Source organism: Flectobacillus roseus (assembly GCF_030056595.1).
Lineage (GTDB): Bacteria > Bacteroidota > Bacteroidia > Cytophagales > Spirosomataceae > Flectobacillus > Flectobacillus roseus.
The window spans coordinates 1-197590 of the sequence record NZ_JASHIF010000019.1 but is presented as its reverse complement, the minus strand read 5'-3'; the positions used below and the strand labels follow the sequence as shown (position 1 = coordinate 197590).

Sequence of the window (197590 nt, the reverse complement as noted above, 5' to 3'; positions counted from 1 at the left end):
GCCGATAGGACTGGTGTTCACCTCTTCCCATCTCGAACAGAGCAGTTAAGCCCAGTACCGTTGATGATACTGCAATCAAATGCGGGAAAGTAAAAAAGCTCCAAAATATTACAAAGACATAAGCCACTCCGAAAGAGTGGCTTTTTTGTTTTTCAAGGCTCAGGCCCGTTGAGGATACTGCAGGCTACGCGCCCCGATCAAATGCGGGAAAGTAAAAAGCTCCAAAATATTACAAAGACATAAGCCACTCCGAAAGAGTGGCTTTTTTGTTTTTAGCTAACCCTGGAATAAGATTGGACCGTACGTTTTAAAGATAATCTATCTGTTATTCAATAATTTTAGGTAACTTTTATGTTTAAATGCTTAAGTCATTATGAATAAATTGTTGATTATATGTGCTGCTTCAAATACCTCTGATGGTGAGTTATCTCATATCGCTTTGGATAGACTATTAACAGCACTTCAATTTTTGAAAAATAATCCCTCTTTTCACATTTTATGTACTGGTGGATTTGGGGAGGCTTTTAATACAAGTGACTATGCTCATGCACAACTTATGCAAAATTTTCTTTTAGAGCATGGAATAGCTCATGAGAGCTTTGTAGAGTTTGTGTTAGGAGAAAATCTTTTGGAAGACATTCAATTAACAAGAAGAGTACTTTCTAGATATTCACCTGAAGTTGTGGTTGTGATTACTTCAGACTATCAAATGGAAAGAGTGCGTTTGTCTTTTGAATTGTACTGCTCGTATCCGAATATGATTTTTATTGAAGCAAAATCTAGTATTTTCGAGGACGAATTAGAACGATTAAAGCGACAAGAATCTCAAGGTGTTAATCGACTTAGAATGATGCTGAGAGCATCTCAGTAAACAAAAAGCCGATAGTTTTACTTCAAAAACTATCGGCTTTTTGTATTTTATATGACTATTGTATTCCTAACTGATGAAGTGTTGTCTCAGCCATTTGCTCGATGGCTTCTTCAAGATCATATTCTGGACCGTTTTGCTCAAAATAGTAATTGTCAATATTTTCTTGAAAGAGAGGTACAGACCAAGAATTTTGGATGATTGTTATTTCGTAAAAAGCTTTTTTAATGGAGGAACGCATTTTACTTAAAATAAAAAAATGCCCAACTTCAAGTCGATTAAAAAGAAGTTCAATTTGTAAACCAAGTCTTTCTAGTGTATTTACTTTTTGAGTAATATCAACACTAGCTGGTACAAAGTGGTATAACTCAAGATACTTTGTGTAAAGGGTTTTATATTGGCTTAATACCTCAACAGAGATGCTACTCATACCTTCCGAAACAAGCTGTGTGGTGATTTGAAGATTTTTACGGTCAAATGGTAAAGCATTTTTTGATAAATACTTTTCGTAATCATTGATGAAAAATCCAACTAACCAAGCATGAAGTATCTCAATTTGGGTGTTCGAATAAGGCGTTTTTGCTAAAACTCCATCAATCCCCAAAATAGAATTAATGGTTTGGTGGAGTTTTTGTTCATATAGTGCAATAGGATCCATTATTAAATCTAAAAAAATATTTGCTTGTAGCTTATGGGCTCACGTATCACAATGATACGGCATGAAACTCTATCCTCCAAATACCCTACCAAAACAAAGCGATAATGAAGAAATTAGTTATTAACATTGATAAGAAAAGAGTCTATCCTAGCTTTTTGGAGTAAGTGATGTCTAAAATGCTGTTCGTTGAGCCAAAACCATTCATGTGCATTTAACCAACCAAAAGCAGGTTGAATACATTTATATTCTCCTCTATCAGCAGGGATTCGCTCCGCTAATATCTTTCCCTGTATCATAATTTGATCTAACAAAACAAGATAGTCTTCTTGAGCTTTTGCAACAGGTTCAGGGCCTTTGAGAGCCTCAGGTATCTTAAGCTGTGTGGGTGGAAAGCTATTGTATTTGAATTGCTTTTCGCCATAAATATTTTTATCGCCACCTATTTGACCATTTCGTTGCTCTAAACAGTAATTGGCTCTTTTGAAAAAGAAATATAGTGCTGACATACAGATATGTTCATACATCTGCCCTATTGACCATTCTTGTGCATTAGGTTTAGTTACAAATTGCTCGGGAGAATATTCGAAAAGCGATTTTTTATAATATTCGATACTTTTTTCGAGTGCGGTCTGAATTTCATGAGTATCCATATCTATAGTTAAATAAAGGTTTTATTTTTGTTAGCAAGAATAATATTTAGATCAAATTTAAGAATAAAAATAAGAAATTAGCAAAGCTTCTACCTGTAGAGCATACTAGAGTTGTAATCAAAAATAGGAAGATAAATATGGGGAAACTTATTATGATAATAGGAGGTATGTTAGTGTTGGGAGGGGCAGTAATTTATCTTCTGGAAGATAAAATTAGGTGGGATTGGTTAGGAAATTTACCCGGAGATATTAGAATCGAAAAAGGAAATTTTAAATTATATTTTCCTTTGATGACTTCAATTTTACTAACCTTTGTTGTGAATGTATTAATATGGATTTTTAAGAAGCTAAGCTGATAAAACACTAGCATAATAAATATCAAAAAAGCGGTCGAAAAATATTTTTCGACCGCTTTTTGATATTCAGTTGAAGCATCAGGAGATACCTCAAGTTTATATGTATAGCTTATTTCTTGTTAAACTTTGCTTTGCCATCTTCTAAGAACTTGATAAACTCTTCAATATTCTCATTATAGGCTCTTGGTTTTACCAGTGTTTTTGAGTCATTATTAGGGTCGACTAAACAATAATATGGTTGAGCATTTCCGTTGAATCGAGTGATTTCAAAATCAAGGTTTTGATCGCCAATTGTTGTTTTTTCTAAACCATCATCTTTTGACTTATACCATTCTGATTTTGGAAGTTCTGTTTTGTCATCTACGTACAAAGCAACTAAAACATAGTCGTTTTCAATACGTTTTTTTACTTCTGGATTAGACCATACTGCTGCTTCCATTTTACGACAGTTAACACAACCATGACCTGTAAAATCAATAAATAACGGCTTATTAACTTGTTTGGCATAAGCTGCTGCTTCTTTATAATCAAAGAAACCGTGAAGCCCTAAAGGTAATTTTAGGAATTCATCATATTTTACTTTCTTCGGAAAATTCGGATCAGCGTTAGAAGATGTCTCTACTGAACTACTTTCTCCACCAATCACAAAATCCTGCGTTTCCATTGGAGGCAACCATCCTGAAAGTGCTTTGAGCGGCGCTCCGAACATACCAGGAATCATATATACTACAAATGTCAATACCGCAATAGCTAATAAGGTACGAGGTACAGATACTTTGTCTAGATTACTATCGTGTGGCATTTGGATTTTACCCAATAAATAAAGTCCTATTAATGAGAAAATAACAATCCATGCAGCAAGATATACCTCACGGTCGAGGATATGCCAGTGATAAGTTTGGTCAGCAGTACTTAAAAATTTCAATGCCAAGGCTAATTCAAGGAAACCTAAAATTACCTTTACTGAGTTCATCCAACCACCCGATTTAGGAAGGTTTTGTAACCAGTTTGGAAAAATGGCAAATAAGGTAAATGGTATAGCAAAAGCTAATCCGAAACCAAACATACCAATAATAGGGCGAAGAATTTGTCCTTGTGAACCGAGACTCAAAATCGTACCAGCAACAGGACCTGTACAAGAAAAAGATACTAATACCAAAGTGAAAGCCATGAAGAAGATTCCTCCAATACCGCCACGGTCTGATTGTGCATCGATTTTATTGACAAATGACGATGGAAGAACGATTTCGAACCAACCTAAGAACGATACCCCGAAAACCACAAATACGATGAAAAATAACATATTTGGAATCCAGTGGGTACTAATGAAGTTAGGTGCTGCCTGTCCAAAAGCATAAGCGATGATTGTTCCGAATAGCACATAAATGGCAATGATAAAAAAGCCATATAAAAGCGCTTTCTGAAGTCCACCTTTTTGCTTAGTAAAGTAGGAAACAGTCATTGGAATTAAAGGATACACGCAAGGTGTCAAAAGAGCTACAAAGCCACCACCTAATGCCAATAAGAAAAAGCCCCAAAGTGATGTTTCTTCTGGTTTTTCTTCGTCACTTGCCGTAAGGGCATCGCCAGAAACAGCGCTAGAATCTGAGGATACAGAATCTGTAGGCACAATAGTGGCTGAATCAGCCTTTAACTTGGCTGCTTCTTCTACTGCCTTCAGCGAGTCAAGATTAGGTTTTTTATCATCAGTTTTTTTAGCTGTTGCGCTTTGTGCTTCAATCAAAAATGCTCCTTTGATAGGTACACACATACCTGTTACATCTGAACATGATTGACTATCATAAGCACCATCGATATTGATTTTATCTTTTAAAATTTTTACCGTTTGGCGAAACTCGGCTTTACCTTTAAAATAACTATATTCACCATTCCAGATTTCCTTATCAAACTTTCTGGAAGGGTTAATTGCTTTTAAGCTACCTACTGTTTCATAAGAATCATTTGGCGTAAACTTGATAGTGGTTACGGTAGGTCCTAAATCTGGATCAAAGTCGGAAGAATAAAGATACCAGTCTTTTTGAATAGAAACTGTGAAAATGACGTCAACGGTTTCGCCTACTTCTGGGTTGGGCTTTGACAAAGACCAAGTCCATTTGGCAGGGTTAACTTTCTGAGCGAAGCTGATTGTTGAAAGTGTTAATAACAACAAAATACTTGATAGTAACTTCTTCATGATTGGGGTTTAAGATATTCTTAGTTTGTAAAGCATTAACGAAAGTATTCCCATGTTAGTTTCTTTCCCTGATAAACATTGTTGGTAGAAGAAATTAAAATCTGGAGCGATGTTAGTGGCTTTAGGTAAAAGTAAACGACTAATTCTTAGGACAGACTGTAAGGCGGTACCGTTGCTTTAGGGGAAATTTATTACTGAACTCTGATTGGTACTACCACTTCGACTTTGTCCCAGCGAAGCAACATATCGGCACCATTACCTTGTTCGTTAAAATCGATATAGAATTTTTCGACAGTATCTGATTTATTAATGACCGCAGCAGGAGCGTGGAGAATGTCTCTTGTAGGATCATAAGATAAGCCCCATTGACCTACTTCTTCATTAACAATAATTGTCCAAACGTCTTTTTCTGGAATCGTAAACAAGGTATAGCTTCCAGCTTTGAGGGGTTTGCCTGAAATAAGTACATCTTTGTTAAAAGTGATGACAGTGGCCTCATTGGCACCAGTACGCCACCATTTACCATAAGGAACGAGTGCTTTGGAGTTTTGAGGACCAAAAATAAGGCGACCTTTTTTGGCAGGTTGACAGTATTCGACGTTGATTTCTAAACCATTATGCGAAAAGTCAGCAGTATCGGAAGGACTGAAAGATTTGGTATAGAAACGCATTCCGACGAAACCGATAGCGAGTAACGCAAGAAGTACTAAGACTATGCGAAGTAGTTTAATCATTGAGAAAGATTGTGCCATTATTAAAGAATGATAGTCTATTGAATAAGGTATTAAGCAGGGCAAATACGGTTCGCAATATAGCATATTTTACGGCACATCACAAAAGAATAGCTTTCCACCGTAGTGAAAAGCTATACAAGTTTTTACCAAAGACTTTCCATATCGCGGTCTCTTTTTACAATACACCTTTCGTTTTGTAAAAGGTATAAATTTTGGTCAATATCAATACTTGTTTTAGCATCATCTAATAGGCCTTTATAGGCATTTTTAATTTCCTTTCTTCTGATGGCTTCCAAAAACCGTCGGATATCATCATCAGATTCAAGAATCAAGCCTGGAACTTCTGTAGGTTTGCCATCTTCGTCCTTGGCTACCATCGTAAAGTAGGACGTGTTTGTATGTTTTACTTCTTGTGATTTAATATTTTCGGCAATGACTCTAATACCAATGATTAATGACGAGCGCCCCACATAGTTGACGGAGGCATGTAGCGAAACCAATTCGCCTACTTCGACAGGTTTTTTAAATTCTACGTTGTCGACCGAAACCGTTACGACATAGGTACCAGCGTGCTTGGCTGCACAGGCATAAGCCACTTTGTCCATCAATGACAATAGAATTCCTCCGTGGATTTTCCCCCCAAAGTTCGCGTACGAAGGAATCATTAATTCGGTAATTGTTGTTCTTGAAGAGTTAACAGATTTTGCGTTTTCCATGAATTTCGTGGTTGAGCTTGAGTGATGAACAACCTCTTTGACAGTTTTGTTTGAACCACCTTATATTGTAAAAGGTTGTATAATCAAATACCTCCCTTAGAATCGTTGCTCAGGGACTACAAGCTGAAAGCTAAGTACATAATTTTTTTAAGTCCACAAACTTAGTAGATTTTATGTCAAAACAATTAGGCTTAATTGAAAATAGACACGTATATTTGCGTAAAAATAGAAATTTTCCAAGAAAATGAGTATAAAACCTTGAATATCTTGGTTTTGAACAGCTTATGATAGAAATTATTACAGAATGACTCCTGCAACTCTCTTCTGGTTTATACTACTGACTCCACTAGCAGGATTTGCTATCGCGTTGGGACTTGGTAAGAGTCGCAAAGATATTGTTGGATGGATTACCTCAGGGCTGTCAGTATTAAACCTTTTGCTTACTATAAGGCTCAATAGGAGTGTGGCTTTGCCAACCAACCTACATGTCGAATGGTTTAAGATAGGACAAATAGATTTTACATTTGGATTCCTATTTGACTCAAAAGCATTGATGATGCTTTTGCTGGTCAATTTTATTGCCTTCTTAGTGCAAATTTTCTCTATGGAATACATGGAGAATGACCCTGCCAAACATCGTTATTTTGCTTTTCTTCAATTATTTGTTTTCTCAATGCTAGGCATTATCATGACCGACAATTTGTTGGGGATATATGCTTTTTGGGAATTGGTTGGATTGAGCTCATATCTTTTGATTGGGTTTTGGTATCAAAAAACATCTGCAACTCAAGCTGCCAAAAAGGCCTTTTTAGTGAATCGTGTGGGAGATTTGGGCTTTTTGCTGGGTATTTTTATGGTATATCATTATTGGGGAAGTTTGAGTTTTGCCGTGTTAGGACAAACTCCTGCTAACTTAACTCCTGAGGTGGCTACGATAACAGGCTTACTATTGTTTTGTGGTTGTGTGGGCAAATCGGCGCAGTTTCCGTTGCATACTTGGCTTCCTGATGCGATGGAAGGTCCTACGCCAGTATCAGCATTGATTCACGCAGCAACGATGGTGGCTGCTGGGATTTTCTTATTGGCACGTGTACAACCTGTTTTTACTGATGTAGCGTTTATGGTGATTGCTGGAGTTGGCTGTACGACTATGTTACTCGGTTCGATATATGCGATTTTTCAAACTGATATAAAAAAGACCTTGGCGTATTCGACTATCTCTCAGTTGGGATTGATGTTGATTGGTTTGGGTACTGCTACTTCTTTATTTCATTTATTAACCCATGCGTTTTTCAAAGCTGGTTTGTTCTTAGCTGCTGGGTCGGTAATTCACGCTCTTCATCATGCTTCGCACCATCATGATTTTGATGCTCAGGATATGCGATTAATGGGAGGTTTGAGAAAAAAACTTCCTGTAACGTTTATCACTTTTATCATCTTTGCCGCTTCGTTGGCTGGTTTGCCATTGTTTTCAGGTTTTTTGTCTAAAGATGCTATTCTCGCCAATTTATTTCATTTGGCAGAAATGAATAGTTACTTCAAAATCATTGGTATTTTTACTTTTGTAGGAATCGTGATGACAGCCTTTTATATGTTCAGACAAGTATGGCAGGTATTTATGGGCGAATTTCGTGCAGAAAATGTGACTTTCGAGCATATTCATGAAGGTTCTTTCAAAATAACTTGGCCTTTAGTTTTACTAGCTATATTATCATTGGGGTTTGTATTTGCGATAAATCCTTTTCATGCCGATCATGCTTGGTTTTGGCATTTTATAGATAAAGACTTTCATTTACCAACATCTTCATGGATTGGCTATGCTTCTGTAGCAAGTGCAGGTTTGGGAATTGCTTTTGGATACTTGACTCGAAATAGGGCTTTCACCTTTCAGCTACCAACATTCGATGGTTTGTATCATTTACTTTTTGTAAAAACAACGATGTTGCTGGCAAGGTTTTTTCAATATGCCGATACCAATTGGGTAGACGGATTAGTAAACCAGATAGCTTTCATACAAAAGACAATCGCTCGCGCTGTGGCTTGGGTCGATGCCAAAATTGTTGATGGCGGTGTTGGATTTGTGGTTCGTTGGATTGGAATCATTGGTAAAATGACACGAGCAGTACAAAATGGTAAAGTGCAACTCTATGTATTTGCCGCATTAATGGGATTATTAGGCTTAATATTTTTCTTTATATATTAATTCAATTCGTCGATAGCAACGAATCGTTGAGGCGAGGAAAAAACAGTTACGATGTCAGTACTTTCATTACTTATATTTTTACCCATTGCTTTTTCAGTAGTAATCCTGTTATTACCTGAAAATCTCAAAGGATATTTCAAATGGATTACCGTAGGGGTAACTGCCGTGGAATTTCTTTTGACTATATGGGTTTATCTACAATTTGACCAACATACAGAAGGGTTTCAATTTTTAGTACAAAAAGACTGGATTACCCTGCCGCTAGGAAGTTTGGGTGTAGCCTCTATCGATTACTTGATTGGAGTTGATGGTATTAGTATGCCCATGATTTTGCTGACGGGATTAGTAATGTTTATCGGCTCAATTTCGTCTTTTGAGATTGGACAAAAAGAAAAAGCTTATTATGCCCTCTATTTGCTTCTGACAGGCTCGGTAATAGGCTGTTTTGTAGCCTTGGATATGTTCTTGTTTTACCTGTTTTTTGAATTTATGTTGTTGCCAATGTATTTCTTGATAGGTATTTGGGGAGGACCACGCAAAGAGTATGCTTCTATCAAATTCTTTATTTATACATTGGTAGGCTCATTATTTATCTTGGTAGTCATGATTGGCTTGTATTTGTCAGCAATCGACCCTGTTGAGACGGCCTTACAAACGGGTTTGATTAGTGAATTGGAACAAGTGACACCAAATTTGATTTCTGAGATTCAACGTTTGTTAGCAGAGGGACGTCTTCCATCCGAACAATTGGTACATACTTTTGACTTAAGATTTCTTCCTGATCCTAATAATTTCTTACCAGAATCATGGTTGCACATTTTCTCAAATATTAGTATTGGTGGAATGGGCTTGCGTAGCTGGGCTTTTATATTTCTTTTAATTGGTTTTGGGATAAAACTACCCGCTGTACCCGTACACACATGGTTGCCTGATGCACACGTGGAAGCGCCAACGCCTGTGTCGGTGGTGCTTGCAGGTATTTTGTTGAAAATAGGTGGATATGGGCTTTTACGAATTGCCTATCCTATTTTTCCAGAAGCAGCAAGTGAGCTAGCTTTTGTGATAGCGCTTGTGGGAGTTGTCTCTATTTTGTACGGAGCATATAATGCTTTGGCGATGAATGACCTCAAAAAGCTTATTGCATACTCGTCGGTTTCGCACATGGGTTTTGTTTTGCTGGGAATTGCCTCACTGACAAGCGAAGGGATTAACGGTGCTGTATTCCAAATGTTTTCACACGGAATACTTTCGGCTATGTTGTTTGTGCTAGTAGGAGTTTTATACAGTCGTACACACGACCGTCGTATCAATAGCTATCAAGGACTAGCGTCCAAAATGCCAGTGTACACAGCACTTACGGCAGTAGCGTTTTTTGCTTCATTGGGTTTACCTGCATTTTCTGGTTTTATTGGTGAGTTTTTCACCTTGATAGGAGGTTTTAACAGTTTATATTTCCCAAAATGGGTAACAGGGCTAGGGGTGTTAGGGTTAGTTTTGGGAGCAGGATATTTCCTTTGGACATTACAAAGAATGTTTTTTGGAAAATTTTGGTCAAGATATGAAGAGTCTGTTTTGTCAGATTTGAATACAAGAGAAAAGCTTATGCTTTTCCCTTTAGCAATTTTAGCGCTAGTTTTTGGAATATTTCCTCATCTAGTTTTCGATGTTTCAAATCAGGCTGTGAACGAGTTGATAAAGCTTTTTGCATAGGTACAAAAAGTCTAGAATGGCATTACTATCGTGGCTAGAACTGTATCCTCTTCGTTAGTGATTGAAAAAGAAGCTTTACTTCCATAATGCAATTCAAGACGTTTTCGAAGGTTATCCAAACCAATACCATTAGCGCTTGTTTTGGGTTGTGGATTATATTGCCCAGTATTACGAACTTTGATGATTACATCTTGACCAAGGGTAGTAATTTCTATTTGGATAAGGCCTCCGTTTTTAGTTTTGGCAATACCATGCTTCACCGCATTTTCGATAAGCGTATTCAAGGACATAGATATGATTAGGATGTTATCAATGTTTTCTTGAACATGAAATTCATACCGAAGGCGGTTATCAAAACGAACCTTTTCGAGTGCTAAATAATCTTGGGCTAATTTAATCTCTTCACTAAGCATCGCTTTTTGTTGATCTCCAAGATTGAGCGACAGACGAAGTAAATCGGAAAGTTGCATAATAGCATCACGAGCCTGACGGCTATCGCTGATAGTAAGCGCTTTAATGCTATTGAGTGCGTTGAACAAAAAATGAGGATTAAGTTGTTTTTTGAGGTTTTCGAGCTCTACTACTTTGAGCATTTTTTCGGCAGCCAATATTCTTTGTCTACGACTTTCGTGAACTTGCACAAATCGATAGAGATGATAAAATAGAAACCACGGAATAACAAGCCAGATATTGTCAAAAATAAAGAAGATACAATCCATAGCATCGATTTCTCCGTGCAAGTATCTACTTCGATTAAAAAAGATGAAATCGGTTAGGGCAAAACAAGTTCCAATCGTCAAACTTCCTAAAAGTGGAAAAACGATAAATTGACGTGAGGTGAAATTTTCGGGGTCATAACTTTCATGAATATAGTTGTAAAGATGACTAATCCCCATTCCTAATATCATATAGGTACAAACATAGATTAGTCTATACATGGGAGTTTCGTCGGCTAGTCCACTATACTTCAGCGAGGTAAGTGTGATAAAAGACCAACTCATAATCTGTATTATCCAATAAAATGCGTTTCTCTTCATGGTTATCAATTAGCTCTGATGAGTAAATATAAACAAAAACAAACAAAGGCGGAAATTTGATTTTCTGTGTAGAATTAAGATGACAAATATTTTGGACTTAAAACAGCAGCTTTTGCAAATCCTGGACAGCTTTGGTGTTATTACACCAGAAGCATTTTTGGCAGGTGTTTTTGTTGTATTTATTATTGCTGATTTAGTTGTAACCAAACAGTGCTCAAAACTTGTTGCTTCTACAGTCTCAACTTCAAATTTTACCGTAGCAGGAATAATCGTTTTATTAATTAATTTGTATCAAGTAATAGACCAATTTGCGAGTATTAATGATACTTTTTTATTTGATAAAATGCTTTTTATTGATGCAAAAGCTATTTTCTTTAAAGCATTGATAAGTATTTCAGGAATCTTGATGCTTTTGCACATACATATCAATAAGTATCAATTTCCCAACGAGTTTTATGCTATTGCTATAGCTATGATTATCGCATTACAATTGATGACCATGTCTGTCAATTTGCTGATGATTTATCTAGCGATAGAAATGGTATCCTTGCTTTCTTATATCTTGACTACCATCAATAAAGATAAAGTTGGCGCAGAAGGCGGTATCAAATATCTTATTTTTGGTGCTACCTCTTCAGCGATTATGTTGTACGGAATGTCATTACTTTATGGCATTACGGGCACGTTGTCTATTACTTCGCCTGATTTTAGCAGAGGACTTACACAGGTTGACGAATTGGCTACCACTGTGGCAGTTGTCATGACTATTGCTGGTTTTTTGTTTAAGCTTTCCGCTACTCCTTTTCATATTTGGACACCTGATACCTATCAGGCTGCGCCAATGCCGATTGTTGCCTTTTTTTCGGTTGCGCCAAAGTTGGCTACCATGTTGGTAGCATTACGCTTCTATATGGCAGTTCCCAACGACTTAAGGCTCGTTACTGGCGTGATAGCTTTGGCGACGATTACGTTTGGTAATTTTTCGGCATTATGGCAAAATAAAGCCAAGCGATTATTGGCCTATTCTACCATTGCCCATTCGGGATTTTTGTTGATAGGGTTGGTGGCGTTATCTGAGCTAAGTGTTAAAAGTTTAGTGTTTTATTTGGTAACATATCTCTTTGCCAACTTCGCAGCATTTTATTTGGTTGATTTATTAGCGATTTATCTAGGAACAAAGAACGATTTTGAGATAGTGCAAATTAAGGGTTTAGGTCGAAAAAATCCTGCACTTGGCATATTATTATTGATAACGTTAGTATCTCTTGCGGGACTTCCTCCAACGGCAGGTTTCTTCGCCAAATTTAATATCTTTTCAGCACTTTGGGAAGCTTATCAAACAGCAGATACGCAAAAACATATCCTATTGCTTTTATTTATTTTTGGATTATTCAATACTGCAATTTCTTTGTTTTTTTATCTTAAAATACCTTTTTATTTATTTTTCAAAAACGCTGAAACCGAGTTTGATACATCTCTTTCTACGACTCAGTATTTACTGGCAGGGGCTCTATGTCTTCCTTTGTTAGGATTCTTCTTTAAGGCAGATTGGTTAATGAACCTGATTGCTTTGTTGTAGAAAGTTTATTAGTTTAGAGGATAGCACTACTGTAGGTAACCCCAATAATGGTACATTAGGTGTTGAAATTGCCTACCATTAAACGCTAACTTAGCATAACAATCTTAATCTATTATTATGACTGCGACGATATCGACTACTCCTCCTGCTCGTACTTTTCTTGGAGATAATTTTGTACTAACAAATGTAGAAAGCGTAAAGCCATTTTATGAAAATTTGGTAGAACGTTCTATTGATACACTTGAAGAATTTAGAAAATTCTTGAAAGATCGCTCTGAGCTTGAAAGTTATCTTTCAGAGAACTTTGCTTGGCGTTATATCAAAATGACTTGCGATACTACCGACAAAGAAGTAAAAGCACATTTTGACCAGTTTGTGACAGAAATCCAACCAGAGCTGGCAAATTATGATGATACCCTCAATAAAAAGACTTTAGAAAGTCCTTTCTTAGAAACATTGACTTCTGAAGGAGAAGATGCTGAAGCATTTAATATTACGTTTAGAGGTATTAAAAAAGCTACTGAAATATTCAGAACAGAAAATATTAGCCTTTTTACGGAAGTCCAAAATCTCTCAAGCGAGTACCAAGGTACAGTGGGTGTAATGACCGTTGAGATAGATGGTCAGACTAAAACTTTGCAACAAGCGGGTGTATATTTGGAAAATGCAGATAGAGCTATTCGTGAAATGGCTTATCGCAAAATTCAAGAACGTCGTATTCAGGATCGTGACAAATTGGATGAAGTTTTCAATAAACTCAAAACGGTTCGTCATCAGATTGCCTTGAATGCGGGATTCGAAAACTTCCGTGATTATTCGTTTGCTTCATTAAAGCGTTTTGACTACACTCCAAAGGAATGTTTTGATTTTCATGAAGCTGTAGCTGAAACTGTTGTACCAATCTTGAATCAATTGGCTGAGGAACGTAAAGCAACGTTAGCCTTGGATTCATTACGTCCTTGGGACAAAGGTGTAGATGTAAAAGGACGCCCTGCTTTGCATCCGTTCAATGGAGGCGAAGATTTACTCAATAAAACGATTGATTGTTTTAATCTTCTTGATCCATTCTTAGGGGAATGCTTGACCTTGATGAAACAAATGGGACGCCTAGATTTAGAATCAAGAATTGGTAAAGCGCCAGGAGGATATAATTATCCTTTAGAAGAAACAGGTTTTCCGTTTATTTTCATGAATGCTTCATCCTTGATGCGCGACGTAATTACCTTGTTGCATGAGGGAGGACATGCTGTGCATTCGATTGTAACGAAAGATTTAGCCTTGAATACGTTCCGTAATTTTCCATCGGAAGTTGCAGAGTTAGCTTCAATGTCGATGGAGTTGATTACGATGGATTACTGGCATGTGTATTTCGATAATGAAGAAGAATTGCGTCGTGCAAAGATTCAACATTTGGAGGATATATTGAGTACTTTGCCTTGGGTAGCTACTGTAGATAAATTCCAGCATTGGATTTACGAAAACCCAACCCATTCTACCGAAGAACGCACACAAGCTTGGCTTCGAATCTATGAACAATTTACAGATTCGATTACGGATTGGTCTGGTTTGGAGACCTTCAAATCGAGTATGTGGCATCGTCAATTACATATATTCGAATTACCTTTCTATTATATCGAATATGGTATTGCACAGTTGGGAGCTATCGGTATATGGAAAAACTATAAAGAGAATCCACAGAAAGGCTTGGAAGGCTATTTGAATGCGTTGAAATTGGGATATACCAAACCAATGGCTTCGGTTTATAATGCGGCAAATATTCCATTTGATTTTTCAAAAGAACATATAGCTTCATTGATGACATTTTTGCAAGGGGAACTAAACACCCTCAAAAGCTAAGAAATATCGAATACGCTAAAAACAAAAATCCCATCGAGACTTGGTCTGGATGGGATTTTTTATGATTTGGAATCAAGGCAAACTACACTTTGATTTCAACGTCAACACCTGAAGGCAATTCTAATTTCATCAAAGCATCAACTGTTTTTGGAGATGATGAATAGATGTCAATTAGACGCTTGTAAGTACACAATTGGAATTGCTCACGAGCTTTTTTGTTAACGTGTGGTGAACGCAAAACTGTGAATTTTTCCACTTTTGTAGGCAAAGGAATAGGACCTGAAACAACAGCACCTGTAGCCTTAACAGCCTTCACGATTTTCTCAGCCGATTTGTCCACTAAAGTGTGGTCAAAAGACTTCAATTTGATTCTGATTTTTTGATTCATCTGAATTGGTACGTTTGGTAAAACCAAAGCCGAAAGTACCATTTGCTTCGGATTTGGGACTGCAAAATTACTGATTTACAAGTTATTGAGCAAATGCTATTCTAGATATTTTTATAAAAACAAAATGGGGTATCGCTTAATGAGGTATCTATTGCTGTTCGATAAGCAAACCATCAGTTGAAATTCCAATCTTTTGTAGAATTTCCAAGAACTCATTTTGCAAGGGTGCCTCAATCAATAAGGGTTTATGCGTAATAGGATGGACAATCTCCAACGATGCCGCATGAAGGAGCATGGTATTCAGTCCAAAATGCTGCTCAAACATCTTATTATGTTTGCATTCTCCATGAGTTTTGTCACCAATAAGATAATGGCGTAGTTGTGCAAAATGCCTACGTATTTGGTGCATACGACCTGTTTCAGGATATATTTCTGCCAGCGAATACCGAGAGGTGGGATAACGACTCACTTCTATTGGGAGTTCAATTTGGTGTAAGCACTTAAATCGAGTCAGTGCATCTTGCATATCTCCATTGTCTTTAGCCAAGGGTCTATCAGTAAAGCCTTCATCGGGTAAATATCCTCTTACAAGCGCCCAATATTTTTTGTGCGTTGTATGCTGTTCAAACTGCTGTTTTACCAGTTTATCAACCTCTTTATTCAAGGCAAATAATAGTACACCACCCGTTTTACGGTCAATTCGGTGACATGGACTTACCCATACACCCAGTTGGTCTCGAAGTAGCTGTAAAGCAAATACAGTTTCTTCGGCCGCAATAGGCGAGCGATGAACCAGCAAATTATGAGGTTTGTTGATAGCTACAAGATATTCGTCTTGATAAAGAATGGGGAGTGTCATTGGCATAGGGGATAAATAAAACCGCCCCCACGACAAGTCGAGGAGGCGGTAGCTTATATACAACTAGCAAGCTAGCGTGTTATTACAAACCTTTAGCTTTTTTCACTACTTCGTCAGCAATGTTTTGCGGAACGAATTCATAGTGAGAGAAAGTCAAGTTAGCTGTAGCACGACCAGAAGACATTGTACGAAGGTCAGTTACATAACCGAACAATTCAGACAATGGAATATCTGCTTTCAAGATTACAGCACCTTGTTTTGAGTCCATACCTTTCATCATACCACGACGACGGTTCATGTCACCTGTGATAGGACCAGTGTATTCGTCTGGAGTAACAACTTCAACAGCCATGATAGGTTCCATCAATTTAGCACCTGCTGCTTTTGCTGCTTCTTTGTAACCCATACGAGCAGCCAATTCGAATGACAATGCATCTGAATCGACATCGTGGAATGAACCATGGAACAAACGAACACGCATTGAATCCATTGGGTAACCAGCTAAAGCACCATTTTTCATAGCACCTTCGAAACCTTTTTGGATAGCAGGGATAAATTCTTTTGGAATTACACCACCAACGATACCGTTAATGAATTCCAAACCTTCTTTACCATCTTCTCTTGGTCCCATTTCGAATACGATATCGGCAAACTTACCTTTACCACCTGATTGTTTTTTGTAAACCTCACGGTGTTCAGTAGTTTTAGTTAACGATTCTTTGTAAGCTACCTGAGGAGCACCTTGGTTTACTTCCACTTTGAATTCACGACGCATACGGTCGATGATGATTTCAAGGTGAAGTTCACCCATACCTTTGATGATAGTCTGACCTGTTTCTTCGTTAGATTCAACTTGCAAAGTAGGATCTTCTTCGATCAATTTACCAATAGCTTTCGAGAAGTTGTCTTGGTCAGCTGATTTCTTAGGCTCGATAGCATAACCGATAACTGGATCAGGGAATACCATTGATTCAAGAACGATAGGGTTTTTCTCATCAGAAAGGGTATCACCAGTTTTGATGTCTTTGAAACCTACTACCGCAGCAATATCACCAGCTTCTAAGCGCTCGATTGAGTTTTGCTTGTTAGCGTGCATTTGGAAGATACGAGAGATACGCTCTTTGTTTCCAGAACGGTTGTTCAAGATATAAGAACCAGCCTCTAATACACCAGAGTAAGCACGAACAAAACACAAACGACCAACGTAAGGGTCAGTTGCAATTTTAAATGCTAATGCTGAGAAAGGCTCATTTGTAGATGGTTTACGAGTGATTTCAGCATCAGTACGAGGGTCAGTACCTTTGATGGATTCTTTATCTAATGGAGAAGGAAGGATCGCCATTACATAATCCAACATTGTTTGAACACCTTTGTTTTTGAAAGATGAACCACACAACATAGGAACAATTTTCATTGAGATAGTAGCTTCACGAAGAGCAGCCAAAATTTCATCTTCAGAGATAGATTCTGGATCTTCGAAATATTTCTCCATCAATGACTCGTCAAATTCAGCTACAGCTTCCAATAATTTCTCACGGTATTCAGTAGCTTCGTCCAACATATCTTCAGGAATAGGTACTACTTCGAAAGTCATACCTTTATCATGCTCATTCCATTTGATACCACGGAAGTTTACCAAGTCAACTACACCTTCAAATTTATCTTCAGCACCGATTGGCAATTGAAGAGGTACAGCGTAGCTACCTAACATTTCTTTTACTTGACGACATACGTTCAAGAAGTCAGCACCTGAACGGTCCATTTTGTTAACAAAACCTAAACGAGGTACGTTGTAGTTGTTAGCCAAACGCCAGTTAGTTTCAGATTGAGGCTCAACACCATCAACAGCACTGAACAAGAATACAAGACCATCCAATACACGCAAAGAACGGTTTACCTCTACTGTAAAGTCAACGTGACCTGGAGTATCGATAATGTTGATATGGTATTTCTCATCTCTATAGTTCCAGTTTACAGTAGTAGCTGCTGAAGTAATGGTAATACCACGCTCTTGCTCTTGCTCCATCCAGTCCATAGTCGCAGCACCGTCGTGTACCTCACCGATTTTGTGGCTTACACCAGCATAATACAAGATACGCTCAGTAGTAGTAGTCTTACCAGCGTCAATGTGGGCCGCGATACCAATGTTTCTTGTGTATTTTAAATCCCTTGCCATTTTAAATGTTGATTATTTAGTTTTTTTTAGTTCTTCATTAGTTGGTTAGTTCTTAGCGCAAATTTCTAATTATCAATTATTAATGAATTTGACATGACTAACCATCTTAAAATCAGGGTGCAAAATTACTGAATCTTAGCGAAATACAAAAATTATCACGATAAGTTTTCATTAATAAAGTCAACAAAAGTGTTTTTGGATTAAACCAAGAATATTTCCAACAACAAAAAACGCTTGTCGCAATTGCAACAAGCGTTTTTGTATCACCTAACCACTAAATATATTTTTACATAAAAAATAGTATTTTTTATGTTTACTGAATATTCGCTTTGAATTTTGACCACGACAATTGAGCTTGTTCTCCTTCGGCATTGTTGGCCATAATGATGATTTCTCCCTCAATTTCATCATCTGTCAATTTGATGATGTTTACACGACCTACTCCATTCAATAATCCTTCCGCATTAGGAAGAGACGCTTGATAAAAATTGTTGATGTCGCGGTACTGACTAAAATCTTTTACAATGTTTCCTACATTTTTCTGTGTACCATTTCCTGGAATAAAAAAAGTAGAAGGTTTGTCAACATTGTAAAGCCTCACATAAACAGATTCAGAAGTACTGTCGTCGGTGGCCATAATAGTAATGCTGTTTCCACCTCTTTCTATTAATTTTTTGACAACTACTTTGGATGTTTTGAAAGAATGCTCTCGATTCTCTTCAAAACTGATATTTCCTTTGAAAAACCCTTGTCTGTTCTGATTAAAATCTGCAACCCCGTGACTGAATGATATTAAACTAGCAACGAAGCAAAGCAGGAATCCTAATAACACCATCGGGTTTCGGAAGAAACGCCTTGTTCTAATTTTCATGAACTTGTATCGTTAAGTGTACTTGCGAAAGTACTTTAACTGTTAGAAATAACTTAAAACACTAATTGAGCAAAAATTTTGCCAATAGCATTGTTGTATTTTTTTTATCTAAGCAACAACAAAAATAGAATACTCCATTTACTTTATCAATAGCATATCCAATACTTTATTGTTAAAGTTATTAAACGGTTGTTTGTATAGCTTTACCAAACAACCGTTTAATAACTGACTTATCTATCTTATTGACGCTCGAATAGGTCTGAAAGTTACAGATAAGAATAAAAAAACTTTAAAAATATACTTAAGAGCTTGTTTTAGAGGTTTTTGAAAGAAGGTGTTTTATTAACTAATAGGTGTACTTCAGTTAAATGAATCAATACTAATAAGATAATATTACTGACAAAAGTCATTTTTTTGAAAGATTGTGTCGAATACCTAATACAAAATTATTAGGTGTGAAGCTCTGAGCTTAGTGATAATTTAGGAATGCTGGTTTTGAGTTAATGATACCTTGTTATTTAGTTGTAAGAGTTGGATTTTTCGAACTAATCACAACAATAAAAGTGTTTTAATCATAAGTAACTTGTTTGCCAATAAGGCAATAGCAAATCGAAAATCTTACAGTAATCCACATAGCTGAAAATGACTTTGTGCGTTTTGAAAAAACAAGAAATTAGCCTTTGTGAAAATATCCGTGAGACAACTATTATCTTTGGCGTACTTTTCCTGAAAATCTCATTAAGATTGACAGGTCGATGAATTATAGCAATAACGTCTAACAGTGCCAACGACAACCATCTGGTACAGGTGTTTGAAAGATTTTACAAGTTTTTTGTGATTATACGACGATTTTCAAAACTGTTAGGTCAAAAACTAGTTTAATAAAATGGAGTTATTTACTAAATCTCCCGTTAAGGAAGCACAACGTGCGTCAGGTTCAGAGGCTGAGTCTATTGGGCTAGAAGCACGCAAAAAAATGAAGAAAATGAAGTCTTTTCAAATACCAGAACTCTATAAGAGTAGTATCATTGGAGGAATCAAGGAAAAACGTCGCCAAAAGGACAAGCTAAAGAAGGACTTTACGCCAACATTGCTTGATTTTGGTACTGTACGTTTCTTGATTTCAAGACATTTTGGATTTTGCTATGGTGTTGAAAATGCGGTAGAGATAGCGTATAAAACCATCGATGAGAATCCCAACAAACGAATTTTCTTGCTTTCTGAGATGATTCATAATCCCGACGTAAATGCAGATTTGCTGAGTCGTGGAGTACAGTTTATCATGAATACTTCGGGTGATCAACTGATAGAATGGGAATCTCTAACCAGCGATGACGTTGTCATTGTACCTGCTTTTGGGACAACCTTGGAGATACAACAAAAACTCTCAGATATCGGTATCAATGCCTATCAGTATGATACAACTTGCCCGTTTGTTGAAAAGGTATGGAACCGTGCATCTGCTATTGGACAAAAGGATTATACCATTGTCGTACATGGCAAACCTTCGCATGAAGAAACTCGTGCGACTTTTTCGCATGCCAAACAAAACGCTCCAACAATCGTGGTGAAGGACATGAAGCAAACGGTTGAGCTGGCAAAATATATCACAGGAGAAAAACCTCAAGCAGATTTTTATACAGAATTTAAGGGGCAATACTCTGAAAATTTTGATATTGAAAAAGATTTGCGCCGTATTGGTGTAGTCAATCAAACAACAATGTTGGCATCTGATACACAGGCTATCGCTGATTATCTCAAAAATGTTATGCGTGAGAAATATCACGTGGAAGGACTTGATATTACTTCTTATTTTGCTGACACTCGTGATACTCTTTGTTATGCTACCAATGATAACCAAAGTGCCACGTATGGTTTGTTAGAGAAAGATGCCGATTTAGTGATTGTAGCTGGAGGATATAATTCTTCAAATACCTCGCATTTGGTAGAACTGTGTGAGCAAAAACTTCCTACTTATTTTATTTCTTCGGCGGATAAGATTCTATCTGAAAATCTAATTAGCCATTTTGACTTACATTCAAAAAGTGAAAAGGTGACAGAAAACTTTCTTCCAAATAAAAATACAACTACTATAATGTTGACTTGCGGTGCATCATGTCCTGATGCAGTCGTCGAGGCAATTCTTCTTCGATTATTATCTTTTTTCCCTGATACTAAAAATGTGGACGAAGTCGTAACCCAACTTTAGTGTTACCATTGGTTTATTATCCATGCTTTAGGGAAAATTGTCCTTTGATACCCCAACAGATTACCTTAGTTTTGTGGTCGAAATATCCTGAAAGTCTTATATACAAAAATAGGACTTTTAGGATATTCTTTCCTTGAATTGATTTGAAAACTGGGCTACAATTTGACTTTTATCGGGTTTGTAAAAATATTGGTCCTGTAAACTATTATATCATTAGATGAGTGCAAAATATTTCCATTTGACTGTAAAGGAGGTTATTGAAGAAACTCCAGATACAAAGACTTTTTCTTTTTGGCATCCTATCCATCAAGCTGTCAGCTATAAGGCTGGACAGTTTTTGACTTTAATTCCAGAAATTGATGGTAAAAAAGTACGTCGTAGCTACTCTATGTCTAGCTCACCTAACAAGGATGCTTCTATTGCTGTAACCATCAAGCGTGTGCCTGGGGGATTAGTTTCCAATTACCTCTGCGACAATCTTAAGGTTGGTGATGCCCTAGAAATGATGGAACCAATGGGCCATTTTGTAATCGAACCAAATCCAACTAAGTCACGAGTAATCGTTTTATTTGGTGGTGGTTCTGGTATTACACCATTGATGTCTATCGCCAAATCTGTTTTGCCAGTAGAAACCGATACCAAAGTGTATTTAGTCTATGGTTCGCGAAATGAAGAAAATATCATTTTCAAAAAACAATTAGAAGAATTAGAAAAAACTTATCAGGGACGTTTTAGAGTATTACATGTACTAAGTCAACCTTCTTATACTTGGACAGGCTACAAAACTCGTATCAATCAAGCGTCGGCAGTAACTTTCTTGAAACAAGACTTTGGTTTGGATATCGGTAAAGCTGAATATTATTTGTGTGGTCCAGAAGGTATGATGGAGCAAGTAGAAAATGCTATCAGAATATTTGGTGTAACCGATGCACAAATTCACAAAGAACATTTCTTTAGTGCGCATGATACCGCTGCCAATGAAGCAGATGAAGAGGAGGGTGGTAGCTTAAAAGAGCAGATGGTTACTATTCAATACGAAGGAGAAGATTATCAAGTATTGGTAAAACCACACGAAACGATCCTTGAAGCGGCGCTTCGCGAAGATATAGATTTGCCGTATTCGTGTCAGGCAGGTATGTGTACTGCATGTATGGGCAAATGTTTGAGCGGAAAAGTTCAAATGGACGAAGAAGACGGTTTGACAGACAATGAAATCAAGCAAGGCTATATTTTGACCTGTGTAGCGCACCCAGCTACATCAGGAGTAGTTATTGAGATAGAATAAATTCTCCACAATAGTTATCCACAAGTTTTTGAAAATGTGGATAACTATTGTTAATAAGTAACAAAACACATCAAAGTATCTGATATTTCAGTATTTATACTTACCAAGGAACTATTTTTGGTAGGGCATTGTAAGGCAATTATAACTAAAGTTATTCGCTTACCGAAAAGCATTAGTAGTTTTCCAAAATAGCTTGTAGCTTTGGTCTGTAATATCAAAAACGAGAGTCTTTTTAGTAATTCATAAAATATTTTGGATGAAATTATAAGTAAATAAAGATTTAGTTTTCAATAACCATTAAGTATCAAATTCTTACTTTATCATTCTAAAATATGGCACAAAAATTCTTGGTAATCTCAAGATTTTCTACCTAATTTTGTTTACTGAAAGATAACCCATCGTTAACCCTCTATTAATCTGAATTTTATTGCGAAAAATTACCGAACCACTTTAATCTGTATAAATGGTTTCAGGAGTACTATTTTTAAATAATACTCAACAAACGCAAAATAACTACCAAGTAAAGTCATGTCTGACGCAATCAAACACGAGTGTGGTATCGCACTCATCCGTCTCCGAAAAGACTATCAGTACTATATCAATAAGTACGGAACCCCGCTGTATGGTATCAACAAGCTTTACCTAATGATGGAAAAGCAAGTGAACCGAGGACAAGACGGTGCAGGTGTAGCCAACATCAAAATTGATGTGCCTGCTGGTCACAGATATATCAGTAGATACCGTTCTGTAGAACAAAATGCTGTAGCTGATATTTTCGGAAAAATTTACAAGAAGTTTCGTAAAGGCTTGAAAGACCACAAAGACAAAGCTAAAGATGCCAAGTGGATTCAAGAAAATGTAGCATTCTCTGGTGAAGTATTTTTGGGTCACCTGCGCTATGGTACACACGGTCAAAACGAAATTGAAAACTGCCACCCAATGTTGCGCCAAAGCAACTGGAGAAGTAGAAACTTGGTAGTTGCTGGTAACTTTAACATGACTAATGTAGAAGAACTTTTTACGAAGTTGATCTCATTAGGACAGCATCCGAAGGAAAAAGTGGATACTGTGACAGTAATGGAAAAAATTGGTCATTTCCTCGATGAAGAAAACCAACGTCAATTTGACTTCCACAAACATAGTTACGAAAATCCAGAGTTGTCAGATGTGATTGAAGACAACATTGATTTGCAAAGAGTATTACAGCGTTCATGCCGTGATTTTGATGGTGGATATGCGATGTGTGGAGTAACTGGGCATGGATCTGCTTTTGTAGCACGTGACCCAGCGGGTATTCGCCCAGCATTTTGGTATGCCGATGATGAAGTAGTAGTTGTTGCCTCAGAAAAACAAGCTATCAAAACGTCGTTTAACTGTAATTACGAAGATATTCAGGAAGTACAGCCAGGTCATGCTTTAATTATTGACAAACGTGGTAACTATTCTGAAAAGAAATTTATTGAACCACTCGAAAAGAAATCGTGTAGCTTCGAAAGAATCTATTTCTCACGCGCTTCAGATCCAGATATTTATGCCGAACGTAAAGAATTAGGACGTTTGGTAATCCCGCAAGTACTTCAAGAAGTAAATTACGACCTCAAAAATACCGTATTCTCGTATATTCCTAACACTGCCGAAACTGCCTTTTTGGGTATGATTGAAGGTTTGGAGGATTATCTTGCCAAAGAACGTAAGAAAGCCATTATGGGTGGAGGTTTGGCAGAGGAGACTTTGGAGGAGTTATTAACTTTCCGTCCTCGTGTTGAAAAGTTGATTTCTAAAGATGTGAAACTTCGTACTTTCATCACCAATGATGCCGACCGTAATGATATGGTGTCACATGTGTATGATACAACTTATGAAGTAATCAAAAAAGGCGTTGATAATGTTGTGTTGATTGATGACTCTATTGTAAGAGGTACAACACTCGAACGCTCTATTTTGAAGTTGCTGGATAAATTAGGACCTAAGAAAATCGTAATTGTTTCATCAGCACCACAAATTCGCTATCCAGATTGCTATGGTATCGATATGTCAAGAATGAAAGATTTTGTGGCATTCCGTGCAACTTATGAATTGTTACAAGAGCGTCACATGGAAGATATTCTTGAAGATACTTTGGGTCGTTGTATAAGTGCTTTTGAATTAGGAACAGCTCATACGCAAAACTTTGTGAAGGCGATTTACGAACCATTTACAAACGAGGAGATTTCAGCTAAAATCGCAGATATCGTAAAACCAGCAGACTTAAAAGCTGATTTGGCAATTGTTTATCAAACAGTAGACAGTCTGAACAAAGCTTGTCCATATAATCTTGGTGACTGGTATTTTACGGGTAACTTCCCAACACCAGGTGGTAATAAGGTTGTAAACAAAGCTTTTGTAAACTTTATGAAAGGGGTAGAAATTAGAGCTTACTAGTTTCTAAAACGATTTTTCTCAAAAGCGGGTAAATGCTGTACAGTATTTACCCGCTTTTATTTTGTACAAGCAACAGCTTAGCTTTATCCTAAACCCAAACATTTGCTAACTTTGTGTTGAAGATGCAACATTCTACACGCTATGTTTTACAGACATCTTCATCATCATTCACTATTTATATTTTGCTAAAATGGCATTGACAAAAGAACAAGTACTCAAGCAATATTTTGGGTATGATAAATTTAGACCTCTTCAGGCTGACATTATTGATTGGGTATTGTATGGACAAGATTGTATGGTATTGATGCCAACAGGGGGAGGGAAATCTCTTTGTTTTCAGGTACCAGCATTGATGATGCAAGGAATTACAATTGTGATTTCACCTCTCATCGCCCTAATGCATGACCAAGTACAAGCATTACAAGCCAATGGTATTCCTTCTGCTTATATCAACTCTTCGCTTTCTGGTGCCGAACGATTTGCCATAGAACGACAATGTAAAGCTGGTGAAATAAAGCTACTATATATTTCTCCTGAAAAACTCTTTTCGAATGGATACCTCGATTGGATAAAGTCTTTGCAAGTAAGTATGGTGGCCGTGGATGAATCTCACTGTGTATCTGTTTGGGGACATGATTTCAGACCTGAATATACCCAATTACACGTACTGAAGTCTGCCTTGCCCAATGTACCTTTTATGGCATTGACCGCTACAGCAGATAGAGTTACTAGAAAAGATGTAATGACCCAGCTGGGAATTCCTGATGCTCGTGTTTTTATTAGTTCTTTCGACAGACCGAACTTATCTTTATCAGTACAGCCAGGACGAAATCGCTTGAAAACGATTCAAAAGTTTATTCAAGAGCGCCCTCGAAAAGCAGGTATTATATATTGTTTAAGTAGAAAAAATACAGAACAATTAGCCGACTCTCTTTTAAAGGTTGGTATATCTGCTCGATGCTATCACGCAGGAATGAGTACTGACGAACGTGCAAAAGTACAGGACCAATTTTTACGAGATGATATTCAGGTGATCTGTGCTACTATTGCTTTTGGTATGGGTATCGACAAGTCAAATGTTCGTTGGGTTATGCACTATTCATTGCCCGCCAATATCGAAAGTTTTTACCAAGAAATAGGTCGCGCTGGTCGTGATGGCGTAAAAGCGGATACGCTTTTGTTTTATTCCTACAATGACCTAATTGTTCGAAAGGATATGCTGGCGCAATCTGAATTGCCAGCGGAGATGAAAGAGGTTCAATTAGCTAAACTAGATAGATTAAAGCAATATGCAGAAGCCGAAATTTGTCGTAGACGAATTCTATTGAGCTATTTCAACGAGGAGGTCGACCATGATTGTGGTAATTGCGATGTTTGTAAAAATCCCCCTATTAGGTTTGATGCCAGTGTACTAGCTCAGAAAGCTCTTTCCGCAATCGCACGTACAAACGAAAAAATTGCGATGGGCATGCTGATTGATATACTTCGTGGTTCTAACAATCGAAGAATCATTGAACATCGTTATCATGAAATCAAAACCTTTGGTGCTGGTCGTGATTTGAAATATGAAGAATGGGCAGACTATATTCAACAAATGCTTAATTCGGGTATTATGGATATTGCCTATGACGAGCAACATGCCTTCAAACTAAACAACGCTTCTTGGTCTGTATTGAAGGATGGAAAAAAAGTACAACTTGTACGGTTTAGACCATTTGAAGAAAAGCAAGCCGAACGTGAAGCCAATGCAGTGCCTAAGGAAAAAACTAAGCGTGAGGTGGTTCGTGATGAATTGTTTGAGCGTTTGCGATTGTTGCGTAAGCAAATTGCTGATAACTTGGATATCCCTCCGTTTGTGGTCTTTTCAGATGCAACACTTTCGGATATGGCGCAGAAAAAACCTATTTCTCCAGCCGAAATGCTCAATGTGTCAGGGGTAGGAGAGCAGAAGTTCAGACAGTATGGTGATGCTTTCCTCAAAGAAATTCGAGATTTTATCAAAACTTTAGGTAAATCAGGAGGCGAAAAAGGAGATACAGCTAAAATAAGCTTTTCACTTTATGAAGAAGGGTTATCCTTAGATGAAATAGCAGAAAGAAGAGGATTAAGTCCTGTTACGATCGTATCTCATTTGGTGAAATTCTTTGAAGAGGGTCACCCAGTAAATTTACGCAAATTTGTCACTACAGTAGAGTTTAATGCTATTGCTCAAGCTATGAAAACGCTTGGTACCAAAAAAGGCGAACCTGTAAAACCTGTGTTTGATTTGTTGCAAGGCAAATACGATTACCACAAAATCAAAGTTGTGATGGCTTTGTTAGACAAATAGATTCATGAAACAAGACGTTATAGACTATATTAAAAATCAGCTTGAAGAACGAATGCAAGCTGCTTGGGGCGCTATGCAAGCGGCTCAAGCCTCTGCCAATGAGGAAAGTAAAAGTTCTGCTGGTGACAAATACGAAACGGCACGAGCTATGGGGCAGTTAGATAGAGATATGTATGCCCGTCAATATGAACAAGCTCGTCAAGAAAGGGGTTTAATTGAAAGAATAGACCCATTGCATACTCCACAGCATGTGTCCTTGGGCGCACTTGTACATACGAGTATGGGGATATTTTTGATAGCTGTTAGCTTGGGTTCAATCAAAGTTGCAGGAGAAGCCGTGATGGTAGTGTCAGCTCAATCGCCTATTGGTGCATTGTTGATGGGGAAAGTTGTAGGCGATTCATTTGATTTTAGAGGAAAAAAACACCAAATTCAACAAATAGCTTAAGTAAAATCATCTTACCCTTCATACTGAATCTTACTATGATACAACAAACAAGAAGAGATTTTCTCAAAAAATCCTCATTAGGATTAGCAGGACTAGCATTGTCATCAAACGACTGGTTAACTAGTGCTTCTAAACCTTTTTACGAAATATCACTAGCCGAATGGTCTTTGCACAAAACTATCTTTAGTGGTAAGTTGAGTAATTTAGATTTTCCACAATTTGCCAAAAAAGAGTTTGGTTTAGAGATTGTTGAATATGTAAATCAATTTTTCCCTGATAAAGCAAAAGATAAAACCTATCTCAAAGAGTTACGCACAAGATCTGTGGATGAAGGAATCCGTAACCACTTGATTATGATTGATGCTGAAGGCGAGCTAGGAGAAGCTGATACTCAAAAACGTAAGCAAGCTGTCGAAAACCATTATAAATGGGTGGAGGCTGCACAGTTTTTGGGTTGCCAAACTATTCGAGTAAATTCAAGAGGTGAGGGTGACCCTAAAGAAGTGGCTAAGCGATGTGTAGAAAGTTTGAGAACATTGAGTGAGTTTGGAAAAGCTCATAACATTAATATCATTGTAGAAAACCACGGAGGCTATTCTGCCAATGGTGCATGGTTGGCGGGTATTATGAAGGAAGTTGGAATGAAAAACTGCGGAACATTGCCAGACTTTGGTAACTTCTGTTTGGAATGGAGTGGTGCCGAGTGGCATAGCCAGTGCAAAACTCAATATGACCCATACAAAGGTACCGCCGAAATGATGCCTTATGCTAAGGGCGTCAGTGCCAAAACCTTTAACTTTGATGCTAAGGGCAACGAACCAACAATTGATTACATAAAAATGATGAAAGTCATTAAGAAATCAGGTTTTAGAGGAATCGTAGGAATTGAGTATGAAGGAGAAACGCTAAGCGAAATTGAAGGAATCAAAAAGACTATAGCATTGTTGAAAAAATCAACAGCTGCCATATAGCGAAAGCCCTTGTGTAATTGATCTTACACAAGGGCTTTTTTATTAAAGAAAAATAACTTCGTTGACCAATTCAGCACCAATTGCTTGATTGATTAATTGAAGAATTTTGTTTTTGGCCATTAACAACTCATTTCGTAAAGCAGCTGAATCCAGTTGAATATATAGTTTTGCCTCAGTAATATATACCTTAGTGGTTCTAGCAGCAATGGGTGCGCCCATAATCTGCTCCCAATGAGCAGCTACATAGGTTTCATCAAACTTTGTACGAAGTTTGTAAAACTCAAGCATATCTTCGATTGCTTCTTTGAGAGAGGAGGCGCTTGTTTTGCGCTTCGCATTTTCTCGATTATATGAATAATATTGCGCCATATCTGTAAGGAATAAACACCCAAAGGTACAGCTAATAGCTGAAAAAAATACAATTCTTATGCACACATTATTGCTATATATCCAAGTACGAAAGAGTCCAATGGAGGTGCGCTACCAAAATCCATTGCATCAAATTATTCATCAAGAAGGCTGGTCGGCCAACTTTGTAACTTATGACATTGATAATTATTCAGAGAGTCTTATTTTGAATCAGTTAAAAGTGGCAATCAGTAATGCAACAGAAATATTTGTATTAATCGATGCAGAGCCAGCGCCTAACTTAGGGGGAGTCGGCAATATAGTATCGATTCTTGCGGATAAATCATCTAGGGTGCGGATCCGCCTAGAAGGAGGGCATACAATTCTAGAAAAATATCTGAGTGTTTTTTCTCATCAAAAGTCAGTAGTAAATACTCATGAAATGCAGAAAATTGAAACAATCCTTGATAAGATTTACCCGAAATAAGATATTGTTTAAAAGTTTATATATTTTCTTGTAAAAATCAAATTCTTCAAAAAGTACATCAAAAGTATCGAATAGAGCTTTAAAATATTACTATAATACAATGTTTGTTGAATACGGACTAATTTCTTAAAAAAAACTTGACAATAGAGATATGAGAATTAAAAGAAATTTATGTTAGTTTTGTCATTACTAGAAAACATAAAACAATCGAAATAATCTTTTGTCTTGAAACAGTTTTCTGTAGATTTATTTTAAAAAATCACCTAAAAATTGTTTTTTAACTTAAACCCAAATTACCAAACTAATGAGTACACAACAAGCAAAACCAGCTGCTCCAAAGCCAGCAGCACCAGCAAACAAAAAGTCAGGCGGTATCCCTGCGGGCGTAATCATTTTGATTCTATTTGCTGTAGCACTTTCTCTTTACAAATTCGTAATGGGAGATCCTTCTCACTTTGAGAACAACAACCCAGACGGACACCCAATTCCAGGTGACTACTTTGGTATCGTTTACAAAGGTGGTATCATCGTACCAGTTTTGATGACATGTTTCTTGATTTCATTGACTTTCTCTATTGAGCGTATCCTTACAATCGGTAAAGCAAAAGGTACAGGTGACATCAACGCTTTCGTTCGTAAAATCCAAGCTTCTTTGGACAAAGACGATGTTGAAGGTGCATTGAAAGAGTGTGACAAACAAAAAGGTTCAGTAGGTAACGTTACTTTAGCTGCTGTTAAAAAGTACAAGCAATTGGCTACAGACGGTTCTTTGGACAAAGAACAAAAATTGGCTGCATTGAGCAAAGAAGTTGAAGAAGCTACTTCATTGGAATTGCCAATTTTGGAGAAAAACCTTACTATCATCGCTACATTGGCGTCGGTATCTACCCTTATCGGTCTATTAGGTACTGTAATCGGTATGATCAAAGCGTTCTCGGCTTTGGGTAACTCAGGAGGTTCAACTGACTCTTCAGCTCTTGCAAACGGTATCTCAGAAGCCCTTGTAAACACTGCATTGGGTATCGGTACTTCAGCTGTATGTATCATCGGTTATAACTTCTTTACGTCTAAAATTGACGAATTGACATATAGCATTGACGAAATCGGTTTGAGCGTTAACCAAAACTTCGCTTCTCACCACAGTTAATAGTTTGAAAATTGGGCAATTTGAAAATCTGAAGAGTTCGCTCTTCTGAATCCCAAGATTGTTTTCAAATATAAGTTTTCTCAAATTTTCAAATTAATAACATTATGCCAAAGGTAAAAGCAAAAAGACAGAGTGTGTCTTTGGACATGACAGCGATGTGTGACGTGGCATTCTTGTTGCTCACATTCTTCATGTTGACGGCGAAGTTCCGTCCTGAAGAAGCTGTTACCATTACGCCTCCTACGTCTATCTCTGAAAAGCCGCTTCCTTCTGAAAAAGGTGTTATTACCATTTCGGTTGCGCCAGATGGCAAGATTTTCATGGGTGTTGACGATAAGGAAGCACAACAGATGATGTTGGAAAGAATGGCTAACCGTGTTGGTGTTCCTATCTCGGCTACAATGCAGAAAAACTTCATGGCTTCTGAAATTGTAGGTTATCCAGCTGGAGCACTAAAACAAGTATTGGAGGAAAAACCATCGGCATGGAAAGCAAAAGGATACTATCAAGGTATTCCTTGCGATTCTGCAAACAATGAGCTTTTCTTGTGGGTAACGTATGCTAAATTAGCAAACCCTGCTCTACAAGTAGCTATCAAAGGTGATGGTAACTCAAATTACAAAGTTTTCAACCAGGTTGTAGGTACATTACAAGAACAAAACATCAACGTTTTCCAGTTGATCACAGGTCCTGAAAACAAACCAAGAAATTAATTAAGTTGTACTCAGTAGTTTATTAACCCTGCCCTGCATTGTGGGGTAGGGTACTCATAACCTTCGAAGCAACTAGATTGATATCCTATTAACAACATTAAAACTACTCAACGACTATGGCAGAAATAGACCAGTCCGGTGGGGGTAAGAAAGGTGGTAAAAAGCGTAGTAAGAAAGCGTCTACCAAGATTGACATGACGCCAATGGTAGACTTAGGTTTCTTGCTGATCACATTCTTCATGCTAACAACTACGTTGGCTAAGCCCGTGACAATGCAGCTTAGTATGCCTGATAAAACTGAGACAAAGGAAACATCTCCTGTAAAAGCATCGGAAACACTTACTGTGTTGCCAGATGAAAATAAAGTTTACTACTATCAAGGTAAACCAGGTGATGCTACAACAGTCGTTCAAGTAACTGACTACTCAGATCAAGGTATCAGACAAGTATTATTTAGATTGAAAAAGCAAGTCGGACAAAACTTCACCATCGTTATCAAAGCTACTAAAGGTGCTAAGTATAAAAACATGGTGGATATGCTCGATGAGTGTGCAATTACTGATAACAAGCGTTATGCTCTTCTTGAAATCACTCCTATTGATGAGGAAATGATTAAGAAATCAGGAAAATAATTAAGCACACCAATGAAATTAAAATAAAACTAATTAAATAGTTGTAAAACTAAACAAATAGTTTTATCTTAGTTCTGTGGTTCTGAAAACAAAAAAAGAATTTCAACAGAGTTAACAAAACGAGAAAATATGTCAAACGTAATTAGCCCTAACGCAACGCTTGACGACATAATTTTTAAGGATAAGAATAAGGAATACGGTGCTTATTTTTTGAGAAAGAATTATCAAGCTGTCGTCAAGAGGTCAGTAATGATAGGTTCTGCTCTTTTCGCTGGTGCGCTTGCTCTACCGTTTATTATTAGCAGCTTGACTCCAAAAGATGATGAAAAGACAGAGGTGATTGCAGAGGTGATGAAAGTGGCCGAACCTCCGAAGAAATCGGATACGCCACCACCACCACCACCGCCACCACCGCCACCACCAAAAGATATTCCGAAAGTAACAACTACTAAGTTTTTACCTCCGGAAATCAAGCGTGATGAAGAGGTACAAAAACCTGAACCTCCACCAGAGGTAGATAACATCAAAGGTAATACTGCAACAGAAAGCGTTAAAGGTAATACTGATGATATCGCTCCTCCAGTGGATCCAGATGCAAGACCTGCTAAAGAAGAAGCTCCAGTTGAACCACCGAAACCAGTTGAAGAAGAAATCTTTACTGCGGTAGAACAACAAGCAGAATTCCCAGGTGGTATTCCTGCTTTTGCAAAATTCTTGCAGAAAAACCTTAAATACCCTGCTGCTGCACAACGTGCTAACGTTCAAGGTAAAGTTTACGTTCAGTTCGTTGTAAACACTGACGGATCTATCCAAGGCGTTGAAGTATTGAAGTCAGTAGGTTTTGGTTGCGATGAAGAAGCTGTTCGCGTAATCAAAATGGTTCCAAAATGGAACCCTGGTAAACAGTCTGGACGTCCAGTTCGTTCAAGATTTACAGTGCCTATCAACTTCGTATTGTCGGAGTAGTATGCATTACTATAGTCTTTATTAGTATGAAACCTGTCAGGAAACTGGCAGGTTTCATTTTTAGAGGGACTTAAATTTTTGAAAGATGCCAAAAAGAGATTCACAAAAGTATTATTCCATATCAGTAATTATTATTGCTGGACTGATGTCTGTAGCCTACATAGGCATTGGAATTTTCTTAATCATTGTGCCAGATTCAGCATTTGCACAGGTGTTTTTTCCTAGTATAAAATGGTCTTATGCTTGGGGAGCAATTCTTATCATCTATGGTTTGTATAGAGGATATAGAGCGATTGAAAAATATAAAGAAGATACAGAGGAAGAGAAGGAAGAGGCCGAGTATCGTTATTACGACAACAAGAAGTGATAGGGCTTATTGCAGTTGCAGATAAGCAATACTAATGACAGAGTAAGACTTTGTTAATGATAGTTAATGGAATTGGATTATTCAAAGAAAATATATAGATGCATCTAGGTGCTTCGTTAATATTATAAATCTCAAAAAGCGATGAAAAAGTATATTAAGTTTGTTTCAGCTCTTGGTGTACTCGGTGCCTTAGTTTCTTCTTGTGGATACGTAGGCAACCACCCAAATGAGAATGCACCTACTGATACCCCTGCCAAAGGGGAAATAACAGTGGCAGTAGATGAGTCTTTTCAGAATATTTTAGATGCCGAAAAGTATGCTTTTGAGCAGGGATACAAATACACCAAAATTAATGTAGTGTACAAGCCCGAAACTGAAGCTATCAATATGATGCTAAATGACAAGGCTCGACTTGTAGTAGTAGCTAGAGAGTTGACGGAGAAAGAAAAGAAGGTTTTTGAAGATGACCGTACTGTGTATCGTAGCTACAAATTTGCAGGAGATGCTTTGGCTTTGATTACCAATAAAACAAATAAGGATACCTTGATTACCGTCAAAGATGTTGAGGGGTTAATGAAAGGGAAGATAAAAAAATGGTCTGAATTTGGAAAAGGAGGGGCAAATCAAGAGGTAGTTCTTGTATTTGATAATTCTAATTCAAGTAATTTGACTTTCTTGATGGATAAATTTGGTATTAATAAGAAAGATAAAGTGCCATTTTTTGCAATGAAGTCGAACAAAGAAGTAATTGAATACGTGAAGTCACATAAAAATGCCATTGGTGTCATTGGAACCAACTGGATTAGTGATGGCGACGATCCTGCTTCATTAGGTTTTATCAAGGATATCAATGTAATGTCGGTTACCGATAAACCAAATCCTACGAAGGAAGATTATTATCAGCCATTTGGCTATAATCTTGCGCTTAAAAAATACCCTTTAACACGTGTTATTAAGTGTATTTTGAAGGAGTCACACATGGGACTAGGAACAGGTTTTATAAACTACATGTGTATGGATCAAGGCCAATTGATTGTTTTGAAGGGAGGCTTACTACCATTAACAAGACCGATTCAAATTCGTACAGTAAAAATTGGAGAATAATGTCTTTGTGTCAAAATGAACTATTATTCATTTGATTGACAATGAATTACTAATGATTTTTTAAGACGTTTTTAATAAATCTTATATTCTAGTTATAAAGAATAAAATTTTGCCTTTTTATTGGAAATTTTAATTTAATTTTGTCTTAGAAGTTCAAAAAGAAACAATATAAAAATTGCTAAGTTATTCACTTGACTTTAGATCTTTTCATAAATACTAAATCAAATAAAATTATTTATTCATTAATCTTAATCCCAACTAACTAATTACACAAATGAAAGTAAAGATGAAATCTCTGTTGGTGGCTGTTAGTTTACTGTTTGCAGGTGCTGCAAATGCGCAAACAGTACAGCAAGGTTTGTCGCAGTTGGATGGAGACCAGCCAAGTAAAGCGAAGGCGACTTTTGAGAGCTTGGTAGCGGCTGCTCCGACGGCAGAGAACCAATTCTATTTAGGTTATTATAATTTGCGTGTAGGTCATCTTGATGCTGCGAAAGCTGCTTTCGAAAAAGGTTTGACTATTGATGCTAAAAACCCGCTAAATGCAGTTGGTTTGGCCGCTATCAAAGTTGCGAATCATAAAGTAGCTGATGCTAAAGTTGATTTTGATAAAATCATTGCTGATACAAAATCAAAAAATGCTGATGTATTGTTCCGTATTGCTGAAGCTTATGTAATGTTCTATGACGTAAACAATGGCGAAGAAGCAAACAAAGGAAACAATGATCCAGCTGAAGCTATTCGTTTGATTGACATGATTCCTGAAAAAACTAAAGTGAAGGAATTGACAGTTGATATGAATACTGTAAAAGGAGATGCATACCTTATCAAAAATGATGGTGGTCCTGCAGTTTCTGCTTACGAACAAGCTAACTTCAAAGAGAAAAGTGCTAAGTTATACACAAAAATTGGTATCGTTTATTTGCGTGGTAAAAACTACCAGTATACAGTAAATGCTTACCAAAGTGCTGTTGAAACTGACTCTAACTATGCTCCAATTTACAAGCGTTTTGGTGAATACTATAATATCTTTAACCGTTACAAAGACGCTTCTAAATATTATAGAAAGTACGTAAGCAAAGCTGAAGCTAGCCCAACGATTTTGTTGAGTACTGCCAAATTGTTATTCTTGGCTAAAGACTATACTGGTTCAATGGAATTCACTAGTCAAGCTGAAGCAGGTGGTGCAAAAGACAATGATATCTACCGTATGAAAGGTTATTCTTTCATCGAATTGAACAAATGCCAAGAGGGTATCAACAACCTTGAGCAAATGGTAAAAGCTGGTGTAAAACCTTACTACTTGGATAACGTATATTTTGCAAAAGGTTATCAGTGTTTGAACAACGACTCTTTAGCGGTTCACTATTTTGAACAAGCGGCTCCGTTAGATACTAACAACAACCACCACTTGTCAATCTACTCAATTCGTTATAAGCAAAAGAGATATGCTCATGCTGCTGACGCTGCCTTCAAATCAATTGAATGGAAAGCAAAGAAGAAATTGCAAGCTACTTCTGGGGACTGGTATAACGCTGCTTTAGCATACTATTTTGCTGCTGCCTATACACCAAAAACAGACTCAGTAAACCGTGTTTCTTTGGCGATGAAAGGTGATACTTCTTTTGCTAAAGCTATCGGTATCAACGCTAAATGGCCTCCATTCTTCTTGTTCCGTGCACGTACAAACAACTTGATCGACTATAGCGGAGACAAGTGGTTGGCTGCACCATACTATGAGCAATATTTGACAGTAATTGGTGCGCTTAAAGCGGAAAATTCAACTACTTACAAAGAGAAGAAAGACGATACTTACGAGGCGCTTCGTTACTTGTCAGGTTACTACTTGACTGTATCGAAAGACACCGTAAAAGCTGAAGACGCTATTAAGAAAGCGCTCGAAATCAAACCTGAAGATCCAGATGGTTTGAAATCAATGTTGCCAGGTGCAACTCCTGCAACTCCAGCTCCTAAAAAATAATTTTAGGTAAATTATTTAAAACGAAGCCCTGCCATTTGGTAGGGCTTTGTTAATTTTGAGGGATTGCATTTTGTAAATCATTAGATTCAACCGACTATTCTCATTATTATGTCATACGCATTGGTTACAGGTGCCAGTAAAGGTATCGGAAAAGAAATAGCAGCAGAACTTGCTAGTAGAAAATACAATCTCTTATTAGTAGCACGCTCTGAAGAGCTACTTCAAAAAGTGGCTTCTGAACTAAAATCTCGTTATAAAGTAGAAGTTGACTATTTAGCGATTGATTTAGCTCAAATTGGCGTGGCTCAACAAGTATACGATTGGGTAAATACCAAAAAATATGAGGTGTCTATTTTGGTCAATAATGCAGGATACGGACTTGTTGGGCCACTTGGACATTATTCTATCGAAAAAAATCGTGATATGATGACTTTGAATATGCTCACGCTGACAGAAATGTGCCAAACATTTTTGCCTATGTTGAAGCGCCAATCTAAGTCATATATCATGAATATTGCGAGTTCAACTGCCTATCAGGCATTGCCTCACATGGCGATTTATGCAGCCACTAAGGTATTTGTTCTCAACTTTACTAGAGCGCTTAAACATGAATTAGATGGTACTTCGGTTTCGGTAACGGCTATTAGTCCAGGCTCAACAGCCACAGACTTTAACGATAGGGCAGAAGTAGGCGAAAAAGCAATGAAAGCAGCTGAGAAAGTAATGATGACGCCAACTGAAGTAGCCCAAATCGCAGTGAAATCCATGTTTGGAGGCTCTACCGAAGTAGTAACTGGATTCATCAATAAATTAGGTGCTTTTATGGCTTGGTTAGCGCCTAAATCAATTACCGAAAAAGTAGCAAAAGGTATTTACGAAAAATAAAAACACTATGGCAAAGCCTGAAATGAAAGATTTTAGCTTTGATGGAAACGGTAACTTTTCCATTAAAAAACTTCCCACCAAAATCGAAGATTTATATGTCGATGAGGCTGACTACTTAGCACAGTTGTCTGAATTACATAAAAAAATCGATAAGCTTCAATCGCGTATGTATGCGCATGGAAGGTATGGAATGGTAATTATATTTCAGGCTTTGGATGCCGCTGGTAAGGATGGTACGATTAAGGCTGTCTTTTCAGGAATCAACCCTGCAGGTATCGTAGTGCATAGTTTTAAGCGCCCTTCGGCCGAAGAACTCGACCATGATTTTATGTGGAGAAGTATGCTCAAAATGCCTCAAAGAGGACAATTGGCTATCCATAATCGTTCTTATTATGAAGAGGTATTAGTGGTAAAAGTTCATCCGTCTATTTTGTTAGAAGGACAACGTTTGCCTGAAGACCAAACCAAAAATTTAGAGAAAGTATGGGAAGAGCGTTATGATTCTATTAAACATTACGAAAAACATTTGCACCAAAATGGATTTGAGGTTGTAAAGTTTTTTCTAAATGTTTCCAAAAAAGAACAAAGCAAACGCTTAATCGAACGTATCGAAGATCCTGATAAAAATTGGAAGTTTGAGGAGCAGGACGTAAAAGAAAGAGCGTTTTGGAAAGAGTATCATGAAGCGTATCAAGAGTTAGTAGACCAAACCGCTACCGAGCATTCGCCGTGGTATGTAATTCCTGCTGATGATAAAAAGAATATGCGCTTGATGGTAGCGCAAGTCATTCATGACAGATTAAGCAAGCTAAAAATGGAATATCCTGCCAGTTCGCCAGAACGTCATGAGTTTTTACAAAGCTTGATAGCCACGATAAAAAAACAAGAAGCAGAAGATTAAAAAACATAATACTGAAGGTGCGGGATATTTCTTGCACCTTTTTTGGCTTTAGAAGAAGGCATTTCAAAAGAAAATACAAACTGTTTCAGGAAGATACCGAGAGTTTGCAAAAAAAGTAGGAACTTTGCAGTATTGTCTAATCGTTTGATTATCGGCTCATATTGAGTCTACTAATATTTATTTTTTTTATGCGCATTAATTTCAAAGATATAATTCTTTTCGAAAACGACGACTTCATAGTTATAAATAAACCACCTTATATTTCATCCTTAGATGAGCGTCAGGCTGATAACTCACAGAGTATTTTGCGATTAGCAAAGGAGTATTCTGATGATGCACAGTTGGCTCACCGACTTGATAAAGAAACATCTGGTATTTTGGCTATTGCTAAAAATCCTGCGGCTTATCGTCATTTGTCAATGCAGTTTGAGCATCGTCAGGTTGCTAAGCGTTACCATGCAGTTGCGAATGGTATCCATGATTTGGATATGATTTCGGTATATTTGCCCATCGCACAAAAGCGTGATGGCACACAAGTGGTGATTGATCGTCAGAAAGGTAAAGAAGCCGAGACTATTTTCAATACAATCAAGGTATATCGTAAGCATACTCTTATCGAGTGTATGCCTATTACAGGTCGTATGCACCAAATTAGGATTCACTTAGCTTGTTTGAAAGCTCCGATTGTAAGTGATCCAACGTACGGAGGCGATACGCTATATCTCTCAGATTTGAAAAGAGGTTTTAACCTTAAGAAAAATACTGACGAACTCCCTTTGATGAAACGAGTGGCATTACATGCCCATTCCTTGACTTTTAATCTCATGGATGGTGAGCGTATTACCGTTGAGGCACCGTATCCTAAAGATTTCGAGGTTTTGGTGAAACAGTTAGAGAAGTTTTCTTAATTTTGCGACGCTAAAATTTTGGCGAGGCTCCGTAGTTCAATGGATAGAATGTGGGTTTCCGGTACCTAAGATGCAGGTTCGATTCCTGCCGGGGCTACAAATAAAAACGTAATCATTTGATATCAAAAATATTGAGTGGTTACGTTTTTTTATGAGTGAAGTCTGAAAAAGTTGATCTATCTTGAGTTTAGAGATCAAGTATAATCAATGTACCACTACAAAAGACGCAATCATTGCGTCTCTACAGCTAGAATAAATTTTAAAGGTCAAATTTGATAATTAAATGTTTATACTCACAATTCACAATTGGGATTGTACGAAGGATTTTATCTTGTTCAAAAGAATTCTTATCATTAGTGTTTTTTATGTAGTGGCAACTCTTGCAGTTGCCACTACATCAGTTTTTTAAAAAAAGACAAAGCGCTAGTTCTCAGTTTATTATTCAGCACTGATACTTATTTCCACTCTAAAATTACTTTTTCAATAATTGAGCAAGCATCGTCCATTTGAGTTTCAGTGATGACCAATGGTGGGGCAAAACGTATTTTATTACCATGTGTTGGTTTGGCTAATAATCCTTTTTCTTTAAAAGCCATACACAAGTTCCAAGCCGTTTCGCTTTCTTCTGTATCGTTAATTTCAATGGCATTTAACAAGCCTTTCCCTCTTACTTCGGTAATTAAGTCTGGGCGTTGATTTTTGAGTTGAGTCATTCTTTCTCTGAAAAGCTGTCCCATCGCCTCAGCATTTTCGGCAAGTTTTTCATCTTTTACTACTTGTAAAGCTGCCATTGTTACGGCACATGCCAATGGATTACCACCATAAGTAGAGCCATGCTCGCCTGGCTTAATAGTCAACATGATTTCGTCACGACACAAAACCGCAGATACAGGATAGGTACCTCCCGATAGCGCTTTTCCTAATATCAAAATATCTGGTTGGAAGCCTTCATGATCACAAGCAAGACGCTTGCCTGTACGGGCAATTCCAGTTTGAACTTCATCAGCAATGAACAGTACATTATGTTCACGACATAATTCAAAGGCTTTTTTGAGGTATCCTTCTTCTGGAACAACAACACCTGCTTCGCCTTGAATAGGCTCTACCATAAAGCTAGCTACATTTGGGTCTTTGAGGGCCTCAGCCAGTGCCTCTAAATCGTTGTAAGGAATGATTTCATAACCTGGCAATAAAGGACCGTAATCGTTATAACTCGAAGGATCAGTAGAGGCCGAGATAGCCGCAATTGTACGTCCCCAGAAATTACCTGATGCGTAAAGCGTTTTAGCCTGATTTTGAGGAATACCTTTTACTTTGTATGCCCATTTACGAGTCAACTTCAAAGCTGTTTCACCACCTTCTGCACCTGAGTTCATCATCAATACTTTGTCGTAACCGAAGTATTCACATAGATATTTTTCACAAAGTCCTAATTGGTTATTGTAAAAGGCACGAGAGGTAAGGGTTAATTTCTGTGCCTGCTCTATCATTGCCTGCACAATTTTTGGATGACAGTGCCCTTGGTTTACAGCACTATAAGCCGAGAGAAAATCAAAATATGGGCGATTTTCTACATCCCAAACAAAAACACCTTGACCACGCTCCAATACTACTGGCATCGGGTGATAGTTATGTGCACCATAATGGTCTTCAAGCGTAATGGCAAATTCGGTGGCAGTTAGTTCTTCTGAATATTTTTCTGAAATGTTCATTGTCGTAATTCTTTAAGGTAAAAAGGTGATTTGATAACAGTGTATCTGTTACCATTGCTTTAGTCTTTTTACAAATGATATTAAAATAAAGAAATGACAAAATCAGCTACCGTAAAATCACAGCATAGCCTTTTGTCTAAAGTATTAAAACTTTAGAAGGGTATTACACAGCAGAAAAAAGCCAGATAACGTAGATGAGTAGCGTAGAAGACTCAAGGATTCGGTGAATTTTACAGAAATGCCCATAAAGTGCACTCGTCGTGAGAGGAGGACACATTGTTTTGTAATTGGTTCGATATGTAAAATTGCTTGGCATGACTTTTACAAAAATACAATATTTTGAACATTTTGCTTAAACTACAGGTTGGAAAGTTGAAAGTAAAACCGAGCTATTGACGGAAAAAACTATAAAAAGAGCCACGACAAAAACATCATATTGTCTTGGCCACTGTTAACTTTGACGCTTGAATATGAAAAATGAAGAAAAGATAAAGGCCAATCGAGGACTGGAGCCAGAGGATTATTACTTAAATGAACAGGGATTTATGGTATTTACGAAAGAATACCACCTGAAGCGGGGATATTGTTGTAAAAACGGTTGCAAACACTGCCCTTATGGTTTTAAGAGAAAGCCAATGTAAACGGAAACGATATATTCCTATTCAAAAAGAGTCACACTTACATTTTGCAATTTAGCGCATGAGTGATCATTTCAAAAAAGTCGGTTGAAAAACTCATTTCGACCGCAGTTACTAGTTCAAGACTAAGTCTTGAACTTATTTGTTTAAACAGTTTAAATCTGTGTTAACAAAGTTGAGTGACGAAGTCTAAATACCTGCATGCCCCTTACTTGTTGTGTCCAGTCATAAGGTTTACGGAGTATGCTAGAAAACTGAATGTATTTTCTAACGTACTCCGTAAAAATAGAGCCTATGAGAGTCAAGTTAATTTGATATTGATCACTCACTAGTCAAATTAAGTAATCGTGCAAAATAAGATTTAAAATGCCTAGGCAACAGGCACGAAGCAAAGAGTTTTAACATGTTTTTAATAACCAAAGACATGCTTTTTTCCAAAGCCCACCGCCGAAAGCCGATACCTGTTTACAAAAGCTCATAAATACCTGCCACTCCTTGTCCACCACCAACACAAGCTGTCACCATACCATATTTTTGATTACGACGACGCATTTCATTGAATAGTTGTACCGACAAGCGAGCACCTGTAGAACCTAATGCGTGTCCTAATGCAATGGCACCACCGTTTGGATTGAGTTTAGTTGGATCGATGTCTAAGGTACGAACTACAGCCAGCGCTTGAGCGGCAAAGGCTTCATTTAATTCAATTTGGTCGATGTCATTTAAAGATAACCCAGCTTGCTTAAGGGCTTTTGGTACAGCAAATACAGGACCGATACCCATAATGCGTGGTTCGCAACCCGCAGTGGCATACGACAGCATACGAGCAATAGGCTTCAGATTTAACTCATTCACCATTTTTTCTGACATGACCATTACAAAAGCAGCGCCATCTGAAGTCTGAGAGGAGTTGCCTGCCGTAACCGAACCACCTGCGGCAAAAACAGGTTTGAGTTTGCCAAGGGCTTCTACACTGGTATCTGCACGAGGACCTTCGTCTTTATTAAAGACAGATTCTTTTGTTTTCTTTTTGCCTGAATTCGCATCAAAATAAGTTTCTTTGATGGTAATAGGGACAATTTCAGGGTCAAATAAACCAGCCTGCTGAGCAGCAATGGCTTTTTGATGCGAAGCATAAGCAAAAGCATCTTGGTCTTCACGACTGATATTATATTGATTGGCTACTTGCTCGGCTGTAAGTCCCATGCCAATGTAATAATCAGGTGTTTTTTGAGCAATATCAAAGTTGAGAGCTGTTTTATAGCCCATTACTGGTACCAATGACATAGACTCTACACCACCTGCAATAATACAATCGGCCATACCTGCTGAAATTTTAGCAGCAGCAATAGCGATAGCTTCAACACCTGAGCCACAGTAGCGGTTGATTGTAAACCCTGAAACTTCTTTAGGCAATGACAATAGCGCTACATAACGCCCAATTTGCATCCCTTGTTCGGCCTCTGGTACGGCATTACCTACAATTACGTCATCTACACGGACTGGGTCCAATTGTGGAAGGGTTGATAAAAGATGTTTGATTACTTCTGCTCCTAGTTCGTCAGGACGAGTGAATCTAAGTGTACCTTTTGGGGCTTTTCCCACTGCTGTACGATAGCCCGCAACGATATATGCATTCATGGTTTGATTCTGGATTTTGAATAAGAAAAATAAAAGCGAATAAGGACATGTTTAAATTTTAGAGGCTGTTAAAAATGATAAAGTTTGTATTTGCTTTTACGAAATCCTGTTGTTTGAGCCGTAGGCGAGTTTAGGATTTCTTGACTTTCTTTTGTTACTTTTCTTGTGTCAAGACAAGAAAAGTAAGGAGTGTCGATAGGAAATTTTGTTTTTTCGGCAATTACAAAATAAAAATTTAAAACATACTCTAAGATGAACTAAGTATTAGTGCTGAATTATAAATGTAATTTTTTAATTATCAAGAATTCACCACTCGCAATCCTACATTCATACTCCCTCTTAGTTTCTAAGCGGTTTTCCTCCATTAAGAAGGCTTTGGATACGCTCCAAAGTCTTGCGCTCACCCGATAGTGATAGGAATGCTTCACGCTCTAGGTCAAGGAGGTATTGTTCCGTAACATTTTGTGGATAACTCAAGTCTCCTCCGCAAATAGCATAGGCCAATTTGTTGGCAATCTTGGCATCGTGCTCAGAGATATACTTACCCATCAACATTGACGTAATACCTGCTTTGAATAAGGCGATACCTGCTTTTCCTTGAACCCTGATGTCGTTACGTTGCTTCGGTTGGGTATAACCAGCTTCTGCTAACTCGATAGCTGCTTGCTTGGCATCAGCTATCAAACGACTGCGATTGAGTACAACCTCGTCGCCACGACGGAAATAGTTCATATCAAATGCTTCATAACCCGAAGTACTTACTTTGGCTGTTGCAATGTTCATGAAGGCTGATTGCAAAATGTTGAGCTCTGGATCGCCTGCTTTGTAGAGGTCCGAACAGCGTAAGGCCATTTCTTTAGTACCACCACCCGCAGGAATCAAACCTACACCCACTTCCACAAGACCAATATAGGTTTCGGCAGCTGCTACCACACGGTCAGCGTGTAAAGTAATTTCACAACCACCACCAAGTGCAAGCGTATGAGGTGCGACTACAACAGGAATCGACGAATAACGAACACGCATCATGGTCTGCTGGAATTGCGCAATCATGAGGTTTACTTCGTCAAATTCTTGTTCTACAGCATACATGAATAGCATTGCCAAATTGGCTCCTGCTGAGAATGCTTCAGTGCTATCGTTGCCAATTACCAAACCACGGAAATCTTTTTCTGCTAGATTGATTGCTTTGTGAACGCCTTCGATAACTCCTGCGCCAAACGTATTCATTTTTGAACGGAACTCTAAACCAAGGATTCCATCGCCTAAATCATAGATATGACTTTCGCCGTTTTTCCAAACGATACCATCTGAGAGGTTTTCAAGAATGATAAACGATTCTGTTCCTGGAATGAGTTTGTAGCTTTTGCTAGGAATGTCGTAATAAAGGCGTTTTCCACCCTCTTTTTTATAGAATGAGCTTGCGCCACTTTCAATCATTTCATGAACCCATGAGGCAGGTTTCATACCTTCGGCTTTCATGAGTTCTAAGCCTTTTTGTAGACCTAAAGCGTCCCACGTTTCGAAAATGCCCATTTCCCAACCAAAACCTGCGCAAATAGCAGCATCGATACGATATAGCTCGTCAGCAATTTCTGGAATACGATAAGTAACATATCTAAAACCATCCAAAATGGTTTTGCGATAAAACTCTCCAGCTTTGCCTTTGTCTGCCAACAATACAGCAAAACGGTCTTTTAAGGCTAGAGATTTTGTTTTTTCGAAAACATCAAATTTTACCTTCTGAGAAGGTTCGTATTCAAAAGTTTGAAGGTTTAAAGCCAAAATTTCTGACTTACCACCAGCACCTTTAATTTTCTTATAAAAACCTTGACCCGTTTTGTCACCCAACCATTTGTTTTCTTGAAGCTTTTTAATCATTTCTGGTAAAACAAAAGCATCTCTTGACTCATCATGCGTGAGTGCCGCATATAGGTTGTTTGAAACGTTAATCGTAGTATCCAAACCGACCAAGTCAGACAAACGGAAAGTTCCTGATTTTGGGCGACCTACGACTACCGAAGTTAGTTTGTCCACTTCCTCAACTGTCAATCCCATTTCAGCTACTACCTGCATAGTTTTCATCATGCTGTAAACACCTACACGGTTGGCGATGAAAGCAGGAGTATCTTTACATAATACGGTAGTTTTTCCTAAAAATCTATCACCATAATGCATCAAGAAATCCACAACGCTACTATCAGTCTGCGGTGTAGGGATTACTTCCAATAGTTTCAAATAGCGCGGAGGATTAAAGAAATGTGTTCCGCAAAAATGTTTTTGGAAATCATCAGAGCGACCTTCTGCCATCAAATGAATCGGAATACCCGATGTATTTGAAGTAATCAAAGTGCCTGGCTTACGAAGAGCATCTACCTTTTCGAATAGACTCTTTTTAATGGCTAAGTTTTCTACAATGACCTCAATCACCCAATCATAATTCTTGATTTCGGAGAGATTATCATCGAAGTTGCCAAGTTTGACACGGTTAGCAAATGCCGTAGAATAGAGTGCGGCAGGATTAGCTTTGAGCGTATTCTGAAATGCCTCGTTGACAATACGATTACGTACCGCAGGCGATTCTAAAGTAAGACCTTTAGCTTTTTCAGCATCGTTGGGTTCACGAGGAACGATGTCTAACAAGAGCACCTCGCATCCAATATTGGCAAAGTGGCAGGCAATACGGCTTCCCATGATGCCTGACCCTAACACAGCTACTTTCTTGATTGAACGGTTCATTGTAATATGTTTATGAGATTTTGATTCGATAGGTAAAGTTAAAGAAAAATAAAATTGTTATGCAAGCATACTATTTTATTTTTTTCTTTGAATTGTTATATTTTTATAAAAAAGGCTTTGAATGACTCAGAAAGCTTCAGGAATTCACTGTAAAAAAAGAATACAGAAGAGCAGAATAGGATATCATCTTACAGTAGCCAGAGAACTTTGTCCCTATTCTATTTGACTTTATGGATAATTTATAGCGATGATGTAAAAATATTGTAGAGAATCAAGCATTTGGGCATAGGTTTTGCGACATATTTTGCGGTTGTTATTTTTTGATAGGCCATTCAGAATAAAGCTTCAAAATACCAGAGCTAACAGTTATCATTCATCTTTCCCACTTAACCCAAGACTATTGTATATGAAGTTGAACCTTTTTAGTCGTTTGCTCAATACGCCCAAATTGCCCATGATTTTATTTGTGGTTTACTTCATTAGCGGGCTTTTAATTTACAAAGATTATGGCGTTTCCTATGATGAAGGAACAGAGCGTCATATTGGGATTATGAATATTATTCATGTAGCTCGGCAATTGGCACCGGGTATGGCATCGAAGGTAATTCCACCTGATTTGAAAAATGCCCCTGACATGGAGCATTATCGAGATAGAGATCATGGAGCGCTATTTGCCTTGCCAATGGTGGTGTTGGAAAAAGGATTGGGTATCGATGACGAATTGGGAGTATATCGACTTTGGCATTTATCGACTTTTTTGATTTTTGCACTATCTATTATTTTCTTGTACAAACTTCTTTCTGAAAGATTCCAAAAGCAATATATCAGTCTGTTGGGGTGCTTTATTTATATATTTTCGCCCCGTTTTTTCGCAGAGTCATTTTATAACCCTAAAGATTTACCTTTGTTATCACTCTTTGTAATAGCAGGTTATTTAGGTTTCAAGATTTTAAAAGGTGCTAATTACAAGTATGCCATTGGTCTAGGGTTGGTTATGGGATTGGCTACGGCATTGCGCATTGTAGGAATTTTTCTTCCATTGATTTTTGGAGGAGCGTTGGTCTTAAAATATTTCTTTACGCAAGAAAAAGACTTAATCCAGAAGCTCAAAATGTTGGCAATCATGATTGTCGTGTATTTGCTGACATTTTACATTGCGTTCCCATATTTGTGGACAGATCCTATTGGGCACTTTATTGAGGTATTCGAAAACTTGAGTAAGTATCCTTTGAATGCGCCAGTGTTGTTTGAAGGACAATATTACATAGCTCCTGATTTACCTCGTTATTATGCCTTGATATGGATTTTGATTACCACACCTATCCCTTTTCTTTTGTTGGCCTTGGTGGGTGTGATTGCGACCCTGAAGCAATGGATAACAGAATATAATAAGCCGATTACGTATATCAATTTGTTTTTTCTAGGGCTTTTTGTTGGACCTATTTTAAGTGTTGTCGTATTAGATTCGACCTTGTATGATGGTTGGCGCCACTTGTATTTTACTTATGCAGGGTTTGTGTATCTTGCCACATTGGGAATTGTTAAGATTGAAGACTTTTTGAAGGGATGGAAGCCTGCCGTAGCAGGAGGCTTTATCGGTTTGAATGTATTGGTAGTGGTATATCTACTTGCTTGGATTGTGAAAAATCACCCCTATCAAAATGTTTATTTTAATGTATTGGCAGGAAATCATGTCGACAAAAAATTTGAGATGGATTATTGGGGAACTTCCTACAAACAAGCATTGGACTATTTGAAAGCGCACAGTCAGAAAGGAGCAAAAGTCAAAATAAATGGAAATATTTGCGCTTCTTATAATCTAGGAAAAAATGAAAAAGAGGTGCTAAAATTTGTGAGTGACATCAATCAGGCAGACTATTTTATCACAGAATATCGTCATTTTAATTTCAATCCTGATTTTTCTGCTTATTTAGTTCCTTCAAAAGAAGTATTCAACGTAGAAGTAGATGGAAATAAAGTGATTAGCATCTATCGTTTGAAATAAGTTATCATAAGTATTTCACAAAAAAGGCTGATGAATTTGTTCATCAGCCTTTTTTGTGAAATACTCACCTTTGCTTTTTATTAAAAATTTACTTTTTCGTAAATAATATATTCTGGTCTGTTTTTGATTTCCTCAAACATATTACCCAAATATTCACCTAAAACACCTATCGTAAGCAACTGAACACCTCCAAAGAAAATAACGGCAATCACCGTTGATGCCCAACCTGGCACTAAGGTCTCTGGTCTGAAAATAAGTCCTGTGAGTACCCAAACTCCCAATGCCAACCCAACAATCAAGCTAAGACTTCCTAAGCCCAGAGCAAGTTTGAGAGGTTTTTTACTAAAGTACAACAAGCTCGTAGAGGCAAACTTGAGCATTTTAGAAAGAGGGTATTTCGTTTCTCCAGCAAATCTTTCTTCACGCACGTACATGATAGGTACTTGCTTGAAACCAATCCATGAAATTAGCCCTCGAATATATTTGTTCTTTTCTGGAAAAGCTTTGAATGCTTCGATAACATGCTTATCGATTAATCTAAAATCTCCAGTATCTACAGGTAAAGGTGTGTCTGATAGAAAATTGATGGTACGGTAGAACATACGTGCCGTAATTTTTTTGAAGAATGTTTCTCCTTTACGTTTTTCACGCATTCCATACACTACGTTTGCATTTTGTTCAAGATGCATTTTTATCATATCTGGAAACAACTCTGGTGGGTCTTGCAAATCGGCATCAATAATAATAGCTACGTCACCATTGCAAGCTTGGATACCTGCGGTTACAGCAGGCTGGTGCCCAAAGTTTCGAGAAAAACCAATGATTTTGACATTAGCGTCTTTTTGAGCAATTTCTTTCAGAATAGATAACGTGCGGTCACGACTGCCATCGTTGATAAAAATGATTTCATAACCCTTAGTCCCAAAAGATTGCATGGTTTTAGACACTCTTTCGTAAGTGTACATAATTACCTGCTCCTCATTGAAACAAGGAATGATAATCGAAACAGTAAGGTCGTAATGTTCAGACATAAATCTTTAAAGTTCAAGTTGTGTGATAGGTAAAATACAGGGTAATGCTTTTGTTTTGCATAGTTACGCTTTTGAGTTGTGACGAAGAGTCTAAAGCATAAAGCAGGTAAAATTCGCTTTGTCCGCTTACTGAAGTTTTCAATAAATGTACAAGAAAGAGGAGAATTAACCCATGCAAATAATGTGAAAATGGATAAAATTAAACGTTATTTTTTCTTCCTTTTATAAACCGTTCTCTCCCAAACATATCCTTGATGATTTCTATCTCAGTGAACCCTTTTTCTTCAAAAACCTGTGCTGTTTCCTTTCCTAGGTATTGGTTGATTTCTACCATAAAAAAACCATTGTTTACCAAATTCAAAAAAGCATAATTGGCAATGGCTTTGTAAAAAATCAAAGGATTGTCATTTTCTACAAAAAGAGCCAAATGTGGCTCGTAATCAAGTACATTAGCTTCCATCTCATCTTTTTCTCGATGCGTTACATACGGAGGGTTGCTAACAATTATGTCAAAAAGCTTATCTGATTGCTCATATTGATATGCCAAAATATCCTTTTGAATAAATTGAACACCTGCTTGGTGGCGCTCATTATTTTGCTTGGCAATACTCAATGCTTCTTCCGAAATATCATAAGCAATAACAGCGCCATTTTGTATTTCGCAAGCAATAGTAATAGCAATACATCCTGTACCAGTACCAATATCCAACACAGATGTGGTATGTCCTAAACTTTTGGCAAAAGAAACAATAGGTTCGATTAGCTCCTCGGTCTCGGGACGAGGAATAAGTGTGGATGGACTAACATGAAAAAGTCTTCCGTAAAAATCTCCTACGCCTAATACATACTGTATGGGCTCGAAGGATTTGATACGTGCCACAAGCGGTGCAAAATCTATATTAACTTCTATAGGTTTGTCAATCAGAATGTCTGTTTTTGAAAGACCCACAAGCGTATCAAGCAAAAGATAGACCATGCTTTTTGCTTCGTTTTCTGAGTAAACTGCCGTAATTTCGGCTACCAAATCCGCAAATAGTTGCTTGGAGGATTGAATCATGGAAAATAGTATGTTTTGAGCTATGAGGTACTCGTTTTAGCTTTGTGTAAAGGTGTTTTGTTGTAAGCATATGCTAAAAAACAAGAGCTATTGAGAAAAATAAAGTGGCTCAGCCTTTGTACCTATGTTTAAATGCGTTTCATTTTTATTGATGAATATACAAAATTACAGAAATGTCGAAGAATAATCATGTTTTGAACGACGCTCAAATAAAAGCCTTTATGCAACGAGCGCTCGATCTAGCCCAATTGGGAGCAGGAAATGTATCTCCGAACCCCATGGTAGGATGCGTAATTGTACATCAAGGAAAAATAATAGGGGAAGGTTGGCATCAACGTTATGGGCATTGGCATGCCGAGGTGAATGCGGTAGCAGACGTAAAAGATCAAAGCCTTTTGCCCGAATCAGAGGTTTTTGTGACGCTCGAACCTTGTTCGCATTTTGGCAAAACACCTCCTTGCGCTGATTTATTGGTCAAACATCAAGTACGTCGAGTGTATATCTGTAACGATGACCCCAACCCATTAGTAGCAGGAAAAGGTATTCAAAAATTAAGAGACGCAGGAATAGAAGTCATATCGGGTGTTTTAGAAAAAAAAGGACGAGTATTGAATCGACGTTTTTTTACCTTTTTCGAAAAAAAACGACCTTATATTATCCTTAAATGGGCGGAGTCGACTAATGGTAAAATAGCCTTACCCAATTTCCAAGCGGTTCAAATTTCTAATGCATTATCCAGACGTTGGACACACCGATTGCGCTCGGAGGAGGATGCCATTATGGTGGGCACACGAACGGCACAATACGATAACCCTTCGCTCAATACACGTTTTTGGACTGGTAAAAATCCGATAAGAGTGTTGATTGATAAACATTTACAAGTGGCGGAGGATTCGGCTATTTATGTAGGAACAACGCCTACAATTTGCTATAATTCCATCAAGTCCGAACAGAAAGGGCATATTTCCTATGTCCAAATGAATTCTGAAAACTCTTGGCTTCCGATGATTTTAGATGATTTGTACCAACGAAAAATCCAGTCGGTCATCGTTGAAGGTGGGACAGCCTTGTTACAGTCTTGTATTGATTCTCATTTGTGGGACGAAGCGTATCGATGGATAAGTCCGCAAGCGATAGGAGAGGGCATCGCAGCACCAATACTAACAGAAGGCTTGGTTGATAGAAAAGAAATAGGTGATAATAGTTTGTGGAGATATTCGATTGAACAATAAAATTGATTTTGGATATGGGATTTTTGATTTCGGATTGAATAAATGCTTAAATCCAAAATCAAAAATCCCCAATCCAAAATCGTATCTAGCTATTCCAGATTTCCCATGCTTTCTCGGCTTGTCCGTGTAACATTTCTAGTCCGAAATGAACACCACGCACGCCAGCCTCAGTACCCTTTTTCAAAAATAATGTTTCGAGTGGATTGTACACAATGTCATATAGTAAATGCTTTTCACTTAATAATTCGTAAGGAATAGCGGGACAATTCTCTACTTTCGGATACATTCCTAGTGGAGTAGTATTCACAATGAACAAGTGCTCAGACATTACTTCTGGCGTTACTTCTTCGTAGGTAATAGTATCACTTTCTTTGGTACGAGAAACCAATTGCACTTCCAAACCCAAATCTTCTAAGGCTACGATAATGGCTTTAGCTGCGCCACCTTTACCAAGTACTAATGCTTTTTTAGGAGCAATTTCATTGAAAGCATCCCATTTTTCAAGCGTCCATCTAAAGCCCCAGTAATCGGTATTAAAGCCCTTGATTTTTCCATTCTCCAAAAACTTTATGGTATTCACAGCACCAATTTTGCTTGCGGCTGGGTCGATTTCGTCGAGATATGCCATCACATTTTGTTTATGAGGAATTGTCACATTCAAGCCTTTTAGCTCACCTGCATGTGATTGAAGCAAAGCAGGGAAGTCTTCAATATTTTCGAGCTCAAATTTCTCATACGTATGTGTCTGAGAGAGACCAATTTTTTCGAATTTCTCTGTAAAATATCCTTTCGAGAACGAATGCCCCAAAGGAAAACCAATAAGACCAAATAAATTTTTCATAGCGTAAAAATAAACAAAGAGGCAATAGTACGAAAACTTTTGCCTCTTTGATGAAATAATGCTTTATATGATAGGAGTAAAAAGCGTGTATTGACACGTCTTACTTAAGAAGTTACTTTTGACTAAATTGACTTTTTACAAAACCAATCACCATTGGTAATACCGAAATAGCCACGATACCAAGTACTACTTTTTCGAAGTTGTGTTTTACCCACTCGTTATTACCCAAGAAGTATCCCAACAAAGTAATTGAAGTAACCCATACAATAGCACCAACTACACAGAATGTAATGTATTTGCCATATTTCATACTACCTGCTCCCGCAACAAATGGCGCTACAGTACGTACGATAGGTACAAAACGAGCCATAATAACGGTTTGACCGCCATTTTTTTCGTAAAACTCTTCTGTTTTAATAATGTGCTCGCGTTTTAAGAAGAGAATTTTATCTTTTGATTTAACGAAGTCACTCAAATATTTTCCTACAAAATAATTCACATTATCGCCCAAAAGCGCTGCACCAATCAATAATGGAATGACGAAAGTAATATCAATTTTGCCACCTGTTGCAGGAGCTGCCAATACACCAATCGCAAATAAAAGCGAATCGCCTGGTAACAAAGGCATAACTACCAAACCAGTTTCGGCAAATACGATTAAGAACAGCAAACCATAAGTAAGTGTACCGTTGTCGGTGATAAACTGCGTAAGGGCAGTTAAAGGATCTTTGAGAAGTTGTAATACAAATTGAATAATTTCCATTGTTTGGGAAGATTTACAATGTCCAAATGAGGCTTGGAGTAAATAGTGAAAGTAAATTACAAAAGTAAAGAAGAGTAACCTTTGTATGGTATGATAGTGAGAATCTTAATCAAAAAATAAAAAAGAATGATTGAGCAAATGTTGCTTTTGCCCAATCATTCTTTGAAGGACAATAATTATTTTTTATCCAAGAAATGAGAGAAAGTATCGCCTCTCAAGCCCAAACGGATTGTTTCTAATGAAATAACTTCATGCGGAGCAATATTCCCAACGTTTACGTTAGCGCCAACCAACTTCACAAACCAAACTTGTTGAGATTTTTGAGGAGCTTCCCAAATGATTTTTTCTTCTGGAATTTCTGTCAAAATTTCTTCTACCAAACCTTGACGCACTTCACCCGATGCACGGAACAACCCTACGTTTCCACCTTCACGAGCTTCACCGATTACTTTCCAAGCACCTGCTTCCAATTCTGCTTTCATCAATTTAATCCATTTGTATGGAGGAATGATTTTTGCTTCATCTTTTGAGCCTACTTCCGAAAGTACTGTTACTTGTTTCGCTAAAGTTTGGATATATCCACATTTGTCATCTTGTTCCATGTCCAAAGAACCGTCCGAAACCTCTGCGTATTCCATCCCATATTGGTCTAAAACACGACGGTATTCGTCAAATTGACCTCTTACCACAAATGCCTCAAACAAAGTACCCCCAAAATAAACAGGGATGCCCGCTGATTTATACAAAGCCAATTTATCTTTTAGGTTTGGAGTCACAAAAGAGGTTGCCCAACCCAACTTCACTATATCGGTATATCCAGAGCCAAGCTCCAAGAAATCTTCAACTTGTCTGAGACTAAGCCCTTTGTCCATTACCATTGTCAAACCTTTTTGACGTGGCTTTTCAGTTCTCTCGGGAATCTGGTTAAGTGGGTAATTCATATTTTTTGAAATTTCTGGGATTAAATATTTGGTTTTCAGAACAACAATGTTGTGCTTGTTGCACTTATTCAGAATAATTAATTCGTTTGATTGAATAATGAGGTAATTCGAACGTGCAATTTTGCAAAATTAGAAATATCTTCCAAATGGCACAAACTACTATTTTACTAGATTGTCTTTAAATAATAATTGCTTTTAGTTAAATCTTTGTAAATCAGAGATTTAATTTTTTTGAAAAAATAATTTTTCATAGATTTTTCAAAAAATATTGTCAAAAATTTGTTTGCTAAACAGTGTTTAGTAATTTTACATTGTTATAAAAATGAAAGACGATAAAATATTAATCTTCAAAGCATATTTATAACTCTGAGAATAACTAGAACCACCTTACCCTAAATCGTTTAGGAAATAATAATATTCACATTATCCTAAACTTAGTATCTTGATGACCCAAATCTCATTCCTGTTTTGATTAAATATATTATAAGTATTTTTATCCTATAGTTTTAGTAGAATTTAATACAAAGATTACAAAATCTTCCGAATCTCAAGCCTTGAAAACAAAACCTTTTAATAATAATCATACAAACTCATGAAAAAGCTATTATTTATTCTTGCTACCTTGTTATTTACTATACAAATCGTACAGGCTCAAAACCCTACCAAGGACGCCGTGTTGGGTGAATGGCTATCTGAAAGTAAAGACGGTAAGGTGTTGATATTTAAACAAGGAGAAAAGTATTTTGGTAAACTTTCTTGGATAAAGGACGCAAACAAAAAAGATGTAAATAATCCTGATGCATCGTTGCGTAGTCAACCTTTATTAGGATTGGTGATTCTGAAAAATTTTGAATTTACAGGAAAAGCATGGGAAGAAGGGAGTATTTATGACCCTAAAAATGGCAAAAGCTATTCATGCAATATGAAACTTAAAAAAGCGGATGAATTAGAAATCAGAGGCTTTGTGGGCGTTTCGTTACTGGGACGTACTACTGTGTGGACAAAAGTGAAATAAGCCTGCTACCTGTTGGGAATGCCTATACACTTTGCGTAAATTTGCCTGCATACTAAGATTGGTTTATTAAGAAATGGGTATTTTAGAAAGAAAAGAACGCGAAAAACTTGAATTGAAGCAGCGAATTTTGGAAGCTGCTAAAGAAATCTTTATCAAAGAAGGCTTTGATAAGGCTTCTATTCGAGCTATTGCTGATAAAATAGAATATAGTCCAGCTACGATTTATCTGCATTACAAGGATAAAGACGAGTTGTTTTATGCGGTACACGAGCTAGGTTTTGATAAATTGTCCGAAATGACTCGTCCCGTTGAAAGTATCGAAGATGGTTTTCAACAACTGCGTATGAGAGGACTGATTTACTTAAAATTCGCTTTCGAAAACCCTGAGCTATACGACTTGATGTTTATAAAAGACGCGCCTATGCACGCTCTCAAAAAACAAGAAGCTGGCTGGGATTGTGGCATGCACAATTTTGTGGCACTACAAAAAAACTTGGCGCTCTGTATCGAACAAGGCTCTGTTTTGCCAGCCGACATTGATGTATTGTCTATGTCAATCTGGTCTTATGTTCATGGTCTGGTATCATTAAATATCAGAGGGCGATTTGAACCATTTTGTGAACTAAATCCAGAAATACAGCTTGAAAAGCTCATTGGGGAGTCGCTAGATTTTATGTTGAATCTTATAAAAAAGAGAAATGAGTAATAAACACGCATTAGAGGTTTTTAAAGAATATATTGGTACTCGTGTAGCCGAAAAAAGTATTTCGCCAGTAGCCAAATTTCTGGACGGCATTTTAGTAGGAGTTCATGACCATGGTATCGAAATAGAATACCAAGTCAAAGAAGAAATGGTAAATCCTGCTCGTATCCTACATGGCGGTATTGCTGCTACGATGTTGGACGATATTATTGGGATGACTGTTTTTATGATGGGCAATGGTGTTTTTTACAGTACTGTCAATCTTTCGGTAGATTACCTTTTTAGCGCACGACTAGGCGAGACCGTTCGCGTAAAATCTAAGATTGTAAGAATGGGAAAGAAAATCGCTCATGCAGAAGGCGAAATTCGTAACCAAAATGATATTTTAATTGCAAAATGTACAACCAATTTGGTGGCAACAAGCAATACTATTAAATAGTTTTAGTTACTTTGTCTTTGAATCTTTGAAAGACCAGTAACTAACTGATTTTAAGGATTTACAAAGTGAATTAAGCAGTAAAGATTTAACAGCTTACTTAAGCTGAAAAAATCTAAAAATCCCCTAGAAAGACCTGTGGGCAGCAAAATCTCCCACAGGTCTGACTTATGACAGCTTTTGGCATTCAGCTTGAGCAGTCGGCCTGCATTGGTATACTTTATAACTAGTGCTGAAAGCTAAAACCCGATAGCTCAAAGCCCATTCGGCATTGATTCCCCATGAATTGATGCTTTTTATTTACTCTTTTACTGAACAGTGTTTATAAAATTATAAATGTTTAATACATGAAACCTATGAAGTATTATTTATCCTTGGTGTGCTGTTGGCTCGCTTATGGAACTATGGCTCAATCAGAAGTACTCAATCAGTATGTACAAGAAGGGTTACAAAATAGTCAGACGCTCAAGCAGCAACGTTTTCAGCTACAAAAAGCTATTTGGGCTTTAGATGAGGCCAAAAGTTTGTTCAAACCTGCCGTGAATTTCAATACGACTGTCTCTTCTGCATTGGGTGGCCGTACGATTGATATTCCTGTGGGAGATTTAGTAAATCCTGTATATGCGACGCTCAATCGCTTGACTAACTCAAACGCTTTTCCACAAATCTCAAATGTGAGTGAGCAATTGATTCCAAAGGACTTTTATGACATGCGATTCAAGACCTCAATGCCTTTGATCAATGCCGAACTGAAGTATAATCAAAGCATCAAAAAGGAACTGATTGGTTTACAGCAATCCGAAACCAATGTCTATAAACGTGAATTGGTCAAAGATATAAAAATGGCCTATTTCAATTATTTGAAAGCTACGGAAGCATTGAGTATTTATGAAAATGCTTTACGTCTACTTCGTGAAAGTGAGCGTGTCAACCAAGCGTTGATTCAAAATGGTATGGCTAACCCGACGGTTTCTATTCGTACCAAAAACGAAATTGCCAGTATCGAATCAGAAGTAGAAGCTGCCAAAGGAACAAAGAAAAATGCAGCAGCGTATTTCAATTTCTTATTAAACCGTGAGTTTACACAGGAAATCAAAGTTGACTCCAGTTTTAAAAATGTTGTGATTCCTGCTAAAATAGACTTAGCCCACCGTGAAGAAATTGACAAGCTTGAAACCAATTTGAATATCAATAAGCAAATCTTAAAATTGAGCCAGTCCTACAACCAACCCAAAATAGGAGCATCATTGGATTTAGGTTCTCAAGGTCGTTTTGCTCAAATCGCCGCGGCTGACAAGAATTTTATTTCTCCCAATGCCTTTTTCTTGGTCGGAGTATCAATTGACTTACCTGTATATTCCTCAGGACGAAATCAGTTGAAAGTAAAACAAGCCGAAATGGATGTTGCTACCGCAGATACGCAACTACAGCAAGTCAAAAATCAACTTGATTTACAAAATACTTTAGCGCAAAACGCTTTAACTGCCGCTAAAGAAATTCATCAATCTAAAGCCAATCAGATAAGTTCGGCACAGCGCTATTATCGCGATATGATGCGCCGTTACAAAGAAGGCAATCTTAGTTTTATAGAACTACTAGATGCCCAGACCCAACTGACTCGCACTCAATTACAGCAAGTGATAGCTCAATATGATGTTTGGCTCAAATGGGTAGAACTCGAACGCAGTGCTGCCGCTTTTGACTTGAAATAAAATTTAAAAATCTCTTTAGCCTTGTGCTAAGTAAAATCCTCTTGAAAATGTTGACTTCCTTAAAAAATAGCCTCATTCTAGGTCTAATCATAGCAACGGTATTTGCCTGTGGCAAAAAGAAAACCGACAAAAAAACAATTGCGGATAACGAAACCGTAGCCGTAAAATTAGTGGATGTTTCAAATGCTAATTCTACCGAACCCATCAAAGCTTCGGGCTTGATTAGCTCCTTACATGAAGCTCGACTATCTTTTAAAACGGGCGGAATTATCGAAAAGATCTTTGTAAAAGAAGGGCAAAATATTGCTAAAGGTCAATTATTGGCAACACTCAATTTGACCGAAATTAATGCACAAGTTTCACAAGCACAAGAAAATGTGAGCAAAATCGAAAGAGATTTAAAGCGTGTCAATGCGCTTTACCGTGATTCGGTTGCTACTCTTGAGCAAGTCCAAAATCTTACAACAGCCTTGAGCGTAGCAAAACAAAGTTTGCAAATAGCCCAATACAACCAAGGGTATTCCAAAATTTATGCACCAACCAATGGTGTTGTTGTCAAAAAAATGATGAATGAAGGAGAACTAGCCTCGTCTGGCAGTCCTGTGTTTTTTGTAAACGCCGCAGGTGCTAATGATTGGGTAGTAAAAGTAGGTATTGCAGATAAAGATTGGACTCGTCTCAAATTAGGCGATAAAGCCGACATCACTCTCGACGCATTTCCAGATACTAAGTTTTTGGCAAATGTGACAACCCTCTCTCAAGGTGCCGACCAAGCTTCAGGTCTCTATCAAGCAGAATTAAAAATTAGTACTCAAGGTAAAAAAATGGCGACTGGCTTATTTGCCAAAGCATTGATTTATCCTTCTATCAAATATCAATATGCGTCTGTTCCTGTGGATGCTATTATTGAAGGCAACGGCGACCAAGCTTTTGTATATGTTGTAGAAAACGGAAAAGCAAAGAGAGTTTCTCTGTTGATTGCCTATGTTAACAACCAACAGGCATTTGTTCGTGAGGGATTGGCGGGAGTTAGTCAAGTGGTAACAGATGGTTCGGCTTATCTGGTAGAGGGCACAAAAGTAAAAGTAATGAAATAAGCTTTTACAACTAATCAATTTTATATAGACCTAAACGTGCATAATGTCATTGTAAGACAGCTCATGCCGACAACTCATCATATATGAAAATCGCAGAATTTTCCGTAAAAAATTACCAGTTTACCTTAGTGGTATTTCTGGCGGTATTATCAATCGGGCTATATTCCTTGTTGAACATGCCTCGTGGCGAAGACCCAGAGTTTGAATCTCCACAGTTTGGCGTCACCATTATCTATCCTGGAGCTACTCCCAACGACATGGAAGAGCTGGTAGTTGACCCTTTTGAAAAAAGAATTAACGAGCTAGACAACATTCAGCGCATAAGTACAGTCATACTAGATGGAGCGGCAGTATTTCAAATAGAATATGATTTTGAACAAGACCCAGAAGAAAAATATCAGGAGGTTGTACGTGAAGTAAATGCTATCAGAAAAGACCTTCCTGCCGAAATTCTGGATATTCGAGTACAAAAGTTTAGACCAACCGATGTAAATATTTATCAGTTTGCGCTAGTCAGTGAAAATTTGCCCTATTCCAAATTAAAGGAATATGCAGATGACTTGGAAAAACAACTCGAAAAGGTAAAGCCTTTAACTAATATCAAATCATGGGGTTTTCCTGCTCGCAAAGTAGCCGTTGAATTGAATTTGGAAAAAATGGCACATGACCGTATTCCAGTCAATCAGGTATTAGGAGCAATCCAGTCCGAAAATGTCAATATACCCGGGGGTAGTATCAATGTTTCGAGTAAAAAACTAAATGTAAAAACCTCAGGAGCATACAACGATCTCGACGAAATTCAGAATACGATTGTGTATACCAACGGTACCAAAATCGTATATCTCAAGGATATCGCTCAGGTAAAATTTGCTTACGAGGACGAAACACATATTACTAGTCTCAACGGTCATCGTTGTGTTTTTGTAACAGCATGCCAAAAGCAAGGACAGAATATTATCGCGATTCGTAAGATAGTTGAGCCAATTGTTGAAAAATACAAAGCACAACTACCTCCAAGTGTCGATGTCGTAAAAGTATTTGACCAAGCCGAATCTGTGGATAATCGTCTTACACGTTTTGCTAAAGATTTCGGAATAGCGATTTTATTAGTATTGATTACGCTATTGCCTTTGGGTACACGTGCGAGTATTGTCGTAATGATCTCGATTCCACTTTCGTTAGCGATTGGTTTAACATTACTCAACGTATTCGGTTATACTATTAACCAGCTGTCTATCGTAGGGATGATTGTTGCCCTAGGAATTTTGGTAGATGACTCTATCGTAGTTGTTGAAAACATCGAACGCTTTATGCGTATGGGCATCAAACGCAAGCAAGCAGCTATTGATGCGACAAAGCAAATAGGTTTGGCGGTAGTAGGGTGTACAGTATTGTTATGCTTTGCGTTTTTACCAATTGCCAACTTGCCAGAAGCAGCGGGTGAATTTATTCGTAGTTTACCAATGGCTGTAATGTTTACGGTATTGGCTTCGATGATTGTGTCTATGACGATTGTTCCGTTTTTGTCATCTGTTTTATTGACAGAAAATCATAATCCAGAAGGGAATGTGATTTTGAGAGGAATGAAAAAAATCATTTCTGCCACTTATGGTCGCTTAATGGATTGGTGTTTAAAGCATCCGAAAACTACCTTGGCAGGCGCATTAGGGGTATTTGTAGGTGTGATGATGATGGCTAAATTATTCTTAGGCTTTTCACTTTTTCCTACTTCCGAAAAACCGATGTTTTTAGTAAATATCGAAACTCCAGTCGGAACAAATATGGCTGCTACGACTAAAGTAGTGAAGTATGTAGAAGAAAAATTAAAGAAAGTACCTGAGATTAGAAACTTTGCCTCAAACGTAGGTCGTGTCAATCCTCGTATTTATTACAATACCGTAGAAAGAGGTCAGTCCGAAAACCGAGCACAAATTTTTGTCCTGCTCGAAGACATGGAAACTTCTGAGAAAAAAGCTTTAATCGATGATTTGCGTGGTAATATGGGAGCGTATCCTAATGCCAAAATTGAGGTAAAAGATTTTGAACAAGGACCACCATTAGAAGCACCAATTGCTTATCGAATCTTTGGAGAAAATTTGGATACTCTGAGAAATGTAGCTTTCAAAATAGAGAAAATATTAGCCAATCACCCAGGCGCTATTTATGTAAACAACCCTTTGAAAGTCCAACCGACGGATATTCGTGTGGTGGTTAATAAAGAAAAGGCTGGATTGATGGGTGTCAGCTCTGCCGAAATCGACCGAGTGGTACGTTTAGGAATAGCAGGATTAAATGTGGGTACTTACAGAGAAGATGGCCAAAAGGACGGCTATAATATCAATATCTCGATTCCAAGAACAGGTGTTCAACAAGATTTGGATGTATTTAATCGTTTGTATGTCAACAATGCTTTAGGGACGGCAATTCCACTTAAACAATTGGTAGATATTAAGTTAGAGACATCTCAAAATCAAATTTTGCACTTCGACAAAGAACGATATGTGACGGTTTCGACCTTTTTGAAGTCTGGTTATAATACGGCACAAGTAAACCAAGAATTAATAAAGCAATTAAATGCTTTTAAGTTTCCAAAAGGATTTTCGTACAGAGTAGCAGGAGAGGCCGAAAATGCAGAAAAATCTTTCGGAGGCATAGGGGTGATAGTTTTGATAACTGTCTTCGGAATGATAGCCATTCTAATTTTGGAATTCCGAAACTTCAAATCAACCTTGATTGTATTGTCAGTAATTCCATTGGGTATAGTTGGAGCTATCTTGATGCTATTACTTTGGGGCGAAACCTTATCATTTACGGCTGTTATTGGTTTTATCGCACTGGTAGGAATCGAGGTCAAAAACTCCTTATTGTTGGTAGATTTTACCAATCAACTTCGAGAAGAAGGTTTTGGACTTGAGGAGGCGATTCGAGAAGCAGGCGAAGTGAGGTTTGTCCCTATCGTGTTAACATCACTTACGGCCATAGGAGGCTTAGTGCCATTGGTTGTCGAATATTCAGAATTGTATTCTCCCTTAGCTTTAGTGCTTATAGGTGGAATTATTAGTTCGACATTACTTGCTCGTTTGGTTACACCAGTTATGTATAAGTTGCTTCCACCAACCATTATTCCGGTCAAAGAAACGATACAAAACTAGGTTTCAAAAGGAGCAAATTTCCCGAAAATAGTTTTTAATATTTTTTAATAAATCTTGAGAGGAATCTTTAAATAATTCAAGAATGCTCTGTAAGCATAATATTTAAGAGTTTTTATTGATTTTTCTCATTTTTTCTAAAAAAAACTTAAAATTCGGGCACTATTATTCAAAAAAGCTCGTTAATCAAGCATAACAATCGTCAAAATATATATAAATCAAGAAACCGATGAGATTCAGCACAGAAACATTGACAAAGTTCTTATCTCGGAATTTTTATATTAGTCCGAGGTTGATAGCTCCTCAAAAACGCTTTTATGCCGATTTGGGAATGAACTCATTAGAGTTCCTAGAAGTAGTAGCTTATTTGGAAAATACGTATGGTATTACATTACCAGATCAGGAGATAGATAGAGTACAGACTGTGGAAGAATTGGCTTCTTTGATGGAAGCTAATTTAGTAGCTGTACGTGCGTAAAGGCAACGATTTTTGGTATGTTAAAGGTTCAAACGCATTAGTTTGAGCCTTTTTTTATGCCTTTTTGAGTAAATATCCCTCTGCTTTTAGCTTATCTTTGTATCGTAACCAAAAAACAATTATTAAGTATGTCTAGACAAAATATCTTAACGGGCTCACCGTGGGAAGACAAAATGGGCTATTGCCGTGCCGTAAGAATCGGAAACATCGTAGAAGTATCAGGAACTGTAGCAATCGTTGATGGTGAAAAAGTAAAGGCTGACGATGCTTATGCACAAACGTTGAATATCTTAGAACGTATCGCAAAAGTGTTAGAAGAGGCTGGTGTTTCAACAAAAGATGTAGTGAGAACTCGTATTTTCACAACAGATATTACCAAGTTTGATGATATTGCTCGTGCTCACGGTGCTTATTTCGGCGAAATCAAACCAACAACAGGTATCTATGAGATTTCTAAATTAGTATCTCCAGATTATTTGGTTGAAATTGAATTTACAGCAATCGCTCAATAAAAATATTAGCGTAAGACGAAGGAACAATAAAGTGTCCAATATACGCTTAGAAGAGAAAGTCAGTGGATTTGTTCACTGGCTTTTTTTGTTGGAATAGCTCCATGATAAAGGTTAAAACCTTAAAAATTAAAAAGCCTTGCTAGGAATACTAACAAGACTTTTTGTGATTGATATTATTAAAACGCCAGAAGAACCTAAATAGTTTAGGTGTTGAAAAATAGTTAAATTATTTTTCATATTTATTTTATTTTTTTCAAATTGCTGAAAATTATATCAAAATAGACTCTCTAACGACTTGTGATGTGGATAGCAAATACGAGAAAACGGGGATAAAGATTCCAAGTTTATCTCAAATATCAGATTAACAAGTAACCCATAAGGTTTCAATATGAAACAACAAACCATCTACGAAGTAGCCGTCATCTCGATTGGTTCGCTCAATGCTGTTCGAACTAAAGAACCTGTGCTAAATTATTTTTCGAATCTTCAAAAATGCCTTGACCATTTGTTGGGTGCTTTGGCTGTGCATGGTTGGGAAAGTAAAATGAATTATACAGCTGTGTATCGTAACCTAAAAGCAAAGGGGAAATATGTGGCAGAATTTAGTTTTGCAGGAAATAAAATTTTCAAAATTGTAATTACCGCACGAACAATCAATCCTTCGATAAGCACTTTGGGAATAGAGGATAAGCCTGACAGTAAGAAGTAAAAAACGGTGCGAAAACACTCAAATTAGCCTAAAATAAAAAAGCCTTGCTAAGTTGGTAGCAAGACTTTTTTGTAGTTGATAATAGATAAACGTCTATTGAGGTAAAATAGTTTACGCGCTGAAAAATAGTTAAATTATTTTTCAAAAAATGTAGAATTTATTTTTGAAGCGGAATTTTCTTAAAATTTAGCTAAAAAAAATGCCCCTCTTAACAATTTAAGAGAGGCATTTTTACCTACTGCTTAGAGCTTACAGCCTAAAGCCTATCGATACTTAATTATAGTTTTGTTGGGCTTCCGCCAACAGTCTTTCTTTATTGATTGGAACAACTCCTACCGATTCACATACGAGTCCACCACCTAAATTGGAGAGTCCTGCTACTAATTCTGGAGATAAATTGAGTGCTACACAGCAAGCTGCAATTGAAATTACGGTATCGCCAGCTCCTGAAACATCTGCAATTTGTCGAATATGGGCAGGAATATGTTTTTCTTCGTCTTTGAAATTGATAAACACACCTTGTTCCGAAAGAGTAACAAAAGCACCTTTCACCTCAAGGGTTTCTATGAGCATATTAACCGCCATCGCTAACTCCGCTGGATCCTTTGAATCAAACTGAATGTTGAGACCCTCTTTGAGTTCTTTCAAATTTGGTTTGAATAAGGTAGCATTTTGATAATTCAAAAAGTTACGCTTTTTCGGATCTACGACTGTAGGAATGTGGTGTTCTTGTGCGAAGTCAATTACCTCAGCGATAAGTTCTTTTGACAAAACACCTTTATCATAATCTTCAAAGATAATTACCTGAGCGTCGAGTGCTAATACCTTGATTTTGTCTAAAAGCAAATTGCGCTCATTCTCAGAAATCAATTTGTCGGTTTCGGTGTCTACGCGTACAATTTGCTGTGTACCTGCGATAATACGTTCTTTTACGGTAGTAATGCGTTCATCAGATTGAAGAATACCTTCTGTAGATAACTCCTTTTCTTCCAATAAATCTAATAGTGCATTACCATAAGAATCTTTTCCGATTACCGAACAAATAATAGCTTTTGCGCCAAGTGCCTGAACGTTCATCACCACATTGCCAGCACCACCCAAACGCATTTCTCTTTGTTTTACATTTACTACTGGTACTGGAGCTTCAGGAGAGATACGTTCTACTTTACCCCAGGTATAAGCATCAATCATCAAATCGCCTATGATGAGGACTTTTAGTTGATTGAAACCTTCAAAAATTTGCTCGATTGTCATTGTCTATATAAAATATGTCCCCTGTCAGCCCAGTCCAAAATACTATTGGGTTGACAGGGGATTAAATGAGTTGCAAAATTAAGATTTTTATGGATTATCCTCCAATGGTTGTCATGGATTCAGTAACAAGCTTGGTTCTACGTTTCTCAGCTTCGAAGCCATCTTTAGCTCTTTGTTGAAAAGTATTGATAAAAACTCCTTTCAATTCTTCGTTGCTAATGCCCGAACGAATCAAATCTCGGATGCTTAATACACCTTCGTCGTACAAACAGGTTTTTAATTCGCCTTGTGCAGTCATTCTGATACGATTGCAAGTGCCACAGAAGGTTCTTGAAAACGCTGCAATCACGCCAATATTGCCTTTGAAGCCTGGGACGTGGTAGTTATACGAAGTAGAATGTGGAGCATCTTCAATTTTGCTTAGGCTCGGATATGTACCTCGGATTGTTTCTAAAATACGATGGATATTCCAATGAAGTACAGGATAATGTGAACCTTCGCCATTGAAAGGCATTTCTTCGATAAAGCGAACTGCTACAGGATAATGCTCGGTAAGAGCTACCAAGGGTAAAATATCATCTGTATTTTTCCCATCCATTACTACAGCATTGATTTTTACTTCAAAACCTGCATCGAGTAAATCAAAAAGCGTTTGATAGACTTTTGAGAATTCATCACGACGGGTAATTTCGAAAAAGCGTTGCGCATCCAAAGTATCCAAACTCAAATTGACAGAACGAATCCCGATTTCTTTCATTTGTTTGAGATACTGTCCCGTCAAAACGCCGTTGGTGGTAATATTCAGCTCATCGATTCCTTGAATGTCAGCAAGGCGATACAAAAAATCTACGAGGTTGTTACGCACAAAAGGTTCTCCACCTGTAATACGCACTTTGTGCACCCCTAATTCGGCCAGTACGCCAACGATACGAAGCATTTCTTCGTAGCTAAGCAGTTTGGATTTGTGGAGGTATTTGATGCCTTCTTCAGGCATGCAATAAAAGCAACGCAAATTGCATCGGTCGGTGACAGCCAGCCTCAAATAAGTAATCGGTCGACCGTGATTGTCATAAATCACTGGACGATTATCGGGAGTTGTTATGGATGGATTAGTTGTCACAGATACGAATGATATAGTAGTATTTTGGGTAAATCTCCATTTGAAGTCCTCAAATTATAGATTTACTTCGTTATATTAGCAATCAAAATATAGGAAAATTTGTTCAAAAAGAAACGTCTATATTTATCGCTGATAGTATTTCTGTAATCAATAAAAACAAATATACTATTGAATCCTAGAATCAAAAATTTAACCTAATGAAATATACAATTGCTTTGTTTGGAATCACCAAAGAAATTGTTGGCAATAGCTCGACAACTCTGGAGGTATCAGATACTCTCACAACCGATGGTTTGTTGACCTTGCTCAGAGCAGAATATCCTCAGTTTGCTGCCATTCGCTCGTTATTGTTGGCTGTAAATAACGAATATGCCGAGCAGGATTTAGTATTATCAGAAAGAGACGAAATTGCGTTAATTCCACCAGTGAGTGGGGGGTAGTTTGAGTCAGTCTCTCGACGATAGATTTTTGATTTCGGAGATATCAGAAATGTTCAGCATTATGTTCCGAAATCAAAATTCTAATTTTATATAGGGTTATGTAATAGTCTATTCTTTACTCCTCAAACTGATTAGCAAATTTACTAGCTTCAGCCTTTTGCGAATCAAATCGATACAAATATGGAGCCTTGTGGGCACCACCTCCCCATTTTTTATCTAGTCTTTCGAGTATCCCCAAACTGAGCATTTTGCGTTGGAAATTAGCTCTCAAGAGTTTTTTGTTCAAAATAGTCTCATAAAGACTTTGTAATTCGCCCATGGTAAAGGTTTCGGGCATGAGGTTAAAGACTGATAGTTTATGATCTAAAAACAAACGAAGCGAGTCGAGTGCCTTGAGTAAAATTTCACGGTGGTCAAAAGCAATTGTTTCAGGCAAGTCATAAATATCAAACCAGCCACCTTCTTCAAGATTGAGATGGGAGTGTGGTTGTATTTTTGTAAAGTCTACCAAAGCGTAATACCCTACTGTAATATGTCGATTAAGCAAAAAGTGGCCATTAGGAAGATCTAACCCATTTTTTTGCATGATAAGTCGATGTTCCTCAGGGTTCACTCTATTGGGGTTACCAAATACATAAAATTGCTCCAGATAAGTATCCTCAATTCCTGTACGATGGTCAAGAATTCTACTTGCGGCTTCATCCAAACTTTCTTCTTTATAGATAAATCCTCCTGGGAGGGAATATATTTCGGTATTGGCAAATTTGATCAATAACACCTTCAATTGATTCTCATGAAAACCAAAAATTACGCAATCAATCGATATGCCCGGTAAAAAGTCTTGTTCAGGGTTAACTAGGTCTTTATATTCTGTTGTATGCTCCATAAAATAAATTTTGTTCAAATTTAAAAAAGAATTGTAATATTAGAATAAAACAATTAATATTGTATCTGCTTGATACAATAGTTTTTGCAATTTTTTACCTAACCACAAAGAAATATAAATAAAGAGAGCTTTGGTTTTTCTTTTCAAGAAAGAGTCTCTCTAAAAGCTAATTTAATTTTGAGTAAGTAATCCTGCAGATTTAGATTTAAGTTATGTGTTTTAGGGACAAGGCAACAGGCACAAGGCAAAGAGTGTTAAAATGTTTTAACGACCACGGACATGCATTTTTCTCATAGTCCACCGCCGAAAGCCGATACCTGAAAGCTCAAAGCACAATCTTAAACTTTATTTTGCGTACTAACTTAAGTAATAGTGCAGAATAAGATTCAATTTTGTTTAGGCAACAGGCACAAGGCAAAGAGTGTTAAAATATTTTTAATAACTACAGACATGCTTTTTCCAAAGCCCCCGCCGAAAGCCGTTACCTGAAAGCCCAAAGCACAATCTTAAATTTTATTTTGCGCACTAACCTATCAATTGTAATAGGATGAAGGCTAGACAAATTGAGGTTGGGTAAATTCAAATTCACATGATTGAAAATATGGAGATTTGAATAAAAAGATGATTTTTTGGCATATAATCGGGTAAAAAATTACTGAAAAAAGCCAAGTTTGCCAAAATCTTTCATAAAAAGCTTGTCACATTATCTATCTATCCAATTCATATAATACATACCCCACTGTTGCTGTTAAGACAAAGTGGGGTTTTTTCCGAAAACAAACTCAGTACAACTTAAAATGATACATAGGTCTTTAAGGCTCCAAAACAAAACGGCTCGTTGCAATCTTGCAACGAGCCGTTTTGTTTTGATTATTTTTAAGAAATTCTAAAAATCTTCATCTAAAGAGAAAGACATCGTTTCTTTTTCTGACATGACACCTGCTTTTTGATACTCAGCAACACGTTTTTCGAAGAAATTAGTTTTGCCTTGTAACGAAATCATTTCCATGAAATCAAATGGATTGGTTGCGTTATATACTTTTGGACAGCCCAAAGCTACCAACAAGCGGTCAGCTACAAACTCAATGTATTGACACATCAAGTTAGCGTTCATACCGATTAATGAAACAGGAAGAGAATCTGTTACAAATTCTTTTTCGATTGTTACTGCATCTGTAATAATTTCGGTTACTCTTGATTGTGGCAATTGATTCTTGATATGGTCTGTATAAAGCAAACACGCAAAATCACAGTGTAAACCTTCGTCGCGAGAGATAAGCTCGTTTGAGAACGAAAGACCTGGCATCAAACCACGTTTTTTCAACCAGAAAATAGAACAGAAACTACCTGAGAAGAAAATACCTTCTACAGCTGCAAATGCAATCAGACGTTCTACAAAGTTTTCACTGCCAATCCAACGCAAAGCCCATTCTGCTTTTTTCTGAACACAATCGATGGTTTCGATGGCGCGAAGCATACGGTCTTTTTCGATTGGGTTTTTGATATAAGTATCAATCAACAAAGAGTATGTTTCAGAGTGAATGTTTTCCATCATTACTTGGAAGCCATAGAAACATTTAGCTTCTGCATACTGAACCTCCGAAAGGAAGTTAACAGCAAGGTTTTCGTTTACGATACCATCCGATGCCGCAAAGAAGGCCAATACATGCGAAATAAAGTGCTTTTCATCAGCTGTAAGCTTATTTTCCCAGTCATTTAAGTCTTGAGAAAGGTCAATTTCTTCAGCTGTCCAGAAAGAAGCTTCCGCTTTTTTATAAAATTGCCAAATGTCATTGTGTTTGATTGGAAATAACACAAAACGATTTGGGTCTTCTTGAAGTAAGGGTTCAATAATTGCTGCCTGTGACATGGTCGTATGGTATAAGTTACTAGTTATCTAAAAATAAAAAGGATTGTTTAAATGATAGCTTTCGGCTCATGTTGAAGCGCGCTTACCTTGGCTAAATTTAAACTATTTTGTCTTAGAAATCATCAAAGTTGACAAAAATTAACTTCGCTATTTTTCTGTCTATCTTTTTAGTCTCGATTACGAAAATATAATCTTCAGTGACTACAAATTGTTAGCTAAAATTGTTTCTTGTTCTTCAAAAAATCTTCTCAAAGATAGGGATACTTTGTCAAAAAATAGAGTTGTTTTTTATCATGTTCTGATAATAAAAAACGTTCGTTTGGTTGTAAGTTGTTGTTTTTCAATATTTTATTGTCTTTGTTGAGCCTCTATTTTTTTCGTTATTCTGATTGAATGGCTACTTGGTGAGTCGCATCAATTTTTAGCCATAGCAGCGATCCTAGTATCAATAATCCGCCTATCATGAGTACAGGAAAGTAGTACCCGAAAGTCGTTGCCAGATACCCAAAAGATACAGTATTGATATAGGCTCCGATCAAGCCCGCCGAGTTCATCGCTCCCGATACAGTCCCACTTTGTTTGCCTCCAATATCCATGGCTACAGCCCATGCCACTGGTGCGGTGACATCCATAGTGGCAAGCCCCAAAGACAAAAGTACAACGGCCAAAGTATCGTTTTGACTAAGAGACGCCGTAATGAGACAGATACCCGAAAGACTAAGCCCAATCATTGGGACAATACGACGACCCCATTTTTTACCATATTTCTTGACCGTATAATCACTCAAAATCCCTCCCAGAAAACATCCTACAGCGCCCAAAATAAATGGAGCTGAAGCTATAAATTTCATATTTTCTTCCGAAATACCACGTCCCTGCTGTAGATATTTAGGCATCCAGCTTTGGAAAAAATAAGCCCCCGCAGCATAACAGTAATACATCAAGAATAGAATCCAAAGGTTAGGATGGTTAAGTATTTTCCAGACTGATTGTTTGGGAGAGTGGTCGCTTAGTTGTCTATTTTCTAAGATAAAATTCAATTCTTCCTTCGAAATATCCTTAGCTTCAGAAGGCTCTTCTTTGTACCAGAAAATCCAAAAAATCACCCAAAGTAAACCAACTCCCCCGAGGATATAGAAGGACATCTGCCAGCCATATTTTTGTTGAATAGGAATGACTAAAATAGGGGTCAGACCTGCACCAATTCTTGACGCTGCCCAAATAAGTGCTTGCCCTTTTCCTCTTTCGAAGGCTGGTAACCACTTGCTCAAGGCGATAGAAATATTGGGATATGCTCCAGCTTCGCCAATACCAAATAAGAATCGTACTGCAAGAAGCATTACAAAACCCGTAGAAAAGCCTGTGAGTACCGTAAAAAATGACCACCACAATACCACTCGAATCAGAAGGCGTTTGGCACCGAGTCGGTCGCCCAATAATCCTGTGGGAATTTCAAAAAGTCCATAGGCAAGGGTAAACATCCCCAATACCCAGCCCCATTGGACAGGACTTAGCCCCAAATCTTTTGAAATTCGTTCGCCTGCTGTAGAGATGGCAATGCGGTCGAGAAAGGTAACAGTGGAAAGAATCGATAGTACGAGTAATACTTGATAACGTTTTTTCATCTATATGTTTGAAGTTTATTCCATAATTAATAGTAATGCAATTTACCGAAATCTCACCCAAATGAGAACCGAAAAACCAGATAAGTAAATGAATATGTATACAATGAGATAGCGTAATAAAAAAGAATATCGTTATTCTCAATGAACTATTCTCGATGCTAAGATGTAAAAGGTAAGGTATAAAAGAGGAGAAATCTACCCTAATAAACTGATTTTTTGTAGTTTGTTGAAAAAGTCAAGAGCCTAATAAGCCACTTGCTAGATTTAGCGCTGGTCTATAGGCGAATTCAGTTGGTTTTTCTTCTATTTGGTAATATTATGAGTAATTTTGCCTTTTGTATTGCTGAGTATATAATTTTCTGTTTTTTTCTTAATTTTTTGTCCACGTCAGAGCATGAGGTTGTTATGTGTTGTTATACTGTCTGTTACGTTATTCTGTTGGTCACAGGATGTAAAAGGACAAGGGGCTGCTTCGCCTATCAACTATGAGCGAAAGTTCTCGAAGGTAGAGTTGAGAGCAGATTTTAGATATTTGAGAAGTATTTTAGAACAAGAGCATCCAGGGGTGAATTGGTACACTTCAAAAGAATCTATGAACATAGCTTTTGAAGATGCCTATAAAAAGATAGCTGATGAAATGACCGAGAAAGACTTTGGGCTATTGCTTAAGCCCTTGGTCGCTAAAATTCGTTGTGGACATACTGACTTGCGTTTTTCGCCCGAAACTCGCAAATGGGAACGTGCTAAAAACCGTAGTTTCGTACTTCCGCTTGGCTTTTTTATCCAAGGCGACCGCCTGTTTATTGCTCGCAATGAAAGCAATGATCCTTCACTAGTGCTTGGCTCAGAGGTGTTGGAAATAGAAGGAAATACCGCTGGGAAAATTCTTCGTACCTTAAGAAAATACTTGCCTGCCGATGGCTATGGCGAAGCTTTTAAGGATGCTACACTCGAATCGGGTTTTTTTGACGAATATTATTTGAGTGTTTTTGGAGGAAAAGAAAAATATCAATTTTCTATCAAAAATGCACAAGGAGAAGTAAAGCCACAAATACTGGAGTTTAAGCCAAGGGTTCCTACTGGTAATAGACCTCCTCGGTTATCTAAGGAGGACGAAACACAACGTCGTTTGACTCGCTTGCGTGGTTTGAGTTTTCCCAAAGAAGTTGCCTCAACGGCTTTGTTGCGTATTTCTAGTTTTTCGTATGATGACTACGAGTCGTTTTTGATGACACATGAAAGATTTTTTCAAGAAATAGAACAAAACCACGCCGCAAACCTTATTATTGATTTACGCCAAAATTCAGGAGGAAATCATGAAATTGCCCTAGACCTGATGAAGTATTTGATGGATAGCACTTTTGTGCTAACATCACATGCGGAGGCTCCTGTGATGATTCCGTCTTTTATTCTCAATAATGATGTAGAAGAACAAGATGCTAGTCGTGCTTTTTCAGAAAGAATCGTTAAAAAGTGTGGCGAAGGCACTTACTGCTTGAATGTCCCGTCGGTTGGAAAACATAAGCCTTACGAACAATATCGTTTTAAAGGCAACTTATACATTTTGATTGGTGAACAAACTTTTTCGGCAGCATCGAGCTTTGTGGCAAGTTTGAAAGAACAACGTAAAGCAACATTAGTCGGTCGTGAGACAGGTGGGGGCGAAGCTGGCTGTAATGGTGGTATCATTTCTACGGTGGTTTTGCCTGCAACCAAATTACGTTTACAGTTTCCACATTTTAGAATTACAACAGCGGTCAAAGCTCCTAATATTGGTCGTGGAGTAATACCCAATGTCAATGTTGAATATACTATCCAAGAAAGACTCAATAAGGCTGATTTGGAATTAGAAAAAACCTACGAGCTCATCCGACGTGCCGAGATCAGCAAATTGGGGCATTAAGTTTTTGATTTGAAAATGAGAGAATGAGTGATTATGTTAAAATTTGTATTCTATCAGTAGAGAGAAAATACCTTGCCTCTCAAGCCGAGCCAGATGTAGCATAGGAATATTAAAAAAGGCGTTCGAAAAACTAATTTCGAACGCCTTTTTTGATACTAAATTTCAGAATGACACTTTTTTAGACGCAAAGCATTGCGTCTCTACGAGTAAAATTCAATTACCTCATTACATCTCTTTTTATTTTTTTTGAAAAAAAGAGTAAATTCCTGTAACCTTTCTAAACCAACTTGCATCCTATTGTCGTGAAAACGTTGGAATCAGACATATCTATTATTGAAAGAATCTTGGCAGGCGATAAAGCTGGGTATCGGGATTTGGCAAATCGTCATAAGGATTATGCCTTTACGGTAGCCTACAAAATCGTGGGTACTCGCGAAGATGCTGAAGAGGTGGCTCAGGATGCCTTTATTCAGGCATTTCAGGCTTTGCCACAATTCAATAAAGAGTCTAAATTTACGACATGGTTTTACAGAATTGTGTTTAATACAGCTTTGATGTTTAAACGCAAAAATCGCATACAAACCGACGATATTGAGGCTTCTCAATCGGCACAAGCAGCCTCGGCAGATACTTCAGATGAAATAAAAAATGCTGAACAGAAGAGATATATCCAAATGGCTCTCAATCATCTTTCGCCCGACGATGTAACTATGATTACCTTGTTTTATCTCAAAGAACAAAGTTTAGAGGAAATCGCCCAAATTGTTGGTATTAGTGCAGATACGGCAAAAGTTAAACTTTGTCGTGCCCGAAAGCGTTTGGCTGAAGAGATGAAACGACTATTGGGCAATGAGTTACATAGTTTGGTATATTAACTGGGCTTTGAGCAGTCGGCTAGGAGATTAATGAGAAAATAGCTAGAAAATACTTTGTTGAGACCGAAGCTAAAGTTAATAATATGACTAGGTCTTGACCAACAATTCCACTTAGTGGGTGAATTTATTCACCTGAGACTAAAAAGTTTAAACAGCTTCAATTTTAATACAATGAATATCACAGACGAAGAAATATTTGACATCCTCGATGGTATCGCCTCTGAGGAGCTTTTGCAAAGGCATGAGCGTCTGTTGCAGGAGGACGAAGAATATCAATTGCTATTTAAAGAATATGCTGCTACGCATGTCCTGTTGGAAGATTTGCCGATGGAGAAAACTGCAGTAAATTTTACGGATAAACTAATAGATCAATGGGAGCTTGCCCAAGAGCCTGAAGTAGTACTAAAACCTAAAAGCCATTTGCATCTATACTTCTTGGCAGTGATGTGTACTTTGATTGTATTGGTGGTTGCTCTTAGTTCGGGAATGCCTTCGGTGCAGTCGGTAAAAGTACCTTTAGATTTTAGTGTACTTACTAATATGATACATCAAAAAGAGCTTATCAACTTTTTATTAATGGCTAATGCTTTGCTTGCGGTATTTATTCTCGACAAAAAAGTATTTAAGCCTTATTTTAGAATGTAAGGAACGTTGTAGTACTGTACGAAGGATTTTAAACAATTTCAGATTTGGGATTTCTGATTTCGGAAATAAGGTAAAATACCTTTGTTTTCTGCAAAATATAGAAGATTACACTTCCAACATCCGATACCCGAAATAAATAGTTTTCTAATCCTTCGTACACCACTAACTCACAACTGAAAAGTTGTTTCTACTGTTTTTACCTCAAAATTTTCCTTTTCCGAATCACAAACAGGACAGCAATAATTGTCTGGCAATGCATCAAACTTCGTTCCTGCCTTAATTTCTTGCTGTGAATCGCCCAATTTTTCGTCATAAATGGTCATACATACTTTGCATTGATGCACTTGATGCGTACTTGTAGGATTCGTTTGAGGTGGTGAGGGTTTTTCTATGACCGAAGCGGTACTTCTATGATAGTATCGTTTGGTGAGTCGTTGGAGGATTTCGGCAATATGTGCTTTATGAAGTCCTTTTTCAAATAAAACCAATTGACGAGTATTTGGATTAAAATCTACCGTGTGATACACATCATATACCTGCGTTAATCCTGCGAGTATTTTTCGCTTTTTGATTACAACCGAACCAAATACCTCTGACTTTGAACGAGTCTGAATGGCAAAACACAAACCAAATGTACGAATATCCTCTTGGTCGAATTCACGGATAATGGTGTTTTTGAGTGCTAATCCTCCTTGACAGTGATCTTCTACTTGCCAATTGAGCTCATTAGCCGCATGACGCACGTTGATACCATATTTTCCTAAGAGTTTGTCCCACAATACCCTATCTTGGTTTTCGATACCTTTAATAATGAGCGATTTCCAAGGGGTTGTACAAATCTGTCCGACTTTGGTATCTAAACAAATTTTACAAACATCTAATAAAAAAGCTACCTCAAAAGTCTCGTGACGACGGTAGATTCCCAACCAAGTTTTGTTGCCATAACGATTGAAACCTTCGTAATAAGGCAGCATAAATTGCGGTAGCACTAAATCTTCTTGTACTAGCTGTGAAATGATTTCGCCTTGGGCAATCATTTTTTCATAAACATCCTCTTCCGATAAATCAACCCCTGATAGAAGAATACCCTCTAACCGTTTTGAAACTTTGGAGATTTCAAGTGTATAAATCAACAAGGGAAATCTAAAAATGGTATTGGATTGCTTTTGACGAATATATAAATACCAGAAATTGGGAATCGAAGACGCAATAAAGTTTAAGTTGCCCGTAAAAAAGGGCGTGAATGACTGTTGATAGTCTGATATATTGATTTTGAGTTGAGGTTGAAAATCAAAACCATCTAGTAAGTCACGATAAATGCCTTCCGATAGCCATTGTCCCGTTTGGAATACCTCTTGGGCACAATAAGACGAAATAATATTAGGATATTGGTGGGTATCAATTTCAAAATCAATGTGCATTGCTTCAAGGCTTTCGCGTAGGCTAGGTAAGCCCGAACCACGCTGAGTATCAGCCTTTACCCACATCAATAATTGCTGACGAGCACCGATACTTACTTCTTTAACACCTGCTTTTTGTGCCATCAAAAGAATTCCTTCGAGCATCCCTGGCGAAGCAATGCCACCAGTCAGATTTATTTTAACTAAAGAGTAGTCTCGCATGATTTTAGTAATTTATACTTAACAATTTGATAATCAACTCCATATCACTTTTCCAATATAAAGTATAATTGCAATTCTGAAAATGTAACTTTTTTAAGAAATATAATTTTATTTAGAAGAACTTTCTTGATTTTGTTCAAATTTTTTACCCTAATCCATTGCTATTCAAAAATAAGATTATAACTTTAAATCGTCAAACAAACGACACAAGTACAGTTTCTTAGTTTTAGACAGTCCAAAACAGGATAGCATTTAAGAAATTTTCTCAAAAATGAACCTTTTTTAGTAGATATGACTTTTCTAAGAAATTTGATGTTTCACTCTCATAAATAATGAATACCATGAAAAACAACAATGTAATCAAAGCTATGTTCGTAGCAGCTGCTATGACTTGTTTGTCAAACGTAAGTGCAATCGCTAACTCAAATGATGAAGAAGCATTTGTAAAGTCTAAAATCGCTCCAGTTACTAACAGCCTTAGCTTCAACGTTTGGGTAGAAAAACCAAACAACAAAAAAGTTACTGTAGTAGTAGTTGACAAAGACAACAACGAAGTACACCGTGAGTACGTTGACGCTAAATCAGGTAAATTTGCAAAAACTTTTGATTTCTCTAACTTGAGCGATGGTAAATATACTATCCAAGTTCTTAGCTCAAACATCGACGTTATCGACGCTAAAACTTTCGAAATCAAAACTAACTTTGTTACTACTCGTGATTTAGTAGTGGCTCGTCAGAAATAATTAATGACGACCTATGACGATGACATGTTTTAACCTCAGAAATATAGGTTCTTTGGAATTGAATTACTGGAATTTAGAAGCTCGTTTCTAATTCCAGTAATTCAATTCCGGAGCCTAAAAGGTTAAAAATCATCTTTTCCAGTACCCTTCAGAAAAACCTTCCTTTCTCGTTTTTCCTTTTCTATTCCAACCTTCTTTCTGGTAACTATTTCTCCGCTAAAGCATCTTCTTTTTTGCTTAGCGATTCTAATATTGCTTTTACTTCTGGTCTACAACTTCCACAGCCTGTTCCAGCGCCTGTTTGCGAACACAATTGTGTAAAATCTGTACAACCTCCAGCAATCGCATTTTTGAGGTTGCCTTCTCCCACATTGTTACACGAGCATACCAATTTACCCATCACAGGATCAGCCTTTTTACCCGAACGCAACAATTCCATTCGTTTGTCGGAAAGCTCAATTTTATTCCCAATCAAATCTTTGAATTCTAAAAATTCAGATTTATCGCCAATCAAAATAGCGCCTACCAATTTGTCACGGTGAACAATACATTTTTTATAATAGCGTTTGGCTTTATCGATAAAGATAATCTCCTCATAATCAGGATTATTCGAAGGAGCGTCAATCATTCCTAATGAACATAATTGAACTCCTTGGATTTTCATGATATTCATCGAAAGCGAACCTTGGTAATAACTTGCCCAGTCGCCAGCAATATATTTGGCAATAATTTCGGCTTGATGCTCGGCCGCAGCCGTGATACCCCACATTTCGCCACGCCATTGTGCCATTTCGCCCGCAGCAAAAATAGAAGGATCAGACGTTTGTAAATAATCATTGACCACCACTCCACGTTTTACTTCCAAGCCTGCTGCTTTGGCAATTTCGGTATTGGGCGTAGTCCCAATGGCAAATACAGCAACTTGTGCATCGATTCGTCGTCCCGATTTAAGACGAACGCCTTCCAATTGGTCGGTTCCATAAATAGACGAAACCTCATCATTATAAAATACTTCAATGCCCAAATCTACGATTTCGTGATGGAGCATTTCTGAGCCAAGCTTATCGAGCTGGCGGTCCATAAAACGACCACTTCGCTGAATTACAGTAACTTCGATATTCATTTCTCGAAGAGATGCTGCTAATTCTAAGCCCAACAAACCGCCCCCTACAATCACTGCATGAGGATTAGGTTGTTGTAAAAAAGGCATGAGACTATCGGCATCGATACGAGAACGCATATTGAAAATACCAGGAATCTTAGGAACACTCGGAGGCATAAAGGCTCGTGAACCCATCCCCAGCATTAATCGGTCGTAGGTATGTTCTTGACCCAAAGAATCAGTTAAAACTTTGTTGGCACGGTCAATATGCACAATTTCTACGCCTTTATGGACGTGGATATTTGCCTCCGCAAATTGGTCTTCACGAAGCTTGACCAACTGTTCCCAATTTTGTGCTCCTGAGATATAATCAGGAAGCATGACTCTATTATAAAAAGGATAGATTTCTTTTGAAAAAACATGAATCTCATCTTGTTGATTGAGTTCACGATAGGCTTTGATAAAGCCTAAGCCAGCAGAGCCAGCTCCAATAATCACAATTTTTTCGACAGATTTTTGATAAGGTAAAACCTGTACCGCCGAATACTTAAAATCAGGCTCTTTTGAACGCGGGTCAACTAAGGTATTGGTCAGGTTGTTGGTACGACCAAAAGTTTTTTCTTGAATTTTACCAAAGTGCATCGGCATAAAACATACGCCCTGTTTGATGTCGGTCGTAATTTTTGCTTTAATGCGAGCCTCTCCACGAATGGTTTTTACCTCTACAATTTGATTTTCGGTGATACCTCTTTCGGCAGCATCCTTGGGATGTATTTCGATAAAAGGCTGAGAAATATGTTGATTGAGTTTATTCACCTTACCCGTTTTGGTCATGGTATGCCATTGGTCACGAATACGACCTGTGGTAAGGATTAGGGGAAATTCTTTACTCAAAGCCTCAGACTGATTTTGGTCTGGGACAGCATGAATTTTGGCACGGCGATTAGCGGTATAAAATTGCTTATCCGTAAAAAGTCGTTTAGTGCCCACATAATCAGGGTCTTGAATAGCCTTTTCTTGTGGAAAAGGCCACTGAACAGAGCGTTTTTGTTGTAAAACTTCATAGCTCAAACCCGAAATGTCAATGTTGGTTCCGATAGTTGAGCGACAATGTTCGGCATAAACTTCGGCTGTATTTTGGTAATCAAAAGCCTTTTCGAAACCCATTTTTTGCGCAAACTCAACAATGATTTGAGTATCGTCTTTGGCTTCACCAGGAGCGTTAATTAATTTGGGTAAAAAGGTAATACGACGTTCGGAGTTAGTAAAAACGGAGTTTTTTTCAGCCCAAGATGCCGAAGGCAATACGACATCGGCATATTTTACGGTATCCGAACGGTTCGAGATATCTTGTACTACGACATATTTAGCGTTTTGTAAACCTTTTTCAACAGCGTTGATATTGGGCAAGCTTACCATCGGGTTGGTACATACAATCCAGATAGCTTTCATGCGACCATCCGCCAAGGCCTCAAACATTTCGGTAGCGGTAAAACCTGGCTTATCAGAGATTTTGGTCCCACCCCAAAAAGCTTGAACTTCTTCTCTATGGGCTGGATTGAGCAAATCTCTATGAGCAGGTAACATATTTGCCAAACCACCGACTTCGCGTCCGCCCATGGCATTGGGCTGTCCTGTAAGCGAAAATGGACCATTTCCTTCTTTTCCGATTTTACCCGTAATCAAATGCAAATCAATGAGAGATAGGTTTTTGTTTACGCCAATAACCGACTGATTGAGTCCCATTGTCCACATCGACATAAAGCCTTTGGCTTCATGAATATAGCGAGCGGTTAAATAAATATCTTCGGCAGAAATACCACATATATTAGCAGCTTCAGCTATACTTCTCTGCATAACTTGGTCTTTGTACGCTTCAAAGCCATCTGCATGAGATAGAATAAAATCGGTATCAATCCAGTCGTTTTCAATCAAAGTCCTTCCGATGGCATTGGTAAGAGTCACATCGGAGCCTGGGGTAATTTGTAAATGTAAATCAGCTTGTGAGGCTGTTTGAGTACGACGTGGATCTACTACAATAATTTTGACATCAGGATTGGCTTGCTTGTGTGCTTCGACTCTTCGCCAGATAATAGGGTGCGCCCAAGCTGGGTTGGCGCCTGTTACTAAAAAAGTGTCAGCTAATTCTATATCATCATAACAAACAGGTACAGAGTCTTCGCCGAGGGTAAGTTTGTAACCTACTACAGCCGACGACATACACAAGCGGGAGTTGGTATCGATATTATTAGAACCAATAAAACCTTTGATGAGCTTATTGATTACATAGTATTCTTCAGTAGAGCATTGTCCTGAAACGTAGAATCCGACTCCATCTGGGCCATATTTTTTGATAATAGCTTTAAAAACAGCCGCTGTACGGTCTAGTGCTTGGTCCCACGATACACGTTGTAGCGGCATATCACGGTTGTAGCGCATGGTCGGGTACAGCAAACGGTCGGAAGTATCCATTACTGTATAATGAAGATTCATCCCTTTTGAACAAAGCATACTTTTACTTGAAGGATGTGACTTATCGCCTTCAAGGGTCAGCTTTCCTTTTCCGTGGTCGGTCAGTACTACACCGCATCCCACACCGCAGTAAGAGCAGGTAGATTTTATTTGTTTCTTATTGGACGGAATACTCATATACAAAGTGTTTTATTTTGTTTCAAAAGTGTTTCATCATGAATTTTCCGCAAAGATGGCATGGTTTATGTTTAAGGTTTTGATGATTATTCCTTCAATAATCACCCTACTTTTGCATACATTGATATGAGGATTGCGGAATTCATAAATTCTTGAAACCCTAATTCGGTATGAACATCGGCCGCTACTGATGTCATTGGTTTTTGACACCGCTATGTTGGAAACTATCAGCTCGATTAGACCAGTTTGAGACTTTTCATATCAATGAAAAGTAAGAGTCTTGCCCGAAATCATTTATTTCGGGCTTTTTTATACCTATTAGTCTTCAATAGAAAACTTGTCAAACAACAATCCTAATAGCTCATCATGAATTCGGATGTATTCAGGGTCGTGAGCAATTGCTTTTTTATTACGAGGTCTTTCTAGATTTACCTCTACAATCTTTTTGATAGTAGCCGCTGGCCCGTTATTCATTACCACTACTTTATCAGATAAGAAAATCGCTTCTTCTATGTCATGAGTTACCATCACAATAGTTTTGTTACGATTATCTAGGTTCCATAATTTCAATAACTCGATGTGCATCGAACCTTTGGTGAGTGCATCTAAGGCGCCGAATGGTTCGTCCAATAACAAAATGCTTGGATTGATGGCAAATGCACGTGCAATAGCTACTCGTTGTTTCATCCCACCCGACAACTGACTTGGCAATTTGTCTTTGTGTGAGGTAAGATTTACCATTTCGATGTAATGGTTGACAATGGCGTGTTTTTCGTCGGTAGATTTATCCTTAAAAACTGAATCAACCGCGACAAAGATGTTTTTGTACACCGACATCCAAGGTAACAATGAATAATTTTGGAATACGATACCACGATCGGGGCCTGGTCCTTTTACTACTTTATCGTTGGCGATTACCTCTCCTGATGTAGGCAATACCATTCCCGAAATAGTATTCATCAAGGTAGATTTTCCACAACCAGAGTGACCGATTAGGGAAATAATTTCGCCTCTTTTGATGTCGAGAGAGATATCTTTTACAGCCGTAAACTTTCCTTTGGGTGTTGAGAATGATACCTCAACATTATTGATACTGATAGCCGTTTCACGACTATTAATTTTATGGAAATCATTGGCCGAATCGACCAAATTGAGTGATTTATCGCTAGTATTCATTTGTGGCAAAGGTTTTAGATAAGTAGTAGGAAAGATTAAATTAATAGTACATCTGAGGTGAAATTTGACCATAATGTTTTGATTATGAATACCTTCAAATAACCAATATACTTTTAACTAATAACGTTTTCCTACTTATTACTTTTGGTTGTAAGAAAAAGCATTTTGTAAGGCATTGAAGCCTTTATCCAACAAAAGCCCTACGGTACCGATAATCAAAATCGCTACGAGGATACGCTCTAATGAAAGGGCATTCCAACTATCCCAAACAAAGAACCCAATACCAACACCACCCGAAAGCATTTCGCCGGCTACGATTACCATCCACGCTACGCCAATCGAAAGACGCAAACCTGTAATAATATGTGGAATAGAATAAGGTAACATAATTTTGGTAATGTATTTCCAAGTAGAAAAACCAAACGCTTTGCCTACATTCTTATGGTCATCAGGAATACTCGCTACGCCAAAAGCTGTGTTGATAAGTGTTGGCCACAATGAAGTAATCATGATGATAAAAATAGTAGCTCCTTCTGCGGCTTTGAAAGCCAATAAGCCCAATGGAAACCAAGCCAAAGGCGATACTGGGCGCAAAATCTGCACAATAGGGTTGAGGAGTTTCATCCCAGTTTTAGAAGAACCCATCAACAAACCAAGGGGAATAGCTACGATACTTCCAGCTCCAAAACCACTGAAAACGCGAATTAATGAACTAACCAACTGGTTGCCGATACCCTTATCGTTAGGACCGCGGTCGTAAAATGGTTCACTCATAAGTTCCATAAATACCTGCCATGTGGCTACAGGTCCAGGGATTTCGTTTTTAGTTAAAATTGTTACCAACTGCCACAAGCCTATCAGCACCAACATACTTCCGATAAAGTAAAGCGCATTACTAATCGAATTTTTGAGAGAAAATGAATTCATGATATGGTATGGTTGGGTACTTCCTTGCTTGTCACAAGGAAGTACTGTGGAAATCTTATTTACGAGTTGCTTTGAGATAATCGTCGATATTGGCTGGATCGAAGTTTACGTCATACGTAGTTTTGAAAGGCTTCATGTCTGGTTGCATAGGCACCGCCATTTCTTTGGCTACTTCTTGATACAAATCATCCAAAATCAATTTTTCGACAATCGCTTTATAATTTGGCTCAGCTTTTAGATAACCAAAACGAACATACTGTGCCAAAAACCACATTGCATGAGATTTGCGAGGCATATTCACGACACCATTGTTATAAAAAGTCATATAGTCGTCTTTGTACTTTTGAACACCCAAGTCGCAACCCAAATCGTTTGAGCCTAAAAGACGAGCTTCAATTACTGGCAATGCTGCATTTACGTAATATGGTTTAGTCAACCATGAAGCTGCTTTTTTACGATTGCTCATATTGTCTAACCAGCGACAAGCTTCGATAATAGCTTTCATCACTTTTTTCAAATCTTCCTTATCCTCTGCGGCAAATTTGCTGTTGACAACCAAAGCTTTTTCTGGGTGATGTTTCCAAATATCCTGTGAAGCAATATGTGTAAAACCTACGTTTTGAGTAGCGGCTACGCCATTCCAAGGTTCGCCTACGCAATAGCCTTCCATGTTGTCTACACGCATATTTGCCACCATTTGTGGAGGAGGAATTGTGATAATACCCACCGATTTTTGATTGACACCTGCTGCTGCTAACCAGTTGCGTAACCAGATATCATGGGTTCCGCCAGGGAAAGTCATAGCGAAGGTAACTTCTTTGCGAGTTTGTACGGCTTTTACGGTAGCTGCTACTTTGTTTACTTCTTTGAAGCCAACCATGCCACAGAAGTCTTTCGAAAGTGTGATACCTTGTCCATTGTTGTTGATTACCATCGCAATCTTCATTTCCGAGCCAGCTTTACCACCAATTCCTGTATATACTGACAAAGGCATTGAGAAAAGACAGTGTGCTCCATCCAATTCACCATTCAAGATTTTATCACGAACATTGGCCCAAGAGGCTTCTTTCGAAAGCTCTACATCGACCCCATATTTTGCGAATAATCCCAACTCTTTAGCGGCTACTAGCGGAGCACAGTCTGTCAGTGGAATAAACCCTAATCTTATTTTCTTTCCTGAAGGCGTCGGATTTGCCGACAATTGTAGTGTTGTAGCTACTAAACCTACCAACACTAATACTTGCTTTAACAGAGTTTTTGCGTTCATAACGATTATGAAATGGTTTAAAACAATCCTTAGACCGACCCCCATCGGTCTAAGGAAGTTGTATATTGAAAAATGAGTAATTCAGTAAAAAGGCACAAAGTGTACGGGCACAAAGGCACAAAGTGTACAGGCACAGAGGCACAAAGTGGTTTTGTATTATGAGTGAAAATATAGAATTGATATTGAGTTTAGGGTGTTGATAGCTAGATGTTTACAATCATCATTCACAACTCGCCACTCAAAATTCACAATTCAAAATTCACCACTCACAATTACCTTAACGCTACTGGTTTTGAGTAAAAGAAATCTGGACGAATGTTAATCATCGCATAAAACCATGTACCTGTTTTGTCATAAGTTGCTGTTGCGTTTTGTGCTTTGGCAATTGGCATACTGTCCGTCGCATTCATGATTGAATAGCCTAGTTCGATATTGGTAAACTTATTCATGTTGTAGTTCAACGTAAAGTCTAACTCAGTACCCAATTGGTTATTAATCGTGCTTTTGATACCATCAGAGCCTGTTTTTACCATAGCTTTGTTTAAGGCAAATGAGTGATAATCCAAGCCAACTGTCAATACATTGGTGGTATATTTTACTTTGAAATAAGCATTGTTCAAGCCTCCTGCTGGTGCGCCTGTACCCACATAAAAGTAATCCATATAGCCCCAGTGGCGGTGTGGTGTTCCATAAAGTGGGTCGAAGCGATTGTTTTTGCCACTAGGATTTACAGCATCATTTCCTGAAAGAACATCATAGCCTGGCGTAAAAGCCCATTTGCCTTTTTGATAAGTTGCCGAAAGTGTGTAGTGATAAGCATCCATTGCTACACCATCACGGTCTTTGCCTGTTTGCGCATAATACGCACCTTGGAGAGCAATTTTACCAAATCCTGAAGCATTGCCTAAAGTATGATTAATCATCAAACCGTAAGTTACTCGACTGTTTACCCCTTTTTGTCCTCTAAAATCTTTGCCATATAAATATCCTGTCGAACTGTTTCCAACCAAGGTATCCATCTTATATTTTCCAAAATCATCATTGAAAAACAAGCCTGAAAACTTGGTCTGATTAAACTTACGGGAGATATATACGCTCTTGAATGATTTATAATCTTGCGTAGCACCGTTGGTACTCGGATTACTCGTAAATACCGCTCCGTTCGGAATCGTTCCTGCGGGTACTGCCACCAAGGCGCCTTTCGAATTTGGCATATACTGTGGTGTGTTGGCAGGTGTATAAATAGTCCCCGTTGTATTAAATGCATCAGTATTTTGGTTAAAAGCATAACCTACATCAAACTGCCAACCTGAGTGCATTCCTTTGAGTAATACCATGTCGTGACGACGACCTTGTTGCAACCAATCCAAGTTACCAATCAATCTTACATCATCATAATTCAATTCTTGACGACCAATTTTGATTGAAAGTTGATCAACTGCCTTGAATTTAATCGTAGTATCGGCCTTGTTGGCTAAGGTTACTTCAGCCCAGCCTTCATGTAGCATCAAGCGATTACCATCATTATTAGAGATAGTTGAGGCATCTTGTCCCCATACACGAATGTCCTGAACGGTAGCTCCAAATGTTACACGGTCCCACTTGTAACCAAAAATCAAACGAGTACGTTGAGAGGTAAATGCCGCAGCATCTGAACCTGTCGGAACTAGGTTACCTAGTCCATTGCGAACCTCAGTACGAGTTCTAACTTGACCTTGCAAAGAGAATTGTGCCTTCGACACAAAGTGAGTAGAAACCCCCACCAATAAGGCTAATGCAGCCTTGATTTTGTAAGTTTTTTTCATACTTTTGTAGCTGATTGTAAAATTTTAACAGAGTTTTGCGATTTTCGCCCGAATCGAGACCCCCATCTCATTCGGGTTTTTTTGTTTGTTTTAAAAGAAAAATAGATGTGAAGTACTAGTGCTGAATTATGAGTTGTGAATTATGAATGTGAAATTTTAATTAAATCTAAACATTAAGCTTTTGGTTTGCAGCAATGAGCATTGAGCAAAATGTATCAGTTTTTAAAACTATTTGCCTATCGCCTCACAACTTAAATTTTATTAGGCCATTTCTGGTTCTAACTGTAATTTTTCTGAAGTTTGAGATTGTTTTTCGAAACGACTTATGGCTACCACTAAGCCAATAGCGCCTACCACTAAACCAATATAGAAGAAAGCTTGGTTATAAGTAATGTTTTCAGATTTGAATAAGAAGCCTGCTAGCACACCACCAAGGTTGCCTCCAGCACCTACGATTCCTGAAACAGAACCTACATTTTTGGAATCAATAAAAGGTACGATAGCATACGTAGCGCCATTGGCCATTTTCAAGAAAAATGCAAAGCCTAACATTGCTACGATAGCCATTGCCAAGGAGTTAGTTTGAGCAAAGAGAATAATACCTATACCTTCCATACTTAGCAATCCTGCTAATAACCAGCCTTTGCCACGCATTCCCATTTTTGCTCCTACCTTGTCGGCTACGATTCCACCGATGGCTCTTGCAAACAAGTTCATGAACCCGAAGATACCCGCTAATAAGCCTGCTGTTGCTAAATCACATTTGAAGTATTCTGAAAAGTATAAAGCAGCCACATTGTCAAAGGTAATTTCGATACCAAAACAAGCTCCATACGCCAAAAACAAAATCCAAGTACGAAAATCAGAGGCTGCGGCCCAGAATGAACCTTTGGTCTGTTGTTGGCGAGTAATTTCTGAGAAGTTACCAGCAGGCGTGTCTTTCGTAAAGCGGAAATATACGAATGCCATGACCAATAAAATCACTCCCGGAATCGTCATGGCTAATCTCCATGCTTCTGGTTTTGTATACCCAGCACCAACAAAAGCGGCAAATACCAAGGGCATAACCATGTTGGTGATACCGCCTCCTAAATTGCCCCAGCCTCCAGCTACAGCGTTTGCAGTTCCTTTAATTTTGGGCGCAAACATCATAGAAGTATGGTATTGAGTAATCACAAAAGAAGCGCCAATCACGCCAATGGCCAAGCGAAATAATAAGAAACTTTCGTAGCTATTGGATAATCCGATACCAATAACAGGAATTGAGCCTAGGATAAGTAACCCCGTGTAGGTCAAGCGTGGGCCTAACGTGTCACATAAACGTCCGATAATTAAGCGAGCAAAAATTGTTGCCGAAACCGAAGCAATCATTACATTTCCGATTTGAGCTTTTGTAAGTCCCAAATCATCTTTGACGATTTTCATCAATGGCGCAATGCCAAACCAACCAAAGAAGCAAAAGAAAAAAGTGATCCATGTAATATGAAAAGTCTTCATTTGAATTCCTTTCCACGACAATACATTCAAAGACTCCAACGGAGCCCTGTTTGATACAGAGTTTTGCGATAACATAATTTATTCCTGTTTTCAGTAACATGACTGCCCCCACAATCATAATACAGATGGTTTTACATTCGCCCCCACGAATGACCATTTTCAACAAACCGTTGAAGGGAAATAAAGAACTAAAGTGCCCAGAAAGCGGGCAGGATATAAGATTATCTAATTTTGAGAGTGTTGATGAAAAATGAAGTAGTCTAATTTATCAAGGTAATTAGTGGAACGGTTTCGCTGAAATATCGTTGAAACCTCTTTTTGTTTTATATAGTGTTTGATTACGTTCTAATAAAATGACCTCAACCACGCATCGTTCTAATTTCTTCTTTTAGGTAAGTTTCTATATATTCTGGATGAAGACTTACCACTTCTCCAATAACAATCACCGCTGGATTGCTCAGTTTTTGTGTTTTTACTTTTGCTCCAATATCTTCAATTGTTCCGACTAGGTGCTTGGCGTTGTCACGGGTGCCGTTTTGAACAATTGCTACTGGTGTTTCTTGTTTTTGATATTCTGTAAAAATCTCACAAATCTGATCTAGTTTACTCATCCCCATCAAAACAACTACAGTTGCTGTTGATTGAGCGGCTAGCCTTAGGTCATTTGAAAGCTCACCTGTTTTGGTAGTACCCGTAATTACCCAAAAGCTTTCAGCATATCCTCTCGTTGTAACTGGAATCCCTACCGAAGCTGGCGCCGCAATGGCAGAAGTAACACCCGAAATAACTTCACAAGGAATATTAAATGAACGAACATATTCTATTTCTTCAAAGCCTCTTCCAAATACAAAAGGATCACCACCTTTGAGCCTTACTACATGCCCATAATCAAGAGCCAATTGTACTAACTGATAATTGATTTGCTCTTGCGTATAAACATATTTACCTAAGCGTTTTCCCACATATACTTTTATCGCTTCGGGCTTGGCATACGCCAAAAGTTCTTCATTTGCTAAGGCATCATATAGAATAACGTCTGCTGACTCTATTGCTTTGATACCTTTTAGAGTAATTAACTCTATATCACCTGGGCCAGCTCCAATCAAACTTATTCTTGGAATATTCATATTCTATTCTTTTTTGATATTTTTGCTTATGATTGAAACTACTCAGTTATGATTTCGATACAAAAATGCTATAAAAATGTTTAAATCCAAAATTTAAGTTGAAATTTTAGGTATTTTTTTGAAAAAATTTGCAAAATCAATAAAAATAGGTTTAAATTTGATACACAAACAAAGGAGATGTGGGAAAAATTGAATAAATTTGTTATAGAATTAATACAATTGATAGCAATTTTTCATTTAGTATTTATAGTGATAAATAACTAATTACACATTCTCTGTTCGCCATACTTAAATTGAGTATTTCTTACTAGTTAAGCAAAAGTACTTAACTTTTTTTTATACAAACTTCACAACGGCTTAAATAGAGTAAAGATACTTAATACAAAAAAGGGTATCTGTACAAATCAGTAATCAAGCATTTATCATCCTATAAATAACCATCAAATGAAAAAGAAAATTGTCGTAGTGGGGAACGGCATGGTGGGGTATAAGTTTTGTGAAAAGCTTATTGCAAAAGACACCGCTCAGGAGTTTGATTTGGTTGTATTTGGCGAAGAAATTCGTCCAGCTTACGACCGCGTTCACTTGTCTGCATACTTTGCTGGTAAAACAGTAGAAGACCTGACAATGGCTCCTGCAAGTTGGTATGCCGAAAATGGCATTACCCTTCACCTTTCTGACCCAATCGTGGACATCGATAGAGATGCCAAGACGGTTCGCTCGCACCATGGTTTGGTCGAGTCGTATGATTATTTAGTGTTAGCTACGGGTTCGGCTGCCTTTGTGCCTCCGATTCCTGGCGTTGAAAAAGACGGCGTGTTTGTTTATCGCACTATCGAAGATTTGGACATGATGCAGCATCATGCTAAAAAAGCGAAAAAAGGTGCAGTGATCGGTGGAGGTTTGTTAGGGCTTGAAGCAGCAAAGGCATTGCTCGACCTAGGATTAGAAGAAACGCATGTAATCGAATTTGCGCCAAGGCTTATGCCTCGCCAAGTAGATGATGCAGGCTCAAAAATGCTTCAGACTAAGTTGGAGGAATTGGGCTTGAAGATTCATTTGAATAAGAATACCCAAGAAATTCGTGGCAATGGGGCTATCTCTTCGATGCTTTTTGCCGATGGAGTAGAGTTGGAAGTAGATATGTTAGTGATTTCGGCAGGTATCAAACCTCGTGACGAAGTGGCGCGTATCGCAGGATTAGAAGTAGGTGTACGCGGAGGTGTGATTGTAAATGATTATTTGCAAACCTCCGACTCGAATATATATGCTATTGGCGAATGTGCTTTGGCACACCACATGATATATGGCTTGGTAGCACCAGGCTATGAAATGGCAGATGTAGTCGTAAATCAATTGGTAAAGGATAAGGACAAGTCATTCAAACCATTTGATATGTCTACCAAACTCAAGTTGATTGGGGTAGATGTGGCAAGTTTTGGGGATGCTTTTATTCAAGAACCTAATTGCCAGACTATCGTTTACGAAAACTCTGCCAAAGGAGTTTATAAAAGAATCAATATTTCCAACGATGGCAAATACTTGCTCGGAGGGATTTTGATTGGCGATGCAGAGCAATACAATATGCTTTTGCAAAATGTCAAAAATCAAACGATTCTTCCTCCCGACCCAGAAGATTTGATGCTCGGTGCTCGTGGAGGTAAGGAAGAATCAGGTGCTGGCGTAATGGCTTTGCCAGATGATGCTTCAATTTGTTCATGTGAAGCTATCTCGAAAGGACAAATTTGTGGGGAAGTTTTGGCAGGAAATAATACACTTGATGCTATTAAAAAATGCACCAAAGCTGGTACTGGTTGTGGAGGTTGTGTTCCGATGATCAAAGACCTCATCAACGAAACCATGAAAAGCCAAGGGGTGTATATCCGCAATATCATTTGCGAACACTTTGATTACACACGCCAAGAGCTTTTTGATCTTGTCAAAATCAAAGGATATAAGACTTACGAGGAGGCTTTGGACGGTTTGGGTCATGGCGATGGTTGCGAAACTTGTAAGCCTGCCGTAGCTTCTATCTTGGCAAGTTTATGGAACGAAATGATTTTGGTAAAAGGCAATGACACTGTTCAAGACTCTAACGACCGTTATTTGGCGAATATCCAGAAAAATGGTACTTATTCGGTTGTGCCTCGTATCCCAGGTGGAGAAATTACACCCGAGAAATTGATTGTAATTGGACAAGTTGCTCAGAAATATGGATTATACACCAAAATCACAGGGGGGCAGCGTATCGACCTTTTTGGTGCACACGTATCAGACTTACCTGCTATTTGGGAAGAGCTAGTCAATGCAGGATTTGAATCAGGACACGCTTATGGCAAGGCATTACGTACCGTAAAATCTTGTGTGGGTTCTACTTGGTGTCGATTTGGTTTGCATGATTCTGTATCCTTTGCCATCGAAATCGAAGAGCGATACCGTGGACTGAGAGCACCTCATAAGTTCAAATCGGCCGTTTCGGGTTGTACACGTGAGTGTGCCGAAGCGCAATCGAAAGACTTTGGGATTATCGCCACCGAAAAAGGATGGAACTTATATGTATGTGGCAATGGCGGCGTAAAGCCTCAACACGCTTTATTATTGGCCAGCGACATCGACTCCGAAACTTGTATCAAGTACATCGACCGTTTCTTGATGTTTTATATCAAAACGGCAGAACCTTTGACTCGTACTGCCACATGGCTCAATAAACTCGATGGTGGAATAGACTACCTCAAAGCAGTAGTAATCGATGATGTATTAGGCTTAAATAAGCAGTTTGAAGATGAAATGAATATGCTCGTGGAGGCATATCGTTGTGAATGGAAAGAGGTAGTAACAAACCCTGAACTTCGCAAACGCTTTACACACTTTGTCAATGCGCCACACGTAAAAGACCCGAATGTTAAATTCGAGCCAATGCGTGATCAAATAAAGGCAGCAGAGTGGGTAAAGTAATAATTCAACTGATTGAAGGCAATCAATTTTTGTTGTCCCAAGTCCTTAAAAAGCAAATACAATGAGCAACATATTAGCAGAAGATACCCTTGTTTGGCATTTGGCATGTTCAGAAGCCGACATACCCGAAAATGGCGGAGCTTGCGCTCTAATCGAAGGAGAACAAATCGCTATTTATAATTTCAAAAGAAGAGGGGAGTGGTTTGCCACTCAAAATCTTTGTCCACACCGCCAACAAATGGCTCTTTCGAGAGGTATGATTGGCTCAACGGGCGAGGAACAGGAACCTAAAGTGGCTTGTCCTTTTCATAAAAAGACTTTTTCCTTAAAAACAGGAGCTTGTCTTTCGGGCGATGATTACCAGATTCAAACCTATCCTGTTAAAGTAGAAAACGGAATGGTTTACGTGGGATTATAACGAGCCAATACCGCTTTGGACTTGTTTTTACCTCCTTGTTTTAGGGCAAGTCCAAAGTAAAATATTATACTTTTAAGATTTTTTTGAAACAATTTGATAACCAATAAATTACTTGAAACGACTTAGCGATTTATTTCGAAAAATTGGTATATTTCAGGTTATGAGGCCTTTAGATACCCAAGTTTTTCAACGATTGACCCGCTTGTATGTGATTGCACTTACAACGGTTGCCGCTTTGTCTATGTCAGGACAATTGGTTATTCAATTGTTTCTACACCAATTACTAGACGATTCTCATGTAATTAACATTGCAGGGAGACAAAGAATGCTCAGTCAGCGATTATGTAAAACTTCGGTTTTGCTTTGTCGCCCTGATATTTTTCCTGCTGATGCTGAACATTACAGCCAAGATATCAAGGATATCATACGGTTATGGGAGGGGTGTCACAAAGGTTTGAAAGGTGGGGAGTTAGATACCCCCGAACAAACCTACACTGTTCGTAATAGTGCAAAGATTGATAGTTTGTTTGAAGAGATTAATCCCGTTTTTACGATTATGCTCTCCAATGCCAAGACTATCAGTCAGGTAATCGAGAACCCTGTAAAGAATCAGGCAGATACGCTTCAGGCTTCACTCAAGCAGATTTTGAGTAATGAGCGTAATTTCTTGAAAATGATGGATAAAATCGTTTTCCAATACGATAAAGAAGCCAGCCAGCGAGTAGACACTATTAAGCGTATTGAGTTGATCCTGTTTGTGTTATTATTTGTAGTATTGGTACTTGAAGGACTCTTAATATTCAGACCGATAGCCAATTATATCAGAGTGGTTATCAAAAAACTGACTGACTCAGAAACAGAATTGCGAGACTCCAATGATATGCTTGTAACAACCCAAGCGGCGCTTGTTCAGGCTACAGAGGAGAAATATAAATTACAATTAGCAGAAGAAAAAGTACGTTCGGCCTCCTTAATGGAAGGACAGGAGCTAGAGCGAAAGCGTCTTGCTCGTGAACTACACGATGGGATTGGACAGATGCTAACTGGCTTACGACTGCTTGGAGAAAGAGTACGTAGTACGCCATTTACCAATGACAAGCAAGAAAAGTCTTTTGAGGAGTTACAAAAATTGATTCAAGAAACAATTGAAGCTACTCGTACTGTTTCATTCAATTTGGCGCCTTCTGTGCTGAGTGACTATGGACTCGGACCTGCGGTAAGGATTTTGACCGAGCAAACATCCAAAATGTCGGGGGTGGCTATTGATTTTCATGATAATATTCAAAAACGTTTACCTGAAAATATAGAAACTACCCTTTACCGTGTTGCTCAAGAAGCCCTACATAATGCCATAAAATACGCTGAAGCGAGTTTGATCAGTGTTCATCTTGAAGAAACTAATCAAAAAATCCTTATGCATATTATTGATAATGGCAAAGGTTTCGAGCTGGGATTAAGCAAGAAAGGACTCGGCGGAAACGGGCTGAAAAACATGCAAACTCGAAGTAATTTATTGAACGGACAATTCAAAATACAGTCAGGAATTGGAAAAGGTACTGCCATTCAGGTGGTCATTCCTTTATCGAATAAAAAGAAGTCATCCACTATTTCAAAGAAAAAAACATTAACTCAACAGACAACGACGATATGAATCCTATAAAAGTATTATTGGCCGACGATCACGATGTGGTACGTAAAGGCATGAAAATGCTCCTTGAGGACGAAGAGGGTATACTCGTAATTGGCGAAGCTGCCGATGGCGCTGAAGCAATCGATAAAGTAAAAATCTTGATGCCCGACGTGGTCATTCTTGATCTTACTATGCCTAAAATGACAGGTATCGAAGCTGCTGCAGTTATTTCTCAGGAATATCCATCGGTAAAGATTTTAATCTTTTCGATGCATAATAATCGTGAGTATATTATCAATTCTGTCGAGAATGGCGCAAGTGGATATTTGCTAAAAGATACAGGCAAAGACGAATTACTACGTGCTTTGACCGTTGTCTCAGAAGGACGTAAGTATTTCCCACCCGAAATATCAGAAGTCATTATTGATGAATTATTGGCAAAAAATCTCTCAGGGGGTGCACCTACTGAAAGCAAGCCTATTTTTCAGAAAATTACGCCTAAAGAGCGTCAAATTCTTGACCTTATCGTACAAGGATATAATAGCCGTGAAATTGCAGATAAGCTGTTTTTGAGTATTCGTACAGTCGACAATCACCGTGCGAATATGATGAAGAAAACTAAAGCAAAAAATACTGCTGATTTAGTGAAAATGGCAATACAATAACTGTTGAGTGAATTGAGATTGAGTGAATGAGTGATTTTTATCCATCTCATTCACTCAAATAGGTATGAATACTGAATTACGAATTGTTAATGTAAGGTTTTAAATATCAATATTTTATCATTAAAATTCCTTTGGTTTTATTTTGTACTATTACGCTATAGGTAACAAGCCGTAGGCATTAAAATGTACTAATAATTCCGTTACACTATCAAGCCGAGTGCCCATAGCTGATATCCGAAAGCTCAATAAAACAATTTTATTTTGCATTGTTACTTCAGTAATCGTGCAGCATTAAGTTGAACGAACTAATGAGATAAAACATTAATAATCAAGAAATTACACTCATAACTCATCATTCACAATTCATCACTCATTTATATTGCCCGTTTTAACGTTAAAGTAGTTACAAACAAGCCATTACCTCTTTTGACCACAAAATTGAGAGGTTTTCCTTCGCCTTTTTGGAATAACTTGTACAGCTCACTTATGGATATATCGCGCGAAGACTTGTCATTCACAAACAATAATTTGTCCCCTTCTTGCAAACCTGCACTTTCAGCAGGAGAATTAGCCTCAATTCTTTCGATAAGATATTCATTGTAATTTTGCCCTTTTGCCGCTAACTCCATACCTGTCATATTATGTTCAAAAGGCTCTTTTAGAAACTTATTAGAAGCCTTCAACACAATGTACTGGTCACGATAGTTGAAGGTTACTTTGAATCTTCTCAAAAACTCACAACCAATATTTCCTTGACGAGGATTTACCATGACATTAGGAATTACTTTGTAGGAGTTACTATCAGGAAAGGAAGCAACTAAGTTTTGTAATGTATATTTTCCGATTTTCAACTTTTGGATACGACCTAATTTCCCGTTGATGATACCACTCAAACCTCTTCCCAACTGAGCGCTAATAAGTTTGTGAGGAAGTTTAATTTTAGAGTTAGCCGTGGCATCCAGCGAAAGGGCATGTCCTGCTCCTGTATCCAATACTACCTTTATTGGAACAGAGGTGGTACTATCGATTAGTTCGAGTGTGTTGAGATAAGGTTTTTTATCCTCTATAGAGATAGCAATTTTTTCGCCTTTAGAAGGCTTGTACTTATAGTTGTCTGGATTTTGTAAAGTGATTTCCCGAAGGTTGAAATCAATAGTTACAGCAAATCGATCAAATAACTCATAGCCAATAATACCATGAATAGGACGACCTACAAACTCACTTAGTTTGAGGATATCTTCTTGAAGAATGACCAAATTTTGGTGATAGCCTGTCACTTCACCAAGCTGAATCGTATTATTAAGAACAATACTGGCTTCCAGTTTTTCGCCTGCACCCGCCCCCGCAATTTTTACTTGTCGAATCGGCTTTAACTGCTGTTTTTGTAAACAGAGCGGATCAGTGATAAGAATAGTACTTACACCAGTGTCGAGAATGAAGTGTAAGGTATCTGAATTATTGATTTTTAATGGGATGATGATTAAATTTGCCTGTAGCTCGAAAGGAATTTTAGTAATTTTCCTATTTTTAATAAATTGAAATCCAAATTTTTCTTCCACAACCTTTTCCTTTGTTCGAGTGGGAGAAAGTGACTTAGGAAAGCCAAGCGACGTCACGAAAGAATGATGAATGGATGCGAATTGCTGCTCATAAGAAAAAAAAACAATGAACAGCGCAAGAACAATTTTTAGTAAAGTAGTTCTCATATTCTTGTCTGTTTAGTATCTATCTAATTTATAGTATTTTAGGATACAAAACAAATGTTTTTCTTAGATTGTTTAAATTTATCATAGGAAAGATACAAAAGTTGAAATAAGCTTTTAGAATTACTTATATTTAAGAAAACTAGCATAGAAAAAATAGTTAAAACGCTAGATTTCTGCAAGAGTTTTATTGATGATTACAAGAAACCGATTATCGAGTATTCATCAATGCCCACATTCCCATAAAAACCAACGCCCATATGTCCAAAGTAGTTATTAAACCAATACTCTATGCTGCATTAGCAGGGGGACTTTTGTCTTCTTGTGTTAGCCAGCAAAAATACCAAGCGCTCATACAAGACAAAGATCGTCTTGATGTAAGTGTTGAACGAGCACACAAAGAAATTAAAGAACTGAAGGAAACCAAGCTCAACTTAGAAGATCAAATCAAATACAAAAATGTGGAGATTGCTAAGTTGGAAAATCAAGTGAGCACCATCAAAAAGCAAGCAGATGCTATGGGGCAAAAATTTGATGAGCTGGAAGACCAGATGAAAAAAATGAGTGCTGATTTAGAAAACAAAAAATATGAAAGCGCATTACTGGTAGCAAGTTATGAGCGTAAGATTGCAGAATTGCAATTGTTAGGTTCGAAACTAAAAGCCAAAAAGAAAGCTAAAGTCACCAAAAAGACAGATAAGATACTAGCCGTAAAAAACTAGGTTATATAAAGTCAACATTAGCCTCGCAATATTTGTGAGGCTTTTTTTATAAGTGCTAAAAGGTTGATTTTTAGGAAAAGAGTCAACATATTAAAGAAGATGCCTAAGTGATGCTTCACCGAAACAAATCCCTAAATTTTTAGTGCAAAGCATATTTTATCCATAAATTTGTAGGGTAATTAAGTTTCAACCAAAAAACAGTGGTTCAATAGATTCAGCGCAAGCTGTTTCTCTCCCCGACTTTACTTAAAAAAATGAGAAAGAAAATCGTTGCTGGTAACTGGAAAATGAACAAAACAGCTGAAGAAGCATTAATCTTGGCTTCTGAAGTGGCAAACATGGTGAAAGATGAGGTATCTACAGATGTTACTGTAGTGATTGCTTCTCCGTCTTTGTACTTGAGTACTTTGACAAAATATGCTGAACCAGTAGTAAATTTGGGTATTTCGGCTCAAAACTGCCACCAAAAAGCTTCTGGTGCTTACACAGGTGAAATCTCAGCGCCAATGTTGAAATCAATCGGTGTAGAATATGTAATCTTAGGTCACTCAGAGCGTCGTCAGTACTTTGGCGAAACAAATGAGCAATTGGCTGAAAAAGTAAATATCTCTCTTGAAAATGGTTTGACACCAATCTTCTGTTGTGGAGAATCTCTAGAGCAACGCAATGCTCCAGGATACTTGGAGTTTGTGGCTTCACAATTGACTGATAGCCTTTTCCACTTGTCAGTAGAAGATTTCGGTAAAGTAGTAATTGCTTACGAACCAATCTGGGCAATCGGTACAGGTGTAACGGCATCTTCTGAGCAAGCACAAGAAATGCACGCATTCTTGCGCGCTCATATTGCTACAAAATACGGACAAGAAGTAGCTGATAATACTTCTATCCTATACGGTGGTAGCTGTAACGAGAAAAACGCTCCTGAGTTGTTCGCTCGTGAGGACATCGACGGTGGTCTAATCGGTGGTGCATCATTGAAATCTCGTGAATTTGTGAATATCGCAAAATCATTCTAGTTGATAGAGGTTATTCGTTATTTGTTAGTCGTTATTAGAGATGATACCCAAGTATGAGTGATGAATTCGTACTTTACGAAGGATTTCTAAGTATTTCAGATTTGGGATTTCTGATTTCGGAAATCTAATATCCGAAATAAAAAGAATCGACAGTTTGGTAGCAACGACAAACGAAACGAAATATATAAAAAGCGCCGTAGGTGCGACAGAAGCTTGTTTTCTGTCACATCTACGGCGCTTTTGGTTTTTATAAGCTTGTTTTAAATGGTCGCTTTTTGAGCATTTTACCGATGATTTTCTAATAGTTTTAATCCAGAAAAATAACAAGCTAAAAAATTTCATACTCTTTAAGAACTTTTCTGAAAAACAGCACGTTATAACTTTCCCTATTTCTAAAATCATCATAAACTATGCAGAAATTAAATGTAACCATTTCGTTAGAATCTTATGACTCAGAAACTGAATTGAGTGCAAAAGAACAGTTGTTATTGATGGAGGCTCGTAAAGCTACTTATAAGTCTTATGCGCCTTATTCACAGTTTCATGTGGGTGCTGCTATATTACTAGAAGACGATACAATTATCACGGCCAATAATCAAGAAAATGCGGCTTTCCCATCAGGCTCTTGCGCCGAGCAATCAGCTATATTTTGGGTAGGAGCTAACCATCCAGACAAAAAAATCAAATCTATTGCGGTTATTGCTCGCCCTGGCAAAGGAGACGAGTTTAGAGGTGTTCCTCCATGCGGTGCTTGTCGCCAAGCAATGCTTGAGTATGAAGTGCGTCAAAAACAACCAATTCGTTTATTGATGCTTGGAGCCAATAACCAAGTATTAGCAACCGAATCTATTGGAGACTTACTTCCTTTGAAGTTTGAAGAATTTTAAACAGATTTCGAGTAAATTTTATTCGAAACCAATCCCTATGAATTCATTTTTTAAACAGAATACCTTCTCAATCGTTTACGCCTTTTTTTTAGGGGTGATGCCCTTGGTGGTAAGTTCTTCGATTACAGTATGGGTGATGTTTCATGAAGCAACAATCCATCAGTTCGACTTACCCACATGGACAATGGTATATGCTGCTGCTAGTTTGACAATGGCCTTTGCGCTTACGCCAACGACCTTTGTGGCGCTATTGAGTGGGTATTTCTTGGGTTGGCAAGCACTCATACCTGTGTGTGTTAGTTACTGGCTAGCATCTTGGATTGGCTTTGTAATGGCGGCTAAAATAGATGGAGGGCGACTGTTGAATGCTTTGGAAGAGAGAAAAGGTGTCAAAGAACTTCTTCAGAATCTTCAAAAACAGGAGTTTAAAATCATTTTGCTAGCGCGACTTTCACCTGTATTACCTTTTGCGGTGAGTAACTTATTGTTTTCTTGTTCGGGAGCGAGGTTGAAAAACTTTCTTACGGCAGGTTTTATTGGTATGTTACCCCGTACACTTTTGTCGATATGGGTAGGTACACAAGCCAAAGAAATCAAGGCATTGATCGAACACCCAAGTGAGGGAGCTGTAGCACAAGTAGCTATTATATTGATGATTGGAATTTCATTGTATGGATTGTTTAGAGTTGTGAGGAAAGCAATAGGAGAATAGAAGCGTTCTTTTTGTCGAAAAATAGAGCATAATATAGCCTTTGCAGGCGACAGGGTACAAAATGCCTAAAGCTTACATAAATATTTTTTTCTCATTCATTTTCAGAATATTAGAAAAATTTTATACCTTTGCACCCCCAATCAATTGGGAATAACTAACTATAATTCAATGTGTTTTGCCCGCCACATTGATGTATCAGGGCTTTTATTTAAACATGGCTAATCAATTAGCAGATTTCGACTGGGATTTAGTCGGCACTAAAGGTATCGGTGGTGGTTACTCTACCGAAGAGAGAGCAAGATTAGAAGCTCTTATTGAAGGTACATTGAACCTTGTAACTGAGAAAGAAGTAGTAAAAGGTACTGTAGTAGGTATCACAGACCGTGAAGTGATTTTGAACATCGGTTTCAAATCAGACGGTATGGTTCCAACTTCAGAATTCAGAGATATGCCTGAATTGAAAGTTGGAGATGTAGTAGATGTTTACGTTGAGAACCAAGAAGACAAAGCTGGTCAATTGATTCTTTCTCGTAAATTGGCTAAAGTAATGACTGCATGGAAAAACATCGAAGAAGCTCTTGAGCAAGATATCGTTATCGATGGTTTCGTTAAGCGTCGTACTAAAGGTGGTCTTATCGTTGATATCTTCGGTGTTGAGGCGTTCTTGCCAGGTTCACAAATCGATGTGAAACCAATCCGTGACTTTGATATCTTCGTTGGTAAGAAAATGGAAGTTAAGGTTGTTAAAATCAACCATGCTAACGATAACGTTGTTGTTTCTCACAAAGTTCTTATCGAGAAAGACCTTGAAGAACAACGTCAATTGATCTTGAACAACCTTGAAAAAGGACAAGTTCTTGAAGGTGTTATCAAGAACATGACTAACTTCGGTGTGTTCATCGACTTGGGTGGTGTTGACGGTTTGTTGCACATCACAGATATTTCTTGGGGTCGTATCAACCATCCACAAGAGTTGCTTAAATTGGATCAGAAAATCCAAGTGGTTGTTTTGGACTTCGACGAGAACAAGAAACGTATCTCTTTGGGTATGAAACAATTGCAAGCTCACCCTTGGGATGCTTTGGCAGCTACAGTAGAAATCGGTTCTAAAGTAAAAGGTAAAGTTGTAAACGTTGCTGATTACGGTGCTTTCTTAGAAGTATTGCCAGGTGTTGAAGGTTTGATCCACGTTTCAGAAATGTCTTGGTCGCAACACTTGCGTAACCCACAAGACTTCTTGAAAGTAGGTGACGAAATCGAAGCAGTTGTGTTGACTTTGGATCGCTCTGAGCGTAAAATGTCATTGGGTATCAAACAATTGACTGAAGATCCTTGGACTAAACAAGATTTGTTGAGCAAATACGCTGTAGGTACTAAGCACACTGGTACTGTACGTAACTTGACAAACTTCGGTTTGTTCCTTGAATTGGAAGAAGGTATCGATGGTTTGGTTCACGTATCTGACTTGTCTTGGACTAAGAAAATCAAACACCCTTCTGAGTTCATCAAAGTTGGTGAGAAATTAGACGTTGTGGTATTGGAGCTTGACGCAGACAACCGTCGTTTGGCTTTAGGTCACAAACAATTGGAAGAAAACCCTTGGGATACTTTTGAATCAATCTTCACTGTAGGTTCTGTTCACAAAGCAACTATTGTTGCGAAAAATGACAAAGGTGCTACTTTGGAATTGCCTTACGGTATCGAAGGTTCTGTACAGTTGAAACAATTGGTGAAAGAAGATGGTTCTGTTGCTGAAGCTGGTGAACAACTTGACTTCAAAGTAATCGAATTCAACAAAGAAGATCGTAAAATCGCTCTTTCTCACACAAGAATTTTCAACGACGCTAAAGAAGAGGCTGTTCAAGAAGAGAAGAAAAAGACTGCTAAAGATGTAGAAAAAGTTACTAGCTCTGTTGAGAAATCAACTTTGGGTGACTTAGACGCTTTAACTGCTTTGAAAGCTCAAATGGAAGACTCAGCTCGTGAAGAAGCTAAGAAAAAATTAGAGAAGAAGAAATAATCATCTCTGATTGAGTATATTAAAAGGCTCTGCTGACGTATGTTGGCAGAGCCTTTTTTAGCTTGGGGCTATCAGGTGTCGGATATTGGCTTTCGGGTATAGGGGGGCTGCTGCTTAGAGATGATAAAGTTAATACGCTATGGGCTGTAAGCTTTAGGCGTTAAGCCAAAATCTTGTTTGAATTCATTGGGAATATTTTTGCTGAAAGCCCATTGCTGAAAGTCGAAAGCCAAATAGTTGAATTTTATTTTGCCCATAAACTTAAGTACAACTCCGCATTCCAAACACAACACTCCCTAATGTCCCAGCGTGATGCTCATCAATCCTATTACTACGTCGTTCGTAAGGGTTTTAAGTGTGATGCTCTTGAGTGTTTTCTTCGGATTGAGAGGCATATCTAATATTGTTGCTGCGCCACCTTCTATCTTTTTACCATTCCAAAATGCCTTAGATTCTTGCCCGTCTACTATTTTTCCTGTTGCAAGGTGTATTCTAATTGGACGTGCTTGCTTGAGTTTAAAGGCAAAATCATCTGTGAAATAATCTTGGTCGATTGGCCACCACGTTTCGGGATTTCGCAAGGCTAATAGCTCTTCTGTGCCATCAGTGTATTGGACTGTTATAATGCCATTGTCTAGCTGACTTTGCATAGGATTAGTCGAGCCTGCCATCAAAAACCAAGCATGTGAGGCATTTCCAGATAATGGAATCACTTTTTCGTTGGGATAATTATCCCATTGTGAGGTAAAAACAATATTGTTGGTTTTGGGGTTGGAAGGTGTCTTGAAACGAATCCCCTGAGACAACTGAAATTGGTCATTAGTTTGCGCCAGTTTTCTCAATCCCTCATCTTTTACCTCAAAGCTTTCATGTGGATGTGGCCAGTCGCCAATACCTTGCCAAGGTAATTGTAAAGTCGTAGCCTGTGGACGTGGTGAAAGGTATTTATTTTGAAAAATTTGAGTGACTTTATCATTAAAAAAGGGAGAAATATCTACTGTTTCCTGACGAAGCTGTAGTTTGCCTTTCCAATTGACTAAAGTAGTTTCAAGTGTTTGATTTTTCCCAAAAATAATACGCACTTGGTTGGTCCCGCATAGTAAATCGTTTTCAGAAATAGTAATGGTATCTGAAAACTTACCTGCTTCTATTTTCAAATGAGCTTTAAAATGATTGATAAACACCTGTGCCAATAGAGGATTTGAGGTGTTATTTTGAAGACAAAACTTGGTAATATTTTCTTCTTTTTCATGCGTACTTACTAACTCAAGGGCTGGTTTTACCTTAAAACATATAGGCATCCACCATGATAAACGGCCTTGCTGGAGTTGAGCAAAAACCGTATAATTCCCATCTGGAGCTTGTATTTGGGCTGCAAACTGATTTTTAGCTACTTGAATATTTCTTAATACTTTTTGAGCATCAAAAACCTTTACTACTTTGGCATTTGTAAACGTTCTAATGATTTCAGAATGATTAACATATACATTTTCTTGTGTTGGTAAAATAGGTTTTTCTCCCTTCCATACGATGACGATTTCATATGTTGGCAAATTAGGAAGTGATATTTCAATCATAGGTTTCCCCACAGCCTCAATGACGTTTGTCCAAGAAACACTTTTACCATTTGCCAATACTTGCTCTACTTGTCCTTGCGCCAATACCTGAAATTTGAGACCTACTTTTGTAGTAAGGGTAGGAGCAATAATATAAGTATCCGTTTTTTGTTTTCTTTTAAAATCAAAACTAATATCAGGTGTTTTGAAAGAAGCAAAATCCCAAGTGGCAGGCAAGCCAGGGCGAATCAATAAGGTGTTGTTGAGTGCATCTGGAACGATACCAAATAAACCCTCAACCAAAGCTCGAGAGAACATACCAACAGGATCAGCAAAGTCTCGATAAGCCTCGCCTCGGGCAGCATCAAAGTACGAAATCTGCACAATATTGCCAGGACTTCCCCCTAAATACATGGATTGTAATACCTCACTTTTGAATAACATAAAAGCTTCGTCTGTGCGACCAGCTTGCCAATTTGCCAAAATTAGGTGCATCGATTCCGCCAAAGCCACATTGTTCAATGACCACATATAGGGCATCCAATTGGTGGTAGAGAGTGTATAGTAACCTTTGTCTTCTAACCCTTTTGCTCTAATTGGAATATGTGGAATTTCATTGTCTACATACCTGAGCATTTGATAAGCTTGAAACTTGTCAGGTACTTCTGAGTCGATACTATGATAAATCGTCCAAATACCTGCTGAAGGATGAAGTAGCTTATTCCCTAGGGCATCTTTAAACTCGGCAAAAGTTCCTTTTTGTGGCATCCATAAAATTTGATTCATGGCTTTCAAAATCTTTTCAGCTTTTTCCAGATAAGGATTGGGATTGTCGCCCATCAATTTGGCTATTTGTGCGGCTTTTTTAAAACCCAAATAATTATAAGCCGAAGTATGCGTTACATCACCACCGCTATACTGAAGGGCGTCGCTTGCCCAAATAGCGGCATAGGCATCAAATAGATGGTTTTTGTCGATGTCAAAATTTCTTACTTCCCAGTCCAAATGCCTTTTGATGACCGACCATGTTTGGCGCATAAAAGTCGTATCTTTTGTCCAAGCAAAATGGCGTAGTAACTGGTCGATATATACCAAATTCATGTCATAATGGTGTGGTCGTAGATTAGCGCCATTCGGGTCACGATTGATGTAACCATTGCTAAACATTCCTACGCCTGATTTTTCGGTACTTCGGGCAAAATGCATGGTGCTATCGGGTTTGATAGGACCATAAAGTGGGGTAGTAAATTGTGATAAAGCATAGGCTTCAAGATGCGTTTTGGCTCTATTGTGCCAACCAAGCACATCGGCAGTGTACGGACCACGCCAACCTGGCAAACGCATACGCCAGCCAATTGAACCGTGCATGTAGGTGGGCGAATCCCAAATGGCATCGGAGGCAATGGCTAAAGTACCTCCAATCGTATTGATAAACGGGTCAGGAGTATTGATTTGGATACGATTGGCTAAGGTTTCACGGGTCTTTTCAGCTTCTTGAAAAATACGAGGTAGCTCTTCGTACTGAATGTTGGCTTTGGTAGTGGGATTATAAATTGTAAAGAAATATTCGGATGGGTTTGTTATAACGAGCTTTCCACAAATGACAGGAGCTTTTTCAGCTTGTGATTGATATAAAGATAGGGGAGAAGCCAAGGCTTGAGCATCCGCAATTTTGAGTGCTGATTCGCTAGGGAAAGTGCCTTGTAGAATTTGTTCTTTGCTTGGTTTGACAGGTTGTTTGGCATCTTCTGCAAAATATCGTCCATCGCCTGTAGCTGGCAAGCCAGTACGATATTTGAGAATGAATTTCCCTTTTTGAGGAATTACATATTGGTTGTCTTTACAATTGTTAGCCTGTAGATAAAAGTTTGATTCTGGGTCGGGGCCCATATCTCCATCTCTGGAAAACTTTTTGCCTGTTGCTCCCCCAAATGCCCAATATAACTCTGTTGATTTCGGGAGATTCTTACCTTGAGTTTTTAAAATAAAACCTTCCCCATCAGCTAAAGCTAATATATCAATTTCGAGAGTGCCATTTCCCAATAGAGTATCTTTGATAGTATAGAGCCTTGCGCCAGCTCGATAGCGAGCAATGATACTGTCGGCTTGCGTTAGCCATTTGCTTTGTTGGTTGACCGAAATACCTAGCTTGAAATTGCCGCCCATGCCTGGCATATAGAGCGCAAATTCAGGACGATCACCTGTTTCGACACGAAATGCTGTATTGGTGCCATAGAGCGCACGCGTAAACAAGCGCTTCCCATTGGTAATCACAAAGTCTTTACCCTCAGGGTGATAACGCAATTCTAATTCTTGGTTATGCCATGTTTTAGGAGAAAGCTTTACAGGGTATAGTTCTTGAGAAAAAGTATTTTGTGTAAAAGAAAACAGGCATATATACCCTCCACAGAAAAGTTTTAAGAATAGATTTAGGTTTTTCGATTTCATGAAAATAGCATTTTATTGAAAACACAAATAAAATAAGCTATTATCACAAAATCGTCATGCTCGCTCAAAGACAGAACACTTTACAACCTCACAATAAAATGTGTTTGAATACTGTGTTCTTCATCAAACTCAATCAGCGAACTGCGTTGTCGATGATTCCACATATAGCCTGTTTCTAGAGTAAAGTGAGGGGAAAAATTATGTGAATATCCCAAGTACAGCTGATTTTGGCTAAAAGAATTGGCAGGGACATTGGGTGGAACATTTTGTAGAAGTTCCTCGCTTAGGAATAGGTTATTTTTGGGACTAAAAATATAACGTATTTGACCTCGCAGGCGAGCACGTCCTTGAGACTCATTCCATGTATTGTCATCGTTTTTGAAAAGACGATATTCATACCCACCTCTAAGCCGCAAAGTCCACTTGGGGCTTAGTGAGTGAATCCACTCTGCCATCAGAAAAGGACGAAACTCCCATCGATCTTTCTTATTGAAGTCCGACGCTTTGGCATAAAGTTGATAGGAATGAAAAAAAGAAGGAAAAAGAGAAACAACCAAATGCTGTTCTCGATGTACTAATCCGAGTCGATAGGCTTCCAGAAGTGGAAGAGCAGTGGGGTTTAGTGAATTCTCTCGATAATCGTTTTGTCTTCTGAAATGATATTCGACGTTTACTTCAAAATTTTTATAAATATTTTTCTGTAAAGCCAAACGTGTCCAAACGGTAAAGTGGTTATAGTTCTGAGCTTGGGCATGGTAAGATGCACATACCCAGAAGGTACATAGGATAAATTTTAATCTCATTTAATCAATCTTGGAAAGAAATACTATTTGTATCAGGAGTCTACTAAATTAGTAGACTCCTGATACAAAAGTAATTGATTATGAGAGTTTACTCATCTTTTTTTTGACTTTTATAACTGATCCCTGAGAAAAGATATAAAAATAATACTCTGGAAATACGGAAGTTGAAAGGAACAAATAGCAACGAAATTAGAACAATAGGAATAATATACCCAAGTGGTTCAGGATCACCAAAGAAGTTATAAATCACAAAGCCACCTACGAGCATAATCCCAACAGTAAACGCATAACTTACATACATGGCACCATAGAAAAACCCTGGCTCACGCTCATAACGCAGTCCGCACTCTGAGCAATGTTCGTGCATTGTATCAAATTTGAATATATTCCACCATGGGTGTGTAAATAATTTGCCTTTATGGCATTGTGGACATTTGCCTTTGACCATTGCCCCGATTTTGCTATCGTTGTTCATAGAGTTATTCAGATGATTCGTTAATATGAAAGATAAGTTAATTTTGTCCGCAATAGGCATTAGGCTTTATGCCATCAGCTAAAGGTTGCGATTGAATCTATTTTACCTAATGCCTAAAGGATATACTTTTCAAGAAAATTAAGCAAATTGCTTAACCGTATATTCCAGCTGGTGTACAGGAACTACACCCGACTGTCGCCAAACTTGCTGTCCATTTTTGTACAGAATTAAGGTGGGGACACCACTAATACGAAGCTCTTGCGCCAAAGATTGAGCTTTGTCCACGTCTATTTTAATGATTTTGATATCCTCGCCCAATCGTTTCTTAAGGTCTTCCAAAATAGGTGCCATTGTTTTACATGGACCACACCAAGTGGCAAAAAAATCAACCAAAACAGGCTTGTCTGAGTTGATGATATTTTCAAATGAACTGTTCATGGAATGAATTAGCTATTGGCTTTAGGCCGTTGTTGGTTAATAGAAAGCTGTTATTAGTTAATAGAAGGTCGTTTTACTCACTCGTCCAAGCCTAAGTCTCAAACTCGATAATAAAACAATCTTATTTTACCAGCATTAGACTCTAGACTTTATGCTGTAGGCTAAAAGTTGAAAAGAATTTTTCATGAAATAATTTAAGCTTTTTGCCTAATGCCTATAGCTTACAGCCTAATGCAAATTAAGACTTACAAATCCTTTTTCACCCATTTGGCAAATAACTCGTTGCCTTGTCGTGGGCGAATTGAATTATGGCATGGTTCTAAAATTTCACTTTTAAAATAAGGATTAAATAGTTGCAAATACTCCTCTGTTGTTCCACCAAATGGTGGACCTGCCTTGTCAAATTCTGAAGCAAATAATAATCCTACCAATTTACCTTGTGGAGCTAAAAGTTCAGCCATTTTTTGTACATATTGTTTTCGCATCGATGGGGGCAAAGCACAAAAGAAGGTCTGCTCCAAAATTAGGTCATAGCTATCTACATGTTCAAAAAAATCTTCACAAAGAATCCTAACCGATGGATAACTCTGTAGTTTGTGCTGGAGCTTTTCTACCGCTAAAGGAGCTATATCCAAAACGGTCAGATTGGTAAAACCCAATTCTGCCATTAGTAATGCTTCGTATCCATTTCCACAACCAGGCAAAAGAATTTTAAGATCTTTGTTGTCTAACTGCCTTATATAATTTTCAAGAGGAGGAGAAGCTTTTCCCAAATCCCAGCCTGTTTGCCCTTGCGCATAACGCTCGTTCCAATAGTCTTTATTCATATTTTTGGTAAGTTATAACTAAATGATTATATGAATGTTTTTTCATGTATATTTTCTCAAAAAAGCCAGAAAAGAGATAAGTAAAATCTTATGTTTTCTGGCTAAATCTGTTCCTAGGTTGATAATTTTCTAGCCCTAAAAATTACAATTACAATTCTCAATACATTCAATTAACTTGGTTACATCACGTTCTTTTAAAGAATAAAATACATTGAGTCCATCCTTTTCTGAGCGTAAAATTCCTTTTAATTTCATATTGATAAGATGATGTGAAAGTAGCGACTGTTCACATTCCAGAATCGTACATATTTCATTTACTGAAAGTCGCTCTTGCACCGATAACAAATCTACGATAGCCAACCTCGTAGGATGCGCTACCGTTTTGAGGATAAAAGCGGCTTTTTCGAGTTTTTCTTTGTTGATTTTGTAGGCTACAGCTGCCATAGCAAAAAGTATTTTAATATTTGAAAGGGATGATTCTAATAGTTTCGAATACAAAGAAATTCTAGTAATCAGAACTTTAGTATACAAATATATGATAGTTTGTTCATATTTTGAAATAAAAAAATAGTTTATCTAGTGTTTTGGTAGACCATTGAAGGTTTTAGGTAAGAAGGCTTACTCATCACCAACAAACTACCTAAAATATAAGCGAATATCTTTGCTAGGATTTTATAAAAAATCTCTAATTTCGTCATCCTTTTTTAACTCTGGTAATGCCAAAGGATTTTAAAGAATCAACTTCTTCAACAACAACTATGATAAAAAATCCGATAACCACTTCCATTTTTGATTTATTCAAAATTGGGCCTGGTCCTTCAAGCTCACATACTATCGGGCCAATGAAGGCTTCCTATGATTTTTTAAAGGAGCTAAATGCTCTTTCTGCTTCGCAAGTAAACGCTTCAATGCAAATACGAATTCATTTGTATGGCTCGCTAAGTGCTACAGGTAAGGGACATGGCACCGACCGTGCTGTTATTGCGGGTCTTTTGGGCTGGACTCCAGAAGCTTGTGATCCTGTTTTATTTTCCAATCTTCTTAAAGACATAACAGAGCAATATCCTGTAAAAGTTCATGAAATAGAGATTCCTATTTCGGCTGAGAGTATTGTATTTGAAAAAGTAAAATATGATTCTCCTTATGCCAATACAATGGTACTGAAGCTTATACAGGACGATATAGTTGTTTTACAACATGAGTATTACTCGGTAGGAGGAGGCTTTATCTATCGCAAAGGTCAAAAAGTTTCGGCCAGCACCGCAACGCCTCAATATCCTTATACTAATATGAAGGAGTTGAAATCGCTTTTACAAAGTCATAATTTGACACTCTCAGAGTTGATGTATGCCAACGAGATTGCTTTGACGGGGGCGACGCGTAAAGAGATAGATAAAAAGCTAGATGCGATTTTGGATTTTATGCACAAGGCCGTAAAGCGTGGTTTAAAAGATAAACGCATGTTGCCTGGGACAATCAAACTTCGTAGAAAAGCGCCTTTACTTTACGAAAAGGCCAAAAAATTGGCACTTACAAGCGATAGTTTTTTGATATTTTTAAATGCTTACTGCTTGGCAGCTTCCGAAGAAAATGCAGCAGGAAATATTGTAGTGACCGCGCCAACTTCGGGTGCTTCGGGGGTTATTCCAGGCATTACGTATTTGCTGAAAAATCATTTCCATTATTCTCCCAACGAGATGCGTGAAGGAATGTTGGCGGCTGCGGCTGTTGGTTTTTTGGTAAAACATAATGCAAGTATTTCGGGTGCTGAAATGGGCTGTATGGGCGAAATTGGCTCGGCTTCGGCTATGGCAGCGGCTATGCTGACGTATTGTGCTACCAAAAGTATTCATGCGATGGAGTCGGCAGCCGAAATTGCGATTGAGCATCATTTAGGCATGACTTGCGACCCTATTGGGGGCTATGTCCAAATTCCATGTATTGAGCGCAATGCCATGGGAGCCGTAAAAGCCTATAATGCATTTTTACTGGCAACGGCAGGGGATAGTTCTTTACAAAAAATCTCACTCGATAGTGTGATTAAAGTAATGAAGGCAACAGGTAGAGATATGTCCAAAAAATATAAAGAAACCTCCGAAGCAGGCTTGGCATTGAGTGCGACTGAATGCTAATAGGCTTGTAGCTTTGAGCTTTCGGCTATCAGCAAACTAAATTGAGTGATTTGTGATTGAGCGATTGAGTGATTATTTTTAGTTGAATTTTATTTGGAGAGACGCAATGTTTTGTGTTTTTTCAGCTGGCATACAAATTTTCAAATAATCACTCATACACTCAATTGCCATTTGGCTTTCAGCCATGAGCCGTAGGCTAAAAGTTGAAAAAAAATTCTCATGAAATAATTTAAGCTTTTTTGCCTAATGCCTACGGCTTACAGCCTAAAGCGCATTAATGCATTTTATTTTGCATTAATACTTAACTCTTAAATTTTACGGTAAAACAAGTTCCTTTCCCTACCTTGCTTTGGCAGGATACCGTTCCACCTAATTGTTCTGCTAATTCTTTTACGATAGAAAGTCCCAAGCCAGTAGATGATTCGTTGGAGGTAGGCTTGGCACTCAATTTTTGAAAACGACCAAACAATAAATTCATTTCTTCTGGTAAAATCCCTTGTCCTTGGTCTTGTACCGCAATCTCGAAATAGCTACTTGTACACTCCAATTTTACAGAGACGGAGGAATCGGCATACGAAAACTTGATGGCATTTGAGACCAAATTATCGATGATTTCGGTAAGATATTCCTGATCTGTCTGAGCCATGAATATGGGAACTTGGCTTTCAAAATGTAGACTTATTCCTTTTCTATTAGCAATTTCCTCAAATCTATTTAAAGAGGTTGTTAGTATTTGGACAATGTTATGGAAATCTATTTCAGGTGAGATAGACTCACGTTCGAGTCGATTGACGCTTAACATATTTTTGATAAGCGAAGACATTCTCTCAGAAGTACTCACCAACTCATCAATCCATCGCTTTTGGCTATCAGTCAGATTTTGAGCCGTTTTTCTGAATTTTCCAGCAATAAGTTTAATGTTGGTAATGGGATTTTGTAAGTCGTGTGAAGCAATGCCTATAAAGCGATTTTTTTCTTGATTTGTGTGAAAAAGCTGTTCGTTGAGATGATTAAGTTCTTGGTTTTTCTCCATCAACTCCTTTTCCAAGGCTTTTTTATGAGTAATATCCACAATCACCGAATTACTGGCGATGAATTTGCCGTCTTTGTCATAAATAGCATTGGCGTTGAGCAGTACTTGTATATGATTACCTGTTTTGGAAACCAGTTCTAGTTCAAGATTTCTGGTAGAACCTGTTTGCTTGAATTGGCGATAAAATTCCTCAGCGTTTTCTGTCAGAAGGGTGATTTGGAGATCGAAGAAACGTTTTTTCCCAATGAGCTCTTCGCGGGTGTATCCGAGCATTTTGAGTTCGGTATCATTTACTTTCAAGAAGTAGCCATCAGCGTCCAATGAGTGATAGGCATTGGGCGCATTGTTATAGAATTCTTCAATAAAAGAAATGTAGTCAGAGGAATGTTCAGCGGAGATATGTTCTCCGAAAAACCCAATTAACTCTTTCAAAATACAAGCGGGATTAAATGGGATTATTTTTGACCAAATTTAACACAAAAAAGCAGTCCTGAACATCAAGACTGCTTTCTTTTTTAACCTCTAAACCTACAAGTATGAAGTAAATCTACCACTTGATGTCACAAAGTTCGCATTTGGGAGCTTCTAAAACCTTGACCAGATTCAAGGTTTAATTATGATAGTCGTCAGGATTTATCATAGATGAGAATCTGAATTTTGTAGAAATCTCTTTGTATATTAGTCAAATTGTGTTGTGTTATCAGGCTGGATTTTAGCGGAAAGACGCCCTAAAATACCCTGAGTATAAATCATAGAAGAAGACCAAAACGATTCACATATAAATTAATATCCAGTCCTAAATTCATGCTTAACCCAACACTCAAAGATGCAATACTCGAAGCTTTGCTTACTCACTTAAATGTTTTTGTGAGTATCTATAACTATGAAACCGACGAAGTTGTGCTGGTTAACCAGTCTGGTTTAGAGTTATTTAAAGTTCGAGATGAGAAAGAGTTTACAGAAAAATATGGTATTGAAGTACGAGAAACCCCCATTACAAGTGAGCAAAATGCGAAGCTGCGAAAAAGCTTAGAAGAAGGCGCACAATGGTCGGAGGAAGTACAATGTAAAGTTCATGATGGTACCACATTTTGGGCTATCATTAACATTGATACTTTTCAATATAATTCTCAAACGTATCTCATTACTCGTATCATTAATTTGGAGAAACTTTTACAATTTGAAAAAGAGAACGGAATCAAAGGTCGTGAATATTTTAAAAACCAGATTGATCAAGTGATTTCGTACCGCACTGCTGCCTTGCTCGAAACTCTTACCAAGTTGGAGCGTTCGCAATATGAGTTATCTGAGGCCTTGCATCGTGAGCATCGACTTAATGAGCTAAAGTCTCAATTTATTACTTTTGCTTCTCATGAATTTAGAACTCCGCTTGGCATTATATCGTCATCGGCAAATCTTTTGAGTAAATACAATAAGATTGGGAATGTGCAAAAACAAGAAGAACATATCCAGTCGATTTTAGAAAATGTGAAAACGCTCACTGCACTTTTGGAAGAATCCTTGAGTATGAGCAAATTGGATGAGAATTCTATAGACAGACCTTTGAATTTCTATCTTTCTAAGATTATGCAAGAAATAAAAGAAAGTCTGTAAGTTGATAATGAGTAAAAAATCCCCAAGAACATGCAAAAAATATTGCTCATAGAAGACGATGACCAGTTGCGGAGAAATACTGCTGAAATTCTTGAATTGTCTAACTATGAGGTTTACACCGCCGAAAATGGAAAAGTTGGAGTTGAGAAAGCCTTACAATGTCAACCCGATTTGGTGATTTGTGATTTGATGATGCCAGTATTGGACGGCTATGGTGTGCTGAAAGTTCTACATAAAAATCCTACTTTAAATAGTATTCCTGTGATTTTGTTGACGGCAAAGTCAGAAAGAGGAGACTTCAGGAAAGGCATGGAATTAGGCGCTGATGATTATTTGACTAAGCCCTTCGATGAGGTAGAGTTGATTTCAGCCATAGAGACTCGTTTAAGCAAAGTAGAGCATCAGCAGCAAGGTATAGCACCGCTTGTTCCAGTAGAGGAGGTGCATATGAGCAACAATTTTAACTATGCCTATCTTACCGAAGGTTTACAGCAATTGTTAGAAGATAAACGCCCACATCATTACAAAAAGAAATCGGTAATCTATGCTGAAGGCGATGACGCTACTCGCTTATATTATGTTCAGTCAGGAAAAATCAAGGTGATTTTACAAAATAATGAAGGTAAAGAACTCGTAACTGGTCTCTATAAAGTAGGAGATTTTGTAGGAATTCAGGCATTATTAAGTGCTAGTTCATACGCCGAAACAGCAGTAGCTTTGGAGGAAACTGAATTGCTCTATGTGCCCAAAGATTTGTTTTTACAAGCTATCCATCAAAACCGCGCCATGGCCAATGGGCTGATTCAATGGATGGCGCAAGAAATTATTCAACAAGAAAAGTATCTGTTGGGGTTGGCCTATAATTCTTTGAGAAAAAGGGTAGCAGAGTCCCTAGTGTTTTATGCCAAGCATATTCATCCAGATCAGACAAGCGATATTGTGGTACAGCTCTCGAGAGAGGATTTGGCATCAATTGCAGGTACAGCTACCGAGTCGCTGATAAGAACACTTTCAGATTTTAAACAGGAAGGGTTAATTGAAATAACTTCGGGAAAAGTAATAATCCTAGATTTATTGAAAATACAGCATTTGAAGTACTAGAGGAGCTTTAGGCTTTTAGCGGTAGGCATTAGGCAAAATGTTTCTGTTGTTGACCGATAACAAAGGGGTCGGAAATTGTTTTCCGACCCCTTTGTTATACTTATAATACAAAATGACACTTTTTTAGGCGCAATCATTGCATCTCTACAACAGAGACATTTAATAAAATTACTCATTCACACAATCACCATTCACTCAATATCCTAGTGAACATCTGACCCACCTGTTACGCTCTTTTTTACGACTCTGGCATTGCCTGAAATATACACATCCGAGCCACCTGTAGCAGAAATACTAATTTCTTTTTCAGCCCAAACATAAGCGTCAGAACCACCTGTTGCCGATACGCTACAAAAACTAGAACGTAGTTTATTAGCTTTCAAATCACTTCCTCCTGTTGAGCTTGCTTTCAAAACAGTGGTATTGCCTACTAGTGTGACATCCGAGCCTCCTGTTGTGCTACAGTCAATTTCGTCGGCATCTATTTCTAATTTAACATCCGAGCCACCCGTTGCACGAATGGTGAGTTTTATTAATTCAAGCTTTTTTTCTGAATATACATCCGAACCACCTGTTGCCGAAATAGAATTGAGGTCTTTTACCGTTACGTATGCTTTTACAGGTTTTGAGTTCCATTTGAACCAGCCCCATTTTGAGTTTTCGATATATATGCGGATTACGCCGCCATTGTTATCTACTCTAATATCATCTTGACGATCTTCTGCTGCACTAATGCTAACCGATTCGGTATTGCCTTGGGTGAGGTATAAATCAATTCCTCCCGAAACTTGAATACCTTTAAATGAGCCTACATTACGTTTTTGGGTTACTACTTGTGCCTGAGCAACAGTAATGCAAGAAATCAATACAATAGAAACGAGGAAAAGAATCTTTTTCATAGTAAAATCTTTATTTGATGACAGTATATTTTATGTCTATTAGATGCAGACCTCAAACCAAAGGTTGCATCGACCAAAGATTATTCTAGCGTATTTAAGAAGGAAAAGAAATTTTCCCCATTGTCACCGAAGGAATTCCTCTTCGAGTACCAAAGTCAGACTCGCCTCCAGCTACTGTTTCGTTGGCTAAAATGGCGAATAATACAGCTTCTTTGGCATCGCCATTGATACCTAGTTCATTGGTTTTGGCAAATTTGGCGGGGATAAGCTCTTGAAGCCATTCCATTAGCAAAGGATTGTGCATCCCTCCACCCGAAGTATAAACTGTGAAGTCGGAAAGATTAGATAGATTAAGCGAATGCACTGCTTCGGCAATCGTCTCGGCACTAAAGCGTGTGAGGGTAGCCAATAAATCATGACTCGGAATATGTAGCGTGTCACTTACTTCTTGCGCACGATATACATAAGCTTTGCTAAATAATTCGGGGCCTGTAGTTTTTGGAAAAGGTTTTTCGAAAAAATCATCCTCCTTCAAAGCATGTAATAAAGCTTGATTGACAATTCCTTGTTTTGCCAAAAGAGCATCTTTGTCATAAGCCATATTAGGGTAGAAGGTTCTGGTAAAAGCATCGAGCAAGGTATTGCCTGTACCAGTATCGGTTACAAAAACCTCTTCAGGATTCATATTGGCAGGCAAATAAGTAAAGTTGGCAATGCCACCCATATTGAGCATAATGCGATTTTCACCTTTTTTACCAAAAATAAAATAGTCGCCATACACAGCCAATGGTGCACCTTCGCCACCTGCGGCTACGTGCTTTTGTCTAAAGTCAGCGATGGTAATAATGCCCGTGTTGACAGCTATATGGTCGCCATCTCCAATTTGAAGGGTTGCATTGGGGAATTTGTCTATCCCATGCAAAATTTTTGGCGCGTGCATCACCGTTTGCCCATGCGAAGCAATCAAGTCAACGTCTTGGGGTGAAACATTCCATTTTTGGAGGCATTCCAAAATCATATTGGCATGCAATACACCAATCCACTCGTTGAGCATCGCTAGATGTGGAAAGTTGATGGTTTCTTTGGCAAAAACCTGTCGAATTTCTTCTTTAATATCTTCGGTGTATGGAATGGTATCAAAATCTAATAATTTAACTTCTGTACTTTCGCCCGCACCCGAAATCTCGCAAAGAGCCACATCGAGTCCATCCATCGACGTTCCCGACATCAAACCAATAATTTTACGAGAAGGTTTTTGGGCAATTTGGTAAAGAGATTGAAGGTTTTTGTTCATGAGGTCGACTTTTGTTGATGATTTTCAAATTTACGAAGTTGGAATGTATTTCGTGTATCAAGGTGAGGTTTTGTTTTTTAACTAAAAACTGTTTTAAATAATAAATCCTTTATCTGTTTGTAACAAATAAAGGATTTACCAAAAATGCTATCAAGAAAATTACTTTGCTACTGCAATGGTGATGTTTCTAAACTCAATTGGTCCGTGGTCGCCTTGGAACATAATTGGTCCTGCTTCTGACTCATTGCTATCAATCGCGCCACCCGTAATGCCTGGTATCTCAGCTTTATAGATGGTTGTTTTACCATTTAGCACTACAGTCACAACTCTTCCGACTAAGGTAATATCATAGCTTTGCCATTCTCCCGCTTTTTTAGCTGGCATTTCTAAAGGCTTCAAAAAACCATAAATTCCTCCCAGTTCAATAGCAGATGGTTCTATACCGAAACCGTCCGTAATCTGTACTTCATAGCGTCCACGTAGATATACACCACTATTGCTACCCTCTGGCACACGGAATTCAACGTGTAATTTGAAATCACCGAAGGTTTTTGTTGTTCGGATATTAGCACCTGATTTTGGACTTTTCAAAGCACCATTCTCAACAATCCATTGGTTTTCGCCTGCGGCAGGACGGTCTTCTCTTCCAATAATTTCCCATCCGTCTAAGTTTTTACCATTGAAAATAGGCATTGGTTTTCCAAAAATAGGCTCCTTAGACTTTATCAATTTTGGTGCTTTTACACCCACCCAATTTACCACCTCGCCATTAGGCTGATTCATTGTTCCTTCCAATTTTCCGTCTTTCAAGATAGCCTCTACTACAAGGTCTTTATCCTCTCTGTCCCACTGTGGCGGAATGGCGAAAGACATTTTATTATCCTTGAAATATACTATTGAGATAGGTCTGGCACTACCGCCACTACCCACAAAACGCCCATTGAGGTATTTTACCCCAGAATGGTTAATTTCTAACCAAGAGGGGAATTTTTTATTTCCTTTCGTAATGGTAATATCCCAACGGCCTTCTATACTTTGAGCAGTAATGGCCAAGGTTGAGCATAAAATACACAGAATTATCAAATGTAATTTTGTAATAAGTTTTTGCATGATAGTATTGTTTTTGGTTAAATGGTTTTCACAACGATTTGTCGTTGTCGGCAAAACAACGAAGCTAAAATTAATTAAAATTTTGTAAGATAAGCCGACAAATCGAAATGGAAGGCATATAGATAATGATAGGAGGGCATTATCTATTGAGTGAGTTGGTGATTGAACCAATGAGTTATTATGGTAAAATTTGTATGCTAGCAGTAGAGACGTAATACTTTACGTCTTGAGCCAAGTTAGCCATAGCCAATATCAAAAAAGCGGTCGAAAATTGTTTTTCGACCGCTTTTTTGAATTTATAAAATCCTCCTAGTCTCAATATTGGGGATAACTTTTGCTCTTCGAGATTTTCCGAAGGAAAATCTCGAAGAGCGTGGTGAGAGCTACTGAGGGAGTGCTAATTTTAATTATTTAAGATTGACTAATCTCTCTACCTCATATTCGTTAATAAAGTCGAAAGGAACCAATATATTATTCCTTGAATCAACAGCACCCCATTTTCTATTTTGCTCAAAAATATAGTACTCTTTACCATTTTTATCAAATCTAATCCCATAATACCTATCATAAACCAATGGTACTATAACATTTCCTTTGATATCAAGTAATCCCCATTTCCAAGTTGGTTCAGATTCTGCAAAAGATAAAACAATGTCTTCCTTCGATTGTGAAGTTTTTTCGGATTTATTTAAATGGTTTCCCGTGAAGCTAAGTCCTTGATATTTAATGGGAATCAAAAGCTCATTTTTAGAAGTAACAACACCATATTTCCCATTTCTCTTAACTATTACAGGGTTTTTTACTACATCTGTTTCTTTACTATCAATCATCTGAGCACTTTCATATTCCATCGGTATTACAATTTGCCCTTTTTTATTAATAAAACCAACCTTTGATTCACTTGAAAATATTTTGGAAAAATTATTATTACCCCAAAGAAATTCACTTATTCCTTCAATTTCAGGAACAGGTAACGGTACGAAAGATTTTAGATATAGAGATTTCTTTTTTTGTTCTTTTGAAAGCACTATAAATGAAGGGCTCTCATATCCTTCATATGTTTCAAGAACGTCATCTAATTTTCCTGGGTCTAAACTTTGAACATCATAGCCTTTAAGGAAATAACTAACTAATTCTTCATTAAATTTTTCATTTTCTTTTGATTGTTCTGAAAAAGGGGGAAGTTCTGAAAACTCTAAATTTTCATCAATACTTTGATCAGAATTTTTTAGATGATTTATGAAAATCCTAACAATATTATTAGCATCATCTGGTCCTAACGGCCTATTCTTTTTCAAAGAAACAGACAAAGGACTTTTATTATTTGATAGCCATTTTTTCCATATAAAACTTGATAAGGCATCGAAATAACGACTCTCAATGAGAGAATTATTATTTTCAAGGTATTTATATTTTTCAATAACGTCTGGATGAAGTTTATTTTCAAAATAAGTAATACAATCTGAAATACTCGTAGGCTGATAATTTTCATCTTTTGAAATTTGTCCAAAAGATAAAATAATAGAGGTAGAAAAGATTGATACAATACTAATGATTCTTCTTATTGATTTCATGGTTTTTAATATTTTTTGTTAAATCTCTATTTCTACTTGATTTACACTTACCTTTAAACTTTCTATTGCTCTTCGAGACGTTTCGCAGGACAATCTCGAAGTTTAGATAAAATAACCCGTTAAAAACTACCCATTCAATTCTTCCTTCAAAAACTTAGCCGTGAAACTACCTTTCACCTTAGCTACTTGTTCTGGCGTACCTTCAGCGATGATTTGTCCACCGTTGCGACCACCGTCTGGACCCAAGTCTATCACATGGTCGGATACTTTGATGACATCCAAATTATGCTCGATAATCAACACGGTATTTCCTTTATCTACAAGCTTTTGTAATACTTCCATCAAAGCTTTAATATCTTGAAAATGAAGACCAGTCGTTGGTTCGTCGAGAATATAAATGGTTTTACCTGTATCTCTTTTCGAAAGTTCCTCTGCTAGTTTTACGCGTTGGGCTTCGCCACCCGAAAGGGTTGTTGCTTGCTGACCTAGCGTCAAATAGCCTAAGCCAACCTCATGTAAGGTTTGAACTTTACGCTGAATTTTAGGTTGATTTTCGAAAAAGCTTACCGCCTGTTCTACCGTCATATCCAGTACATCTGCAATGGATTTTCCTTTAAATCGCACTTCTAAGGTTTCTCTGTTAAAGCGTTTTCCTTTACATGTTTCGCAAGCGATATGTACGTCAGGTAGGAACTCCATTTCGATTTTTTTCATCCCTGCACCTTCACAATCCTCGCAACGACCGCCTTTTACGTTAAAGCTAAAACGTCCAGCTTTGTAACCTCGAATTTTGGATTCTGGCAATTCGCAAAAAAGCGTTCGAATATCCGAAAACATTCCTGTGTAAGTAGCAGGGTTGGAGCGTGGCGTACGACCAATAGGTGATTGGTCTACTTCGATTACTTTATCCAAAAACTCCAAACCTTCTACAGCCTTAAATGGCATAGGTTCACGTTTGCTATTGAAGAAATGGCGATTAAGAATCGGGAAAAGTGTTTCGTGGATCAAGGTAGATTTACCCGAACCACTCACACCAGAAATCGCAATCATCTTGCCCAAAGGAAGCTTTAACGTAACATTTTTGAGGTTATTGCCATTAGCACCTTTGATGACTAAGGTATTGCCATTGCCTTTACGGCGTTGTTTGGGTACTTCAATATTGGTCTCGCCGCTTAAAAACTTAGCAGTGGTCGAGTTATTTTTCAAAAACTCCTCAGGTGTTCCCTGACCCACAATCGAACCTCCGTGACGACCAGCACCAGGACCAATATCCACGATATAGTCCGATTCGAGCATCATATCTTTGTCGTGTTCTACTACCAAGATAGAGTTACCCAAATCACGCAAATCTTTGAGGGCTTGAATCAATTTGACGTTGTCACGCTGGTGCAAACCAATACTTGGCTCGTCCATGATATACAAGACATTGGTCAACTGCGTACCAATTTGGGTTGCCAAACGAATACGCTGCGCCTCGCCACCCGAAAGCGTTCTGAGTGGGCGGTTGAGCGTAAGATATTCCAAGCCAATGCCCGTCAAGAAACCGATACGCTTGCGGATTTCTTTAAGAACCTCACGACCGATTACATTTTGGCGTTCAGACATGCGCTCTTCGAGTCCTTCAAACCATTTGGCTAAGTCCGAAACATCTAGCTGTGCTAATTCTGCAATATTTTTATTATCTATTTTAAAGAAAAGTGCTTCTTTTTTCAGACGTGCCCCATTACAGTCTGGACAGGTGCGAATCATCATAAAATCCTTGAGCCATTCTTGAATTTTATCCGAGCCACTTTCTTGTTGTCTTTTCAAGAAATTGATAATTCCCTCGTACTTGGTATTCCATTCTGTACCTTCATATTTTTTGGAAGGAACAGGAACAGGCTCGTCAGAACCATACAACATAATTTCGACAGCTTCTTTGGGAAATTTGTCAAGCGGAGTAGTCAAACTTACTTTAAATGGTTTGAGTAAAACCTCTAATTGTTTGAAAATCCACATTTCACGGTACTCACCGATAGGAGCAATGGCTCCACGGCTAATACTGAGACTTTTGTCGGGAAGAATAGCTTCTTCTGTGATTTCCTCAACAACTCCCAAGCCCTGACAGCAAGGACACCAGCCATAAGGAGAGTTAAATGAAAAGGTATTAGGCGCAGGCTCGTCGTAAGATATCCCCGTTTTAGGATCCATCAAAAATTTAGAGAAATTACGCACTTCACCTTTTTCATCACGAATCATCATCAAACCTTTTCCTTGGTTCAAGGCTGTTTGAACAGACTGTGAAAGACGGAATCGGTCTTCTGCTTTTACGACAACACGGTCAATGACAATCTCGATATCGTGTATTTTAAAACGATCGAGCTGCATTTTTGGCTGAATATCCATCACCACGCCATCGACACGTACTTTGGTATAACCCAATTTGGCAATCTGCACAAAAAGTTCACGGTAATGTCCTTTACGACCTTTGACAATCGGAGCCAAAATGATTAATTTCTGATTATCATAATCATGCAGAATGACATCAATAATTTGGTCGACCGACTGTTTAATCATTTTTTCGCCCGACAAATAACTAAATGCTTCTCCTGCGCGAGCATAGAACAAACGCATAAAGTCATAAATTTCGGTAACAGTACCTACGGTCGAGCGAGGGTTTTTAGAAGTGGTTTTTTGCTCAATCGAAATTACAGGCGAAAGCCCATTGATTTTATCCACATTGGGGCGCTCCATTCCACCGATAAAGCTTCGGGCATAGGCCGAAAAGCTTTCCATATAACGACGCTGTCCTTCAGCATAAATGGTATCAAATGCTAATGAAGATTTCCCCGAACCACTGATGCCAGTAATAACGACAAGTTTGTTGCGAGGAATAGTGAGGTCAATATTCTTTAGGTTATGTTCTCTTGCTCCGAGCACTTCGATATGCTCATAGCCTGTGTTGTCTGTGAGGTTGGACATGAAATAAGGAATATATTTGAATGCAAAGGCAAAGGAATAATTCACCAAGCCATTAATGGAGTAACATCAAATGCCCTAGTAAAGTTACCAAAATTTATGAAGGTTTTAGAAGAAAGCTTTTAATAGTGGAGAAGGTGCAAAGGCACAGAGGCACAAAGTGGGGGAACAAAAAATAACATGTTATGCAATTTTTAAATTTCTTCAAACTAAACTAATTGATTCATGGGTTCTTGAGAAATTCAGATACTGGAATTTTTACTGGTAAATAATCCACATCTCTTGGCATTTTTACAACTATACTAGTCCCATCAAAAATAATAGATTTATAAACCTCAAGGAAATACAAAAGAGCATTTTTGGATTGGTGAATCTCTTTCTCAAATATGACTTCATTATCGCATTCTACAGTAATGTTTGAGAACATATCAGCTTTTTTGAAGTTGAAGCACAATGAGGCAACATATTGCTTATCAGAAATATTAAATGTACTTGTTAAATGTTTATAATTTGGATTCAAATCTATTTCAAGACCTTTTCTATATGCATATTCTACCGCTTCAAGTAATTTTTGGTTCTTCATTAACTTGGCTGATTGAGAAAGATATGTACAGGATTTTTCCCAAATAAGCATGTTCATTTCCTTCCAATTTAATTTTATAAACTCGACTCTATCAAAAATACCATTATATTTTAAATGTCCTCCTCCCCCCCCATAATAATAGTGTTTTTCTTTGGGCGAATTTGGGTGTAATTCATATGTTTTCTCAGTTCTAAAATAGATATTTATAAATTGTATTGATTTCCCATCATATTTCTCATTTAAAAGCCGATTTAATAGGATGGATAATCCATAAAAATTATGGCCTATCGTACTAAGAGATTCATCTCCATCTTCAAACCAAAATAATGTTCTTCCTATTTTCATGTTTACTAAAAGTAGAGGTAGAATGAAAAGTCTTTTGCTTGAGAGTAATGAGATGTCCTTGGAGCGAGCGAGTATTCTAAAAGCGATACTCGCTCATGTAATATCTAGAATGACAGAAGCTACAAAATCATACATCTCTACAAAATGGTTGAGTATTTCAATAACCACTCAATCACTAAATATCTCTAGCTCAAATAAACGCCAACTTCATCAGGGTTGTCTAGGATAACTTTTACGTGCTCGTTTATCGTTGTAGATAATTCGTATCCGATATAATTTGCGGCAATTGGAAAGCGATGGTAGCCACGATCCACGATAACGGCTGTTTGAAGACGCTTCACATGCAAACGCAAAAACGGTGATAAGCCATAAGCGAAAGTACGACCAGTATTCAACACGTCGTCTACAACAACAATAGCTTTTTGCTCTAGTAGGCTATCCTCACAGTCAAATGTGATACTTGGATTAGGTACTTCTTTGTCCATATCAATAAGTACCGCAATGGCTTTGATTGGAGAGATACTTCCAATCATTTCGGCAAGTAATTTGGCAAACGAATATCCTTGTCCTTTGATACCAGCAATGATAATTTCAGATTCTTCAAAATTGTTTTCGTATATCTCAAACGCAATACGTTTGATTTTTTGAAGTACCTGTGTTTGGTTTAGTATTTGATTATCTGTTAGTTCCATGATACGAAGATATTAAAACTTTATTGACCTCTATAGCTCTTTCTAAGCAATTATAGAGACGATTCTAATTGCAAGTCGCAATATTAAGACTTGAAAGATAAATTTTTAGATAATTGGATAAATAATATTCAAAAAAAAATGCTTTCAGGAGGGCTGGCACAATTTGTGCGGAATCACTGTCATATAACTTCATCCAGTTATATTGACACACAACATGAAAATACTACTTTCATTTATTCTTACTTTAATATTTTGGACTTCGTGGGGCGGTGCTGACCCACAAAGTTTTGCGGTTGGAAAATTACTTACGTCTCTCAAACAAGGTCAAGCAAGTGAGCTAGCTTCGATGTTTGACGAGAATGTGGATTTATTAATTGATGCTGAACAAATTGATTTTAGTGAGATTTCACAAACGCACGCCGAAATCATTCTAAAGTCATTCTTTAAACGTTGGCCACCACAAGACTTTCAGTTAGTTCATCAAGGTGCCAATTCTTTGTCTCAGTATTACAGAGGTCTGTACAAGACCAATCGAGGGAATTATGCGGTGTATATCCTGCTCAAAAGAAATCAGGATAGGTTTTTGGTCGAAAGTATTCAGTTTAGAAAAGAAAAGTAATCTTTTGGAAGGTGTTGGAGATGTAGAGGTTAGCACAAATAACTTGGAGTGAATCCTCTCGTAATGTAGATTTGTTAAGAAATATTGACAGCGTAGCAAGTGAAAATACTTAGCTACGCTTATTTTTTGTACATTTGCAGTCTGTTTGCGAACAATAGCATAATTTACAATAAAGCATAAAGAACAACGACATGGCAAAAGGATATGCACAGGGTCAGCAAAGACGAATGGTGCAAATGCCAGTAAATCCACTGGCTATCAAAACAAAAAAGTATGCGCTTGATAAAAACAAGTTTATTACTCTTAATATGAGCCAAATGGTCAAAAATCAATGGTATTGGGGTTTTGTACCACTTGGACTTATCGCTGTGAACGCGGTGCTCAATATTACAGGTATTTATCACAATTACTGGATTTATGTATTGACTCTTATTGGAGCGATTGGTTATGTTGCTTTCTGGGCAATTCAATTTACGGGTGTAACGCAGTTGGATCAATACAAACAACTTTTTGAAAAATATCGCTACGAAATTGATAGTCGTCAAATTTTGATGAAAATTACAGACGAACAAGGTGGTGTTATCAAATGGGATATGATCAAAACTGCTAGAAAAGAAAAAGAAGCTTATGTGTTGGATTTGGGTCAATATCAGTTTATCTATTTGCCATTCAGCATTTTCTCAAACGATAACGATAAGAAATTGATGGATAAAATCTTAAGAGATAAAGGTTTTATTTCTTAGATAATCCCTAATTGAGTGATTGGTGATTGAGTGCATGAGTGATTATGTTAAAATCTGTATTTAGTAGAGACGCAATGTTTGCGTCTTTAGCCGAGTCAAAACCAACATTCTAGTATCAAAAAAAGCGGTCGGAAATTATTTTTCCGACCGCTTTTTTGATGAACTTTCCCGAAAAAATGATAGCATTTTCAAATCTCCAAATCTTCAAATTTTCAAATTCAAATTACCCCTCTGCATTTAAGATTTTAATTAAAAGCTTATCGACTTTAGCGCCGTCCATATCAATAATTTCGAAACTCATATTTTGCCAAATAATGGTATCTCCTTGTTGTGGCAAATCCGTCAATTCATTCAAGATTAACCCAGCTACTGTATTGAAAGAGTATTCTTGAAAATGATTAGGCAAATCAAAGAATTGTAAAAAGTCGACCAAAGGATACTGTCCGTCAATTAACCAAGAGTCGTCTTCTCGCTTGTCTAAACGATAACCATCGTGGTCAAAATCTGATACGTTTCCTACCAAAGCTTCCAGCAAATCATTGAGCGTTACGATACCTTGGGTTTGACCATATTCGTCAATGACAATCCCATAATGGATTTTACTATCCTTAAAACGCTGTAAAGCTTGATAAGCCGAAGCATTTTCAAGAATAAATTGTGGAGGCGAAAGATATAAGCTCAAATCAAAATCGGTTTGACTCAAAGGCAAAAACAAGTCCTTCAGACGCACTACGCCAATAATATGATCTTTGTCTTTTTCGTAAACAGGATATAGCGAATGCAATTCTTCATGAATCACTTCTCTGATTCGGTCGGAAGAATAACTTGCTTTCAAAAATACCACATCGTTGCGATGCGTCATCAACGATGATACATTTCTATCGCCCAGACTAAACACACGCCCCACAATGTCTTGTTCTATTTCATGAACCTCGCCACTTTCGGTGCCTTCTTGCACAATCGCTTTGATTTCCTCTTCGGTTACTTTACTGTCGGTAGAGGGTTTGATATTGAGAATTTTGATGAGTAAATCTGATGAAAAAGTCAAAAGCCAAACAAAAGGAGCCGTAAGCGTCGATAGCATATTCATGGGACGAGCCACTGTTTTGGCAATAAACTCAGGATTGGTGAGTCCAATACGCTTTGGAACAAGTTCCCCAAATACCAACGATAGATAAGTGATTAACAAAACCACTGTTGTTACTGCCAAAGTATGCTGATAAGGAGCGATTAACTCAAACTGCCCATAAAACTCTTTGATATCGGTAGTCATTTTTTCTCCCGAAAAAATACCTGTCAAAATACCAATTAGAGTAATTCCGATTTGAACTGTAGATAAAAAACGGTTGGGTTCATTGGCAATACTCAAAGCAATTTTGGCATTGCTATCTCCTTTTTTCGCAGCAGATTCGAGTCTTGCTTTTCGGGCAGAGACAAGTGCAATTTCTGACATTGAAAAAATGCCATTGATAAGGATTAATACAAAAATGATGAGTAGTTCCATGTAATAAAAATCAATCAACAGAATGATTTGAGAGTGAGTATTTGAGGTGCTAAGTTAGGGATTGTATATGACAAATACTCACACGTAAAGACAGCATTAATTTGAATGTTTAATAAAATACTTTTGTAGCAATAAAAAACCAAGCATCGAAGTCAAACATAATCCTCCCATGACATACCAAAGTTCCGCAAAATCCCATCTTTGGATAATCTGCGCACCAATGGTAGGAGCACTGATTTGGGCAATTGAATAACACATTGAATACAGCGCTAAATATTGGCCTCTATTTTTTTCGTTGGCTCTATCCACGACCAACGTTTGCATGAATGGCATGGCAAACATTTCGCCAATGGTATTAAAAGCCACCGAAAACCATATAAACATGACGGCTGTGGATACATTGAGCACAAAAAACGAACAAGCCGTAAGCAACAAACCTATCGCTATCAACACAGGACGAGGTAAGCGTTTTTCGATGGTGTGAACAAATATCATTTCGGTGGTAGCAATCAACAAACCATTGAAAACCATAAAAGCACCAATTCTAGATTCAGAAAGCTTTATGACTGTTCTGAAATATAAAGGCTCTAGCGAAAATAGTTGAAAAAATGGGATAGCATACATGACTACCAAAACCAGAAATACCCAATAGAACTTATCCTTGTAAGCCGAATTGGGCAGATTACTTACATGAGTTTCTGTAGACTTTGAGGCGGTAGCGTCAATTACTGGAGGTTTAACGAATACTCGTAGTAAAATGGCAGCTACGATACAGGTTACGCCATCGCCCCAAAACAGATAGTTGTAATCCATCTCTGCCAAAATACCGCCCATCCCGCCACCGATAGACCAACCTAAGTTGATAGCCAAACGATTGAGTGTGTACGAGCGTGTGCGATTTTCGGGTGTGCTATAATAGGCAATAGAAGCGCCATTGGCTGGGCGAAAGGTATCGCCAAGTGTTGTGAAAATAAATACCCCTGCACAAATGCTGTACAAGGAGGTTAATTGCATTAGAACCAATAAAGCAATTCCTGAAAGTAATAAACTGTAAAATTGGATAGGATAAAAACCTATTTTATCGGTTAGTTTCCCACCTAAAAAAGTGCCAAATAACGCTCCTGTGCCATAAAACGCCATGACAATCCCTGCGTCAGCTACCGAGAAATGAAGTTTTTGAGTAAGATATAAAGTTAAAAATGGCAAAACCATCGTCCCACTGCGATTGACAAACATAATGGCCGACAAGAGCCACACTACTTTGGGGAGTCCTCCAAAGGCATTTTTGTAGATATATAAAGGTTTGAAAAACATATTTTTAGGTTGAGATTGAAGCAAATCATGGTCAATTTATGCCAGTACAAAATTGAAAAAAGTCTGTGAGGATTTGGTATGATTTTTGGGAGCTCTTTTAAAAAAATCTATCTTTGGTTAACGGTCAAGCAACGAATTTTGTAACTTTGTTGTTAACTAGTTGAATAACAATTATTTCTCTCCTATTTCGTGTAAAAGATTGTTTTAACCACACAACCCACCAAAAGAATAGTGTTATGAAAGACTCGCCAGTAATTTTAACGCCTGAATCCGTAGAGCTGCTTGTTGCGAATATCGCAGAGGAATTATTGAGAGGGCAAAATACTTATAAGTCTGAAACGCAAGCTGTGCGTAAAAGAATTAAGATAGGAATGTTGAAAACTCTTTCTTATCAAGAAATTCTTTACACAAATAGACAAGCGTCGAAACTTGAGCCTGTTGCTCAATCTGACTTAGCTTAGTCATTTGCCTTACCGCCATAAGGTATAAAAAAACAAGCCCCTTTTATCCTTCCTGACTTTATATAATCCTTTTTAAAACTTTGTATCAACTTTTCAGCATTATTGTGGCGATTGGAGCTATAATAGGTGAATTGTTATGACTTTAAAAATTCAGATGTCAGCTACACAATAGATATGTGTGGCTGACATCTGAGTGAGACGCTTTAGCTTATAATTTCTCTTTCAAAAATGTAGCGGTAAAGCTATTCCCTTCTTTCACCATGTCTTCGGGTGTGCCTGTAAAGGTGATGTATCCTCCCTGATTGCCTCCTTCTGGACCAAGGTCAATGATATAGTCTGCCGATTTGATGACTTCCATGTTGTGCTCGATAATAATCACCGAATCGCCTTGTTCAACGAGTGCGTTGATGGCTTTCAAGAGTTTTTTAATGTCGTGAAAGTGCAAACCTGTCGTAGGTTCATCAAAAATAAAGAGGGTTTTTCCTTTACTCGAATTTCCTTTTCCTAAGAAACTTGCCAATTTGACACGCTGCGCTTCGCCACCCGACAAAGAGCTTGAAGATTGACCTAATTTGATATAACCCAAGCCTACTTCTTGTAATGGAATTAGTTTATCTGCCAATTTGGGGTCTTCTTTTGAGAAAAGATCTATGGCCTCATCGACAGTCATATCCAAGATTTCGGCAATATCTTTTTCTTGGTATTTTACGTCTAAAATTTCTTGTTTGAAACGCTTTCCTCCACAAGATTCGCATTTGAGGCGCACATCTGCCATAAACTGCATTTCGATCGTTACTTCACCTTCACCTTGGCAAGTTTCACAACGTCCGCCGTCTACGTTGAACGAAAAATGCGCTGGTTTATATCCGCGGTTTTTCGAAATAGCTTGTTCTGAATACAACAAACGAATTTGGTCATAAGCCTTGATATAGGTAACAGGGTTTGAACGGGAAGATTTACCAATTGGATTTTGGTCAATCATTTCAACTGCTTCTATTCGGTTGAGGCTACCACTCAATTCTGTAAACTTGCCCGTATCTTCGGTAAAGGTTCCTAAGTGTCTTCCTAAGGCAGGAAATAACACTTTACGAATAAGCGTCGATTTCCCAGAACCACTTACACCTGTCACCACCGTGAGTACCCCAAGTGGAAACTTGACATCTAAGTTTTTAAGGTTATTTTCTCGGGCGCCTTTGATATCTATAAAAGCAGTAGCTTTTCTGCGAAACTTTGGCACAGGAATACTATCTTTTCCTGTCAAGAAATTAATCGTATGGCTTTGTAATTGTGTGACTTGTGCATCGCTCAATTGTTCGTAATTTCCTTGAAACACCAGTTGCCCACCATGACTCCCCGCATCAGGACCGATATCAATGATTTGGTTGGCTACACGCATGACTTCCTCTTCGTGTTCTACCACAATCACGGTATTTCCCAAATCTCTTAGCGATTCTAAGACAGATACCAAACGTTGCGTGTCGCGTGGGTGCAAGCCAATCGAAGGTTCATCTAAAATGTACATTGAGCCTACAAGGGCACTTCCCAGTGAAGTGGCTAATTTGATACGCTGAAACTCACCACCCGATAAAGTCGAAGTAAGACGATTGAGTGTCAAATATCCCAAACCCACACGACTCATAAAATCTAGTCGGTTTTGGATTTCTTGTACAATACGCTTCGACAATTCCATTTGGTAGTCAGGAAGCTCGAGTTTTTCAAAAAACTCTGTTACTTCTGAGATAGGCATCAATACCAAGTCGATAATAGACTTTCCATTGATTTTGACATATCCCGCATCTTTACGCAAGCGTGAACCCTGACAGTCGGGGCAAGTAGTACGACCACGATAGCGAGAAAGCAAAACTCTAAATTGAATTTTGTGGGTCTCGGTTTCGAGCATTTGGAAAAAGGCATTGAGTCCCGAAAAATATTCGTTTCCTGTCCACAATAGGGCTTTTTCTTGTTCTGTCAAATCTTTGTAGGCTCTATGAATAGGAAAGTCGAACTTGATACCATTACGCAACAAAGGAATAAGCCATTCGCCCATTTTTTCGGTACGCCAAGGAGCAATAGCCCCTTCATAAACTGATAAGTTATGGTCTGGAAAAATAAGGTCGTGGTCTAAGCCTAATACTTTTCCAAATCCTTCACAACGTTTACAAGCGCCATAAGGGTTATTAAAGCTAAAAAGATTGAGCGAAGGTTCTTCAAAAACAATACCGTCGGATTCAAATCTATCTGAGAAAAAACGGGTTTCTTGTCCTACAAGCTCAATATAACAAGTGCCACTTCCTTCAAAAAATGCCGTTTGTACCGAATCAGAGGCACGAAACTGTGTTTCTTCCTCGGGCTGACCGTCTTCTTCTTTTTTGATGACCAATCGGTCTATTAATATTCTGAAATTATTTTTTACTAGGTCAATAGGAGGGAGCGCTTCAATTTGGGTAGGATTTTCTAGTAATTCTTCCAAAAATAAAGTCTCGTCATCTACCACAATACGAGTGTAGCCTTTTTGCATCAATACCTGCATTTCTGCTTGTAGACTACGTCCTTCTCTCAAAAATAATGGTGCAAGAATCAACACTCTTTGTCCAGACTCTTGTTCAAACAACCAGTTGACCACATCGGTAACGGTATCTTTTCTAACGATATTTCCCGAAAGAGGCGAATAGGTAATACCTGTGCGAGCAAATAATAATTTGAGATAATCATAAATCTCGGTAGTCGTACCAACCGTCGAGCGAGGGTTTTTAGTAGAAACCTTCTGCTCAATCGCAATCGCTGGCGATACGCCTTTGATATAGTCTACATCAGGCTTTTCCATTCTTCCCAAAAACTGACGGGCATACGAACTTAAGCTTTCGACATACATACGTTGCCCTTCGGCAAAAAGCGTATCGAAGGCCAAAGAAGATTTTCCCGAACCAGACAAGCCTGTAATCACTACAAGCTGGTTGCGAGGAATCGCTACGTCGATATTTTTGAGGTTATTAACTCTCGCTCCTTTAATGATAATATTCTTTTTGGGATCGAGATTTTCTATGGAAGATTGTTGGTTCAGCGTGATTTCGGCAGTATTCATCAAAATGTCGGATAGTTGAATTTTGGCAAATGATTGGTAAGGGTAATTGCCAAATTTTGTCCAAAACAAGTACAGGCAAAATAAGGATAGACAAACCTTGAGTTGTCATCAAGAAGTTGTCCTCTCAAAGTTAGACAAAAAACTAGACAAGATTGTTTCGTATGTGCGCAAGAATGTAGCAAACTTTCCATTAATTTAAGGGTTTGATACAAGTGATTGCAACGAAATGATGGGTAAAATGTGTCTTTATGAATAAAGGATGATGGTTTATTCAGACAAAAAAACAAATAGGTTGTACTAATAAGCCTATTTGTTTGAGGATAACATCTTTTTGTTGATAGATGAAACATCTATAGCTTATTGAAACACAATAGATTAATTTTCAAACCATGAAAAAAATACTTCTTATTCTCTGCTTACTAACCGCAGGTAACATAACAAAAAGCTGGGCGCAAGAGCCTGTTGTAATTAAACAAGATGGCGCAACGGGTGACCTCGACGCCGAGGAAAACGAAGAACCAGACGTAAGAGATTTATCCTTCCGCGAAAGATTGAAGTTTGGGGGTGGTATCGGTGGTTTGCAGTTTGGTAACCCAACCCTTATTTCTGTTTCGCCAATGGCTGGTTATTTATTAACAAACGAAATGACAGTTGGGCTGGCTGTAGATTATCAATATACCAAATACACTGGTGCAACAGCCTATAACTTATACGGTCCTAGACTTTTTACCCAATATCGTCTTCGTTTTTTAGAGTCTATCTTGTCTAAAGCATTTGCACAAGGAGAGGTTCAACAGTATTATGGTAGTGCAGGAACCTATAAACTCAATTATGATCCTCAATTTTTGGCAGGTGTTGGGTTAGGATATGGTGGCTTCCAGATTTCAGCATTGTATAACTTTAGTTATTCTTCCAATAATCTAACATCTCCCTATGGTAGCCCTATTGTTATCCGAGTAGGAGGCTTTTTCTTCTAAGCTTATGGTAAACGAAAAACGCGGTTTTGATGGCCTTCGCCAGCTCATCGTTCAGGTGATGATAGGCATAATGAGTTTTTTTCAAATAGTCCTTACCCTTATATTGGCAATTATTGCTTTTAAAGTCTATCAAGACCCTAATTTTTGGGAGGAGGCTAATGGGGGCAAAATCGTAAGTATTTCCGTAGCGTTACATATTGCACTGCTGATTTTGAAAAAGAGATTCAAACAGATGAGTTAAGTAATTATTTTTTTATTACAGTTTAGAAACTGTAATAAAAAAATAAGTCCAAGACTAAGTCTTGAACTAGTAATAGACTCAATCTTGAACAAGTAACATATTTTTTGGTGTAGCATCGACCCTTGTGGTTGCCATTTTGAAGGCGACAACTGCAAGGGTTGATGCTACACCATTTTTATTTTAATGGCAAGGGTCAAATTATCACTCATTCACTCATTCACTCAATCTTAACTCACTCAATAATAAAACGCGCATGTTTCTGGTTTTAATTTTTACCGAATAATAGAGTGAAATCAAAACATTCATTAAATTTGGAAGATACGATAAGTAGATCTTGTTGTATGAATCAATACTTTTTAAATCTCATAACTTTAAAACTTTCATGAAAAAAGTTGTTCACCTAATTGCTACAGTCGCTTTAGGAATCTCTTTGAGCTTTGTAGGCTATGGACAAACCGATTTGAGCCAAAAACTACCCATGGATCCGTCGGTGCGTGTGGGCGTATTGCCCAATGGAATGAAATATTTTATCCAGAAAAATGCAGAACCTAAAAACCGTGCTCAGTTGCGTTTGATGGTAAAAGCTGGTTCGGTGCTCGAAACCGACGAGCAACAGGGCTTGGCGCACTTCATGGAGCACATGAACTTTAACGGTACCAAAAACTTCCCGAAAAATGAATTAGTTAACTTCCTTCAAAAATCAGGGGTTCGTTTTGGTGCTGACTTAAATGCTTACACAGGTTTCGATGAAACGGTGTATATGCTTCCTGTGCCAACTGACTCGATCGAAGTTTTCAAAAAAGGTATTCAAATTTTGGAGGATTGGGCGCATAATGCCACACTCGAACCCAGCGAAATCGACAAGGAACGTGGCGTTGTATTGGAAGAATCTCGTTTGGGGAAAGGTGCTCAAGCTCGTATGCGTGACAAGTATTTTCCTTTGATTTTGAATAACTCTCAATACGCCAAACGTTTGCCTATCGGGAAAGATGATATTTTGAAAAACTTCAAATATGATGTTTTAAAGCAATTTCATCAAGATTGGTATCGCCCCGACTTACAAGCCGTAGCGGTAGTAGGTGATGTGGATGTGGATATGGTCGAAAAAATGATTAAAGAAAAATTCGGCGCAATTCCTGCGGTAGCCAATCCAAAACCAAGAGTGAAATATGATATTCCGTTGACTGGCGGAACAGACGTTGCCATCGTTACAGATCCTGAGCAACCAAATACGGTGATTCAGGTAATCTCGAAACAACCAAAGAAAAAAGACGTAACTTATCAAGACCGTCGTGATGGTATCGTTCGTTCGTTGTTCAATATCATGCTTTCTTCTCGTATTCAGGAACTGACGCAAAAGGCTGATCCTCCGTTTTTGTATGGACAAGCAGGATATAGTGGTTTCTTGAGTAACCTCGACGGTTTTAGCTCGATTGTAGTAGCCAAAGGTGACAATATCGAAGGCGGTTTGAAAGCTATTTTGGAAGAAACTGCTCGTGCCAAAAAGTTTGGTTTTAACGCAAGCGAATTTGAGCGTGCTAAAAAAATGTATTTAGTTAGCCAAGAAAATGCTTTTAAAGAAAAAGATAAGACTAGCTCGGAAGATTTAGTCGATGGTTTGGTGAGTGCATTTTTAGAAGATGAAGTACTTACTTCTATTGAGTTTGGTTATGATTTTACGAAAAAATATATCGAGACAATCAAACTTGAGGATATCAACGCGGCTGCAAAAGCTTTGATTACTGATGATAACCGTGCAGTAGTTTTGATGGCGCCAGAAAAAGATAAAGACAAGTTGCCTTCTGCCGAAAAAATCAAAGAATTGTTGAATAATACTGGCAAAGATGTAACAGCTTACGTTGACCAATCTGTACAAAAACCATTGATTGAAAAATTACAAAAAGGAAGTAAAGTGGTTGCTACTAAGCAAATTCCAGAAATCGGTGTGACAGAATTGACTTTGGGCAATGGCGTAAAAGTAGTGGTAAAATCGACAGATTTTAAAAACGACGAAATCTTAATCAGCGGTTACAGTGTTGGTGGTTCAAACTTGTATGCAGATAAAGATGCCGATAATGCAAAGTTAGCCTCAACAATTGCCTCTATTTCGGGAGTAGGAGAGTTTAATACCATCAATTTGCGCAAGTTGTTGACAGGTAAAACGGTAAGAATTGCACCATATATTGGAGCGACTACCGAAGGTATCAGTGGCTCGTCGACGCCAAAGGATTTTGAAACAGCGTTGGAATTGATTTACAGTTATTTCATGCAGCCACGTTTGGATGCTGAGGTTGTAAAAGGATTTTTGAGTAATCAGCGTGACGGGTTGTTGAGTCAACAAAAAACGTTGACACCAGAAAAAGTATATAGTGATTCATTGACTGCGGTATTGTCGAGCTATCACCCACGTAGTATGCCTATTACGGCCGAGCGTATTGAGAAAATTGATGCAAATAAAGCTTTCGCTATTTACAAAGAGCGCTTTGCCGATGCCTCAGACTTTACGTTCTTCTTTGTCGGTAATATCAATTTGAAAGAATCTCAACCTTTATTTGAAAAATATTTGGGTGCTTTACCTTCATTAAAGCGTAAAGAAGTTGCTAAAGATTTGGGTATTTATCCGCCAAAAGGTAAGGTCGAAAAAACCGTTTACAAAGGCACAGAACCAAAAGCTAGAGTAACAATGGTATGGTCGGGACCGTTGGTGTACAACGCCGAATCAGATAAGCAAATCGAGGCACTTTCTGAAGTATTAGAAATCAAATTGATTGAAAAATTACGTGAAGAAGAAGCAGGTGTGTATGGTGTTCAAGTAGGAGGTTCGGCTTCAAAAATTCCGTCGGCGCGTTATAGCTTCAGAATTGGTTTTGCTTGTGCTCCTGAAAATGTTGAAAAATTGGTGGCTCGTACCTTGGCAGAAATTACTGCAGTACAAACAAAAGGTGCTGAACAAACAGATATCGATAAATTCAAAGCTGAATCAAAACGTCAAACAGAAGTTCAGTTACGTGAAAACGGTTTCTGGTTAGGATATCTTCAAGGACAATATCAGTACAAAGAAGACTTGAAAGATGTATTAAAAGAAGAAACTTTGATGAAACAAGTAACGGTAGAAAGCACTAAAAAAGCAGCTAACCAATACTTAGGTAAAGACTTTATTAAAGTTATTCTTTTACCAGAGAAAAAATAGAACTGAGATAAATCTCCAAATTTTCACTAAAAAAGGCGTTCGAAAAATTCATTTCGAACGCCTTTTTTGATGGAATATTTCAGAATCCTACGTTTTTAGACGTAAAGTATTACGTCTCTACTGCAATAAGATAATTTTTAACATAATCACTCAATTGCAGACAAAGTATTAGCTCATCAACTTAAATCCTTCTCCGTGGAGATTGATGATTTGAATAGTTGGTTCTTCTTTAAAAAACTTACGCAGTTTGGTGATATAAACATCCATACTTCGAGCATTGAAATAGGTATCGTCGCCCCAAACCATCTTCAATGCAAAGCTACGACTGACTGGTTTGCCGATATTTTCGCAAAGTAATTTGAGTAACTCACTTTCTTTCGAAGTTAATTTTTGCTGACCTGAGGCATGAAATAATAGTTGTTTTTCGGAATCAAACTCATAAGCGCCTATCACGAAAGTATTACTTTTAACAGCATTGTCGGTAGCTTGTTTTTGGCTTCTTCTCAAGATTGCTTGGATACGTGCCAAAAGCTCCTCCATCGAAAAGGGCTTGGTCATATAATCATCAGCGCCCACTTTAAAACCTTGCAAAGTATCTTCTTTCATGGCTTTAGCTGTCAAAAATATGATAGGTGTATCTTTATCAGACATTCGTACCTCTTTTGCCAAAGTAAACCCATCTTTTTTAGGCATCATGACATCAAAGATGCATAAATCATAATCTGTCAATACAAACTTCGAAAGCGCATCATCACCATCTTTGGCTAAGGTGGCTTCAAAACCTTTGATGGTAAGATATTCCTGCAAAAGCTGTCCTAAATTTGGGTCGTCTTCGGCTAATAAGATTTTATTCATAATGTGTAAGCGTTATACGTGTTGTCGATGGAATAGGTAAGGATTCCAATGTAGTAAAAGTGCGTTCCTTTATCGTGCAATAGGCAAAAAGCGATAGGTATTAGGCTAAAATGTCTCCTCCATTTTATTAGAAACCCCTTTGACTTAAGTTAGTATTCAGAATAAAATTTACGATTGTGCTTTGGGCTTTCAGGTAACGGCTTTCGGCGGTGGGCTTTGGGAAAAGTATGGCTGTGGTTATTAAAAAACACTTTAACACTCTTTGCCTGTTGCCTTGTGCCTAAAATACAAAGCTCAAATCTACTTCTGCACTAACACTTAATTAACTTTTGGCAATGGGTAAAATAATTTCGAAAGTACTACCTTCACCTAGTTTGCTTTGTACACGGATTTTACCTTTATGTTCTTCTACGATTTTTTTGACATAACTCAAGCCTAATCCAAAGCCTTTGACATCGTGAAGATTACCTGTAGGCACACGATAAAACTTCTCAAAAATATTCTTGATAGACTCTTTTGTCATCCCAATGCCCTTGTCAGAAACTCTGATAGCAATACCTTCGGGTGTTTCCTCTGTTTGAATAGAAATTTGAGGCTTTTCGGGTGAATATTTGTTGGCGTTGTCGAGCAAGTTAAAAATTATATTGGTAAGATGCACTTCATCCGCTTCTATTTCGGGGTTGTCTGCTTTAAAATCAAAGCTCAAATCGCCTTCACGAAGCTCGATTTGTGGGCTCATATTTTCCAGAACGTGCTCTATTACCTGATGTACATTAACTAAGCCTAGTTTGAGTTTTAACTCTCCACGCTCCATTTGGGCGGTTTGTAATACCTTCTCTACCTGCGAACCTAGTCGTTTGTTTTCTTCCTTGATGATATTCAAATAACGACTAAACATCGTTTTGCTGGCAGCTACATCGTTGTCTTGTAACATCTGAGTAGCCAACGAAATAGTCGAAATAGGCGTTTTGAACTCATGCGTCATATTGTTGATAAAATCGTTTTTAATATCGGCCAAATGCTTTTGTTTCACAATCGTATTGACAGCAATATAAAAACATCCGAGCATCACCAAAATCAACATCAATGAACTTGCATACATTACCCACATGGTACGCATAATATAGCGATCTTGGTTCGGAAAATACAATCTCAAATAGCTCTCAGAGGCATTCAAGTCATTTGGAAAAAGGTTTACGATGTATGTGTCTTTGTCACTTTTCAAGCCATTTTCCTTGTATTTCAACGAAGAGGCATAATGTAATACTGGTGCTTCTTTTGTACTAATGCCATATTCAAAAGGTAGCGAAATGCCTTTGTTTTTAATTTCCTGTTTTAATAGAGAATCTAAAACAATGAAGTTGATTCGCTCAGTAATTTTACGTTTCTTGAAAAGAAAATCGCTCAATACCTCTTTGGCCATCTGTCCTTGCGAGTCGATATCGGTATGCTCATGAGCTAGTAAATCTTGCTGATGAGCTTTAGCTTTTTGTTCTTGCTTGCGTTTTTCGGCTAGTTTTTGCGCTTTCTTGGCCGAATCTTGCTTGTATTTAGCTACAGTGGCGTGATTATTTAGTGCTTCTGCTAAAATTTCGTCCAAACGCTTATTCTCATTAAGTCTTTTTTGTACTTCCTCCATGTCCATATTCACCGACCATTCCTCATATTCGCGAACTTCGCCATTAGGCAAAATTTCGGTGCTTTTAGATACCAGAATATCGGAAGGCAATGAGCTTTTGGCGAGAGCTTCGATTCCTGCAGGCAAATTAGGATAAGTTTTAGTAGCAACGGGTACTTTATGAGTTTCTTTGGCTTTTTGGGGAGTAGGATTCGCAATGGCAACTAATTGCTTTTGCTTTTCTTCAATCTCCATTTTTTGTTTTGCCAAATAAAAAAACTCCTGCTGTCCCAATCGTCTTACTACTCGTTGCATTGCATCACGGACATCGCTACCAAATTGTTCGTTTTTGGCACGAAGTGTAAAGCCCAACCAGTAAAATTGGAAGATGATTAACCCTAGCGAGCCAAATGCCATGAGGGCGATTATATATTGGATTTTTCGTTTTGTCATACTAGTGTCAAGCCAATTAGTGCTTTGCTAATTACATCAAATTCAAGACCTTGATGCAACATTTTGTTTAAAGTGGTTTCTTTGAAACGTTCAAACGCATTGGTCGTGTGAATCAATTCAAAAGGTATATCGCAAAATTAGAAGGAATAGTATTACCATAAAGCCCTTTTAACATCTTTTAACAGAGTTCAACGCTTTGATATTGAATCGGTTCATTATGTTTGTTCCTGATAACAAAAACGCATTTACCACTAGCGTTTGGAAACGATAATTTGTACGTTGTTCCATTAAAATTTACAAAACTATGAAGGTCACAATTAAATCATTGAGCGTAGCTATTTTGTGCTTGGCAAGTGTATCATCATTTGCACAAAGTAAGAGTATTTCTCAAACAGTTCAGGAGAAAGACGGAAAATTGAAAGTACATGTCGAAACAACCGAAAATGGCAAAAAGGAGGTTTTCGAACGTAATTATAATGTGGAGGGTTTGAGTAGCGAAGCCAAAGAAAAGTTGGTTTCTGATATTACAGATTCACTTATGGCAAAAGCTGATGGCCCAAAAGCAAAAATTAAAATGAAGATTTTTGCTGATAAAGACGCTCAGAAAAAGGATGATGTTGAAATCCACTCATTCTCATTTAGTGATGGTGACTCTCTTGCTATGGCTCGTCCTGGTAAAAATATGAAACGTCGTATTATCATCAAAAAAGATGGTCAAACGATTGAACGTGAGTTGAATGGTGATGAAGAAAACTTAAATTTCAACTTCGACTTTAAAGGCATGGATAAAGAAATGCAGAAAAAATTCAAGGATTTTAATACAGATGAATGGATGGCGAAAGCTCAACCGCGTTTGAAAAGCCTACAAAATGGAGCTAGAAATCTGCTCTTTTTTGATGGAAATGGCACTTTTTCTGGCATGGGTGAGTCCAAAACGATTCATGGCTTGAGAGTATATCCTAATAAGCCTTTTGACGCTAAACTGAACCTTCGTTTTGATGCCCCCCAAAAGGGAAATGTGACGATTTCGGTTACTGATGTGAATGGTAAAGAAGTGGGTCATCAGGTGGTAAAAGACTTTGAAGGTGAATTTATGGGTCAAGTAGACTTGAAGAAAAACACAAAAGGCACTTTGTTCGTTACTGTTACACAAAATGAAGATGGTACCGTTAAGCGTGTAGTGGTAGAATAAAAGTATTTAATAGAATTAAGTGTTGCTGCAAAATTAGATTTGATTTGTGTGTTTTAGGGAACAGGCAACAGACACAAGGCAAAGAGTGTTAAATGTTTTTTAGTAACGATAGCTATGTTTTTGCCGAATGCCGATATCTGAAAGCCAAAGGCTCAAAAATTTAAGTTTATTTTGCGTAATAACTTATCCAGTCATAATGCCATCGGTGAAAGCTGATGGCATTTTTTTGATAGAATAATTATGAGTGCTGAATTACGAGTTGAGAATTAGGGCTGTACGAAGGATTACAAAAAACATTTATTTCGGATATCGGAAGTTGGATTTTGGAAGTGTAAGCTTTTCTATTTTGTAAAAAATAAAGGTGTTTTAGTTTATTTTCGAAATTAGAAATCCCCCATCTGCAATAGTTAGAATTACTTGAATAGTATCCTTCTGATGATGAGTATAATCCAATAACTGATATTCTATTAACTGATAACTTCTTTTATCCATGAAGACTAAATTACTAATAGCTTTCTTGTTTTTGACATGGACGGGGTTGGCTCAAAAACGCCAAATATATCAATATGCAGATGAGGTTTTAGTAAAATACCAACTCGAAATACATCCTGTTCAAGCTCCCAAGGGCTGGTTGCTATTATTGCCAGGTTTTGGCGAAACCCCTGAATCTGTTTTAAAAGAATCGGATATTCCCGTCGTAGCAGCGCAGAATGGTTTGTTGGTAATTATTCCTTTTTTGAATACCAGTCCTCCGTCATTTTATATTGATGAACTTTCTCAAAAAGCCCTTGAATCTATTGTAAGCAAAACTTCTGAAAGATTAAAACTTAATAAAACACCTTTCTTTTTAGGAGGATTTTCACTGGGTGGAAGTGGTGCTATCGGGTTAGCAAAGCGTTTGGTTGAGCAGAATATTCATATTCCAAAAGCTATTTTTGGGATAGATCCGCCATTAGATTTTGCTCGTTTCTATCAATCTATCGAGCGAACTATCTGGCTCAGTCAATCTGCTATTGCTAGCGAAGAGGCTAAATATTTGGTAGAAAGACTTAAAACAGAATTTGAAGGTACTCCCGAAGATAATCCTCAAAAATATCGGGATTTGTCGTGCTTTTCATATCAATCAAAAGACCTCAATCAGCTTGACTGGTTAAAGAAAATTCCTCTGAGGTTATATACCGAAGTAGCTATTGAATGGCAAATGCAGGAAAGAAATAGAGATTTGTATGATATTAATGCCATCGACTGCGTGGCAATGATTAATACCTTGAAAATTGTAGGCGCAACCCAATCCGAATTGATTGTGACCAAAGACCAAGGCTGGCGACGCCAACAAAAGATGCGAAATCCTCATTCGTGGTCTATTTGCGAACCACGAACTTTAGTAAAATGGCTACTGAAATGGACTTTGTAGAGACGTAACAATTATGTATTTCGGAGTTATAAATGAGTCTCAGAGCATGTTTATCATTAAAAACAAAAAATGTATTTATTTTTCTGAAATCCTGTTGTTTGAGCCGCAGGCGAGGTGGTTCGCCACTCCGATTAGGATTTCTTGACTTTCTTTTGCGGCCGCCGCTGCGGTTACTTTTCTTGTGTCAAGACAAGAAAAGTAAGGAGTGTCGATAGGAAATTTTGTTTTTTTAACAAATGCCAAATAAAATTTCCAAACATGCTCTCATATCTCCTAAATCCGCAATCGTTATGTTTTCTCAAAAAAACATAATCATAATATATTCACCTAGAGCAAAGCCTGACCAGAGTAACATGGCAAGACATAAGGCAATTTTTCCGACCATACCCGTAATAAGCCCTATGAACGAACCAATAGCAGCTTTCAACGCTTTTGAGAAATCTGCCCCATTGATAAGTTCGCCAACTAGCGCCCCTAAAAATGCACCTAATAACATACCAACCGCTGGAATAAAGAACATTCCGACCAATAAACCTATCGTAGACCCAATAGCACCGTATTTGCTTCCCCCAAACTTTTTGGTTCCCCAAACGGGTGCATAGTAATCAAAAATAGCCATTGCTACTGTCAGTACAGTGAAGACCACCAAGGTACTTTTATTGAACTCGACAAAGCGGGTGTAGTGTAAACAAAACATACCTGCCAAACTCAATGGTGGACCTGGGATAGGAAGTACAGCCCCAGCTAAACCACCAAGTAATAAGCCAATCGCAAGAATAGTCAGAATAATGTCCATGGAGATATAAATTTTAACAGGTTTTGAATTTTAGCTGATACCCGATAGCTCCAATTAAGGTAACTGATATGATGCCGAAATAGGATAATGATCAGAATATTTGATTTCGCTATGAGTGGTAAAAGACTGTATTTTTATTTTATCACTAAAAAACTGATTGTCGATTCGAACAAATTTAGGACTTCTATTTAACGTAAAACCAAATCCATTACCTGCTCGCTCAAAAGCATTTTCTAATCTGTCTCTCACGTGCCCGTACGCTAGTCCATAAGGTAGTTCGTTAAAATCACCACAAACTATAACAGGATATGGACTTTCATCAATAAGCTTTTCGATAGACTTAATTTCGCGCGCATGGTCAATAAAGCCTTTCTTCAAAGACGATAATATATCTCGTCCTTCGGTTTTTACCAAGGCTTCATCTTTTTTATTGAAAGCTTGGGCTACTTTCCCCACACGGATGCCCATAGACTGTAGTTGTAGGTTGATAATACGAATGGTATCTTTTTTGAAAATAATATCAGCTAATAAGTACCCATTACTTGTACTATTCCCAGGGAAAGCCTTACCTTTTTTATTGATGATAGGATATTTTGAATAAATTACTAAAGTTGAGTAATAACCTTTTGGGTCAGCATTGATGGCTCTGTAGGGATATTCTTTTTTGAGTAAATCCGCAGCAAATTTTCCCTCTTCGTTAGAGGTTTTACTAAACTCCTGAAAGCATTTGATATCAGCGTCGAAGTGTTCGACATAGTCAAACAAGGATTCTTTGTCAGATGGCTTCAGCCCTTGAAAGCTAAATACATTATAACTCAAAACACTTAGGTCGTCTTCTGTTTTGTCATGACTTGGCGAAAGCTGAAAGGTACGTACCGTAAAAGGCCAGCCCATGAACCAAATAATCAAAAATACCCAAGCTCTGGACGGACGAATATACAACCAGATGAGCCCCAGTATTAAACAAGCGCCTTGGGCTATAGGAATGGACATCATCACAAACCCCGCGAACCAATGTTCCCATACGATGGTATAGCCCAAAAAGTACGCAAACAAGGTGTACATACACAGTGGTAAACTGCTGAGCCAAAGCAAAGAAGTGGCGATCTTTTTTATCATAAGGTATTATTTGATATACAAATTTGGCAGGTTTTCTTTCAAAAACGATAGAATTTGCGAAAACTTGATATGATAGCATAAATCTTTTCATAATAAATTGCTAGTTTACAAAATAATTCATACTTTTGCGTTCCAATTTCAGAAAACACTGATTATCAAGTCTATTACATCGCCGAATACAGCATTAAGTTTAATTCTGAATTATTACAAAGCCTTTTGATAAAAATGTATTAATATTTAGTAGAAAGGTCAATTATAGTAAAGAATTGTTTGATAGTGAGGCGATTAACACATAAACAATTAACGCATTTTTATCATGGCGAAGGTTTGTCAATTAACAGGAAAGAAAACTCAAGTGGGTAACAACGTTTCTCACGCTAATAACAAAACTAAAAGAAAGTTTTATCCAAACTTGCACACTAAAAAATTCTTTTTAGAGTCTGAAGGTGTATGGGTAACTTTGAAAGTTTCAGCGAAAGCAATCCGTACAATCAACAAGAAAGGTTTGGAAGCTTCTTTGATTGACGCTGCTCGTAAAGGAACATTGAACGTTTAGTTATACTTGTCTCCGACAATTTTAAAGCCTCTTCGTAATTATATTGCGAAGAGGCTTTTGTTTTGTCTGGGGTTTGTGATTTTAAGAGATATTTACCCAAAAGCTGATTGCCAACAGCTATTAGCCTAGAAGCGTCATTTTATTTTAAATTTATGAAACAAAATAGCGCTCGATAACCGTTTAGTTATTGCTTGTCGGTGATACGATTGATTCCTGACAACTTAAAGCCTCAATATACTATGCTGACATCTTCTGAAAAAACTCGTTATCAAAAACATTTATTACTTCCTCAAATAGGTATTGAAGGACAAGAAAAACTCAAATCTACCAAAGTGCTTGTGGTAGGAGCAGGGGGCTTGGGTTGTCCTGTACTTCTTTATTTGGCCGCAGCAGGTATCGGAAAAATTGGAATTATCGACAATGACGCCGTGGATTTGACTAATCTTCAACGTCAGGTTTTATACAAAGTCGAAGATATTGGTAATCCCAAAGCATTAGTGGCGACCAAACGCCTCTTGGCGATGAATGATAGTATCGAAGTGGAAGCCATTTTACATAGACTCAAAAAAGAAAATGCCCTTCAGTATATCCAACAATATGATATCGTAGTAGACTGTACCGATAACTTCACAACTCGTTATTTGATTAATGATATTTGTGTCAAGCTCAATAAGCCTTTTGTATATGGAGCAATCCATCAGTTTGAAGGGCAAGTTTCGGTATTTAATTACACCGATGCCAGTGGTCAGCAAGGACCTACATATCGTTGCTTGTTTCCCGAACAACCCTCAGAACTAGAAATTCCTAACTGTGCTACTATTGGCGTATTGGGTATTTTGCCTGGCACGCTAGGTATGTACCAAGCCAACGAAGTCGTAAAAATGGTAACAGGCATAGGCAAAGTATTGAGCGGTGAGTTTTTGATGATAGATTTATTAGAAAATACTTCTAGGAAAATAAAAGTAAAACGCCGTCCAGACGCCGAACAACTTGCTCGCCAGTCTGAGACACAAGAACAAGAGGAAATTGCCTGTAAAACAAATATTATGAAAACACTTTCAGTTGAGGAATTACAAGAGAAGCTTGAGGCTCAAGAGGACTTATTTCTTCTCGATGTTCGTAATCCAAATGAATATGAAATTTGTCATCTCGACAATTCGGTATTGATTCCGATGAATCATGTCCCTAATAATATCAAACATATCCCACGTGACAAGCCTGTAGTGGTGTATTGTCATCATGGTATGCGTTCGGCTTCGGTTATTCAGTTTTTGGAGCAAAATCACCAATTCGATAATCTTTATAATCTCACAGGGGGTATCAATGCTTGGGCTTATGAAATAGACCCACAAATGGATACTTACTAAATTTTGACACTATCGATGCAACTTCTTCGTTAGTTTTTACATCTAGGATGTAATGTTTAACCTAAAGTTTGTGTAGAAATGAGAAAAATATTGATTGCGAGTATAGCAATACTCTTAGTAAGTGTGAGTGCTTGGGCTCAAAACTCTCAAGAAATGACCGTTCAAGCTTTTACTAAAGTAGACTTTCAGGGTATTATGAAAGTAGAAATCGTAAAAGGGAGCACCAATAAAGTTACAGCCGAGGCACATGGAAACCTCAGTTTAGATGATTTGACAATCTCCGTCTCAGGTGGTGAATTATCGGTAAAAACAAAAATTTTTAAACAACTTACCGAAAAAGATAAAAAGGCAAACGCAGGAAGCTACTATGAAGTCAAAGTGGTATATAGTGCCGATTTGAGTAATATTAAGGGTGGTCGTGGTGCAGAGTTGCAGTTTGGTAATGTCTTAGTAGGAAACCATTTGATACTAGAAGGTAGCTCTGGAGCAATTATTAAAGCCGATTTAGACCTCAATACTCTCGAAGTAGCAAGTTTGCAAGGAGCTATTGTCAATCTGGAAGGAAAAGCAAAATATCAGTCTGTGCGTGTAAATACAGGAGGACAATTGCACGCTTTTGACTTGAAAGCTGAACAAACCGATGCCAAAGTCAATACAGGAGGAATGGCCGAAGTTGCCACATCACAATCCTTAGATGCTTCGGCAGGTACAGGAGGTATGCTAACCTACAAAGGAAATCCTAGTCAAAAGAGTATCAGATCCAACTTGGGAGGCGAAGTGAAAAGCTTATAGTTACCAAAAGGCTGACCACAATCATGAATGCTTTATGAATACCATCATAAAGCATTTTTGCTTTTAAGGGCAAATTTGTCATATACAAAATCTATTCCCTTGTGTTATGAAGCCATCCCAAGATAAACTATCTCTATTCAATTGGTTAATACAAAAATATCAGCGTAAGATTTATTGGCATGTGCGTAAAATGGTCATTTCGCATGATGATGCAGACGATTTGACGCAAGAGGTATTTTTGAAGGTATGGCAAGGATTGGATAATTTTAGAGGCGATTCTCAATTATTTACTTGGATATACCGTATTGCAACCAACGAATGTCTCAATTTTTTGAGAAATAAACGCAAAATGCAGTTTTGCGAAATTGAAGACTTTTCAGAGGTATTTGCATCAGACCATAATCATGATGTACTTATATCAGGAGATGATATTCAGTTGGCACTTCAAAATGCCATTATGACTTTGCCCGATAAACAACGTTTGGTTTTTAATATGCGCTATTTTGATGAAATGCGCTATGAAGAAATTGCTAGAATAACAGGAACATCTGTAGGAGCACTAAAAGCAACCTATTCGATTGCTGTTCATAAAATCGAAAACTTATTACATGTTAATCAACATAAATTGCACTATGCTGCCTAATGAGATTTAGTGAATTGTGAGTGGTGAATGATGAATTGTGAATTAAGAATGAGTAATTCACAATTCATCATTCACCACTCGTCTATTCCTTACGTGCTTGGTACTCGTCAGAAATGAGTTTGAATACATATCCGCTAATCCATGCTACGTCACCACCTTTGATGAAGTAGAAGCGTTTCTGAACGCCATCACGGTTCATTTCTTTAATCAAAGTTTCTAACAATGCCGCACCAGCAATAATATCTTGTTGGTTATAGATTTTTGTCGTAATATTTTTAACGTCTTCTTCTGCAATAGCACGAACTGCTGGATCTGTCACGCGAGAAAAATCTGGGTTGATCAACTCCTCGTAGCTACTAGCGCTCATTTGACGGAATTTACGAATATCTTCCAAACTTACTTCTACTGGACGACCGATAATCGCAGCACGCTCTGGGTGTAAGAATGAGTTCATCACAAATACGATACCTCCTAATAAAAATACGTTTTTGCGATTTTTCAAACCTACTTTACGATTAAGCTCAAGAGCTAACTCTTCGCCAACCACTTTTACTTCGTCGTTTACTCCTTTGGTATATTCCTCCAAATTAGCATCTGGCAATTTTTTCTTTACAATTTTCACAAAAGCCTTTGTACCATAAGGGAAGTTCACTGCTTCAAATTTGGTACGGCTCAACAAATAGCCACCTTTGATGTTTCCACCGCCAATATCCATTACTGATGATGACAAGTGTAATTCTGGTGCTACCATTGAAAGGGCTCCAAATTTAGCTTCGTCTTCTGCCGAAATAATATCAATCTTTTGATTTGGATTTTTCAAGGCCTCACGAATGGCAGCAATTACTTCTGCTTCTTTGCCAGGCTGTTTGTCAGTAGCTTGTTTTAATCCACTACTCATCACAATAAACATACGGTCAGACAATACGTTGTTACGAACAGTAGCAGTATCGACCAAGTCTTTGATAGCAATGGCAGTTTCTTTGATAGCTTGAGGAGTCAAAGCACTAGGCTCAGTATTGATTGACATACTCTTTTTGAGGTTGTAAGTAACACCTTTTTTAGGCGAAACGGTTACCCCAATGATACTTAACTTTACACCTTTCGAGCCGATGTCGATACCTGCATAAAGTTCTTCGGCTTCTTTCAAACCATCGAGTAATTGCGAAATAGCTTTTTCGCTCATACCCATTTTCAATTTCTTATAGATATCAATCGCTTTGGAGAAGTTACGTGAAGCCTCAAGGATATTTTCTTGATCACGATACAAGAAGCCAAGGTTTTCATAAATAGCGGCTTCCCAATATTCGTTTCGTCCACGAACCATTCCCAATGCTTTATTGAGATATTCTTCAGACTGGTCAAATTGTTTTACTTCGCGGAGGGTGTTAGCAATTTTAAGGTAACGTAATGCAGTATTTACATCTTGGGCTGTGGTTACAATAATACTACTAAGGAGCAAAAAAAGAGTAAAAATGAGTTTTTTCATGTTAAAAGAATTTTATTAAATCAGTCGTTGTGATTGAATACCTATTATCTAATCCAAGAAGTAAGGAGGAAATATCGGAGTGAGAACAAACCTTACCCTATTGAGTGTTAGAAATGACACTGAGCGACTTGTGGTTAGTAATGTACGATGGGCTTCAAACTATTGCTAATTTGGGATTCCTGATTTCGGAAATAAGGGCATACTACATAGCTTTTTCTACAATAAGAGTCAAAAAAGCAGGTGGTACTTCCGTAATCCAAGATCTGATATCCGAAATAGATGATGCTTAAAATCCTTCGAACAGTTCCGACCTGTGGCTAGGGATTTTGGTATAAAGGAACTTTTACTTGAGTAGGATCAAGGTCTGTTGTATCTACTTTGGCAACTCGCTTACTCTTACTACCTTTTTTCTTTTTACTCTTAGTAGTGGATTTACTACTAGTGGTTGTTTTGGAACTGGTGCTTGGTTTAGCTTTAGCACTAGTCGAAGGTTTTTGTTGGAGTTTACTACTTACGGCAGAATGAACAGATGTACTACTCATGCTAAGAAAAAGTAAGCATAGCCAAATACCTGACCATGTTTTGAGTGGGGATAACACACGATTTAGCATAGGAAGTTGGATTTATGGGTTTGGATAATAAGGAATTATCCTTTTTTTGACTTTAGTAAAGTAATAGAAAAAAAGCCTTTTTATCAATAAAATATTTGATAAATAAGTACTGTCACTTCACTCAATGATTTTAATTAATCCAACTGGTTCAAAAAACATACCATTACACTATAAAAAAACACGAAGCTCCTTGGTTTTTTCAAGGAGCTTCGTGATAAATAAGAGTTGTTGCAGACTTATATGCCTGAAAATTAAATGATTATTTCTTTTCTAGGCCTGGCTGAAAAATTTCAAAATTTTCAGTCTTTTTCGCTTCAGCAACAATTTTGCGAACGTCAGATAAGAGTTTTTTCGCATCGTAGATTACGCCGTCTTTGATGGTGTATTTTACACCACCCACACGTTTTACTTCATTGCTTTCCGTCAAGTGAATGGCTCCAGTACCATACAAAACCTTGATATTTTTGAGAGGGTTTTCTTCTAAAATCACTAAATCTGCCAACTTACCAGTCTCTACACTACCAATTTTGTCTTGCATACCTAGTGCCTCAGCACCTTTGAGGGTTGCCGCCCGAATGACCTCAAGCGGATGAAAGCCAGCTTCTCGTAGCAGCTCAAGCTCTCGGATATACGCAAAGCCGTAAAGTTGGAAAATAAAGCCAGAGTCAGATCCTGCGGTTACTCTTCCGCCACGGTTTTTGTACTCATTGACAAAGTTCATCCATAAACGATAATTTTCTTTCCAAGCTACTTCCTGCTCTGTACCCCAGTCTTGCCAATACGAGCCATGCGAAACACGTGAAGGCTGATAAAAACGCCATAACTGAGGCAATGTGTATTCTTCATGCCATTCGGCACGACGAGCCAGCATTAACTCGCGATTGGCTTCATAGATATTGAAAGTGGGGTCAATCGTAAAATCAAGTTTCAATAATTCATCCATAACCTCATTCCAGCGTTTTGAGCCTGGCTTGGCAGCTTGTTTCCAAAGTTTACCTGCTTCTTCAAAACGATTTTGTTCGTTGCCATAGTTATAATCCGCAGGATAGTCCTGAATCGTTTGGCTATCAAATAGCGCTTCTGGTAAACCATACCAGTGTTCCATTGAGGTCAAGCCTGCTCTGGCAGAGTTGAGTACATTCCAACGAGCCACATCTACTTGCGCATGGTGACAAGCCGAGCGAAGTCCTAATTCTTTATTGCGACGTAAAGCCGCATCCATAACTTCGGGTCTTGCGCCAAAAAACTTAATACCATCAGCGCCTTTTTTAGCATTTTCTTCCACCCAAGCACGAGCTTGATCTGCGGTAGTGATACTTTCTTTTGAACCCATACCAAAGGCTGTATAAGCCAAGATACGAGGAGCAGTGATTTCATTTTTTTCAGACTTTTGCTTTTGGTCTAGTACCCAATCCAAGCCATTTCCTGCCGAAGGGTCACGGATGGTGGTAATACCATGCGCTAACCATAGCTTGAATACATACTCGGCTGGCGTACCTTGCGAACGCCCCCCAATATGCCCGTGCATATCTACAAAACCTGGGAGCACGTACATACCAGTACAATCTAGTTCTTTGTCGCCTTTATCCGCTTTGGGTCTATCTTTTGGGTCAATAGGTACGCCCGGGTAGCCCACTACCTTGATTTGGGTAATTTTGTTTTTCTCGATAACAATATCACAAGGGCCTTGCATAGGAGAGCCCGTTCCGTTGATGACGTTGACCCCTCGAATAATCATGCGATTAAATTGACCTTCGCCTTCCGTACGTGAGGGAGCTTTGGGAATTTGGGCAATGGCAGTGATGCCTGCGCATAGTGTCAGGAGTAAGAGTTTGATGCGTAAAATTGTATGCATGAGCTATATAAAGGTTGATGAGTAATGAAAGATGATGGGGCTTTTTGTCATAGGAAAAGGTAAGTGAGAAACAAATACGCCTAACCATCCTTACACAAGTTAGTGATTTTGACTAAAATGTGTAACTTGCTGTGGAACAATTCAACAAACTTCTTAGATATGAATCTACAAATACTCGACAAATGGATTCGGGGAAACTTCCTTTTTCTCTGTATTATCTTGGCTTGCTTATTTGCTGTTGTTAAAAAAGCAACTATTTTTCAAATAGAAAAACCTACTAATACTACCGCTCCGTTAGAAGATAATCCTCTTGCCAAAGATCAAGCTTTTCAACAATATTGGAATACAGGATTGTCGGAGCTTAATACCTATGAATTAACACAAACTATGGATACAAGCCAGCAGAAAGGTCAAATACAACTGGTATTTACGATGGTAGATTTTGATACAAAAAAACGTATGCAGACTACTTCATCTGACAAATCTGCGTCTACAACTGTACTCAAACAAAATTTAATACAGAAAATAGCCTCAGGAGTATATGAATATTCTTTGACGAACTCTACTTTTACGCCCACAAATTATGTGGTATTTCCTCATGCATTAAAGGTAGATTATGCTAAACAAAATACACAAGGGCAGGAATACAGCCAAGTGGATTGGCAGGGGCAAACATTTTTGTATAAAGGGAAAAGTGATTTCCAACCAAAAGCGCAACAAGATACTAGTGTAAAAACGGCATGGCTCGAGGACGAAATCTGGAATCGTATACGCCTGAATCCACAGACTTTACCAGACGGAGAAGCCGAAATGATTCCTAGTCTTGAATACCTTCGTAGTACAAATCAAAAGGTAGAAGCTATTTCATGCAAAACTACGCTTGAAGAGAAAACAGATTCGTTGAGTAAGCAAGTTTTGAAGAATTATACGATAGAATATCCAGAAAAACATCGTAAAGTTAGTATTGTATTCGAAGCCCAATTTCCTTTTAAAATACTAAATTGGGAGTATACAACAACCGAAAATGGCAAGGTAACGACCACGGTAGCGCGATTAGTACAATCGAAGCAGGTGACGGTAGGAAGGTCACAGAAGTAAGAAATGAAGCATTTGTACTTTATGACCTATGGCTAACTTTACAATTCATAAGACAAAACGCCCGTTTATCTGTTTGCACAATAGATTGGTCAATTTGATGAACCTTCTTGGATTTTGAATTGTAATTTTATCATCCTCATATATAATGTTAAACAAGAAAAATGAAATTTCTCGGATTTAAACTTCCGAGCAAGTTGATAAGTTTTGGCCTTTCCATATTGGTGGGCCTTGTACTTTGGGCTTGTTCAGGACAAGACAAAAAACAAGAAAACACATTGCCCGAAACAAAGGTTTGTTCTATGATATTTATCGATAAATCAGTGAGCGTAAATGTGGATAAAGGTTTTGCGAATGAGAAATACACAAAAATTATCAATGACTTAGTAGAGAAGAATATCAGAGGAAAAGGCGATAAGTTAATTGTGTATTTTATCCATGAAAACACCGCAAAAGCCAAAGTGGCAGAAGTAATCAGTCGTACCGACATGGAGGAGACTGAAGGCTCAAATGCCAACGACTCAGAAGCTCTCAAAACAGAGTTTTTACTGGATTTGGGCAAAGAAAAAAGTATTTTCAAGCAGCTAGTCGTGAAACAACTAAGCGCTCGCAATACCTCGAGTAGCAATGAAAGTACCGATATTCTGGCTTCGCTCGAATTAATTGAAAAAGAAGCTGCCAGAGGATATGACGTCAAGGTCTATTATCTGTCAGACATGGTCGAAAGCATGAAAGGCGAGCATCGTCGCGATTTTCACAAAAATCCTCCTGTCGATGATGCCGCCGCAGTAGGTTGGGCCAGAGAAGATGCCAGTAATTTAAAAGCAAATCTCAATAACCTGACTTCAATACAGGTATTTGTTGCTAAACCTTTTGAACCAACGGCCTCAACTCGTGTCAATAACCCAGCCGTTTCGGCGTATTGGGAAAGACTATTTGCCGAATTGGGCGTAAGTACTGAAGTAGAAGAATTGTAAAAAAGGCTGTGAGAAACGATACTTGTTTCTCACAGCCTTTTTTACATAAATTATAAACTTGATTCCAGACCCAAGTTTGCCAAAATCCTCATTTCTAAGTTTTTTGTTGTAACTTTGCAGACTTAATTAAAATGGAGAAATGTTGAAAACTGATAATTCTCGCAATTACAAATTTTATTAAGCTAGAAAACGACTTTCAAGCAACTAATTGAATGAAAACGAAAACGTTAAAGAAAAATAAAGTAAATATAGTTACATTAGGTTGTAGCAAAAACTTGGTAGACTCTGAAGTGATTTATACTCAGCTCAAAGGCAATGGTATGAATGTAAGCCACGAGTCTAAAAAGGACGATTCAAATATCGTTATTGTGAATACTTGTGGTTTTATTGATAATGCCAAACAAGAATCTATCGATACGATTTTACGATATGTAGATGCCAAAGAAGCAGGAGTTATTGATAAACTGTACGTAACAGGCTGTTTGTCGCACCGCTATAAAGATGATTTGGAAAAGGAAATCCCAACAGTAGATGCTTTTTTTGGTACAAACGAATTGCCTCGATTACTCAAAACACTTAAGGCAGATTACAAGCATGAATTGATTGGCGAGCGTTTGTTGACAACTCCAGCACACTATGCCTATCTGAAAATTGCGGAAGGTTGTGATCGCCCATGTTCGTTTTGTGCAATTCCATTGATGCGTGGAGGTCATGTTTCTCGCCCAATCGACGAGCTCGTAACTGAAGCTAAATCTTTGGTAAAAAGAGGAACAAAAGAGCTTATCCTTATTGCACAAGATCTTACATATTACGGATTAGATATTTACAAAAAACGTAATCTTTCTGAATTGCTCGACCGTCTATCAGACATTGAAGGTATGGATTGGATTCGTTTGCAATATGCATACCCAGCTGGCTTTCCAATGGACGTATTGGATGTAATGGCTGCCAAACCAAATATCTGTAACTATTTGGATATGCCTTTACAAAGTGGCTCAACAGAGGTATTGAAGAGAATGCGCCGTGGTATTACTCGTGAAAAAACAGAAGATTTAATCCACGCCATCCGTGACAAAGTACCTAATATTGCTTTGCGTACAACCTTGATTTCTGGTCACCCAGGTGAAACGGAAGAGGATTTTGAAGAAACTTATCAATTTGTTGAAAAAATGCGTTTTGACCGTCTTGGGGTATTTACCTACTCACACGAAGAAAATACGCACTCTCACACTTTCGAAGACGATATTCCAGAAGAAGTAAAACAAGAACGTGCCGACGAAATTATGGCATTGCAACAAGCAATTTCTTTGGAATTGAATCAAGCAAAAATTGGCAATACTTACAAAGTGCTTTTTGACCGTAAAGAAGGAGGATATTTTATTGGTAGAACAGAATTCGACTCACCAGAAGTAGATAACGAAGTCCTAATTCCAGCTAGTCAATATGTTCGTTTAGGCGATTTTGCAGATGTAAAAATCACCTCAGCCGAAGAATTTGATTTGTACGGCGAATTAGCTAAATAAATAAAATGCCTGTAAGAACATCTCTTGCAGGCATTTTATTTTACTGAAGCAAACACGGTAATATGCAATCACTAAAGAGAATTTACGGCTTGAACTTCTCATATACATCTTTACCAGTTGTTGCGTCTTTACCCCAAAGCTCAATATAGTTGACAGAAGGCATCAAACCACTCTCATCTACACTTACAAATACTTTTTTCAAGATTTGCATTTTTCCGTTAATGGGAAACAAAGCAATAGCTTCGCCATGACTATCTAATTTTACAATAAATCTTCTTTTACGATAAGCTAAAAAGTGACCTTCATAAGCATTGGCTTCACCTTCAAGAGCACTGGTATGCAAGCCATACGCTAAAGTTCTTTGAATGTTAGATAACTCCTGCTTTTTGCCACCTTCGGTATATCTAATCCAATAAGTATGCACAGGATTTTTATGGTCTAATTTATTGTTAGGCAACACATTCGCATCATATAGAATAGTGTTGATATTGGAGCTACGCTGAATATAAAAAAGACGATTTGGACCTTCGGGTGGAATAGGGAACTGTTCTACAGAGGAAGGAGTATTATGCTTATTTTTTTGCGCAAAGCTTTCTGAATAATTTACCAATAATGACAGAGATACTACAAAGGTGAATATGGCTGTCTGAGTGACTTTTGAGAGTTGCATTATTTTTGAAATAGTCCTGTTATAAATTTAAGTCTGCAAAGGTAATCAACGCAGATGAGTTAATCCGTAACAGAACGTTAGTATTTTGTAAAAAATTAGCTAGTGATTAAGGGTTAATTAAGAACGAAAAAAAGAGAAAAATTGGCATACAAATTACTGATAATTGAATAGAACAATACAAGGGTTGTAAATCATGGTAGATTTCGTATTAGAACTGTACACAGGATTCTAAAACTGTCTATTTCGGGTATCGGATGTTGGATTTCGGAAGTTTATTCTTTTATGTTTTGTAAAAAATAGAGGTATTTTACTTTTTTCCCGAAATCAGAAATCCCCAATCCGCAATTATTGGAAGTTCTCCGTACAATCCTAATTTGGGATTGCTGATTTTGGAATATACTTTTAAAAGTAAATGATACTCCCGAAATACAACCTTCGATATCCGAAATAGATAGTTCTCAACTCTACCAACAAGACAACAATGTTTATTTGTCCAAAAACAATTAATTTAGAAACCCGGATATTCTATCAACTCAAACTCTAGTCATTCAGTTCATGTTAATTCGTCAAGCTACCATAAGCGATTTGCCATCAATTCTCCAATTATATGCAGAGGTGTTGGACAAAGGTCAAGTATTATCTCTGTCGGAAGCAGAAGTATTATTTCAAAAAATGTCTAGCTATCCCAATTACAAGGTATATGTAGCCGAGCAAGAACACCAAGTGATAGGTACTTTTGCTTTGTTAATAATGGACAATTTGGCACATAGAGGCACGCCATCAGGCATTGTCGAAGATGTAGCAGTACAAGAAAATTTACAGGGAAAAGGAATAGGCAGACAAATGATGAAGTATGCTATGCAAGTTTGTAGCGAAGCAGGATGTTACAAACTAGTGCTTTCAAGCAATCAAAAGAGGGTCGAAGCACATGCTTTTTATGAATCCTTAGGCTTTGATAAACACGGCTTTAGTTTTCTTGTACCTACGCTTCTCTAAAAGAGGAAAAAATAACATCTTTTTGTTTTTTTATAAAAAAAGTACTAATTTTGTACCAGAAAAATTAGGAAGAGGGGTCGGAAATCCCTCTTTTTTATTTTGTATTACACGTTCAGACCAGAAAGTCATAGAGGAGGGTGAAGCGGTGGTTTTCTAGAGTTTTTCATCTTCATGCTTTCTTTTTTCTTTCCTGTAGGCTTCAAAAACAAGTATGTTAAAAGATAAAATTGCAGAAATGCTTGAGCCACTTCTCGAAAACGGATTGTTTTTCGTGGTGGATTTACAAGTCAATGTCCTAAAAACACGTATCAATATCACGATTTTAGTGGATTCAGATGAGGGCATCAAAATTGAGGAATGTGCCAAAATTAGCCGAAAATTAGCTAATGGTATCGAAGCACAAGAACTCATTCCAACAGCTTACAACCTTGAAGTGTCTTCTCCAGGTATTGACCAACCTCTAGTATTGACCCGTCAGTACATCAAGAATATTGATCGTACGCTCAAAGTTCAGTTCAAAGATGGTGCCGAGAAAGTAGGAGTACTACAAGAAGTAAAAGAGGATGGAATTATTCTGTTGGAAGAGCCTAAAAAGAAACCGAAAAAAGGTGAAGTAATCGAACCAGAATTTATTTCATTTTTGAATATAGAAAAAGCAAAGGTACAAATATCGTTTAAATAGTGGCTGCGTTGCTTGGCGTAGAACTTGTTGAGCGAATTAGTAATAATTCAACACTCCAGAGTCTTTTCTGTCAAGTTATTCAATCATTAAAAATTATGAACCAATGAATAGTGCAGAGTTAATAGCGTCGTTTGCGGATTTTGCCAAAGAGAAAAGCGTTGACCGCCCGACGATGATTAAGGTGTTGGAAGAGGTGTTTCGTACGATGATTCGTAAAAAATACGGAACAGATGCCAACTTCGATGTAATCATCAACCCGGAAAGCGGGGACTTAGAAATGTGGCGTACCCGCGAGATTGTCGATGACAACTCAGAAGATATTTGGGACTATGACAAAATTCCATTGGAAGAAGCTCGTAAAATCCAGCCTGACTTCGAAATTGGCGAAGAGGTGGCTGAATTGGTGAAGCTAGAAGACTTTGGTCGCCGTATAGTTCAAACGGCTCGTCAAACCCTAATCCAAAAGGTTAAAGACCTTGAAAAAGAAAGTCTTTACGACAAGTACAAAGACTTGGTAGGTGAGATGGTTTCTGGCGATGTTTACCAAATTGTTGGTAAAGAATTAATCATTTCTGATGCAGAAAAGAATGAATTGATTTTGCCTAAAGCAGAAATGATTTCTAAGGATCGCTACAAAAAAGGTGAGCCAGTACGTGCGGTTATCCACCGTGTAGAAATGAATAATGGTACGCCAAAAATCATTTTGTCTCGTACTTCTCCAGTATTTTTGGAAAGATTATTTGAGCAAGAAATCCCTGAAATCTATGATGGTCAAATCATGATTCGCAGAATTGTACGTGAGCCAGGCGAACGTGCTAAAGTAGCTGTTGAATCTTATGATGATCGCATCGATCCAGTAGGAGCTTGTGTAGGTATGAAGGGTTCGCGTATTCACGGAATTGTTCGTGAATTACAGAACGAAAATATCGATGTAATCAACTATACCGAAAACCTTGAGTTGTTGGTAGCGCGTGCGCTTAGCCCAGCTAAAGTAAGCTCGATGAACATCGATAAAGAGCGTAAACGTATTGCGGTGTATTTACAGCCAGATCAAGTGTCTTTGGCAATTGGTAAAGGTGGACAAAACATTAAGCTTGCGGGTAAGCTAGTAGGTTACGAACTAGACGTGTACCGTGATATCAAACAAGAAGAAGTAGACGATGAGGATGTGGATTTGACAGAATTCTCAGACGAAATCGAAGACTGGATCTTGGAAGAACTTCACCGTATTGGTCTAGATACAGCCAAGCAAGTACTTAAATTGAGTAGCGAAGAACTTGTTCGTCGTACTGAATTGGAAGAAGAGACAGTGAACGAAGTACTGTCTATTTTACGTTCTGAGTTTGAATAAGATTGATTGAGTGAATGATAGAATGATAGAATAGTTGTTCGAAAACTTCAAGCTTCGGCTTGAGCATATCATTTACTCAATTCAAAACTATTCTATCATTCAGTCCGGTCAACAGGTTTTCTCAAATAGGTTTCTATTTGATGAAAATGCAGACAAAACAGAAACATTCATAACATTAATCAATTAGTATTATAGAAAAGGAGATAAGCAAAAGTATGGCAGAAGATAAAATGATGCGTTTGAGCCTTGTGGCAAAGCAGATTAACGTGGGAATCTCAACCATTGTTCAATATCTCTCTGCCAAAGGTCACAAGGTTGATAACAACCCCAATACCAAGTTGAATTTCGAGCAGCTAAAATTATTGGCGAAAGAATATCGCAATGATAGCTTACTCGAAGGTATGCAACCAGCAGCACCAGTTGTACCAAAAGCAGTAGAGGAAGCACCAGCACCAAGTCCTAAAAAACAGGATGATGGTATGCCTTTATACTTCCGTGAAGGAGCAAGTGATGCAGGAAAAGCAGAAGATAAACCTAAAGAGGTAGTACCTTCTACAGAGCCAGAGAAAATCTCAGCTCGTGCAGAGGTAACTTTCAAAGTATTAGGAAAAATTGAGTTAGACGGAAAAGGAAATCCTGTGCCTCCAAAGCCAGTAACTCCTCCTGTTGAACCAAAACCAGAACCTAAAGTTGAAAGTGTTATTGTTGAAACGCCTGTAGTTGAAACCAAAGCGCCTGAGGTACCACAACCAATAGCAGCTCCTACAGAAACGCCAGCTCCAGTAGCGCCAACCCCGACTACCACTGAACCAAAAGCTGAATTACCAGTAGTAGTAGCGCCGACACAGAATGAGAATACTCCTAAAGAGGAGGTAGTTGTTGAAAGTAAAAAAGTAATTGCTGAAGAAAACCCAATAGTTAAAGCTGAACCTGCTCCAGTGGTAGAAGAGAAAAAACAGCCAGAGCCACAGTCTCAACCTGTAGCTAAAACCGAAACGCCTACTGCTGCTGAAGTAAAGGCACAACCTCAAGCTCAAGTGCAACAAGGCAATCGCCCGCAACAGCACAACCAGCAAGCGAATCAACAACGCAACAACCAACAGAATCAACAAGGCCAAAAGCCTAACAATAATCAGTCAAATCAAAACAAACTGCAAAATCCTGTGCAACAGCCACAACAGCCTAAGCCACAGCCAAAGCGTTATGATGAGGTTCCTACAGATAGAAATATCGAGCTAATTGAAGCTAAAGGAGAAACCTTAAAAGGCTTAACTGTATTAGGTAAAATTGAATTACCAGTAGAACAGCCTCGTTCTTCTAATAACAAAAATAAGAAGAAACGTAAACGTATTAAGCCTGCTGAAAAGGTTACTGAAGCAGAAATCCGTAATGAAAAGGGTGCTCCGCGTCCTAAGAAAGACGAACCAAGTAAGCCTGGAGATGGTAATAAAAAACCTCAAGGACCAAATTCTGGAGGTGGTAACAACAACCATAACCACAATAACAATAATAATAATAACAACAACAACAGTAACAATAATAACAACAAGAAGAAGCCTAAGAAGGACGAAAAAGAGGAAGTTTCTGACAAACAAATTCAGGAACAAATCAAAGCGACTATGGCTCGTCTTCAAGGACAAACCTCAAAAGCAAACTTTGGTGCAAAAGAACGTCGCGAAAAACGTAAAGTTCGTGCCGAGCGTGAAGAAAAACGCCAAATGCGTGAAGAGGAAGAAGCAAAAATCCTTAAAGTTACTGAATTTATTTCTGCTAGCGAGTTAGCATCTTTGATGGATGTTTCTGTAAACGAAGTTATCTCTACTTGTATGAGTTTGGGAATGTTCGTTTCAATCAACCAGCGTCTCGAAGCAGATATTATTGCCATTATTGCTGAGGAGTTTGACTTTGAAGTACAATTTGTATCAGCTGAGGAAGAAGTTGAAGCGGCCCTTCAAGAAGAAGCAGATGCTCCTGAAACTTTAGAAATGCGTGCGCCAATCGTAACGATTATGGGTCACGTTGACCACGGTAAAACTTCCTTGCTCGACTACATCCGTCGTGCTAAAGTTGCCGCTGGTGAAGCAGGTGGTATTACTCAGCACATTGGTGCTTACTCTGTAAAACAAGAAGATGGTCGTCGTATTACTTTCTTAGATACTCCTGGTCACGAAGCCTTTACAGCGATGCGTGCTCGTGGTGCTAAAGTTACTGACGTTGCCATTATTGTGATTGCTGCCGATGATGCCGTGATGCCTCAAACAGAAGAAGCTATCAACCACGCAATGGTGGCTGGTGTGCCAATTGTATTTGCATTCTCTAAAGTAGATAAGCCTGGTGCCAATACTGATAGAGTACGTGAGCAATTAGCAGCTCGTAACATCTTGGTAGAAGAATGGGGTGGTAAATACCAATCTCAAGAAATCTCTTCTAAATCAGGTATGGGTGTCAACGAATTACTTGAAAAAGTATTATTAGAAGCAGAATTACTAGAATTAAAAGCGAATCCAAACAAACGTGCCGTTGGTACTGTTGTCGAAGCTTCTTTGGACAAAGGTCGTGGTTATGTAGCCAATATCTTGGTTCAAGCAGGTACGCTTCGTGTTGGTGATATGATGTTGGCTGGTGCACACTACGGTCGTGTAAAAGCAATGTTTGACTATCGCGGAAAGAAATTGAAAGAAGCTGGTCCAGCTATTCCTGTACAGGTATTAGGCTTGAGTGGTGCTCCAGCAGCAGGTGATAAATTGAATGTAATGGAAAATGAGCGCGATGCTCGTGAAATTGCGAACAAACGTGAGCAAATTATCCGCGAACAATCGTTGCGTACTCGTAAGCACATTACACTCGAAGAAATCGGTCGTCGTAAAGCAATCGGTACATTTAAAGAACTTAACGTTATTGTTAAAGGTGACGTGGACGGTTCAGTAGAAGCGTTATCAGATTCATTATTGAAGCTTTCGACAGAAGAAGTACAAGTACGTATTATCCACAAAGGTGTTGGTCAAGTATCCGAGTCAGACGTATTGTTGGCTTCTGCTGCCGATGCCGTTATCGTGGCATTCCAAGTACGTCCAAGTACAAACGCTCGTCGCTTAGCTGAAACTGAACAAATCGAAATCCGTACTTACTCAGTAATCTACCAAGCAATCGACGAAATTCGTGATGCTATGGAAGGTTTATTGGCTCCTACATTCGAAGAATCAGTTACGGCTAATATCGAAGTTCGTGATGTATTCAAAATCTCGAAAGTGGGTACTGTTGCAGGATGTTACGTATTGGAAGGTAACGTTAAACGTAATAACAAAATCCGCGTAGTACGTGACTTCGTAGTAGTTCACGAAGGCGAAATCTCTGCTTTGAAACGTTACAAAGATGATGTAGCTGAAGTGAAATTTGGATACGAATGTGGTCTTTCAATCAAAAACTTCAACGATATTCAAGAAGGTGATATCATCGAATGTTACGAAATGAAAGAAGTTAAGCGTACGCTTTAATATTGAAGAGTTGAAAGTATTAAGCATTAAATATGCTTAGGCACAACTCGTTTTATATAGTAAAAGCACCGTAGGTGTGACAACCATCCCACAATGTTGGACAATGTCGCACTTACGGTGCTTTCTTTTTGAAATGCCTCAACATCTTCTGTAATCCTGAGCCTGTAGAGTCTTCCTACTTTATATCAATTGGAACACCATTAACGGCATATCCTGTAATTTTTATCTCTGTACGACGGTTTGCTGCATGTTCTACTTCACTGCAATTTACCCCATCAGCACATTTGTTGATTAATTGGCTTTCACCATATCCTTTTGCAGCAACTCGGGTTTTGGCTATTTTTCCATGATTAACAATATAATCTACTGCGGCCTCAGCTCTTTTTTGTGAAAGGCTTATGTTATAGTCAGCACCAGCTCGACTATCGGTATGCGAGCCAAGCTCAACACTAATACCAGCATTATCGGTTAATAATTGAATTAACTTATCTAATTCTTTGGCAGCATCAGGTCGGATATTTGCCTTGTTAAAGTCATAATGAATATTTTCAACCTTGAAAACGTCGTTCAATTTGATACGCTTCATTCCGATAGCTCCTTCTATGAGGTCTGTTCCACCGCCCATTCTCGACATATTTTCAATTTCAATACCTGCAATGCAAAATACTTTTTGAGGGTCTTGTAAATAACAAGCTGCGTTGAAATTGGCTCTTTTGGTTAAATATCTCGTGCGTTGCCCAACAATATCATAATCAAAACCTCTTTCAAGCGTAAAGGTGGCATATCCATCGAGCACGACGGTTGAATCTGCTAATTTGTTTTTGGTTAAATTGATCAATTTAAGATAGGCACCTGTGAGTTCCTCTTGGGTTTCTTTGTCATATACTCTTATTTTAACTTGGTATTTCTTGGCAGGTTCTTTCATTCCTTGCGAAAAAATGAACGTTGAAATAAGGCAGAACAAACCCATAAGTGAGGTTTTGAGGAGTGTGTTTTTCATGATTTAAAATAATGTTTAATAGAAGTTGAGCAATTTTAATGAAAAATATATTTCAAAATGCTTATTTTACGTTTTCTCTTTGCAAACTAATTTAACTATTTCAATCTTTTGAGAGAACATAGGATGAAAAAGCTATATTTATCACTATCATTATTCTTAGGAATGCTATCGGCGCAAAGTTGTGACGAAGCAATCAGTCCCAATGCCGAAACAATCGCTTCGCTTCAGATAACAAACGCACGAAAGAAGCTATTAGTAGATAAAACTTGGAAGTTTTATTTATATGTGACCAAAAATCCCGATGGCTCTACTTTCACAAATTATTCTGTGAAAGATGGGATAGGTCTTTCTTCTGACTATGCTAAGTTTACTTATACCTTCAAGTCTGATGGTACTTTTGTACTGGCATCGGCTAATACCTCTCTTCAGGGAGAATGGGTGCTTAGTTCAGATGGAAATGCTATTAGTACTCAAATAGGCGTTGGATCGCCTGTTACGTATGCTATAGAGACCCTTACTAGCGATGAGCTAGAAATTGAATCGAGTTCGAGTAAATTGAAATTGAAAATTTAAGATATATCGCTCGAATGCACATGATATAAGCCCGTAAGAATAAAAACCTTACGGGTCTTTTTGTATCTTTGTGGTCTGTTAAAAAAAATCATAAGATATTGACAATGCAACAAGATATTATAGTAATTGGTGGCGGAATCGTTGGTTTGGCAACGGCACTCAAAATAAAAGAACAACGACCTGATTTGAAGGTTTTGGTATTAGAAAAAGAGACAGAGGTAGCCAAACATCAAACAGGTAACAACTCGGGTGTAATTCACTCAGGTTTGTATTATAAACCAGGGTCACTAAAAGCTACTAATTGTATTCGTGGCTATAATATGCTGATTGATTTTTGTGAAAAAGAAGAAATACCTTTCGAAATTACAGGAAAGGTTGTGGTGGCAACTAACGAAGAACAACGTCCATTGTTGAATAACCTCTATGTGCGTGGTCAACAAAATGGCTTGGAAGGATTACGTAAAATTTCAGCACAAGAGGTAAAAGAATACGAACCTTATGTTACGAGTGTAGAAGGTATGTGGGTACCTCAGACAGGTATTGTTGACTACAAGGTGGTAAGCGAAAAATACGCAGAAAAACTTCGTAGTTACGGTGCAGAATTAAATTTTGGAGAGAAGGTAACAGGAATAACAAAAGGACACTCACTGTCTATTGTTAAGACTGAACGAAATACTTATGAGACTAAGTTAGTGATTAATTGTGGTGGTTTGTATTCTGACAAAGTTGCTCAAATGTCACAAGAAAATCCTATCAACGTTCGAATTATTCCATTCCGTGGTGAGTATTACAAAATCCGCCCAGAAAAACACTATTTGGTAAAAAACCTCATTTATCCAGTACCTGATCCTAATTTTCCTTTCTTGGGCGTTCACTTTACTCGTATGATGCGTGGTGGTATCGAGGCTGGTCCAAATGCCGTATTAGCATTCCGTCGTGAAGGATATAAAAAGATGGATATTAATGCAAAGGAACTTTATGAAACGCTCACTTGGCCAGGCTTCCAGAAGGTAGCAATGAAATATTGGGAAACAGGTTTAGGTGAAATGTACCGTAGTTTCTCAAAGGCAGCCTTTACCAAAGCACTCCAAGAGCTTATTCCAGATATTCAAGAAAGTGATTTGATTGAAGGTGGGGCAGGAGTGAGAGCCCAAGCTTGTGACAGAGAAGGAGGTCTACTCGACGATTTCTCGATTATCGAAGATACAAAAGTGATCAATATCCTAAATGCACCATCGCCAGCTGCAACCTCGTCGTTATCGATTGGACAAACGGTATCTGAAATGGCATTAAAACGTTTTTAAGAATAAGTCTATCAATTTGGAATAGTAATACCTGAAAAATTACTTAAATCCAATAATCCACTATAGTTACCATTCTTAATACCTTTGATATTTTTATTTGATAATATAACCTATATTTGTTTTACTAATCCACCAAGTACAGAGGGAGTTACTGCTGAATTAGATATTTCTCTAAATTAATGTAATTTTTTCTGGCTATAATAATAAAAATATTACAAAACGTTTAAAGTTTCATTACATTCTTTTAATTTGCAATGTTTTAGCAAATACATTTACGCTAAAATAACCACTTAAAAAATTGCGTTTGTAGTTCTGCCCAACCACACACGCTAACCATGAGATCAAAACGTTAAACTTTATTTTGTACAATTTTAGAAATGGTAAAGTTTGAGAATAAAACCTTCACCCTCGGTGAGAAGTTAACCGATGAACAAAAGGAATATTTCCGAAAATATGGAATTATTCAGTTCAAAAACTTCATAAATCAAGATACAGTAAAACTTTTCATCAGCGAGTTGCAAAAAATCGAAAAGCAATGGCTTGACGAAGGTGTTGAAAAAATCAATGGTATTCCGCTGAAGTTCGGGAAGAACGAAAATGGGGACAAGATGATTCAGCGTATGTGCTTTACTAACAAGTATAGTAAGGTATTGGGTGAATTAGTGAAAGACCCACGTTTGCAGTTGTTGATTGAATTATTAGCACCTTACGATGGACGTATCAGCGAGAACGAAAAAGATGGTCTTGTATTTAACCATTATATTAACGCTCAAAACTCGAAGTTCTCTCAGATGGGATGGCATACAGACAGCCCTCGCGATTTGTTCTTGGGACAAAAAATCCTTCCTATGCTCAACGTAGGTATTCACTTGGATGATTGCCCTATGTCAAACGGTGGCTTGAGAGTATTGCCTGGTACTCAAAACCAAAGTGTGTTGAAGTTGTTGTTCGGTAAAAAACAGTTTATCGACCACACACCAGATGCTCGTGAAGTTGGGTTTGATATCAATGCTGGAGACTTGACTGTACACGATGGTCGTTTATGGCATCGCGTGGAAGTATCTCCAAACTTTGGTGAAGCTTCTCGTCGTCGTGTAATGTATGTGCCAATTATTACTGGTAAATACATGCCAAAAGATTCTAATAGTAAAACTCCTTTCTACCACAGATTTGCAAAAGTGGTTCAGAAATAAGTAAACAGGAGGCTTTCCTAAGGTTCAAATTAGGACTATTCTCCAAGCATAAAAAAGCGCTCGAAAATTGTTTTTCGAGCGCTTTTTTGATAAATGATACATTTTCAGACGCAATACTTTGCTTCTCTACTGGTGAAATGAATGGTGTACCACCCATTCACTCAACCTTAATTCCCTAAATTTTATAGCCCACCAAACGACATCTTCTCCATAAAAGATTGTAAAATAATAGTGGCAGATACCTTATCTATGTTGCCTTTCTGACTTCTATCTTTCTTAGAAGCACCGCCAATAATCATTGACTGTAAAGCCATACGCGACGTAAAACGCTCATCATGTAAATGAATGGGGGTTTCTGGAAAAGCTTTTTGTAAATGTTTCACAAAAGTCTTTACATGTACAGTATTATTGGTGTCTGAGCCGTCCAAATGTACTGGCATTCCTACCACAAAACATTCTACTTCCTCTTTCTTTGAATAATCTATCAAATATTGTATAACATCTTTTGAATGTACTGTATCCAAAGCCGATGCAATAATTTTGAGCGGGTCAGTCACAGCTAGCCCGACACGCTTGGTTCCATAATCTACTGCAAGTACACGTCCCATTGATTTTAAGTTAGTTTCAACAAAGTTACGCCAAAATGATTGGTCAGGTAGTAGTTTTTTGTAACTTTATATAGATTTGAAAGTATGAAGATTAATTAAATTAGCATGATGAAGGATAAGCAGCCAGTTAATAGTTCACTTGTCGTTAAACTTCCCATTATTGTGGCTATTTCGGTCGTAGGAGGAATGCTTATTGGAGCTAACTTTTTTGGAGGACAATCCAAAATGAGTAATATTTCTCGTGGAGTTAACAAATTCAGAGAAATCCTTTCACTTGTCGAAACGAGCTATGTCGACTCAGTCAATACTGACACATTAGTAGATTTTTCTATCAAAAAAATGCTAGAAAAATTAGACCCACATACCGCCTATTTCGGAACGGAAGAAGCAGCCATGGCTCGTACTCAGCTAGAATCAGGGTTTGATGGCATCGGGATCGAATACAATCTTTTCAACGATACAGTTTATGTAATGAGCGCTATGCCTGGAGGTCCTGCCGACTTGGTGGGTATTCGTAGTGGCGATATGCTAGTGGCTGCCGATGGAGCATCTTTGGTAGGCTCCAAAGTCAATTCTAATGTTATTTTCAATAAGCTTCGAGGAAAGAGAGGTACAGAAGTAAAAGTAGAAATTTTGCGTCATGGAGAGTCTGCTCCGCATACTTTCACGGTTACACGTGACAGAATCCCTACTTTTTCGGTCAGTGCAGGATATATGGTCGATAATCAAACGGCATATATTAAGATAGATAGATTCATGGAATCTACTTATCAAGAGTTTCGCAATATTCTGACCACACTAAAGAACCAAGGCGCCAAACGTCTTATGCTAGACTTGCGTGGAAACCCTGGTGGATACAAAGACAGAGCTGAAAAAGTAGTCGATGAATTATTGGGTGGTGACAAAATGATTGTGTACACCGATGGTAAAGGAACGCAATATGATTCAAAAACCATGACGAAATTTGATGGTATTTTTGAAAAAGGGGCAGTCATGGTACTTATTGATGAAAATAGTGCTTCGGCATCGGAAATCGTGGCTGGGGCTTTACAAGATAACGATCGTGCCTTGATTGTTGGGCGTCGTTCCTTTGGTAAAGGATTAGTTCAAATGCCAGTAAGCTTATCAGATGGCTCTGAACTACGATTAACGATTTCTCGATATTATACACCAAGCGGACGTAGTATTCAAAAACCGTATTTGTTGGGGCATGAAGAGGAATACGATAAAGACTATGACGACCGTATTAAACGTGGAGAGTTATTCAATTCGGATAGTATCAAATTTAACGAGAAACTGAAATATCGTACGACTGGAGGAAGGGTTGTATATGGTGGTGGCGGTATTACGCCAGATGTATTTGTAGGTCGTGATACAACTTATTACACAAAATATATTTCAGAGCTTTGGGGTAAAAATATCATTCGTGAAATAGCCCTTGACTATGCCAATAGTCATCAGAATGAACTGAGCAAACAGTCATTTAAAGATTTCAACAAGCAATTTGTAGTTTCGGATGAGATGTTAACTACTCTTAAAGCTTTGGCAAAGCAAACAAAGGTACAACATAATGAAAAGGAATATCAACGTTCACTTCCTTATATAAAAGCTCAAATAAAGGCCTATATCGCTAGAAATGTTTGGTCAAAGAAAACCATTAATAGTGGCTTAAATAATGAATATTATCAAGTGATGAGCACTACTGACGAAACTTTTCAAAAAGCATTAAGAAGCTTCGAAAAAGCCGAAAAGTTGGCAAGAGGTGAGTTGGTCGAAACACTTTCTCATTCATTGAAAAGATAAAAAAAGCTCGGTTATAATAAACCGAGCTTTTTTTACCCCCTTATATTTCTTCGAAGTCGACTCAACGATTGGGGCGTAATACCTAAAAAGTTGGATAGGTATACCTGCGGAACTCGATTGATTAGTTCGGGTTGAAATTTGAGAATCTTTTCGTAACGTTCTTGCGCTGTTTCCGAAATAAACGAACGCAATCTAATTTCTTGTTCAAGTGCTACCTGCTCGTAGGTGAGTCTCCCAAATTTATCCCAGTTATGATATTGGTTACACAACTTTTCAAGGGTCTCTTTTGAGATAACACAAATATCAGTATCCTCTATAGCTTGAATATAATCATTGCTCGGTTGATTGAGCACATAACAAGTCATACTAGTAACAAACTGATTTTCTAAAGCTAGTTGAAAGGTAGTTTCTTGATTATTTTGCACAAAAAAAGTGCGCATTAAGCCTTTATTGATAAAACCGATAGCGGTATTATGTTCGCCTGACTTGATGAAATATTCCCCCTTTTTAATAAACTTTTCTTCAAAGAGGCTATGAGCTGCCGCGATTTCTTCATCAGAAAAATCTACAAAGCGTCTCACAAATGCAATCATATTGGGTTTCATAAAGCAAAATTCTTGTTAGAAGAGATTAACTTTGAATAGGCGTCATGCTTGTTCAAAGTTATTGGCGTAATCATCAATTTATGTTTCGATTTTTAAATATAAGTATTTGGAAGAAGTATTTAAGAAATTGTAGAATATTATCTGTCTGAGAAACAAATAAATCTTTTTAAAGGAAGTATTCTACTAGATAAAATATAGATAACCATTGATTAATAACTATTTTTTAAGATGCAACAGTATGTAATTTATGCCTACGATGGCACCGATGCACAAGCCCTTGAGCGGAGAATGGCTGCCCGTCCACACCATCTGGTTGTGGTAAAGCAACTCAAAGCTAATGGTAATTTTATTGTTGGAGGGGCTATTCTCAACGAAGCAGGCAATATGATTGGCTCAACGATGCTAGTACAATTTGATACAGAAGATGCTTTATATAATTGGTATAACAACGACCCTTATGTAACAATGAAGGTCTGGGAAAAAGTAGAAATCAAACCATTTAAAATAGCAGATGTATAAATAAAAATGCTCGGCAATTGCCTATTTTAGCAGATTGTCGAGCATTTTAAAATTAAGTAAATAGTTGACTTATCTTCGAAAGTGGTTTCATCCAGAGCGTGTACCATTTGGGTTGTAATTGATTGAGTTTCCATGCACGACGGTCTTCCATATTGGCACGATAGCGGTGCTTCCACGAAGCTGTACTAGTACCGCCATTTCTCATGGTCATCAATACTTCGGGAAGATAACCTGCAGATAGTTTATGTTTATACATCATGCGAAGCATAAGCTCATAATCGCCCGAACAGCTGAAGTCTATGATATAGTTACCATATTTTTCAAATGCCTCCCTTTTGATATAACATGAAAGGTGTGGCGGCATCCAACCCTTTAGCCAATTTTCCACTTTATATTCTCCCGAACTCCAATATCTGACAATCTTTTCATCATTATCAGGATTGATGTACTGTAAATCTCCGTAAATAACATCTTTTCCTGTTTGGATAAAAGCTTCTGCTACATGACCCAATACGCTGGAATTAGGCAAAAAATCATCTGAACCAATTGTGCCAACAACATCACCAGTTGCTAGTTTTAGCCCTTTGTTGAGTGCATCATAGATTCCTTTATCTTTTTCTGAAATGTATTTAATGCGGTCACCATACGATTTTAATATATCCACTGTCCCATCTTTTGAAGCACCATCCACAACAATATACTCGACATTGGGATAGTCTTGTGCCAAAACGCTATCAATCGTTTGTTTGATAGTTGCTTCACTATTAAAAGAGACAGTAATAATGGTTATTTTCATAAATCAAGGTATTAATATTTTACAAAGATAAAGAAGACCATTGGTTTATGAAGGATAACTATTCTATGTGGCGCTAAATATTTGAGATATCTGTCGAAAACATCTATAATTTTATCAAATGATAGATCAGATCTTGAAATAAATAAAATTTGATTTTGTTGATAAAAAATAAAATAAATGCCAGTCAGCTCTGGATTGAGTTATAGAAAAAAAGGAGTAACTTGAGATTTTTGAAATGAGTTATTCTAGTCCCAATTTTCAACGGCTTATGTATATTTTACCAAATAAAGAAAAAAATACTTACGATGCTATCGTGGTGGGGTCGGGCGTAAGTGGCGGATGGTCGGCCAAAGAACTTACCGAAAGAGGATTAAAGGTTTTGGTGCTCGAGCGTGGTCGTATGATCGAACATGTAAAAGATTATCACACCGCTTTAATGAATCCTTGGGAGTTTCCACATGGAGGGCAAGTACCTCTGGAGGAAATGAAGAACTATCCTATTCACCAACGCACAGGGTTCACGATTACTGAATCGACCAAACATCATTTTGCTAAAGATATTGATTTTCCCTATGTCGAAGAAAAACGATTCGACTGGATTAGAAGTTGGCAGGTAGGAGGAAAGTCTATTACTTGGGGGAGAGTTTCTCTGCGTTTAAGCGATATGGACTTAGAGGCTAATGCTAAAGAAGGCATTGGAGTAGATTGGCCTATTCGTTACAAAGACCTTGCTCCATGGTATGCTCATGCCGAAAAGTTCGCAGGAATCGCAGGGAACCGTGATGGTATTCCTCACTTGCCTGATGGTGTTTACCAGCCACCCATTCCAATGACTTGTGTTGAAGAACATTTTGGGAAAGAGCTCAAAGCAAAATTTCCTAATCGTCATGTGATTCACTCACGTACAGCAAACCTTACACAGCCAACTCCCGAACAGCTTGCCTTAGGACGTGCCAAGTGTCAGCTTCGAGATATGTGTATGCGTGGATGTCCGTTTGGCGCCTATTTTAGTTCGCAGTCTGCTACTTTCCCAGCGGCGCGTAAAACAGGCAATCTGACCGTCCGCCCACATTCGATTGTCAACTCTATTATATATGATGAGAAAAAAGGGAAAGCCACAGGTGTTAGAGTTATCGACGAGAACACGCATGAATGGACAGAGTTTTATGCAAAAGTGATTTTTCTGAATGCTTCGGCGCTGGGTTCGACCTATATCTTAATGAATTCTACTTCCAATCGTTTTCCCAATGGATTAGGGAATGACAGTGGTGCACTAGGACATTATTTGATGGATCATCATTTTGGTATTGGTGCACGAGGCAAGCATGATGGTTATAATGATAAGTATTACCTAGGGCGACGCCCCAATGCGATTTACATTCCTCGTTATCGGAATATTGGAGGTGATAAACGTGATTATTTGCGTGGATTTGGCTATGAAGGAGGTAGTTCAAAAGATAGAGGAGAGTCGCAAGAAGAGTTTGGCGCTGATTTTAAAACACAAATTACACAGCCACTAGGAGAGTGGAATTTAGATATTATGGGATTTGCTGAAACCTTACCAGATTATAAAAATCATGTCAGATTGAGCAAAGACCAAAAAGATAAGTGGGGACAACCACAAATGATTATGTCGGCAGAGTTTGGAGAAAACGAACGTAAAATGCGTATAGATATGAAGAATGACGCTGCTGAGATGCTCGAAGCCTCAGGATTTAAGCATATCGAAACGTATGATTATGAACCCGGCTTTGGTTTAAGTATTCATGAGATGGGTACTGCACGGATGGGGCGCGACCCCAAAACATCTGTTTTGAATGCACACAATCAAGTTTGGGGATGTTCAAACGTCTTTGTAACTGATGGCGCTTGCATGACGTCATCATCTAATGTGAATCCATCGCTTACGTATATGGCATTATCGGCTAGAGCTGCGGACTTTGCTGTAAAAGAATTAAAAAAAGGCAATTTATAGTCGTTTTATACAACGGAGATAAGTAGGTCAAAAGGAGGAAAATGCGAAGGTATTTCCTCCTTTTTTTTGAGGGTAAAAAAAAACTAAAAAAAAATATTTTTTTTCACTGTAACTCATTGTATTTCAAAAACTATTCTCTAATTTTGCAGTCCAATTAGGGCGCCACGATTCGCTGTGTCTTACAAAGAGTTGGCAGAACTCAGTAAGAAATTAGAGAATACGAATCAAATGGCAAACTTCTTTGGAAAGTACAACCACGCAGCCCGCAAAGAACTACAGTGGTTGATTAGTGTCAGAACTGATACTGGCTTGCTTTACTGAATGCCCAGTTTGCAAAGTTGAGTATTAAGCTACACAGGACTCGTCTCACGAGCATAGCCTCGTCCGCACTTTTCTTGTCGCTTTTTTCCTCAATTTTCTGTCACTCAAATAGTTTTGAGATTTTTTTGTGTACTTTTTTGTTAGTGCCAAATAAAATCCCGACCTTTGCAGTCCGTTTTGCGTCGAGCCAATAGCTCAAAAACGTAACTCGTTGTAAATAAGTTTTTTATTTTATTTTTTAACGTTTTATTCAATAATAAAATGTCTGGAATTATCGGAAAAAAAATCGGTATGACTAGCCTCTACAACGCGGATGGCACTGCTGTTCCTTGTACGCTAATCGAAGCCGGCCCTTGTGTTGTAACGCAAGTAAAAACAGTAGAAAAAGAAGGCTATAGCGCTATTCAATTAGGCTACGGCGAGAAGAAAGAGAAGCACACTTCTAGACCATTATTGGGTCACTTCAAAAAAGCTGGAACTACTCCAAAGAAGAAATTGGTTGAGTTCAAGTCTTTCGAACAATCACTTGAATTAGGTGCAGTTATCACAACTGAGCTTTTTGCAGAAGGCGATTTCGTTGACGCAATCGGTACTTCAAAAGGTAAAGGTTTCCAAGGTGTTGTTAAACGCCACGGATTTGGTGGTGTAGGTGGTCAAACACACGGTCAACACAACCGCGGACGTCACCCAGGTTCAATTGGTGCATGTTCATTCCCATCTCGCGTATTCAAAGGTCTTCGCATGGCAGGTCGTACAGGTGGTAACCGCGTAAAAGTTCAAAACTTACAAGTATTGAAAGTTTATGCTGAGAAAAACCTTATCGTAGTGTCAGGTTCAGTACCAGGAGCGAAAAACTCTTATGTTATTCTTGAAAAATAATCAATTTGAAGATTTGAAAGGATGCTAGCCTTTCACACAATTGTAGGTTCGGCCATCAAGAATAAAGATTTTCAAATTTTCAAATTCACAAATTTTCAAATTGAAAAATGGAATTATCAGTATTAAATATACAAGGCAAAGATTCAGGTAAGAAAGTTGTACTTTCTGACGAAATCTTTGGTATCGAGCCAAACGAGCACGTTGTTTGGTTAGATGTAAAGCAATTCTTGGCTAACCAGCGTCAAGGAACGCACAAAGCAAAAGAAAGAGCTGAAGTTGCTCGCTCAACTCGTAAGTTGAAGCGTCAAAAAGGTACAGGTGGTGCTCGTGCAGGTTCAATGAAGTCACCATTGTTCAAAGGTGGTGGTCGTATTTTCGGTCCAGTTCCACGTGACTACTCTTTCAAATTGAATAAAAAGGTTAAGACTTTGGCACGTCAGTCTGCATTTGCTGCAAAAGCACAAGCAGGTGAGGTTTCTGTATTAGAGAACTTCTCTTTGGAAACTCCAAAAACTAAAGGCTTTTTGGCTATCTTAAATGCCTTGTCATTGACAGATACTAAAACTTTGGTGATTTTGCCAGAAGATAACCAAAACATCTACTTGTCGGGTCGTAACTTGCCGAAAACTAAAGTTATTTCAGCAGCGCAAGTAAACACTTATGACTTAGTAAATGCAACTCGTCTTGTTATCTTAGAAGATGCTGTTGCAAAAATCGAATCATCTTTCAGCAAATAGTTATCAGTATATAAACTGGTGACAATTAACGTCATAAAGAAATGAGCATCATCAAAAGACCAATTCTTACTGAAAAAACTCAGGAGTTGCAGAAAGGCGGTCAGTACGTTTTCGAAGTAGCAGTAAAATCAAACAAGATTGAAATTGCGAAAGAAATCAAGAAAATGTACGGAGTTGACGTAGAATCTGTAAATACACTTCGTCAATTTGGTAAGAAAAAATCAAGAAGTACAAAATCTAAAATCACAACTGGTTATACTTCTACTTTCAAGAAAGCAGTTATTACCGTAGCTAAAGGCGAAGTAATCGATTTCTACGAAGGTATCTAAGACCAGTGAGAAAGCGAAAGCTTTCAAACAATTTATGGGTGTTCACCCCGATAATTTGAACAAACTAGAGAAATGGCAGTTAGAAAATTAAAACCAACGTCTCCGGGTCAACGTCAACGTATCGCTCCAACTTTCGAAGAAATCACAGCTTCGAAACCGTATAAACCGTTGTTGGCTCCAATTAAGAAAACAGGTGGTCGTAACGCCTTTGGTCACCGCGCAATGCGCTATATTGGTGGTGGTCACAAGCGTCGTTATCGTTTGATTGACTTCTATCGTGATAAATTCGACGTAGAAGCAACCGTATTAACAATTGAATACGATCCAAACCGTACAGCTCGTATCGCATTGATCGAGTACACAGATGGTGAAAAGTCATACATCATTGCTCCTTCAGGTTTGAAAGTTGGTCAGACAGTAGTGTCTGGTACATCAGTAGCTCCTGAAGTTGGTAACACAATGCCATTGTCAAGCATTCCAGTAGGTACAATTGTACACGCTATCGAGCTTCGTCCTCGTGGTGGTGCTGAATTAGCTCGTTCTGCAGGTACTTATGCTCAATTGTTGGCTCGTGATAGCAAATATGCTACATTGAAGTTACCTTCAGGCGAAATGCGTATGGTGTTAGTTAACTGTTTGGCTACAATTGGTTCAGTATCTAATGCTGACCACATGAACACAAACTTGGGTAAAGCTGGTCGTCACCGTTGGTTAGGCCGCCGTCCAAGAGTTCGTGGTGTAGTAATGAACCCAGTTGATCACCCAATGGGTGGTGGTGAGGGTCGCTCTTCAGGAGGTCACCCACGTTCACGTAACGGCTTGTTAGCGAAAGGTAAGAAAACTCGCGACAAGAAAAAGCATTCAAATCGTCTAATCATCAGTAGAAAGAAATAATACATAGATGGCACGTTCATTAAAAAAAGGACCTTATATTGACTACCGCCTTGACAACAAAGTAATTGCTATGAATGAGTCAGGTAAAAAGTCAGTTATCAAAACTTGGTCAAGACGTTCAATGATTTCTCCTGATTTCGTTGGACATACTTTCGCAGTGCACAACGGTAACAAGTTTATCCCAGTATATGTAACAGAAAACATGGTAGGACATAAACTTGGTGAATTTGCTCCAACACGCAATTTCCGTGGTCACATCGCTAAAAAAGATAAAGGCAAAAGATAATAGGGGATAGTGGAATGAGGATTGCGGATTGTAAGATTCAATCCTGATAATCCAAAATCCCAGAACCTAAATCCGAAATTATAGAAATGGAAGCAATAGCTAAATTAAACAATGTTCCGACTTCACCTCAGAAAATGAGAATCGTGGTAGACATGATTAGAGGTCAGAAAGTTAACAAGGCTTTAGGTATCTTGAAATATGAGCCTAAAGTTGGTGCTAGATTTGTTGAGAAATTGTTACTCTCAGCAATTGCTAACTGGCAAAACAAGCACGAAGACGTTAAGTTGGAAGATGCTGACTTATACGTTAAAACCGTTACGGTAGATGGCGGTAGCTCTTTGAAGCGTTTGCGTCCAGCTCCACAAGGTCGTGGGTACAGAATCTTGAAGCGTTCAAACCACATTACATTAGTGGTTGCTTCTGCAAGTGCTCCATCAATCGTAACATCAGAAGAATAATTAGAGAAAACATCTAAATATCATAAAATGGGACAGAAAGTTAACCCCGTTGGTCTTAGACTTGGTATCGTCAGAGGTTGGGATTCTAACTGGTACGGCGGTAAAAATTTTGCCGACAAGTTAGTTGAGGATGAAAAAATCCGTAAATACGTAGCTGCTCGTATTCCAAAGGGTGCAATCTCTAAGGTAATCATTGAGCGTACTTTGAAACGTATTACTTTGACTATCAATACTGCACGCCCAGGCGTTGTAATCGGTAAGGGTGGTCAAGAAGTAGATAAAATCAAAGAAGAATTAAAGAAAATCACAGGCAAAGATGTTCAAATCAACATCTTTGAAATTAAACGTCCTGAGATTGATGCTAAATTGATTGGCGAAACTATCGCTCAGCAATTAGAAGCACGTATTTCTTTCCGTCGTGCGATGAAGCAAGCTATTGCTTCTGCGATGAGAGTAGGTGCTCAAGGTATCAAATTGAAACTTTCTGGCCGTTTGGGTGGTGCTGAAATGGCTCGCTCAGAAGGATACAAAGAAGGACGTATTCCTCTTCATACTTTGCGTGCCGATATCGACTATGCAGTATCTGAAGCTTTGACAGTTTATGGTAAAATTGGTATCAAAGTTTGGGTATGTAAAGGCGAAGTGTACGGAAAACGTGATCTTTCTCCAAACGCTGGTATGTCAGCTCAACAAGCTGGCGGCGATTCTCGCGGTGGTAACCACAATCGTGGTGGTCGTGATGACGATAACGGACGTCGTGGACGCGACAACCGTGGTGGCCGTGGTGGCGATCAGCGTCGTAACAACAACAATAACAACAACCGTGGTGGTGGTAAAGGAGGAAATACCAACAACAGAGGAGGCGGTAAGAGATAATTTTTAATCTTAGTTTAAAGTCGCAAGTCCTAAGGTTACACTCATGTACTTTAAGACTTACGACTTAAAACTGCAAGACTTCATAAGACAATGTTACAACCAAGAAGAACCAAGTTCCGTAAGCAACAGAAGGGTAGAGTGAAAGGTTTGGCTACTCGCGGTCATGAAATTGACTTCGGTACATTCGCTATCAAAGCTCTGGAGCCAGGACGTATCACTGCTCGTCAGATCGAAGCAGCTCGTATCTCAGTAACTCGTGCAATGAAACGTGAAGGTCAGGTTTGGATTCGTATCTTCCCTGACAAACCAATCACTAAGAAACCAGCCGAAGTTCGTATGGGTAAAGGTAAAGGTGCTCCAGAATACTGGGTAGCTAATATCAAACCAGGAACTATCTTATTCGAATCTGCTGGGGTACCTTTGGAATTGGCACAAGAGTCACTTCGTTTGGCGGCTCAAAAATTGCCACTTCGTACTAAATTCGTAGTTCGTAGAGATTATCAAGAATAGTATATCATGTCGTTGGAAGCCTTAAAACTTCTAACGACTCCATGACTGATAAAATAATGAAGAACGCAGAAATCCAAAAATTGAGCCTAGATGAGTTGAAAGCAACTCTAGCTTCAGAAAAAGATGCCTTGGCACGTTTGAAGTTTGCTCACGCTATTTCTCCAATCGAGAACCCTTTGCGCTTGCGTGAATCTCGCAAATTGATCGCTCGTTTGGAAACTGCTATCACAGCAGCTTCTAAATAATAGGAATTTCCTATCATTTTATTTTAACTGAACAGACCTCATCAACATACCGCTTGAGGTCAATCTAAAACAACCAAATCCAACGATGGAAAGAAATCTAAGAAAAGTAAGGATTGGGCGTGTGGTGAGCAACAAGATGGATAAATCTATCACCGTCGCCGTAGACAGAAAAGTTAAGCACCCTCTTTATGGTAAGTTTATGTTGAAAACTTCCAAATTGATGGCTCACGATGAAAATAACGAATGTGGAATCGGTGACACAGTGAAGGTAATGGAAACCCGTCCTTTGTCAAAGAACAAGCGTTGGAGATTAGTTGAAATTATCGAGAAAGCGAAATAATTCACTACTCCAGTTTTTATCCGACGTTCAACATCACTTATCTATATAGTTAGTGGTGTATCGTTAAATTTAATTTTTTCGCAATCTTTAATATACCAAACAAACAATGGTACAGCAAGAATCAAGACTCGGCGTTGCTGATAACTCAGGTGCAAAAGAGGTACTGGTTATCCGCGTGTTGGGCGGTACAGGAAAAAGATATGCTTCTATTGGTGACAAAATTGTAGTAACAGTGAAGTCTGCTTTGTCGTCATCAAACATGAAGAAAGGTACGGTTTCTAAAGCCGTAGTTGTAAGAACTAAAAAAGAAATTCGTCGTAAGGATGGATCATATATCCGTTTCGAAGACAATGCAGCAGTTCTTTTAAACAACAATGACGAGCCACGTGGTACTCGTATTTTTGGACCAGTTGCACGTGAATTGCGTGACGCAGGTTTCATGAAAATTGTTTCATTAGCTCCAGAAGTACTTTAATCATAATTTGTAATCATCATGGAAAGAAAGTTTAATAAGCAACCAAAGTTGCACATCAAAACTGGTGATACTGTTGTGGTTATCGCTGGGAACGCTAAGGGTCAAACAGGCGTAGTTAAAAAAGTTTTGATTGATAAACAACGTGCTATCGTAGAAGGCGTAAACTTTATCACAAAACACGTTAAGCCTAGCGCTGCTAACCCTCAAGGTGGTATCGTTAAAACAGAAGGTACTATCCATATCTCTAATATTGCAGTTTCTGAGAACGGTAAAGCTGTTCGTACAGGTCGTAAATTGAACGAGAATGGTAAGTTGCAAAGATATTCTAAAGCAACAGGTAAATTTATCTAATAATTCAATGAAGCGGTGTCTTTTGATACCGTGAAAAGTGGGTCGGAAATCCACATAAAGTTTTCATAATAATGGCAACTACAACAAGATTAAAGGACAAATACGTTAGCGAAATCGTTCCTGCTCTAAAAGAGAAATTTCAATTCAAATCAGTAATGCAAGTTCCTAAGATTACTAAAATTGTAATCAACAAAGGTATCGGCGCTGCTGTAGCTGACAAGAAATTGATCGACACAGGTGTTGAAGAACTAACTCTTATTGCTGGTCAAAAAGCAGTAGCTACAATGTCTAAAAAAGCTATCTCAAACTTTAAGTTACGTGAAAACATGCCAATCGGTGTGAAAGTAACTTTGAGAGGAGATAAAATGTACGAATTCCTTGATCGTTTGACGACAGTGGCTCTTCCACGTGTACGTGACTTCAAAGGTATCTCAGACAAAGGTTTCGATGGTCGTGGTAACTATACTTTGGGTGTGAAAGAACAAATCATCTTCCCAGAGATTTCTATCGACAAAGTGAGCAAAATCTCTGGTATGGATATCACTTTCGTTACGACTGCAAATACAGATGCTGAAGCTTACGCTTTGTTACAACAAATGGGTATGCCTTTCGCTAATTCGAAGAAGTAATAAATTATGTTATCCGTTATTCGTCGTCCCGACTTCGGAAACGCCATACGGATAACGAATAACAGATAACAGACAACTGATAAAAAGATTCAACCAACATGGCAAAAGAATCAGTTAAAGCAAGAGAAAGAAAAAAAGAAGCAACAGTTGCTAAATACGCTGCTAAGCGTGCTGCTTTAAAAGCTGCTGGCGACTACTTAGGTTTGGATAAATTGCCTAAAAACGCTTCACCAGTACGTTTGCACAACCGTTGTAAGCTTACAGGACGTCCAAGAGGTTATATGCGTAAATTCGGCATCAACCGTGTGACTTTCCGTGAAATGGCTTCAGCAGGATTGATTCCAGGTGTGACAAAATCAAGCTGGTAATACTCTTACGATAAAAATTTGTCGTAATCTTTATTAAAATCAGCCACTTATGGTTGTTTTTTTAAATCCAATTCCGTAATTTTGCGAGCCTTTTCCCAAAGAAAAGTTCGTTTCAAATATCGAAAACAATGACAGATCCAATAGCAGACTACTTAACACGATTGAGAAATGCCATCAAGGCACGTCACAGAATCGTTGAAATTCCTGCTTCTAACATCAAAAAGGAAATCACTAAAGTGCTTTTTGATAAAGGATACATTCAAAACTACAAGTTTGACGATTCATCAGTACAGGGTACAATCAAAATCGCTTTGAAATACAACCCAGTTACTAAACAACCAGCAATCGTTAAGTTGGAGAGAATTTCTAAACCAGGTTTACGTAAATACAAAGGAGCAGATGAATTGCCTCGCGTATTGAATGGTTTAGGTGTAGCTATCCTTTCAACATCAAAAGGTGTTATTACTGACAAAGAAGCTCGCACACTTAATGTGGGTGGTGAAGTTCTTTGCTACGTATACTAATCTTACATTTGGGGAATAAGTCTTATACAGGTTTGTTCCCTAACTTATTTTCAAATAACGCTGAAAGAGGAGTTTCTCCTTCATTTAAGCAAAAACACACAAGTCATGTCACGCGTTGGTAATAAAGTTATCACACTTCCTGCCGGTGTTACTGTAACAGTTGAAAAAAGCACAGTAACAGTAAAAGGCGCAAAAGGTACTCTTACTCGCTCTATCGATCCAGATATTACTGTAGAAATCGAAGGAAGCGAATTACGTGTACAACGTCCTACAGATCAAAAACGTCACAAAGCTCTTCACGGTTTATACCGTGCTTTAATTAACAACATGGTTGTTGGCGTAAACGATGGTTTCAAAAAAGAAATGGAAATCGTTGGTGTAGGTTACAAAGCTTCTAACCAAGGAAACCTTCTTGAATTAGCGTTGGGTTACTCTCACGCAATCTTCATGCAAATTCCAGCTGAGTTGAAAGTTACAACTGCAATGGAAAAAGGTCAAAACCCTAAGGTTACTTTAGAAGGTATCGACAAAGAATTAATTGGCCAAGTTTCAGCTAAAATTCGTTCTCTACGTAAAGTTGAGCCTTACAAAGGTAAAGGTATTCGCTTCGTTGGTGAGCAAATTCGTAGAAAAGCTGGTAAAGCTGGTGGTAAGAAATAGAATTTAATCATCGTGGGTCGGTAATCCACAAAACTATATAAATTAATGGCTTCGCAAAAAGAATCAAGAAGACTTCGTATTAAGTTGTCTATCAGAGCTAAAATCTCTGGTACAGCTGAAAAGCCAAGATTGTCAGTATTCCGTTCAAACTCGGGTATCTATGCTCAGTTGATCGACGATACTAAAGGCTCTACATTGGCTGCTGCTTCATCTAAGGAATTAGGTTTGAAGAATGGTAATGTTGAAAGTGCAAAATTAGTAGGTGCTAAAATTGCAGAGAAAGCTTTGGCTGCAGGTGTTTCAACAGTTGTTTTTGACCGTAACGGTTACTTGTACCATGGTCGTGTTAAAGCAGTTGCTGAAGGTGCAAGAGAAGGAGGTCTTAAATTTTAATTAGTCAATTTGAATTTGTGCAATGCGGATATCCGCCGTTCCAAAATGAAAGTTTTTGATGTTAAAGCACAGATTTCAAATTTTCAAATTCAACAATTTTCAAATTAGAAAAAAATGTCGCAATTAATATCAAAACCTATCAAGGTTAACGAAGGCGAACTAAAAGAAAGAGTTGTTGCTATCAACCGCGTAGCGAAAGTAGTAAAAGGTGGACGTCGTTTCAGCTTCTCTGCGATCGTAGTTGTTGGTGATGGCAAAGGTGTAGTTGGCTTCGGTTTGGGTAAAGCAAACGAAGTAACTGACGCTATCTCTAAAGGTATCGAAGACGCTAAGAAAAACTTATTCCAAGTTGCTCTTTTGAAAGCAACTGTACCTCACGAACAAATCGGTAAGTTCTCAGGAGGTTTCGTATTGTTGAAGCCAGCAGCTCCAGGTACTGGGGTAATTGCAGGTGGTGCGATGCGTGCCGTATTAGAAGCTGCAGGTGTTCATGACGTATTGGCTAAATCAAAAGGTTCTTCAAACCCACACAACGTGGTTAAAGCAACAGTTGATGCGCTAGTTAAAATGAGAAACCCTCATACAGTAGCCTTCCAAAGAGGAGTATCTTTAGCAAAAGTATTTAACGGATAATTTATTTTAGTTGATGCTATAGGGTTTGTCGTATCACTTCAAGCCCTATACTGAGACTCCAAAATATAAGACCATGTCAAAGGTAAAAATTACTCAAGTTAAGAGTACAATCAAACGTCCAGAAGTTCAAAAACGTACTATTCAAGCTTTAGGTTTGGGCAAATTGAACAAAAGCGTAGAGAAAGATTTGAACCCAGCTATCGCAGGTATGATTCGTGCGGTTCAACACTTGATTGTAGTTGAAAATCTTTAATCTAAACCACTAGGTTTGATTAAGCGAGTCATCTCACGGTGAGATGGCGTTTAGCAATTATTTAATTTCAAAAAAAATGAATTTATCGTCATTAAAGCCCGCAGTGGGCTCTACTAAGGTAAGAAAAAGAGTTGGTCGTGGTGCAGGTTCTGGTTTAGGTGGTACTTCTGCTCGTGGTCACAAAGGTGCTCAATCACGTTCAGGTTACTCTCGTAAATCTGGTTTTGAAGGTGGTCAAATGCCTCTTCAACGTCGTATTCCTAAATTCGGCTTTAAAAATATTAACCGTGTTGAATACAAAGCAATCAACTTGGATACACTTCAAGCTTTGGTTGACACTACTGGTGTAACTGTAATCACTCACGATGTATTGTACCAAAATGGTTTGGTTTCTAAAAATGACTTGGTGAAAATCTTGTCACGTGGCGAAATCAAGTCTACTGTAGAGGTACAGGTTAAAGGTTTCTCTGCTTCTGCTAAAGCTGCTATTGAAGCTGCAGGAGGTAAGGCAGTTGTAGCTTAATTTTCAATTGAAAAATCGATAGACAACAGAAATAATTGAGTAATCATTGTAAAATCTGGCAACGGATTTGTAAATAACGAAAAAGTTGAACATCTTTCGAGTTATATTCTATAACGATTACTTAAACAGATAGCATGAACAAGTTTATTAGCACTATCAAAAACATTATCTCAATAGAGGAGTTAAGAACTCGTATTCTTAACACCCTGTTGTTTATCACCTTTTTTCGCCTTGGATCTTACGTTGTTTTACCAGGTGTAGATGCCACGAAGTTAGCGCAGAAGGGTGAAGGCGGTTTATTAGGTTTGTTGAATATGTTCTCAGGTGGAGCGTTTAATAACGCCTCTATTTTTGCCTTAGGCATCATGCCATATATCTCTGCTTCTATTGCAATCCAACTTCTTACAATTGCATTGCCATATTTCCAAAAGATGCAGAAGGATGGTGAGTCTGGTCGCAAAAAGTTAAACCAAATCACTCGTGTTCTAACAATTTTTGTGACAGCTGCACAAGCCTTTACATATTTGCAAGTAACTATCCCTGCTGAAGCTATTCTAGTTTCTCCTTGGTCATTCCGTTTGTACTCAGTAATCATCTTGGTTGCTGGAACTATGTTCTGTATGTGGCTTGGTGAGAAAATCACTGACAAAGGTATTGGTAACGGTATTTCAATGCTTATTATGATTGGTATTGTATCTCGTTTTCCAGCTTCTTTATTAGGTGAAGCTCAATCAAGAGGTATGTCTGGTGCTTTATTATTCATTATCGAGGTTGTAGCCTTGTTTTTTGTAGTAATGGGCGCTGTGATGGTAACTCAAGCTGTACGTCGTATCCCAGTACAATACGCGAAGCAAGTGGTAGGAAATAGAGTTTCAATGAGTGGCGAACGTCAGTATATTCCTCTTAAGTTGAATGCTGCTGGTGTAATGCCTATCATTTTTGCTCAAGCATTGATGTTTGTACCTGGTCTTGTTGCTCAATCATTAGCTGATAAGAGCGAAGTAGCTCAATCAATCGCTCAAGCGTTTGGTGACTTTACTACTTGGCAGTACAATTTGTTATTTGCATTTTTAATTATTGTATTTACATTCTTTTACACTGCTATTTCTATCAACCCAACACAAATTTCAGATGATATGAAACGTGGTGGTGGTTTTGTTCCGGGTGTTAAACCAGGAGAAGCTACTTCAACTTTCATTGCTGATATTCTTGATAGAATTACGCTTCCTGGTGCATTTATGTTGGCAATCATTGCGATTTTACCAGCAGTTGCTAGCATCTTCGGAATCACTCGTGGTTTTGCTTCTTTCTTCGGAGGTACTTCTCTTTTGATTTTGGTTGGTGTTGTGCTTGATACTCTTCAACAAATTGAAAGTTACCTTTTGATGCGTAAATATGAAGGGTTGATGCAGTCGGGTCGTGTAAAAGGTAGAACTGAAGCAATCGCTCAGTAATATCAGATGATTTATTTAAAAACATCTTCAGAGTTAGAAATTATCCGTACTAACGGTGTAATTCTGGGGAAAACTCACGCTGAGGTAGCAAAGGTTATTAAACCTGGTATTACTACTAAAGAACTCGATAAAGTAGCCTATGAATACATTAAAGATAATGAAGCTCATCCTTCGTTTCTTAATTATAATGTAGGTGGTCATAAATACCCTGCATCTTTGTGCATTTCGGTTAATGACGTTGTCGTGCATGGGATTCCTAATAATTACGAACTAAAGGATGGAGACATTATTTCGATTGATTGCGGAGTTTATAAGAATGGCTTTCACGCAGACAGTGCATATACTTATGCAGTAGGCAATGTCAAAGAAGAAACGCTTCAACTCTTACGTGTCACTAAAGAATCGTTATACTTAGGTATTTCACAAGCTGTAGCTGGCAAAAGAATTGGGGATATTGGATTTGCTATTCAGTCATATTGCGAGAAAGCAGGATTTACAGTTGTGCGAGAACTTGTTGGCCATGGTGTAGGTAAATCACTTCATGAAGGCCCAGAAGTAGCCAACTACGGAAGAAGAGGCGATGGTCCCAAGCTTAAAGAAGGAATGGTGATTGCAATTGAACCCATGATTAATCTAGGAAAGAGAGCAATTCATCAAGAAAACGATTATTGGACTATAAGAACTCAAGATCGTAAGCCTTCAGCACATTTTGAACATACAGTTGCTGTGAGCAAAGACCAAGCAAGTATATTAACGACCTTTGAGTACATCGAAGATGTTTTGAAAAGTAACGAATATTTAGCTGAAATCTAAAAAACTCTTTGAAAGTAGTTGTTAATCGTTGACTCGTACAAATTCATTTATCACGCGAATTACGACTAACAAATAAAACAAATTTATGGCAAAACAATCATCCATTGAAGTCGATGGTATAATCATTGAAGCACTTTCTAACGCTATGTTTAGAGTAGAGCTTGAGAATACCCATCAAGTGATTGCCCATATTTCTGGTAAAATGAGAATGAATTACATTAAAATTTTACCAGGAGATAAGGTGAAACTAGAAATGTCACCTTACGACTTGTCAAAAGCAAGAATCGTGTATCGTTACAAATAAAAAGACAGTTGTTAGTTAGCTGGGCAGTTTGCAAAAGCTAATACTTTGGCACTGTCAGAATGAATTGACAACTTATAAGACAATACTACAATGAAAGTTAAAGCGTCTATCAAAAAGCGTAGTGCTGAATGTAAAGTAATCCGTCGTAACGGTAAACTTTACGTTATTAACAAAAAAAATCCAAAGTTCAAACAAAGACAAGGGTAATACTATTTGAGGCAGTAGTTGCGAAATTACTTTCCTTAAATTCCCTAAAAAACTAAAAAAGCTTTAGAACAATATGGCTCGTATTGCAGGGGTTGATATTCCCGATAAAAAAAGAGGCGAAATCGCTTTGACCTATATCTTCGGTATCGGTCGTAGCACTGCTCAGAAAATTTTAGCTCAAGCTGGTATTTCTTTAGACAAGAAAGCTGGTGAGTGGAACGATGAGGAAGCTAGTGCCATCCGTAACATCATCGCAGCTGAATTCAAAACAGAAGGTCAACTTCGTTCTGAAATCCAGTTGAACATCAAACGTTTGATGGACATTGGTTGTTACCGTGGTCTTCGTCACCGTAAAGGTCTTCCTTTGCGTGGTCAAAGAACTAAGAATAACTCTCGTACTCGTAAGGGTAAACGTAAGACAGTTGCTAACAAGAAAAAAGCTACTAAGTAATAATTAATATAATGTAGCAGGATGTACCTAAGATTCAATTTAGTTTGAAAAACTCGGTATAGCGCATTATTAACCAAATCTCTTAAAATGGCACAAGCTAAAAGAAAAGATAAAGCAAAAAAGAGAGTTGTGATTGTAGAGGCAGTAGGCCAAGTACACATCAAAGCTTCTTTTAACAATATCATTATCTCTATCACAAATAGCCAAGGACAAGTTATCTCTTGGGCTTCAGCTGGTAAAATGGGCTTCAAAGGCTCTAAGAAAAACACTCCATACGCTGCTCAAACTGCGGCTAGCAACTGTGCTGCTGTAGCTGTTGAAGCTGGTATGAAAAAAGCTGAAGTTTTTGTTAAAGGTCCTGGTGCTGGTCGTGAATCAGCTATCAGAACTGTAGCAAATGCTGGTATTGAAGTTCTTTCTATCAAGGATATTACTCCACTACCTCACAACGGTTGTCGTCCTCCAAAACGTCGTAGAGTATAGTTTGAAGTCGTTACGTTTTGTAACACTTTTAAAAAAGCATTGCGAAGGGTAATTAGTAATTATTACCCTTCGTTTTCATGTTTCTAATAACTTAATTACTTCATTGAGCAAAAGAGGCTCATTGACTCAATTTCCTAATAAAAATGGCAAGATACACAGGTCCAAAATCAAAAATTGCTCGTCGTTTCGGTGAGCCAATCTTAGGTCCAAGCAAAGCGTTATCACGCAAGAACTACGGTCCAGGTCAACATGGAAAAGGAAAACGTGCTAAGCAATCAGAATATGCTTTGCAGTTGAAAGAAAAACAAAAAGTGAAATACACTTATGGTATTCTTGAAAAACAATTCGAAAATCTTTTCCACAAAGCTGCCGTAAGAGAAGGTATCAAAGGTGAAAACCTTTTGAAACTTTGTGAAGCACGTCTTGACAATACAGTTTACCGTTTAGGTATTGCTCCAACTCGTCGTGCTGCACGTCAGTTGGTTATCCACAAGCACATCCTTGTTGACGGAGAAATTGTTAACATCCCATCATATTCATTAAAGCCAGGACAATTAGTTGGTGTTCGTGAAAAATCGAAGTCATTAGAAGTTATCACTAACTCTCTTGCTGGAAGAGCAGTTAAGCGTTTTAACTGGTTGGAGTGGGAAGCATCTACTTTAACTGGTAAATTCCTTTCTTACCCAGAGAGAAGTGACATTCCTGAAAACTTCAACGAGCAGGCAATCGTCGAGCTTTACTCGAAGTAATCGTAGCTTTAACAAAACTATTTATCTACTTGTTTTGTTAGTTGTAAATACGAAAAACTTTGTTAGCTATAAAATATCGAATATCAATTTACTTGGTATTCGATATTTTATAAAACGGAGTAGAGTAATTTAAGTTATGATTCTTGCTTTGAAAATTGTATTATAATAAAAAAAAACAATTTTGTCAAGATTTTTTTCAAAAAATACTCCACAAATTCCTAAAACTCACGAAGTTATTTAGTATATTACGCTCGGTTACTCTATTCTTATAAAATCTAAGATAAATTAAGCTACGAAATATGTCAATATTAGCATTCCAAATGCCCGACAAAGTCGTTATGGAGAAAGCTGACGACTTTCACGGGTTATTTGAGTTTAAGCCTCTCGAAAAAGGCTATGGCGTTACAATCGGTAACGCACTTCGTAGAATCTTGTTGTCTTCACTTGAAGGCTACGCTATTACTAGCGTGAAAGTAGGTGGAGTATTGCACGAGTTCTCTGCTATTGAGGGTGTTATTGAGGATATGACTGAGATTATCTTGAACTTGAAAAAAGTTCGTTTTAAGAAAACTCAGGAAATTCTTGAAAACAAAATCAATGTAAGAGTAAAGGGCCAGACTACGTTGACTGCTGGAGACATTAACAAATTTACAAACTATTTCGAAATCCTTAATCCAGATTTAGTTATCTGTAATTTGGATGAATCGAAAGAGTTTGAAATGGAGATAATCGTTGAAAAAGGTCGTGGTTATGTTCCTGCTGACGAGCCTCGTAATGTAGAGCCTCCATTTGGTCATATCCCAATCGATGCTATCTACACTCCAATTAAAAACGTGAAGTTTAGTGTAGAAAACACACGTGTAGAACAAAAAACTGACTACGAAAAGTTAATCTTGGATATCGAAACTGATGGTTCGATTCACCCAGAGGATGCTTTGAAAGGTGCAGCGTATATATTGATTCAGCATTTCATGTTGTTCTCTGACCAAACAATGACATTCGAAGCTATGAAGGCTGAAGATGAAAATGTAGTGGACGAAGAAATGCTTCACATGAGAAAACTGTTGAAGACACCATTGGCAGATCTTGATTTGTCAGTTCGTGCTTACAACTGTTTGAAATCAGCAGACGTTAGAACTTTAGGCGATTTAGTTAAATTGGAAATTTCTGATATGATGAAATTCCGCAACTTCGGTAAGAAGTCTTTGACTGAATTGGAACAATTAGTAGAAGAAAAAGGTCTTCACTTCGGTATGGACGTAGCTCGCTACCGTTTGGATGAGGATTAATAATAGGAAATGCAAAGTTATACTTGGTAAGTAATTGCACATTATATAACTTTGCACTCCAATTTTAACTAGTAGTAATAGGTGGATACCTTGAGGGCTATCTAACCGCAGCGAAATTCGATTTCGCTTTCAACTTACGAACACAATGAGACACGGAAAAAAATTCAACCACTTAGGCAGAACTGCCTCTCACAGAGCCGCTTTGTTATCAAACATGGCTTCTTCTTTGATTCTTCACAAAAGAATTCAAACTACTGTTGCAAAAGCTAAAGAATTAAGAAAGTATGTTGAGCCTTTGATCACAAAATCAAAGACTGACGATACTAACAGCCGTCGCGTTGTATTCTCTTACTTGCAAAGTAAAGAAGCTGTTAAAGAACTTTTCGGAACTATCTCTGAGAAAGTTGCTAACCGCCCAGGTGGATACACAAGAATTATCAAGTTAGGAAATCGTCTTGGTGACAACGCTGATATTTGCTTAATTGAGTTAGTTGATTTCAACGAAACTTTATTAGCTGCTGTTACTGAGAAAGCTACTAAAACTCGTCGTAGCCGTCGTTCGACTAAGAAAGCTGATGCACCTGCTGCAGAAGTTGTTGCTGAAACTCCAGCTGTTGAAGAAGCTCCTGAAGCTCCAGCTGCTGAAGAAAAATCAGAAGAATAGTCATGATGTAGTCCTGACATAAAAGCCTCAATCTTTTTTGATTGAGGCTTTTTTTTGCGCCCTCTGATGAGCAGTTCTACTCAAACTTTTAATAATTCTAAATTTCAATGGGAAAATGATAAATCTCATTTTTCAAATTTGAAATTGTCATGATGTACAAGGAGTTGATTACAAAATCTCTTCATTTTTATTCATTTTCGCTTAACTTTGCATAATTTTTTAACCAAAGAGCAACCAATGAAAGTAACACAAAGCCAACCAGCGATTTTGTTGTTGGAAGACGGCACAGTTTTTAGAGGCAATGCCCTCGGAAAAATCGGGACTAGTGGCGGCGAAATCTGCTTCAATACGGGGATGACTGGGTATCAAGAAATTTATACCGACCCTTCGTACTTTGGACAGGTAATTGTAAACACAACCTCTCACATAGGCAACTATGGTGTAGTCAATGAGCTTGAAGAAGAATCAGCTTCAGTGAAGATTGCAGGGATGGTTTGTAATGAGTTTTCGCCAATTCACTCACGTAAGACTGCTGATGGGTCTTTGCAGGAGTATTTTGAAAAGGCGGGTATCGTAGGTATTTCGGGCATTGACACTCGTCAAATTGTAAGACATATCCGCGAAAAAGGTGTAATGAACTGTATCATTTCATCTGAGATTTTGGAAGTTGAAGCCCTAAAGGCTGAACTTGCTAAAGTTCCTCCAATGGAAGGCCTAGAGTTGTCTTCTCAAGTGTGTACTCAAGAACCTTATTTCTTAGGCGAAGAAAGCGCAGAGAAAAAGGTAGCTGTTCTTGACCTTGGTGTAAAGAAAAGTATTTTGTCTAACTTGACAGACAGAGGTTGTTATTTGAAAGTATTCCCTGCAAAAACTAGCTTTGCTGAAATGGAAGCATGGGCTCCAGATGGGTACTTTATCTCAAATGGTCCTGGTGACCCAGCAGTAATGCCTTATGCTGTAGCAACAGTAAAAGAAATTGTAGAGAACGAAAAACCAACTTTTGGGATCTGTTTAGGACACCAAATTTTAGCTCAAGCATCTGGTTTGTCTACTTATAAAATGAAAAATGGACACCGTGGCTTAAACCACCCTGTAAAGAACTTGATTACAGGTTTGTCGGAAATTACTTCTCAAAACCACGGTTTTGCAGTTAAAATGGAAGAATTAGAGGCTAATCCATCAGTTGAATTGACTCATATCAACCTTAATGATAAAACAGTTGAAGGTTTGCGTCGTGTTGATAAACCAGCATTTTCGGTACAACACCACCCTGAAGCTTCTCCTGGCCCACACGATTCAAGATACTTATTTGATTCTTTTGTGGAAATGTTATAAAATTGTAAGCGGTTCGAATTTCGAACCGCTTTTTTTATAAAGTAGCTGGAGTGATATTCAACATTCTGGCTATATCCTAGTTTATTCTTATCAAAGGCTAGTTTTGCCAATCATTGAGTAAATGACAAAATAATAGATACAAGTACATTCTATTTGCAAATTATGATAGAGTTAATACTTACCAAAGATGGTTCGCATACGTTATACAACTCCGAGCTTGGAGTTTGGCATCACTCTGTAAATGGGGCACTGCAAGAGTCTATTCGAATTTATATTGAGCTAGGTTTATGGTCAAAAGCTCAAGCAGGTAAAGAAATAAGAATCTTTGAAATGGGATTTGGCACTGGCCTGAATACGCTGCTCACATTCATTGAGGCACAAAAGAATGATTATCAAATCAATTATACCACAATAGAAGCATTTCCATTACAGTCAGAAAAGTATAGGGCATTGAACTACGATTCTCTATTGGGCTCAAATGTATTGCAACCATTGCATGAGCTTGCTTGGAATCAGCAGCATGAGGTAACAAAAAACTTTTCTTTAACAAAAGTTCAGGAGGATTTGCTAGTGTATCAATTTACACAGAAAATGGATTTAGTGTATTTCGACGCTTATTCACCCAATACGCAGCCTGAGTTGTGGACAGAAGAGGTTTTTCGGAAAATTTATGAATCCATGAATGAAGAGGGAGTTTTGACGACTTATTGCTCAAAAACGGTCGTAAGAAAGGCATTGATAGCTTCTGGATTTATTGTAGAGAAACATCCAGGACCACGTGGCAAAAGAGAGGTCTTAAAAGCTATTAAAATATAAGAGCGAGCTACCTAGGTAGCTCGCTCTTATGATTATACTAATTGACAAGGAAAGCCAAATAAACAGTTTTCTTTAATCATTTTTGCAACACTTTTAGGAACATAATCTTCCCAACCACTTTCACCCGATTGAATCATTTTTAGAATGCTATCGGTGTGAATGCTCAATAGGTTTTTATCGTAATTCAACACATCTTCAAACTTATCATTGTCGAGCATGTATTGAAATAGTCCTCTTAAATGAGCAGGTGGGCTAAATTCTCTAGAGGTAACCACATTTCCATCTGTGTCTGCTGTTGGATATAGATATAGCTTGATTTTAGGACCAAAGAGCGTTGCGAAAGCCGCTAAAATACCTCCTGTTAGATTTTGATAGTGTTTTTCTTCAAAGATATAAGCAAGGTTTGGCATACCCATAATCAACGCCATGCGTTTTTGAGTGAATCTATTGAGATATGATATTAGCTTGTAATACTCATGGAAATTAGAAATCAATACAGTTTGTCCAAGAGAACATAAAATATCTACACGATCGAGGAAGTCTTTTTCATTAATTTCTTCATCGCCACTTTGTAAGCTTCGTAAAGTAAGCTCTGAAAGTACCACCACTTTATCATCGTCAACGTCAGGCTCATTTTCGAACTGCATTTGACCTTTTTTCAACATATCTACAAATACATTGGTTACAGGACGGAAGCGTCCTCTAACTGCTAAAATATGTTTTTTGTAGAATGCCTCAGAAGGGTTCATTACGTTTCCATCTGGGCCAAATAAAGCCGCATTGGTAAAACCTTTCTTTACAAGATACAGAGACATCAAACGGTTATCAACCTCAGCAAAGTCAGGACCCGCAAAACGAATCATGTCAATCTCGATACGGTCAGTATGCAGGTCGTCCATCAACGACTGTAAAAGGATTTCGGGTTGCTCATGGTAAAAGAAGCATCCATATATCAAATTGACTCCAATAACGCCCAAAGCCTGTTGTTGAAGGATATTATCATTATCCTTCATTCGTACGTGAATAATCACATCGTTGGGTTCAGAATCAGGACGAAGCTGAAAACGTAGACCAATCCAGCCGTGAGGATCATTGGTTTTTTGATAATTCAATGCTGCTACTGTGTCAGCAAAGGCAAAGAACATTTTTTCTGAAGCACTTTCCGTAAGACGAACATTGAGGAGTTTGTACTCACGATTGAGCATCTTCACCAAGCGCGGTTCACACACATATCTACCTGAAGGCTCTTCGCCATAAATAGCATCCGAAAATGCCATGTCGTAAGCCGAAATAGTTTTGGCAATCGTACCAGAGGCACCACCAGCTTTAAAAAAGTTGGCTGCCACATCTTGACCAGCTCCAATCTCAGCAAAAGAACCGTAAATGCGACGGTCTAAGTTGATACGTAGAGCCTTTTGTTTTGTGCCTAAATTTTTATCGTAAGTAATCATTAACAGTTGATAGTTTGCGGTGACTGGTTGTATAAAGATAACCTAAATTCTCTACTAATTTATATAAATAACCCTACTTTTAAACTGTTTTCTTGAAAAGATACAATTTTAATTTAAAAAATCTTTAGAAAGTCAAAACTGAATTAAAATCCAAATAGAATTCAATAAACTGGGTCAATTTTGTATAGGAATTGTCATATTTAAACAACATAACTCCTTCTTAATTAGTTTGTTGGTGATATAAGGTAAGTCCTGCAATGGGTGTTTCGGCAATAATCCCGACGGTACATTCCTTACTAGCAGCTACTTGGCGTAGAATATCAGAGTAGTAAAAGGCTACAGAGCCTGTAAAATGAATTTTGTATTGACTAACCTCTGGATATTTGAGTAGGTATTTTTCAAAGAAATCTGTAAATGCGTCAAACAACAAACGATATATAAAAGGATGCTGTCTATTGTCAAATAAAAACTTTGAAAATGAAGCAAAATAGCGATTAGGAAAGGGCTTATGGTAGGCATTATCCAAAATCTCTAGGCGGTCTTTGGCGCCATATCTTTTCTCAAACTTGTCACGCAGGTCCATAGGCAGATCCTTGTGCAGATATGCGAGCACTAATTGTTTGCCCAGATGCCCACCGCTACCTTCATCGCCAAGCCAGAAGCCCAAGGGAGGAACTTGATGGGCAATTTGTTCACCATCGTAGAAACATGAATTAGACCCTGTTCCCAGAATACAGACAATACCACTGTGATGCCCAGCTAACGCTCTTGCTGCTCCCAACATATCGTTATGGACATGAATGCTGTCGCAATCAGGGAAAACACTTTTGAAGGCGTCAATTAAGACCTGAGATTTTTCAGAATTGGTAATGCCAGTGCCGTAATAATAAATTTGTGTTAAAGGTTCTTGAACTTTAGGTAAAAGTTGAAGCTTTAACTCCTCCGCAATAGAGGTACTATCTTGATAATATGGATTGAATCCAATAGTTTTGACTTGCTGAATGCTGGCATCAGATGCCACAAGACGCCAATCTGTTTTGCTAGACCCACTGTCTGCGATTAGAATCATAGTTTTTTAGTTTATTTTGAAGTGAAAATCAACTTCCATACAACCTTTTTTAGTAAAAAATAGTCATAATAGGTACAGACTAAGCTAGTTGACCTACAATGGTAAACTTCTCAAAGACGGAGTCATTATGCGGAGCGTCGGCCAGTTCAGAGGTAAGGTCTTGTCCAGCCCAATGCTCGTAGTGTTTACCATTTTTCCAAAGACGTGATTTGCCAACATCGTAAATAATTCCTTTGTAAGCAATCCAAATTTCTTCACGGTCTTGACCGTTGCGTAAAGCGAGTTGTGATTTGGTAAAGGTTGGTAGCATAGTGCGGTAAATGTCGAAGAATTTTGGGTGCAAAAATTCATTATCTCTTTGTTGAATTCAACTAATTTTATCTATTTTTATCAAAAAAATTAAAATTATTAATGGTTATGAAAAAAATATTGACCCTATTGCCTTTAATTGTATTAATCTCTGGAGTGCTTTTGAGCTGCAAAAGTACAGAGGCTGAACCTACTGTAGAAGCAAAATTAACACGTATTTGGACTGCAAAAGTTGTAAAAGAAGGTTCTGATATTGTTTATGATAAAACGGCTTCAAGTAACAAAATCCCTGGCTATGCCAATTACAAATTAGATCTTACTAGCAAAACAGCTGCTAAATTAACAGAAAAAGACGGCGTGACATTTACAGGAACATGGTCTATTTCAACAGATAACACAACTTTGACTATTTCTGGCTTGACTAGTTCGTCGGGTGTACCTACTGGTACGAATGGTACGTTGACTTACAAAATTGTAGGTACTCCAACTACCTCTGCTGTAACACTTGAAACAGCAACAGCATATATTAAGGCTAGTAATACAATTGCCAATTATCAATTGACTAATCCTTAAATCAAACTCAATACTTGCTATGGAGCCGTTCGACTTGTTTGAACGGCTTTTTTTTTGATATAGTACAAAATTGCTCGGCACTAAAAGACTGATTAACTTTGCAGTATGGAAACAAGAACTGAATTGAGTACAATTGGCGAATTCGGACTAATTAAGAGAATCGCCGAAAAATTTCCGATAGTGCAATCTGGCTCTATCAAAGGTATTGGTGACGACGCCGCTGTAGTAGATACTGAGGGCAAAAAATTATTGATTTCAACAGACTTGTTGATGGAGGGTGTTCATTTTGACTTGGCTTACACTCCTTTACGACATTTGGGTTATAAAGCAGTAGCAGTAAATGTTTCTGATATTGCAGCCATGAATGGAATTCCTAATCAGATAACAGTAAGCTTGGGTTTGAGTAACCGTTTTTCGGTAGAAGCCATTGAAGAATTGTACGAAGGAATCAAAATTGCTTGTGATGAATACAATATCGATTTGATTGGCGGAGATACCTCTTCGTCGAGAGGTGGCTTAGCTATCTCTATTACTGTTCTTGGCACTGCGGATGAGCATCAAATTGTGTACCGTAATACTGCCCAAAAAGGCGATATCGTTTGCGTAACAGGTGACTTAGGTGCAGCGTTCATGGGGCTTCAGGTATTGGAAAGAGAAAAGCAGGTTTTCATGGCAAATCCAGATATGCAACCAGAGTTGAGCGATAAAGATTATGTTGTAGAACGTCAGTTGAAACCAACTGCTCGCATGGATGTGATTCATGAATTGAGAGCTTTGGATGTGATTCCTACAGCAATGATTGATGTATCGGATGGCTTGGCTGCAGAATTGCTCCATATTTGTAAGAATTCGGGCATTGGTGGGGTGATTTTTGAAGATAAAATGCCAATCGATGACCAAACCTATTTGACTGGCACAGAATTGAATTTTAGCCCAATGACAGCAGCTTTGAATGGGGGAGAAGACTACGAATTATTATTTACAGTAAGTCAAGAAGATTATCAGAAAATCGAACAGGTAAGCGAAATTACGCCGATTGGTTATATCACTAACGAAGTAGAAGGTGCGCATATCATGATGAAATCAGGTAGCTTGGTAAAATTAACGTCTCCTGGTTACGAACATTTCTAATAATTTCAACGGACCCTTTGAATATCCAATCATTCCTAGCCATGTTATTGCAGATTAATGTTACAGAATTAGGTTCTTTCTTAAAATACGGTGTGACAGGATTGAGTGCTATTGCATTTATTCTGTCGTATTTTTTGTTATTTAGAGAAAGTAGCCGCCCAAAGCCTAGACCCGAAATCATCAAGACGATTCGCTTGTTTATGTGGGTAACGGTCATACTTGGAGTGGTATCAGGGGTATCTTCTATTTTGAAACCCAATACTTCGGAGGATACAATCGTGGTGTCTAAGCCTAAAAAAACGAGTCCGAAGAAAGCCGTTGCACATAACTCATTGACCTCATCGAGTGACGAATACACGATTGAGATTTTTTACGAAAATCCGAAAAAAGCTTTAGCAGAAGATTTGGCAGATGTTTTGAAAGATAAAACATCCTACGATGTGAAAGTGTCGGCGTTGTCATCTACTAAAAAAAGCTCGCTCAAAATAACAAGCTGTCAGATTCGACATGAGTTGCAAGAATCAAAAATTGCGGGTAAGCTCAAAAGTATTGCCGAAAATGTATTGCAAGATGACGGTGTAGAGTTTAAGTTAAAACAAATAACTTCAAGCTCACCTAATTATGTAAGTATGTTTGTTTGTAAGTAAAAATAAAATAGGGCTGTAAACGGATGGTTTACAGCCCTATTTTATGAGAAATTATCTACTTTTTACAAATATTGCGTAAACAGTTTTTTCAAAGCAGATTCTTCCTGATACCCAATGGCGCGCATTTTTTGTGTACCATCCTTAAAGATTAAAAACGTCGGTATTTCGTCAATATGGTATTTTGTTAGAATAGCACGATTGGCATCAGCATCGACTTTTAGGATTAAAACCTTTCCTTTGTATTCTTCAGAAAGTTTTTCTACAGCTGGCATCATTTTGATACAAGGACCACACCATGGCGCAAAAAAATCCAGAATAACTACCGAATGTTGTGCTAATAGTGTTTCTAGTTCTGCTTCGGTGATCGCTTTTGAGTCTTTGGCAGCACTAGTTCCTTCTACAGGTTTCATTTTGGTCGTCCATTTCAAGTATCCTCCTTGTAAGTCATATACTTGCGAAAAACCGTTTTTGCGAAGCGCTTCTGCAGCTGACGCACTACGCCCACCAGACAGGCAATAAACAAATACAGGTTTGGTTTTGTCGAGCGACTTGATTTTTTCTTGAAAATCTGCACTACGGTAATCAACATTGGTTGCTTTGGGCAGGTGACCGCCACCGTATTCGCCAGCGGTGCGTACATCAATCAATTGTGCTCCAGAAGATTCAGAATATTTTTTTTCAAAATCCTCAACTGACAGAACTTGTGCTTTGGAAAAGTTAAAAAATCCCAAATAAATGATTGAAAATAATATGATTTTGGAAATAATATTTTTCATTTTTTTGTGCATTGGCATTAATAGATTGTGAAACAATTGGAAAAGTACAAGGAATCTTGAAAAAACACTTATTTTTGTGAGAAAATTATTCCTTTTTACTGGGTTGATAGAGGAAATTTTGACGAACTTACAGTCAAATTCATTTAGAGATACATCTCAAGAATCATTTCCCCTAAATTCACAAGTTTTTAACCAAAAACAAAAATTACAAAAGATGAGTGCTATTCAGTATGTTCATGCTAGACAAATCTTGGATTCACGTGGTAATCCAACAGTAGAAGTAGATATTCGCACAGAAGCAGGTGCTTTTGGTCGTGCAGCTGTTCCATCAGGTGCATCTACAGGTATTCACGAAGCTGTTGAGTTACGCGATGAAGATAAATCAGTTTATGTTGGAAAAGGTGTATTGAAAGCCGTAGAAAACGTAAATGAGGCTATTGCTGCGGAAATTCTAGGCATTGAAGTAACAGAGCAAAACCTTATCGACAAATTGATGATTGAACTCGACGGAACTGCTAACAAAGGCAAGTTGGGTGCAAACGCAATCTTGGGTGTATCTTTGGCAGTAGCTAAAGCAGCAGCACAAGAGTCTGGTCTATCTCTTTATCGTTATGTAGGTGGTACAAACGCAAACACTTTGCCAGTACCAATGATGAACATCTTGAACGGTGGTTCACACGCTGATAACTCAATCGACTTCCAAGAGTTTATGGTAATGCCTGCTAAAGCTGAGTCTTTCTCTCACGCTTTGCGTATGGGTACTGAAGTTTTCCACGCTTTGAAAGGTGTATTGAAATCTAAAGGTTATTCTACAAATGTAGGTGACGAAGGTGGTTTTGCTCCAAACATCAAATCAAACGAGGAGGCTATCGAAATCGTATTGCAATCAATCGAAAAAGCAGGTTACAAACCAGGTGAAGAAATCTTCATCGCTATGGATGCTGCTTCTTCTGAATTCTATGACGAAAAAACAGGTCTTTATACATTCAAGAAATCTGATGGCAAGCAATTGAACAACATGGAAATGGCTGCTTACTGGAAAACTTGGGTTGACAAATATCCAATCATCTCTATCGAAGATGGTATGGCTGAAGATGACTGGGCTGGTTGGGCTGAGCAAACTAAATTAATTGGTAGCAAATGTCAATTAGTAGGTGATGACTTATTCGTAACAAACGTTAAGCGTCTTCAAATGGGTATCGAACAAGGTGTTGCTAACGCTGTATTGGTGAAAGTAAACCAAATCGGCTCTTTGACTGAAACTATCGATACAATCAACTTGGCTAAACGTAATTCATACAAAAACATCATGTCTCACCGTTCTGGTGAAACTGAGGATGCTACAATTGCTGACTTGGCGGTAGCATTGAACACAGGTCAAATCAAAACTGGTTCGGCTTCTCGTTCTGACCGTATGGCTAAATACAACCAATTGCTTCGTATCGAGGAAGAATTAGGTGCTAACGCTTACTTCCCTGGTTTGAAATTCTAATTGGAAAAACCATATTTACAAAAAGACTGGCAAAGCAATTTGCTGGTCTTTTTTTTTACCTCAACAAAGTTTGAATCCTTACAGACTCCCGAAGTTTTTTGGGCCGAGTGTGATGGTAGCCTACAAACAAGCGTAATTTCTCTGATTCGGTTTACTGATAGCCAAATAAATATGATAATTTTACATGATTGAATAATCTATATAATCCTATGAAGCTGTTTAAACTTTCTTTTTTTTATTGATTTTGCGTAAGAAAATGACTGAGAATGCCATAAAATGTAACGACATCCAGTTTCTGACTGAGAATTCGAATCTCACTAAAAGAGCTT

179 protein-coding genes, 1 tRNA gene and 1 rRNA gene are annotated in these 197590 nt (G+C 38.0%); 114 read left to right on the top strand and 67 right to left on the bottom strand.

The genetic code is table 11. The features are described from left to right. Positions 1 to 106, top strand: a 5S ribosomal RNA gene (gene rrf / locus QM524_RS19685); the annotation flags it as partial. 267 nt (positions 107 to 373) lie between these two features. Further along, entirely contained in the window at positions 374 to 871 is a 498-nt protein-coding gene (locus tag QM524_RS19680; RefSeq protein WP_283345849.1) for a YdcF family protein, read from the top strand. 55 nt (positions 872 to 926) lie between these two features. Here the strand turns inward: QM524_RS19680 and QM524_RS19675 are convergent, their stop codons facing one another. Continuing rightward, entirely contained in the window at positions 927 to 1526 is a 600-nt protein-coding gene (locus QM524_RS19675; RefSeq protein ID WP_283345848.1) for a DUF1016 N-terminal domain-containing protein, read from the bottom strand. Positions 1527 to 1639: 113 nt separating this feature from the next. Beyond that, the gene (locus QM524_RS19670; protein WP_283345847.1) at positions 1640 to 2176 is read right to left on the bottom strand and encodes a DinB family protein; all 537 of its coding nucleotides are present in this window, start codon (positions 2174 to 2176) and stop codon (positions 1640 to 1642) included. A gap of 137 nt (positions 2177 to 2313) precedes the next feature. On the opposite strand from QM524_RS19670, the gene QM524_RS19665 reads away from it, so the two are divergent. Continuing rightward, a complete protein-coding gene (locus QM524_RS19665; RefSeq protein ID WP_283345846.1) occupies positions 2314 to 2532 on the top strand; it encodes a DUF2905 domain-containing protein in 219 nt (72 codons plus the stop codon). 109 nt (positions 2533 to 2641) lie between these two features. On the opposite strand, the gene QM524_RS19660 is transcribed toward QM524_RS19665, so the two are convergent. From QM524_RS19660 to QM524_RS19650, 3 genes are all read right to left on the bottom strand, one after another. Further along, on the bottom strand, positions 2642 to 4726 hold the full coding sequence (locus QM524_RS19660) for a protein-disulfide reductase DsbD family protein (RefSeq protein WP_283345845.1): 2085 nt from the start codon (positions 4724 to 4726) through the stop codon (positions 2642 to 2644). A 191-nt stretch (positions 4727 to 4917) separates the two neighbouring features. Further along, the gene (locus tag QM524_RS19655) at positions 4918 to 5460 is read right to left on the bottom strand and encodes a DUF2911 domain-containing protein (RefSeq protein WP_166579542.1); all 543 of its coding nucleotides are present in this window, start codon (positions 5458 to 5460) and stop codon (positions 4918 to 4920) included. A gap of 143 nt (positions 5461 to 5603) precedes the next feature. After that, positions 5604 to 6176 (bottom strand): acyl-CoA thioesterase, encoded by a 573-nt coding sequence (locus QM524_RS19650; RefSeq protein ID WP_095167102.1) that lies wholly within the window; start codon positions 6174 to 6176, stop codon positions 5604 to 5606. 304 nt (positions 6177 to 6480) lie between these two features. Here QM524_RS19650 and nuoL point away from each other — a divergent pair, with 304 nt between their 5' ends. Further along, positions 6481 to 8379, top strand: coding sequence for an NADH-quinone oxidoreductase subunit L (gene nuoL, locus QM524_RS19645; protein WP_283345844.1), 1899 nt, complete (start codon positions 6481 to 6483; stop codon positions 8377 to 8379). Between the two features lie 51 nt (positions 8380 to 8430). Then, on the top strand, positions 8431 to 10089 hold the full coding sequence (locus QM524_RS19640; protein WP_283345843.1) for a complex I subunit 4 family protein: 1659 nt from the start codon (positions 8431 to 8433) through the stop codon (positions 10087 to 10089). Between the two features lie 11 nt (positions 10090 to 10100). Here QM524_RS19640 and QM524_RS19635 read toward each other — a convergent pair whose 3' ends face one another. Beyond that, entirely contained in the window at positions 10101 to 11126 is a 1026-nt protein-coding gene (locus QM524_RS19635; RefSeq protein ID WP_283345842.1) for a sensor histidine kinase, read from the bottom strand. 79 nt (positions 11127 to 11205) lie between these two features. Between QM524_RS19635 and QM524_RS19630 the strand changes: the two genes are divergently transcribed. Together QM524_RS19630 and QM524_RS19625 are read left to right on the top strand one after the other, a co-directional pair. After that, entirely contained in the window at positions 11206 to 12705 is a 1500-nt protein-coding gene (locus QM524_RS19630) for an NADH-quinone oxidoreductase subunit N (RefSeq protein WP_283345841.1), read from the top strand. Positions 12706 to 12822: 117 nt separating this feature from the next. After that, positions 12823 to 14562 carry a M3 family oligoendopeptidase gene (locus QM524_RS19625; protein ID WP_283345840.1) on the top strand — a complete coding sequence of 580 codons (1740 nt, stop codon included), beginning with the start codon at positions 12823 to 12825 and terminating at the stop codon, positions 14560 to 14562. A gap of 82 nt (positions 14563 to 14644) precedes the next feature. On the opposite strand, the gene rpsJ is transcribed toward QM524_RS19625, so the two are convergent. From rpsJ to QM524_RS19605, 4 genes are all read right to left on the bottom strand, one after another. Next, entirely contained in the window at positions 14645 to 14950 is a 306-nt protein-coding gene (rpsJ, locus tag QM524_RS19620; RefSeq protein ID WP_095167108.1) for a 30S ribosomal protein S10, read from the bottom strand. 148 nt (positions 14951 to 15098) lie between these two features. Then, positions 15099 to 15809 (bottom strand): pseudouridine synthase, encoded by a 711-nt coding sequence (locus tag QM524_RS19615; protein WP_095167090.1) that lies wholly within the window; start codon positions 15807 to 15809, stop codon positions 15099 to 15101. Positions 15810 to 15891: 82 nt separating this feature from the next. Beyond that, positions 15892 to 17985 (bottom strand): elongation factor G, encoded by a 2094-nt coding sequence (gene fusA / locus QM524_RS19610; protein WP_283345838.1) that lies wholly within the window; start codon positions 17983 to 17985, stop codon positions 15892 to 15894. Positions 17986 to 18298: 313 nt separating this feature from the next. Beyond that, entirely contained in the window at positions 18299 to 18856 is a 558-nt protein-coding gene (locus QM524_RS19605) for a hypothetical protein (protein ID WP_166579548.1), read from the bottom strand. Positions 18857 to 19841: 985 nt separating this feature from the next. Here QM524_RS19605 and QM524_RS19600 point away from each other — a divergent pair. The 6 genes from QM524_RS19600 (at position 19842) to QM524_RS19575 (ending at position 28519) form a co-directional block, all read left to right on the top strand. Continuing rightward, positions 19842 to 21065: a 4-hydroxy-3-methylbut-2-enyl diphosphate reductase gene (locus QM524_RS19600; RefSeq protein WP_283345854.1), complete on the top strand. Its 1224-nt coding sequence runs from the start codon at positions 19842 to 19844 to the stop codon at positions 21063 to 21065. Between the two features lie 217 nt (positions 21066 to 21282). After that, positions 21283 to 22350, top strand: a complete 1068-nt coding sequence (locus QM524_RS19595) for a ferredoxin--NADP reductase (protein ID WP_283345837.1) — start codon at positions 21283 to 21285, stop codon at positions 22348 to 22350. Positions 22351 to 22878: 528 nt separating this feature from the next. Then, complete coding sequence (locus QM524_RS19590; protein WP_166579550.1) at positions 22879 to 24771, top strand: amidophosphoribosyltransferase; 1893 nt, start codon at positions 22879 to 22881, stop codon at positions 24769 to 24771. A 190-nt stretch (positions 24772 to 24961) separates the two neighbouring features. Further along, positions 24962 to 27100, top strand: a complete 2139-nt coding sequence (recQ, locus tag QM524_RS19585) for a DNA helicase RecQ (RefSeq protein WP_283345836.1) — start codon at positions 24962 to 24964, stop codon at positions 27098 to 27100. Positions 27101 to 27104: 4 nt separating this feature from the next. Continuing rightward, positions 27105 to 27548 (top strand): transcription elongation factor, encoded by a 444-nt coding sequence (locus QM524_RS19580; protein WP_283345835.1) that lies wholly within the window; start codon positions 27105 to 27107, stop codon positions 27546 to 27548. A gap of 35 nt (positions 27549 to 27583) precedes the next feature. After that, positions 27584 to 28519, top strand: a complete 936-nt coding sequence (locus QM524_RS19575; protein WP_310586460.1) for a sugar phosphate isomerase/epimerase family protein — start codon at positions 27584 to 27586, stop codon at positions 28517 to 28519. Between the two features lie 42 nt (positions 28520 to 28561). On the opposite strand, the gene QM524_RS19570 is transcribed toward QM524_RS19575, so the two are convergent. After that, positions 28562 to 28888 (bottom strand): DUF721 domain-containing protein, encoded by a 327-nt coding sequence (locus QM524_RS19570; RefSeq protein ID WP_095167529.1) that lies wholly within the window; start codon positions 28886 to 28888, stop codon positions 28562 to 28564. 58 nt (positions 28889 to 28946) lie between these two features. Between QM524_RS19570 and QM524_RS19565 the strand changes: the two genes are divergently transcribed. The 12 genes from QM524_RS19565 (at position 28947) to QM524_RS19510 (ending at position 39055) form a co-directional block, all read left to right on the top strand. Then, on the top strand, positions 28947 to 29354 hold the full coding sequence (locus tag QM524_RS19565) for a hypothetical protein (protein WP_166579552.1): 408 nt from the start codon (positions 28947 to 28949) through the stop codon (positions 29352 to 29354). 304 nt (positions 29355 to 29658) lie between these two features. Further along, the gene (locus QM524_RS19560) at positions 29659 to 30501 is read left to right on the top strand and encodes a MotA/TolQ/ExbB proton channel family protein (protein ID WP_095167519.1); all 843 of its coding nucleotides are present in this window, start codon (positions 29659 to 29661) and stop codon (positions 30499 to 30501) included. 104 nt (positions 30502 to 30605) lie between these two features. Beyond that, positions 30606 to 31214: an ExbD/TolR family protein gene (locus QM524_RS19555; protein WP_095167521.1), complete on the top strand. Its 609-nt coding sequence runs from the start codon at positions 30606 to 30608 to the stop codon at positions 31212 to 31214. A gap of 116 nt (positions 31215 to 31330) precedes the next feature. Then, positions 31331 to 31846 carry an ExbD/TolR family protein gene (locus tag QM524_RS19550; RefSeq protein WP_283345834.1) on the top strand — a complete coding sequence of 172 codons (516 nt, stop codon included), beginning with the start codon at positions 31331 to 31333 and terminating at the stop codon, positions 31844 to 31846. Positions 31847 to 31975: 129 nt separating this feature from the next. After that, positions 31976 to 32812 carry an energy transducer TonB gene (locus QM524_RS19545; RefSeq protein ID WP_166579553.1) on the top strand — a complete coding sequence of 279 codons (837 nt, stop codon included), beginning with the start codon at positions 31976 to 31978 and terminating at the stop codon, positions 32810 to 32812. 85 nt (positions 32813 to 32897) lie between these two features. After that, the gene (locus tag QM524_RS19540; protein ID WP_095166967.1) at positions 32898 to 33179 is read left to right on the top strand and encodes a hypothetical protein; all 282 of its coding nucleotides are present in this window, start codon (positions 32898 to 32900) and stop codon (positions 33177 to 33179) included. Between the two features lie 141 nt (positions 33180 to 33320). Beyond that, positions 33321 to 34283 (top strand): PstS family phosphate ABC transporter substrate-binding protein, encoded by a 963-nt coding sequence (locus QM524_RS19535; RefSeq protein WP_095166965.1) that lies wholly within the window; start codon positions 33321 to 33323, stop codon positions 34281 to 34283. A 274-nt stretch (positions 34284 to 34557) separates the two neighbouring features. Beyond that, complete coding sequence (locus QM524_RS19530; protein WP_283345833.1) at positions 34558 to 36264, top strand: tetratricopeptide repeat protein; 1707 nt, start codon at positions 34558 to 34560, stop codon at positions 36262 to 36264. A 108-nt stretch (positions 36265 to 36372) separates the two neighbouring features. Next, positions 36373 to 37149, top strand: coding sequence for an SDR family NAD(P)-dependent oxidoreductase (locus QM524_RS19525; RefSeq protein ID WP_283345832.1), 777 nt, complete (start codon positions 36373 to 36375; stop codon positions 37147 to 37149). Positions 37150 to 37156: 7 nt separating this feature from the next. Next, complete coding sequence (locus QM524_RS19520) at positions 37157 to 38050, top strand: PPK2 family polyphosphate kinase (RefSeq protein WP_166579557.1); 894 nt, start codon at positions 37157 to 37159, stop codon at positions 38048 to 38050. A 188-nt stretch (positions 38051 to 38238) separates the two neighbouring features. Further along, positions 38239 to 38958, top strand: coding sequence for an RluA family pseudouridine synthase (locus tag QM524_RS19515; protein WP_095166956.1), 720 nt, complete (start codon positions 38239 to 38241; stop codon positions 38956 to 38958). A gap of 25 nt (positions 38959 to 38983) precedes the next feature. Next, positions 38984 to 39055: transfer RNA gene (locus QM524_RS19510), tRNA-Arg, on the top strand. Positions 39056 to 39413: 358 nt separating this feature from the next. On the opposite strand, the gene rocD is transcribed toward QM524_RS19510, so the two are convergent. Then, positions 39414 to 40670, bottom strand: coding sequence for an ornithine--oxo-acid transaminase (gene rocD, locus QM524_RS19505; protein ID WP_283345831.1), 1257 nt, complete (start codon positions 40668 to 40670; stop codon positions 39414 to 39416). A gap of 470 nt (positions 40671 to 41140) precedes the next feature. Between rocD and QM524_RS19500 the strand changes: the two genes are divergently transcribed. Next, positions 41141 to 41311 (top strand): DUF5522 domain-containing protein, encoded by a 171-nt coding sequence (locus tag QM524_RS19500; RefSeq protein WP_166549828.1) that lies wholly within the window; start codon positions 41141 to 41143, stop codon positions 41309 to 41311. A 462-nt stretch (positions 41312 to 41773) separates the two neighbouring features. Here the strand turns inward: QM524_RS19500 and QM524_RS19495 are convergent, their stop codons facing one another. Further along, a complete protein-coding gene (locus tag QM524_RS19495; RefSeq protein WP_283345830.1) occupies positions 41774 to 42949 on the bottom strand; it encodes an acetyl-CoA C-acyltransferase in 1176 nt (391 codons plus the stop codon). Positions 42950 to 43288: 339 nt separating this feature from the next. Beyond that, positions 43289 to 45688: a 3-hydroxyacyl-CoA dehydrogenase/enoyl-CoA hydratase family protein gene (locus tag QM524_RS19490; RefSeq protein WP_283345829.1), complete on the bottom strand. Its 2400-nt coding sequence runs from the start codon at positions 45686 to 45688 to the stop codon at positions 43289 to 43291. 406 nt (positions 45689 to 46094) lie between these two features. Here QM524_RS19490 and QM524_RS19485 point away from each other — a divergent pair, with 406 nt between their 5' ends. Beyond that, positions 46095 to 47693 carry a glycosyltransferase family 39 protein gene (locus tag QM524_RS19485; RefSeq protein ID WP_283345828.1) on the top strand — a complete coding sequence of 533 codons (1599 nt, stop codon included), beginning with the start codon at positions 46095 to 46097 and terminating at the stop codon, positions 47691 to 47693. 80 nt (positions 47694 to 47773) lie between these two features. Here QM524_RS19485 and QM524_RS19480 read toward each other — a convergent pair whose 3' ends face one another. Together QM524_RS19480 and prmC are read right to left on the bottom strand one after the other, a co-directional pair. After that, positions 47774 to 48724, bottom strand: coding sequence for a glycosyltransferase family 2 protein (locus QM524_RS19480; protein ID WP_095166946.1), 951 nt, complete (start codon positions 48722 to 48724; stop codon positions 47774 to 47776). Between the two features lie 199 nt (positions 48725 to 48923). Next, positions 48924 to 49781 (bottom strand): peptide chain release factor N(5)-glutamine methyltransferase, encoded by an 858-nt coding sequence (prmC, locus tag QM524_RS19475; RefSeq protein ID WP_283345827.1) that lies wholly within the window; start codon positions 49779 to 49781, stop codon positions 48924 to 48926. 173 nt (positions 49782 to 49954) lie between these two features. Here prmC and ribD point away from each other — a divergent pair, with 173 nt between their 5' ends. Continuing rightward, complete coding sequence (ribD, locus tag QM524_RS19470; protein ID WP_283345826.1) at positions 49955 to 51013, top strand: bifunctional diaminohydroxyphosphoribosylaminopyrimidine deaminase/5-amino-6-(5-phosphoribosylamino)uracil reductase RibD; 1059 nt, start codon at positions 49955 to 49957, stop codon at positions 51011 to 51013. 85 nt (positions 51014 to 51098) lie between these two features. On the opposite strand, the gene QM524_RS19465 is transcribed toward ribD, so the two are convergent. From QM524_RS19465 to QM524_RS19455, 3 genes are all read right to left on the bottom strand, one after another. After that, entirely contained in the window at positions 51099 to 51854 is a 756-nt protein-coding gene (locus QM524_RS19465) for a shikimate dehydrogenase family protein (protein ID WP_283345825.1), read from the bottom strand. A gap of 112 nt (positions 51855 to 51966) precedes the next feature. Then, a complete protein-coding gene (locus tag QM524_RS19460) occupies positions 51967 to 52617 on the bottom strand; it encodes a VTT domain-containing protein (protein WP_283345824.1) in 651 nt (216 codons plus the stop codon). A gap of 176 nt (positions 52618 to 52793) precedes the next feature. Beyond that, positions 52794 to 53558 (bottom strand): phosphosulfolactate synthase, encoded by a 765-nt coding sequence (locus tag QM524_RS19455; protein ID WP_283345823.1) that lies wholly within the window; start codon positions 53556 to 53558, stop codon positions 52794 to 52796. A gap of 592 nt (positions 53559 to 54150) precedes the next feature. On the opposite strand from QM524_RS19455, the gene QM524_RS19450 reads away from it, so the two are divergent. The 9 genes from QM524_RS19450 to QM524_RS19410 all read left to right on the top strand — a co-directional run bounded on the left by QM524_RS19450 (position 54151) and on the right by QM524_RS19410 (position 63369). Further along, the gene (locus QM524_RS19450; RefSeq protein WP_166578353.1) at positions 54151 to 54573 is read left to right on the top strand and encodes a DUF2147 domain-containing protein; all 423 of its coding nucleotides are present in this window, start codon (positions 54151 to 54153) and stop codon (positions 54571 to 54573) included. Positions 54574 to 54646: 73 nt separating this feature from the next. Then, on the top strand, positions 54647 to 55279 hold the full coding sequence (locus QM524_RS19445; protein ID WP_166578352.1) for a TetR/AcrR family transcriptional regulator: 633 nt from the start codon (positions 54647 to 54649) through the stop codon (positions 55277 to 55279). After that, the gene (locus QM524_RS19440; protein WP_283345822.1) at positions 55272 to 55715 is read left to right on the top strand and encodes a PaaI family thioesterase; all 444 of its coding nucleotides are present in this window, start codon (positions 55272 to 55274) and stop codon (positions 55713 to 55715) included. The genes QM524_RS19445 and QM524_RS19440 overlap by 8 nt, the downstream gene beginning before the upstream one ends. Before the next feature lie 353 nt (positions 55716 to 56068). Continuing rightward, positions 56069 to 57424, top strand: a complete 1356-nt coding sequence (locus QM524_RS19435; protein WP_283345821.1) for a TolC family protein — start codon at positions 56069 to 56071, stop codon at positions 57422 to 57424. Positions 57425 to 57471: 47 nt separating this feature from the next. Then, complete coding sequence (locus QM524_RS19430; protein WP_095166926.1) at positions 57472 to 58521, top strand: efflux RND transporter periplasmic adaptor subunit; 1050 nt, start codon at positions 57472 to 57474, stop codon at positions 58519 to 58521. A gap of 83 nt (positions 58522 to 58604) precedes the next feature. Beyond that, entirely contained in the window at positions 58605 to 61673 is a 3069-nt protein-coding gene (locus QM524_RS19425) for an efflux RND transporter permease subunit (RefSeq protein ID WP_283345820.1), read from the top strand. A gap of 226 nt (positions 61674 to 61899) precedes the next feature. Then, positions 61900 to 62148, top strand: a complete 249-nt coding sequence (locus QM524_RS19420) for an acyl carrier protein (RefSeq protein WP_095166922.1) — start codon at positions 61900 to 61902, stop codon at positions 62146 to 62148. A gap of 128 nt (positions 62149 to 62276) precedes the next feature. Beyond that, on the top strand, positions 62277 to 62660 hold the full coding sequence (locus QM524_RS19415; RefSeq protein ID WP_095166920.1) for a RidA family protein: 384 nt from the start codon (positions 62277 to 62279) through the stop codon (positions 62658 to 62660). A gap of 388 nt (positions 62661 to 63048) precedes the next feature. Further along, positions 63049 to 63369: a hypothetical protein gene (locus QM524_RS19410; RefSeq protein WP_095166918.1), complete on the top strand. Its 321-nt coding sequence runs from the start codon at positions 63049 to 63051 to the stop codon at positions 63367 to 63369. Positions 63370 to 63642: 273 nt separating this feature from the next. On the opposite strand, the gene QM524_RS19405 is transcribed toward QM524_RS19410, so the two are convergent. Both QM524_RS19405 and moaA read right to left on the bottom strand, forming a co-directional pair. Further along, positions 63643 to 64623, bottom strand: coding sequence for a bifunctional heptose 7-phosphate kinase/heptose 1-phosphate adenyltransferase (locus QM524_RS19405; RefSeq protein ID WP_166578347.1), 981 nt, complete (start codon positions 64621 to 64623; stop codon positions 63643 to 63645). Positions 64624 to 64717: 94 nt separating this feature from the next. Then, the gene (moaA, locus tag QM524_RS19400) at positions 64718 to 65701 is read right to left on the bottom strand and encodes a GTP 3',8-cyclase MoaA (protein WP_283345852.1); all 984 of its coding nucleotides are present in this window, start codon (positions 65699 to 65701) and stop codon (positions 64718 to 64720) included. Between the two features lie 239 nt (positions 65702 to 65940). Between moaA and moaD the strand changes: the two genes are divergently transcribed. Continuing rightward, the gene (gene moaD / locus QM524_RS19395) at positions 65941 to 66183 is read left to right on the top strand and encodes a molybdopterin converting factor subunit 1 (RefSeq protein WP_283345819.1); all 243 of its coding nucleotides are present in this window, start codon (positions 65941 to 65943) and stop codon (positions 66181 to 66183) included. Positions 66184 to 66298: 115 nt separating this feature from the next. On the opposite strand, the gene QM524_RS19390 is transcribed toward moaD, so the two are convergent. The 3 genes from QM524_RS19390 to QM524_RS19380 form a co-directional block, all read right to left on the bottom strand. After that, complete coding sequence (locus QM524_RS19390; RefSeq protein WP_095166913.1) at positions 66299 to 67069, bottom strand: NUDIX hydrolase; 771 nt, start codon at positions 67067 to 67069, stop codon at positions 66299 to 66301. A gap of 886 nt (positions 67070 to 67955) precedes the next feature. Then, the gene (locus QM524_RS19385) at positions 67956 to 68939 is read right to left on the bottom strand and encodes a ribonucleoside-diphosphate reductase small subunit (protein ID WP_283345818.1); all 984 of its coding nucleotides are present in this window, start codon (positions 68937 to 68939) and stop codon (positions 67956 to 67958) included. Positions 68940 to 69319: 380 nt separating this feature from the next. Next, positions 69320 to 70564: an MFS transporter gene (locus QM524_RS19380; protein WP_283345817.1), complete on the bottom strand. Its 1245-nt coding sequence runs from the start codon at positions 70562 to 70564 to the stop codon at positions 69320 to 69322. Positions 70565 to 70958: 394 nt separating this feature from the next. On the opposite strand from QM524_RS19380, the gene QM524_RS19375 reads away from it, so the two are divergent. The 3 genes from QM524_RS19375 to QM524_RS19365 all read left to right on the top strand — a co-directional run bounded on the left by QM524_RS19375 (position 70959) and on the right by QM524_RS19365 (position 73987). Next, on the top strand, positions 70959 to 72467 hold the full coding sequence (locus QM524_RS19375) for a S41 family peptidase (protein ID WP_283345816.1): 1509 nt from the start codon (positions 70959 to 70961) through the stop codon (positions 72465 to 72467). Positions 72468 to 72769: 302 nt separating this feature from the next. Next, positions 72770 to 73342: an RNA polymerase sigma factor gene (locus QM524_RS19370; protein ID WP_283345815.1), complete on the top strand. Its 573-nt coding sequence runs from the start codon at positions 72770 to 72772 to the stop codon at positions 73340 to 73342. 171 nt (positions 73343 to 73513) lie between these two features. Beyond that, positions 73514 to 73987, top strand: coding sequence for a hypothetical protein (locus tag QM524_RS19365; RefSeq protein WP_283345814.1), 474 nt, complete (start codon positions 73514 to 73516; stop codon positions 73985 to 73987). Positions 73988 to 74154: 167 nt separating this feature from the next. Here QM524_RS19365 and QM524_RS19360 read toward each other — a convergent pair whose 3' ends face one another. Next, complete coding sequence (locus QM524_RS19360) at positions 74155 to 75609, bottom strand: rubredoxin (RefSeq protein WP_283345813.1); 1455 nt, start codon at positions 75607 to 75609, stop codon at positions 74155 to 74157. Positions 75610 to 75950: 341 nt separating this feature from the next. On the opposite strand from QM524_RS19360, the gene QM524_RS19355 reads away from it, so the two are divergent. Further along, complete coding sequence (locus QM524_RS19355; protein ID WP_141234883.1) at positions 75951 to 76352, top strand: hypothetical protein; 402 nt, start codon at positions 75951 to 75953, stop codon at positions 76350 to 76352. Positions 76353 to 76557: 205 nt separating this feature from the next. On the opposite strand, the gene QM524_RS19350 is transcribed toward QM524_RS19355, so the two are convergent. The 7 genes from QM524_RS19350 to cobA all read right to left on the bottom strand — a co-directional run bounded on the left by QM524_RS19350 (position 76558) and on the right by cobA (position 87902). Beyond that, positions 76558 to 80103: a nitrate reductase gene (locus QM524_RS19350; RefSeq protein WP_283345812.1), complete on the bottom strand. Its 3546-nt coding sequence runs from the start codon at positions 80101 to 80103 to the stop codon at positions 76558 to 76560. Positions 80104 to 80421: 318 nt separating this feature from the next. Then, on the bottom strand, positions 80422 to 81279 hold the full coding sequence (locus QM524_RS19345; RefSeq protein WP_095166969.1) for an ABC transporter ATP-binding protein: 858 nt from the start codon (positions 81277 to 81279) through the stop codon (positions 80422 to 80424). Between the two features lie 138 nt (positions 81280 to 81417). Next, entirely contained in the window at positions 81418 to 82206 is a 789-nt protein-coding gene (gene ntrB, locus QM524_RS19340) for a nitrate ABC transporter permease (protein ID WP_166549633.1), read from the bottom strand. Positions 82207 to 82261: 55 nt separating this feature from the next. After that, positions 82262 to 83473 carry a CmpA/NrtA family ABC transporter substrate-binding protein gene (locus tag QM524_RS19335; protein WP_283345811.1) on the bottom strand — a complete coding sequence of 404 codons (1212 nt, stop codon included), beginning with the start codon at positions 83471 to 83473 and terminating at the stop codon, positions 82262 to 82264. A gap of 272 nt (positions 83474 to 83745) precedes the next feature. Next, positions 83746 to 85278 carry an alginate export family protein gene (locus tag QM524_RS19330; RefSeq protein WP_283345810.1) on the bottom strand — a complete coding sequence of 511 codons (1533 nt, stop codon included), beginning with the start codon at positions 85276 to 85278 and terminating at the stop codon, positions 83746 to 83748. A 261-nt stretch (positions 85279 to 85539) separates the two neighbouring features. Beyond that, positions 85540 to 86850: a NarK family nitrate/nitrite MFS transporter gene (locus QM524_RS19325; protein WP_283345809.1), complete on the bottom strand. Its 1311-nt coding sequence runs from the start codon at positions 86848 to 86850 to the stop codon at positions 85540 to 85542. A 284-nt stretch (positions 86851 to 87134) separates the two neighbouring features. Then, positions 87135 to 87902: a uroporphyrinogen-III C-methyltransferase gene (cobA, locus tag QM524_RS19320; protein ID WP_283345808.1), complete on the bottom strand. Its 768-nt coding sequence runs from the start codon at positions 87900 to 87902 to the stop codon at positions 87135 to 87137. A 444-nt stretch (positions 87903 to 88346) separates the two neighbouring features. Here cobA and nirB point away from each other — a divergent pair, with 444 nt between their 5' ends. The 4 genes from nirB (at position 88347) to QM524_RS19300 (ending at position 93570) form a co-directional block, all read left to right on the top strand. Then, the gene (gene nirB / locus QM524_RS19315) at positions 88347 to 90857 is read left to right on the top strand and encodes a nitrite reductase large subunit NirB (RefSeq protein ID WP_283345807.1); all 2511 of its coding nucleotides are present in this window, start codon (positions 88347 to 88349) and stop codon (positions 90855 to 90857) included. A gap of 61 nt (positions 90858 to 90918) precedes the next feature. After that, the gene (gene nirD, locus QM524_RS19310) at positions 90919 to 91275 is read left to right on the top strand and encodes a nitrite reductase small subunit NirD (protein ID WP_166578334.1); all 357 of its coding nucleotides are present in this window, start codon (positions 90919 to 90921) and stop codon (positions 91273 to 91275) included. A gap of 160 nt (positions 91276 to 91435) precedes the next feature. Beyond that, on the top strand, positions 91436 to 92926 hold the full coding sequence (locus tag QM524_RS19305) for an ATP-binding protein (RefSeq protein WP_283345806.1): 1491 nt from the start codon (positions 91436 to 91438) through the stop codon (positions 92924 to 92926). Continuing rightward, positions 92923 to 93570: a response regulator gene (locus QM524_RS19300; protein ID WP_095166889.1), complete on the top strand. Its 648-nt coding sequence runs from the start codon at positions 92923 to 92925 to the stop codon at positions 93568 to 93570. The genes QM524_RS19305 and QM524_RS19300 overlap by 4 nt, the downstream gene beginning before the upstream one ends. A gap of 374 nt (positions 93571 to 93944) precedes the next feature. Here QM524_RS19300 and QM524_RS19295 read toward each other — a convergent pair whose 3' ends face one another. After that, positions 93945 to 95276, bottom strand: coding sequence for an aspartyl protease family protein (locus tag QM524_RS19295; RefSeq protein WP_283345805.1), 1332 nt, complete (start codon positions 95274 to 95276; stop codon positions 93945 to 93947). A gap of 257 nt (positions 95277 to 95533) precedes the next feature. Between QM524_RS19295 and QM524_RS19290 the strand changes: the two genes are divergently transcribed. Both QM524_RS19290 and tpiA read left to right on the top strand, forming a co-directional pair. Next, a complete protein-coding gene (locus QM524_RS19290) occupies positions 95534 to 95995 on the top strand; it encodes a hypothetical protein (RefSeq protein ID WP_283345804.1) in 462 nt (153 codons plus the stop codon). A 254-nt stretch (positions 95996 to 96249) separates the two neighbouring features. Beyond that, positions 96250 to 97011 carry a triose-phosphate isomerase gene (tpiA, locus tag QM524_RS19285; RefSeq protein ID WP_283345803.1) on the top strand — a complete coding sequence of 254 codons (762 nt, stop codon included), beginning with the start codon at positions 96250 to 96252 and terminating at the stop codon, positions 97009 to 97011. 24 nt (positions 97012 to 97035) lie between these two features. Here tpiA and QM524_RS19280 read toward each other — a convergent pair whose 3' ends face one another. Beyond that, positions 97036 to 97353, bottom strand: coding sequence for a hypothetical protein (locus QM524_RS19280; RefSeq protein ID WP_283345802.1), 318 nt, complete (start codon positions 97351 to 97353; stop codon positions 97036 to 97038). A 68-nt stretch (positions 97354 to 97421) separates the two neighbouring features. On the opposite strand from QM524_RS19280, the gene QM524_RS19275 reads away from it, so the two are divergent. The 3 genes from QM524_RS19275 to rpsA all read left to right on the top strand — a co-directional run bounded on the left by QM524_RS19275 (position 97422) and on the right by rpsA (position 100630). Next, a complete protein-coding gene (locus QM524_RS19275; protein ID WP_166549645.1) occupies positions 97422 to 97898 on the top strand; it encodes a cytidine deaminase in 477 nt (158 codons plus the stop codon). Between the two features lie 37 nt (positions 97899 to 97935). Beyond that, positions 97936 to 98610 carry a TVP38/TMEM64 family protein gene (locus QM524_RS19270; RefSeq protein WP_283345801.1) on the top strand — a complete coding sequence of 225 codons (675 nt, stop codon included), beginning with the start codon at positions 97936 to 97938 and terminating at the stop codon, positions 98608 to 98610. A gap of 214 nt (positions 98611 to 98824) precedes the next feature. Next, positions 98825 to 100630, top strand: coding sequence for a 30S ribosomal protein S1 (gene rpsA, locus QM524_RS19265; protein ID WP_166578328.1), 1806 nt, complete (start codon positions 98825 to 98827; stop codon positions 100628 to 100630). Between the two features lie 296 nt (positions 100631 to 100926). On the opposite strand, the gene QM524_RS19260 is transcribed toward rpsA, so the two are convergent. The 6 genes from QM524_RS19260 to QM524_RS19235 all read right to left on the bottom strand — a co-directional run bounded on the left by QM524_RS19260 (position 100927) and on the right by QM524_RS19235 (position 107621). Then, positions 100927 to 104634: a DUF4450 domain-containing protein gene (locus tag QM524_RS19260; RefSeq protein WP_283345800.1), complete on the bottom strand. Its 3708-nt coding sequence runs from the start codon at positions 104632 to 104634 to the stop codon at positions 100927 to 100929. 80 nt (positions 104635 to 104714) lie between these two features. After that, a complete protein-coding gene (locus QM524_RS19255; RefSeq protein ID WP_283345799.1) occupies positions 104715 to 105437 on the bottom strand; it encodes a DUF2490 domain-containing protein in 723 nt (240 codons plus the stop codon). A gap of 88 nt (positions 105438 to 105525) precedes the next feature. Further along, entirely contained in the window at positions 105526 to 105912 is a 387-nt protein-coding gene (locus tag QM524_RS19250) for a DUF983 domain-containing protein (protein WP_283345798.1), read from the bottom strand. 138 nt (positions 105913 to 106050) lie between these two features. Continuing rightward, the gene (gene trxA, locus QM524_RS19245) at positions 106051 to 106350 is read right to left on the bottom strand and encodes a thioredoxin (RefSeq protein ID WP_166578325.1); all 300 of its coding nucleotides are present in this window, start codon (positions 106348 to 106350) and stop codon (positions 106051 to 106053) included. A 245-nt stretch (positions 106351 to 106595) separates the two neighbouring features. Further along, the gene (locus QM524_RS19240; RefSeq protein WP_283345797.1) at positions 106596 to 107177 is read right to left on the bottom strand and encodes a methyltransferase domain-containing protein; all 582 of its coding nucleotides are present in this window, start codon (positions 107175 to 107177) and stop codon (positions 106596 to 106598) included. 135 nt (positions 107178 to 107312) lie between these two features. Further along, positions 107313 to 107621 (bottom strand): ArsR/SmtB family transcription factor, encoded by a 309-nt coding sequence (locus QM524_RS19235; protein WP_283345796.1) that lies wholly within the window; start codon positions 107619 to 107621, stop codon positions 107313 to 107315. Between the two features lie 314 nt (positions 107622 to 107935). Between QM524_RS19235 and QM524_RS19230 the strand changes: the two genes are divergently transcribed. Then, entirely contained in the window at positions 107936 to 109309 is a 1374-nt protein-coding gene (locus tag QM524_RS19230; protein ID WP_283345795.1) for an L-serine ammonia-lyase, read from the top strand. Positions 109310 to 109610: 301 nt separating this feature from the next. On the opposite strand, the gene QM524_RS19225 is transcribed toward QM524_RS19230, so the two are convergent. Then, a complete protein-coding gene (locus QM524_RS19225) occupies positions 109611 to 110774 on the bottom strand; it encodes a PAS domain-containing sensor histidine kinase (RefSeq protein ID WP_283345794.1) in 1164 nt (387 codons plus the stop codon). A 372-nt stretch (positions 110775 to 111146) separates the two neighbouring features. Here QM524_RS19225 and QM524_RS19220 point away from each other — a divergent pair, with 372 nt between their 5' ends. Beyond that, a complete protein-coding gene (locus QM524_RS19220) occupies positions 111147 to 111956 on the top strand; it encodes a PAS domain-containing sensor histidine kinase (protein WP_166578321.1) in 810 nt (269 codons plus the stop codon). 30 nt (positions 111957 to 111986) lie between these two features. Next, positions 111987 to 113057: a response regulator gene (locus QM524_RS19215; RefSeq protein ID WP_283345793.1), complete on the top strand. Its 1071-nt coding sequence runs from the start codon at positions 111987 to 111989 to the stop codon at positions 113055 to 113057. 203 nt (positions 113058 to 113260) lie between these two features. Here QM524_RS19215 and QM524_RS19210 read toward each other — a convergent pair whose 3' ends face one another. From QM524_RS19210 to QM524_RS19180, 7 genes are all read right to left on the bottom strand, one after another. Next, positions 113261 to 113956 carry a head GIN domain-containing protein gene (locus QM524_RS19210; RefSeq protein WP_283345792.1) on the bottom strand — a complete coding sequence of 232 codons (696 nt, stop codon included), beginning with the start codon at positions 113954 to 113956 and terminating at the stop codon, positions 113261 to 113263. 94 nt (positions 113957 to 114050) lie between these two features. Next, on the bottom strand, positions 114051 to 115250 hold the full coding sequence (locus tag QM524_RS19205; RefSeq protein WP_283345791.1) for an anhydro-N-acetylmuramic acid kinase: 1200 nt from the start codon (positions 115248 to 115250) through the stop codon (positions 114051 to 114053). 159 nt (positions 115251 to 115409) lie between these two features. Continuing rightward, the gene (locus QM524_RS19200) at positions 115410 to 116360 is read right to left on the bottom strand and encodes a 3-keto-disaccharide hydrolase (protein WP_283345790.1); all 951 of its coding nucleotides are present in this window, start codon (positions 116358 to 116360) and stop codon (positions 115410 to 115412) included. A 407-nt stretch (positions 116361 to 116767) separates the two neighbouring features. Continuing rightward, on the bottom strand, positions 116768 to 117934 hold the full coding sequence (locus tag QM524_RS19195) for a WG repeat-containing protein (protein ID WP_283345789.1): 1167 nt from the start codon (positions 117932 to 117934) through the stop codon (positions 116768 to 116770). Positions 117935 to 118060: 126 nt separating this feature from the next. Continuing rightward, positions 118061 to 120895, bottom strand: coding sequence for an excinuclease ABC subunit UvrA (uvrA, locus tag QM524_RS19190; RefSeq protein ID WP_283345788.1), 2835 nt, complete (start codon positions 120893 to 120895; stop codon positions 118061 to 118063). A gap of 220 nt (positions 120896 to 121115) precedes the next feature. Further along, complete coding sequence (locus QM524_RS19185; protein WP_283345787.1) at positions 121116 to 121820, bottom strand: hypothetical protein; 705 nt, start codon at positions 121818 to 121820, stop codon at positions 121116 to 121118. A 185-nt stretch (positions 121821 to 122005) separates the two neighbouring features. After that, entirely contained in the window at positions 122006 to 122512 is a 507-nt protein-coding gene (locus tag QM524_RS19180; protein ID WP_095160796.1) for a phosphoribosyltransferase family protein, read from the bottom strand. A 214-nt stretch (positions 122513 to 122726) separates the two neighbouring features. On the opposite strand from QM524_RS19180, the gene QM524_RS19175 reads away from it, so the two are divergent. Continuing rightward, positions 122727 to 123131: a DUF4783 domain-containing protein gene (locus QM524_RS19175; protein WP_095160795.1), complete on the top strand. Its 405-nt coding sequence runs from the start codon at positions 122727 to 122729 to the stop codon at positions 123129 to 123131. 191 nt (positions 123132 to 123322) lie between these two features. Beyond that, positions 123323 to 123874, top strand: coding sequence for a YcxB family protein (locus QM524_RS19170; protein WP_205690772.1), 552 nt, complete (start codon positions 123323 to 123325; stop codon positions 123872 to 123874). Positions 123875 to 124097: 223 nt separating this feature from the next. Here QM524_RS19170 and QM524_RS19165 read toward each other — a convergent pair whose 3' ends face one another. Next, a complete protein-coding gene (locus QM524_RS19165; RefSeq protein ID WP_283345786.1) occupies positions 124098 to 125378 on the bottom strand; it encodes a hemolysin family protein in 1281 nt (426 codons plus the stop codon). A gap of 96 nt (positions 125379 to 125474) precedes the next feature. Further along, positions 125475 to 126692, bottom strand: coding sequence for an MFS transporter (locus QM524_RS19160; RefSeq protein ID WP_283345785.1), 1218 nt, complete (start codon positions 126690 to 126692; stop codon positions 125475 to 125477). A gap of 236 nt (positions 126693 to 126928) precedes the next feature. On the opposite strand from QM524_RS19160, the gene QM524_RS19155 reads away from it, so the two are divergent. Next, positions 126929 to 127153, top strand: coding sequence for a hypothetical protein (locus QM524_RS19155; protein ID WP_095160792.1), 225 nt, complete (start codon positions 126929 to 126931; stop codon positions 127151 to 127153). A 208-nt stretch (positions 127154 to 127361) separates the two neighbouring features. On the opposite strand, the gene uvrA (QM524_RS19150) is transcribed toward QM524_RS19155, so the two are convergent. After that, entirely contained in the window at positions 127362 to 130235 is a 2874-nt protein-coding gene (gene uvrA / locus QM524_RS19150; protein ID WP_283345851.1) for an excinuclease ABC subunit UvrA, read from the bottom strand. A 389-nt stretch (positions 130236 to 130624) separates the two neighbouring features. Between uvrA (QM524_RS19150) and QM524_RS19145 the strand changes: the two genes are divergently transcribed. From QM524_RS19145 to QM524_RS19135, 3 genes are all read left to right on the top strand, one after another. Next, positions 130625 to 131212: a hypothetical protein gene (locus QM524_RS19145; protein WP_166549667.1), complete on the top strand. Its 588-nt coding sequence runs from the start codon at positions 130625 to 130627 to the stop codon at positions 131210 to 131212. A 4-nt stretch (positions 131213 to 131216) separates the two neighbouring features. Beyond that, positions 131217 to 131453: a hypothetical protein gene (locus QM524_RS19140; protein WP_283345784.1), complete on the top strand. Its 237-nt coding sequence runs from the start codon at positions 131217 to 131219 to the stop codon at positions 131451 to 131453. A gap of 382 nt (positions 131454 to 131835) precedes the next feature. Continuing rightward, the gene (locus QM524_RS19135; protein WP_283345783.1) at positions 131836 to 134643 is read left to right on the top strand and encodes a M16 family metallopeptidase; all 2808 of its coding nucleotides are present in this window, start codon (positions 131836 to 131838) and stop codon (positions 134641 to 134643) included. Between the two features lie 168 nt (positions 134644 to 134811). Here the strand turns inward: QM524_RS19135 and QM524_RS19130 are convergent, their stop codons facing one another. Both QM524_RS19130 and QM524_RS19125 read right to left on the bottom strand, forming a co-directional pair. Then, on the bottom strand, positions 134812 to 135498 hold the full coding sequence (locus tag QM524_RS19130) for a response regulator transcription factor (protein ID WP_095160787.1): 687 nt from the start codon (positions 135496 to 135498) through the stop codon (positions 134812 to 134814). A gap of 322 nt (positions 135499 to 135820) precedes the next feature. After that, positions 135821 to 137569, bottom strand: coding sequence for a sensor histidine kinase (locus tag QM524_RS19125; RefSeq protein ID WP_283345782.1), 1749 nt, complete (start codon positions 137567 to 137569; stop codon positions 135821 to 135823). Between the two features lie 304 nt (positions 137570 to 137873). On the opposite strand from QM524_RS19125, the gene QM524_RS19120 reads away from it, so the two are divergent. Further along, complete coding sequence (locus tag QM524_RS19120; RefSeq protein ID WP_283345781.1) at positions 137874 to 138761, top strand: T9SS type A sorting domain-containing protein; 888 nt, start codon at positions 137874 to 137876, stop codon at positions 138759 to 138761. 490 nt (positions 138762 to 139251) lie between these two features. Further along, the gene (locus QM524_RS19115; protein WP_283345780.1) at positions 139252 to 140175 is read left to right on the top strand and encodes a hypothetical protein; all 924 of its coding nucleotides are present in this window, start codon (positions 139252 to 139254) and stop codon (positions 140173 to 140175) included. 298 nt (positions 140176 to 140473) lie between these two features. On the opposite strand, the gene QM524_RS19110 is transcribed toward QM524_RS19115, so the two are convergent. Both QM524_RS19110 and QM524_RS19105 read right to left on the bottom strand, forming a co-directional pair. Then, positions 140474 to 140971: a DUF456 domain-containing protein gene (locus tag QM524_RS19110; RefSeq protein ID WP_095160782.1), complete on the bottom strand. Its 498-nt coding sequence runs from the start codon at positions 140969 to 140971 to the stop codon at positions 140474 to 140476. Positions 140972 to 141025: 54 nt separating this feature from the next. Beyond that, positions 141026 to 142090, bottom strand: a complete 1065-nt coding sequence (locus QM524_RS19105; RefSeq protein ID WP_283345779.1) for an endonuclease/exonuclease/phosphatase family protein — start codon at positions 142088 to 142090, stop codon at positions 141026 to 141028. 316 nt (positions 142091 to 142406) lie between these two features. Between QM524_RS19105 and rpmB the strand changes: the two genes are divergently transcribed. The 4 genes from rpmB to QM524_RS19085 all read left to right on the top strand — a co-directional run bounded on the left by rpmB (position 142407) and on the right by QM524_RS19085 (position 145448). Beyond that, the gene (gene rpmB, locus QM524_RS19100) at positions 142407 to 142646 is read left to right on the top strand and encodes a 50S ribosomal protein L28 (RefSeq protein ID WP_095160780.1); all 240 of its coding nucleotides are present in this window, start codon (positions 142407 to 142409) and stop codon (positions 142644 to 142646) included. 239 nt (positions 142647 to 142885) lie between these two features. After that, positions 142886 to 144013 (top strand): molybdopterin-synthase adenylyltransferase MoeB, encoded by a 1128-nt coding sequence (moeB, locus tag QM524_RS19095; RefSeq protein WP_283345778.1) that lies wholly within the window; start codon positions 142886 to 142888, stop codon positions 144011 to 144013. A gap of 78 nt (positions 144014 to 144091) precedes the next feature. Next, positions 144092 to 144805, top strand: coding sequence for a head GIN domain-containing protein (locus QM524_RS19090; protein WP_283345777.1), 714 nt, complete (start codon positions 144092 to 144094; stop codon positions 144803 to 144805). A gap of 106 nt (positions 144806 to 144911) precedes the next feature. After that, the gene (locus tag QM524_RS19085) at positions 144912 to 145448 is read left to right on the top strand and encodes an RNA polymerase sigma factor (protein WP_095160775.1); all 537 of its coding nucleotides are present in this window, start codon (positions 144912 to 144914) and stop codon (positions 145446 to 145448) included. 82 nt (positions 145449 to 145530) lie between these two features. Here QM524_RS19085 and QM524_RS19080 read toward each other — a convergent pair whose 3' ends face one another. The 3 genes from QM524_RS19080 to QM524_RS19070 all read right to left on the bottom strand — a co-directional run bounded on the left by QM524_RS19080 (position 145531) and on the right by QM524_RS19070 (position 149400). Then, complete coding sequence (locus QM524_RS19080) at positions 145531 to 146934, bottom strand: tetratricopeptide repeat protein (RefSeq protein ID WP_095160774.1); 1404 nt, start codon at positions 146932 to 146934, stop codon at positions 145531 to 145533. 317 nt (positions 146935 to 147251) lie between these two features. Further along, entirely contained in the window at positions 147252 to 147476 is a 225-nt protein-coding gene (locus QM524_RS19075; RefSeq protein ID WP_166578246.1) for a hypothetical protein, read from the bottom strand. A gap of 328 nt (positions 147477 to 147804) precedes the next feature. Next, positions 147805 to 149400, bottom strand: a complete 1596-nt coding sequence (locus QM524_RS19070) for an amidohydrolase family protein (RefSeq protein WP_095160772.1) — start codon at positions 149398 to 149400, stop codon at positions 147805 to 147807. Between the two features lie 159 nt (positions 149401 to 149559). On the opposite strand from QM524_RS19070, the gene QM524_RS19065 reads away from it, so the two are divergent. From QM524_RS19065 to rimO, 3 genes are all read left to right on the top strand, one after another. Beyond that, positions 149560 to 150498 carry a hypothetical protein gene (locus QM524_RS19065; RefSeq protein ID WP_283345776.1) on the top strand — a complete coding sequence of 313 codons (939 nt, stop codon included), beginning with the start codon at positions 149560 to 149562 and terminating at the stop codon, positions 150496 to 150498. 161 nt (positions 150499 to 150659) lie between these two features. Then, complete coding sequence (locus QM524_RS19060; RefSeq protein WP_095160770.1) at positions 150660 to 151472, top strand: hypothetical protein; 813 nt, start codon at positions 150660 to 150662, stop codon at positions 151470 to 151472. Positions 151473 to 151684: 212 nt separating this feature from the next. Next, positions 151685 to 152995, top strand: a complete 1311-nt coding sequence (rimO, locus tag QM524_RS19055; protein ID WP_283345775.1) for a 30S ribosomal protein S12 methylthiotransferase RimO — start codon at positions 151685 to 151687, stop codon at positions 152993 to 152995. An 82-nt stretch (positions 152996 to 153077) separates the two neighbouring features. Here the strand turns inward: rimO and QM524_RS19050 are convergent, their stop codons facing one another. Next, entirely contained in the window at positions 153078 to 153665 is a 588-nt protein-coding gene (locus tag QM524_RS19050) for a DUF4833 domain-containing protein (RefSeq protein WP_283345774.1), read from the bottom strand. A gap of 555 nt (positions 153666 to 154220) precedes the next feature. Here QM524_RS19050 and QM524_RS19045 point away from each other — a divergent pair. From QM524_RS19045 to infB, 4 genes are all read left to right on the top strand, one after another. After that, the gene (locus QM524_RS19045) at positions 154221 to 154661 is read left to right on the top strand and encodes a GNAT family N-acetyltransferase (RefSeq protein WP_283345773.1); all 441 of its coding nucleotides are present in this window, start codon (positions 154221 to 154223) and stop codon (positions 154659 to 154661) included. 211 nt (positions 154662 to 154872) lie between these two features. Beyond that, a complete protein-coding gene (locus QM524_RS19040; protein ID WP_166578241.1) occupies positions 154873 to 155343 on the top strand; it encodes a ribosome maturation factor RimP in 471 nt (156 codons plus the stop codon). A 103-nt stretch (positions 155344 to 155446) separates the two neighbouring features. Next, on the top strand, positions 155447 to 156694 hold the full coding sequence (gene nusA, locus QM524_RS19035) for a transcription termination factor NusA (protein ID WP_095160765.1): 1248 nt from the start codon (positions 155447 to 155449) through the stop codon (positions 156692 to 156694). 215 nt (positions 156695 to 156909) lie between these two features. Then, positions 156910 to 160188, top strand: a complete 3279-nt coding sequence (gene infB, locus QM524_RS19030; protein WP_283345772.1) for a translation initiation factor IF-2 — start codon at positions 156910 to 156912, stop codon at positions 160186 to 160188. A gap of 175 nt (positions 160189 to 160363) precedes the next feature. Here the strand turns inward: infB and QM524_RS19025 are convergent, their stop codons facing one another. Then, positions 160364 to 161188, bottom strand: coding sequence for an OmpA family protein (locus QM524_RS19025; protein ID WP_283345771.1), 825 nt, complete (start codon positions 161186 to 161188; stop codon positions 160364 to 160366). A gap of 123 nt (positions 161189 to 161311) precedes the next feature. On the opposite strand from QM524_RS19025, the gene QM524_RS19020 reads away from it, so the two are divergent. The 3 genes from QM524_RS19020 (at position 161312) to QM524_RS19010 (ending at position 164258) form a co-directional block, all read left to right on the top strand. Continuing rightward, on the top strand, positions 161312 to 161761 hold the full coding sequence (locus QM524_RS19020; protein ID WP_283345770.1) for a hypothetical protein: 450 nt from the start codon (positions 161312 to 161314) through the stop codon (positions 161759 to 161761). A gap of 104 nt (positions 161762 to 161865) precedes the next feature. Continuing rightward, a complete protein-coding gene (lhgO, locus tag QM524_RS19015) occupies positions 161866 to 163065 on the top strand; it encodes an L-2-hydroxyglutarate oxidase (protein ID WP_095160761.1) in 1200 nt (399 codons plus the stop codon). Between the two features lie 377 nt (positions 163066 to 163442). Beyond that, a complete protein-coding gene (locus tag QM524_RS19010; RefSeq protein WP_095160760.1) occupies positions 163443 to 164258 on the top strand; it encodes a phytanoyl-CoA dioxygenase family protein in 816 nt (271 codons plus the stop codon). A gap of 182 nt (positions 164259 to 164440) precedes the next feature. Here QM524_RS19010 and ruvX read toward each other — a convergent pair whose 3' ends face one another. Next, on the bottom strand, positions 164441 to 164866 hold the full coding sequence (ruvX, locus tag QM524_RS19005; protein WP_095160759.1) for a Holliday junction resolvase RuvX: 426 nt from the start codon (positions 164864 to 164866) through the stop codon (positions 164441 to 164443). A 105-nt stretch (positions 164867 to 164971) separates the two neighbouring features. Here ruvX and QM524_RS19000 point away from each other — a divergent pair, with 105 nt between their 5' ends. After that, on the top strand, positions 164972 to 166669 hold the full coding sequence (locus QM524_RS19000; protein ID WP_310586459.1) for a S41 family peptidase: 1698 nt from the start codon (positions 164972 to 164974) through the stop codon (positions 166667 to 166669). Between the two features lie 32 nt (positions 166670 to 166701). Here QM524_RS19000 and QM524_RS18995 read toward each other — a convergent pair whose 3' ends face one another. Beyond that, positions 166702 to 167274: a Crp/Fnr family transcriptional regulator gene (locus QM524_RS18995; RefSeq protein WP_095160758.1), complete on the bottom strand. Its 573-nt coding sequence runs from the start codon at positions 167272 to 167274 to the stop codon at positions 166702 to 166704. A gap of 228 nt (positions 167275 to 167502) precedes the next feature. Between QM524_RS18995 and QM524_RS18990 the strand changes: the two genes are divergently transcribed. Beyond that, positions 167503 to 167793, top strand: coding sequence for a YciI family protein (locus QM524_RS18990; RefSeq protein WP_283345769.1), 291 nt, complete (start codon positions 167503 to 167505; stop codon positions 167791 to 167793). 52 nt (positions 167794 to 167845) lie between these two features. Here QM524_RS18990 and QM524_RS18985 read toward each other — a convergent pair whose 3' ends face one another. Continuing rightward, on the bottom strand, positions 167846 to 168589 hold the full coding sequence (locus QM524_RS18985) for a glycosyltransferase family 2 protein (RefSeq protein WP_283345768.1): 744 nt from the start codon (positions 168587 to 168589) through the stop codon (positions 167846 to 167848). A 268-nt stretch (positions 168590 to 168857) separates the two neighbouring features. Here QM524_RS18985 and QM524_RS18980 point away from each other — a divergent pair, with 268 nt between their 5' ends. The 32 genes from QM524_RS18980 to mnmD all read left to right on the top strand — a co-directional run bounded on the left by QM524_RS18980 (position 168858) and on the right by mnmD (position 189813). Continuing rightward, positions 168858 to 170564 (top strand): GMC oxidoreductase, encoded by a 1707-nt coding sequence (locus tag QM524_RS18980; protein WP_283345767.1) that lies wholly within the window; start codon positions 168858 to 168860, stop codon positions 170562 to 170564. 582 nt (positions 170565 to 171146) lie between these two features. Further along, positions 171147 to 171764, top strand: a complete 618-nt coding sequence (rplC, locus tag QM524_RS18975; RefSeq protein ID WP_166578235.1) for a 50S ribosomal protein L3 — start codon at positions 171147 to 171149, stop codon at positions 171762 to 171764. Positions 171765 to 171871: 107 nt separating this feature from the next. Continuing rightward, a complete protein-coding gene (rplD, locus tag QM524_RS18970) occupies positions 171872 to 172501 on the top strand; it encodes a 50S ribosomal protein L4 (protein ID WP_095160754.1) in 630 nt (209 codons plus the stop codon). Positions 172502 to 172542: 41 nt separating this feature from the next. After that, the gene (rplW, locus tag QM524_RS18965) at positions 172543 to 172830 is read left to right on the top strand and encodes a 50S ribosomal protein L23 (RefSeq protein ID WP_095160753.1); all 288 of its coding nucleotides are present in this window, start codon (positions 172543 to 172545) and stop codon (positions 172828 to 172830) included. Positions 172831 to 172902: 72 nt separating this feature from the next. Next, positions 172903 to 173724, top strand: a complete 822-nt coding sequence (gene rplB, locus QM524_RS18960) for a 50S ribosomal protein L2 (RefSeq protein WP_095160752.1) — start codon at positions 172903 to 172905, stop codon at positions 173722 to 173724. Positions 173725 to 173731: 7 nt separating this feature from the next. Continuing rightward, on the top strand, positions 173732 to 174010 hold the full coding sequence (rpsS, locus tag QM524_RS18955) for a 30S ribosomal protein S19 (protein WP_095160751.1): 279 nt from the start codon (positions 173732 to 173734) through the stop codon (positions 174008 to 174010). 86 nt (positions 174011 to 174096) lie between these two features. Beyond that, positions 174097 to 174468 carry a 50S ribosomal protein L22 gene (gene rplV / locus QM524_RS18950; RefSeq protein ID WP_095160750.1) on the top strand — a complete coding sequence of 124 codons (372 nt, stop codon included), beginning with the start codon at positions 174097 to 174099 and terminating at the stop codon, positions 174466 to 174468. A gap of 27 nt (positions 174469 to 174495) precedes the next feature. Beyond that, on the top strand, positions 174496 to 175344 hold the full coding sequence (gene rpsC / locus QM524_RS18945) for a 30S ribosomal protein S3 (RefSeq protein WP_095160749.1): 849 nt from the start codon (positions 174496 to 174498) through the stop codon (positions 175342 to 175344). 90 nt (positions 175345 to 175434) lie between these two features. Then, complete coding sequence (gene rplP, locus QM524_RS18940) at positions 175435 to 175854, top strand: 50S ribosomal protein L16 (protein ID WP_095160748.1); 420 nt, start codon at positions 175435 to 175437, stop codon at positions 175852 to 175854. A 56-nt stretch (positions 175855 to 175910) separates the two neighbouring features. Next, positions 175911 to 176099, top strand: coding sequence for a 50S ribosomal protein L29 (gene rpmC / locus QM524_RS18935; protein WP_095160810.1), 189 nt, complete (start codon positions 175911 to 175913; stop codon positions 176097 to 176099). 85 nt (positions 176100 to 176184) lie between these two features. After that, positions 176185 to 176439: a 30S ribosomal protein S17 gene (gene rpsQ / locus QM524_RS18930; RefSeq protein WP_095160747.1), complete on the top strand. Its 255-nt coding sequence runs from the start codon at positions 176185 to 176187 to the stop codon at positions 176437 to 176439. 106 nt (positions 176440 to 176545) lie between these two features. Further along, positions 176546 to 176914: a 50S ribosomal protein L14 gene (gene rplN, locus QM524_RS18925; protein WP_095160746.1), complete on the top strand. Its 369-nt coding sequence runs from the start codon at positions 176546 to 176548 to the stop codon at positions 176912 to 176914. 18 nt (positions 176915 to 176932) lie between these two features. Beyond that, a complete protein-coding gene (gene rplX / locus QM524_RS18920; protein ID WP_095160745.1) occupies positions 176933 to 177265 on the top strand; it encodes a 50S ribosomal protein L24 in 333 nt (110 codons plus the stop codon). A 71-nt stretch (positions 177266 to 177336) separates the two neighbouring features. Further along, positions 177337 to 177894: a 50S ribosomal protein L5 gene (gene rplE / locus QM524_RS18915; protein ID WP_095160744.1), complete on the top strand. Its 558-nt coding sequence runs from the start codon at positions 177337 to 177339 to the stop codon at positions 177892 to 177894. 98 nt (positions 177895 to 177992) lie between these two features. After that, the gene (rpsN, locus tag QM524_RS18910; protein WP_166549703.1) at positions 177993 to 178262 is read left to right on the top strand and encodes a 30S ribosomal protein S14; all 270 of its coding nucleotides are present in this window, start codon (positions 177993 to 177995) and stop codon (positions 178260 to 178262) included. A 128-nt stretch (positions 178263 to 178390) separates the two neighbouring features. Further along, positions 178391 to 178786, top strand: a complete 396-nt coding sequence (rpsH, locus tag QM524_RS18905; RefSeq protein ID WP_095160743.1) for a 30S ribosomal protein S8 — start codon at positions 178391 to 178393, stop codon at positions 178784 to 178786. A 105-nt stretch (positions 178787 to 178891) separates the two neighbouring features. Further along, positions 178892 to 179446, top strand: a complete 555-nt coding sequence (rplF, locus tag QM524_RS18900; protein WP_095160742.1) for a 50S ribosomal protein L6 — start codon at positions 178892 to 178894, stop codon at positions 179444 to 179446. A 45-nt stretch (positions 179447 to 179491) separates the two neighbouring features. Then, positions 179492 to 179839, top strand: a complete 348-nt coding sequence (gene rplR, locus QM524_RS18895; RefSeq protein WP_095160741.1) for a 50S ribosomal protein L18 — start codon at positions 179492 to 179494, stop codon at positions 179837 to 179839. A 114-nt stretch (positions 179840 to 179953) separates the two neighbouring features. Next, positions 179954 to 180472, top strand: a complete 519-nt coding sequence (rpsE, locus tag QM524_RS18890; RefSeq protein WP_095160740.1) for a 30S ribosomal protein S5 — start codon at positions 179954 to 179956, stop codon at positions 180470 to 180472. Positions 180473 to 180545: 73 nt separating this feature from the next. Further along, positions 180546 to 180725, top strand: coding sequence for a 50S ribosomal protein L30 (gene rpmD, locus QM524_RS18885; protein WP_095160739.1), 180 nt, complete (start codon positions 180546 to 180548; stop codon positions 180723 to 180725). 76 nt (positions 180726 to 180801) lie between these two features. Beyond that, the gene (gene rplO / locus QM524_RS18880; RefSeq protein ID WP_283345766.1) at positions 180802 to 181248 is read left to right on the top strand and encodes a 50S ribosomal protein L15; all 447 of its coding nucleotides are present in this window, start codon (positions 180802 to 180804) and stop codon (positions 181246 to 181248) included. A 134-nt stretch (positions 181249 to 181382) separates the two neighbouring features. After that, positions 181383 to 182702 carry a preprotein translocase subunit SecY gene (gene secY / locus QM524_RS18875; RefSeq protein ID WP_095160737.1) on the top strand — a complete coding sequence of 440 codons (1320 nt, stop codon included), beginning with the start codon at positions 181383 to 181385 and terminating at the stop codon, positions 182700 to 182702. A gap of 6 nt (positions 182703 to 182708) precedes the next feature. Next, entirely contained in the window at positions 182709 to 183515 is an 807-nt protein-coding gene (gene map / locus QM524_RS18870) for a type I methionyl aminopeptidase (protein WP_095160736.1), read from the top strand. Between the two features lie 85 nt (positions 183516 to 183600). Further along, positions 183601 to 183819, top strand: coding sequence for a translation initiation factor IF-1 (infA, locus tag QM524_RS18865; protein WP_095160735.1), 219 nt, complete (start codon positions 183601 to 183603; stop codon positions 183817 to 183819). A gap of 90 nt (positions 183820 to 183909) precedes the next feature. Next, complete coding sequence (gene rpmJ / locus QM524_RS18860; protein ID WP_044172008.1) at positions 183910 to 184026, top strand: 50S ribosomal protein L36; 117 nt, start codon at positions 183910 to 183912, stop codon at positions 184024 to 184026. Positions 184027 to 184099: 73 nt separating this feature from the next. Continuing rightward, positions 184100 to 184477 (top strand): 30S ribosomal protein S13, encoded by a 378-nt coding sequence (gene rpsM / locus QM524_RS18855; protein ID WP_095160734.1) that lies wholly within the window; start codon positions 184100 to 184102, stop codon positions 184475 to 184477. An 87-nt stretch (positions 184478 to 184564) separates the two neighbouring features. Further along, positions 184565 to 184960 (top strand): 30S ribosomal protein S11, encoded by a 396-nt coding sequence (rpsK, locus tag QM524_RS18850; protein ID WP_095160733.1) that lies wholly within the window; start codon positions 184565 to 184567, stop codon positions 184958 to 184960. Between the two features lie 143 nt (positions 184961 to 185103). Continuing rightward, complete coding sequence (gene rpsD, locus QM524_RS18845) at positions 185104 to 185709, top strand: 30S ribosomal protein S4 (protein ID WP_095160732.1); 606 nt, start codon at positions 185104 to 185106, stop codon at positions 185707 to 185709. 299 nt (positions 185710 to 186008) lie between these two features. Next, the gene (locus tag QM524_RS18840; protein ID WP_095160731.1) at positions 186009 to 186998 is read left to right on the top strand and encodes a DNA-directed RNA polymerase subunit alpha; all 990 of its coding nucleotides are present in this window, start codon (positions 186009 to 186011) and stop codon (positions 186996 to 186998) included. Positions 186999 to 187143: 145 nt separating this feature from the next. Further along, positions 187144 to 187662 carry a 50S ribosomal protein L17 gene (gene rplQ, locus QM524_RS18835; protein WP_095160730.1) on the top strand — a complete coding sequence of 173 codons (519 nt, stop codon included), beginning with the start codon at positions 187144 to 187146 and terminating at the stop codon, positions 187660 to 187662. A 237-nt stretch (positions 187663 to 187899) separates the two neighbouring features. After that, the gene (gene carA, locus QM524_RS18830; protein ID WP_283345765.1) at positions 187900 to 188997 is read left to right on the top strand and encodes a glutamine-hydrolyzing carbamoyl-phosphate synthase small subunit; all 1098 of its coding nucleotides are present in this window, start codon (positions 187900 to 187902) and stop codon (positions 188995 to 188997) included. Between the two features lie 162 nt (positions 188998 to 189159). Then, positions 189160 to 189813, top strand: a complete 654-nt coding sequence (mnmD, locus tag QM524_RS18825) for a tRNA (5-methylaminomethyl-2-thiouridine)(34)-methyltransferase MnmD (RefSeq protein WP_283345764.1) — start codon at positions 189160 to 189162, stop codon at positions 189811 to 189813. Between the two features lie 32 nt (positions 189814 to 189845). On the opposite strand, the gene QM524_RS18820 is transcribed toward mnmD, so the two are convergent. The 3 genes from QM524_RS18820 to QM524_RS18810 form a co-directional block, all read right to left on the bottom strand. Continuing rightward, complete coding sequence (locus QM524_RS18820) at positions 189846 to 191264, bottom strand: TonB-dependent receptor (RefSeq protein WP_283345763.1); 1419 nt, start codon at positions 191262 to 191264, stop codon at positions 189846 to 189848. Positions 191265 to 191484: 220 nt separating this feature from the next. Then, on the bottom strand, positions 191485 to 192333 hold the full coding sequence (locus QM524_RS18815; protein WP_095160728.1) for an acetate and sugar kinases/Hsc70/actin family protein: 849 nt from the start codon (positions 192331 to 192333) through the stop codon (positions 191485 to 191487). Positions 192334 to 192412: 79 nt separating this feature from the next. Continuing rightward, positions 192413 to 192643 carry a cytochrome b5 domain-containing protein gene (locus QM524_RS18810; protein WP_283345762.1) on the bottom strand — a complete coding sequence of 77 codons (231 nt, stop codon included), beginning with the start codon at positions 192641 to 192643 and terminating at the stop codon, positions 192413 to 192415. A 107-nt stretch (positions 192644 to 192750) separates the two neighbouring features. Between QM524_RS18810 and QM524_RS18805 the strand changes: the two genes are divergently transcribed. From QM524_RS18805 to QM524_RS18795, 3 genes are all read left to right on the top strand, one after another. Continuing rightward, positions 192751 to 193215 (top strand): hypothetical protein, encoded by a 465-nt coding sequence (locus QM524_RS18805; protein WP_283345761.1) that lies wholly within the window; start codon positions 192751 to 192753, stop codon positions 193213 to 193215. A 105-nt stretch (positions 193216 to 193320) separates the two neighbouring features. After that, positions 193321 to 194346 (top strand): thiamine-phosphate kinase, encoded by a 1026-nt coding sequence (thiL, locus tag QM524_RS18800; protein ID WP_283345760.1) that lies wholly within the window; start codon positions 193321 to 193323, stop codon positions 194344 to 194346. Positions 194347 to 194387: 41 nt separating this feature from the next. Further along, a complete protein-coding gene (locus tag QM524_RS18795; protein ID WP_095160724.1) occupies positions 194388 to 194993 on the top strand; it encodes a hypothetical protein in 606 nt (201 codons plus the stop codon). A gap of 62 nt (positions 194994 to 195055) precedes the next feature. On the opposite strand, the gene QM524_RS18790 is transcribed toward QM524_RS18795, so the two are convergent. Beyond that, positions 195056 to 195769 (bottom strand): thioredoxin domain-containing protein, encoded by a 714-nt coding sequence (locus QM524_RS18790; protein ID WP_166578230.1) that lies wholly within the window; start codon positions 195767 to 195769, stop codon positions 195056 to 195058. A gap of 214 nt (positions 195770 to 195983) precedes the next feature. On the opposite strand from QM524_RS18790, the gene eno reads away from it, so the two are divergent. Continuing rightward, entirely contained in the window at positions 195984 to 197261 is a 1278-nt protein-coding gene (gene eno / locus QM524_RS18785) for a phosphopyruvate hydratase (protein ID WP_095160807.1), read from the top strand. Positions 197262 to 197590 lie beyond the last annotated feature (329 nt).

What these genes read in the sequence shown, in the direction of transcription:
- QM524_RS19550 (WP_283345834.1), top strand. Translation starts at nt 31,331, where the DNA reads ATGGCAGAAATAGACCAGTCCGGTGGGGGTAAGAAAGGTGGTAAAAAG.
- QM524_RS18805 (WP_283345761.1), top strand. Translation starts at nt 192,751, where the DNA reads ATGAAAAAAATATTGACCCTATTGCCTTTAATTGTATTAATCTCTGGA.
- nirB (WP_283345807.1), top strand. Translation starts at nt 88,347, where the DNA reads ATGAAAAAGAAAATTGTCGTAGTGGGGAACGGCATGGTGGGGTATAAG.
- QM524_RS18980 (WP_283345767.1), top strand. Translation starts at nt 168,858, where the DNA reads ATGTATATTTTACCAAATAAAGAAAAAAATACTTACGATGCTATCGTG.
- QM524_RS19575 (WP_310586460.1), top strand. Translation starts at nt 27,584, where the DNA reads ATGATACAACAAACAAGAAGAGATTTTCTCAAAAAATCCTCATTAGGA.
- QM524_RS19300 (WP_095166889.1), top strand. Translation starts at nt 92,923, where the DNA reads ATGAATCCTATAAAAGTATTATTGGCCGACGATCACGATGTGGTACGT.
- rpsH (WP_095160743.1), top strand. Translation starts at nt 178,391, where the DNA reads ATGACAGATCCAATAGCAGACTACTTAACACGATTGAGAAATGCCATC.
- QM524_RS19440 (WP_283345822.1), top strand. Translation starts at nt 55,272, where the DNA reads ATGAGTAATAAACACGCATTAGAGGTTTTTAAAGAATATATTGGTACT.
- nirD (WP_166578334.1), top strand. Translation starts at nt 90,919, where the DNA reads ATGAGCAACATATTAGCAGAAGATACCCTTGTTTGGCATTTGGCATGT.
- QM524_RS19040 (WP_166578241.1), top strand. Translation starts at nt 154,873, where the DNA reads ATGTTAAAAGATAAAATTGCAGAAATGCTTGAGCCACTTCTCGAAAAC.
- uvrA (WP_283345788.1), bottom strand. Translation starts at nt 120,895, where the DNA reads ATGTCCAACCTCACAGACAACACAGGCTATGAGCATATCGAAGTGCTC.
- tpiA (WP_283345803.1), top strand. Translation starts at nt 96,250, where the DNA reads ATGAGAAAGAAAATCGTTGCTGGTAACTGGAAAATGAACAAAACAGCT.
- QM524_RS19625 (WP_283345840.1), top strand. Translation starts at nt 12,823, where the DNA reads ATGACTGCGACGATATCGACTACTCCTCCTGCTCGTACTTTTCTTGGA.
- QM524_RS19600 (WP_283345854.1), top strand. Translation starts at nt 19,842, where the DNA reads ATGAAGTCTTTTCAAATACCAGAACTCTATAAGAGTAGTATCATTGGA.
- rpsS (WP_095160751.1), top strand. Translation starts at nt 173,732, where the DNA reads ATGGCACGTTCATTAAAAAAAGGACCTTATATTGACTACCGCCTTGAC.
- nuoL (WP_283345844.1), top strand. Translation starts at nt 6,481, where the DNA reads ATGACTCCTGCAACTCTCTTCTGGTTTATACTACTGACTCCACTAGCA.
- QM524_RS19020 (WP_283345770.1), top strand. Translation starts at nt 161,312, where the DNA reads ATGAAAAAGCTATATTTATCACTATCATTATTCTTAGGAATGCTATCG.
- QM524_RS19200 (WP_283345790.1), bottom strand. Translation starts at nt 116,360, where the DNA reads ATGCAAAAACTTATTACAAAATTACATTTGATAATTCTGTGTATTTTA.
- QM524_RS19430 (WP_095166926.1), top strand. Translation starts at nt 57,472, where the DNA reads ATGTTGACTTCCTTAAAAAATAGCCTCATTCTAGGTCTAATCATAGCA.
- QM524_RS19025 (WP_283345771.1), bottom strand. Translation starts at nt 161,188, where the DNA reads ATGAAAAACACACTCCTCAAAACCTCACTTATGGGTTTGTTCTGCCTT.
- QM524_RS19595 (WP_283345837.1), top strand. Translation starts at nt 21,283, where the DNA reads ATGAGTGCAAAATATTTCCATTTGACTGTAAAGGAGGTTATTGAAGAA.
- QM524_RS19335 (WP_283345811.1), bottom strand. Translation starts at nt 83,473, where the DNA reads ATGAACGCAAAAACTCTGTTAAAGCAAGTATTAGTGTTGGTAGGTTTA.
- QM524_RS19105 (WP_283345779.1), bottom strand. Translation starts at nt 142,090, where the DNA reads ATGATAAAAAAGATCGCCACTTCTTTGCTTTGGCTCAGCAGTTTACCA.
- QM524_RS19485 (WP_283345828.1), top strand. Translation starts at nt 46,095, where the DNA reads ATGAAGTTGAACCTTTTTAGTCGTTTGCTCAATACGCCCAAATTGCCC.
- rpmD (WP_095160739.1), top strand. Translation starts at nt 180,546, where the DNA reads ATGTCAAAGGTAAAAATTACTCAAGTTAAGAGTACAATCAAACGTCCA.
- secY (WP_095160737.1), top strand. Translation starts at nt 181,383, where the DNA reads ATGAACAAGTTTATTAGCACTATCAAAAACATTATCTCAATAGAGGAG.
- QM524_RS19495 (WP_283345830.1), bottom strand. Translation starts at nt 42,949, where the DNA reads ATGAATGCATATATCGTTGCGGGCTATCGTACAGCAGTGGGAAAAGCC.
- QM524_RS19305 (WP_283345806.1), top strand. Translation starts at nt 91,436, where the DNA reads ATGAGGCCTTTAGATACCCAAGTTTTTCAACGATTGACCCGCTTGTAT.
- QM524_RS19465 (WP_283345825.1), bottom strand. Translation starts at nt 51,854, where the DNA reads ATGAAAAATTTATTTGGTCTTATTGGTTTTCCTTTGGGGCATTCGTTC.
- rplB (WP_095160752.1), top strand. Translation starts at nt 172,903, where the DNA reads ATGGCAGTTAGAAAATTAAAACCAACGTCTCCGGGTCAACGTCAACGT.
- QM524_RS19185 (WP_283345787.1), bottom strand. Translation starts at nt 121,820, where the DNA reads ATGAAAATAGGAAGAACATTATTTTGGTTTGAAGATGGAGATGAATCT.
- rpmJ (WP_044172008.1), top strand. Translation starts at nt 183,910, where the DNA reads ATGAAAGTTAAAGCGTCTATCAAAAAGCGTAGTGCTGAATGTAAAGTA.
- QM524_RS18810 (WP_283345762.1), bottom strand. Translation starts at nt 192,643, where the DNA reads ATGCTACCAACCTTTACCAAATCACAACTCGCTTTACGCAACGGTCAA.
- QM524_RS18820 (WP_283345763.1), bottom strand. Translation starts at nt 191,264, where the DNA reads ATGATTACTTACGATAAAAATTTAGGCACAAAACAAAAGGCTCTACGT.
- uvrA (WP_283345851.1), bottom strand. Translation starts at nt 130,235, where the DNA reads ATGAATACTGCCGAAATCACGCTGAACCAACAATCTTCCATAGAAAAT.
- QM524_RS19680 (WP_283345849.1), top strand. Translation starts at nt 374, where the DNA reads ATGAATAAATTGTTGATTATATGTGCTGCTTCAAATACCTCTGATGGT.
- QM524_RS19045 (WP_283345773.1), top strand. Translation starts at nt 154,221, where the DNA reads ATGTTAATTCGTCAAGCTACCATAAGCGATTTGCCATCAATTCTCCAA.
- QM524_RS19070 (WP_095160772.1), bottom strand. Translation starts at nt 149,400, where the DNA reads ATGCATACAATTTTACGCATCAAACTCTTACTCCTGACACTATGCGCA.
- QM524_RS19205 (WP_283345791.1), bottom strand. Translation starts at nt 115,250, where the DNA reads ATGAACAAAAACCTTCAATCTCTTTACCAAATTGCCCAAAAACCTTCT.
- QM524_RS19140 (WP_283345784.1), top strand. Translation starts at nt 131,217, where the DNA reads ATGGTAAACGAAAAACGCGGTTTTGATGGCCTTCGCCAGCTCATCGTT.
- QM524_RS19255 (WP_283345799.1), bottom strand. Translation starts at nt 105,437, where the DNA reads ATGAGATTAAAATTTATCCTATGTACCTTCTGGGTATGTGCATCTTAC.
- QM524_RS19545 (WP_166579553.1), top strand. Translation starts at nt 31,976, where the DNA reads ATGTCAAACGTAATTAGCCCTAACGCAACGCTTGACGACATAATTTTT.
- QM524_RS19215 (WP_283345793.1), top strand. Translation starts at nt 111,987, where the DNA reads ATGCAAAAAATATTGCTCATAGAAGACGATGACCAGTTGCGGAGAAAT.
- ntrB (WP_166549633.1), bottom strand. Translation starts at nt 82,206, where the DNA reads ATGAATTCATTTTCTCTCAAAAATTCGATTAGTAATGCGCTTTACTTT.
- QM524_RS19450 (WP_166578353.1), top strand. Translation starts at nt 54,151, where the DNA reads ATGAAAAAGCTATTATTTATTCTTGCTACCTTGTTATTTACTATACAA.
- QM524_RS19675 (WP_283345848.1), bottom strand. Translation starts at nt 1,526, where the DNA reads ATGGATCCTATTGCACTATATGAACAAAAACTCCACCAAACCATTAAT.
- rpmB (WP_095160780.1), top strand. Translation starts at nt 142,407, where the DNA reads ATGGCGAAGGTTTGTCAATTAACAGGAAAGAAAACTCAAGTGGGTAAC.
- QM524_RS19655 (WP_166579542.1), bottom strand. Translation starts at nt 5,460, where the DNA reads ATGATTAAACTACTTCGCATAGTCTTAGTACTTCTTGCGTTACTCGCT.
- QM524_RS19560 (WP_095167519.1), top strand. Translation starts at nt 29,659, where the DNA reads ATGAGTACACAACAAGCAAAACCAGCTGCTCCAAAGCCAGCAGCACCA.
- QM524_RS19580 (WP_283345835.1), top strand. Translation starts at nt 27,105, where the DNA reads ATGAAACAAGACGTTATAGACTATATTAAAAATCAGCTTGAAGAACGA.
- QM524_RS19670 (WP_283345847.1), bottom strand. Translation starts at nt 2,176, where the DNA reads ATGGATACTCATGAAATTCAGACCGCACTCGAAAAAAGTATCGAATAT.
- QM524_RS19460 (WP_283345824.1), bottom strand. Translation starts at nt 52,617, where the DNA reads ATGGAAATTATTCAATTTGTATTACAACTTCTCAAAGATCCTTTAACT.
- rplC (WP_166578235.1), top strand. Translation starts at nt 171,147, where the DNA reads ATGTCTGGAATTATCGGAAAAAAAATCGGTATGACTAGCCTCTACAAC.
- QM524_RS19165 (WP_283345786.1), bottom strand. Translation starts at nt 125,378, where the DNA reads ATGGAACTACTCATCATTTTTGTATTAATCCTTATCAATGGCATTTTT.
- QM524_RS19240 (WP_283345797.1), bottom strand. Translation starts at nt 107,177, where the DNA reads ATGAATAAAGACTATTGGAACGAGCGTTATGCGCAAGGGCAAACAGGC.
- QM524_RS19640 (WP_283345843.1), top strand. Translation starts at nt 8,431, where the DNA reads ATGTCAGTACTTTCATTACTTATATTTTTACCCATTGCTTTTTCAGTA.
- QM524_RS19220 (WP_166578321.1), top strand. Translation starts at nt 111,147, where the DNA reads ATGCTTAACCCAACACTCAAAGATGCAATACTCGAAGCTTTGCTTACT.
- QM524_RS19630 (WP_283345841.1), top strand. Translation starts at nt 11,206, where the DNA reads ATGACAAATATTTTGGACTTAAAACAGCAGCTTTTGCAAATCCTGGAC.
- QM524_RS19385 (WP_283345818.1), bottom strand. Translation starts at nt 68,939, where the DNA reads ATGTCACAGGCAGCAATTATTGAACCCTTACTTCAAGAAGACCCAAAT.
- QM524_RS19050 (WP_283345774.1), bottom strand. Translation starts at nt 153,665, where the DNA reads ATGCAACTCTCAAAAGTCACTCAGACAGCCATATTCACCTTTGTAGTA.
- QM524_RS19250 (WP_283345798.1), bottom strand. Translation starts at nt 105,912, where the DNA reads ATGAACAACGATAGCAAAATCGGGGCAATGGTCAAAGGCAAATGTCCA.
- QM524_RS19175 (WP_095160795.1), top strand. Translation starts at nt 122,727, where the DNA reads ATGAAAATACTACTTTCATTTATTCTTACTTTAATATTTTGGACTTCG.
- QM524_RS18840 (WP_095160731.1), top strand. Translation starts at nt 186,009, where the DNA reads ATGTCAATATTAGCATTCCAAATGCCCGACAAAGTCGTTATGGAGAAA.
- QM524_RS19080 (WP_095160774.1), bottom strand. Translation starts at nt 146,934, where the DNA reads ATGAAAAAACTCATTTTTACTCTTTTTTTGCTCCTTAGTAGTATTATT.
- rplQ (WP_095160730.1), top strand. Translation starts at nt 187,144, where the DNA reads ATGAGACACGGAAAAAAATTCAACCACTTAGGCAGAACTGCCTCTCAC.
- QM524_RS19125 (WP_283345782.1), bottom strand. Translation starts at nt 137,569, where the DNA reads ATGACAAAACGAAAAATCCAATATATAATCGCCCTCATGGCATTTGGC.
- rpsQ (WP_095160747.1), top strand. Translation starts at nt 176,185, where the DNA reads ATGGAAAGAAATCTAAGAAAAGTAAGGATTGGGCGTGTGGTGAGCAAC.
- cobA (WP_283345808.1), bottom strand. Translation starts at nt 87,902, where the DNA reads ATGAATATTCCAAGAATAAGTTTGATTGGAGCTGGCCCAGGTGATATA.
- QM524_RS19410 (WP_095166918.1), top strand. Translation starts at nt 63,049, where the DNA reads ATGAAACAACAAACCATCTACGAAGTAGCCGTCATCTCGATTGGTTCG.
- rpsK (WP_095160733.1), top strand. Translation starts at nt 184,565, where the DNA reads ATGGCACAAGCTAAAAGAAAAGATAAAGCAAAAAAGAGAGTTGTGATT.
- QM524_RS19615 (WP_095167090.1), bottom strand. Translation starts at nt 15,809, where the DNA reads ATGACACTCCCCATTCTTTATCAAGACGAATATCTTGTAGCTATCAAC.
- QM524_RS19135 (WP_283345783.1), top strand. Translation starts at nt 131,836, where the DNA reads ATGAAAAAAGTTGTTCACCTAATTGCTACAGTCGCTTTAGGAATCTCT.
- rpmC (WP_095160810.1), top strand. Translation starts at nt 175,911, where the DNA reads ATGAAGAACGCAGAAATCCAAAAATTGAGCCTAGATGAGTTGAAAGCA.
- rplP (WP_095160748.1), top strand. Translation starts at nt 175,435, where the DNA reads ATGTTACAACCAAGAAGAACCAAGTTCCGTAAGCAACAGAAGGGTAGA.
- QM524_RS19380 (WP_283345817.1), bottom strand. Translation starts at nt 70,564, where the DNA reads ATGAAAAAACGTTATCAAGTATTACTCGTACTATCGATTCTTTCCACT.
- QM524_RS19330 (WP_283345810.1), bottom strand. Translation starts at nt 85,278, where the DNA reads ATGAAAAAAACTTACAAAATCAAGGCTGCATTAGCCTTATTGGTGGGG.
- QM524_RS18995 (WP_095160758.1), bottom strand. Translation starts at nt 167,274, where the DNA reads ATGAAACCCAATATGATTGCATTTGTGAGACGCTTTGTAGATTTTTCT.
- QM524_RS19555 (WP_095167521.1), top strand. Translation starts at nt 30,606, where the DNA reads ATGCCAAAGGTAAAAGCAAAAAGACAGAGTGTGTCTTTGGACATGACA.
- QM524_RS19325 (WP_283345809.1), bottom strand. Translation starts at nt 86,850, where the DNA reads ATGTTATCGCAAAACTCTGTATCAAACAGGGCTCCGTTGGAGTCTTTG.
- QM524_RS19490 (WP_283345829.1), bottom strand. Translation starts at nt 45,688, where the DNA reads ATGAACCGTTCAATCAAGAAAGTAGCTGTGTTAGGGTCAGGCATCATG.
- QM524_RS19635 (WP_283345842.1), bottom strand. Translation starts at nt 11,126, where the DNA reads ATGAAGAGAAACGCATTTTATTGGATAATACAGATTATGAGTTGGTCT.
- QM524_RS19500 (WP_166549828.1), top strand. Translation starts at nt 41,141, where the DNA reads ATGAAAAATGAAGAAAAGATAAAGGCCAATCGAGGACTGGAGCCAGAG.
- QM524_RS19590 (WP_166579550.1), top strand. Translation starts at nt 22,879, where the DNA reads ATGTCTGACGCAATCAAACACGAGTGTGGTATCGCACTCATCCGTCTC.
- infA (WP_095160735.1), top strand. Translation starts at nt 183,601, where the DNA reads ATGGCAAAACAATCATCCATTGAAGTCGATGGTATAATCATTGAAGCA.
- QM524_RS19435 (WP_283345821.1), top strand. Translation starts at nt 56,069, where the DNA reads ATGAAGTATTATTTATCCTTGGTGTGCTGTTGGCTCGCTTATGGAACT.
- QM524_RS19160 (WP_283345785.1), bottom strand. Translation starts at nt 126,692, where the DNA reads ATGTTTTTCAAACCTTTATATATCTACAAAAATGCCTTTGGAGGACTC.
- QM524_RS19415 (WP_095166920.1), top strand. Translation starts at nt 62,277, where the DNA reads ATGTCTAGACAAAATATCTTAACGGGCTCACCGTGGGAAGACAAAATG.
- rpsJ (WP_095167108.1), bottom strand. Translation starts at nt 14,950, where the DNA reads ATGAATCAAAAAATCAGAATCAAATTGAAGTCTTTTGACCACACTTTA.
- QM524_RS19235 (WP_283345796.1), bottom strand. Translation starts at nt 107,621, where the DNA reads ATGGCAGCTGTAGCCTACAAAATCAACAAAGAAAAACTCGAAAAAGCC.
- fusA (WP_283345838.1), bottom strand. Translation starts at nt 17,985, where the DNA reads ATGGCAAGGGATTTAAAATACACAAGAAACATTGGTATCGCGGCCCAC.
- moaD (WP_283345819.1), top strand. Translation starts at nt 65,941, where the DNA reads ATGAAATATACAATTGCTTTGTTTGGAATCACCAAAGAAATTGTTGGC.
- ribD (WP_283345826.1), top strand. Translation starts at nt 49,955, where the DNA reads ATGTCGAAGAATAATCATGTTTTGAACGACGCTCAAATAAAAGCCTTT.
- QM524_RS19565 (WP_166579552.1), top strand. Translation starts at nt 28,947, where the DNA reads ATGCACACATTATTGCTATATATCCAAGTACGAAAGAGTCCAATGGAG.
- QM524_RS19280 (WP_283345802.1), bottom strand. Translation starts at nt 97,353, where the DNA reads ATGAAATTTTTTAGCTTGTTATTTTTCTGGATTAAAACTATTAGAAAA.
- QM524_RS19000 (WP_310586459.1), top strand. Translation starts at nt 164,972, where the DNA reads ATGATGAAGGATAAGCAGCCAGTTAATAGTTCACTTGTCGTTAAACTT.
- QM524_RS19060 (WP_095160770.1), top strand. Translation starts at nt 150,660, where the DNA reads ATGAAATTTCTCGGATTTAAACTTCCGAGCAAGTTGATAAGTTTTGGC.
- nusA (WP_095160765.1), top strand. Translation starts at nt 155,447, where the DNA reads ATGAATAGTGCAGAGTTAATAGCGTCGTTTGCGGATTTTGCCAAAGAG.
- QM524_RS19110 (WP_095160782.1), bottom strand. Translation starts at nt 140,971, where the DNA reads ATGGACATTATTCTGACTATTCTTGCGATTGGCTTATTACTTGGTGGT.
- rocD (WP_283345831.1), bottom strand. Translation starts at nt 40,670, where the DNA reads ATGAACATTTCAGAAAAATATTCAGAAGAACTAACTGCCACCGAATTT.
- QM524_RS19180 (WP_095160796.1), bottom strand. Translation starts at nt 122,512, where the DNA reads ATGGAACTAACAGATAATCAAATACTAAACCAAACACAGGTACTTCAA.
- recQ (WP_283345836.1), top strand. Translation starts at nt 24,962, where the DNA reads ATGGCATTGACAAAAGAACAAGTACTCAAGCAATATTTTGGGTATGAT.
- QM524_RS19420 (WP_095166922.1), top strand. Translation starts at nt 61,900, where the DNA reads ATGAGATTCAGCACAGAAACATTGACAAAGTTCTTATCTCGGAATTTT.
- QM524_RS19010 (WP_095160760.1), top strand. Translation starts at nt 163,443, where the DNA reads ATGGTAAAGTTTGAGAATAAAACCTTCACCCTCGGTGAGAAGTTAACC.
- QM524_RS19445 (WP_166578352.1), top strand. Translation starts at nt 54,647, where the DNA reads ATGGGTATTTTAGAAAGAAAAGAACGCGAAAAACTTGAATTGAAGCAG.
- map (WP_095160736.1), top strand. Translation starts at nt 182,709, where the DNA reads ATGATTTATTTAAAAACATCTTCAGAGTTAGAAATTATCCGTACTAAC.
- QM524_RS19290 (WP_283345804.1), top strand. Translation starts at nt 95,534, where the DNA reads ATGTCCAAAGTAGTTATTAAACCAATACTCTATGCTGCATTAGCAGGG.
- rplD (WP_095160754.1), top strand. Translation starts at nt 171,872, where the DNA reads ATGGAATTATCAGTATTAAATATACAAGGCAAAGATTCAGGTAAGAAA.
- QM524_RS19090 (WP_283345777.1), top strand. Translation starts at nt 144,092, where the DNA reads ATGAGAAAAATATTGATTGCGAGTATAGCAATACTCTTAGTAAGTGTG.
- eno (WP_095160807.1), top strand. Translation starts at nt 195,984, where the DNA reads ATGAGTGCTATTCAGTATGTTCATGCTAGACAAATCTTGGATTCACGT.
- QM524_RS19130 (WP_095160787.1), bottom strand. Translation starts at nt 135,498, where the DNA reads ATGAATAAAATCTTATTAGCCGAAGACGACCCAAATTTAGGACAGCTT.
- QM524_RS19665 (WP_283345846.1), top strand. Translation starts at nt 2,314, where the DNA reads ATGGGGAAACTTATTATGATAATAGGAGGTATGTTAGTGTTGGGAGGG.
- QM524_RS19520 (WP_166579557.1), top strand. Translation starts at nt 37,157, where the DNA reads ATGGCAAAGCCTGAAATGAAAGATTTTAGCTTTGATGGAAACGGTAAC.
- QM524_RS19355 (WP_141234883.1), top strand. Translation starts at nt 75,951, where the DNA reads ATGAAAAACAACAATGTAATCAAAGCTATGTTCGTAGCAGCTGCTATG.
- rpsN (WP_166549703.1), top strand. Translation starts at nt 177,993, where the DNA reads ATGGCAAAAGAATCAGTTAAAGCAAGAGAAAGAAAAAAAGAAGCAACA.
- QM524_RS19350 (WP_283345812.1), bottom strand. Translation starts at nt 80,103, where the DNA reads ATGAGTATTCCGTCCAATAAGAAACAAATAAAATCTACCTGCTCTTAC.
- rplE (WP_095160744.1), top strand. Translation starts at nt 177,337, where the DNA reads ATGGCAACTACAACAAGATTAAAGGACAAATACGTTAGCGAAATCGTT.
- rplN (WP_095160746.1), top strand. Translation starts at nt 176,546, where the DNA reads ATGGTACAGCAAGAATCAAGACTCGGCGTTGCTGATAACTCAGGTGCA.
- QM524_RS19230 (WP_283345795.1), top strand. Translation starts at nt 107,936, where the DNA reads ATGATAAAAAATCCGATAACCACTTCCATTTTTGATTTATTCAAAATT.
- QM524_RS19260 (WP_283345800.1), bottom strand. Translation starts at nt 104,634, where the DNA reads ATGAAATCGAAAAACCTAAATCTATTCTTAAAACTTTTCTGTGGAGGG.
- lhgO (WP_095160761.1), top strand. Translation starts at nt 161,866, where the DNA reads ATGCAACAAGATATTATAGTAATTGGTGGCGGAATCGTTGGTTTGGCA.
- QM524_RS18815 (WP_095160728.1), bottom strand. Translation starts at nt 192,333, where the DNA reads ATGATTCTAATCGCAGACAGTGGGTCTAGCAAAACAGATTGGCGTCTT.
- QM524_RS19195 (WP_283345789.1), bottom strand. Translation starts at nt 117,934, where the DNA reads ATGAAATCAATAAGAAGAATCATTAGTATTGTATCAATCTTTTCTACC.
- QM524_RS19405 (WP_166578347.1), bottom strand. Translation starts at nt 64,623, where the DNA reads ATGACAATCGAGCAAATTTTTGAAGGTTTCAATCAACTAAAAGTCCTC.
- moeB (WP_283345778.1), top strand. Translation starts at nt 142,886, where the DNA reads ATGCTGACATCTTCTGAAAAAACTCGTTATCAAAAACATTTATTACTT.
- QM524_RS19085 (WP_095160775.1), top strand. Translation starts at nt 144,912, where the DNA reads ATGAAGCCATCCCAAGATAAACTATCTCTATTCAATTGGTTAATACAA.
- rplV (WP_095160750.1), top strand. Translation starts at nt 174,097, where the DNA reads ATGGAAGCAATAGCTAAATTAAACAATGTTCCGACTTCACCTCAGAAA.
- QM524_RS19210 (WP_283345792.1), bottom strand. Translation starts at nt 113,956, where the DNA reads ATGAAAAAGATTCTTTTCCTCGTTTCTATTGTATTGATTTCTTGCATT.
- prmC (WP_283345827.1), bottom strand. Translation starts at nt 49,781, where the DNA reads ATGATTCAATCCTCCAAGCAACTATTTGCGGATTTGGTAGCCGAAATT.
- QM524_RS18985 (WP_283345768.1), bottom strand. Translation starts at nt 168,589, where the DNA reads ATGAAAATAACCATTATTACTGTCTCTTTTAATAGTGAAGCAACTATC.
- QM524_RS19365 (WP_283345814.1), top strand. Translation starts at nt 73,514, where the DNA reads ATGAATATCACAGACGAAGAAATATTTGACATCCTCGATGGTATCGCC.
- QM524_RS18790 (WP_166578230.1), bottom strand. Translation starts at nt 195,769, where the DNA reads ATGAAAAATATTATTTCCAAAATCATATTATTTTCAATCATTTATTTG.
- QM524_RS19455 (WP_283345823.1), bottom strand. Translation starts at nt 53,558, where the DNA reads ATGAATTACCCACTTAACCAGATTCCCGAGAGAACTGAAAAGCCACGT.
- QM524_RS19115 (WP_283345780.1), top strand. Translation starts at nt 139,252, where the DNA reads ATGAAGACTAAATTACTAATAGCTTTCTTGTTTTTGACATGGACGGGG.
- QM524_RS18795 (WP_095160724.1), top strand. Translation starts at nt 194,388, where the DNA reads ATGTTATTGCAGATTAATGTTACAGAATTAGGTTCTTTCTTAAAATAC.
- rpsM (WP_095160734.1), top strand. Translation starts at nt 184,100, where the DNA reads ATGGCTCGTATTGCAGGGGTTGATATTCCCGATAAAAAAAGAGGCGAA.
- rpsA (WP_166578328.1), top strand. Translation starts at nt 98,825, where the DNA reads ATGGCTAATCAATTAGCAGATTTCGACTGGGATTTAGTCGGCACTAAA.
- QM524_RS19170 (WP_205690772.1), top strand. Translation starts at nt 123,323, where the DNA reads ATGGCAAAAGGATATGCACAGGGTCAGCAAAGACGAATGGTGCAAATG.
- QM524_RS19540 (WP_095166967.1), top strand. Translation starts at nt 32,898, where the DNA reads ATGCCAAAAAGAGATTCACAAAAGTATTATTCCATATCAGTAATTATT.
- rplO (WP_283345766.1), top strand. Translation starts at nt 180,802, where the DNA reads ATGAATTTATCGTCATTAAAGCCCGCAGTGGGCTCTACTAAGGTAAGA.
- QM524_RS19295 (WP_283345805.1), bottom strand. Translation starts at nt 95,276, where the DNA reads ATGAGAACTACTTTACTAAAAATTGTTCTTGCGCTGTTCATTGTTTTT.
- carA (WP_283345765.1), top strand. Translation starts at nt 187,900, where the DNA reads ATGAAAGTAACACAAAGCCAACCAGCGATTTTGTTGTTGGAAGACGGC.
- QM524_RS19360 (WP_283345813.1), bottom strand. Translation starts at nt 75,609, where the DNA reads ATGCGAGACTACTCTTTAGTTAAAATAAATCTGACTGGTGGCATTGCT.
- rplR (WP_095160741.1), top strand. Translation starts at nt 179,492, where the DNA reads ATGGCTTCGCAAAAAGAATCAAGAAGACTTCGTATTAAGTTGTCTATC.
- QM524_RS18990 (WP_283345769.1), top strand. Translation starts at nt 167,503, where the DNA reads ATGCAACAGTATGTAATTTATGCCTACGATGGCACCGATGCACAAGCC.
- thiL (WP_283345760.1), top strand. Translation starts at nt 193,321, where the DNA reads ATGGAAACAAGAACTGAATTGAGTACAATTGGCGAATTCGGACTAATT.
- QM524_RS19120 (WP_283345781.1), top strand. Translation starts at nt 137,874, where the DNA reads ATGAAGGTCACAATTAAATCATTGAGCGTAGCTATTTTGTGCTTGGCA.
- QM524_RS19270 (WP_283345801.1), top strand. Translation starts at nt 97,936, where the DNA reads ATGAATTCATTTTTTAAACAGAATACCTTCTCAATCGTTTACGCCTTT.
- QM524_RS19375 (WP_283345816.1), top strand. Translation starts at nt 70,959, where the DNA reads ATGAGGTTGTTATGTGTTGTTATACTGTCTGTTACGTTATTCTGTTGG.
- infB (WP_283345772.1), top strand. Translation starts at nt 156,910, where the DNA reads ATGGCAGAAGATAAAATGATGCGTTTGAGCCTTGTGGCAAAGCAGATT.
- QM524_RS19530 (WP_283345833.1), top strand. Translation starts at nt 34,558, where the DNA reads ATGAAAGTAAAGATGAAATCTCTGTTGGTGGCTGTTAGTTTACTGTTT.
- QM524_RS19065 (WP_283345776.1), top strand. Translation starts at nt 149,560, where the DNA reads ATGAATCTACAAATACTCGACAAATGGATTCGGGGAAACTTCCTTTTT.
- QM524_RS19390 (WP_095166913.1), bottom strand. Translation starts at nt 67,069, where the DNA reads ATGGAGCATACAACAGAATATAAAGACCTAGTTAACCCTGAACAAGAC.
- QM524_RS19480 (WP_095166946.1), bottom strand. Translation starts at nt 48,724, where the DNA reads ATGTCTGAACATTACGACCTTACTGTTTCGATTATCATTCCTTGTTTC.
- QM524_RS19525 (WP_283345832.1), top strand. Translation starts at nt 36,373, where the DNA reads ATGTCATACGCATTGGTTACAGGTGCCAGTAAAGGTATCGGAAAAGAA.
- rpsE (WP_095160740.1), top strand. Translation starts at nt 179,954, where the DNA reads ATGTCGCAATTAATATCAAAACCTATCAAGGTTAACGAAGGCGAACTA.
- mnmD (WP_283345764.1), top strand. Translation starts at nt 189,160, where the DNA reads ATGATAGAGTTAATACTTACCAAAGATGGTTCGCATACGTTATACAAC.
- rpsD (WP_095160732.1), top strand. Translation starts at nt 185,104, where the DNA reads ATGGCAAGATACACAGGTCCAAAATCAAAAATTGCTCGTCGTTTCGGT.
- QM524_RS19650 (WP_095167102.1), bottom strand. Translation starts at nt 6,176, where the DNA reads ATGGAAAACGCAAAATCTGTTAACTCTTCAAGAACAACAATTACCGAA.
- QM524_RS19145 (WP_166549667.1), top strand. Translation starts at nt 130,625, where the DNA reads ATGAAAAAAATACTTCTTATTCTCTGCTTACTAACCGCAGGTAACATA.
- QM524_RS19570 (WP_095167529.1), bottom strand. Translation starts at nt 28,888, where the DNA reads ATGGCGCAATATTATTCATATAATCGAGAAAATGCGAAGCGCAAAACA.
- QM524_RS19515 (WP_095166956.1), top strand. Translation starts at nt 38,239, where the DNA reads ATGCGCATTAATTTCAAAGATATAATTCTTTTCGAAAACGACGACTTC.
- QM524_RS19275 (WP_166549645.1), top strand. Translation starts at nt 97,422, where the DNA reads ATGCAGAAATTAAATGTAACCATTTCGTTAGAATCTTATGACTCAGAA.
- QM524_RS19345 (WP_095166969.1), bottom strand. Translation starts at nt 81,279, where the DNA reads ATGAATACTAGCGATAAATCACTCAATTTGGTCGATTCGGCCAATGAT.
- QM524_RS19660 (WP_283345845.1), bottom strand. Translation starts at nt 4,726, where the DNA reads ATGAAGAAGTTACTATCAAGTATTTTGTTGTTATTAACACTTTCAACA.
- QM524_RS19535 (WP_095166965.1), top strand. Translation starts at nt 33,321, where the DNA reads ATGAAAAAGTATATTAAGTTTGTTTCAGCTCTTGGTGTACTCGGTGCC.
- rimO (WP_283345775.1), top strand. Translation starts at nt 151,685, where the DNA reads ATGAAAACGAAAACGTTAAAGAAAAATAAAGTAAATATAGTTACATTA.
- QM524_RS19605 (WP_166579548.1), bottom strand. Translation starts at nt 18,856, where the DNA reads ATGAAAATTAGAACAAGGCGTTTCTTCCGAAACCCGATGGTGTTATTA.
- ruvX (WP_095160759.1), bottom strand. Translation starts at nt 164,866, where the DNA reads ATGGGACGTGTACTTGCAGTAGATTATGGAACCAAGCGTGTCGGGCTA.
- QM524_RS19155 (WP_095160792.1), top strand. Translation starts at nt 126,929, where the DNA reads ATGAAAGACTCGCCAGTAATTTTAACGCCTGAATCCGTAGAGCTGCTT.
- QM524_RS19425 (WP_283345820.1), top strand. Translation starts at nt 58,605, where the DNA reads ATGAAAATCGCAGAATTTTCCGTAAAAAATTACCAGTTTACCTTAGTG.
- QM524_RS19075 (WP_166578246.1), bottom strand. Translation starts at nt 147,476, where the DNA reads ATGAGTAGTACATCTGTTCATTCTGCCGTAAGTAGTAAACTCCAACAA.
- rplX (WP_095160745.1), top strand. Translation starts at nt 176,933, where the DNA reads ATGGAAAGAAAGTTTAATAAGCAACCAAAGTTGCACATCAAAACTGGT.
- trxA (WP_166578325.1), bottom strand. Translation starts at nt 106,350, where the DNA reads ATGAACAGTTCATTTGAAAATATCATCAACTCAGACAAGCCTGTTTTG.
- rplW (WP_095160753.1), top strand. Translation starts at nt 172,543, where the DNA reads ATGAGCATCATCAAAAGACCAATTCTTACTGAAAAAACTCAGGAGTTG.
- rpsC (WP_095160749.1), top strand. Translation starts at nt 174,496, where the DNA reads ATGGGACAGAAAGTTAACCCCGTTGGTCTTAGACTTGGTATCGTCAGA.
- rplF (WP_095160742.1), top strand. Translation starts at nt 178,892, where the DNA reads ATGTCACGCGTTGGTAATAAAGTTATCACACTTCCTGCCGGTGTTACT.